This window comes from Shewanella sp. LZH-2 (assembly GCF_016859145.1).
GTDB lineage: Bacteria > Pseudomonadota > Gammaproteobacteria > Enterobacterales > Shewanellaceae > Shewanella > Shewanella xiamenensis.
In genome coordinates, this window is the sequence record NZ_CP069350.1 from 403220 (window position 1) to 633905 (window position 230686).

Sequence of the window (230686 nt, forward strand, 5' to 3'; positions counted from 1 at the left end):
TCTATTGGCAAAAGTCATCAAACAGCGCCGGCTCAGCCTGCGGCAACTAATACTCCCACAACCCCGCCTACCGCTGCGCCAGCACCTGCTGCGGGCAAGAAAGGTATGATGGGCGGCATGTTAGGCGGTTTATTAGCGGGTGGCTTATTGGCTGCGCTATTTATGGGCGAAGGTTTTGAAAATATTCAATTTATGGATATTTTGATTATCGCGCTGTTGGCATTCGTGCTGTTTAAAATTGTCCGTACTCTGATGGCTTCAAAAGCCAGTGCCCAGCCAAGACCTGCCTACGCAGGTGCGGGTCAACCTAATCCGAATCTGCAACGCCAGCAAGCGGAACAAACCGGTTTTGCTAGCAGTGCAAACAATGGCAGCAATGGTTTTGCTCAAGCGGCGAGCACAGTGCCTTTCCATTTGCCTGTGGGGTTTGATTTACCTAGCTTTTTAGAAGGCGCGCGTAGTCATTACAAAACCCTGCAAGTAGCATGGAACGAAAACGACTTAAGCAAAATTCAAGAGTATGTTTCGATTGAGCTTTTTAATGAACTCAGCAACCAACGCCGTGAGCTCGTTGGTGAACAGCATACAGAAGTGATGTTTTTAGATGCTGAACTGGTCCGCGCGACACACAATGCTAATCTGGCGGAAGTGAGTGTTAAGTTTAGCGGCCGCTACCGTGATACGGTTGAAGGTGTCGAAGAAGACATTAAGGAAATCTGGCATTTAGAGCGTAACCTTACACAAGCCAACGCGCCTTGGTTAATCGTGGGTATCGAGCAGTAATCTGTCCGCCTTCAAAAGCAGCCTTTATCTCTTAAGGCTGCTTACATTCCCTTTCGCGTCAATCCAGCCTTCCCTCAGTAGTTCAACGTTATTGATTGAAAAATCGCTTATCATTACTTTGACTATTTTACTAATATGGCTATACAGTCGTTGCGAGACGAGCTGCAATTAAGTTACTCACTACTAGGGCCATTATTTGTAGATTATATTTTATAGTGCTGATTTTTCGTTATGTTGAGGTGCTAATATATGGAGAAATAAGGTGGAGGCCAAAATCAGTTAAACCGTGTACTATTCCTAATTGAATTACAAATACTACTAATGTAAAAGTTAAACCTTTACCAAAGGATAGTTGAAAGATTTTGCTGTAAACTACTGATATTGCAATGTATGTCACAATTAGCCCAAGCAATCCTTTGATAGCAATAACTATTGTGAATGCTAGTATTGTTCCAATCGTAACGGCTAAACCACAATGTATAATACTTTTGTTTTCTGCTTCAAATAACTCAGCTCCAATTTTTACTGGAACAATCGTTATTAATATCAAGATGAGCCACGCTAGCATAATAAAATCCATTTTATATGAAAGTCTATTGCAAAATTAATCTGCAACGTTTAAAGGAAATCAATTTCAATTGCTCCCATTGGGGGCTGATTATACTTATACAAAAATAAAGTGCTATACCTTAGGTGTTTTTTAAGTTGGTTGGCATTATATATTTAAACAGAATAAAAGGTTGGGCTTAGTTTTTTGATGAGGAGCTAACAATCCCCGAACTCAGCATGGATTGTTAGCGTTTGGAAAGAGGTTACACAAATTGCCTGATCGCGATCGCGATGATTAGTACTGGGCAAATATACTTCACGTACCTTGGCCAAATACGCCAGAAAAGCCCGGTGGCATCGACACCCTCTTGTCCACTTATCGCCTTGAGTAACTGGCTTTGGCGCCAAATCCAACCTAAGTAAATCGCAATACCGAGGGCGACCAGCGGTTGGGCCATTTGCGTGGTTAGCATGATAGTGAAACTAAATAGCGTCTCAAAAAATACCGCCAGTAATAAGGATAATGAGGTCAACAATAGACCGATGATCAAGGTGGCACGTTGGCGGCTGAATCCGCATTTTTGCATCACATAACTCGTCGGCACCTCGGCGATGGAAATGGCTGATGTCAGGCCGGCGATGATCAGCAGCATAAAGAACACCACGCTAATAATGAGGTTGGCCGTGTCGCCTAGGGTTGAGAATAAGGCGGGTAAAACAGTAAACACCAATGCATCCGAATCGATTAACTTGCCTTCAGCGCTAAAAATCTGCACGCCATTATGCTGGGCTACATACATGGCTGGGATGATTAAAAAGGCGGCGAGAAAGGCGATGCCGCTATCGGTAAAGGCAACCCAGATGGTTAATTTGGCAATATTCTCTTTTTGGCTCAAATAGCTGCCATAAACCATCATGGCACCAGTGCCTATGGTGAGTGAGAAAAAGGTCTGTCCGAGTGCGTTGATCAAGGTATCTGGCGCGATAGCCTTGGCAACGTTAGGCGTTAATAGTGCGGTAATACCTTCACTCGCGCCATTGAGGGTGAAGATATAGGCCACTCCCGCGATCAGCATGATCAACAATAGCGGCATTAAGCGTTTAGACCATTTTTCGATACCTTCTTGTACGCCCTGCAGCAATACCAAAAATACCAGCGCGCTAAAAATTAGCGTGAATACCAGATTGCGCGACAGCGAGAAATCCATTAGCCAAGCAGCGGTATCGTGCGAGCCCATAGCCGTGGCAATTGGGGCGATAGCGTAGCTCACAAACCAGCCAGAAAGAATGCTGTAGAAGGTGTAGATCAACCCTGCTGTTACGATAGAAATCAACCCTATTGTCTTGCCTAAATTACGGGTGAGCGAGTTGCAACCGAGTTTACCCATGGCATCGGCGGGGTTGGTTTGTCCGTGGCGACCAATCATCAGTTCGGCCATCAGCATGGGAATGCCTAGGATAAAAATCAGTACTAGGTACACCAGCAAAAAGGCCCCGCCGCCATGGGTTGCCGCTTGGGTGGGGAATCCCCAAATGTTGCCGACACCAACGGCACTGCCAGCTGCCGCCATAATAAAACCTAAGCGTGAGCTGAAATGGTTAGTCGAATTTGTATTGGCCGATTGCATTGTGCCTCCCGTAAAAAGAAGGCGTATCTTAGGCGGATAAATAAGAAGTTCAACGCAATTTTAGTGCGTTAAATTGATGTTAATCGGCAATTGTTGTTCGTATTTTGCTTTAATTTTGGTGTTAAATTTTGATTTGTGGTGAGGTTCGCGATTATGTTGCACGTGGCGGTGGCTGACTGCCTCGCTTTAGCGATTAATTGCGATGGTAAAAACCTAATAAATTGTGATCTTATCGCTAAAAATACCTTTCGCAGGGTGAGTAGTTTGGAGGAGCTACGCTGTAACCATAGCTGCATTGGTCTCACGCTATCGCAGAAGCCGCCACTTTTACTGCACTTAGGGTTCAATGGTGATATGGCTTAAGGGGATGGCCGTGTGCTCCTTGACCTTTTTCAACACGAAGCTGGAATGCACACCTGCGATATGCACATTGGTGGTGAGTTTATCTAACAGAAAAGTACGAAAGTGCGCCATATCTTGGACTAACACTTTGAGTTGATAGTCGGCTTCAGAACCCGTGATCAGCGCGCACTCTTGGACTTCTTCGTAGCCCAGTATATTGGCTTCAAATTGGTTGAGGATTGCAGGCGTGTGTTTTTCCATCCTTACATGGATATACGCAGTCAAATGTAGGTTGAATTTATCCGCTGACAGACGCGTGACATAATCGGCAATATAACCCGCTTCTTCTAGGGCTTTAACGCGGCGTGAGCAAGGGGACGGCGACAGGCCGACTTTCGTTGCCAGTTCAAGATTCGATAACCTGCCGTGGGTTTGCAGTAAACGCAAAATGGTTAAATCGAGTTGGTCGAGTTTATATGGGTGAGTTTCAGTCATGGAAAATTTAGGGGTAGCGGACTCTACCCCTAGTTTGCCAGTGTTAGCGCTGTTTGCCAAAAATCTTGTGTAATACCAATCACATTAAATATCTAATCAGTTCAGAGCCTCACAGGCATTTCAATCCAAGGCGCATTGACGCAGAAATGGTCATTCCCTTTTAAGTCAATGCAACACCGGAGTGGGATGCCTGTGAGGCTCCCGAAGGGCGGGGTTGAACGTGCTTTATACTGCGTTTAAGGCTTTCGACAGAGCACCACTATGCCTTCAAGCCTTCGCCTTGTCTAAAGCGCGTTTAACTCCCGCTGAATGAACAGATATTTAATACGATTGGTATAAAGGTCTGATGGCGAATTGTCGGTCTAGGCGTTATTGCGAAGAGGTTTTCGCAAACCTTTGCGTGAATAGACGCATTTTACTGACCAAAAATATGCTTAAGCTGCTGATGATAGCGGCCAGTAGGGTGGAAAAGAGCACATCCTGCGGCCAGTGCATGCCGAGTAGCATACGGCTTAGGCCCATCAATAATCCCCAAACCAATAACGCACTGGTGAATAGAGGTAAACCCGCTAAAAGCAGATAGTAGCTGGCGGTTAGCACTAAGGTTACGGCAAAAATGGTGTGTCCAGACGGGAAGGAATAGCCGATTTCATCTTCCCAATGTTGGTGGATTTTTGGGGACAGTTTTACCGCTGAGGTTCTCGTTTGCAGCTCGGTCAGCGCCTCAGCAATGGCCTGTGAGCGTTCTGGTTTTGCGAGTTGATAGAAGGTTTGCGGAGTTAACTGTGCATCATCTGGGAGTGCTTGCTCAGATAGGTATACTAGGTTGGGCCTTGGCTCTTTAAAAAAGCTTTTAAGAGCATGGCTAGTGCTTAGGCTTAATACTTGGCTTAGGCTGATGGCTAAAAATAAGTTAATAAATAATGCTTTAGGCATATAACAATAGGCAAGCGCCAACACGACTAAAACGGTCGCAACCCCATAGGGCGCTGTGCCGGTTGTGGTTAGCCAGTACAAGGCTCTGGCTAAGGGCGATTGTAGATCGAGCAGCGGAAATAATTGATTTTGCGTAAGTAACAGTAGGCTTGGAATCGCTGCTAGCAGTAACCATACAAGCGCCAAACGACGTAGAAGATAGGCTGGATGGGTCAAAATATTCGCCTCCGAGTAAACGCAATAGGCTACATGTCACATGTGGTCTTGCCAATAAAAAAATCCCGACAGCAAAAAGTGCGCTGTCGGGGGTCTTCAAGGGTGGAGCGGTAGGTGCTATTGCACTGTGTCCTTGGGTTGATGACGGGTTACGAACATCAAAATCAGTAAAACCACTAATAACAAGCCAGTACCCATCAGTAGGGCGTAATCTTCTAATTGCAGTATTGAGTACAACACCGCATACAAGCTCACCAGCATAGTGCCGACAATTGCACCACGCTTAAGGCTAGCGGTAGCACTGCCCACATAGGCTGATACCGACAGCACAGGAATACAGGCGGCAATCAGATACGCCTGTAGGAAAGCAAGGTGCTCCGAGAGTGACAGTAACAGCAGGTAGAACAGGGCCATCGCGCTGCCAACCAGCATATATTGCACTGTGCTTAGGCTGGTCTTTTGTCCCAGTTCAAAAATAAATAACATGATAAAAGTCAGTACGATAAACAGCAGGCCGTATTTAACTGAGCGCTCAATCTTGCCGTAATGGGTCACTGGCTCAAATAACATGGCATTGGCCACGACTTCGGTAAGCGTCGACTGATTACTCTTAATAAACTCCTGCGGGTAGTTGCGAGTTAAGTGACTGATATTCCAGTTGGCGGTAAATCCGTTGGCAGTGATTTCGCGCTCTGCTGGGAGTAAGCCTTTAAAACTTGGGTGCGGCCAGTCGGCATGGATATTCAACAAGGTTTGCTCGCCTAATGGCAGGGCACTAATCGACTGAGAGCCGCGAAGTGTCATGGCAAAGTTCACGCTAAAATCACTTGCTTCGCCGACTTGGATCCCTTGGTTAAAACCTTTCTCCAGACCGCCAGTCGTCAAGCCAGTGCCCGACATCAGCGAGCCAGAGAGTAAGACTGAATCGCCTGTCACCTCAATCTTTTCTACTTTATCAATTGCTTGGTTTGATGACACACCAAAGACTAAACGGGCATTTTTGTTATCAAAGGCGATAAGGTTAGGAATGTCATAACGATTTAAGCGAAAGTCAGCCTGCCCCGTAAGCGCCGCGTTATACACCAGCGATTGATAAATGCCACGGGTACGGAAATCATGTTTTAGGTCTAAATCGAGAGTGAGCTTTTTCGGCAGAATCACCAGCTCATCTTGATAGGTGCGCTTCACTTCGTGGCGGGTTTTGCCGTCGTTACTGACTTCTTCCTGCATCACAAAATAGCTGTAAGGGATTACCAACGCTGGGCCCGAGAGGGTTTGCTGCTCGCCCCATGAGCGGCCGATTTCATCGACCACACTGTTGTAAAGCATTTCGCGATCGGACGTCATATCCATAATGATCCCGAGCGGTAGCAAGGCCACAATCGACAGTATGCCAATGGTGATGGCTTTTAATAAGGTGGTGTTTTTTAATGCCGTTCCCTTTGCAGTGGTTGCTGCCCACGGCTCTTGTGTTGACATATCGGTTCCTTGATCACGATTGAGTTTTTTAAGGAGTGCGCGCGCCACTAAATAGATAGCGCCGCCAAACAGCGCCAAACTCAGTAACGTGAGCACCCAGAAAATAATGTTAAACATGGATTTCATTCCCTATGAAATACGCGCGAGTCGCCATTGCATACTATTGGGCTAACTCGATATTACGGCGGGTATTAAAGCAGATTTGCCCACGGAAGTTGCGGGCAAGTTGCTGATCAATAGTGGCAAAATTATGGCAATCGCCTTTAAGTGCGCTAAAACCTATTTTGAACTGGTGCGTTGTTTGCCAAATTTCGGGTGTTTAGCCTCAAAGTCATCTTCCTTGCGGATATGTTTGAGTAGCGTCTCAAGACATTCTTTAAAGACATCGATTTCTTCGGAGTAGACGGCGGCATGGTGTGAAAACCATTGGTGTTTTTCACGCTCACGATTATTGCAGTCCGGCCAAATACGTAGCTCATACTCATCGCCAATCACGACAATCGCATAGTCGATTGCGCCATTGCTAAAGGTGATGCATTGGGGCAGATACACGGGCGCTTCACCTTTGAATAGCTCGTACCAAATGGCTTCACTGCGCCAAGAGACTATGGGTAAAGGCGCTTTGATAGAGCAGCCAATCGATTGATGTTGGTTAAACAGGACTGCCTTAATATCATCGATGCTGAAAGGTTGCAACTCGCCATTCTTTTCACCGAGTGAGTACAGCATATTCATTAAAAATGGCAGTTTAGTACCATTGCCAGTTTTACGGCCGCAGAGTTTGGCTTCGCGGTAATAGATATTCATTCATCAATCCTTAATGAGGGGCTAACCTTTGTAAGAGGGAGTTGTTTGACTCGAGGTAAGCGATAGCCCTAAGCGAGGAAATGCCATATGTTAACTCAAGTTGTACGCGAGCTGACAAATTCACGCTAAGTTTACGAAATATCCGACAAAAGTAAGAGGATTATCCTTTTGATCATCTGTCAGTCATGGCATCAATCTTAGGGCGCAATTGTTTTTGAGCATTTTGGGAGAATTTATGTCGAGTCCTTTTTCACCCCGTGAGTGGTTGCAATTGAATATGCAACAGCAGGGCTTATTACAACCGCAGACTTCGGTCTGTGAGCTGATTAGCCGTCTCGGGTATGTGCAAATCGATTCGATTAATGTGGTCGAGCGGGCGCACCACCATGTGTTGCATAGCCGGATACCACAGTATCAACCGCAGATGTTAGATACTGCGCTGGCACAGGGCGATATTTTTGAATATTGGTCCCATGCGGCGGCATATTTACCCATTGCCGACTACTGTTTTAGTTTGCAACGTAAACAACAGCTGCAAAATGGCGGCAAACATTGGTTTGAGCCAGACGATAACGCGATGCAGGAAGTGCGCGCCCGCATTCGCGCCGAAGGGCCACTTAAAGCCAGTGACTTTGAGCATACTGAAGGCAAAAACGGTGCCTGGTGGGACTGGAAACCCGCTAAAAAGGCGCTGGAACAACTGTTTATGCGCGGCGAGTTAATGGTGGTGCGCAGGGATAAATTTCAAAAATGCTATGATTTGACTGAGCGCGTGCTCCCAAGTCATATCGATACCCAAGCGCCGAGTGAGATCGAGTTTGCTCGGTACTTAATTAAGCGTTATCTCGATGCCCATGCCTTTGGCTCGGCAGCGCAAATCGCTTATCTGCGCAAAGGCATAAAAGCTAATGTGAATGAGCAATTAGCCGCTATGCAGTCTCAAGGTGAGTTGGCAAGCTTTAAGGCTGAAGGGCAATGGTATTTTTATCGCCCCGAGTTGCAGTTAACCGCTGCAATGCCCAACCGAGTCTGGTTACTCAATCCCTTCGATAATCTATTAATTCAGCGGCAGCGATTAAAGCAATGGTTTGATTTTGATTATCAAATTGAAGTCTATGTGCCCGCCGAAAAACGCCAATATGGCTATTACTCCCTCGCGATTTTGTGGCGTGACTGCTTTGTTGGTCGAGTGGATGTGAAAGCCGAGCGGCAAAGCGGTTTACTGTTATTACAACAGCTGACCTTAGAAGAGGGATTTAGCGGCATGGATGATGACTTCTGTGCGGCATTTGAGGCGGCAGTTACTGAGTATGCGCGTTTTAATGGTTGCAGCCGCTGGAAACTGGTGAAGGCTAACCATAAGGAATTTAAACAACTATACGCACGGCAGCAGAAGATCTAATCGGGATCTTTGTCGTTATCTGGGCGCTGGTCTTTAGATGGTACATCCATCCAGCGAAAACACAGGTACAGCAAGGCCAAAAAGAGTAGCGGCAGGGTGGCATAGCCTAAGGATAATGAACTGTTCTCCGCCCGCGCGAGCCAGTAGCAGGGAATGTACACTAAGGGATAGGCAAGGGTTCCCCACAGAAAACTCTTATTCATCAGCCGGTAAAACCAGTGCACGTTAATCGTGGTTCGGCTGGCAAGTCCCATCAGGCTGGCGAGGACAACAAAGGGATAACTGAGCAGTGGCAGGCCGCCAAGGAGCAATAATCCCCAAAGCAGATAGTCCTGATTAAAAGTGGTGCTTGCGATATCCATGGCTTTCTTCCCTGACGATTCGAACGCTGGCGCTAGGTCTAAGCGCCGACGGCTATTCTTACTCGTTAAGCCCTTGCTGCATCTTAAGCCAAAAGCCTTGTTGGCAGAGATTGCTAAAGGACTTTTGCTGCGGCGAAATCGCGATATTGGCGGTGACGACTCGATAACTCAACCAATAATCCTCACAAATCGCGTTTGGCTCATCAGCTTGTTTATCTTGCTCGCTTAACAGACTGACCACAACCCCGTTATCGAAGTGATATAAGGTCAAAGATTCACACATTTCAGCATTATCGTCTCGATAACTTTGCTGCTCTTGGGTGTGGCTCACCACTGAAACTGGGCTAGGATAGCCTTGAATAGCAAGGATGTAGCTGGCGAGTTGTTGCATTATTTCCTTAAGTGACTCAATGTTTGAAGTGTTAAAAACAAAAAAGCACAGCTGCGCCATCGCTAACTGTGCTCTTTCAAACACGCATTATAAGTTAGTCTGCGGCGTTTAGCTTTTTCTCAAGCTCATTCACTTGTGCTTGCAGGGCTTCTAATTTCTCGCGGGTTTTCAGTAATACATGCTGTTGTACTTCAAACTCCTCACGGGACACCATATCCAACTTGAGCAATTGATTTTGCAGCACTTGCTTGCTGCGCTCTTCAAATTCGCCGGCAAATTGCTTAAGACCGCTGGGCAGGCTATCGCTCAGTTGCTTCGCCATTTCTTCGATTTTCTTTGGATTGATCATCTTCTTGTCCGCCTCTTTACTGAATGGGGGGATTGTAACCTAGTACGTTGGCTTTCAAAAGAAAACCGCCTTGCAAAACCTACGTCTTAAGGGACGTAGGTTTTACTTGGATGCGGTTAGCTGTTGTGGGCTAGCCCGTCAGTATCTTCGTCAAACACTGGCAAAGGCTCATGTTTTTCAGCAAGATAGGTATAAATCACCGGTAATACAAACAGGGTGAAAATCGTCCCAATCGATAAACCTGCGACAATCACAATACCGATATTAAAGCGTGCTACCGCACCTGCGCCGGAAGCAAATAATAGCGGCAATAGACCCGCAATCATCGCTGCTGTGGTCATTAAAATCGGGCGTAAGCGGATGGTTGCCGCCAGTTTAATCGCCTCAAGTTTAGATAGCCCACGGTGGAGTTGTTCCTCTTTGGCCACTTCGCACATCAAGATCCCGTGTTTAGTGATAAGACCCACTAAGGTAATTAATCCTACCTGGGTGTAGATATTAATTTTGGCTAAGCCAAACACATGGGTCCACCCGAGTACAATCAAGGCGCCGCTAATCGCCAACGGTACAGATACCAAGATGACTAAGGGATCTTTAAGGCTTTCAAATTGGCTGGCGAGTACTAAGAAAATAATCGCAATTGCCAGCAAGAAAGTGGCATAAAGTGCTGAACCTTCAGTGACAAACTGGCGCGCTTCACCGAGGAAGTCGTAGCTATAACCCTTAGGTAACTCGTTATCGCCAATATTTTGCAAAAAGCTGATGGCATCACCAATGGCTACGCCTGGCGCGGCTACACCACCCACAGTCAAGGCATTCATTTGGTTAAAGTGCGGCAGTGAGCGAGGCTCGGCCACCATTTCAATATCAACCAAGCTGGATAGCGGAATGGATTTACCATCGGCGGCTTTGACATAGTAATTAGCCAGCGATTCTGGGTTCGCACGCAGTTTACGCTCTACCTGTGGGATCACTTCGTAGGAGCGACCATCCAAGTTAATGCGATTCACATAGCCATCACTCATCATGGTGGCGAGTGTGATCCCGATATCTTGCATGGTCACGCCGTAGGTCCCGGCTAAGTCACGCTTGATATGCAGTTTCATGGTGCCTGAATCGAATTTCAGGTTGATTTCTGAGTACACAAACAAGGGACTCTTTTGCACCTTTTCCAGTACGCCTGTACCGATTTGAAAGAGGCTAGCGAAGGAGTTTGATGTGGTAATCACAAACTGAATCGGTAAACCACTCGACGCCCCAGGCAGCTCAGGCATTTGGAACGTTGTAATCGCCATTCCAGGAATGTGCTTCACTTCTTTAGCAAAAAACTCCTGCATTTGTTTTTGGCTCTTATCCCGCTCACTCCAAGGCACTAATGGCGCGATCCCGAAGGCTTGGCTGGAACTTGGTACGCCGACAAAGGCGAGTGACGCGGCTGATTCAGGCTGTGCCTTAATCATATCAGTGACTAAGCCCATATTGGCTTGGATGTAGTCCAAGTTGGCAGTCGAAGGTGCCGTGCCCATCATCATTACCACGCCTTTATCTTCGTTGGGCGCCAGTTCTGATGGGATAAACTTAAACAGTACTGGCAGTGAAGCGAACACGATAATCGCAAAGGCGACGATGACAGGGCGATGTAACATCACCGCATCTAGCATGTTGCTGTAACGGCGAGTCAGCCCCGTGAGGAAGTTTTCGACTCCCATTTCGAACCGATTAGGTGCGGTATGGGGTTTGAGTATTTTGGCACACATCATGGGTGACAGTGTCAGTGCCACTATGCCCGAGATAAACACAGAACCTGCGAGTGTAAGGGCAAACTCCTTAAATAATGAGCCGGTGATCCCGCCCATTAAGGCAATCGGCGCATAAACCGCGGCGAGGGTAATGGTCATGGAGATCACTGGCACCGCGATTTCGCGGGTACCGATAATCGCGGCTCTAAAGGGCGATTCACCCAGCTTGATATGTCTGTCGACGTTTTCGACCACCACAATCGCATCGTCAACCACCAAACCAATGGCGAGCACCATGGCCAGTAGGGTCATGAGATTGAGCGTAAAACCAAACATCTGCATGATGATGGCAACCCCAATCAGCGAGAGCGGAATGGTCACAATCGGGATCACCACGGCGCGAAGCGAACCTAAGAAGAGAGTGATTACCACGATAACAATAATCGCGGCTTCACCAATGGTTTTAACCACTTCTTTAATCGATTCATCAATTGCGAGTGAGGAGTCGTACAGAATGCTCGATTCAATGGATGGCGGTAAGTTACGCTCAATTTCAGGTAACAGGGCGCGGGTATCAGCCGCAACGGTAAGCGGGTTAGCCGTTGGCGTGACATCAAGGCCGATGACCACGGCTTCTTTGCCATTGGCTAAGGCGCGGTAGATATCATGGCTCTTTTCGAGGCTAACATCGGCAATATCACCGAGACGGACGACTAAACCGTCTTTACTGCCGATCACTAAGCGTTTTAACTCTTCGATGGTGGCAACTTGAGTGTCTGCGGTACCGTTAAAAAGGGTGTACACACTGTTGGTTTGACCCACCGCTGACTGATAGTTGTTCGCCTGCAATACTTGCATTACATCGCTGGAGGAGAGGTTAAACGCCCCCATTCTGGCCGGATCGAGCCAAATACGCATGGCGTATTTAATACCGCCGTATAAATTCACCTTAGCAACGCCGTCAATGGTAAAGAGCTGAGGTTTGACGACGCGCTCAAGGTAATCCGTTAGCTGGCTTGAGTTAATCTGGTCACTAAAAAATGAAACATACAGCACAGAGGTTTGCGAGCCAGTGGACATTTCAACACTGGGATCTTCAGCCTCTTTGGGCAGTTGCGATCTTACTGAGTTCACCTTGGCGAGAATATCGGCCAAGGCGCCATTCGGATCGGTATTGAGCTTCATATACACCGAAATTTTCGAGGTACCGAGGAAGCTCTCTGAGGTCATAAAGTCAACGTTATCGGCCTGCGCTAACGCTTGCTCTAACGGTTGAGTAATAAAACCTTGGATTAGATTTGCATCCGCGCCGTAATAACTGGTCGATACCGTGACTACGGTATTCGTCATCTTCGGATATTCACGCACTTGCATGCTATTGAGGGCATTAAAGCCTAACAGCAGCAAGAGAAAGCTGATTGAGGCGGCGAGTACGGGTCGCCTAATAAAGATATCTGTAAAGCGCATTATCTTGCTCCTATTACAGCTTTGGCATAGTGTCGGAGTGGGTCAGGGCTTGGTCTTCAACCACTGTCACTTTACTGTTGTTACTGAGGCGAATTTGCCCTGAGGTGACAATGCGATCTCCCGCTTTTAACGCTCCACTCACCAGCGCGTTATTGCCGTTACGCTCTAATACCGTCAGGTTGATTTGCTCGACTCTAGCCAGCTTTTTACCGTTTTCTTCGACCTCTTTGATGAGGTAAATAGAGTTACCATAAAGGGTAAAGTTGATGGCGGTTTGTGGCAGTACAAACTGATCGTTCAGTTCTGGCAATAGGATGGATACTCGGGCAAACATCCCGCTACGCAGTTTGGCGTTATCGTTAGGAATGCGTGCTTGCACTTGGATCAAACCGCTTTGGTAAAACACGGCGGGTTCAATCGCGGCAATTTCACCTTCGAAGGGTTGCTCAGGATAAGAGTCCACAAACACATGGATTTTTTGACCTACGGCAATACGAGGTAATTGGGTTTGCGGAATAGTGAAGCGGATTTTCATTGTGCTGATATCTTCGAGACGCACAATATCGGTACCAGGCTGAAGATATTCACCTAAGTTAATGTTACGAATACCCACTAAACCACTGAAAGGCGCACTGATTTCACGGCGCTCGATAGTGGCTTTTAAACTTTCAATATCCGCCTGTAAGGCCAGGTATTTAGATTCACTATTGTCTAAATCCTGTTTAGAGACTGACTTTTGCGCATAGAGTTTTGAAAGGCGTTTGAAGTCGGCCTCAGCGGCGGGCAGTTGTACCATTTTGCTTTTAAGGTTGGCTCTTTCCACTTTGGCATCGAGTTCGGCCAGTAGTTGGCCTTTTTCCACTCGGCTACCGTTTTCAAAATTAATGCTGGTGACGCGTCCTGCTAATTCGTTGGAGATGGTCACCCCTTGATGCGGCTCAACAAAGCCAATCGCATCAATTGTGGGTTGCCACTTTTGCATATCTAATGTCATGGCTGTTACAGGAAACTCAGCCTCTGGCATATTGGCGATCGCCTCGGCGATTTTATTTTTTACCATCAGGTTAAAGCCGATCACTGAGCCAAAGGCAAGTACAGCGATCGCTAGCATACTTAGAGTCCATTTTTTCATGGTGCTAAAGATTCCTAGAGTTAAAATTGAAGATTGATTGAAATGGCCTTTAGGCATAATTCACATGCCCGCCGGATTTCATTTTCTGTACATTCCAAATGGCCTCGCCGTAGGCGTTTGCCTATAGCGATAGCCGGCTCAAAGGCGATAGAAAACAACAAGGTATTATCAAGCTTTTGAATCATTCCTTGGTTTTTTGCCTGCTCAAATAATTGGTGTAGCGGTTGAAATATTTCTCTTTCAAATGCTTGGTGCTCAGGTGCATCTACCCCTGGGAGGTGGGAATACTGAGCAAAACTCAAATTTGCATGGGATTGTTCACGACCCAGTTCAACAATCTTGAACCATAGGCGGCGAAATTTTTCGTCAAAGCTGCCTTCATTAATGTTTTCAAGCAACTTGCTGGCAATTTGTTGTAATACGTCTTTACGCAGTTCAATGATCAAATCTTCTTTATCTTTGAAGTAGCGGTAGATCGTACCTGCGGCAACGCCTGCATCTACTGCTAGTTTTTGCATTGAAAGATTATGTAATCCCTCTGTCGCAATAATTTTTTCGGCGGAGCGGAGTATTAAGTCGCGTTTATTATCCATTCTGCTTTCCGATATCGACATCTGTGAATGAACGTTCATTCATGCGAAATTCTACTGCGCATTATCAACCTTAGCAACAAATTAGCTCAAAAAATGGCAAAAGTGTGATTTAAGAAAGTTATTTTGTAATAAGCTTGCCTGCACACTGATTGCAGCATATTTGACTGGTTTTTAGGATGTCATATTCAAATGCTTATTCATTTGAAGAGACGAGTCATTTCTATTGTTTGCTCAATTGATATCTGGGGATTTGTTGGCCTTAAAACCTTCGCTTCTGCTATGATCCGATCCCCCTTCTGAAGACTTGTTTGGATATTGCGCGACGATGAAACTCAATCCTGCCCAAAATGATGCCGTTCATTATGTTTCTGGGCCTTGCTTAGTATTAGCGGGCGCGGGCAGTGGCAAAACGCGGGTGATTATCAACAAGATTGCCTATCTAGTGCAAAAGTGTGGCTACAATGCCCGCAATATCGCCGCAGTGACGTTTACCAACAAAGCGGCGCGCGAGATGAAGGAGCGGGTCGCACAGTCTATGGGACGTAAAGAGGCCAGAGGTTTATGGATTTCGACCTTCCATACCTTAGGGCTTGAGATTGTAAAGCGTGAGCATAAAGTGCTGGGATTAAAGCCCGGTTTCTCGTTATTCGATGACCAAGATACGCTTGCGCTGCTTAAAGAGCTGACCCAAAAAGAATTACAGGAAGATAAAGATTTACTCAAAGCCTTGGCAAGCAGCATCTCCAATTGGAAGGGCGGGCTGATTATTCCCGACCAAGCGCGCAAGCTGGCAAAGGATGAACAGCAGCAGTTGTTTGCCCTGTTGTATCAGCGTTATGCCCAGCATATGAAAGCCTACAACGCTTTGGATTTTGATGACTTAATTCTGCTGCCGACCTTATTGCTAAGGCATCACGAGGAAGTGCGTACACGCTGGCAAACCAAGATCCAATACCTGCTGGTGGACGAATATCAGGATACCAACACCTCCCAATATGAAATGGTCAAGCTATTGGTGGGCGAGCGCGCGCGCTTTACCGTGGTGGGGGACGATGACCAGTCCATCTATTCGTGGCGTGGTGCTAAGCCGCAGAACTTAGTGCTGTTGGGCAAAGACTTCCCAAAGCTTAAGTTGATTAAACTTGAGCAAAATTATCGTTCTAGCCAACGCATTTTGCGGGCGGCTAACATCCTTATCGCCAACAATCCCCATGTGTATGATAAGTCACTATTTAGTGAATTAGCCTACGGCGAGCCGATGCGGGTGCTGTTTGCTGCCAATGAGGAACAAGAAGCCGAGCGCGTGGTCGCCGAAATCATTCGCCACAAATTTGTCGGCCGTACCCAATTTGGTGATTACGCAATTCTGTATCGCGGTAACCACCAGTCTCGCCTACTTGAGCGGGCGTTGATGACGAACCGTATCCCTTACAAGCTAAGCGGCGGCACTTCGTTTTTCGCCCGTGCCGAGATTAAAGACATCATGGGCTACCTTAAACTGGTGGTAAATCCTGACGATGATAACGCCTTTTTGCGGGTGGTTAACTTACCTAAACGGGGTATTGGTCCATCCACCTTGGAGCGTTTGGGTAACTTTGCCAACGAGAAACATATCTCCATGTTCGAGGCGATTTTTGATCCTGAGCTGAATCATCATCTGCCGCCTAATGCCATGTCAGCCTTGTATCAATTTGGCCGCTTTATTGTCGATACGGGCGAGCACGCCGAGCGGGGCGAACCGGTTGAAGCCGTAAAGCAATTAATTCGTAAGATTAATTACGAAGACTATTTATACGAGACCAGTACCAGTGCTAAGGCCGCCGAAATGCGGATGAAAAACATCTCCGAACTGTATCGCTGGGTGACGGAAATGCTCTCTGGGGATGAATTAGATGAACCTATGACCTTGCCCGAAGTGGTTAACCGCCTAACGCTTAGAGATATGATGGAGCGTAACAGCGAAGATGAAGGCGGCGATCAGGTGCAATTAATGACGCTGCATGCCTCTAAAGGGCTGGAATTCCCCTTCGTGTTTATGGTGGGGGTTGAGGAGCGCATTCTGCCGCATCAAACCAGCATAGATGAAGATAATGTTGATGAAGAACGTCGTCTTGCCTATGTGGGGATAACGCGGGCACAACGTGAGCTATGGTTCACCCTCTGCCGTGAGCGTCGCCAGTTTGGTGAAACTATGCGCTGCGAGCCGAGCCGCTTTCTGCATGAGTTACCGCAGGATGACCTTATTTGGGAAAACCGTAAGCCACAGCAAACAGAGCAAGAGCGAATGCAGACCGGGCGCAGCCATATCTCGAATTTAAGAGATATGTTTAAGAAGTCTTAATTAATCATGTAATTGCAGTTTTAGGCGCAAACCTGATGCAGGGTTTCCACTAAGGTAAAAGGGTGGGCTATGGCACTACCCTGGCCGAAGCGATAACCTAGTGCATTGAATATATTGATTTGCTCAGGGTGCTGAAGTCCGTCGACAAAGGTTTGTAAGTTTAAGGTTGAGGCCGCCTTCTGATAGGCAGACATCAGCTTTATGTGTTGTTCATCTTGCAGTTGTTTCGTGATATTCGCATCAAGCTTTAAGCCTTTTACAGGGAGGAATAACAAACTGTTTAACGCACTGTGGCCGCTTCCGTAGTGGCTAATCCCTAAGTTAACCCCCTGCTTATTTAATAATTCAAAGCCGCTTATGTGGTTCTCTGTTTCTTGAACTAAGGCTTTTTCATTAAAAAATAACCATAGCTGCGGGAGAGGAAGCTGAGTTTGTTTGAGCGCATTTTTAAGACCACGAAGTACATGCTTGTGTTTAAGATGTTGACTGGAAAGCATAAGGTGTAAATCAAGGTTATCTCCATGGCTCACAACCAGCTGGTGATAATGCTTATTCAGTAAGTTAATTGCATACTTATCCAACTCAACCATGAGGTTAGCTTGCTCAGCTAATTGGCTTAAAACTTCGTGCGGAATACTTCCCCATACGGGATGCTCCCAAATTAATCGACACTCAAAAGCATGGGGTTGTAGAGTCTGTAAATCAACAATTGGGAGAAGATTGAGTTGTAACTCCTCTGCTTGCAGCGCCTGTTTAAAATCATTCTCGAAGGCAATATCCTGGATTTTTTGCTGTGACGCGCTATCGTCAAAAATGACATAACAACCTTTGCCATTCGCCTTGGCTTGGTACATTGCGGTGTCGGCATTACGCAGCATGGACTCACTAGTATCCAGCTTATTACCACTAATGGTTATGCCGATACTGGCACCTGAGTGAAACTCGATTGTCCCTAATTTGTAGGATTGTGAGACTTTTTGAATGACTCGTTCGGCCACATCACGGGCATCGTTGATGCCGTTGATGGTATCGAGCAGGATAACAAACTCATCGCCACCGAGTCTTGCCAAGGTATCGTTGCTACGGATGCAGCCGCGTAAGCGAGTGGCGGTTTCAATTAAGAATCTATCGCCCTCCAAATGTCCCATAGTATCGTTAATCTGCTTAAAGCGGTCGAGGTCGATAAACAGCAGGGCAAACTGTTCTAGGCTATGGCGGCGAACATGTTTGATAGCCTGATTGAGACGCTCCATAAACATCGCACGATTGGGCAATCCTGTGAGCGCATCGTGTTTGGCATCATGTACGAGTTTAGCTTCCATATTACGGCGCTGACGGATCTCTTTCTCTAGGTCCTTGTTGAGCTCAGCGAGTGCAGTTGTACGAGCTGCAACCTTTTCCTCTAGTTCTTCATAACTGCGGCGTAATGACTCTGCAGCGAGTTTTTTCTCGATAGCAGCACCGATATGTTGTGACACAAAGGTGAGTAACTCCAAGTCTTTCGTTTGGTAGTTTTGGGTCATGCTAAAGCTATAAATGGTTAGCGCACCTCGTACTACATCATGGATAAACAGTGGGATACCTATCCATTGATGCATTGTTTGAGTGTGATTAAGTGCGGGGGCCTTAGCGTAAATTTCTTTTGAGGCAATCAAACCATGAATATCATTCTGGTCTAGCAGTAGTGGACGTTTGTGTTTGAGCACATACTCCGTAAGCCCATCCTGTAATGGCCGAGTCCCAGGGTGTTGGTTACCTAATTGGGAAACGTAAAACGGGAAGGTTAAGTGGGTACCTTGTTCATTTAGCAGTGCGATGTAACAGTTATTGGCAGGAATAAGGTGCCGAATCACATTATGTAGCTGTGCATAAAATTCAGGATTATCTGAACTAGAGCTTGCTAGTTCTGCTATTTCAAATAAGGATTTTTGCAGCCGCTCGGCTCTGCGTCTTTCATACACTTCTTGCTTGAGCTTGTCATAGGCTTGGCTAAGCTCTTTAGTTCGTTGTTGTATTGCTTGCTCTAGCTGTTCTTGGTGCTTAAGTCTTTCCATCACGCCAGCAATATGGTGACAAATAAAGGTCATTAACTCGACCTCGATATCGCCATAACTGACATTAGTATCATAGGTTTGTACTACCAGTACGGCAGTGACTATGCCTTCATGCTTGATGGGCACTCCAAGCCAAAGGTGGCAAGGAGAACCTAAATTGACGATTTCCTCTGCTTCGACCAGCTCTTCAACCTTGGATTCATCGCATAGTAGGGTTTTTCCTGTGCGAAAAACGTAACCAGTTAATCCTTGTTGCAACAGCGTTGATAGGGATTGCTCGGGATAAAGCTGGGCAGGATGGGCATCTTTTTCATCGGCAAAGAAGGGAACCGAAATAGTGTTGGTATTGATATCGAGAGTAGCGATAAAAAAATTATCAGCAGAAATAAGCTTTTTTAGGTGGTGGTGAACCCCTAAATAGAATTCTTCGAGGGAAGGAACCTGAGTGGCAATATGGGATAATTCGAGTAACGCATTTTGAACGACTTCCGCCCGCTTGTACTTATGCGCCAAATATTTAAGGCGATTAAGTCTTTTTTTTAAGCGTTCAAGCTCAGGAGCTCGAGGTTGGGTAGTTTCATCTTCATCCCTAAACATGATACTCACTAATCAGTTCTGCGTTAATTGTTGCCAAACGTTATAATTAGCACGAAATACCGTAACATCCAAGTCATATTTTAACTGTGTTTTCGCTGAAAAAGCATGCTAATGTATCAAAACTTGAGCAGTCAGTAAAAAAAGTGCAAAACAGCTATAGACTCAAAGGCTATTTGTCCATACTATATGCGGCGCTAACCAAGGCGAGCGCCCATAGCTCAGCTGGATAGAGCGCACCCCTCCGGAGGGTGAGGCCGAAGGTTCGAATCCTTTTGGGCGCACCATCTCTCCGAATGAGTTGTGAGCTTGAGGTTAGCAGTAAAGTGAAATTCAGTGGTGATTGTAGCTCAGTTGGTAGAGTCCCGGATTGTGATTCCGGTTGTCGTGGGTTCGAGCCCCATCAGTCACCCCATTTCATTTAACATCTCGGTGATTAGCGCAGTCCGGTAGCGCATCTGGTTTGGGACCAGAGGGTCAGAGGTTCGAATCCTCTATCACCGACCACATTCTTCGCATAACTAGCGCGTTTGAATTTTCAAGCAAATAGTTAACAGTTACGGTGATTAGCGCAGTCCGGTAGCGCATCTGGTTTGGGACCAGAGGGTCAGAGGTTCGAATCCTCTATCACCGACCAATTACACTGAAGCCTCAGTATTTCGAAAGAAGTACTGAGGCTTTTTTGTATTTGTCTCTTGGTACTGTTTTGCAATTCGTATCTTGCTGGCTTGTTGTGATTGCATGACATGGTGCTGCGAGGATTCAAGGCCGTTAGCAACATCTCAAATAATTAAGGCTCCCGAAGGAGCCTTAATGCAATGGTATTCGATTTAGTCGATATTTTCTGGCGGGACAATGAAGCCCTGATAGGCATCCGTTTTTAGCTCATTGAAGCGCTCTAGCTGAGCCTTTTCTTGAATTCCTGTCACTATCACCTGAATATCTAATCCTCTAGCTACATTGATAATCGCACGGCAGAGCTCGCTATTATGTGATGCTTCGTCATAGTAAGAGAAAGATTGGTCAAGTTTAACGTAACTCGGTCTTAGCTCTTGGAGGTAAGACATGGAGCCAAATTGTCTACCAAAATGGTCAATACCAAATTTAGCACCATTGTCCCTAATAATATTGCAAAGGCGAGTACAGGATTCTAAGTCGCTATAAACCCCCGCTTCAGGGATCTCAAAGCAAATCCGTTCAACCTGTTGAGCCGTGCGCAGGAAGTGATTAAGCCAGTCGTGGAACTGTGTATCACTAATACTTTGATGCGTTAAGTTTATCGCTAAAGGCTCGTAATGACGCTCAAGCAGTTTTTGCTCGTAGACAGTCTCAATGAGGCATTTATCGAGTAATGAGCCGAGTGACAGCAGCTCTATGTAAGGCATAAACTGGCCAGCATGAGCGAGCTTATCACCCAGCTCGAGTTGGCAATAGAGCTCTCTTTGGCTCACGCCATCGCCATTACAAAATTGGATAGGTTGCCAACGGAACTTGAACTTTTTGTTGCTAATGGCGTGGCTAAGGTTGTCACGCCATTGTTCTCGGGTGAAAAGTTGTTGTTCAGTTGTCTCGAACCAATGGAAGGTTTTATTCTCTTTGAGCGCTTTTTGCAGAGCGTTGTCTGCTTGGGCAAGAATATCGGAGACCTTCATTTGGCCAATCCGTTCAGCCACCCCAATCGCAAAATTCTCATTGGGCTTACAACCTGCTTTTGATATTTCTTGATTGATTGTGCGGATCAGCGTTTGCAAATATTTGCTAATTTGATCATGTTCTACATCGGTTACAAGGAAGGCAAACTCAAATGCGGCAATTCGTGCAATCACAGAAGGTGTGATCTCATTTAATTGCTGAACTAGTTTTTCGGCCAATAGGCGAATGGTTTCATCGCGAACCTGATAGCCATATTTACTGTGAACTTCTTCGAGCCAGTCTAGCTTAGCTAAAAATAGGGCACCGCTACTCGGTTCGCTTAGCCAGCCATTGAGACGGCTCACCACATATTGGCGGTTAGGCAGTCCAGAGGCGGGGTCTGTGAGATTCTTTTTACGTAAAGTACCAACTTCTTCATCGAGCGATTGGAAGAGTTGTTTAAGTTGAGCTGACATACTGTTGAATGCGGTAACGAGATCTTTGAGTTCTGTGGTCTTAGGCAATGGCATATCGGGGCCAAACTGGCGCGCAGCAATCTTTTTAGCATGATCAGATAAAGCGTGGAGTGGTTTTAGGATCCAAGTTAATCCTAATCTTGCAGTAAAAATTGCGACTAAAAACAGCAATGAAAAGGCGATAATGGTATTTGACATAATTCGCCATAATTCATGGTAACCAAAACCTGGGTGCGCAGTGATTTCTAGTTGAGCTAGCTGTAACCATCCTGAGGTAATCGTGCTTTCTTTTTTGATGGTTTTAAATAGGTTCAAATTGATAAACCATTGAGGTACATCATCAATTTTAATCGGGTTAGCCCATTCTTGTTGTTTACCGTCAACCATCCACGTCAGTTTAATATTTTTATAATAGCCGCCTTCAAAAATAACGTTGACTAAGGTTTCTGCGGCTGCAGTATCACCCGCCTCAAGCGCGGGAGTTAGCATTAATCCAAGCGAGGTACTGGCATTGTTTAGATCCGATTCCATTTGCTTGGTCAAAAAGCTTTGAGTCTCAGTAAATTGCACATAGCCAAGACTTGCTACTACTAACAAGAATAGGCTAAAAAGCAGCGAATAAATCTGTCTAAACAGTGTCATCTTGGGTGCTACTCCAGTTTTAATTTGGGCTGTCTTAAGCGATCAACCCCTAACCTATGGTTTAGGTCATTCCATTTTTCGAGTCGTGTTGACGAGCCAGCTAAAACGCCTCGTCCCTGTTCTTTGTTAAGCCATAACTGTTTACCATTAAAGCTGTATACGGGTATAAGATCTTTACGCTGAGTTGCGGGTTTGATGACATGATCAAGATTATCAAGCACTAAAGGGATGGAGGAAGGGGTATCATAGTAAGCTAATACCATATGATACTGATTAACACTGGTTGCTTTAACCATGGTGATCCGCATTTTATCCTCGGGCACACCTAATTGAAGCAGTGTAAAATACTTGGCGATTGAAAAATCCTCACAATCTCCACCATTGACTCCAATAAACTCCATTGGAGTGGCCCAATAGTTTGATTCTCCCCATAATTTTATATCATCAACGAAACGAAATAAGTTAAAAAAGTTATTAACTTTCAATAGCTTTTCTTTTTCGTCAACCGTGTTTGCCTCTGCTAATACTTTAAACCAAGCTCTTGCTCGCATTCCTGCTCGCTCACCATAGCGTTTTTCTAGTGTTGAGGTGATTTTTGCTTCATCGAGTGTTTGGGTAGGTGCCGCATACAGGCAACTAATCCCCAAAGCAGACGCAATTAGGCTTGAGCGGCAGGCGCGAAAAAATGCATTTATATCCTTTGGCCTGCCGTTCATAACCTACTCTGTTAGCCCTTATTTGGTGTCATCGACGGAATAAATCGTCCACTTCATATCTGTAGCGGTGTCATCACCCGTCACTTCAGCGACGACTCGGCGATTACGAATTTCTGCTTCAGGTGTCTGTTCTAAAACGACTGGACGACTTGAGCCATATCCTATGGCGGTGAGTCGGCTTCTGTCGATACCAAAACGTTCGGCAAGAACGGCGGTAACGGCATCAGCACGTTCCTGTGATAATACCGAGTTTCTTTCATCTGTACCCGTACGACTTGTGTGTCCTTCAATGGTCACCTTCGTTGTGGGGTATTGACGTAAGAATATTGCGATCTCTTCAATTTGCGGGTAATACTCAGGTGCAATGTATGCTGAGTTATTGGGAAATAATACATTGATTTCCTTACGCTCATTGATTGATTTGATCTGACCACAACCGTAGTTATCTGTGCCCGCTCCTTTGGCTGTATCATTACAGCGCTCACGGGCTTCGATAACGCCATCACCATCCTTATCGGAAAGATCGTATGCTTGAGTTGTTGTCATATCATCAATATTGACAGTATCACGCATGGAACAACCTGCTAAAAGCGCCACGCTAAGGAAAAGGATTGTGGTTTTCATTGGTTAGCTCCTCCTTCGTAGTTACGTTCGCCACGCCATGCTTCTGGACGAGTCACTTTCAGTGAGTCGAGTAAGCGGCCTGTCGCATTTAGTACACGGTATTTCGCAATGATTTCATCATATTCAGCTTGTAAGTAGTCCTTGCGAGCTTCGAATAACTCATTCTCAGTATCCAGTAAGTCGAGCAAGCTGCGTTGGCCGAGATTGAATTGTTGCGCATAGGCGGACTGAGTGTCTTTGGCTGCGATGACATGGTCGCGAATGTATTGCTTTTGAGGCGCTAACATTTCGTAGGCGTTCCATGCAAGGTTTACCCCTTCAACGACTTCCCTTTGTGCACGTTGACGGATTTCTTTCGCTTCACCCAGTTTGTAAGCAGATTCCTTTTCGCGAGCAAGATCTTTACCGCCAGCGAAGAGGTTATATCTTACTCGCACCATAGCGACGATGTCGTTGCTATAACCACCTACATTTTGGCTCGCTAATGCACTTACGCCATCTTCGCCACCCACATCATTGTTCCAGCTACCGTTTAGCTCTAACGAAACTTGCGGGTAATAGTTGGCTTGGGCGGATGAACGCTCATTTTCAGCAGCACGAATATCGTTTGCTGCAGATTTAAGGATAGGATGATTTTTCTCTGCGTCAGCTAAGCTACTGTTTAAATCCTTTGGTAACATATCGGCATCTGGAACGGGTTGAATTAAGTCAACTGGGTCGGCAGACACAACTCGGATAAATTGCGCTTTAGCATCGAGCAAATTATTTCGAGCAGAAATCACATTCGCATTTGCCCTTGCAAGACGGCCTGATATTTGTGATAGATCGGCTGTTGAGCCTAGACCTGAATCAGTACGTTGCTTGATTTGATCATAAATTTCTTTATGGCTGTTAAGATTTTTTTCAGCCAGCTTCAACACTTCATCAGTACGAAGGTAGTTGAGATAGACTTTGCTGACATCCAATGCCATATCTTCAGCAGCAGCAAGTAAGGCCCACTGGTCTGCACTGGCTTCAAAGCTATAACGGTCAACTTCACTGCTGGTATAAAAACCATCAAAAAGCATTTGTTTTAGGCTAATACCAAACTCACCGCGGTTGAGTTCCGCGACGCCATTGCTATCAACATCGCCGACGTTTTTGCGTCGACGGGTTGATACGCTATCCGTCTGCTCGTAGCCATAGCCACCAGTGAGATCGACTGTTGGCATATAACCAGCAATTGCCTGATTTACTTGCTCTTCTCTTGCTTTGAATCGGTTAAACGCCACTCGTAGATCAGGGTTGGTATCGAGCGTGTGCGCAACCGCTTGCTCAAGCGTTTGGCTTTGAGCCGATAGTGGAAGCAAGATAGCTGACAGCAGAACCGCTATTTTTGAACATTGAAATTGTCGTCTTACTAAAGTCTTCATTGCAAACCTCCCGGTTTATAACAGGCTTAACGCTCTCTGAGCGCTGTGTCCTTAGCCCTTAAAATTGGATTTAAAATGTACTCAAGAATGGATCTTTGTCCGGTGATAACGTCAACGCTAGTTAACATCCCCGGTATAATTGGCATCTCTGTGCCATCGTCTTTTATCAAACTCGATTCTTCGGTTCTTACCTTTATAAGGTAGAAGCTATTTCCTTCTTCGTCCTGTGATGTATCGGCACTAATATGCTCTACTGTACCTTTAAGACCACCGTAACGGGTAAAGTCATAGGCAGTCACCTTAACTACTGCAGGTAAGCCTGTATGTAAAAACGCAATATCCTTAGGTAAGATCTTGGTTTCTATCAGTAACTGGTCTTCAGATGGCACGATTTCAACTATATCAACTCCGGGTTGAACCACGCCTCCTAAGGTGTTGATATGCACAGTCTTAATGGTGCCGTTTACTGGGGAAGTTATAATCGCTTTGCTAACCTTATCTTGGGCTCCCACCTGTGCTTCGTTCATTCTGGATAAACGGGTTTGTGTTTCGTTAAGTTGTGCACGAAGATCTGCAGCGTAAACAAATACCGCTTCACGGCGCTTTAATATTGCTTCATCTAATGCTGCTTTCAGTTTCGGTCTAAGCAGTCTCAATGAGTTTAATTCCCCTTGGGCATCGTTCACTGCGCGTTCGAGTTTAAGTAATTCAACTTCGGGCACAATCCCTTTTTTAGCCAGAGGCCTCGTAAGCTCTAACTCCCTAGAAATCAACTGCATACTGGTTGTTAAGGTCGTTGTTTTTGAGGCAAGGTCATCGATTTCTTGTTGCCTTTGTTGTATCTGACGAACCAGAATTTCTAATTGGTTGCTCAGATTATCTAAGCGACCGTTATATTCTTCCTGTTGTCTTTTCACTAGGGCGGGTTCTGCCTCATGAATACTATCGGGAAATACTAAAGCTTTTTTGGTAATTTTAACTTGTTCACGCCAGTCAGAAGTCATATCAGAGATAAGAATGCTATCTAACTCTGCGCGCATACGGATGGCATTGGTTTTTAAGCCAAAGACCTCTTGCTCTTGCTGGGCAAAATCGGAGCGAAAGCGGGTATCATCAATCCTAACAAGGGGTTGCCCTTTAGTGACAATGTCTCCCTCTCTCACAAAGAGTTCTTGCATGATACCGCCGTCAAGACTTTGAATGACTTGAACTTGAGAAGAAGGGATAACTTTCCCAGAACCCGTTGTCACCTTATCCAGTTTGGCAAAACCTGCCCAAAGTAGAAAACACACAACCATGGCAGCTAATGCCCATATGATTAGCCTATGTCCACTTGGGGCATCGGTCATCATGGCACCGTAAACATCATCAACCATGTCTAAATCATTTGCCGTTAGATTTTTACTCATTGTCTGGAGCCTCCATTTACAAGGCCAAAATTGAGTTTTTCTAACACTTCAGCTTTAGGACCATCGGCAACAACATGTCCCCTTTCAAGCACAATAATACGGTCAACTAATTGTAATAAATGCATTTTATGAGTGATTAATAGCAAGGTTCGATCCTTGCTGACATTTTGCATTGAGCGAATAAACTGTTGTTCTGCTCTCGCATCTAAACTGGCTGTAGGCTCATCCATTAGCAATACTGGCGGATCGTTAAGAGTCGCCCGAGCTAGGGCAACGGTTTGTCTTTGTCCACGACTAAGAGACATGCCACCTTCGCCGACTTGTTGATCTAGGCCTTCAGCCTCCAAATGGGTGAACTGACTGACACCTGAAAGCTGTACTGCACGGATAAGTTGATGCTCTGTCACTTGGCGAGTACCAAAGAGAATGTTATCTCTTATGGTACCGTGGAAGAGGGTGACGTCCTGCGGTAAGTAACCAAAGTTACGGCGCAGATCGCTAGGATGAATTTGTGCCGAATCGACCCCATCGTAACGTAGGCTACCGGTTGTGGGTTGGAACAGTCCAACGAGAAGTTTGGCTAAGGTACTTTTACCTGAACCATTACGACCGATAATTGCAATCCTTTCACCTGGGTTGATGGTTAATGAGAGCGGGTGAAGCACTGGCTTTTCTGAGCCGGGATAACTAAATCCAACATGGTCAGCATTAATTTTTCCGATTAAACGCTGCTTACTCACCAAGTGGCCTTTATTTTCAAACTCATCTTCCTGCACCATGAGCTCATTGAGTTGACGCAGTGCACTGGCTGTGTGGTTGGCGCGCGTCATCAGTCCTGCAAGTTGTGCCATTGGCGCTATTGCTCTGCTCGATAACATCACCGCAGCGATGATCCCCCCCATAGATATAGCGTTATCAGACACACGATAAACGCCTAAAATCACCACACAGACAACGGAAAATTGCACAATAAAGTTAGCGAAATTTGAGACTGAGTTAGACAGTTTTTTGGATCTTAATTGCCAGTTAGCGCTATGGCCGATCATTTGTTGCCAACTTTTTTGGACAATACCTTCTGCGCCGTTGGCTTTTATGGACTCTAACGCCGAAAGACTTTCTATCAAATGCCCATGTTTTAAGCTGGAAAACTTATTACCTTCCTCAATCGCCGCTTTTAATTTAGGTTGGGTATAAAGTGTAAAGCCGATAATGATCAAGCCTCCCACGACAGGGATCACGGCTAAATCACCTGCAACAATATAAATCACGATAAGGAAAAAGAGTGCGAAAGGAAGATCGACAAGTGTTGTTATCGTTGCTGAAGTTAAAATTTCCCGAATATTATCAAATTCTCCCAGTTGTTTTGCCATACCACCAATGCTTGGGGAACGTTTTTCCAATGGAATACCAATTGCTTTGGCAAATAGCTTCGACGAGACAATGATATCAACTTTTTTCCCAGCCACATCAATTAGGTAGCTTCTAAGTTGCCGCATAACAAGGTCAAATAAATAGGCAATTGATGCGCCAATCGCTAATACCCAAAGGGAGTCAAAAGCTAAATTAGGTACGACTTTGTCGTACACATTCATAATAAACAGGGGAGAAACTAAGGCAAATATGTTGACCAACACCGAGGCGATTAACGCATCTCGATAAATGGGCGCGGAGTCTTTTAAGGTTTGGACTAACCAGTGGGTTTTATTATCGTGCAAATAGACATCAAACCCCATGTCGCCACGATATTCTTGTTTGACTAAGAACAAATAGCCGACATACAAAGTTTCAAGTGACTCAATGGTGAGTTTTTCTTCACCGCCCGTTTCTGGCAGTTGGATGATTGCTCTATCTGATTCGAGGTCTAATTCCCGCAGAATACAGGCTTTCTTGTCTTTTAATAATAAAATACAGGGTAGCAGTATCGGCGAGATCTCATTTAAACCCTTACGAGATAATTTTGCTGCTAACCCTGCACGAGATGCTGCTTGAGGAAGCAGGTCGGGTGTTAATACCGCTCCAGACAAAGGCAAGCCTGCCGCAAGTGATTCACTTGAGCATGGATTACCAAAATGTTCAGTCAGAAGCACTAAACAATCTAGCAGTGGGTCAACAATTACCCGCTGTGATGCGGATATCGTCCACTGCTCAACTTTTTCAGACGCTGTAACAGGCACCTAATTATCTATCCTTTGATTTTTTATTTACTTATCAGAAGTATCGGTCATGATGGCCTATATTTCTATAGGCCATCCGAACTGATTTTTTATTAAGGAATGATATTGTTGTGTGGATCGGTCAGTGGTGTCACTCCTTGAGGTGCATCAGGTGTTACTGGTGGCGCTGTATCAATAATGAGTGGGCCATTACCATTGCTTCCGAGCAATCCATTAATAATACCCGCATTATCCGTTGCACCAAATTGGCTATAGAGGTTAACCCCATCAAGCACAATATGTTGATCGAACGTGCCATCCTTGTTTGCATCGATATCGATCACGGTTGAACCATTGTTTAAGCTAAAGCTTAGATAGCTTTCTAACGTGCCAGCCGTTTCTCCTTGGAGTAAATCACTCAGATCGAGCTTATCTTCACTCACATTGAAGTCCATGATGTGGTCTGTGCCTTTGTCAGCATCCGCATAGCGCCATACGAAGGTGTCTGCGCCACTATCGCCACGTAGTACATCATCACCAAGGCCACCAATTAAGGTATCGTTGCCTTCACCGCCGCGAAGCGCATCGTTATGGCTGCCGCCGTCAATATAATCATTTCCTATATGACCATAGAGAATGTCAGAGCCGGATTGACCATAAATTCGGTCATCACCGCTGCCACCGTTCACAACATCAGCTCTTTGAGATGCAACATCATTGGCTAATAACAAGCCATCGTTATCAACGATGCTATTTGTACCGCTTAATGTGCCTGTCATTATATGGTGAGTTGATAGAGCATTCACTGATAACTCGAGTTGATCATCAGTTCCATAACCAATTGCACCAGTTTTGCCAGCGTATATAACGTCATCGCCCCTACCTGTTTCGATATGATCATTACCGTCACCGCCACTAACCACTTGAGCACTACTAGTGGTATAGCTCTTGTTGTTAGCGCCAGATGCAACGACTTCTTTACTTGAGCTATTCGTAATTATGCCGCTTTGACCTCCACCAAATGAGACGTTGAGTACTTTTTGTCCTGCAGAGTTTGCTCTTTCTCCATGCTCGACAATGATTGTGTCATTTAAGTTAGAGCCTTGAGTTGAAATCAAGTTAGCGTCAGCAATATTGATACCATTGGCATTGACCGGATTAACATCAATCTTCAAGGTGGCACTTGCTTTATCACCGTCGCCATCTTGGGTGGTGTAGGTGAAGGTTTCGATTGCTCCCGTAGCAGGAATGGTGTTCGCACTCGCCGTTAATTGGTATTGGTAAGTACCATCAGCATTAAGGACTAGATTACCGTAGGTTCCTATTATCGTTGTGCCAACTTGACCAGAAACGCCAGTATTTGTGTGGTCTCCTGTGGCGACGCCAATTACTGTCAGCACGCCATCGGCACCAGCCACATCATTGGTGAGCACATTTCCATCAGTGTGAGGCAGAGTATAGCCATTTCCAGCCACCATACGTACGACTAACTCATAGCTAGTAGCAGCACCCTCATTGGTGTAGATAGAGGTAACAATGTTGCCATTAGTGTCTTTAAATCCAACAACCTGCATTGTATACATCTGACCTTCGTAGTTAAAGGTGACACTGGTTTGCCCAACAGTAACTATATCGCGTGATGAAACAGGATCATTGCTATTTGGTGTTTCATTATGACTAAAGTTAAGCGTCAATGTGACTGGAGTGACTACGCCGTAAGCATCAGTTACGTTAAATGTCACTTTCATTGTCGCTGCAGTGATTGAAGTACCAGAGTCAATAGAATAGTTATAGTGCGTAAATTTACCCAGCACTATGTCTTGGTTTAAAGATAAGGAGCCATTTAGTGCAGCGTCATTATCAGCAAAACCATAACCTGACTGACTACCATTGGTAGAACCCCAGCGGAGTTGATCGTTACCGTTATCGTTATCAGGACCATCGTATGTGTTGACATAGGTTCCGCCAGCAACACCAGTCCAGTTGGCAACAATGCCTGAGAAGTTGAAGGAATCAACCACCACATCAAGCTGAGCCGTGTCGTTCTGGGCAAGGTTAACATCATCTGCGACAGTCACAGTAACATTCGATACGGCGGTCTGGCCTGTGCCTGTTACGCCGATCACCTTAATACCTGAAATGGTTAGATTATCGACATTGACCGAGTGAGGCAAACTAGTCAGCAGTTCCGCTTTCACAGTCACATTTCCTTGTTCGCCGGCGTTAATACGATCCCAGTCCAAGGTCAGGCGGAAAGCTTCGCGGCCCATAGTGGTACCGATCAGTTGACCTAGTTCATTCAGCGTCCAAGATATATTGGCATTCATGCCACTGACTTGGATACTGCTGACATCGCCAAACTGGAACACACCAATGGCATCACTTCCCGCTTTAAAGGTCAGAGCTTGCGAGTCTGAGTCAAGGCCGTTTGTCAGCAGATCTGCTTCCTGCAGTCTAGCGGTTGAATTTACGGTCAAAGCCAATGGCGCCAGTGGAATTCCGCCAGGAGCAGCAAGGTTCACATCAAAGTTGCCGTTTGCTGTATCACCATCGCTATCCTTCACAGTCACATCAAAGTTCAGGTTAGTACCCTGTGTGGAGGTGACAATTTCTTGAGCGGAAGTGCCATTGAACTGGAAGCGGAAGTCATTACCAGTGCCAGTGGTGGTCAGTTCAATATGGCTGATTGCGCCGAGATTGGATATTTCGTCACCGGAGGCGATGTTTCCTTCGCCGAGCAGCTGACCGTTTTTGTCATAAGCTTTAAAGTGGACAAGTGCAGTCCCAGAGAAGTTAATTGTTGCTGAGGCAACATCCTTGGCATAGTCAATAACAAAAACTTCTCCAGAATCGACAAAGGCGTTATTAGCACCGAAGCCTCCGGTATTGCCATTCACAGTGCCTGCGGAACCATTGGCATTGCGTGACGTAAGCGTGAAGGCCAAATCGTATGCCAACTGAGACAGATTGCTGTCGATGTCAAATTGACCGGTTGCTGCGTTATAACCAACATAAACAGCAGAGCTGTTTCCGCCTTCACCACCATTAAGCCCTGCTATAACCACCTCTGACAGGCTATCAATAGACTTGTAAACCTGCATTGTATAACTGTCGCTATTTGGCTGCGCCGTCAGGGTAAATACCAGCTGTTGATTGATGTTGGATGCATCAAATGCACTAGGTGTACCGCTACTATCCGTGTAGGCATACAGAATTGAAGGATTCAATGGATCTACAAAGTAAAACAGCGTCTTACCACCAGAGGTGATGCCTGAATCTGCAAAGGTTACTGAAGTGCCATTCCAGCCAGTCACGTTGGCCGACAGATCTGCGCTGTAAAGTTGATCTGCTCCAGTTGTATCAAGCAAACCTGTTCCGACATAGGTGCCAATGGCATTAGTGCCATTGAGATCGCCCTCATTCAATACGATAACATCGTCAACGATATTAATATCTAGGCTGTTGTTTGCGGAGTTGCCATCGATATCTTTTACAGTGACAGAAATACTGTCGATGTAGCCTGTACCTGTTGCACCAGTCACAGAGTCATTATCGACCTTGGTATTGAGGGTGTAGCTGTAGCTTACCGTACCGCCGCTTGCTCCGCCGCTGAAGCCAGTGAGAGTCAGAGTGCCATAGGCCGTGGTGATGGTTACGGGTGATGAGGCACTTAATGCCTGCAACTGAGGCAGAGTCAGTGTTGTACCTGCAATCATTAGGGTTGCAAAACCATCAAGGGTGCTGAAGTTGAAGCTACCACTTTGAGTCAGCGCCGCATTATTCGGTTGAGTACCTGTTGCCAAATTCGCTTCGCTTACTGTTTTATCTGTTCCGTTCAAACCAAGTAAGGTCACAGGGTCATCCACCGGGGTCACGGTGATGCTGAGGGTGGAGCTGTCGGTGCTAGAGCCGTCGGTCAACACATAGGTGATGACGGGCACGGTGCCATTGTAGTTGGCCACAGGGGTAAAGCTGTAGCTGCCGTTGGCATTTAAGGTAAAGCTGCCGACGCCACTGATGACGTACGCTTGGCCGAGCACAAACGGTCCGGTTTGACCAGCGATGCTGAAGCTTTGCACGCTTAGCGGGCCATCGACACTGCTGCCATCAATCACGTTACCGGTTTTCTCACCACTGTCTTCGGCAATCGACACCACTTCATTGTTGTCGGTGAAGTCATCGTTCACTGGGGTGACGGTGATGCTGAGGGTGGAGCTGTCGGTGCTAGAGCCGTCGGTCAACACATAGGTGATGACGGGCACGGTGCCATTGTAGTTGGCCACAGGGGTAAAGCTGTAGCTGCCGTTGGCATTTAAGGTAAAGCTGCCGACGCCACTGATGACGTACGCTTGGCCGAGCACAAACGGTCCGGTTTGACCAGCGATGCTGAAGCTTTGCACGCTTAGCGGGCCATCGACACTGCTGCCATCAATCACGTTACCGGTTTTCTCACCACTGTCTTCGGCAATCGACACCACTTCATTGTTGTCGGTGAAGTCATCGTTTACTGGGGTGACGGTGATGCTGAGGGTGGAGCTGTCGGTGCTAGAGCCGTCGGTCAACACATAGGTGATGACGGGCACGGTGCCATTGTAGTTGGCCACAGGGGTAAAGCTGTAGCTGCCGTTGGCATTTAAGGTAAAGCTGCCGACGCCACTGATGACGTACGCTTGGCCGAGCACAAACGGTCCGGTTTGACCAGCGATGCTGAAGCTTTGCACGCTTAGCGGGCCATCGACACTGCTGCCATCAATCACGTTACCGGTTTTCTCACCACTGTCTTCGGCAATCGACACCACTTCATTGTTGTCGGTGAAGTCATCGTTCACTGGGGTGACGGTGATGCTGAGGGTGGAGCTGTCGGTGCTAGAGCCGTCGGTCAACACATAGGTGATGACGGGCACGGTGCCATTGTAGTTGGCCACAGGGGTAAAGCTGTAGCTGCCGTTGGCATTTAAGGTAAAGCTGCCGACGCCACTGATGACGTACGCTTGGCCGAGCACAAACGGTCCGGTTTGACCAGCGATGCTGAAGCTTTGCACGCTTAGCGGGCCATCGACACTGCTGCCATCAATCACGTTACCGGTTTTCTCACCACTGTCTTCGGCAATCGACACCACTTCATTGTTGTCGGTGAAGTCATCGTTCACTGGGGTGACGGTGATGCTGAGGGTGGAGCTGTCGGTGCTAGAGCCGTCGGTCAACACATAGGTGATGACGGGCACGGTGCCATTGTAGTTGGCCACAGGGGTAAAGCTGTAGCTGCCGTTGGCATTTAAGGTAAAGCTGCCGACGCCACTGATGACGTACGCTTGGCCGAGCACAAACGGTCCGGTTTGACCAGCGATGCTGAAGCTTTGCACGCTTAGCGGGCCATCGACACTGCTGCCATCAATCACGTTACCGGTTTTCTCACCACTGTCTTCGGCAATCGACACCACTTCATTGTTGTCGGTGAAGTCATCGTTTACTGGGGTGACGGTGATGCTGAGGGTGGAGCTGTCGGTGCTAGAGCCGTCGGTCAACACATAGGTGATGACGGGCACGGTGCCATTGTAGTTGGCCACAGGGGTAAAGCTGTAGCTGCCGTTGGCATTTAAGGTAAAGCTGCCGACGCCACTGATGACGTACGCTTGGCCGAGCACAAACGGTCCGGTTTGACCAGCGATGCTGAAGCTTTGCACGCTTAGCGGGCCATCGACACTGCTGCCATCAATCACGTTACCGGTTTTCTCACCACTGTCTTCGGCAATCGACACCACTTCATTGTTGTCGGTGAAGTCATCGTTCACTGGGGTGACGGTGATGCTGAGGGTGGAGCTGTCGGTGCTAGAGCCGTCGGTCAACACATAGGTGATGACGGGCACGGTGCCATTGTAGTTGGCCACAGGGGTAAAGCTGTAGCTGCCGTTGGCATTTAAGGTAAAGCTGCCGACGCCACTGATGACGTACGCTTGGCCGAGCACAAACGGTCCGGTTTGACCAGCGATGCTGAAGCTTTGCACGCTTAGCGGGCCATCGACACTGCTGCCATCAATCACGTTACCGGTTTTCTCACCACTGTCTTCGGCAATCGACACCACTTCATTGTTGTCGGTGAAGTCATCGTTCACTGGGGTGACGGTGATGCTGAGGGTGGAGCTGTCGGTGCTAGAGCCGTCGGTCAACACATAGGTGATGACGGGCACGGTGCCATTGTAGTTGGCCACAGGGGTAAAGCTGTAGCTGCCGTTGGCATTTAAGGTAAAGCTGCCGACGCCACTGATGACGTACGCTTGGCCGAGCACAAACGGTCCGGTTTGACCAGCGATGCTGAAGCTTTGCACGCTTAGCGGGCCATCGACACTGCTGCCATCAATCACGTTACCGGTTTTCTCACCACTGTCTTCGGCAATCGACACCACTTCATTGTTGTCGGTGAAGTCATCGTTTACTGGGGTGACGGTGATGCTGAGGGTGGAGCTGTCGGTGCTAGAGCCGTCGGTCAACACATAGGTGATGACGGGCACGGTGCCATTGTAGTTGGCCACAGGGGTAAAGCTGTAGCTGCCGTTGGCATTTAAGGTAAAGCTGCCGACGCCACTGATGACGTACGCTTGGCCGAGCACAAACGGTCCGGTTTGACCAGCGATGCTGAAGCTTTGCACGCTTAGCGGGCCATCGACACTGCTGCCATCAATCACGTTACCGGTTTTCTCACCACTGTCTTCGGCAATCGACACCACTTCATTGTTGTCGGTGAAGTCATCGTTCACTGGGGTGACGGTGATGCTGAGGGTGGAGCTGTCGGTGCTAGAGCCGTCGGTCAACACATAGGTGATGACGGGCACGGTGCCATTGTAGTTGGCCACAGGGGTAAAGCTGTAGCTGCCGTTGGCATTTAAGGTAAAGCTGCCGACGCCACTGATGACGTACGCTTGGCCGAGCACAAACGGTCCGGTTTGACCAGCGATGCTGAAGCTTTGCACGCTTAGCGGGCCATCGACACTGCTGCCATCAATCACGTTACCGGTTTTCTCACCACTGTCTTCGGCAATCGACACCACTTCATTGTTGTCGGTGAAGTCATCGTTCACTGGGGTGACGGTGATGCTGAGGGTGGAGCTGTCGGTGCTAGAGCCGTCGGTCAACACATAGGTGATGACGGGCACGGTGCCATTGTAGTTGGCCACAGGGGTAAAGCTGTAGCTGCCGTTGGCATTTAAGGTAAAGCTGCCGACGCCACTGATGACGTACGCTTGGCCGAGCACAAACGGTCCGGTTTGACCAGCGATGCTGAAGCTTTGCACGCTTAGCGGGCCATCGACACTGCTGCCATCAATCACGTTACCGGTTTTCTCACCACTGTCTTCGGCAATCGACACCACTTCATTGTTGTCGGTGAAGTCATCGTTCACTGGGGTGACGGTGATGCTGAGGGTGGAGCTGTCGGTGCTAGAGCCGTCGGTCAACACATAGGTGATGACGGGCACGGTGCCATTGTAGTTGGCCACAGGGGTAAAGCTGTAGCTGCCGTTGGCATTTAAGGTAAAGCTGCCGACGCCACTGATGACGTACGCTTGGCCGAGCACAAACGGTCCGGTTTGACCAGCGATGCTGAAGCTTTGCACGCTTAGCGGGCCATCGACACTGCTGCCATCAATCACGTTACCGGTTTTCTCACCACTGTCTTCGGCAATCGACACCACTTCATTGTTGTCGGTGAAGTCATCGTTCACTGGGGTGACGGTGATGCTGAGGGTGGAGCTGTCGGTGCTAGAGCCGTCGGTCAACACATAGGTGATGACGGGCACGGTGCCATTGTAGTTGGCCACAGGGGTAAAGCTGTAGCTGCCGTTGGCATTTAAGGTAAAGCTGCCGACGCCACTGATGACGTACGCTTGGCCGAGCACAAACGGTCCGGTTTGACCAGCGATGCTGAAGCTTTGCACGCTTAGCGGGCCATCGACACTGCTGCCATCAATCACGTTACCGGTTTTCTCACCACTGTCTTCGGCAATCGACACCACTTCATTGTTGTCGGTGAAGTCATCGTTCACTGGGGTGACGGTGATGCTGAGGGTGGAGCTGTCGGTGCTAGAGCCGTCGGTCAACACATAGGTGATGACGGGCACGGTGCCATTGTAGTTGGCCACAGGGGTAAAGCTGTAGCTGCCGTTGGCATTTAAGGTAAAGCTGCCGACGCCACTGATGACGTACGCTTGGCCGAGCACAAACGGTCCGGTTTGACCAGCGATGCTGAAGCTTTGCACGCTTAGCGGGCCATCGACACTGCTGCCATCAATCACGTTACCGGTTTTCTCACCACTGTCTTCGGCAATCGACACCACTTCATTGTTGTCGGTGAAGTCATCGTTTACTGGGGTGACGGTGATGCTGAGGGTGGAGCTGTCGGTGCTAGAGCCGTCGGTCAACACATAGGTGATGACGGGCACGGTGCCATTGTAGTTGGCCACAGGGGTAAAGCTGTAGCTGCCGTTGGCATTTAAGGTAAAGCTGCCGACGCCACTGATGACGTACGCTTGGCCGAGCACAAACGGTCCGGTTTGACCAGCGATGCTGAAGCTTTGCACGCTTAGCGGGCCATCGACACTGCTGCCATCAATCACGTTACCGGTTTTCTCACCACTGTCTTCGGCAATCGACACCACTTCATTGTTGTCGGTGAAGTCATCGTTCACTGGGGTGACGGTGATGCTGAGGGTGGAGCTGTCGGTGCTAGAGCCGTCGGTCAACACATAGGTGATGACGGGCACGGTGCCATTGTAGTTGGCCACAGGGGTAAAGCTGTAGCTGCCGTTGGCATTTAAGGTAAAGCTGCCGACGCCACTGATGACGTACGCTTGGCCGAGCACAAACGGTCCGGTTTGACCAGCGATGCTGAAGCTTTGCACGCTTAGCGGGCCATCGACACTGCTGCCATCAATCACGTTACCGGTTTTCTCACCACTGTCTTCGGCAATCGACACCACTTCATTGTTGTCGGTGAAGTCATCGTTCACTGGGGTGACGGTGATGCTGAGGGTGGAGCTGTCGGTGCTAGAGCCGTCGGTCAACACATAGGTGATGACGGGCACGGTGCCATTGTAGTTGGCCACAGGGGTAAAGCTGTAGCTGCCGTTGGCATTTAAGGTAAAGCTGCCGACGCCACTGATGACGTACGCTTGGCCGAGCACAAACGGTCCGGTTTGACCAGCGATGCTGAAGCTTTGCACGCTTAGCGGGCCATCGACACTGCTGCCATCAATCACGTTACCGGTTTTCTCACCACTGTCTTCGGCAATCGACACCACTTCATTGTTGTCGGTGAAGTCATCGTTTACTGGGGTGACGGTGATGCTGAGGGTGGAGCTGTCGGTGCTAGAGCCGTCGGTCAACACATAGGTGATGACGGGCACGGTGCCATTGTAGTTGGCCACAGGGGTAAAGCTGTAGCTGCCGTTGGCATTTAAGGTAAAGCTGCCGACGCCACTGATGACGTACGCTTGGCCGAGCACAAACGGTCCGGTTTGACCAGCGATGCTGAAGCTTTGCACGCTTAGCGGGCCATCGACACTGCTGCCATCAATCACGTTACCGGTTTTCTCACCACTGTCTTCGGCAATCGACACCACTTCATTGTTGTCGGTGAAGTCATCGTTCACTGGGGTGACGGTGATGCTGAGGGTGGAGCTGTCGGTGCTAGAGCCGTCGGTCAACACATAGGTGATGACGGGCACGGTGCCATTGTAGTTGGCCACAGGGGTAAAGCTGTAGCTGCCGTTGGCATTTAAGGTAAAGCTGCCGACGCCACTGATGACGTACGCTTGGCCGAGCACAAACGGTCCGGTTTGACCAGCGATGCTGAAGCTTTGCACGCTTAGCGGGCCATCGACACTGCTGCCATCAATCACGTTACCGGTTTTCTCACCACTGTCTTCGGCAATCGACACCACTTCATTGTTGTCGGTGAAGTCATCGTTCACTGGGGTGACGGTGATGCTGAGGGTGGAGCTGTCGGTGCTAGAGCCGTCGGTCAACACATAGGTGATGACGGGCACGGTGCCATTGTAGTTGGCCACAGGGGTAAAGCTGTAGCTGCCGTTGGCATTTAAGGTAAAGCTGCCGACGCCACTGATGACGTACGCTTGGCCGAGCACAAACGGTCCGGTTTGACCAGCGATGCTGAAGCTTTGCACGCTTAGCGGGCCATCGACACTGCTGCCATCAATCACGTTACCGGTTTTCTCACCACTGTCTTCGGCAATCGACACCACTTCATTGTTGTCGGTGAAGTCATCGTTTACTGGGGTGACGGTGATGCTGAGGGTGGAGCTGTCGGTGCTAGAGCCGTCGGTCAACACATAGGTGATGACGGGCACGGTGCCATTGTAGTTGGCCACAGGGGTAAAGCTGTAGCTGCCGTTGGCATTTAAGGTAAAGCTGCCGACGCCACTGATGACGTACGCTTGGCCGAGCACAAACGGTCCGGTTTGACCAGCGATGCTGAAGCTTTGCACGCTTAGCGGGCCATCGACACTGCTGCCATCAATCACGTTACCGGTTTTCTCACCACTGTCTTCGGCAATCGACACCACTTCATTGTTGTCGGTGAAGTCATCGTTCACTGGGGTGACGGTGATGCTGAGGGTGGAGCTGTCGGTGCTAGAGCCGTCGGTCAACACATAGGTGATGACGGGCACGGTGCCATTGTAGTTGGCCACAGGGGTAAAGCTGTAGCTGCCGTTGGCATTTAAGGTAAAGCTGCCGACGCCACTGATGACGTACGCTTGGCCGAGCACAAACGGTCCGGTTTGACCAGCGATGCTGAAGCTTTGCACGCTTAGCGGGCCATCGACACTGCTGCCATCAATCACGTTACCGGTTTTCTCACCACTGTCTTCGGCAATCGACACCACTTCATTGTTGTCGGTGAAGTCATCGTTCACTGGGGTGACGGTGATGCTGAGGGTGGAGCTGTCGGTGCTAGAGCCGTCGGTCAACACATAGGTGATGACGGGCACGGTGCCATTGTAGTTGGCCACAGGGGTAAAGCTGTAGCTGCCGTTGGCATTTAAGGTAAAGCTGCCGACGCCACTGATGACGTACGCTTGGCCGAGCACAAACGGTCCGGTTTGACCAGCGATGCTGAAGCTTTGCACGCTTAGCGGGCCATCGACACTGCTGCCATCAATCACGTTACCGGTTTTCTCACCACTGTCTTCGGCAATCGACACCACTTCATTGTTGTCGGTGAAGTCATCGTTTACTGGGGTGACGGTGATGCTGAGGGTGGAGCTGTCGGTGCTAGAGCCGTCGGTCAACACATAGGTGATGACGGGCACGGTGCCATTGTAGTTGGCCACAGGGGTAAAGCTGTAGCTGCCGTTGGCATTTAAGGTAAAGCTGCCGACGCCACTGATGACGTACGCTTGGCCGAGCACAAACGGTCCGGTTTGACCAGCGATGCTGAAGCTTTGCACGCTTAGCGGGCCATCGACACTGCTGCCATCAATCACGTTACCGGTTTTCTCACCACTGTCTTCGGCAATCGACACCACTTCATTGTTGTCGGTGAAGTCATCGTTCACTGGGGTGACGGTGATGCTGAGGGTGGAGCTGTCGGTGCTAGAGCCGTCGGTCAACACATAGGTGATGACGGGCACGGTGCCATTGTAGTTGGCCACAGGGGTAAAGCTGTAGCTGCCGTTGGCATTTAAGGTAAAGCTGCCGACGCCACTGATGACGTACGCTTGGCCGAGCACAAACGGTCCGGTTTGACCAGCGATGCTGAAGCTTTGCACGCTTAGCGGGCCATCGACACTGCTGCCATCAATCACGTTACCGGTTTTCTCACCACTGTCTTCGGCAATCGACACCACTTCATTGTTGTCGGTGAAGTCATCGTTCACTGGGGTGACGGTGATGCTGAGGGTGGAGCTGTCGGTGCTAGAGCCGTCGGTCAACACATAGGTGATGACGGGCACGGTGCCATTGTAGTTGGCCACAGGGGTAAAGCTGTAGCTGCCGTTGGCATTTAAGGTAAAGCTGCCGACGCCACTGATGACGTACGCTTGGCCGAGCACAAACGGTCCGGTTTGACCAGCGATGCTGAAGCTTTGCACGCTTAGCGGGCCATCGACACTGCTGCCATCAATCACGTTACCGGTTTTCTCACCACTGTCTTCGGCAATCGACACCACTTCATTGTTGTCGGTGAAGTCATCGTTCACTGGGGTGACGGTGATGCTGAGGGTGGAGCTGTCGGTGCTAGAGCCGTCGGTCAACACATAGGTGATGACGGGCACGGTGCCATTGTAGTTGGCCACAGGGGTAAAGCTGTAGCTGCCGTTGGCATTTAAGGTAAAGCTGCCGACGCCACTGATGACGTACGCTTGGCCGAGCACAAACGGTCCGGTTTGACCAGCGATGCTGAAGCTTTGCACGCTTAGCGGGCCATCGACACTGCTGCCATCAATCACGTTACCGGTTTTCTCACCACTGTCTTCGGCAATCGACACCACTTCATTGTTGTCGGTGAAGTCATCGTTTACTGGGGTGACGGTGATGCTGAGGGTGGAGCTGTCGGTGCTAGAGCCGTCGGTCAACACATAGGTGATGACGGGCACGGTGCCATTGTAGTTGGCCACAGGGGTAAAGCTGTAGCTGCCGTTGGCATTTAAGGTAAAGCTGCCGACGCCACTGATGACGTACGCTTGGCCGAGCACAAACGGTCCGGTTTGACCAGCGATGCTGAAGCTTTGCACGCTTAGCGGGCCATCGACACTGCTGCCATCAATCACGTTACCGGTTTTCTCACCACTGTCTTCGGCAATCGACACCACTTCATTGTTGTCGGTGAAGTCATCGTTCACTGGGGTGACGGTGATGCTGAGGGTGGAGCTGTCGGTGCTAGAGCCGTCGGTCAACACATAGGTGATGACGGGCACGGTGCCATTGTAGTTGGCCACAGGGGTAAAGCTGTAGCTGCCGTTGGCATTTAAGGTAAAGCTGCCGACGCCACTGATGACGTACGCTTGGCCGAGCACAAACGGTCCGGTTTGACCAGCGATGCTGAAGCTTTGCACGCTTAGCGGGCCATCGACACTGCTGCCATCAATCACGTTACCGGTTTTCTCACCACTGTCTTCGGCAATCGACACCACTTCATTGTTGTCGGTGAAGTCATCGTTTACTGGGGTGACGGTGATGCTGAGGGTGGAGCTGTCGGTGCTAGAGCCGTCGGTCAACACATAGGTGATGACGGGCACGGTGCCATTGTAGTTGGCCACAGGGGTAAAGCTGTAGCTGCCGTTGGCATTTAAGGTAAAGCTGCCGACGCCACTGATGACGTACGCTTGGCCGAGCACAAACGGTCCGGTTTGACCAGCGATGCTGAAGCTTTGCACGCTTAGCGGGCCATCGACACTGCTGCCATCAATCACGTTACCGGTTTTCTCACCACTGTCTTCGGCAATCGACACCACTTCATTGTTGTCGGTGAAGTCATCGTTCACTGGGGTGACGGTGATGCTGAGGGTGGAGCTGTCGGTGCTAGAGCCGTCGGTCAACACATAGGTGATGACGGGCACGGTGCCATTGTAGTTGGCCACAGGGGTAAAGCTGTAGCTGCCGTTGGCATTTAAGGTAAAGCTGCCGACGCCACTGATGACGTACGCTTGGCCGAGCACAAACGGTCCGGTTTGACCAGCGATGCTGAAGCTTTGCACGCTTAGCGGGCCATCGACACTGCTGCCATCAATCACGTTACCGGTTTTCTCACCACTGTCTTCGGCAATCGACACCACTTCATTGTTGTCGGTGAAGTCATCGTTTACTGGGGTGACGGTGATGCTGAGGGTGGAGCTGTCGGTGCTAGAGCCGTCGGTCAACACATAGGTGATGACGGGCACGGTGCCATTGTAGTTGGCCACAGGGGTAAAGCTGTAGCTGCCGTTGGCATTTAAGGTAAAGCTGCCGACGCCACTGATGACGTACGCTTGGCCGAGCACAAACGGTCCGGTTTGACCAGCGATGCTGAAGCTTTGCACGCTTAGCGGGCCATCGACACTGCTGCCATCAATCACGTTACCGGTTTTCTCACCACTGTCTTCGGCAATCGACACCACTTCATTGTTGTCGGTGAAGTCATCGTTCACTGGGGTGACGGTGATGCTGAGGGTGGAGCTGTCGGTGCTAGAGCCGTCGGTCAACACATAGGTGATGACGGGCACGGTGCCATTGTAGTTGGCCACAGGGGTAAAGCTGTAGCTGCCGTTGGCATTTAAGGTAAAGCTGCCGACGCCACTGATGACGTACGCTTGGCCGAGCACAAACGGTCCGGTTTGACCAGCGATGCTGAAGCTTTGCACGCTTAGCGGGCCATCGACACTGCTGCCATCAATCACGTTACCGGTTTTCTCACCACTGTCTTCGGCAATCGACACCACTTCATTGTTGTCGGTGAAGTCATCGTTCACTGGGGTGACGGTGATGCTGAGGGTGGAGCTGTCGGTGCTAGAGCCGTCGGTCAACACATAGGTGATGACGGGCACGGTGCCATTGTAGTTGGCCACAGGGGTAAAGCTGTAGCTGCCGTTGGCATTTAAGGTAAAGCTGCCGACGCCACTGATGACGTACGCTTGGCCGAGCACAAACGGTCCGGTTTGACCAGCGATGCTGAAGCTTTGCACGCTTAGCGGGCCATCGACACTGCTGCCATCAATCACGTTACCGGTTTTCTCACCACTGTCTTCGGCAATCGACACCACTTCATTGTTGTCGGTGAAGTCATCGTTCACTGGGGTGACATTAATGGTTAAGGTCGCCGTTGAGCCAGTGTTGGTGGTGTAGGTGATGACCGGTACTTGGCCATTCCAGTTGGCGTTGGGCGTGAAGGTGTAAGAGCCGTCGGCGTTGATGATAAAACTGCCGCCTTCTAAGGCAACAGTGGTGCCCGCAGTCACGGTATTGCCGTTTATGGTGAAGCTGACAACAGACAAGGTGCTGTCGATATCACTGTCATTGCTAAGGACGTTGCCAGATGCCACAGCGTCTTCAGCAACGGTATTGGTATCGTTAACCAAGACTGATGGATCATCCACAGGGGTGATATTAATGGTTAAGGTGGCCGTTGCACCAGTGTTGGTGGTGTAAGTAATCACCGGTACTTGGCCATTCCAGTTGGCGTTGGGCGTGAAGGTGTAAGAGCCGTCGGCATTGATGATTAAACTGCCGCCTTCCAAGGCAACAGTAGTGCCCGCAGTTACGGTATTGCCGTTTACTGTGAAGCTGACAACAGACAAGGTACTGTCAATATCACTGTCATTGCTAAGGACGTTACCGGTGGCAGCGGAGTCTTCATCTACGGTAATGCTGTCGTTAGCGAGCAAGGATGGGGAGTCTGTGGCAATTGACTGTTCGGGAGTGTCGGGTGCAAATGCGGCTAGTGTTTGTCCAGAAGTGCTATAACCTGATGTGGCGAGAGCTTCTGAACCATCACGAGCAAGGCTAACATAGCCAGAGTTACCATCACTGGCTGGTGCATTCCCTGCTGCGGTTTCAGGTAAATTTTTAGTTGGGTCTTCACCTGAAGCAATAAGATCTTGTAATGCTTGAATTTCATCAGGTGTGGCTTCACCTGTCACTGGGGCAACAACCGCAGCAGATGCTGGATTGACTTCTATTTCATTTATTTCATTAGACAGCTTGGTGCCATCATCGAAAGTGATTTCATAAGTCGCGTTTTCGCCGATATGGAGAACTGCACCCTTTGGGAGTTGTTCGCCATCCTTAGCGGGTTGATTTGAACCATTAACCTCGACTTCGATTTGCCCTTTAACAAGTTTCAGCAAACCTTTCTTTGTTGTAATGATCGATCCCATAATTAGCTCCCAACAGCCAAAGTGTGTTAATCCGAAGATGCACAAATTCAACAAATACGCTGAATTGTGATACAAGTGGCTAAATTTTAGCTTGGTCGCGTGTGTAAGTCAATTTTTTGACGCGTCGGAATGGCTTGCTATAGCTGGATTTTAAGGGGTGGAGTGCGAAAAAATGGCACTTAAAAGTGACAGAACTAGATGTAGTATCTTAAAACGCAAAAGAAACTGCATTTAGTGTCTCTTAACTATCAAAATAAACATACTAATAACAAATTATTCTTAAGATCGGGTTTAATATTTTATAAATGATGTGCGGCAAGTATGTTCAAGGTTGAATGAGGAGGGACCGCAATCCGCTTAATGGATTGCGGTTGATAGAAGTTATAGGTTTACTGCCTGACGATAGCTTTGGTTAGCATGACCTTGTTCGCCAAGTTGCTCTTGAATACGTGCTAACGCCAGCCAAGAGTCTTTACTCGGAGCAAGACGGCAAACATTCTGCCAGCGGATTTTGGCTTCTTTCATATCCCGGGTTTGTTGGTAGAGTAGCGCTAAACACCTTTGGTAATCAGCATTGTTCTCATGGGTGATTTCATGCTTGAGCAATTGCTTGCGGATCTCTTCGTCATGGGCGGTGACGATCTGTGGGATCACTTCTAACAGTGCTGACTCTGGCGAGCTACGTAGCTTTTTCGAGAGTAATTTAAGCGCTTGGTCTTTACGATTGAAGCGGCACAAGCCCATGGCATAAATCGCTAAAAACTCAGACTGGTTACGTTCATCGCGTGAAAGCCATTGCCAGCATTGTTCTAGGGCTTCTTCCCCTTTTAGACTCGCCGCTTTTAATAGGGCGCAATGGGTTTCAACATTCAGCGTATTTAACTTTGCATCCTCTAAGATCTGGCGTTTCTTCAGTATTGGGAGCAATAGCTTAAGCGCTTCCCAATCTTCCTGGGCGCGATATAACTCGAGGGCGAGTTTCAGCACAGGGGCTTTACTCTTGCTAGTTGGGGCTAACTTATCGAGCTCGGCTCTGGCTAAGGCTAATTCACCTTGTTTGAGTAAATAACGGGTACGAGTGGTTGCTACCGCATTGGCCGTCATAGGCTGGGCTTCAGCGCGGGCAAGATATTGATCTCGCTCGGCAGTTTTATTTTGATGTTGAGCAGCACGTGCAGCGGCTAACAAATTTAATGCTGGCAGTTCACCGTTGTCGGCCCCTTTAATCATGGCGCGTTCTGCCGCAGGCCAATCTTCTTCGGCAATCGCGAGTGCGCCCATCAAAGTGTGTTTCTTGGCAGACCGGCGACGCCAATGCTGCGGGATAAAACGGCTACGAAGCAGCAGATTAATCACAGTGATCACTAACCACTCCAGCACTTGGAATAGCGCATAAAACACGATTAACATGACGATGCCAAAAACTAAACTGGTCTCAAGCTGGTAATCACCCGCGGCAATATACACATAGCCAGTATTGCCAACAATCCAGGGGCTGATACACAGGCCTAAAAGTATAATACCAAGAAATATTAATACCTTAATCATAGCTGCGGTTCCTCTGCAGAGGTGAGTTCACCATAGCTGGTTAACTGTAATAACAGCGGTTTAGCGGCAAAGGATTTCAGCGTAATAGGGTCAAGATCGAGTGTTGCCAACTTGTCGATTTCGGCAATGGCCTCGCTAGTTTGATGCGCTTGAACATCAAAATAGGTTTGGATCCACTGGCGCGCCATCATCAGTGATTGATGATAAGCGGCTCTATCATAGCGATAGAGTGCCAGTTGTGATTGCAGCAGTTTATGGCGGATATTCTCAACCAAATACCATTGTTGCTCTGGAGCAAGTAGGGCTGGCGCATCGGCGGTGCGATGACGAATAGTAATAAAATCTTGAGTCAACGCCTTCCAGGTTTTACTCAGATTACTTTGCCAATCGTTAAGATCGCCGGAAATGGTCGTATCTTCAGCCGTGCTTGCTTCAGCGTCGGCACGATTTAGCGGCAATTTGTCAAGTTGGTCGATTAAGGCATCGAGTGCTAATACACCACCTTCAATATCCAAACTCTTAATATTGGTGGTCGCCGCAATATCCTTTGCCAATGCCTTACGGATTGGCAGTAATGCGGGGTTGTTCATCGCGGCAATAGTTTCATCCGCGGATTTTAATAAATCGGTTGCCGTACGTGGATCTTTTTCGAGCCAAAGCTTACGTCCAGCCATGTTTACTAGATATTCGGCTTCTGAGGCCATCCAGTGGGTTGGGCTGCGCTGGGCCAGTTTCTCTAGTCTGTCCTGTAACTGGTTTTGATCTGTGGCAAGCTTAGATAACTCTTGGAAGGTTTTTGCATCTGCGAGTTGTTGTTGCTCAAGTTGTGCAAGACGCTGATTTGGGACGAGTAAAGCCTGCTGCAACTGATCTTGCAGGGCTAGATTTTTCGTCTCTTGCAGTTGAAGCTGTTGCTGCATTTGTTGATACAGCAAATAGCCACCACCTATGGTGCAAACGGTCAAGCCTAAGGCCAGTAGTACACCAAAACGAATAGCCCATGAGCTACGATTCACTTGCACCACTTGGCGAGCAGCTTGGGTCGATTTGGGTTTGCTGGCTTGCGACTTAGTGTCGGCAGGTTTGACTTCTTGTTCTTCAGGCTTGCTCGCCTGTGACTCAGAAGCTTGGTTGTGTGGTGCAGCGTCATCGGTATTGACCGATGTGGCGAGAACTGGGATAGCCTGTGACTCTGGGCTTTGGGCGTCGTGCTTGTTGTTATCCATTTAACAGTCCTTAAAATCATGCTACTGCCGAAATTCGAGTAAAATCGGGCTAAATAGCACTTAGAGTTTAAGGGCGTTTAGCACGGCTTTGCTGTTGGCGGCATTGGCATTGGTGACTTGGGTTATACCAAAGGCATGAGCTTGAGCTTCTACTCGGTTACTGGGGACTATGATATGACATGAGCGCAGCCATGCAAATAACTCTTTTGGCACTAGATTAATCAGATTATCCAGTACTTCACCACTCGTCACGACAATAGTATCTATCCCTAAGTCTCGCCAGTGTTGGCTAACCGCTGCGCCATCGAGTGGTGGGCAAGCGCGTTGATAGACTTCCCAATAGCGCAGCCTCGCGCCTCTGGCACTTAGTTGCTCAGCGAGGGCTTCACGACCACCGACACCACGAATGATAGTGATATGTTTGCCTTGGATATGTTGCAGTGCAGGCAATGTCAGCAAGCCTTCTGTTTGCTGACAATCATCCGGTGCTTCGAGAGCTTCAATTCCCTTCTCTTGCAGCGCTTCCCACGTAGCATGACCCACGGCGAAATAAGGTACGCTTGGCCAGTCTTTAACTTGGGCAGTATCGACTTTAAACGCAGCATTAGCAAAGCTGACGGCATTGGCGCTGATACAGATAACCATATCGACATTAGCGAGTGGATGCGAAGAGTCTGGCGGCAGAGGAGGCGTGGCCTCAACGCAGAGCAGTGGCGTCACGCAGTGTTCGATGCCTCTTTCATTCAAGGCATCGACCATCGACTGATTGCGCCCCTCGGGGCGCGTCAGTAAGACTTTCATCGTCTTAGGCTTTGGCGTAAACAGCGTCGAGGATGCTTTTGGCGCCTTTGCTCAGTAGTTCTTCAGCAAGGGCAACACCGAGTTGCGTCGCTTCGGTCTTTGGACCTGTGATCACGCCTTCGATGATTTCGCTACCATCTGGGTTACCAACGAGGCCACGTAAAGTCATCTCATCACCATCGATTTCGGCAAAGGCGCCAATAGGAACTTGGCAACCACCTTCGAGGCGAGTATTCATGGCGCGTTCGGCGATGACTCGGTAGCGCGTTTCTAAGTGCTCTAAAGGTGCCAATAATGCTTTAACGCGCTCATCGTTAGTGCGGCATTCAATACCGACAGCACCTTGACCGTTTGCGGGTAAGGATTCTTCGGCAGAAATAAAGCTGGCAATACGCTCAGATAATTTCAGGCGAATTAGACCCGCCGCAGCCAGGATAATCGCATCGTATTCGCCGTTATCGAGTTTCGCGAGGCGAGTACCGACGTTGCCACGCAGATCTTTGATAATCAGGTCTGGGCGTGAGGCGCGCAGTTGGCACTGACGGCGTAGGCTTGAGGTGCCTACCGTGGCACCGAGTGGCAGCTCACTGATTGACTTATAAAGGTTAGACACAAAGGCATCGCGTGGATCTTCGCGTTCACAAATCACTTCCAGCCCTAAGCCCTCGGGGAAATCTACTGGCACGTCTTTCATGGAGTGTACGGCGATATCGGCTTGGTCTTCGAGCATGGCGACTTCGAGTTCTTTCACAAACAAGCCTTTACCACCAACTTTCGCTAATGGCGTGTCTAAGATAACATCGCCCTTAGTGCTCATTGGCAATAGCTCCACCACAATTCCTGGGTGAACGCGTTCTAATTCTGCTTTAACAAATTCAGCTTGCCACATGGCCAGCGGACTCTTGCGGGTAGCGATACGTATGCGGTTTTCAGACATGCCTAGTTTCCATCCGAGATCTTAGTTGCGCCAATGCTAACATTGGCTATTCGCGAATGTAAGGAAGCCGTATCGATTCTTTGAAGTCGGCGGTGTTCTAAATCGTATAAAAGTGTGATGGATATCTCATTTAGTTGCTCAGCTTTGCAAAAGTGTTAACATGAGCACACTTCTCAATTGTGCTTAAGTGTCGTGTTCTAGGATGGATCAGCAAGGCCAGTTTCCTGATATTGCAGAAAGACTTAATCAGGTTCGTATTGCACGGGCCTTAGCCTTGTTGTCTCCGTTGCAAAAGCATTTGTTCCGTTTGATCCCCTTTTTACTTCAACAGAATAGCGTTCAGTATCCGGGATACGTTGATCCTAATACGCCTTGCGGTATTTATGGTTACAAGGCGGGCTTAATAGAAGCCCAGGCTTGTGATGTGTTTAAGCTGCCTTTTATACCTAATGACATGGATTGTTATGCCTTCGAAGGGATATATGCCATGGGCAGTACAGCTAGCTTTGGTCAGAATGCAAAAAGTGATGTGGATGTGTGGCTAGTCCATCATGAGGATTTGTGTGATGACGACTTAGCCTTGGTTAAATTAAAAACGGAACGACTAACCGCTTGGTTTGCAGAGTATCAGTTTGAGGTGAATTTTTACTTGGTTCATCCACTGCAATTTTGTGGTGATATCTCACAGCGTACCGGTTGCCAGTCTTCTATGGCTCATGAGCACAGTGGCAGTACGCAGCATTGGCTGTTGCTTGAGGAGTTTTATCGCAGCCAAATTCGCTTGGCGGGTAAAACTATTGCATGGTGGCCTGATGCTAAGCTCAATCCTGAATTGCTATATCTTGGTAATGTGCACGAGTTACCGGCAAGCGAGTATTTTGGTGCCTCGCTTTGGCAGCTTTATAAAGGCTTAAATAAGCCGCATAAAGCGTTGATTAAAGTACTTTTGCTTGAGGCTTATGCCAGTGAGTATCCCCATTCTCAGTTACTGTGTGACCGGCTTTGGCAAAAGACCTTAGCAGGGGATTTTTCTACTGCTAACGATGCTTATTACGCAATTTATGAGGCGATTGAAGCCTATTTATTAAAGCAGAATGATAGTCGTCGGCTGGAAATTGTGCGCCGCTGTTTTTATCTAAAATGTGGCGTGTTCTTAAGTGTGTCTGACCAAGGTAAAGATTGGCGCTATGCCAAAATGCAAAAGTTGGTGCAAGAGTGGCAGTGGCCCAACAGTTTAATTACTACCTTAGATGATTGTGAGCATTGGCATAGTGGCCAGCTCAATTGGTTTAATGAGCAACTTAATGAATTGCTGCTGGCGAGTTATCAAACCTTGCTGCGTTTCGCCTCCACCCATGAGTTAAACGAAGGACTCAGGATTGAAGAGTTGGGGATGCTCACTCGCAAACTACATACTTACTTTAGCCAAGATGAAGACCAAATCGCCAAGCTGAATTTGCTCTGGAGCCACTCGGTCGCTGAATCTGAAGTAACCATGGTGTCCAGTAACAAGGAAAATCAATATTACCTCTACCGCCAGGGGCCAAAGCCGCAGAATCTGTTAGGTGAATCTGCTATTTGCAAAGGGAAAAGCCCGTCAGCGCTGATGATTTGGGCTTGCTTAAATGGGGTTTCGACGCCAGAAACCAAATGGTATGAGTTTGGCCAGAGTAAGATTAAATCCCGAAGGTTGACCGACGCTTCAAAACGATTACTTAATTTTATCGATCATGATTGGCGGGTCTCAAAGCTTGACCTATGTCAGCCTTGGCATTTTAGAAAACTCATTTTTATCTTAAACCTCGACTGTGATCCTACGATCCATTGGCAAGGGCAAGAGATGATGGTCGATGTCATGAATGCCAACGTGTTTTCATTGGGTCGTAAGCAGGAAAATATGCTCGGCGCCCTCGATGCTATTTGCCTTAATAGTTGGGGGGAGTGGCAGTGTCATCGTTTTGAGGGCGAAACCGCAGTATTGCAGGCACTCGCGTTTGTCACACCAGGGCTAAGGCGAGCGACTCATCCCGTGGATATGGATGTGATTAGCTGTTCGCAAAAGCTCAGGCCACAACTTAAGTTAGCGGTGAAAAACTTGCTTAAACAAACGGTGCGACTCTGTCAACAGGTGCAACAATCGAGCACCTTAGTGCAGCCGCTGCAGATTAGTCATACCCGTTACGGGATCTTTTTTAATCCTTTGGGGATGGCCTATCAGGACTTGAGTGATGCCAAATCTTTTTATCAGCAACTTGCTCGTAGTCATTTAGTACAATTGCCTCGGCCAGAGTTGGGGGATGACCCTTTTTCGAGCATGCCGAAAATCATTCAAAACTTTGCCGCCAAGGGAGCGATCCAGTACTTTCTGCGGCAACGCACCGATAGCTTAGATGTGTTTATTCTCGATGAGGAAAATCAGCTGAGTCATTATGTGCAGTCTGGTTCAGATATGAGTGAATTGGTCAACAAAGTGAGCCATCATTATGTGTTTGATGAATTTTATGCATCAAAAGCACGGTTTAATATTCCGCAGTTTTTCCATTTAGTACGGGTGGCGGGTGAGCTAACCGTGATGCCCTTTGGGGTAGATATCAATAACGCCAATGTGGAGTTTTAAGCGGGAGCGACCTCCCGCTTAGGAATGACGCCGCGGCTTAGGAGAGGCTGAGTTCGATACCGCTTTGGCGTAGAATCGAGTCCTGCACAAAGGGCATAAACTCGCCGCCATTACGACCATCAAGCCATTTCCCCTCTACATAGCCAAAGTGATAGCCACCGAAACGCGTTGCTACCCAAATTTCATGCAAAGGTTCCTGTTTGTTGATGACGATTTTCGAACCATCGACAAATTCTAGCTGTAACACGTTACCACTGGCATCAATATCCACATCGGCATCTTGTTCATCAATTGCGGTTTCGATAGCGGTCTCTATCGCTTGGAACATGTCATCGGCGAGCTGGTGAAATTCTGTATCTGTCATGGCCATGCATTTCTGTCCTTTGCTTTCGTCAAGATGGGTGCGATTATAAGACGATTAGACACTAGATGCACAGATGTTGAGAAAAATGAGACTGTTTTTATTGTTATTGATTGGTAGCCTATTCATTACGGCCTGTGGTCAAAAAGGCCCCCTGTATAAATCCTCTCCAGTAGAGGCGACTCAGTCTAAAAAAAATAAGCCAGCTAAGCGTGATGCTACGCCTGTACAAGCCGCGGAGCCTCAAGCTGAAACTGAAAAAACACAATAATAATCAGCATAATTACTACAAAGCGCAGTAAGGAATCGGACATTGGATCACTTTCTCTACCAAGATAATACCCTGTACGCAGAAGGCTGTCGGGTCAATGATTTAGCCCAGCAGTATGGCACGCCACTGTATATCTATTCCCGTGCGACGCTCGAGCGTCACTGGCATGCCTTTAATAATGCAGTTGCCGACCATCCACATATAGTGTGTTACGCGGTGAAAGCCAACTCGAACTTAGCCGTACTGAACGTATTGGCTCGTTTAGGTAGTGGTTTTGATATTGTCTCGGGCGGCGAGTTAGCGCGGGTGATTGAAGCCGGTGGTGACCCTGCCAAAGTGGTGTTTTCGGGCGTGGGTAAAACCGTTGCCGAAATGGAGCAGGCATTAAATCTTGGTATCTACTGCTTTAACGTTGAATCGAGCGCTGAGCTTGAACAACTTAACGATGTTGCCGGCCGCTTAGGTAAAGTTGCTCCAGTGTCACTGCGGGTGAATCCCGATGTCGATGCCGGTACGCATCCTTATATTTCGACGGGTCTTAAAGAAAATAAATTCGGTATCGCCATGGATGAGGCCGAAGTTGTATTTGCTCGCGCCCATGCGCTGCCGCATTTGCAGGTAAAAGGGGTTGATTGCCATATCGGCTCACAGCTCACTGAAATTCAGCCGTTTCTCGATGCAATGGACAGAATGCTATCGCTCATTGACCGCCTAGCCGAGCAAGGGATAGTGATTGAGCACTTTGATGTCGGTGGCGGTTTAGGGGTGACCTATGATGATGAAACGCCACCGCATCCTGATGTGTACGCCGCTGCACTGCTCAAGCGTTTAGGTCATCGCAAGCTCAAACTGATTTTCGAACCGGGCCGTGCGATTGCTGCCAATGCGGGGATTTTCGTGACTCAGGTGCTGTATCTTAAAGAAAACAGCGATAAGCGTTTTGCGATTGTTGATGGCGCGATGAACGACTTAATTCGGCCCGCACTCTATAGTGCATGGCAAAATATCATTCCGGTGAATCCACGGGATGAAGATACGCAAGTATTTGATATTGTAGGGCCAGTGTGCGAAACCGGTGACTTTTTAGGTAAGGACAGACAACTCGCGATTGCGGCGGGGGATTTACTGGTTGTGCGCTCCAGTGGTGCTTACGGTTTTGCCATGGCGTCGAACTATAATACTCGTCCGCGTGCGGCCGAGGTCATGGTGGATGGCGATAAGGCTTATCTGGTGCGAGAGCGAGAAAAATTAGCGCAGCTCTGGCAAGGTGAGCAGCTCCTGCCGTAAACTAGAAAATTATATTGATTCAGGCGCTTGGCTAGTTATCGCGGCGCCTAGGCTTAAAGGATAAGTATCTTGATCCAATTCACTAAGATGCACGGACTTGGCAACGATTTTATGGTGGTCGATGGTGTCACGCAGAACGTGTTCTTTTCGCCTGAGCAGATCCGCCGTTTAGCTGACCGTAACTTTGGCATCGGTTTCGACCAACTCTTGCTGGTTGAGCCACCCTATGATCCCGACCTCGACTTTCACTATCGCATCTTTAATGCCGACGGTGGTGAGGTCGAAAACTGCGGCAATGGTGCCCGTTGCTTTGCGCGCTTTGTCCGTAATAAAGGGCTGACGAATAAGAATAAAATTCGTGTAAGTACCTCTGCGGGTAAGATGACTCTGCGCCTTGAGCGCGATGGTACTGTCACTGTGAATATGGGCGTGCCCGTGCTCGAACCTAGCCAAATCCCCTTTAAAGCCAAAAAGGCCGAAAAAACCTATCTACTGCAAACACCGCAACAAACCTTTTTGTGTGGCGCGGCCTCCATGGGCAATCCCCATTGCGTGCTCGATGTGGAAGATGTTGCCAGCGCTAATGTTGCCGAAATCGGGGCGCTACTCACCAAGCATGAGCGATTCCCGCGCGGGGTAAACGTTGGTTTTATGCAGGTGGTGAACTCGGGTCATATCAAGCTTAGAGTTTACGAACGTGGTGCGGCTGAGACTTTAGCCTGCGGCACAGGTGCTTGTGCTGCCGTGGTAGTCGGACAAATTCAAGGTAAACTCGATCAACAAGTACAAGTGGATTTACTGGGCGGCAGCTTAACCATCAATTGGGAAGGTGAAGGCAAACCGCTGTGGATGACGGGCCCAGCGCAGCACGTTTATGATGGACAAATTCAGTTATGACCGAGCCTTTGATGCCGCAGACCAATCTTCCCTTTGATGAGTTGATTATTCGCGAATATTTACTCGATAATCCTGACTTTTTTAATCGGTATCCCGAGCTGTTATTGGCGATGCGTTTGCCCCATTTGGAGCGCGGTGCGATTTCCTTAGTCGAACGACGTCAAGAGTTGTTGCGCCTGCGGGTTGGGCAACTCGAAGAAGAAATCACCAGTTTACTGGCCATGGCTGCACGTAATGAAAAGATATTCCGATTTAATACTGAACTGTCTTTTAAGCTACTCAATTGCGTTAACTTAGAATCCCTTAAAGAAGTGCTGGCTGATAATTTAAAGGCGCAGTTTAATTTTACCCATGTGCGTCTTATCAGTGTGTTAGAGGCCGATATTGAGATGAAGGCGATTTGGGCGCAGCGTTTACGCAAGAATTACTATTTTGGACGTCTGACACAACAAGAGGCGAAACGCTTATTTGGCAGTGAGGTCGGCTCGGTGGCATTAGTTAAACTAGCTGATGATATTCCTGTCATTTTTGCAGTTGCCAGCCACGATGCCACCCATTTTCATCCCGATATGGACAATATGCTGCTCGAGCAACTTCGGCGATTGCTGGCACATATGCTCGCCAAACTCTAAGCCCTGATGAGGAGTCCAATATGAACTCGCCAGCTAATGATATGCCCGCGCGTTGTCACTCCTATTTACAGCAATTTGAAACCTATATGCAGTCTGAACGTCAGTTATCGGCGCATACGGTTCGCAATTATATGTACGAGTTGCAGCGGGGAAGCGAGTTACTGCCCGAAGGTGTTGACCTGCTTAATGTTGGGCGTGAGCATTGGCAACAAGTGCTTGCTAAGTTGCACCGTAAGGGACTGAGTCCGCGCTCGCTGTCATTATGGTTATCGGCAGTAAAACAGTGGGGAGAGTTTTTACTGCGCGCAGGCGTGATAGAACTCAATCCTGCCAAGGGGCTGAGTGCGCCCAAGCAAGCTAAGCCTTTACCGAAAAATATCGATGTCGATTCCCTCACACATTTACTTGAGATTGAAGGCAATGATCCGCTAACACTGCGTGATAAAGCCATTATGGAGCTATGCTATTCCAGCGGGTTACGTTTAGCAGAACTCGCAGCGCTCGATTTATCCAGTGTGCAATATGATCAGCGTGAAGTGCGGGTATTAGGTAAGGGCAACAAGGAGCGTATCGTCCCCGTTGGTCGTTATGCTATTGATGCCTTAGGCGCTTGGCTTGAGTGCCGCAGGCAAATCCCCTGTGAAGATAACGCATTATTTGTCACCGAAAAGGGCAAGCGTTTATCCCATCGCAGCATTCAGGCGCGCATGAGCAAATGGGGGCAGGAACAGGCGCTTTCTATGCGGGTGCATCCTCATAAGCTGCGCCATTCTTTCGCCACACATATGCTGGAATCCAGTGCCGATTTACGGGCGGTGCAGGAATTATTAGGCCACGAAAACCTGTCTACCACGCAAATTTATACCAGTTTAGATTTCCAACACTTAGCTAAGGTGTATGATAACGCCCATCCTAGAGCGAAAAAACAACAGGATAAATAATGCGTTGTTATCTTAGACCCCAGAATATTCGTGCGATTAGCTTCGATCTCGACGATACCCTATACGATAACGAACCCCACATTCTCAATGCCGAAGCTGAGTTAATGCAGTTTTTGCATCAGGCTTATCCGCTGACTCAAGCTTGGCAACCGCAGCAATGGCGACTGCTCAAGTTACAACTACTACAGCAAAATCCGGCCCTCGCCCATGACACCTCGGCGGCGCGAATTGCGACTCTGCATAAAGGCCTTTTACTGCTCGGTTATAGTGAGCCTGAGGCAAAACGTGGCGCGCAGGAAGGTTTAGCTTGTTTTTATTTTCATCGAAGCCATTTTCAGGTTTCAGACGACGTCTTGGCGCTGCTCACGCGTTTATCGGTCCATTTTAGGCTGATTGGCATCACTAATGGTAATGTGGACGCACAGCGTATCGGCTTAAGTAATGTGTTTGAATTTGTGCTGCATCCTGGTAGTGGTGTAAGGATGAAGCCTGCTAAAGATATGTTTTCACAGGCCTGTGAAAGGTTAGATATCGGCTTAGATCAACTGCTGCACGTTGGCGATAGTATGAATGCCGATGTTCGCGGTGCGCGTTTAGCGGGATGTCAGTCTGTCTGGTTAAATCCCAGTTTTGGCCGTGTGGCATCGTTACCGATTGCTGCACTCTTACCCCATATGGAGATTGCCACTCTCGATTCATTACAGGAAATGTTATTGCCTTAAAAGAATAGCAGCCTATTTAAAGTGATAGGGATCAAGGATTGGCATATCGTTTTGCCGTAGAGTATTAGCATTTGTTTAACTCAGTTGTTACGCCCTCACTAACAAGGAACTGCTATGGTGCGTTTAAGTCTGTTGCTCCTCTTGAGTCTATCGTTTATAGCCCCTGCGTCGGCGCACGAAATCCACTCCGGTGGTGGTTTTATGGCGGGCTTTAATCATCCCGTTTTAGGTTTTGACCATCTCCTTGCCATGTTAAGTGTGGGCATGCTCAGTACGCAGCTCGGTGGTCGCGCGATTTGGACTGTGCCCTTAGCCTTTGTGTGTTTTATGTTGGTTGGTGGAATACTGGGGCTTTATGCCATTCCGGTGCCCTTTGTTGAAATTGGCATTGCTTTGTCAGTACTGTTGCTTGGGTTAGCGATTGCCTTTGACCGCCAATTACCGCTGTTGTTTGCTATGGCATTTGTCGGCGTGTTTGCGATTTTCCACGGTCATGCCCACGGCATGGAAATGCCTGAACTTGCCAGCCCAGTTCTTTACGCCTTTGGTTTCTTATTTGGTACTGCGGTTATCCATTTAGGTGGCGTTATGCTAGGGCTAGGCATGCAGCGCGTCACTGGGCAACGCAGCTTAATGCGCGTATCTGGCGTGGCAATTGCCGCCATGGGTGGCTATTTACTCGCTGGTTTTTAGAAAAAGCACTACCGCGCCTTTATCAGCTTATTGCAGTGATGGGCGCGGCGTAGCATTTGTGTAACCTGTCTCCGGCTGGCATGCATGTCGGCATCTCCAACCCGAAAATAAGTCCCCGTATAAGCATCGGTGCCTATAAATACTGGCTTTAGGTGCTCTGGCGCGAGTGGCACGCGAATCCTTATCAGCTTTTTATTCATAATTTCAATCAGCTGCACATCAGATATCGCTAAAATATTACAGCTTATCCGGCTAGGGTCATCGAGGATCTCCCAAAATTCCTGTAATACGGGTAGCGGATTAGGGATGCCTTCAATGGTGAAATGGCCACGATCTTCGCGTACCCCAAGAATAATCTCTCCGCCTAAGGTGTTGGCGAAGGAGCTATAGGTTGCCCAAATATCTTCAGGTAATTGACCTTGACCATCACGGCCTCTTGCGAGTTTAAATTCTACTTGGGCTGATTCGTGTAGAGAAGCAATATCATCGAGTGCGAATGTTGGGTATGTCATGGCGGCTTATCCTTGCAAGGCACACCACTTTTTGTAACACGCCAAAATCACAAAGGCCAGCAGTTGTGCTGACCTTGGTGGTTAATCAATCTTGTTTATTAGGCGAGTTGCAGCGCCTTAGGGAAGAGAATGTTGTTTTCTAAATGAATGTGCCTATGCAGGTCCGCCTCAAATTCTGCGAGCGTTGCATAACAAACCCGCCAAGTAGTACAGGCATATTCGGGAGGCGTAAAGTCGTTGGTTAACTTATGTAGCTTTTGTAAAATCAATCCAGCTTCTTCGTGCTCGTGTTGCATTGCATTGATCGGGTTACCTATATGACCAAAGCAACCCTGCACTTGCTCGCCTTGACTCATCGCCCGAATCGCAGGAAAGAGGATATTTTCTTCCTTTATCAAATGCGGCATTAAATCTTCTATCAACGCACGAACCCAACCTGCAAATGGAACAATTTCGGCATAATGCTCGCCATGAGCGCGTACCATCTTTTCTGAGTATTCCAGCAATAACGGTGCTTTAGCGCGGACATATTGGTGGTGAGTACGCTCAATATAATCAATTAGTTGCTCAAGTGGTAGTTGATTAAGTTCATCTTCTTTAGCACCTAAATGTGTCATGTACTCTAATGCGGCGACGACTTTATTTGGGTCGACTTGCGCTCGCTCACAGGCACTGATCAGTGCTCGACCACCGCCACAGCAGAAATCGATACCAAATTGGCTAAACACATGGGCGCGGCGAAAATCCTCCGCGACCAACTCGCCTACTTTACGCTCAAGCCATGGGGATAAAGGGGCTGATGGTTGTTCAACGTGAGACGCTGACGAAAAGCTAGTTGATGACATTGCAACACTCCAAAGCACAAATAATTTACATGTATATTATTTGCAGCTTTATTGTGATGCAATAAATCCTGACTAATTTAGTCAGGATTTGCTGCGGCTGTCACATTAAATTGTCTGAATTATTCCCAAAGGAGTAGGGTGTAGAGGCTGATAAAGATGAGTCGATGTTTTATCTAATTAGTATGTTTTTGGAACTGTGTGGCGTATTGAATTTACCATTCTTTGCGTATCATCTAAGGCTCATCCAATATTAAGTATCTGATGATAAATGAAACTACAAAGGTGCTTTCAACGCCCTAAGAGTAGGGCATTAAAAGCAAATTGCTGAAGAAATGAGGAGGTTATTCCACGTTTTGGATCTGCTCGCGCATTTGTTCGATGAGCACTTTGAGCTCGACGGCGGCGGCGGTGATTTCGGTGCTGATGGATTTAGAGGCGAGGGTGTTCGATTCGCGGTTAAATTCTTGCATCATAAAATCTAAACGGCGACCTTCGCTGCCGCCTTTTTTGAGGATGCGGCGGGCTTCGTTAACATGGGCTTCGAGCCTGTCCATCTCTTCGGCCACATCTTGTTTTTGTGCTAATAAGATCATCTCCTGCTCGATGCGGGCGGGATCGAGTTCACCTTTGATTTCGGCGAGACGATTGGTGAGTTTATCGCGCTGATATTCCATCACTTTAGGCATATGCTCGCGCACAACGGCGATTTGCTCGCTGACGCCATCCAAGCGGCTTAAGAGCATGTCTTTGATGGCTGCGCCTTCACGGCCACGGGCTTCAATGAATTGGTCGATAGCTAAGTCGAAGGCGGTCATTAAATCGGCACCAACCGCGTCCATATCCTGCTCAGCACTAGAAAGTACTCCTGGCCAGCGCAAAATATCGGTGAGGTTGACTTCGCCTTGTCCGGCTTCTTGTTTGAGCCAACTAGCGGCGTCGAGTAGCTGTTTGGCTAACCCTTGGTTTAATTTAAGTTCGTTATTGCTGTTATCGGCTAATTCGTAGCGTAAATTGACCTCGACTTTACCGCGGCTTAAGCGTTTACGCAGACGGTCGCGCAAAACGGGCTCGAAGCTGCGGAATTGTTCTGGCAGACGTAGGTAAGTTTCGAGATAACGCTGGTTGACTGAGCGAATTTCCCAAGAGGCAGTGCCCCATTGTGCTTTGTGCTCAATGCGAGCGTAGGCTGTCATGCTTTGGATCATGGGTTGTCCTAGTGGTTTAATCGTCATAATGAGAGGCGATTATAGAGTCAATGGCTTTAGGATTAAAGGCATACCACTACTCGCGAGGAGGATTAGGTGTTTGTGTGACGAGTTTGCTAGAGAATCACCCTAAGCATGGCATCTATAGGCACAAAACCCTATAATATGCAGCCAAAATCGGTCAATGACTCAGAATACAGGAATTTCGCATGCGTCCAAGTAACAGAACGCCAGCACAAACACGCCCCATTACTATCACTCGCCAATTTACGGCCCATGCCGAAGGTTCTGTGTTAGTCGAATTTGGCGAAACTAAAGTGCTTTGTACCGCCAGTTTTACTGAGGGTGTACCGCGTTTCCTTAAAGGTCAGGGCCAAGGCTGGGTAACGGCGGAATACGGCATGTTGCCACGCTCAACCCATAGTCGTATGGACCGTGAAGCCGCTCGCGGCAAGCAATCTGGCCGCACGCAAGAAATTCAACGTCTTATCGGCCGTGCGTTGCGTGCCTGTGTGGATATGAAAGCGCTGGGTGAAAACACCATTGTCATCGATTGTGATGTGATCCAAGCTGATGGTGGTACCCGTACTGCGTCAATCACTGGTGCTTGTGTCGCCTTAGTGGATGCGCTTAACTGGGCCCGTGGTAAAGGCATTATTAAATCTAACCCGCTTAAGTTCTTAATCGCTGCGGTCAGCGTGGGTATCTACAACGGTGAAGCGATAAGCGACCTAGAGTATGTTGAAGACAGCGCTGCCGAAACCGATATGAACGTGGTAATGACAGAAACCGGTAAGATTATCGAAATTCAAGGTACTGCCGAAGGTGAGCCGTTTACTCACGAAGAGTTGATTGAGCTACTTGGTTTAGCGAAGAACAGTATTCGCGAAATCGTCGATGTGCAGAAAGCCGCATTAAATTAATTGTTATTGATAAAAAGCCCCGTTATGGGGCTTTTTATTAAATCAATATTGCTATAACCCAATAAAAATAGAACGTTAAAGTCGTAAGGAGAGATTGTGAAAGCCTATCAACGTGAGTTTATTGAATTTGCCCTAGAGCGTCAGGTGTTGCGATTCGGCGAGTTTACCCTTAAATCGGGCCGTATCAGTCCTTATTTCTTTAATGCGGGTTTATTCAATACTGGCCGTGATTTAGCCCGTTTAGGGCGTTTTTATGCGGCGGCGTTAGTGGATTCTGGCATAGAGTACGATCTGTTGTTTGGCCCAGCTTACAAAGGTATTCCGATTGCGACCACGACAGCGGTGGCTTTGTGCGAACATCACGATATCGATATTCCCTACTGCTTTAACCGTAAAGAGAAAAAAGATCACGGTGAGGGCGGTAGCTTAGTCGGTAGCGAGCTTAAAGGTCGGGTAATGCTGGTGGACGATGTAATCACTGCGGGGACGGCGATCCGTGAGTCGATGGAAATCATCGAAGCTCATCAAGCGCAGCTGGCAGGCGTATTAATCGCGCTGGATAGACAAGAAAAGGGCAAGGGCGAATTGTCAGCCATCCAAGAGGTCGAGCGTGATTTTGGCTGTGGTATTGTGGCGATTATCAAGCTTGCGGATCTGATCCGCTATTTATCTGAAAAACCAGGTATGGAAGCGCAACTAGCAGCGGTAAGCCAGTACCGTGAGCAGTATGGCATCGAGACCTAATAAGGCTTAAGCGTGTTATAAACCGCTAAAACAGAAACGCTGCGATCCTGTCGCAGCGTTTTTTATGCCTCGCACAAAGTAAGGTCTTACTTCGACTGGTGTAAAAACTCGGCGCGGGTCGCGGGGTTGGATTTAAAAATACCACCTAAAGCCGTAGTGGTGGTGGAGCTAGTGGAGTCCATCACGCCGCGGGATTTTACGCAGTAATGCACCGCATCCATTTTAACCGCAACATCTTTAGTTTCGAGCAAGGTCTGCAGCGCGACTAACACTTGCTGAGTCAAACGCTCTTGTACCTGAGGACGTTGGGCAAAGAAACGTACAATGCGGTTAATCTTTGATAAACCAATAATTTTTTTACGTGGAAGATACGCAATGGTTGCCGTGCCATCAATAGTGACAAGATGATGTTCACAGGTACTGGTCAGGCTAATATCCTGTACGCGCACCATTTCATCAAAGCCCATTTTGTTATCAATTACAGTGATCTTTGGGAAGTTCGCATAATCTAGACCGGAGAAGATTTCGTCGACATACATTTTGGCGATGCGGCGTGGGGTATCGGCAAGACTGTCATCAGAAAGATCCAGTGACATAAGCGTCAGAATTTCCTTCATATGGTGTTCAATCTTGTCCTTACGCTCTTCAGGAGTAAACACACTGGGGAGCATGGGGGTTTCAAGTCCGCGCTCTTGCAGGGCGGCCTGTACTTTTACTGCTGCTTCACTTAATGACATTTTTATCCTCCACTACTTCAGTAGCGGCTATCACTGAAAACCTAGTACTGGTCGCTGAATATCAGCAATCAGGCGCGCTAGGGTATAAATCGATTCGTTGTCACTTGGACAAGAACAAGGTGGGGCAGAATAGCGCGAATTGCGGATAATTCATACCAAAAAACGCTCACGCTGAAGATGAAAAAGCCGATAGTCCTTATCGATTATCGGCTCCTTGGGGCGCTAAAACATCATTATCTTGATGAAGATAGAAGGGCGTGTTGACGTTTCAGGGTTATTTTTGCAGCAATGTGGTTGGCTTTATGCAAGGCAACGTCCGTGCAGTGTAGTTATTCTACATAAACGGACGATAACGCGGCAGAAAAGCCTGCCAAATGCTGCCCGAAGGGTTCGTCTGGCAAGCCCTTGCTCTTACTTTCGGTCATAAGAGCCGCTCGTCATTTGAGTAGAATAACTACACATCATTCCTCGTTTCGCGAGCACGAGCTTGCCAGAACGAACAAAATTTAATCTCGAAACGTCAACACGCCCTAGTTATTTTAGTGAGTACTAAAGTTTCAGGTTAGTTTTTAAGAAGCTCAGCATCTGATCGTAATACTTGGCTCTATGAGTATCGTTATAAAAACCATGGCCTTCGTTATCCATCACCAGTTTTTGGTAGGGATAATTATGGGCTTTGAGGGCTTTTTCGAGTGATTCTAACTGTTCAATTGGCGCGCGCTCATCTTCACCACCGTGAACGAGTAAGAGGTTCGCTTTTAATTTGTCGACGTTGTGTGCGGGCGACATGGCTTTAAGGGTGGCTTTATCTTGGCCTAGTACGTTTCTAAGGTAACTGGTACCTGAACTTGTGCGAGCGACATCGCCTTCATTAAACATCAACTCCAGATCATACACACCGGCAACCCCTACCGCGCATTTAAACATATCGGGCGCTAATACGGCGCTTTGCAGTGCGCTATAGCCGCCAAAGCTACCGCCAGCAATACATACCCGTTCCTTATCGGCAAAGCCTTGGTCAATCACATACTGAGTTGCATCGATGATGTCGTGCTGAATATCAGAGCCCCATTTTTGATAGCCAGCTTGCTCGAAACGCTCGCCATAACCACCTGAACCGCGGAAGTTAACCTGCAACACCGCCATACCATTTTGGGCGAGTAATTGATTTTGTGGATCAAATCCCCACCAATCACGAACGCCATGGGGACCGCCATGGGGATTAACGACCAAGGGTAGATTTTTGGCTTCTTTGCCATAAGGTAGCGTTAAGTAGCCGCTTATTTTTTGGCCGTCACGGTTAGTGAAGCTAATAGGTTTGACCTCCGCCATTTGCTCTGGGTCGAGCCATTTACGGGCGGCGGCGAGATACTCTAGCTTGAGCTTTTTCGTATCAAACACATAATAATCACCGGGATTACGGTCATTAAATGCAATGACCACCAGTTGTTCACCATTACGGGTTTCACTGACAATCCGTACTTGATGCCCAGGTAGGGCAGCAATTAAATCCTTGAGTAGTTTGGCGTGGCTGTCGTTGTTATCGACAAAGGCATAGCTTGGATAGCCATTTTCAAACTCAACGGCATAAAGCTGCTTATTGGTGCCGTTGATCCAGAAGTTATTGGGATCAACGACCTCATCTTGAATGATCTCGGTCTTCTCGCCTGTTTCGAGGTTGATGCGATAGACGCCTAAGGTTTCAGTGCCTACTCGACCCGCTGCATAGATGGTATTTTTGTTATCAGCGAAGGAGATAGGCGTAAAATCACTTAAGCCTAGGTTGAGTTTATCGGTATTTACCCAGTCGCCATCTTTACGATAAAACACTTTAGTGATGTTTTTGCCATCTTCCCCAGTGACAAAGCGCACTTCTCCTTCATGGTCGGTCATAAAACGAGCTAAACCAATAGGAGAGCCTGTGATGCGTTTACGCACCCCGCTAAATAGGTCAACCCGATACACATCCTGTTTTAATTCAATATTGAGGTTGCTCTCGTTATTCCATGGAATGGCGTTAACCAGCATATAGCGTTCATCATCCGGTAGAGGATCCAGAATGAATGCTGTGGCATTTATGGCGGTGTTTTTCTTGATATTTGAACCTGTTTGCTGTTCGCCGCTATTGAAACCAAATAGATAGGCAGGGCGTGAACCATCGGCATTGACCGCCATTAATTCGCCGTAGTATTGAGGGGCATCAACCCACCCTTTTAAGTACTCTTTAGCCAGCACGAGTCGTTCACTGTTGGCCCATTCATAGGTTCCCACTTGTGCATTCCCTGGGAAGCGGATCGCGTTAAGTAGTTTTTTAGTTTGCGCATCTAATACCAAGAGTACATTTTTACCCTCAACACTGGTAATTGCACTTAAGTATTTGCCGGTAGGTGATATTTTCACATCAGCGTACTCATCACCGCGACTGAATAATTGTGATTGTGATAATGCATTCTTGGCCGATGTTTCAGCCGCGAATGTGTTGATTGGCATGATGGGCAAGCAAATTACGGCCAACGCGGCAAAAGGCAAAGTCTTCATCTGACATCCTTGTAAAATTATTGTGATTTTTGTTTTAAAAAGATGTGTTTTAGACTAAAGCAAAAGCAATACTGATACAAGATGTATGGATAAAAGAAAGGACGGAGGGGTCCGTCCTTTATGTTGATAAATCATTAGCTTTGCAACAGCTGATGCTGAATAAAGCGCCACTGTTCATCGAAGTGCTGAGTCGGTTTGAGTTTAAACTCGCTGCGGACAAATTGAGCAATTCGCCCCTCTGCGAAGGCTAACAGCAAATTAGCTAAAATAGCCTCATCTAAATTAAAGCCTTTGCCTTCTCGCAGGGTCTTTTCCCGCAAAATTTGCTTAAGTTGAGTTTCTATTTTTGCAAATAGCGTACTAATGCGGCTACGCAGACGCTCATTTTCACCTAAAAGCGCATCACCATTGAGGACGCGCGAGATCCCTGGATTACGCTCGGCAAAAATCAGCAGTAGTTGCAGCACCAGTTGACAGCGTTTCATGGTGTCTTTTTCATCATCCATGATGATGTTGATACGAGAGAGTAATGACTCTTCAATAAACTCAATTAACCCTTCGAACATCCGTGCCTTACTCGGGAAGTGGCGATAGAGTGCCGCTTCCGATACGCCGACTTCTGAGGCGAGTTTAGCGGTGGTAATACGTTGTCCTGGGCTGGTTTCTAGCATTTGTGCTAGGCATTGCAGTATGTGTTCACGACGATTAATTTTTGGGCTTACAGCCATTGCAGTATCCTTCGCTCAATAACGATTCAGGTTATTTAGTGCCAGAATGGCCAAATCCACCTTCACCACGGTCTGAGCTATCGAACTCATCAACGAGTTTGAATTGTGCTTGTACCACAGGGACAAACACCAGTTGTGCGAGACGATCACCGATTTCTAAGGTAAATGGGGTATCGCTGCGGTTCCAACAAGAGACCATTAAGGGCCCCTGATAATCCGAATCGATGAGGCCAACGAGATTTCCAAGGACGATACCGTGCTTATGCCCAAGGCCTGAACGCGGTAAAATCACTGCTGCAAGGCCTGGATCTGCTACGTGGATGGCGATACCCGTTGGGATTAACTGAGTTTCTCCTGGGGCTATCGTCATTGTGGTATCTATCATGGCGCGAAGATCCATGCCTGCGCTGCCTGGTGTGGCATAGGCAGGCAGCGGGAATTCAGAGCCAATACGGGAATCGAGGATCTTTAATTCAATCGGTGTTTTCATTTGTGTTGTTTTTCTTTCACTATCAACGAAAGTAATTGGCGAGCCAACGTGAGTTTATCGGTAGCAGGCAAATCTTGACTACCCTGTGGCCAGAATACGCGCAGGGCATTGGCATCGGCGTTAAAGCCTAGACCAGCAACGGATACATCGTTTGCCGCGATCATATTCAAATTTTTACGTTTGAGTTTATCGCGGGCGTAGGTCTCTACATCATGGGTTTCTGCGGCAAATCCCACCATAAAAGGACGGTTTGCCAAGCTTGCGACCGTCGCTAAGATATCAGGATTCCTCACCAGCGCAAGTTGCATTTCTTCCGCTGACTTTTTGATTTTACTGGTGGCAATATCGCTGACTCGGTAGTCAGCAACCGCCGCACAGCCGATAAAAATATCTTTATTATCAACATTCTCCATCACAGCATCGAGCATATTCTGTGCCGATTCGACATTGATGCGCCTCACCCCTTCAGGCGTGGCTAAATTTACGGGTCCTGCGACCAAGGTCACATCGGCGCCCATATCGGCCGCGGCCTTCGCTAAGGCAAAGCCCATCTTGCCAGAGCTGTGATTAGAGATATAGCGTACAGGGTCGATGGCTTCGCGGGTTGGGCCTGCGGTGATCAGTACCGATTGGCCTGCTAGCGGTTGTGATTCCTGTTCAGCATAGACATCTTTTGTTGCAAAAAAGCGACTCGCAAGTTCGGCAATTTCGAGCGGTTCGAGCATGCGGCCTGGGCCCACTTCACCGCAGGCTTGACTGCCACTTGCCGGTCCCCAAAGGGTGTAACCACGGCTTTGTAAACTGGCTAAATTGGCTTGAGTGGCGAGATTACGATACATCTGCTGATTCATCGCAGGGCAGAGCGCAATTGGCGCTTCAGTGGCAAGACAAGTGGTGGTGATAAGCTCATCCGCCATGCCTGCATTGATACGGGCCAGTAAATTCGCCGTTGCAGGGGCGATAATGACTAAATCGGCCCAGCGCGCCAGTTCAATATGCCCCATCGCCGCTTCGGCAGCGGGATCGAGTAAGCTCGATGATACAGGATGTCCTGATAAGGCTTGCAGTGTGAGTGGGGTAATAAATTCCATCGCACTTTGGCTCATGACCACACGTACATCAAAGCCGCGTTCTTTTAAGCGGCGCACTAAATCCGCACTTTTGTAGGCCGCAATGCCGCCACCAATACCCAGCAGGACGTTTTTCGTTATCAGGCTCACAGACATCATCCGAGATTGAAATAATGTCGCCAACCATACCACAAAGCGATGAATTGGCGTGACTGTCCCAGTTCAAAAAATCTCGTCCATACTTGCTAAAGTAAAAATATGCGACGACAGGAGGTCACATGGCGATTAAGGATTGGCCAGAGGGCGAAGGGCCGCGGGATAAGTTATTGCTAAAAGGCGCTAGTCATCTCTCGGATGCCGAATTACTGGCGGTGTTGTTGCGTAATGGCCTGTCTGGGCTGAATGCCGTAGACCTTGCCCGCTCACTTATTCAAGAATTTGGTGGTTTAAGAAGCTTACTTTGTGCACCAAAGCATCAGGTGTGTCGACTTCCTGGCGTGGGACCTGTAAAATACGCCCAGCTTCAAGCCGCGGCTGAATTAGCGAGGCGTGTGGCACAAGAAAACCTGCAGAGAGGTCAGGTTTTGACAAATCCCGATTTAACTCGGGATTATTTAATGAGACAATTAGCTGACCGCTCCTATGAAGTGTTCGCAATTTTGCTGCTGGATAGCCAGCATAGAGTGATTCAGTTCGTCGAATTATTCCGCGGAACAATAGATTCAGCCTCAGTGTACCCACGTGAAGTGGTGAGCTTAGTGCTGGAGAAAAAGGCTGCTGCCGTCATAGTGTGTCACAATCATCCGTCTGGTATTGCCGAGCCCAGTCAGGCTGACAGACGAATAACTGAGCGATTAAAAAATGCGTTGGCAACCATAGATGTATCCCTGTTGGATCATATGGTTGTTGGTGATCGAGAGATAGTTTCCTTCGCGGAACGAGGCTGGATTAATTAATCTAACACTTGATCTTCACTCTGTGATCGTGTATAAAATGCGCCCTCTTTGTGCCTCGGGCGACGGCCATACGAGGCACATTAATGCTCGAGCGTTAAAATTGTTTTTGGAGAAGATTGACATGTCAAGAGTATGCCAAGTTACTGGCAAGAAGCCGATGGTTGGTAACAACCGTTCGCACGCAAAAAACGCGACCCGTCGTCGTTTTTTACCTAACCTACAAAACCACCGTTTTTGGTTAGAAGAAGAAAAACGTTTCGTACAGTTACGTGTATCTACTAAAGGTATCCGTCTGATCGATAAGAAAGGTATTGAAGTTGTTGTTGCTGAACTTCGTGCCCGTGGCGAGAAGGTGTAATAGATCATGGCTAAAGCTAAAGGTAATCGTGAGAAGATCAAATTAGTTTCTACAGCTAAAACTGGTCACTTCTACACAACTGAAAAAAACAAGCGTAACATGCCAGAAAAAATGGAAATCAAAAAATTTGATCCAGTTATTCGTCAGCACGTTATCTACAAAGAAGCAAAAATCAAGTAATCCTTGTTTAGTGTTTCGAGAAAAGCCCCTTATCTAAGGGGCTTTTTTTTTGGCTTTTCGTCATCAAGATGAGATAAATCTGTCCCATATTTGGCGAGTGCGACTAAATCATATTTGGTTAAAAAAATGTAATCATTTATCAAAAGTGCAATTTTTTGAAAATATAAGCACTTTATTGTATTAAAACTGCATTTTAATGAGAATAAATTCTTTATTGGTGAATTAAAATGCAATACTATACGCGGGTTTTCGTTATTCACTCCTGGTAAGCCATTTTGGGGTTACCAGCTTAAATATGAGGTGTAAACAACGCGTGCGTACCACTGAACTGGTTGATGGATTTCGTCATTCTGCCCCTTACGTTAATGCCCATAGAGGGAAAACCTTTGTGGTGATGTTGGGTGGCGAGGCTTTAGCACAAAATCAATTTCGCGGCATTTTGAATGACGTGGCGTTGTTACACAGTTTGGGTATTAAAGTGGTGTTGGTGTATGGCGCGAGGCCGCAAATCGATGCAGCGTTAGCCGCCAATGGGATTGAACCCGCCTACCACGAAGGTGTACGTATCACGGATGAAGACTCACTCAAAGTCATTAAGCAAGTCGCGGGTGCATTACAGTTTGATATTACCGCGCGTTTATCGATGAGTTTAAGCAATACGCCGATGCAAGGTGCGCAAATTAACTTAGTCAGCGGTAACTTTGTGATTGCTCAGCCACTGGGCGTCGATAATGGTGTGGATTTTTGTCTAAGCGGCAAAGTGCGCCGTATCGATACTCAAGGGCTTAAGCGTCAGCTCGATAACCACTGTATCGTGTTGATGGGGCCGATTGCTGCATCCGTCACTGGCGAAAGCTTTAACCTCACGGCCGAAGAGATTGCCACTCAGGTTGCTATCAAGCTTAAGGCCGACAAGATGATTGGCTTTAGTTCGCAAAATGGCATCCTCGATCGCAATGGCGATGTGATTGCCGAATTAATGCCAAATGATGCGCAAAATATTCTGACTAAGCTTGCTGAGCAAGGTTCTGCCTGTGTGGGCACGATGGCTTTCCTCAAGGCGAGTATTGATGCGTGCCGTAATGGGGTACCCCGTTGTCATTTGGTTAGCTATCTTGATGATGGTGCCTTGCTGCAGGAGTTGTTCTCCCGCGAAGGCATAGGCACGCAAATCGTGACAGAAAGCGCTGAGCGCCTGCGCCGCGCATCGATTAGCGATATTGGCGGCATATTGAATTTAATCCGTCCTCTGGAAGAGCAAGGCATTTTAGTGCGCCGAAGCCGTGAGCAGCTTGAGATTGAGATCGAGCAGTTTATGTTGATTGAGCGAGACGGCTTAGTGATTGGCTGCGCGGCTCTGTATCCGTTCGAGGAGGATAACGCCGGTGAGTTTGCCTGTTTAGTGGTGCATCCAGATTATCGCGATGCGGATAGGGGCAGTCTGCTGCTGAAAAACATCATAGGTCAGGCGCGTCATCGGGGTTATTCCCGTTTGTTTGCCTTGACTACCCGCAGCATTCACTGGTTCTTAGAACATGGCTTTGTGATTGAAGATGTGGATGCATTGCCGCAGAAGAAAAAGCAGCTGTATAACTATCAGCGCCGCTCTAAAATTCTCGCCCTTGATCTGTAAGCTTTTTACGCTTGATAAGATGCCAGCCTAGCGCTGGCATTTTTGTTGACATAATATGTCTTTGTTGGCAGATTAAGCTTTTCTTCCTTAAGGACTGCCCACCATGGTGACTCAGTTTTTCTCCCTCGCGCCTCTGACTCAAACTTCAATTTTAAGCTTTATTATCTTGCTGTTAGGTTTAGCTGGCTTACTGTGGATGTTGTGGGTTAAACCTATGCCGAAAGTGGCTAAATCGGCGAGCTTAGGCATCTTGTTAGTGATGATTGGTGGATTTTCTTGGGTGTTTTATCAATCCCATAATGCTGAAATCGCGCTAACCGACACCGAGCTAAAACTCGATATTCCCTTCTATAAAGTGCAATTAGCGCGTTCCGAACTGCTGGTCGAGCAGGCGCGTCTTATCGACTTGAAGCAGGAGGCGGATTTAGCGCCCAGCTTTAAAACCAATGGTATCGGTATGCCAGGGTATCAACTTGGCTGGTTTAATTTGAAGGGGAAGGGCAAGGCATTTGTGGCAGTGACGGATAAATCCGAGCTAGTGTTAGTGCCAACGACGCGAGGCTACAATCTGCTCTTATCTGTACCCGAGGGCGAGAAATTTTTAGCCCAACTACAAAAGTAGCAGGTCCAGTACACTTACCACTACTTTTGTAACCATTGGATACGGCGCGATATTATCGCGCCGTTTTGCGTTTATAGGCCATATCGAAGGTGAACACTAGCAGGGCGCTCCAGATAAAACCAAAGGTAATGCTCTTCTCTGCATCGAAGGATTCATTGAATAAGGTTACCGCGAGGATAAACATAATACTCGGGCCGATATATTGGAAAAAGCCGAGCATAGACAATGGAATGCGTACTGCTGCACCAGCAAAACACAATAGTGGAATCGTGGTAACAATCCCGGCTGCCATCAACAATAAATTAAGGTGCCAATCGTTGGTGAGCATATTCGCCGTGGCGCTATCTAAGGTCGCAACCAGATAAACCAATGCGACCGGTAGCAGAATGGCGGTTTCGACTAGCAGACCCGATTTAGCATCCACGTTGACCTTTTTACGTAGCAGAGCATATACCCCGAAGGTGCCCGCTAAGGCGAGGGAGACAATGGGGATTGAGCCAAATGAAATCAACTGAATTAGCACTCCAGTACTGGCTAGCGCAACGGCAAACCATTGCAGCTTACGTAATCTTTCTCCCAAAAACAGCATGCCCAGCAATACATTAAGCAGTGGGTTAATAAAGTAGCCTAAGCTAGCATCGAGCATATGATCATTATTAACGGCCCAGATAAAAAGCAGCCAGTTCCCAGCAATTAACAGGGAGGTGATTGTCAGTACAAGCAGTTGTTTTGGTTGTTTAAATAGTTGGCGCAGTTTGCCAAAACCGCCAATAAACATCATGATGATCACCATAAATACAAATGACCAGATCACCCGATGCAATAAAATTTCGGTCGCAGAAACATGATGAAGCAGTTTGAAATATAAAGGCGCAAACCCCCACATACAGTAAGCACTGACGGCGAGTAGGATCCCTTTGCGGTATTCAGTATCAGGCATGAGAAATCTTCGAAAAACAACAGGACGGCGATTGTAGGAGTGTACGCCGCTCGACTCAAGGTGTGTGCAGCCTCCTTTTTCGTTACAGGATGTCTCTAATGGCGAACGCTAGCGATTAAAAAGGGGAAAATATCTGATTAATCTAGATATTTCCCTTTAGTTTATTGCTGTCGAATGCGGTAAATAATTTCTTAAAAAACCATGTGTGATAACAGATTCGCCTGATAACAGATTAGCCAACCATATAAGTACCTGTGCCGAAGGCAATATGGGTTCCTTGTTCATTGTGTAACTCCATTCGGCAAACCGAGACGCGATTACCCGCTCGGATCACACTGCCTGTGCCAGTAAACACTTGCCCGCGCCCAGGCCTGAGGTAATCCACCCGCATATCGATAGTGCCCAAGGTTTGCAGCCGTTGTTGTAATTCTTCAATTGTCCAATCATCACGGCTGGCAACGAGACCTGCAAAGGCCGTGAGCCCGCCTACGACATCGAGTACCGTTGCGGTTACGCCGCCGTGGAGAATTTGCTGGTGAATATTGCCTATGAGTTCTGGCTTCATATTAATCGCCACTTCAACACCATTGATGTCGTAACGCTTAATGTCCAGACCCAATAAATTATGAAAAGGCACATGTTGGTCAAACACTTCGGCAACACGTTTGAGTACTTCGGCTTGAATGGGGTTGCTCATGTTATTCGTCCTTGTTAATTATTCGGCTTCTTATAATAAGAGTCGGGACAGGTTGAATGGGCATTCGACTTAGAGCAATTAATCTACCGCTAAGCCTATGTCTAATGCAACTTAAGCCGCTGTGCAGGCAAATCGTCTTAGGTGTTGTGATGAGCTGTGGATGTAGGCTAAACCTATTATCTGATTGTTGGCGTGGGCCAGTTTGGGCAAGATGGCGCAAGACAGGAGCGATTCTGTCCTTTAGAATAAGCGCCCTTACTTTTTAGCTAGAAGATCCATGGAAACTCAGTTACTCGACATACATGATGATCCGCTGTCTCAACGCCTGGCGCAGGTGTTTGGTTACCGTGACTTTAGGGACGGTCAGCGCGAGGTTATCGAACGTGTATGCAGTGGTGAGGACTGCCTGGTGATCATGCCCACCGGCGGCGGTAAGAGTCTGTGTTACCAGTTGCCAGCACTGCTGATGCCTGGCATCACTATCGTGGTATCACCGCTGATTTCATTGATGAAAGATCAGGTCGACAGCCTGTTGCAGACGGGGGTCAATGCAGCCTATTTAAACTCATCGCAGCCGCGGGAGCAGAGTGTCGAGGTGCTTAGGCAGTTGCATCGAGGCGAGCTAAAACTGCTGTATGTGTCCCCTGAGCGGTTGCTGACGGCTGATTTTATCGAGCGCATGCGCTCCTTGCCGCTGTCGATGTTTGCTATTGACGAGGCGCACTGCATCAGTCAATGGGGGCATGATTTTCGACCTGAATATGCCGCCCTTGGGCAGTTAAAGCAGCTCTTTCCCCATGTGCCAATGATGGCGCTCACCGCCACCGCGGATCAGGCGACGCGACAAAATATTTGCGAGCGCCTAGGGATTAATCCCTTTAAATTACTATCGAGTTTCGATCGGCCCAATATTCGCTATACGGTTGCCGAAAAGCTCAATGCCGCGAATCAATTACGACAGTTTTTACTGCAACAAAATGGCAGTAGCGGCATAGTCTACTGTAGCAGTCGACGCCGCGTGGATGAGGTGGCAGAAAGGCTCACCCTGCAAGGGTTTCATGCTAAGGCTTACCATGCGGGCATGACGGCAGAAGAGCGCGGCGAAGTGCAGGATAGCTTCCTTAAAGATCAAATAGATATTGTCGTTGCGACCGTCGCCTTTGGTATGGGGATTAACAAATCCAACGTGCGCTTTGTGGTGCATTACGATATCCCGAAGAGTATCGAAGCCTATTATCAAGAAACTGGCCGAGCGGGCCGTGATGGACTCGAGGCCGAAGCCTTTATGTTGTTCGATCCTGCCGATATTGGGCGAGTGCGCCATCTTATCGAGCAATCGGAGCCAGGGCCGCAGCAGCAGGTAGATTTCCATAAACTCAATACCATGGCCGCCTTTGCCGAGGCGCAAACCTGTCGGCGCCAAGTGCTGTTGCATTACTTCGATGAAAGCGCATTAGAACCCTGTGGTAACTGTGATATTTGTCTTGACCCGCCTAAGCGTTATAACGGCACCGAAGATGCGCAGAAGGTGCTTTCTTGTATTTATCGACTCGGACAACGCTTTGGTATTAATCACTTAATCGAAGTCTTGCGAGGTTCTAAGGGCGCAGCGATTGTTGATCGTGGCCACGATAAGCTCAGCACTTGGGGAATTGGTAAAGATAAGAGCCATGAATATTGGCTGAGCGTTATTCGCCAACTTATCCATTTGGGCTTAGCGAGTCAAGATATTACTCGTGCCTCATCCATCACCTTAAATCCCTCTGCAAGGCCAATATTGAAGGGAGAGGTGGCGTTGATGTTGGCTGAGCCGCGTATCCAACTCACCAGCATAAAGCGTAAAACGACACAGTCGAGAGTGCCGCTTAACTATGATCGCAAGTTATTTGCCCGCCTTAAAACACTGCGCCGCACCATTGCCGAAGAGCAGGATGTACCGCCTTATCTGGTGTTTAACGATGCTACTTTAGCGGAAATGGCGGCTATGATGCCGACAAGCCCTGGGGAAATGCTGGCCGTTAATGGCGTGGGGGAGCGTAAACTCAGTCGATTTGGCGGTGAGTTCCTTGATGAAATCGCGGCTTATTTAGCGGGGGAGTAGTCGTTTTGTGTATCGGTCACCTTGAGTTTGCTGAGTTGATTGATGTTGGCACGTTTCACTAAAGAATCCAACGTATCAAACTGTTGCATCACTGCAATCCCGATATTGACCTTGCTTGATCCTTGTGATGTTTGAATTGTGGGCGTTAATTGGTTGACGACTCGTTGTGCGCCGCGGGCGGAGGTGTAAGGTAGCACTATCACAATTTCATCCATCGAATACCGTAATAGTATGTCTTGCTCACGGAGTTTATCTTGTAATTTATCGATCAAGGTTGGCAGATCGACTTGGCGAATTTGGCTAGCATTAAAAAGTAATAATGTCAGTGGATAAGCGCCCTGTTTGGCACTATGCAGGGTGAGCTCAAGCTGCTGAATAGGTGCAAGGCGCTTGGATTTGGTGTCAGGTGATGGGGCGTGTTTATTTTGCTTATCAATAAAGTACCAAATGGCGCCACCTAAGAGTGTCATGCTCACTAAAAACAAGGTGCTAAAGGCCCAATCTACATTCAGCTCATCCAGTAAGGTGGGATTGCTCTGTGGATCATCTGCGCTGAGTTGCTGTAATCCCTGCTGATTTAATCTGGCTTTAAACTGCAAAATTCGCATGTTGTTTATTGATTCGTTAGCCAGTTCTGCGGCATCGAAGCGCTTTTGTAAAAATTCGTAGGCGAGTTTGTAGTTATCTTGAGTGTGGTAATAATCACTCAATATACCATAAAACCATTTAAGATCAGTGTATTGCTTAAGCGTTTCGCCTTGTTCAATGGCAGAGTGCATGAGTGTTAGCGCTGCTTCATCCCTATGTTGTGCAAATCGTACTTGAGCGAGTAAACGAGTCGAACGCATCATGGCAACCTGTTGCTTTTGCTGCTTAAAAGTGTTCATTGCAATGGAGATATACTCTTCGGCTGTATCAATTTTGCCTTTATCAAGGGAAATTGAAGCCAGAATGGCATAGCTGTAGGCGAGTTCAAGTGGGGAGCCTATTTCTGGTAGTAAAGTTTTGGCTTGTTTTTCTAGTTGATCACTGTATTCACGCTCACCATTATCTAGTGCAATCCGCGCGGCATTTCGCAGTAATATATGCCGGACTTTTCCTTGGGCATCAGCGCTTTTTAGGGCAAGCTTGGCGTAATACATGGCTTGGGGTAAATCTTCGGTGGCATAGAGTAAATTCCCCATCGCAGCATAGACATATCCCTCTGGCGGCCAGACCCAATTTTGCGTTTGAGTATGGATATCGGGATAGATATCAATAGCGATGCGTAAATCTTCAATCGCGGAGGAAAAATTATCCGTATTGGTATCCAGTTGCCCCCTCAAGCGGAGTGCATCGATAAGGGCTTGGGGCTGCTGGTAGCGTCTAGCAAGAGTGATTGCGGAGTCCAGTATGGGTAATGCATCTTTAATATTGTCGTAATTTAGATAGGCATCGGCCTGACAATTCAAAAAATAGGGGCGTGCTTGATCTAACTTAAGCTGTTTAGCATGGGCTTCACCCATTTGCGCAAGATTAATCGCCGCTTCATTTTCACCGAGTTGTAACAGGTTTTGACACTTCAATATACTGAGGCGGAGCCTATCGATATCGTTTTTATTATCAGTGGATTGAGTGGATTGCAGTTTTTCTAATGCGGTAATTTGTGCCAAAGCCTTGGTTGGATACTGATAAACTTCCCATGTCAATTTATCTAACTGCTCATTAGCGCAAGCCCATAATGGCACAAGCCACAATAATAGGCTCAGCGCTAAGACGCGAAAATCCATTTTTTGCTCCATACCGTGCATTTATTCTAGTATCCGTAACTTCGGGCGAGGATTATAACGTGTCTCAGGCTATTTTTGCATAAAAAATGATTTTTTTGTTAAAAGTTTGAGGTGCAGCATTTAATTTATTTATCTTGTATTGCAAGGGATTAACAATACAACCTTGAGACAAACATATCTGTTTCTGCCATTTTGCAGCAGATATATTAAGGAACATGAAAAAAATTGGGGTTGACACATTTAGCCAAGCGAGTTAAATATTAACCAAAGCAATATTCAATCAACAGAATAAATATTTAATTTAAATGAATAGAATTAGCAGCAAACTCGACCTCCTCCTTCTCTCTCTCGCGCCACAAACGCGGAGGTCTTAGTGTTGCTCGCTCGATAGATAGGCAAAACACTCAAAAACCCCGCACCGATGTTGCGGGGTTTTTTGTATCTGAATACAGCAAAAGTTAAATAATGAACGGTGACGTTCCATGGAGAAACCCGATGTCTAACAGAGTCATTATATTTGATACCACGTTACGTGATGGCGAGCAGGCGTTAGCGGCAAGCTTGTCGGTCAAAGAAAAGTTACAGATCGCCATGGCGTTGGAACGTCTCGGTGTCGATGTGATGGAAGTCGGTTTTCCCGTATCTTCCCCCGGTGATTTTGAGTCGGTGCAAACCATTGCTCGCACCATTAAAAATAGCCGAGTGTGCGCATTATCCCGCGCCTTGGAAAAAGATATTGATGCCGCCGCTCAAGCATTATCGGTGGCTGATCAGTTCCGCATTCATACGTTTATCTCCACCTCGACCATCCATGTTGAGAGCAAATTAAAACGTTCATTCGAGCAAGTGTTGGAAATGGCGGTCGGTGCAGTGAAATATGCCCGTCGTTTTACCGATGATGTTGAATTTTCATGCGAAGATGCGGGACGTACGCCGATTGATAATTTGTGCCGTATGGTGGAAGCGGCGATTCATGCGGGGGCGCGCACTATCAATATCCCAGATACCGTGGGCTACACAGTGCCAAGCGAGTTTGGTGGCATTATTCAAACCCTGTTTAATCGCGTACCGAATATCGACCAAGCCATTATTTCGGTTCACTGCCACGATGACTTAGGTCTGTCGGTCGCCAATTCGATTACTGCTGTGCAGCATGGCGCGCGCCAAATCGAATGTACCATGAATGGTATTGGTGAGCGTGCGGGTAACTGCTCTTTAGAAGAGATCGCCATGATCTTAGCAACCCGTAAGAACCTGCTAGGGTTTGAAACGGGGATCAATGCGAAGGAAATTCACCGCACCTCAAATTTAGTCAGCCAGTTGTGCAATATGCCAATCCAGTCGAATAAGGCGATTGTTGGCGCTAATGCCTTTACCCATTCGTCGGGGATTCACCAAGATGGCATGTTAAAAGCGCAAAACACTTATGAAATTATGACGCCAGAGAGCATCGGCCTGAATCGTAACAATCTGAATATGACCTCGCGCTCCGGCCGTCATGTGATTAAGCATCGCATGGAGGAAATGGGCTACAGCGAGCAGGATTACAACTTGGATGCCCTGTACGAACAGTTTTTAAAATTGGCGGATAAAAAGGGCCAAGTCTTCGATTATGACTTAGAAGCCTTAGCCTTCATGGAGACACAAGCCGCAGAAGATAACTTTTATCAATTACAGCAGTTAGTGGTGCAATCTGACTCAACCGAAGGCGTGGCCACGGCGACGGTGCGTATTGATGTCGGCGGTGAGATTAAAACTGAGGCCGCTACAGGTAATGGCCCTGTTGATGCTGCCTATAATGCTATCGCCCGCGCGACTGACCGCCGTATCGATATCATCAGCTACAAATTGGGGGCTAAGGGCGTAGGACAAAATGCGCTCGGCCAAGTTGATATTACCGCGGTTTACCATGAGCAAAATTTCCACGGTGTCGGGTTAGCGACCGACGTGGTTGAGGCATCAGCCCGTGCATTAGTGCACGTGATGAACCTGACATGCCGCGCCGATAAGGTTGCAGATTACAAACAGAATATGCATAAAAACAAAGAGCTGGGCGGCGTATAGCCAAGGCAATATCGAGCATAAAGTTTTCACATTGAAGGAGTGAGCGGGCGTATGAGTTATCAAATTGCAGTATTAGCCGGGGATGGCATTGGGCCTGAAGTGATGGCCGAGGCGCGTAAGGTGTTAAAGGCGGTTGAGGCACGTTTTGGTCTTAATATTGAATACACTGAATATGATGTTGGCGGTATCGCCATCGACAATCATGGTTGTCCATTGCCAGAGGCAACACTGAAAGGCTGTGAAGCGGCCGATGCCATTCTATTTGGCTCTGTCGGTGGCCCCAAATGGGAAAAACTGCCGCCCAATGATCAGCCCGAGCGCGGTGCATTGTTACCGCTACGGGGTCACTTCGAACTGTTTTGTAACCTACGCCCCGCTAAATTGCATGATGGTTTAGAGCATATGTCACCGCTGCGCAGCGATATTTCTGCAAGAGGTTTCGATGTTCTCTGCGTGCGTGAGTTAACGGGTGGGATCTACTTCGGCAAGCCTAAGGGGCGCCAAGGTGAAGGTGAGAGCGAAGAAGCCTTCGATACCATGCGTTATAGTCGCCGCGAGATTGCCCGTATTGCGCGCATTGCCTTTGAAGCCGCCCGCGGACGCCGTAAAAAAGTCACTTCGGTCGATAAGGCAAACGTCTTAGCTTGTTCGGTATTGTGGCGCCAAGTGGTAGAAGAAGTGGCGGTGGATTTCCCCGATGTTGAACTTGAACACATCTATATCGACAACGCGACCATGCAGTTGCTGCGCCGCCCCGATGAGTTTGACGTGATGCTGTGCTCTAACTTATTTGGTGACATTCTATCGGACGAAATCGCCATGTTGACTGGTTCCATGGGCTTGTTGTCTTCAGCGAGTATGAATAGCACTGGCTTTGGTTTATTTGAGCCTGCTGGTGGTAGTGCGCCGGATATCGCAGGTAAAGGTATTGCTAACCCGATCGCACAAATTTTGTCGGCTGCATTGATGCTGCGCCACAGCTTAAAGCAAGAAGAAGCAGCAAGCGCGATTGAACGTGCAGTAAGTAAGGCGCTCAATTCTGGCTACTTAACCGGTGAGCTATTAAGTAGCGACCAACGCCATAAGGCTAAATCGACGGTCGAAATGGGCAACTTTATCGCCGATGCAGTTAAGGCAGGTGTGTAATGACTAATCCTTCAATATCAAGCGCTCCGAAAACCCTGTATCAAAAGGTGTGGGATGCTCACGTTGTAGCAACTCCCGAGGGTGAAGCACCGATCATTTATGTCGACAGACACTTGGTTCACGAAGTGACATCGCCTCAAGCCTTTAGTGGCTTAAAAGTAGCTGGGCGTAAATTACGTGCCCCAGAGAAAACCTTTGCCACCATGGATCACAACACTTCGACACGCAGTGCCAGTCTCGATGCCTTAAGCCCGATGGCTCGTACTCAGGTCGAGACCTTGGCGCAAAACTGTAAAGACTTCGGCGTGCGCTTATATGATATTCACCATCCGAATCAAGGGATTGTGCATGTTATGGGGCCTGAGCTTGGGATTACCTTACCCGGCACTGTGATCGTCTGTGGTGATTCTCACACCGCGACCCACGGCGCCTTTGGCGCCTTGGCCTTCGGTATTGGCACTTCCGAGGTGGAGCATGTATTGGCAACCCAAACTCTGCGCCAATTAAAAGCCAAAACCATGAAAATCGAAGTCCGTGGTCAGGTTACCGATGGCGTAACGGCTAAAGATATCGTACTGGCGATTATCGGTAAGATAGGTATGGATGGCGGTACTGGCTATGTGGTTGAGTTTTCTGGTGAGGCCATTGAAGCATTGTCGATGGAAGGGCGCATGACAGTCTGCAATATGGCGATTGAAATGGGCGCTAAGGCTGGCATGGTTGCGCCGGATCAAATCACTTTCGATTACCTAGAAGGTCGTGAATTTGCACCGAAGGGCGAAGATTGGGTGCAGGCGGTAGCTGAGTGGAAAACACTGAAAACCGATGTTGGCGCTGAGTTTGATGCCACCGTGGTGTTGGATGCTGCCGATATCGCGCCGCAGCTCACGTGGGGCACTAACCCAGGACAAGTCGTTGCTATCGATGCGCTTGTGCCAAATCCTGCCGATGAGGTGAATCCAACGATTCGCGCTAGCATGGAAAAAGCACTGGACTATATCGGCTTAACTGCTGGTACGCCAATGACAGCTGTGGCGATCAATAAGGTCTTTATCGGATCTTGCACTAACTCGCGGATTGAAGATTTACGCAGCGCGGCGAAGCATGCCAAAGGGCGCAAAGTGGCTGCGGGCGTTACGGCAATCGTAGTACCTGGTTCTGGCCAAGTGAAGGCACAGGCCGAGGCCGAAGGCTTAGATAAAATCTTTATCGAGGCTGGATTCGAATGGCGTTTACCGGGCTGCTCTATGTGTTTGGCGATGAACGATGACAGATTAGAGGCGGGCGATCGCTGCGCCTCGACCAGTAACCGTAACTTCGAAGGGCGCCAAGGTCGTGGTAGTCGCACCCATTTGGTGAGTCCGGCGATGGCGGCAGCGGCGGCAATCGCAGGGCATTTTGTCGATATCCGTAAACCTTACTAACCGTCATCCCAACAGGAGAAGTTAATGCAACCTTTTACTTGCCATACCGGGCTTGCGGTGATGATCGACAGCGCCAATATCGATACCGATCAAATTATCCCGAAGCAATTTTTATCTAAGGTGACGCGCGATGGATTCGGCGTGCACCTATTTCACGATTGGCGTTATCTCGATGATGCGGGAGATGTGCCTAATCCTGATTTCACTCTAAACAAACCTCGCTATAGCGGCGCCTCGATTCTGCTGGCGCAGGAAAACTTTGGCTGTGGTTCTAGCCGTGAACACGCCCCGTGGGCATTGGCGGATTTTGGCCTGCGCGCCATTATCGCCCCGAGCTTTGCCGATATTTTTTATGGAAACTCCATCAATAACGGTTTACTGCCGGTGAAGCTTAGCGCGAATGAAGTGCGTCAGTTAATGGATGAGGTGGCGAGCGAAGAAGGCGCACAAATCACCGTCGACTTAACCACTTGTAAGGTGACATCGCCTTCGGGGGCTGAGTTTAGCTTTACACTGGCTGAGTCGGCGCGACATAAATTGCTGAATGGATTAGATGCCATTGGATTGACCTTATCCCACGGGACGCAGATTAGCGAATACGAATCACAAATCCCAAGTTGGCGACGCTGAGCTATTCGGCGAACACTTGTACCTTAATAGATGTTAATCTTAAACGCCTAGTTCGAAAACTAGGCGTTTTTATTATTTCTGCTTAAGCGCCTAAATATAAATTATTGTATTTATTAGTTTAAAGTGAAGGGTGACTTTCCTGTATGGTAAGGAAAATGATCGATAGTGATTTGTGCTGAATTTTTATGAGCAAAATGGCTTACAAGTGTTTAGGAGTTTTATGTTATTTAATTTGTTGTTTTTAAATTAATTTAACTCTTGTGGTGCTTGCCTTGAAAATGCTTTCAGCAAATCTATCTTTGGAAATGCACTGATTATTCTTGTTTTAAAAGTGATTTATCTCACTAAAAATATTGATTAGATTGTTTTGGCTAGTTTTTTTATCTGTTTTATTCTCGCTTGTTGCAAACATCTTCTGCATCAGTAAACTGCCGACCATTCAATATGGAGTGTTTGCTCTATTTTGTGTGAGCGCCATTGTGATCCCGTGAATGGCACAAGATAACAATAATATTTTTCGAGAATAATGATGCAAAAACGTCTTCTGACTTTGGCTGTGACTGCGGCCCTATTAAGTACAACGACTCAAGTCCATGCCGCAGGTTTTCAACTTGCCGAATACTCAGCAACTGGCCTAGGCCGTGCCTTCGCCGGTGAAGCTGCGATGGCGGATAATGCTTCGGCACAAGCGCGCAACCCTGCGATGCTGACCTATTTAGAAGGTCGCCAGTTATCTGCTGGTGGTATCTATGTGATGCCAAATGTGGATGTAAAAGGTGATGTGAGCCTAAGCTCGCCTCTGCTTGGTCCTAATCCAATCGTGATGAACGGTGATGCTATCGATGTCGCCGATGACGCTTTGGTACCTAACTTCTATTATTCCAATCAGTTAAATGACCAATGGACTTGGGGTCTAGCGGTAAACTCTAACTATGGTCTCGCCACTGAATTGCCAGCGACCCATGCTGCGGCCATTTTTGGTAACAAGACATCAGTAACGACCGTTGAGTTTAATCCAAACATTGCGTACCGCATCAATGATGCCGTCAGTGTTGGTGGTGGTGTGCGTATCGTTTATGGCGAAGGTGAAATCGGTGCTTCGTTACCGGGCTGGGTGGATAAAATTAAACCTGGTTTACCTCCACAAGTGGCTGGTATGCTGCCTCCTGGTGGCACTGAACTCAAAAGCATGAAGGGTGATGACATTGGCTACGGTTGGCAACTCGGTGCTAGCTGGCAAATTAACCCTGCTCATCGTTTAGGTTTGGCTTACCACAGTGGTGTGCAGCTTGACTTAGATGGTCATGCTTCTGGTGTGATTTATGATGGTGGTCAAAATCTGTCAATCGAAGGTTATTTACCCCTTGAGTTACCTGCGTTTGCCGAACTGTCGTCCTATCACCAATTAACGGATAACTGGGCGATGCACGCCAGTGTTAACTGGACCGATTGGAGTGTATTCGATCAGTTAGTGGCGTACTTCCCTGGTGAAGTTAAGCCAAAGGGCGGCTTAGAATCTGACTTAGTGAAAGAAGAACACTTTGAAGATAACTGGCGCTTTGCTTTAGGTACGACTTACCAAGTGAACAATGAATGGTTAGTGCGTGCCGGTCTGGCCTTAGATAAAACCGCCGCAAATGATGAGTGGCGCACGACAACTATCCCTGACTCAGACCGTCTGTGGTTCTCTGTTGGTGCGGGCTATCAGGCGACTAAAAACCTGAATGTTGATTTTGCACTGACCTATATCCGTGCCACGGGTGATGCGCCAATTAACGAGCAGCAAAATCTGTTAAACCTAGCGACTGTTAACTTTAACGGTGAAGCGAGCGGTAATGTTTGGTTAGCTGGTATCCAAATGAGCTACAAGATGTAATATCAAGTTTGATTAGAAAAGCCCTGAATTTTCAGGGCTTTTTGTCTGACGCTGATCTGTTATTCCGGTTCCTTAGGCTCGTGGGTGCGGTGAATGCCTAAACTGCCGAGTACATATTTTTCATAAATAGGTTCGCTAGTGCCATTGCGGACTTTGTAGAGAAAGTATTTCTCAAAGGCAATTTTGGCCACATGTACCCATTTACCCATAGATGTCCAGTTAGCATTGCGGGGAGGATTTTGGGGGAGAGCCACAAAGGCGGCACCCTTATCTCCCATGTCGGCCAAACAAATAGCATTAAGTGTTGGATGGGTCTTGGGAGGCTCGCCTTTTAAACTGGAAAGGATATTATCCACAATGGCAGTGGTCATAGATTCAATCATAAAACCCGTTTTAGGTACGCCAATGGGTACGGGAGTTTTCTCCAATGGTGGGAGTGCTACGCACACGCCGGCGGCATAGATTTCTGGATAACGTGGTGAGCGCTGGAACGTGTCGGTGAGTACAAAGCCCTTCTCGTTACACAGTTCTGGTACTGCTGCTATCGCAGGACTGCCTTTAAAAGGGGGTAAAAACATCGCAAGGGAGAAGGGTAATGTATGTTGAAATTCGACTTCTCCTTTTCTATCTAATTCATCAACATAAGCCATACCTGATTCAAAGTGGGTCGTTTTAGCATTGCAAATCCATTTGATGCTACGTTCTCTAAATTCGTGTTCCATAAGTGACTTAGAGTCTCCCACGCCGCCGAGGCCCATATGACCCACATAGGGCTCGCTGGTGACAAAAGTGATAGGTACATGCTGACGAATTTTGTGTTTACGCAATAAGCTCTCTAGGGATAACACATACTCATAGGCTGGCCCAAAGCAACTTGCACCTTGTAATGCGCCGACAACCACTGGGCCGGGTTTAGCGAGCAGTTGTTGGAAGCATTCGTAGGCTTTTTCGGCGTGATCAATGGTACAAATAGATTGAGTAAAACCATCTGGACCGGCGCCTGGTACGTTTTCAAAGGCGAGTTTGGGGCCTGTGCAGATGACTAAATAGTCGTAATTATCTGTTGTACCATCCCCTAAGGTGAGTTGCCTATTAATGGGATCTATATGAGTCACCCCTTCACCGGAATAACTAATCTTACGTTTTGCTAAGTAGGTTCCAATTGGAAGACTGATGTCTTCGCGCTTACGTTCACCGAGTGCTACCCAAGGATTTGAGGGAACAAATTGGAAGTCAGTCCCTTCACTGATCACGCCTATTTCACAATCGGAAGGCAGTCGCTGTTTGAGTTCAAATGCTGCCGATACGCCACCTAGTCCCGCCCCAATTACAATGACTCTTTTCATTATCTACTCCTCCGAATGGATATTGTTAACAAAGAACCTGCCTTGGTCTTTGTATAATCTAAATTTTATCAATTAGATTTTTCTAATTATATAAAGCGTAGAAGGTATTTGTTTATTTGCAAAGCGAGTTGGGCGCATTGATGCTTTAGGGGCATTTTGGCTGCAATTAAGCGGGCGTATGCACTTGTGCTGCCCTTATTCTAGATAAACGGATAATAGCGCTGCCCTAGCAAACAGTATGTCATCGGACACGCTACACACCTGAGTATCTTCTTAATGATTTATTTGATTTTATTCACTGTTTCGGTCGATGCTGGTCAAAGACAGCCATTAAGAATATATTCACCCCAAGGGAATTTTGTGGCGATAATGTTGACCATAAAATCTCAATGGCGTTGATTAGGCTTGAAGAAAGGAAAGAGTGTGCAGAAAAAATACGTAGTGGCGTTAGATCAAGGCACAACCAGCTCAAGGGCGATTGTATTTGACCACGATGCCAATATTGTCAGTGTCTCACAGCGGGAGTTTACTCAACTTTATCCTAATCCCGGCTGGGTTGAACATGACCCAATGGAAATCTGGGCGAGCCAAAGTTCTGTGTTGATTGAATCTCTCGCCAGAGCAGGCATTCACAGTGATGAAGTGGCGGCGATTGGCATTACTAATCAGCGGGAAACCACCATTATTTGGGAAAAGGCTACAGGCAAACCGGTTTACAATGCCATTGTGTGGCAGTGTCGCCGCAGTTCAGAGATCTGTGAACAACTCAAGGCCCAAGGTTTAGAAGATTATGTGCGGGAGAATACGGGTCTCCTGCTCGATCCTTATTTTTCAGGTACTAAGATCAAATGGATTTTAGATAATGTGCCGGATGCGCGTGCGAAAGCCAAACGAGGTGAACTGTTATTCGGCACTGTGGATACTTGGTTGCTGTGGAAACTCACCGAAGGCAAAGTGCATGTGACCGATCCCACCAATGCAGCCCGTACGTTGCTGTTTAATATCCACAGCCTGAGTTGGGATAGCAAGCTGCTGGAGGCGCTCGATATTCCTGCCGCCATGTTGCCTGAAGTGAAACCTTCTTGTAGTGTCTATGGTACAACCCGTATTGCCGGTGAGGGCAGCGAAATTCCACTCGCGGGGATCGCGGGAGACCAACAGGCAGCGCTCTTTGGCCAGCTTTGTGTCGAGCCGGGAATGGCTAAAAATACTTATGGCACTGGCTGCTTTTTATTAATGAACACAGGCAATAAAGCCGTGCGCTCATCCCATGGGTTATTAACCACAGTGGCGGTAGGCGCTCAAGGTGAAGTGAACTACGCCCTCGAAGGCTCAGTGTTTATGGGCGGCGCGACAATTCAATGGTTAAGGGATGAGCTGGGGCTTATTCGCGATGCCAGCGATACCGAATATTTTGCCTCTAAAGTCGCGGATACTAATGGCGTGTATTTAGTGCCTGCTTTTGTTGGGCTCGGTGCTCCCTATTGGGATCCTAATGCCCGTGGCGCACTGTTTGGGTTAACGCGCGGCGCTAACCGTAATCATATTATCCGTGCCGCGTTGGAATCGATTGCTTATCAAAGTAAAGACTTGTTAGATGCCATGATCAAAGACAGTGGCGTCAGCCTTAAGCGTTTGAAAGTGGATGGTGGCGCAGTGGCGAATGACTTTTTAATGCAATTTCAAGCGGATATTACCGATGTTGAAGTGTTACGGCCGAGTGTTTGTGAAACGACCGCTTTGGGCGCGGCATTCTTAGCAGGGCTTGCCGTTGGATTTTGGAACTCGGTAACTGAGCTTGAACATAAAGCCTGTATCGATAAACACTTCAAACCGAATATTGATGCGAGTCAAAGGGAGCGGTTATATGTGGGTTGGCAAGATGCGGTGGCCAGAAGCCGTTCTTAGTTTCTTTTAGGCTTGAAACACATAAGGCGCACCCTGAGGTTGCGCCTTATTCATTTAACAGTCAGCACGTTAAACTTCGATGTCGATGATATGCTTGCAGGGCGATTGTGCTGTTTCAGCTAAATCGTCAGTGACTTCGAGCACCACTCCCTCTTTTAAGTCTTGTTGTTTGTCCGATGCGCGGCGTTTTTTATTGCGACTAGCATTATCCTGTTTGCGCCTTTCCCTGACTTTCGCATCTAAGGTGGGCGGTAATTGCGACTGTGGTGTTTCATGGCTATCGGGCGCATTGGCGGTGGCACTGCTCACCTGATCAACGATCCGCTTTGGGGTTAATACGGGTTTTACTGGCTGAGCCAGCATAGCGTAAAGACTGTCCAATCCACTCATAGCGCCTCCTTGGTTTATGACCACTTAACCCTTTATCGGCAGGGGCTGCTCAATATTTAGACTATACGCCGATTGAAGCCTATGCGCGACACTCTACTGGCACTCTGACTTTGGCCAATATCTGTGTTGCGCCTTAGTGACGAGTGCAAGTTTGCTAGGGCTGGCCTTGTGTTGGCAGCTTAGGCGAATGCCCTGTTCAAGCTCTGCTATGGTGAGTTTATCCAGATCATAATCATTGGGACTGGGCGCCTGCTCGACAAACCTTAGTTTACACAGGCCGCAGCGTCCGCCACCGCCACATTGGGTTCTTAGCCTTTCACTCCCTCGATTAATGCTTTCTAAATAAGTGCCATTGAGCTCGGTAAATTCGGCAAGAGGCTGATTGTCCTGAGTATAAAGCGCCAGTTTTCCTGTTGCGGCCTTGCGTCTAAAGAAAGGGAGTGATAACTGACTTTGATGGAATTTATGCCCAAGAATGTAGATGCCCGTAAGAGCTAAAAATAACGCGCCGATACTGACGAGTTGTACCAATACGTGGTTAAAACCAATGCCATTATCGGGAGCATAATCCATAAAATGCAGCATAAACAGCAGATCTTTAAGATCCGATTGGCGATTTTGGTGGGCCAGAACCGCACCCGAAACTGTATCGATATAAATCCGGGTGCCAACTTCGTCCGCGGCTGTCAGCATAGCAACTGGGCCACTGGCGTCGAATGGCGTTTCGTGGGTGAGGATTTGCGGTGCGCTGAGTTCACTAGGGCCTGAGTAACTTTCCTTAGCGATAGCCTGTATTTCTGCATCGCTCAAAGATAATGGCTCAAGGGAATCAGCCCAAAACCAGCGGTTTTGCTGAGTTGTTGTAAGGGCATACACTGCGCGGATAAGTACTGAAGTCAACTTAAGCTCGATAATGCCTTCTGCTTGGTATTGTTGCAGTAGTTTTGCTGTAGGAGCGAGAGGCGAATTGAAGCTCTGAGCTTTAGCGGCGATACGATATTGATTAGCATCCAGAAACTGCTCGTCAATTAGGTTAAAGGCCAGTCCTGTTACGATCCAAATCAACAGTTGTAGGCCAACAATAAGTGATAGCCATTTGTGTAGAGTTTGCATCACTAAACTGATATGGCGTTTACTCTCAGCATTCCGTTTGTTTGAGAAGCTCATTTTGGCTCCTCTTGGGAGTTAGTATTGCGAAAACTGATATAGCTCAACGCGATACCAAAGAGTGCGGTCAATAGGGCGAGTGTACTCATTACCGTGAGTAACGGGTTCTGCACATTCTCCCGAGTCTTGTAGTCCATAATGTGCAGCATCCACATTATATCGAACAGCCGCCAGTAATTATGTCGAGCGCTGACCAATTGTCCTGTGACCGCGGAGATATAGAGTGTCGAGTTCATTGCATCGTCCAACTCCAACTGCCATACAGGTAATGCGCGGAGGGAGATTTCATTCGGTGCTGTTTGCTGGTGGAGTGTTGAATGGATGATCTTAGCCTTGCCCGTATATAGTTGCTGAGCGGTGTCGAGTGCTTGTTGTTGATTTAAGAGGGGTAATAATTCTCCCGTCACAGTGCTAAAACGCTGTAATTTCCCCGCTATTTTGGCGCTATAAAAGAGTGTGCTTTGGTGAGCATATAAATTGATTTCTGTTGCATCTGGGTGAGTTTTGATGAAATCCGTCAAGCTATAAGCGGGAGCTTCTACATGGAAAATTGCGGCATTGTTCTTGTTTGCCAAAGGTTTGCCACGGATAAACTCGATATCCATCCATACCATATAAGCACCTGTTGCAACCCATATCAACAATTGAAAGGCGGCGAGGAGTGCAAACCATTTGTGGTAGGTGCGGATCTGAGTTGCGGTCATAGGCGATTTATTTTGAGTGAATCCCATGGGAGTTTTGATCTTCCTCGCAATCGTGAAATAAAAATACTCACCTAATTGCAGAATAAATCTACAACCAAAAATAAAATTTCAGCTATTTATGCTGAAATTTTACACTTTACGGGATCACAAAAAGGTTAATTTTAGGTTTGTTTTGTTACGCGTTGTGAGTCTAGCGTGATTTACCTATGAGGAAAATCCCACATTTACCGAAATTTTGTGGCAGAAATTTCATTGCAACTGCCTGAAAGCAAAAGGCTGCTGTTTTTTTGTCCGCTTTTTATTTCTATGGTTTCCATCGTTTAGCTGATTTTAAGCTGCTCATTTTGTCAAAACATTGTCGCTAAGTTATGGGGTCAACATGCTGCTAACCCGCTTGCCGACTGGCTTTATAAAAGGATCCCATCCCTTGACAATGCTTGTCGACTATCCCTAAACTTAGCATTTGTGGGAAATAGTGGATATTTGTGGATCAAAAAGCAAAGGATAGGATGAATTAGCGTGTTTCGTGGAGCCAGTGCTATCAACTTAGATACAAAGGGACGGATCGCTATTCCAGTGCGATACCGCGAACCTTTGCAACTAGAGCACCAGAGCCGCATCGTCATCACAGTCGATATTCAATCTGCGTGTTTGCTCCTTTATCCCCTCCACGAATGGGAGTTGATTGAAGCTAAGTTGCTCAAGCTTTCGGATACAGATAAAACCCAACGATCCCTTAAGCGCATGTTGCTGGGCTATGCCCATGAGGTGGAGCTCGATAGCAACGGACGCATATTACTGCCACCACCGCTAAGGCAGTATGCCAATTTAGATAAGCGCATCATGCTGGTGGGACAGTTAAACAAATTTGAGCTGTGGGATGAGCAAGCTTGGCTGCAGCAAATTGATGAGTGTCAGGAAACGATTCGAAGCGAGGAGCTTGCTAACAACGAGCGTCTGGCGGATTTTTCACTCTAACGAGTCGCATAATTAAATAAGAAGAAATTAATGAGTCAAGAATTTGCCCATTTATCCGTTTTGCTCGAAGAAACGGTTGGCGGTTTAAACATTAAAGACGATGGCATCTATATTGATGGCACGTTTGGCCGCGGTGGTCATTCAAGACAAGTATTGCAAAGACTGGGTGAAAACGGACGCCTGATTGCGATCGACCGCGATCCTCAGGCTATTGAAGCTGCTAAACAATTTGCCGATGATCCCCGTTTTCAAATCGTACACGGTGGCTTTGGTCAGTTAGCCGATTACGTCGAAGAGCTTGGTCTGGTTGGCAAGATTGATGGTGTGTTACTCGACTTAGGCGTGTCCTCACCGCAGCTCGATGATGCCGAACGTGGCTTTAGTTTCCTGCGCGATGGTCCGCTCGATATGCGCATGGATAACAGCCAAGGCGAAACCGCTGCCCAGTGGTTAGCCCGTGCTGAAATTGAAGATATGGCATGGGTATTCAAAACCTATGGCGAAGAGAAAAATGCTCGTCATATTGCCCGTTGCATTGCTGCCGACCGCGATAAAACCCCGTTTTTACGTACCAAAGATTTAGCCGATTTAATTGCGCGGATCACCAAAAACAAAGAGCGTAATAAACATCCTGCCACCCGCGTGTTTCAGGCAATACGTATCTATATCAATAGTGAGTTAGATCAAATTGATCAAGCACTTGAAGGTGCATTAACCGTGCTTGCTCCGCAGGGCCGTTTATCGATTATCAGCTTTCACTCCTTAGAAGACCGCATAGTGAAGCGATTTATCCGCCGCCACAGTCAAGGTGAGAGTGTGCCTCATGGTTTACCCATCACTGAAGATCAGATTAATAAGTCGCGTAAACTACGCGCCATTGGCAAGGCGATTATGCCATCCGATGAGGAAATTGAACGCAATGCAAGAGCCCGTAGTTCGGTATTACGCATTGCCGAGCGACTAGATTACTAGAGGGCAAGTAAATGAGTAAGCCCTCATTGAGTCTACCACAGGTTGTATTACACGACCTTTGGCAACACAAATGGATTTTGTTACTTGCCCTGCTCGTGCTCAGTAATGCAGTGGCTGTGGTGTATACCAGCCATGTGAGTCGTAAACTCACTACTGAATGGGATCTGCTATTGCAGGAGCGTGACAGGTTAGATATCGAGTGGCGCAATTTATTATTGGAAGAGCAATCCCAAACGGAGCATAGCCGAATTACGCGGATTGCATCGAAGGATCTCAACATGAGTCGCCCATTACCCAGCGAAGAAGTTGTGGTAAAGGTGCCGTGAACATAGGGAAGATATGATTAGGCAAGCAAAAACCAAACAGGCAAGCAAAAAGCAAAAGCCACAACTGATCCATTGGCGGTTATACGTCGTGGTTGGTTTTGTATTTGCGATGTTTTCAAGCCTGGTGGGTCGTGCTGCTTATATCCAAATTATTGAGCCTGATAAGCTTCGCCATGAGAGCGATATGCGTACGTTACGTACTACCAGTCGTGAGGTACAGCGTGGCTTAATTACTGATCGCAATGGGGATATGCTGGCGGTGAGTGTGCCAGTGCGTGCAGTGTGGGCAGATCCAAAGCAAGTTAACGATAGCAATGGCTTTACAGATATGCGTCGTTGGCAAGCACTGGCTGACGTATTACACGAACCCGTTGAAGACGTACTCGATAAAGTCCGTAGCAATCCAACTAAACGTTTTACCTACCTTAAGCGTCAAGTGACTCCCGCGGTGGCTGATTACATAACTCAGCTTAAATTGCCTGGGGTATTTTTAAAGTCTGAGTCTCGCCGTTACTATCCCGGTGGTGAGATAACTGCCCAACTTATTGGTATCACTAATATCGATGATGTTGGTATTGAAGGCGTTGAAAATGCCTATAACAGTTGGCTTACTGGTACGCCATCCAAACAGAAAGTACGTAAGTCACGTGATGGTCATGTGGTTGAGCGCCTCGATATCGTCCAAGAAGGCGAAAGCCCAAATGATCTTGTCCTGAGTATCGACCATAGGATCCAGCAGCTTGCCTATCGCGAGTTAAAGCGCACCACAGAGATGAACCAAGCGACGTCCGGGTCGATTGTGGTACTCGATATCCACACGGGTGAAGTGTTAGCGATGGCGAATACGCCCTCCTTCAACCCTAATTCCCGTGATAATTTTCAAACCTTCAGAATGCGTAACCGCGCGATGACGGACACCTTCGAGCCCGGCTCGACCATTAAACCCTTTGTGGTTGCGGCGGCGTTAGAAGCGGGCACCGTTAAATCCACCGATGTGATCCCAACCTCTCCAGGTTGGATGCGTTTAGGTGGACGCCAAGTGCGTGATGCATCTAACTACGGTGATATGACGCTAGCGCGTATTTTGGCCAAATCCAGTAACGTGGGCATTAGTAAATTAGCCCTGTCGATTCCTGTACAGCAGTTACTCGGCACTTATCAATCCATGGGATTAGGTAGTTTTTCAGGGATTAACTTAACGGGAGAAAGCGCAGGCCTTATCCAAGATCGCCACCGTTGGTCTGACTTTGAGCGTGCCACTTTATCCTTTGGTTACGGCTTAACCGCGACGACGCTGCAATTAGCGCGGATGTACGCGACTTTAGGCAATGGCGGCACTTTATATCCAGTATCGATTTTAAAACTTAAAAAGCCGCCCGAAGGTGAACGGGTGATTTCAGAAGAAGTGGCTAGAGACGTGCTGCAAATGATGGTGGGTGTCACCGAAAAAGGTGGTACAGGTACACTTGCGCATATCGATGGTTATCCCGTCGCAGGTAAGTCGGGCACCAGCCGTAAGGCGGTAGCCGGTGGTTATGGTGATGATTATGTTGCGTTATTTGCAGGCGTTGCGCCGGTGAATAATCCCAAACTCGCTATCGTCGTTGTGGTCAATGAACCTAAGGGCGATCTCTATTATGGTGGTTCAGTGGCAGGGCCTGCTTTCGCTAAGGTGATGTCAGGCGCACTGCAAATGTTAAATGTTGAACCCATTTCCGATAAAGAACAGGTGCAATTGGCGGGTCTCGCCGGGAGAACTGAATAATGTTATTAAGGGATCTACTCGCTCCTTGGTTCCCCTACGCGGGCGAACAAACCTTCCAAGATTTGACTCTAGATAGCCGCGCAATACGTCGCGGCGATGTGTTTTTAGCGCTGCCTGGACACAAGGTCGATGGTCGTCAGTTTATCGATAAGGCCTTAGCCCAAGGTGCGGCTGCAGTGTTAGTGCATACGGATAATCACCAAGAGCAGGGCAAAGTTATTGCGGCTGAGCAAGGCGTACAGATTTATTTCTATGAGTTAGCTAAGCACGTTTCAGCGGTGGCTGCGGTGCGTTATCCCGTTGTTCAAGGTCAATCTATGGCCATTGTGGGTATTACAGGGACTAATGGCAAAACTTCGACAAGCCAATTGTGCGCGCAATTAGTGACCCTGCTTGAGGGTAAAGCGGCGGTGATGGGCACGCTCGGCAATGGCCTGTGGGGCGAGTTAGTCGATAGCGGCAATACGACCGCCGATGCCATTACCTTAATGCGCCAACTTAATGAATTTGCAGATAAAGGTGTAAATACCTGTGCGATGGAAGTCTCGAGCCATGGTTTAGTCCAAGGGCGAGTCGATGCCGTACCCTTCGATGTGGCGGTATTTACTAACTTAACCCGTGATCACTTGGACTACCACGGCGATATGGAAAACTATGCCGCGGCCAAGCAAATGCTGTTTCGCTTCGACTCCCTGCGCCATGGTTTACTGAATTTAGACGATCCCGTGGGCGTCGCTTGGTTATCCGAGCTGGCAAACGTTCCTGCGAAGATGTGGGGTTTTAGCATTGAAGCGCATACCGATGCTGCGTTTTACACTAAGAATGCCCAATTTAACGACCAAGGCGTGCAGGCGACCTTAGTCTGGCCCGAGGGCGAAATCGATATTCGTTCGCCGTTATTAGGCGCTTTTAACCTCTCGAATTTACTCGCTGCACTATCAGCCCTGTATTTACAGGGAATGGATATGCGTGCATTAGCTGCCAAGGTACCTTACTTAGTGCCCGTGTCTGGCCGTATGGAACGTTTTACCACCGCGGACAACATCACCTTAGTCGTCGATTATGCCCACACCCCCGATGCGATTGAACAGGCACTTAATGCCCTGCGTCGTCACTGTGCAGGGGAGCTTTGGTGCGTGTTTGGCTGCGGTGGCGACCGTGACAAGGGTAAGCGGCCTTTAATGGGGCGTGCGGCGGAGCAATTTGCCGATCGCATTATGGTGACTAGCGATAATGCCCGCAGCGAAGATCCTAACCAAATTATTACCGATATTATCCAAGGGCTGACTCACCCAGAGCGAGCGCTGACCGAGGTTGACCGTGTGGCTGCGATTAAACAAGTCGTCGCACAGGCTAAATCTGGGGATGTGATTTTGCTTGCGGGCAAAGGCCATGAAACTTACCAAGAGGCGGCAGGTGTGCGTCATGACTATGATGAACGCGCCCTGGCACGTCAGTTATCGGAGCAACGCTAATGATCCCAATTTCCCTCGGGGCACTGAGCCAATACTTAGGTGCGCATCGAGTCGGTGACGATGTCACCATCCAAGCATTAAGCAGCGATAGCCGTAAAATCGGCCCCGCGACCCTTTTCGTCGCCTTAAAGGGTGAGCGGTTTGATGGCCATGATTTTGCGGCCACGGCAATTGAAAATGGCGCCATTGCATTACTGGTTGAACGTGAATTGGCCTTTGATATTCCGCAGCTAATTGTTGCTGATTGCCAAAAGGCCATGGGCGCGATTGGCGCCTATGTCCGCGACCAAGTGAATCCTATTTGTGTGGCATTAACTGGCTCTAACGGCAAAACCAGCGTGAAAGAGATGATTGCCACTATTTTGTCGGCTAAGCATCAAGTACTTTACACCGCGGGTAATTTTAATAATGAAATCGGCGTACCTTTAACCCTACTGCGCTTAACCCCCGAAGATAAGTATGGGGTATTTGAGTTAGGGGCTAACCATAAAGGCGAGATTGATTACACCTCTGCATTGGTCCGTCCGCATGTGGCGTTAGTCAATAACGTCGGCAGTGCCCATTTAGAAGGCTTTGGCTCGCAGGCCGGTGTGGCGCAGGCAAAATCGGAAATTTATAACCATCTGCAACAAGGCGGTACTGCGATTATTAATGCCGACGACGCCTTTGCTGATGTGATGCGTGTTAAAGCCAAGCATTATAAGCAATTGAGCTTCTCCCAGCAGGAAGGCGCGGCGAAACGCCAAATCGATGTGATTGCGACAGGTCATAAAGCCAATAGCGATGGTTGTTACCGCTTTATTCTTAATTATGCGGGTGAGTCCTGCGAAGTGACCTTACCTTTAGCGGGACGTCATCAAGTCAGCAATGCCTTAGCTGCTGCAAGTGTTTGTATCGCATTAGGATTAACTCTAAAAGAGATCGCCGAAGGCTTAAGCAAACTGATCCCCGTTAAGGGACGTATGCAGCCGACTCAATTAGGCCGAGTCCGTTTAATCGATGATAGCTATAACGCTAACCCTGTATCCGTGGGGGCGGCTATCGCTTGGTTAAAGGAAATTTCTGAAAATCGTTGTTTGGTACTGGGAGATTTGGGCGAATTAGGCGACAATGCGCCCCTTTTACACGCTGAACTGGGACAACTGGCAAAGCAACAGGGGATTGATGCCCTGTTCTGTACTGGCACCTTGACTCAGCATACTAGCCAAGCTTTCGGGGCGGAGCACCATGATAGCGTGGCGACGTTAGTTGAAAAACTCATAAAACACATTAACCAGTTGCCGGGACAGGTGACGGTTTTAGTTAAAGGTTCACGAAGTGCCGCAATGGAGCGGGTCGTGGATGGCCTAACAGTAGCCTTCGGGCGTGGGGAGTTAGTGTAGATGCTGGTGTATCTGGCCGAGTATTTGACCCGTTTTCATACTGGGTTTAACGTATTTTCCTATGTGACGTTTCGAGCCATTTTGGGCTTGTTAACCGCATTAGTATTTAGTTTATGGTGGGGTCCTAAACTTATTGAGCGTTTGCAGTTAATGCAGATTGGTCAAGTGGTGCGTAATGATGGGCCTGAGTCGCATTTCAGTAAGCGCGGAACGCCCACTATGGGTGGTTTACTGATCCTTGCGGCCATCTTTATCAGTGTGCTGTTGTGGGGCGATCTTGGTAGCCGTTATGTGTGGGTGATGCTGTTTGTATTGGGCAGCTTCGGCATGATCGGTTTTATTGATGATTACCGCAAAGTGGTACGTAAAGATACTAAGGGATTAATTGCGCGCTGGAAGTATATTCTGCAATCTTTAGCAGCGTTAATTATTGCCTTTTTTCTCTACACTACAGCCGCTAATCCTGGCGAAACGCAATTAGTGGTGCCCTTCTTTAAAGATGTGATGCCGCAACTGGGCGCTGTCTTTATCGTCTTGGCCTACTTTACTATCGTGGGTTCAAGCAACGCGGTGAACTTAACCGACGGTCTCGATGGTTTGGCGATTATGCCAACTGTGATGGTGGCCGCAGCATTCGCGCTGATAGCTTATCTGTCTGGCCATGCTCAGTTTGCTAATTACCTGCACATTCCGCATTTACCTGGTTCGGGTGAGCTAGTGATCGTCTGTACTGCAATTGTGGGCGCAGGTTTAGGCTTTTTATGGTTTAACACTTATCCAGCACAGGTCTTTATGGGCGATGTGGGTTCTCTTTCTTTAGGGGCTGCATTAGGTGCGATTGCGGTATTAGTTCGCCAAGAAATCCTGTTAGTGATCATGGGCGGGGTGTTTGTCATGGAAACCGTGTCAGTGATATTGCAGGTCGGTTCTTACAAATTACGCGGTCAACGGATATTCCGCATGGCGCCTATCCATCACCACTACGAGTTAAAAGGTTGGCCTGAACCACGCGTGATTGTCCGCTTTTGGATTATCTCTATTTTCTTAGTGTTGCTCGGCTTAGCCACGTTGAAGTTAAGGTAATCATTCATGCAAAGTCATTATTCACACATAGTATTAGGTTTGGGTGCCACAGGGCTCTCGGTAGTGCGCTATTTGTGTGGAAAAGGCATTACGCCGTTGGTGATGGATAGCCGTCGCCAGCCTCCCGGTGCCGAAACACTGGCAAGTTCATTCCCTGAGGTGCAATTAATTGCTGGCGGATTTGATTGCCGTTATCTAGTGCAGGCGACGCAAATCATTATCAGTCCTGGGATTGCGATTGATACTCCCGAAGTGCGCGCGGCACTGGATATGGGGATTGAAGTCATTGGTGATATTGAGTTATTTGCCCGTGAAATTGCTGACCGTAAACCATGCGTGATTGGGATTACGGGCTCAAATGGCAAAACGACAGTCACCACCTTAGTGGGCGAAATGCTGCGAGAAGCAGGCATTGCTGTTGCTGTGGGAGGCAATATTGGTACTCCGGCGCTGGATTTGCTGCAAGAGAATGCGGATATTTTTGTGCTTGAGTTATCGAGTTTCCAGCTGGAAACCACTCATAGCTTGAATTGCGTGGCCTCAACCTGTTTAAACGTGACGGAAGATCATATGGACAGGTACAGCGATATGGATGCCTATCGGAAGGCCAAACTACGTTTGTACCATCAAAGTCGTTCCATCATTTTTAACCGTGATGATGTGCTGACTATCCCAACTGAACCCATGAACCAAAACAGCTTTGGTTTAGCGCCGCCTGAAGGCGACGAGTGGGGCATTTGCGACAGCAAAATTTATCACGGCCACAGTGAAATCATGCCAATCACCGAAGTGTCGCTGATTGGTAGCCATAACCATGCCAACTTACTTGCTGCGATGGCGCTGGTTTATGCCGTGGGTGTGGATAAGCAAGTGATGGCCAAAGTCGCTCGCACCTTTACTGGCCTTTCTCACCGTTGCGAAGTGGTAGGGGTCAAAGGTGGTGTGACCTATGTGAATGACTCTAAAGCAACCAATGTCGGCGCGACTGTTGCGGCCCTTGATGGTTTAAGCGATCACCTCGGCGACATTATTTTGATTGCTGGCGGCGATGGTAAAGGTGCGGATTTCAGTCCACTGGCCGAGCCGTTAACAAAAGTGACTCACCTCATTACCTTAGGTAGAGATGGCAATAAGATTGCCGCGCTGAAAGAAGGCGCTATTAAGGTTGATTCAATGGCTGCCGCTGTTGCTAAGGCCGCTCAATTAGCGACTTCGGGTGATATTGTGTTGTTGTCGCCCGCCTGTGCAAGTCTGGATATGTACAGCAACTTTATGGCCCGTGGTGATGATTTTAGAAGCCAAGTGGAGCGACTCGATGGCGAGTGATGCAAGACAGCTGAGCCTGTTTGGGCGAGTGCTGAATGCACTGCCTAACTGGCAACGAGATACCGAAGTCCCGGGCGCGCAATTGTACGATCGGGCTTTGCTCACTGCTGTTTTGTCTTTGATTGGCTTTGGTTTTGTAATGGTGATGTCGGCCTCTATGCCCGAGGCACAAACACTGACGGGTAACCCATTCCATTTTATGACTCGCCATGTGGGTTATCTGTTGGGATGTTTAGTGATTGCCGCATTTGTGCTGAGGGTTGAAATGCAAACTTGGCAGCGGATGAGCCCTATCATGCTGCTGGTTGTATTTTTGATGTTACTGGCAGTACTGGTTGTGGGAACTACCGTAAACGGCGCGACCCGTTGGTTATCAATCGGCCCCATCCGTATTCAAGTGGCCGAGGTCGCTAAGTTTGCGTTTTCTGTGTACATGGCGGGCTATCTGGTGCGCCGTCATCAGGAAGTGCGTGAAAATGCTAAGGGCTTCTATAAGCCGATTGCGGTATTTGCGATTTACGCGATTTTGATTTTGATGCAGCCCGACTTAGGCACTGTGGTGGTGTTGTTCGTCGGCACTGTTGGACTGTTGTTTCTCGCGGGTGCTCGGTTGCTGGACTTTTTCGCGCTGATCTTTGCTGGCATTTTAGCTTTCGTCGCGCTGGTACTGCTCGAGCCTTATCGTATGCGCCGGGTGACATCGTTTTTAGACCCTTGGCAAGATCCGTTTGGTAGTGGCTACCAGTTAACCCAATCGCTGATGGCCTACGGCCGGGGTGATTGGTTCGGCCAGGGCCTTGGCAACAGTATTCAAAAGTTGGAGTACCTCCCCGAGGCGCATACCGACTTTATCTTTGCCGTGATTGGTGAAGAGTTAGGGTTTATCGGCATTATCGCGGTGCTATCCGTGTTGCTGTTTGTGGCATTAAGGGCCATTCGCCTCGGCAATTTATGCCTGGTGATGGATAAAGCCTTCGAAGGTTATCTGGCCTATGCCATTGGGATTTGGATCTGTTTTCAGACCGTCGTTAATGTGGGCGCAAGCATTGGTATGTTACCTACTAAAGGGTTAACACTGCCCTTTGTGAGTTATGGCGGTAGTAGTTTATGGGTCATGACGGCGGCGGCAATGACATTGCTACGCATCGATTATGAGCGGCGCATGAGTTTAGTTCAGGCCGTGCAAGGGAGATTGAAGTAATGACCGACGCGGGTAAACGTATTTTAGTCATGGCAGGCGGCACGGGTGGACATGTGTTCCCGGCGCTCGCGGTGGCAAAATATTTAGCGCAGCAAGGTTGGCAAGTGCGTTGGTTAGGCACCGCCGACCGCATGGAGGCGCGTTTAGTGCCTCAGTATGGCTTCGACATCGATTTTATCGACATTAAGGGCGTGCGTGGCAATGGCTTAGTGCGTAAATTGGCGGCGCCTTTTAAAGTGGTGCGCTCGATTCTGCAAGCCAAGGCAGTGATTGCCGAATTTAAACCCGATGTGGTGCTAGGGATGGGCGGTTTTGCCAGTGGCCCTGGTGGTGTGGCCGCGAAATTAGCGGGCGTGCCTTTAGTGTTGCATGAGCAAAATGCCATTCCGGGAATGACCAATAAATTACTCTCGCGGATTGCTAGCCAAGTATTATGCGCCTTTAAAAATACCTTCACTCAGGTTAAAGCAAAGGTGGTGGGTAACCCCATCCGTCGTGAGTTAATTGCTTTAGGTGCCGAGCCTAAGCAAGCAGCGGATGATGCCTTAAAAGTCTTGGTGGTAGGTGGCAGTTTAGGCGCCAAAGTCTTTAACGACTTAATGCCTGAAGTCGTGGCTGCGCTCAGTAAACAGCAGTCGATTACGGTTTGGCATCAAGTGGGTAAGGATAATCTGGCAGGAGTTAAGTCGGCTTATCAACAGCAAGGACAAGAGGGCGGCGTTAACGTTGCCGAATTTATTGATGACATGGAAGCCGCCTATCGCTGGGCAGATGTGGTATTGTGCCGCGCTGGCGCGCTGACGGTATCCGAGTTAGCGGCGGTGGGACTTCCGAGTATTCTGGTGCCTTATCCCCATGCAGTGGATGATCACCAAACCCGTAACGCTCAAGTATTGGTTGAGGCTGGCGCCGCTTTCCTATTGCCACAGGCCATCTTGGACGTGAATAAACTGGTGAGTAAATTACAGTTACTCGCCAATGACAGAGCAGAATTAGCACAAATGGGCCAAAGAGCGAGAGATGTTGCCGTACTGGATGCAACCGAACAGGTGGCCCAAGTGTGTATCGCTCTCGCCGAGAAAGGATAGGTATGACTAAGACAGAAAGATACTTACAGCTAAGAAGTATGATCCCAGAAATGCGCCGGATTAAGCGTATTCATTTCGTCGGCATTGGCGGCGCGGGCATGGGCGGGATCGCTGAAGTATTAGTAAACGAAGGTTATGTCGTTAGTGGTTCTGATATCGCACAAAACGCCGTGACTGACAGACTCTGCCTGCTGGGCGCGAAAATCCATATCGGCCATGGTGCCGATAACGTGCAGCAAGCCGATGTGGTGGTGGTCTCGACCGCGATTAATCCTGAGAATCCAGAGATTATTGCGGCGAAGGAATTGCGTATTCCTATCGTGCGCCGCGCTGAGATGTTGGCTGAGTTGATGCGTTATCGCCATGGTGTAGCGATTGCGGGAACTCACGGTAAAACCACGACCACCAGTTTGATTGCCAGTTTGTATGGTCAAGCGGGGCGCGATCCAACTTTTGTTATCGGTGGTTTACTTAACAGCGCTGGCACCAATGCCCGCTTAGGTACTAGCCGTTACCTGATCGCCGAAGCAGACGAAAGTGATGCGAGCTTCCTGCATCTGCAACCTATGGTCAGCGTAGTGACGAATATCGAAGCCGATCATATGGATACCTACGGTGGTGATTTTGAAAAGCTCAAATCGACCTTCGTGGATTTTTTACATAACCTGCCTTTCTATGGCGTGGCTGTCGTTTGTATCGATGATCCAGTCGTACGTGAGATTATGCCGCGTATAGGTCGTCATATGATCACCTATGGCTTCAGTGATGATGCCGACGTGCAGGCGCTGAATTTCCATCAGCAGGGTCACCAATGTCGCTTTACCGTCAGACGTAAAGGCAAAGAAGATTTAGATCTGCTGCTTAATCTGCCGGGTCAGCACAATGTATTAAATGCACTGGCAGCGATTGCCGTGGCGACAGAAGATGAAATTGATGATAGCGCCATCATTCAAGCCTTGGCTGAATTCCAGGGTATTGGTCGTCGTTTCCAACACTTAGGCAAGTTCGCGACGCCAAAGGGCGAAGTGATGTTAGTGGATGATTATGGTCACCACCCCAGCGAAGTGGCGGCGACCATTAAAGCGGCGCGTGCAGGCTGGCCTGACAAACGTTTAGTGATGGCTTATCAGCCACACAGATACACTCGTACTCGCGATCTGTACGAAGACTTTATTGAAGTGTTATCTCAGGTAGATTGCTTGCTATTGCTCGATGTGTATAGTGCCGGTGAAGCACCGATCCCCGGTGCCGACGGTCGGGCTCTATGCCGTTCGATTCGTTTGCGTGGGCAGTTAGACCCCATCTTTATTGCTAGCCCAGATCAGTTAGCCGAAGTGCTACCCGATGTGTTGCAGGAAGGGGATTTATTGTTGACCCAAGGTGCAGGTAATATAGGTGCCTTGTCGCGTCAGTTAGCCGCCACTGAATTAGGCTTTAGCACGGCTGTGACAACCGAGGTAAAACCTTGATGAATTGCGTGACAACTTGGATTTAAAGGAAATGTTGATCCGAGGTTTTAGCGCTATATAATGGCCGGTTTTCTGTGGTTTTTAGTAGTGTCGTTGAAGGGTGGAAACAAACGTGTCTTGGAGTGATAAGAGGCGACACTGGCGGGCGAGGATGTCACGGGTTAATTGGTACTTGTGGAGTGGGATTGGTTTTTTATGGTTAGTCATTGGTAGTTTTGTTTTTGGCGGCTACCTGCTACATAAGTTTTTAAATGATGCCAGCACTTTGCCCATTGAAGCGGTCGCCATTAAAGGTGAGCGGACTTACACCACAGATAGGGATATACAAATTGCACTACAGGATTTAATGCAGCGGAGTTTTTTTAGTGCTGACATCACCTTAGTGCAACAGGCATTAGAAGCTTTACCTTGGGTGTATCGTGCGTCAGTGAGACGTGAATGGCCTGCGAAACTCAGGGTGTATTTACAGGAGCAACAACCGGTCGCCCATTGGAATGGTACCGCTTGGCTCAATGTGCATGGTGAAGTGTTTGAAGCGCCATCGCACCCTGAGTTAGAGCATCTGCCTTATTTATCTGGGCCAGATGATATGGGGACCGAAGTGTTAACCGCCTACGCGCAGGTTAACTCGCTACTGAAGATTAATGGCTTTACCTTAGCCAATTTGAGTTTAACACCACGTCATGCGTGGCACGCGACACTAGGTAACGGTATTGTTTTAGACCTAGGTCGAGAAGATAAAATGGCAAGGATACAAAGGTTTATCACTGTTTACCCATTATTGGCGAAACAAGATAAACCGATTGCCAGAGTGGATTTGCGCTACGACACAGGGTTGGCCGTAGGCTGGGGCGATGCACAAACAAGAGAGCCGATAATTAATGACCAAAAACCAAGATAGAAATCTGATCGTCGGATTGGACATAGGAACCTCTAAAGTCGCAGTGATCATAGGCGAAGTTCTGCCCGATGGCGAAATCAGCATAGTCGGCCTTGGTAACCACCCTTCAAGGGGCATGGATAAAGGTGGCGTTAACGATTTAGACTCCATCGTGCGCAGTGTGCAACGCGCGCTCGATCAAGCGGAATTAATGGCAGACTGCCAAGTATCATCGGTTTACCTGAGCATTTCCGGTAAACATATCGCCTGCCAAAACGAAAATGGCATGGTGTCGATTAACGATGAAGAAGTGACACAGGAAGACGTCGACAACGTGATTCACACCGCGCGCTCGGTGAAGATCCCGACAGAACGTCGTATTCTACATGTGTTACCGCAGGAATACGCGATTGACGTACAAGACGGCATTCGCAGCCCTATCGGCATGTCAGGCATGCGGATGGAAGCCAAGGTACACATAGTGACCTGCGCCAATGATATGGCGAAGAACATCACTAAGAGTGTTGAGCGTTGTGGTTTGAAGGTCGATGACTTAGTGTTCTCCGGCATTGCGTCGGCGGATGCGGTATTAACCTTCGATGAAAAAGACTTAGGTGTGTGTATCGTCGATATCGGGGGTGGCACGACGGACATCGCTGTGTATACCAATGGTGCGCTACGTCATTGCGCGGTTGTGCCCGTTGCGGGTAACCAAGTGACCAACGATATCGCGAAGATTTTCCGCACGCCGTCGTCACATGCCGAACAAATTAAAGTGCAGTTCGCCTGTGCACGCAGCTCCATGGTGAGCCGCGAAGACAGTATCGAAGTGCCTTCGGTGGGTGGTCGCCCATCGCGTAGCATGTCGCGCCATACTTTGGCCGAAGTGGTTGAGCCGAGATATCAAGAGCTATTTGAGTTAGTGCTCAAGGAGCTGAAAGACAGTGGTTTAGAAGACCAAATCGCCGCAGGTATCGTGCTAACAGGTGGTACGGCGTCGATTCAAGGCGTGGTGGACATTGCGGAGGCAACCTTTGGTATGCCTGTTCGCGTCGCCTCACCATTGCCAGTTAAAGGGTTATACGAATACGTGGATCAGTCTATTTACTCCACTGGGGTTGGATTGCTTCACTACGGTGCAAGACGGGTGCTTGAGCGTCAATTCGAGCGTCCTGAGCGTCAAGGGGTTACCAGTGCTTGGAATCGGGTCCAAAGCTGGTTTAAGGGTGAATTTTAATAACGCAGGCAACACGGAGATCAGACAATGTTTGAGATCATGGACACTCACTCAGACGACGCGGTGATTAAAGTCATCGGCGTTGGCGGCGGCGGCGGTAACGCTGTCGAACATATGGTCAAACACAACATTGAAGGTGTTGAGTTTGTCGTTACCAATACAGACGCACAGGCGCTACGTAAATCTGGCGCTGGCTCAACGATTCAATTAGGTCGCGATGTCACTAAAGGTCTTGGCGCTGGCGCCAACCCCGAAGTGGGTCGTGCCGCAGCGGAAGAAGACCGCGAAAACATTCGTGCAGCGATCAAAGGCTCAGACATGATCTTTATCGCCGCCGGTATGGGCGGTGGTACTGGTACAGGTGCTGCGCCAGTTGTTGCTCAAATCGCTCGTGAAGAAGGCATCTTAACGGTTGCGGTCGTGACTAAGCCTTTCCCTTTCGAAGGCAAAAAGCGCATGGCTTATGCCGAGCAAGGTATCGCTGAGCTTGCTAAGCACGTGGATTCGCTAATCACTATCCCTAACGAAAAATTATTAAAAGTATTGGGTCGTGGTACGTCATTACTCGATGCGTTTGCCGCAGCGAATAACGTGTTACTCGGCGCAGTACAAGGTATTGCTGAGCTGATTACTCGCCCAGGTCTGATTAACGTCGACTTTGCGGACGTGAAAACCGTTATGTCTGAAATGGGTAATGCCATGATGGGCACTGGTGTTGCACGTGGTGAAGACCGTGCAGAAGAAGCGGCTGAAGCTGCTGTAGCCAGCCCATTATTAGAAGACATCGACTTAGCCGGTGCCCGTGGTGTGTTAGTTAACATTACCGCAGGTATGGACATGAGCATCGAAGAATTTGAAACTGTTGGTAACCATGTTAAAGCTTATGCTTCTGACAATGCTACCGTGGTTGTGGGTGCGGTTATCGACCCAGAAATGAGCGACGAACTGCGCGTAACCGTAGTTGCAACGGGTATTGGTGCTGAAAAGCGTCCTGATATCCAATTAGTTTCTAAGCCAGCACCACGTCCAGAACCAGTGGTTGTGGAACCAAAAGTTGAAGCTTATGTCGAAGAAGCAACTCATGTGAGCTATGCGGCGCCAAAGGGTAACGTATTACCTGCATCGCCAGCACCTGCTCCTGCGCCAGCGCCTTCAACAAAGCATGAATTGGATTACTTAGATATCCCAGCGTTTTTGCGTAAGCAAGCTGATTAAAACAGGTATTTGAGTCCAGCGTATCGGGTGATGTATTGCTCTATCGGCAATACCACCCAATGACGACATTTGTATGACATAGCTAACTTATGTTACTATGTCGAACCTATGTGGTCGTTTTGCTGCCGCTGTGTGCGCAAATATTAGGCTTAATTATTGAAATCTAAACGGGTAACTGAATGATATTTCAAAGAACTGTTCAAAAAATGGTGAAAGCTACCGGAGTCGGTTTGCACTCTGGGAATAAAGTCACCTTGAGCATTATGCCCGCACCAGTCAATACAGGGATCGTACTTGTGCGTACCGATATTAGTCCTGCCGTTGCTATTCCTGCAAAGGCGGAACAAGTTCGCGAAACCACGATGTGCACGGCACTTGTCAATGACGAAGGTATTCGTATTTCGACTATTGAGCATTTATTTGCAGCCTTAGCGGGTTTAGGCATTGATAACGCCGTAATCGAAGTGGACGCCCCTGAAATCCCAATTATGGATGGCAGTGCGAGCCCATTTGTCTTCTTACTTCAGTCTGCGGGTATTAAAGAGCAGTCTGCACCTAAGAAGTACTTAAAGATTAAACGCCCTGTGCGTGTTGAAGACGGTGATAAGTGGGCCGAGCTCAAGCCTTTCAAAGGTTTTAGAGTCAACTTTAAAATTGACTTTGCTCACCCCGAAATTGCTCGCAGCCAACAGCATGTGGTGATGGACTTCTCTACTTCAGCTTTTGTTAAAGACATTAGCCGCGCTCGTACTTTTGGTTTTATGCGTGATATTGAGTATCTGCGTGCGAATAACCTAGCATTAGGTGGCAGCATGGAAAACGCAGTTGTACTTGATGAATATCGCGTCCTCAACCCCGACGGCCTGCGTTATGAGGATGAGTTCGTTAAGCACAAAATTTTAGATGCGTTTGGTGATCTCTATGTGGCAGGACACGCCATTCTTGGTGAGTTTACTGCCTATAAAACGGGTCATGCTCTGAATAACCAGTTAGTACGTGCCTTATTGGCGCAGCAAGATGCGTGGGAGTTAGTGAGCTTTGAGAAAGAAGCCGATGTCCCCGTTAGCTTTGCTGTACCTGGTGGCGCGGTCTTCGCTTAATTGCGTCTGATGTTTACTTATTACGGCTGGCCAATGTGGCCAGCCGTTTTAGTTTTTCGCCTAGTGTCCCGCTCACATTTTCTGCAAGTGCGGCAATATGTTCTGCAGCGGCTGGACTCAATGCCTTATGCGCTTGTTTCGGCTTTGCGTCATACAATGCTAATCTCGGGTTGACTTTAACTTCAATTGCGGTAAGGATTGGGAGCGTTTCTGCTTGAAGCTGCGCGAGTAGTTTCGGCTTTTGGAAATTAATTCGTGCGGCCCATGCTGCCGAAGTGGTTTCAACCACAAGAACACCCTGGCGGAAATTAGCGACTTTCAGCTGCTCCGCAACAGGACCTGCAACAATCTGCTTCACGTGCTGATCCAGATATAAAAGTAGTTCCGCTTTCTCAGCTATGTCGGGTAATGTGCCTGATTGGTGTAGTAATTGGCTGAGATCCTGAGGGGGCTTTTTCATATGATAATAAGATGGCTGAATTAGGCTATGAGTGTAACAGTATTTATTCAAGGTCGGAATGGCGTTACGCGCTGGCAACCCAGTAAACGCTGGTTGATCCTTCCCATGCTATTGTTAGCTACTGGTGCCGGTATTTATCAACACAACTCTGCTAAGTTTGAAAATCAGCAAGCCAGTGTTGATAACGATCGAATCCAACGCGAACAACAAAAGAAGCAAGTCTTAGAGCTTAAAAGTGCCACAGAGTCACAGCTAGCCATGCTGGCGACCCATGTCGCGCGCATGCAAGCTAAAATCACCCGTCTCGAGGCCTTAGGTCAACAAGTCGCAAAACAAAACAAATTGGATGAAGACTTTGATTTCTCATCTGAAGTTGGGGTTGGTGGTTTAAGCGAATTAGGCTCAAATATCGAAATTAGTCAGCTTATCGAAGATATGGATAAACTGGCGTCACGAATTGACAACAATAATGTTCAACTATCACTACTTGAAACAGTGTCATCTAACCACCATATAGATGCTGAACGTTATGTATCAGGGCTCCCACTCGATAAAGGTTGGTTATCGTCGCCCTACGGATTACGTAATGACCCTTTTAACGGTCGTCGAACCATGCACAAAGGGATCGATTTTACCGGTCGGGAAGGGGCTAAAGTTGTCGCGACTGCAGCAGGCGTGGTGACTTGGGCTGGGAATATGTTTGGTTATGGCGAATTGGTCGAAATCGACCATGGTAACGGTTTACGTACACGCTATGGCCATAATAAAGCTTTGTCAGTAGCTGTAGGTGATGTGGTCGCTAAAGGCGAAACCATCGCCAGTATGGGAAGCACTGGGCGCTCAACAGGGGCTCATGTGCATTATGAAGTGTTGCGTGGCGGACAGCAGATAGATCCACAAAAGTTTGTCTACCGCAAAGCAAGTTAATTGAAACATTGGCTTCTAGTTTCCATCATGGACTTGGCCTACAGAAAATAAGTGATTCAGATGTTTGGTAAATTACTGACAAAAGTATTTGGTAGTCGCAACGACCGTACCCTTAAAGGGTTACAAAAAGTAGTTAATAAGATTAATGCGCTTGAAGCCGATTATGAAAAATTAACCGATGAGCAGCTTAAAGCGAAAACCGCAGAGTTTCGTGAGCGTTTAGCTGCGGGCGCTTCATTAGATAGCATTATGGCGGAAGCGTTTGCCACCGTGCGTGAAGCATCTAAGCGTGTGTTCGAAATGCGTCACTTCGACGTGCAGTTACTCGGTGGTATGGTACTTGATAGTAACCGTATCGCTGAAATGCGTACGGGTGAAGGTAAAACTTTAACCGCAACACTGCCTGCTTACTTAAATGCCTTAACGGGCAAAGGCGTTCACGTTATTACCGTCAACGATTACTTAGCACGCCGTGATGCTGAGAATAACCGTCCACTGTTCGAATTCTTAGGTTTAACTGTTGGGATTAACGTTGCTGGCCTTAGCCAACAGGCGAAGAAAGATGCCTATAACGCCGATATTACCTACGGTACCAACAATGAATTTGGTTTCGATTATCTGCGCGACAACATGGCGTTTTCACCACAAGAGCGTGTTCAACGTCCATTACACTATGCACTTATCGACGAAGTCGACTCAATCCTTATCGACGAAGCCCGCACGCCATTGATTATCTCGGGTGCAGCGGAGGACAGCTCTGAGCTTTACATCAAGATCAACACGCTTATCCCCAATCTTATCCGTCAAGATAAAGAAGACTCTGAAGAGTATGTGGGCGAAGGCGACTACACCATTGATGAAAAAGCCAAACAAGTGCACTTTACTGAACGCGGTCAAGAGAAGGTTGAAAACCTGCTGATTGAACGTGGCATGTTAGCCGAAGGCGACTCACTTTACTCAGCAGCCAATATTTCGCTACTGCACCATGTGAACGCTGCACTACGTGCTCATACCTTATTTGAGCGTGATGTGGACTATATAGTTCAAGATGGCGAAGTGATCATCGTTGATGAACACACTGGTCGTACTATGCCAGGTCGTCGTTGGTCAGAAGGTTTACATCAAGCTGTTGAAGCCAAAGAAGGTGTTCGTATTCAAAACGAAAACCAAACTCTTGCATCGATTACCTTCCAAAACTACTTCCGTTTATATGAGAAGTTAGCGGGTATGACAGGTACTGCTGATACCGAGGCGTTTGAGTTTCAACACATCTATGGTTTAGATACCGTTGTGGTGCCAACCAACCGTCCAATGGTCCGTAAGGATATGGCGGATTTAGTTTACTTAACCGCTAATGAAAAGTATCAAGCGATTATTAAAGACATCAAAGACTGCCGCGAGCGTGGCCAACCTGTATTGGTCGGTACCGTTTCTATCGAACAGTCAGAACTGTTAGCGCGCTTAATGGTGAAGGAAAAGATCCCGCACCAAGTGCTTAACGCCAAGTTCCATGAAAAAGAAGCCGAGATTGTTGCCCAAGCTGGCCGTACTGGCGCCGTAACCATTGCCACTAACATGGCGGGTCGTGGTACCGACATCGTGCTTGGTGGCAACTGGAATATGGAAATCGAGGCGCTGGAAAATCCTACCCCAGAGCAAAAAGCCAAGATCAAAGCTGATTGGCAAGTGCGTCATGACGAAGTCGTTGCTGCGGGTGGTTTACACATTCTCGGTACCGAGCGCCACGAATCACGTCGTATCGACAACCAGCTACGTGGTCGTGCGGGCCGTCAAGGTGATGCTGGCTCTTCACGTTTCTACCTGTCGATGGAAGATAGTTTAATGCGTATCTTCGCTTCTGATCGCGTCTCCGGCATGATGAAGAAGCTGGGCATGGAAGAAGGCGAAGCGATCGAACATCCATGGGTGTCTCGTGCAATCGAAAATGCTCAACGTAAAGTAGAAGCACGTAACTTCGATATTCGTAAGCAATTACTTGAATTCGATGACGTGGCAAACGATCAGCGCCAAGTGGTTTACGCCCAGCGTAATGAGTTGATGGATGCGGAAAGTATTGAAGACACGATTAAAAACATCCAAGACGATGTAATTGGTGCGGTAATCGATCAGTACATTCCACCACAATCAGTAGAAGAGTTATGGGATGTTCCTGGGTTAGAGCAGCGCCTAAGCCAAGAGTTTATGCTTAAACTGCCAATCCAAGAATGGCTCGATAAAGAAGACGACTTACACGAAGAAAGCCTGCGTGAGCGTATTATCACTTCTTGGTCAGATGCTTATAAAGCCAAAGAAGAAATGGTCGGTGCCTCAGTACTGCGCCAATTCGAAAAAGCAGTGATGCTACAAACCCTCGATGGCTTGTGGAAAGAGCATTTAGCCGCAATGGATCATTTACGCCAAGGCATCCACTTACGTGGTTACGCGCAGAAGAATCCAAAGCAAGAGTATAAGCGTGAGTCATTCGAACTGTTCCAACAATTGCTGAATACGCTGAAACATGACGTGATTAGCGTGTTGTCTAAAGTTCAAGTGCAAGCTCAATCTGATGTTGAAGAAATGGAAGCTCGTCGTCGTGAAGAAGATGCCAAAATCCAACGCGACTATCAGCACGCAGCAGCCGAAGCCTTAGTTGGTGGGGATGATGGTAGCGACGAGATGATGGCGCACACACCAATGATCCGCGATGGCGATAAAGTTGGCCGTAACGATCCTTGTCCTTGTGGCTCTGGCCGTAAATATAAGCAGTGTCACGGTAAGCTAAGCTAATTCAACACGTGCACCTAATTCTAAAAGGCGACTGTAATAGTCGCCTTTTTCATACCTACTCAAAGCCAGATACAAATCATTGAATCTGTCTGCATCTATATAAAGCTTATTTGAATCTCCAGCCTTCCAGTTATGGCAAGTCATGCTTTGTTCACAAATAAAGCAGTAAAATTGCCTTTTGTGGATAACGTTGGGGGTAACTAGTGGGTACTTTGTGACTAACTGAAACTATTGAAAAAAGATCGAAAAAATACAAAAAAGCGCTTGCACAAAAAGTTCCGCTGCCTATAATGCGCATCCACTGACACGGCAGACAGCGATAAGCAGTTGCAAGTGCCAGTTCATCAAGTGATTCAGTCCTTGATGAGCGAAAAGAAAGTTTAAAAAACTACTTGACGCAAAAACGGGAATGCGTAAAATACGCAGCCCTGACCCGCTGAAATCACTTGTGATAAAGCTGATGGTCAACGCTCTTTAACAATTTATCAAGCAAATCTGTGTGGACACTCACAGGTGTTGAGTTAATCGAAATTACTCTGCCGTTTGGCGAGTAATCAAAATTTAAATCAATGAATGAGTGTTCATAGCAATATGTACAACGACTTATTAAGTTAAGTCGATTCAGAATTCATTGAGCCGTTTAACGCGAGTTAAACAAAAAAACTTTAATTGAAGAGTTTGATCATGGCTCAGATTGAACGCTGGCGGCAGGCCTAACACATGCAAGTCGAGCGGCAGCACAAGTAAGTTTACTTATGAGGTGGCGAGCGGCGGACGGGTGAGTAATGCCTAGGGATCTGCCCAGTCGAGGGGGATAACAGTTGGAAACGACTGCTAATACCGCATACGCCCTACGGGGGAAAGGAGGGGACCTTCGGGCCTTCCGCGATTGGATGAACCTAGGTGGGATTAGCTAGTTGGTGAGGTAATGGCTCACCAAGGCGACGATCCCTAGCTGTTCTGAGAGGATGATCAGCCACACTGGGACTGAGACACGGCCCAGACTCCTACGGGAGGCAGCAGTGGGGAATATTGCACAATGGGGGAAACCCTGATGCAGCCATGCCGCGTGTGTGAAGAAGGCCTTCGGGTTGTAAAGCACTTTCAGTAGGGAGGAAAGGGTGAGTCTTAATACGGCTCATCTGTGACGTTACCTACAGAAGAAGGACCGGCTAACTCCGTGCCAGCAGCCGCGGTAATACGGAGGGTCCGAGCGTTAATCGGAATTACTGGGCGTAAAGCGTGCGCAGGCGGTTTGTTAAGCGAGATGTGAAAGCCCTGGGCTCAACCTAGGAATAGCATTTCGAACTGGCGAACTAGAGTCTTGTAGAGGGGGGTAGAATTCCAGGTGTAGCGGTGAAATGCGTAGAGATCTGGAGGAATACCGGTGGCGAAGGCGGCCCCCTGGACAAAGACTGACGCTCATGCACGAAAGCGTGGGGAGCAAACAGGATTAGATACCCTGGTAGTCCACGCCGTAAACGATGTCTACTCGGAGTTTGGTGTCTTGAACACTGGGCTCTCAAGCTAACGCATTAAGTAGACCGCCTGGGGAGTACGGCCGCAAGGTTAAAACTCAAATGAATTGACGGGGGCCCGCACAAGCGGTGGAGCATGTGGTTTAATTCGATGCAACGCGAAGAACCTTACCTACTCTTGACATCCACAGAAGACTGCAGAGATGCGGTTGTGCCTTCGGGAACTGTGAGACAGGTGCTGCATGGCTGTCGTCAGCTCGTGTTGTGAAATGTTGGGTTAAGTCCCGCAACGAGCGCAACCCCTATCCTTATTTGCCAGCACGTAATGGTGGGAACTCTAGGGAGACTGCCGGTGATAAACCGGAGGAAGGTGGGGACGACGTCAAGTCATCATGGCCCTTACGAGTAGGGCTACACACGTGCTACAATGGCGAGTACAGAGGGTTGCAAAGCCGCGAGGTGGAGCTAATCTCACAAAGCTCGTCGTAGTCCGGATTGGAGTCTGCAACTCGACTCCATGAAGTCGGAATCGCTAGTAATCGTGGATCAGAATGCCACGGTGAATACGTTCCCGGGCCTTGTACACACCGCCCGTCACACCATGGGAGTGGGCTGCAAAAGAAGTGGGTAGCTTAACCTTCGGGGGGGCGCTCACCACTTTGTGGTTCATGACTGGGGTGAAGTCGTAACAAGGTAGCCCTAGGGGAACCTGGGGCTGGATCACCTCCTTACCTATACGACTAACTCGATGTTTGTTGAGTGTTCACACAGATTTGCTTGATAGAAGATAGAGTAAAAGATGGGTCTGTAGCTCAGCTGGTTAGAGCGCACCCCTGATAAGGGTGAGGTCGGTGGTTCAAGTCCACTCTGACCCACCAAATCTTCGTTCTCCTTTGTTAAATTAACACTCGTTTAGTGAACTAAACGTCGCGTTAATTTGCCGCGGATAACGTGATTTGGCAAACCAATCCTTTAAGAGGTTTGGAACATCTTATTTACTCGCACTGCATGTAAATGGGGCTATAGCTCAGCTGGGAGAGCGCCTGCCTTGCACGCAGGAGGTCTGCGGTTCGATCCCGCATAGCTCCACCATTTACTGCATTATGGTTAGAGATGCCAAAGATAAACTTAAACATTATCTTTGGCTTTTTTAAGCCCGCTCTTTAACAATTTGGAAAGCTGATAGTAATTAATACAATGATGTCTGTCGTTGTGTTAATACGAAAAAAATTGAGTTCTTAAAACACTTGTTAAGTGTCTTGAATATTCAAGTCTAAGGCGAGTCCATCTTCTTGGTCGAAGATGAGACAAGTAAAACCAGCTGGTCGCAACAATTCAAGTGGCTCACGCAAGTGAAACCTATTTGGGTTGTATGGTTAAGCGACTAAGCGTATACGGTGGATGCCTTGGCAGTCAGAGGCGATGAAGGACGTAGTAACTTGCGAAAAGCGTTGGCGAGCTAGTAACAAGCATTTGAGCTAACGATGTCCGAATGGGGGAACCCGGCCGCATAAGCGGTCATCATGTGGTGAATACATAGCTACATGAGGCAAACGAGGGGAACTGAAACATCTAAGTACCCTTAGGAAAAGAAATCAACCGAGATTCCCCTAGTAGCGGCGAGCGAACGGGGATTAGCCCTTAAGTCAGAGGGGTGTTAGTGGAATGGTCTGGAAAGTCCAGCGGCACAGGGTGATAGCCCCGTACACGAAAACTAACCTTTGATGAAAACGAGTAAGGCGGGACACGTGATATCCTGTTTGAATATGGGGGGACCATCCTCCAAGGCTAAATACTCCTGACTGACCGATAGTGAACCAGTACCGTGAGGGAAAGGCGAAAAGAACCCCTGTGAGGGGAGTGAAATAGAACCTGAAACCGTATACGTACAAGCAGTGGGAGCGGTACTTGAGACCGTGACTGCGTACCTTTTGTATAATGGGTCAGCGACTTACGTTTTGTAGCGAGGTTAAGCGAATAGCGGAGCCGTAGGGAAACCGAGTGTTAACTGCGCGTTTAGTTGCAAGGCGTAGACCCGAAACCCGGTGATCTAGCCATGGGCAGGTTGAAGGTTGAGTAACATCAACTGGAGGACCGAACCGACTAATGTTGAAAAATTAGCGGATGACTTGTGGCTGGGGGTGAAAGGCCAATCAAACCGGGAGATATCTGGTTCTCCTCGAAAGCTATTTAGGTAGCGCCTCGAGCGAATACCATTGGGGGTAGAGCACTGTTAAGGCTAGGGGGTCATCCCGACTTACCAACCCTTTGCAAACTCCGAATACCAATGAGTACTACTCGGGAGACAGACGGCGGGTGCTAACGTCCGTCGTCAAAAGGGAAACAACCCAGACCGTCAGCTAAGGTCCCAAAGTGTATGTTAAGTGGGAAACGATGTGGGAAGGCTTAGACAGCTAGGATGTTGGCTTAGAAGCAGCCATCATTTAAAGAAAGCGTAATAGCTCACTAGTCGAGTCGGCCTGCGCGGAAGATGTAACGGGGCTAAACATACCACCGAAGCTACGGGTGCAATTCATTAGAGTTGCGCGGTAGAGGAGCGTTCTGTAAGCCGTTGAAGGTGAAGGGGTAACCCACACTGGAGGTATCAGAAGTGCGAATGCTGACATGAGTAACGATAAAGGGGGTGAAAAACCCCCTCGCCGAAAGACCAAGGGTTCCTGTCCAACGTTAATCGGGGCAGGGTGAGTCGACCCCTAAGGTGAGGCCGAAAGGCGTAATCGATGGGAAACAGATTAATATTTCTGTACTTCCGCTAACTGCGATGGAGAGACGGAGAAGGCTAGGCTAGCGCGGCGTTGGTAGTCCGCGTTTAAGGTGGTAGGTGGGTGACTTAGGCAAATCCGGGTCACTATACACTGAGAGCTGATGACGAGTCCCCAAGGGGATGAAGTAGTTGATGCCATGCTTCCAGGAAAATCTTCTAAGCTTCAGGTTAGCGGGAATCGTACCCCAAACCGACACAGGTGGTCGGGTAGAGAATACCAAGGCGCTTGAGAGAACTCGGCTGAAGGAACTAGGCAAAATGGTACCGTAACTTCGGGAGAAGGTACGCTCTTGTTGGTGATGAGACTTGCTCTCTAAGCTGACGGGAGTCGCAGATACCAGGTGGCTGCAACTGTTTATCAAAAACACAGCACTGTGCAAACTCGCAAGAGGAAGTATACGGTGTGACGCCTGCCCGGTGCCGGAAGGTTAATTGATTGGGTTATCGCAAGAGAAGCTCATGATCGAAGCCCCGGTAAACGGCGGCCGTAACTATAACGGTCCTAAGGTAGCGAAATTCCTTGTCGGGTAAGTTCCGACCTGCACGAATGGCGTAATGATGGCCACGCTGTCTCCAGCCGAGACTCAGTGAAGTTGAAATTGCGGTGAAGATGCCGTATACCCGCGGCTAGACGGAAAGACCCCGTGAACCTTTACTATAGCTTGGCACTGAACATTGACCCTACATGTGTAGGATAGGTGGGAGACTATGAAGTTGGAACGCTAGTTCTGATGGAGTCGTCCTTGAAATACCACCCTTGTAGTGTTGATGTTCTAACTTGGCCCCATTATCTGGGGTAAGGACAGTGCCTGGTGGGTAGTTTGACTGGGGCGGTCTCCTCCCAAAGAGTAACGGAGGAGCACGAAGGTTGGCTAAGTACGGTCGGACATCGTACGGTTAGTGCAATGGCATAAGCCAGCTTAACTGCGAGACAGACACGTCGAGCAGGTACGAAAGTAGGTCATAGTGATCCGGTGGTTCTGAATGGAAGGGCCATCGCTCAACGGATAAAAGGTACTCCGGGGATAACAGGCTGATACCGCCCAAGAGTTCATATCGACGGCGGTGTTTGGCACCTCGATGTCGGCTCATCACATCCTGGGGCTGAAGTCGGTCCCAAGGGTATGGCTGTTCGCCATTTAAAGTGGTACGCGAGCTGGGTTCAGAACGTCGTGAGACAGTTCGGTCCCTATCTGCCGTGGGCGTTGGATGATTGAGGGGAGTTGCTCCTAGTACGAGAGGACCGGAGTGAACGAACCGCTGGTGTTCGGGTTGTCATGCCAATGGCATTGCCCGGTAGCTATGTTCGGAATCGATAACCGCTGAAAGCATCTAAGCGGGAAGCGAGCCCCAAGATGAGTCATCCCTTGGACTTTAAGTCCACTAAAGAGCCGTTCGAGACTAGGACGTTGATAGGTCAGGTGTGTAAGCGTTGTGAGGCGTTGAGCTAACTGATACTAATGACTCGAGAGGCTTAACCATACAACCCAGATGGGTTTTGCTAAGTAGCACTTAGACGAATACAAACACTTAAGAAGTGGTCATAAAATGCTCCTGCATTTATGACATCAAGTACCTCCATGTACTTGTGAACTCAAACAGCTTTCCAAATTCATTTACTGCCCACATAAGATGGGGAGTAGATACCAAATTTGCTTGGTGACAATAGCATTGTGGTCCCACCTGATCCCATCCCGAACTCAGAAGTGAAACGCAATCGCGCCGATGGTAGTGTGGGGTCTCCCCATGTGAGAGTAGGTCATCGCCAAGCGCCTAATTTCATCTATTGATGATAAAAAATTGCTGATATGGCTCAGTCGGTAGAGCGCATCCTTGGTAAGGATGAGGTCCCCAGTTCGATTCTGGGTATCAGCACCATTATAGTCTAGTGTCATGTCCTAGAGAAAAATTTGCTTGGTGACAATAGCATTGTGGTCCCACCTGATCCCATCCCGAACTCAGAAGTGAAACGCAATCGCGCCGATGGTAGTGTGGGGTCTCCCCATGTGAGAGTAGGTCATCGCCAAGCGCCTAATTAAGCAATGAAGCCAGCTGAATAAGCTGGCTTTTTTGCATTTGGTGTTTTCAGTTTCTGCTTTTTTCACTTTTACATTCTCCCTTATACCATTCCGCATTAAAGCTCAGCCATCTTCGCCTATTCCCGAGAGTACATCTTTATCACGCGTTTTGTACAACTGATAAAGCTGTTCCATGCCTGGCTGCAGGCATCCACTATGTCCTCATATCCTTTAAAACAGCGATTGGCGAGATAATGTTAGCGCAGCCAACTCCATACCTGTTTGATGGGGTTTAGTTCTGGGGAATATGGCGGCAGTTTGAGGATCGACAGGTTAGGGATATCAGCAGCAATGTCATTGGTATGCCAACCCGCACCGTCCATTACCACGACTGCATGGCGGCCAGGTTTGGTGCGTTTTGCAATTAGCTCCAGGTGCTGGTGCATGATGTCCTTATTGGCGAATGGCGTGATGATGGCTTCAGTTTCTCCTGCTGCGGGACAGACTGCGCCGAACAGGTGCACATATTCAAACTGCTGCTGTTTTAGCGCTCTTGGTCTACTGCCTTTAGGGGCCCAAAGGCATGTCGTTGTATTTTGCAGGCCGAATCTGGCTTCGTCCTGAAACCAAATATCAATCGAGACTAAAAAAATCAGCCTCACAATTAACTTTGAATACGCACAGCTGTGAGTTCTTTTAACTTAAAGTTGAGTAATTAATTATTTAATCTAGTCATTAAACCTTCTCAGTGTGGATAACTCTGGGTATAACAAGTGTGTAGGCTGTGCCTAGCTTGGGTGTAACAATCTATTTGAAAATTAATCATAAAAACCTGAAAAAAGCGCTTGCACAAAAAGTTTCGCTGCCTATAATGCGCATCCACTGACACGGCACACAGCGAAAGCGAGCGCGGTTACAGTGCGAATCGAATGCAAAATGTGCAGTTGATTCGAAAGCCTCAAGAAGTTTGCAAAAACGCCTTGACGCGACAAGGGAAATGCGTAGAATACGTAGCCCTGACCCAGTGAGCGGTAACGCAAGCGATGAGGTCAAATGCTCTTTAACAATCTAAACAAGAAATCTGTGTGGACACTCACAGGTGTTGAGTTAATCGAAATTACTCTGCCGTTTGGCGAGTAATCAAAGAATTAAATCAATGAATGAGTGTTCATAGCAATATGTACAACGACTTATTAAGTTAAGTCGATTCAGAATTCATTGAGCCGAATCTTCGGATTCAAAAAACTTTTAATTGAAGAGTTTGATCATGGCTCAGATTGAACGCTGGCGGCAGGCCTAACACATGCAAGTCGAGCGGCAGCACAAGGGAGTTTACTCCTGAGGTGGCGAGCGGCGGACGGGTGAGTAATGCCTAGGGATCTGCCCAGTCGAGGGGGATAACAGTTGGAAACGACTGCTAATACCGCATACGCCCTACGGGGGAAAGAGGGGGACCTTCGGGCCTCTCGCGATTGGATGAACCTAGGTGGGATTAGCTAGTTGGTGAGGTAATGGCTCACCAAGGCGACGATCCCTAGCTGTTCTGAGAGGATGATCAGCCACACTGGGACTGAGACACGGCCCAGACTCCTACGGGAGGCAGCAGTGGGGAATATTGCACAATGGGGGAAACCCTGATGCAGCCATGCCGCGTGTGTGAAGAAGGCCTTCGGGTTGTAAAGCACTTTCAGTAGGGAGGAAAGGGTGAGTCTTAATACGGCTCATCTGTGACGTTACCTACAGAAGAAGGACCGGCTAACTCCGTGCCAGCAGCCGCGGTAATACGGAGGGTCCGAGCGTTAATCGGAATTACTGGGCGTAAAGCGTGCGCAGGCGGTTTGTTAAGCGAGATGTGAAAGCCCTGGGCTCAACCTAGGAATAGCATTTCGAACTGGCGAACTAGAGTCTTGTAGAGGGGGGTAGAATTCCAGGTGTAGCGGTGAAATGCGTAGAGATCTGGAGGAATACCGGTGGCGAAGGCGGCCCCCTGGACAAAGACTGACGCTCATGCACGAAAGCGTGGGGAGCAAACAGGATTAGATACCCTGGTAGTCCACGCCGTAAACGATGTCTACTCGGAGTTTGGTGTCTTGAACACTGGGCTCTCAAGCTAACGCATTAAGTAGACCGCCTGGGGAGTACGGCCGCAAGGTTAAAACTCAAATGAATTGACGGGGGCCCGCACAAGCGGTGGAGCATGTGGTTTAATTCGATGCAACGCGAAGAACCTTACCTACTCTTGACATCCACGGAAGAGACCAGAGATGGACTTGTGCCTTCGGGAACCGTGAGACAGGTGCTGCATGGCTGTCGTCAGCTCGTGTTGTGAAATGTTGGGTTAAGTCCCGCAACGAGCGCAACCCCTATCCTTATTTGCCAGCACGTAATGGTGGGAACTCTAGGGAGACTGCCGGTGATAAACCGGAGGAAGGTGGGGACGACGTCAAGTCATCATGGCCCTTACGAGTAGGGCTACACACGTGCTACAATGGCGAGTACAGAGGGTTGCAAAGCCGCGAGGTGGAGCTAATCTCACAAAGCTCGTCGTAGTCCGGATTGGAGTCTGCAACTCGACTCCATGAAGTCGGAATCGCTAGTAATCGTGGATCAGAATGCCACGGTGAATACGTTCCCGGGCCTTGTACACACCGCCCGTCACACCATGGGAGTGGGCTGCAAAAGAAGTGGGTAGCTTAACCTTCGGGGGGGCGCTCACCACTTTGTGGTTCATGACTGGGGTGAAGTCGTAACAAGGTAGCCCTAGGGGAACCTGGGGCTGGATCACCTCCTTACCTATACGACTAACTCGATGTTTGTTGAGTGTTCACACAGATGGCTTGTTGAACTTCCTGTAAGGGAAGGGAGAGCGACATGCACCGCGAGCCGGTATGCATTGTTCTTTAACAATTTGGAAAGCTGATAGTAATTAATACAATGATGTCTGTCGTTGTGTTAATACGAAAAAAATTGAGTTCTTAAAACACTTGTTAAGTGTCTTGAATATTCAAGTCTAAGGCGAGTCCATCTTCTTGGTCGAAGATGAGACAAGTAAAACCAGCTGGTCGCAACAGCGCAAGTGGCTCACGTAAGTGAAACCTATTTGGGTTGTATGGTTAAGCGACTAAGCGTATACGGTGGATGCCTTGGCAGTCAGAGGCGATGAAGGACGTAGTAACTTGCGAAAAGCGTTGGCGAGCTAGTAACAAGCATTTGAGCTAACGATGTCCGAATGGGGGAACCCGGCCGCATAAGCGGTCATCATGTGGTGAATACATAGCTACATGAGGCAAACGAGGGGAACTGAAACATCTAAGTACCCTTAGGAAAAGAAATCAACCGAGATTCCCCTAGTAGCGGCGAGCGAACGGGGATTAGCCCTTAAGTCAGAGGGGTGTTAGTGGAATGGTCTGGAAAGTCCAGCGGCACAGGGTGATAGCCCCGTACACGAAAACTAACCTTTGATGAAAACGAGTAAGGCGGGACACGTGATATCCTGTTTGAATATGGGGGGACCATCCTCCAAGGCTAAATACTCCTGACTGACCGATAGTGAACCAGTACCGTGAGGGAAAGGCGAAAAGAACCCCTGTGAGGGGAGTGAAATAGAACCTGAAACCGTATACGTACAAGCAGTGGGAGCGGTACTTGAGACCGTGACTGCGTACCTTTTGTATAATGGGTCAGCGACTTACGTTTTGTAGCGAGGTTAAGCGAATAGCGGAGCCGTAGGGAAACCGAGTGTTAACTGCGCGTTTAGTTGCAAGGCGTAGACCCGAAACCCGGTGATCTAGCCATGGGCAGGTTGAAGGTTGAGTAACATCAACTGGAGGACCGAACCGACTAATGTTGAAAAATTAGCGGATGACTTGTGGCTGGGGGTGAAAGGCCAATCAAACCGGGAGATATCTGGTTCTCCTCGAAAGCTATTTAGGTAGCGCCTCGAGCGAATACCATTGGGGGTAGAGCACTGTTAAGGCTAGGGGGTCATCCCGACTTACCAACCCTTTGCAAACTCCGAATACCAATGAGTACTACTCGGGAGACAGACGGCGGGTGCTAACGTCCGTCGTCAAAAGGGAAACAACCCAGACCGTCAGCTAAGGTCCCAAAGTGTATGTTAAGTGGGAAACGATGTGGGAAGGCTTAGACAGCTAGGATGTTGGCTTAGAAGCAGCCATCATTTAAAGAAAGCGTAATAGCTCACTAGTCGAGTCGGCCTGCGCGGAAGATGTAACGGGGCTAAACATACCACCGAAGCTACGGGTGCAATTCATTAGAGTTGCGCGGTAGAGGAGCGTTCTGTAAGCCGTTGAAGGTGAAGGGGTAACCCACACTGGAGGTATCAGAAGTGCGAATGCTGACATGAGTAACGATAAAGGGGGTGAAAAACCCCCTCGCCGAAAGACCAAGGGTTCCTGTCCAACGTTAATCGGGGCAGGGTGAGTCGACCCCTAAGGTGAGGCCGAAAGGCGTAATCGATGGGAAACAGATTAATATTTCTGTACTTCCGCTAACTGCGATGGAGAGACGGAGAAGGCTAGGCTAGCGCGGCGTTGGTAGTCCGCGTTTAAGGTGGTAGGTGGGTGACTTAGGCAAATCCGGGTCACTATACACTGAGAGCTGATGACGAGTCCCCAAGGGGATGAAGTAGTTGATGCCATGCTTCCAGGAAAATCTTCTAAGCTTCAGGTTAGCGGGAATCGTACCCCAAACCGACACAGGTGGTCGGGTAGAGAATACCAAGGCGCTTGAGAGAACTCGGCTGAAGGAACTAGGCAAAATGGTACCGTAACTTCGGGAGAAGGTACGCTCTTGTTGGTGATGAGACTTGCTCTCTAAGCTGACGGGAGTCGCAGATACCAGGTGGCTGCAACTGTTTATCAAAAACACAGCACTGTGCAAACTCGCAAGAGGAAGTATACGGTGTGACGCCTGCCCGGTGCCGGAAGGTTAATTGATTGGGTTATCGCAAGAGAAGCTCATGATCGAAGCCCCGGTAAACGGCGGCCGTAACTATAACGGTCCTAAGGTAGCGAAATTCCTTGTCGGGTAAGTTCCGACCTGCACGAATGGCGTAATGATGGCCACGCTGTCTCCAGCCGAGACTCAGTGAAGTTGAAATTGCGGTGAAGATGCCGTATACCCGCGGCTAGACGGAAAGACCCCGTGAACCTTTACTATAGCTTGGCACTGAACATTGACCCTACATGTGTAGGATAGGTGGGAGACTTTGAAGTTGGAACGCTAGTTCTGATGGAGTCGTCCTTGAAATACCACCCTTGTAGTGTTGATGTTCTAACTTGGCCCCATTATCTGGGGTAAGGACAGTGCCTGGTGGGTAGTTTGACTGGGGCGGTCTCCTCCCAAAGAGTAACGGAGGAGCACGAAGGTTGGCTAAGTACGGTCGGACATCGTACGGTTAGTGCAATGGCATAAGCCAGCTTAACTGCGAGACAGACACGTCGAGCAGGTACGAAAGTAGGTCATAGTGATCCGGTGGTTCTGAATGGAAGGGCCATCGCTCAACGGATAAAAGGTACTCCGGGGATAACAGGCTGATACCGCCCAAGAGTTCATATCGACGGCGGTGTTTGGCACCTCGATGTCGGCTCATCACATCCTGGGGCTGAAGTCGGTCCCAAGGGTATGGCTGTTCGCCATTTAAAGTGGTACGCGAGCTGGGTTCAGAACGTCGTGAGACAGTTCGGTCCCTATCTGCCGTGGGCGTTGGATGATTGAGGGGAGTTGCTCCTAGTACGAGAGGACCGGAGTGAACGAACCGCTGGTGTTCGGGTTGTCATGCCAATGGCATTGCCCGGTAGCTATGTTCGGAATCGATAACCGCTGAAAGCATCTAAGCGGGAAGCGAGCCCCAAGATGAGTCATCCCTTGGACTTTAAGTCCACTAAAGAGCCGTTCGAGACTAGGACGTTGATAGGTCAGGTGTGTAAGCGTTGTGAGGCGTTGAGCTAACTGATACTAATGACTCGAGAGGCTTAACCATACAACCCAGATGGGTTTTGCTAAGTAGCACTTAGACGAATACAAACACTTAAGAAGTGGTCATAAAATGCTCCTGCATTTATGACATCAAGTACCTCCATGTACTTGTGAACTCAAACAGCTTTCCAAATTCATTTACTGCCCACATAAGATGGGGAGTAGATACCAAATTTGCTTGGTGACAATAGCATTGTGGTCCCACCTGATCCCATCCCGAACTCAGAAGTGAAACGCAATCGCGCCGATGGTAGTGTGGGGTCTCCCCATGTGAGAGTAGGTCATCGCCAAGCGCCTAATTAAACAATGAAGCCAGCTGAATAGCTGGCTTTTTTGTTTTAGGCATTTGTAATTTCATTCTCTCTATTACTACTTCCTATTCATACTTCCTTTTATTCGCTTCTGCGATGACGATAGTTATTACCTACATATCGATTTGACCGACAGAGCAATAGTTTCAAAGGCTTTCTTCGAGCTAATAAAAAGGGCAGCGTTTGGCTGCCCTTTATGCTTGGCATTGGTTTTTAAACCCGATTATTTAGCTTCTTTTAGCCACTGTGCTGCACGTTTGGCGAAGTAGGTAAGAATGCCATCGGCACCGGCACGTTTGAAGCATAGTAGCGATTCCATGACGATAGCCTTTTCAGCTAACCAGCCATTTTGGATCGCGGCCATGTGCATGGCATATTCACCACTCACTTGGTAAGCAAAAGTAGGAACAGCTAACTCAGTTTTAACACGATGAACGATGTCGAGATATGGCATACCTGGTTTTACCATCACCATATCAGCACCTTCTTGGATATCGAGCGCCACTTCGTGTAGTGCTTCATCACTGTTAGCTGGATCCATTTGATAGCTATGCTTATTGCCACCTTTTAGGTTGCCTGCTGAGCCAACTGCATCACGGAATGGGCCATAGTAGCTCGAAGAGTATTTGGCTGAATAGGCCATGATCTGGGTATTAACATGGCCAGCTGCTTCCAGTGCTTGACGGATCGCGCCGATGCGGCCATCCATCATATCCGATGGCGCAACAATATCAGCGCCCGCTTCGGCATGGGACAAGGCTTGTTTAACTAAAATTTCTGTAGTGATGTCATTCAGGATATAGCCTGTTTCATCAATAATGCCGTCTTGACCATGGGTCGTGAAAGGATCTAGAGCCACGTCTGTCATAATGCCAAGTTGTGGGAAGGCCTTTTTGAGTTCACGTACAGCACGTTGCACTAGTGCGTCAGCATTGTAAGCTTCTTCTGCCATAAGAGACTTTTTCTCTGCTGGCGTGACAGGAAAGAGGGCAATTAAGGGGATGCCTAATTCAACAAGTTCTTCTGCTTCTTTGAGCAGTAAGTCGATCGAATAACGCTCCACACCTGGCATTGAAGCGACTTTTTCGCTGCGATTACTGCCTTCGAGCACAAACATAGGATAGATTAGGTCATTCACTGTTAGGTGATTCTCTGCCATCAGGCGACGGCTAAAATCATGTTTGCGCATGCGGCGCATTCTGCGCTGTGGGAAGGCACTGGTAATGATATTCACATTAGACTCCTAATTAGGTTCTGTTTGCGCTGGCGCATACAATTTCACTTGATTGCGTCCGCTATTTTTTGCTTGATAGAGGGCTTTATCTGCCTGCTCTAATAATTCGGTACTGTGTTGTTCATTCAAGATTACGTCGGCACTCACGCCGATACTGACGGTGAGTGGTATGGGTTTTCCTTCCCATTCAAGGCCGATACTAGCCACTGCATCTCTTATATTTTCAGCGACTTGAAGCGCACCATCCGCGTTGGTATTGGGGAGAATAATAGCAAACTCTTCTCCACCAAAACGTGATACTAGATCCGTTGGTCGTTTTAAATGCTGCTGCAATGTCTTCGTGATAAGTTTTAGGGCCTGATCACCTGCTAAATGGCCAAATTGATCATTGATAGATTTAAATCGATCTATATCGATCATTAATAGTGCTATTGGCGTTTCTTGACGACGACTTATACGGCTTTCTGCTAATAGGCGTTTATCGAAGGCACTGCGGTTTTTAGCCCCCGTTAAGCTGTCTATAGTGCTTTGTTCTGTGAGCTTTTGATTAACTTCATGCAATTCGCGCAGGGTAATTTCAAGTTCCAAAGTGCGCTCTTGCACCATTTGTTCCAGTCTTTCGTTAGTTTCTGCTTCTACTTTTAATGCATCTTCACGTGCGCTACGAATTTTTTGTGCTTGTTTTAGTGCTTCTTGTTGAATGCGTTGTTTGGCTTTACGTTCGTCGTTATAGCGGATAGCAAGCACGAGTGACATAAAGATGATTTCAAAGGTTAACCCCAGCATTACAGGTGTCTGAGGTTTGATATTCAGCTCGATAACGCCTAAATACAGTAAGCTACTCAGGCACGCACCCGTCAGCATACTCACCCAGCCAACAGTATAAAGTTTGGCTAATTTTTGCCCTCTAGCGGCTTGAATAATTGCGAGTATCATCATAATGATACTGAGCACGACAACCGAGATAATCTCAATGTAAAGTACAGTGCCATAACGCAAAAAGGGGACTAATAAACAGATTAAAAGGATATAAACGGCACTATAACGGCACATCAATAGCATGCGGCGATTATAGTATTTTAATTGTAAAATTTTTTCGGTAAACATTAAGGCGAAAGCCATAACTAAAGGGAGTAGCACAGGAACCATCAGTTGCTGCAATGTTGGCCAATTAGGCCAGAGGAAGCGGAATGCGAAACCATTAATCGTAGCAACTAAGAGAGTCATGCTAAGGACGTAGCCGGAGTAATAGCTGTAACTGAATGAACCAGAAGCTAACGCGATAAATAGACTGAAGATACCTATGGCGGCGAGTACCCCAAGCTGAAATCCATGTTCGACAGCTGTTGATTCCGCTATTTGCGCCAAATCGTTGGCCGACCACAAATTTAAAGGAACGGCCGCATTGCCTTCCGTTTCAATATGTATATAAAAGGTATGTTGTTCATTGGTGTTAATTTTAAAAGGGTATAGAAAAATATTACTCAGCAGTGGACGCTGTTTATAGGGAAGTGTATCTCCCATATACGTTGTGTTGACGAGTTGGTTATCTACAAGATGGTAAATAGTTACTTTATCTAATAAGGGATTATCTAAGGCAAGAATGCGTGAAAGGCTTTCGTTGTTACTACTAAGATTAACTGACAGCCAAAAATTATGCAGGCTAAGACGTTGAATATCTTTACTGGTAAACTTATGCCATTGTGCCTTGGGAAGTGCTTCAATGTCCGCTAACTGACTTTCAGAATGGGGATGAGTCACCATTAGCCAAGGTGTTAGACTGAGCGGCGTCGGAGTGTGTTCATTGATGTTGATTATGCTTGCGAAGCTACCAGATGATATGAGCATGCTGATAAGCAAAACCAATAAGCAACTTAATTTAGCCATTCTGTTGACTCAAATTAAAAAACGCTAGGCTATTTTGATAGCATTGTTTTGCAAATTCAGCCGGATCTTCTCCGCGTAGATTGGCAATATACCGAGCAATATAAGGCAAATATTCGGGTTTATTTTTACTGGATTTAGGCTTAGGACGCATGCTACGCGGCAGCAGATAAGGACTATCTGTTTCGATCAATAAGCGATCTTTTGGAATAAATGGCACTAGCGCTGCTAATTCTTGGCCGCGTCTTTCATCACAAACCCAACCTGTAATTCCTAGGTGTAAATCGAGATCGATATAAGCTTCCATTTGTGCTTGGCTGCCAGTAAAGCAGTGCAATAAAGCGCCGCGAAGATGTGGGCGGTACTCACTAACGATGCTTAAAAAATCACTATGGGCATCTCGCTCATGCATCAGAACGGGTTTTTGAAGGTCAATCGCCTGTTCTAATTGGGCGATAAATGCTTGGCGCTGGGCCGGACGGGGGGAAAAGTCCCTATTATAGTCTAGCCCGCACTCGCCTACAGCAACAACCTGTGGTGCTTCACATAAATTTGCGTGAATTTGTTTGGAATCAGTTTGCCATTCGCTAGCATGGTGGGGATGCACGCCTGCGGTGCAATAAAGCTGGTTAGGGTAGTTTTGGCATAATTGAATGGCTGCCGCGCTTTCACTTAAATCACTGCCAATAACAATTAACGGCGAAACCCCTTGGTCCGCCGCCGCTTGTATGATTTGCGCTATGTCTGGTTCGAGTGCGCTGCCAAGCAAGTTGACAGCGATATCTATATAAGATGACATTATTTTAGGCGTTTTACCCTCACCTTAGCATTACGACTTTCTGTGCCCATTAAGAAAGAGCTAAGCGCTGCTTTTTCGATAAATACTTTTTCACCGACTTTGAGATTGAATTTACGGTTTTCGGTTTGTTTCCAAACTTGGCCATTGGTAAAGGTAATTTTTAAAGCACCGTAGGCATCTTCTGCTATTGACTCCACATCGAGATAAATTTTGTCAGTCGTATTCTCTTGGACACGTTTAACTTCCATACCGAAATTATCTTCGACATTGGTCGCGGCGGCAGCAACAGGAGCTGCAGTCGCCACAGCTGCAGGGGCCGCTGCGGGAGTGACAACGGGGGCGACAGCTATCGGTGCCGTGGTGTTATTGGTCACTGTGGTGACTTGAATGCTTGCTGCGAGGTTGTCATAGCATACCAAGCGCTCGAGCTTGTCTGTTATCCCTGCACATTGAGTTAATTGCTGCTCAATACCGGCATTAGCCTGTGCAGATACCAGTAACACTGCACCAGTCAGTAGAGTTAAACGCATCCCAGTTTCCTTATTATTATTTTCCTCTAATGCCGATTGAGGCATTAGTCATTCGTTGGTTGTTCTTCGTCGGTCTCGTCATCAGGTTTACTGTAAAAACGAGCTGCAAATAATCCGCCTTCGAACAATAACAGCATTGGCACGGCAAGCATAGTTTGGGAAATAACATCAGGTGGTGTGAGCAGCATACCCACCACGAATGCGCCGACAATAATATAGGGGCGTTTTTGCTTGAGATCTTCAGGTGTTGTCACACCGGCCCAGCAGAGTAAAACAACGGCAATCGGGATCTCAAAGGATAAGCCGAATGCAAAAAATAATTTCAGTACAAAATCAAGATAGCTGCTGATATCGGTTGCAACTTGTACTCCCTCTGGAGCCGTGTTGGCAAAAAAGCCAAATACAACTGGGAATACAACGTAATAAGCGAAGGCTATACCTAAATAAAATAGCACTGTGCTGCTAAAAAGTAGCGGCATAACTAAGCGTTTTTCATGCTTATACAAACCCGGTGCTACGAAGGACCAAATTTGAAAGAGCACATAGGGTACGGCCACAAAAAATGACAGAACTAATGTCAGTTTAAAAGGGGCGAAGAAAGGTGCGGCCACATCGGTCGCAATCATACTGCCACCTAAGGGCAAAGACTGCATTAAAGGGATTGCCATGTAATGGTAAATATCATTTGCCCAATACACACTACAAATAAATACAATCAATACACTGGCAATGGATTTAAGCAGCTTGGACCTAAGTTCAAGCAAATGGCTGATAAGTGGCTGCTGTTGCGACATGAATTATCCGTTAGCTTTCGGGTTAGAACGGGTATCCTCGCCCTGAATGGACTCACTATGTGGGGCGGAGGAAGCCGAAGTTGGACTCGCCTCGGTAGAAACCGTTTGGCTTGCAGGATTGTGGATCTGGTTTTCCTGTGCACTGGGAATATCTTGCACTTGGTAAGGACGATTCACTGACTGCGCGGCTTGCTTCAATTGATCGATTGACTCTTGCAGCTCGGGAGAGAGGTTAGATAAACCTTTGCTCTCCGCTTTTTTGAGGTCGGCGTGCAACTGCTCGATCTTTAGCTCTTGCTCAAGTTCTTCTTTGACTGAGTTGGCCATGCGTTTCATCGCGCGGATCCAACTGGTTACTGAACGTACTGCAACCGGTAGACGTTCGGGGCCAAGAACGACCAGCCCCAGAACACCGATCAGCAGCAGCTCCATAAAGCCGATACCGTCAAACATAAAGAGTTACGCCTGTTCTTTGTGAGACTCAGGTTTCTTTTCAGTCGCCTGTTGAGTTGGTTGTGCGGTTTGTGCAGTTTGCACTGGTTTTGCCGCTTCAGTGTCTTCTAGCGCCTTTTTATCTTCTTCTGAAGACATGGCGTTTTTGAAGCCCTTAACAGCACCACCTAAGTCACCACCCAAAGAGCGTAATTTCTTAGTTCCAAACAATAAGACAACGATTAACGCGATGATAAGAAGTTGCCAAATACTAATGCCACCCATGAAGGTATCCTCTTAATTGATATCGGTTCTATTATGAACCTCTGATTAATTAGTGCTAGCTAAAATTTACGATTCTTTGGCCTAGATCGCCATCCGATAATCCACAGTACCGTACCTGAAATCAGGCACACGTAAGGGCTCAACAGTGTAGCGTCTTGGTTGAACAATAACGTGCCACAGATCAATAAAATTGCAGAAGTGATGAGTAAGTAATTACTCTTATGTGCTTGCTGCTGGTATTTCAGATACTTATCTAGCATTTGTTGCTGAGAACTCAGCAATTTCCTGCCTAATTTAAGGTTGTCATAAATTAGTTCAGGGAATTCCGGAAGTTTATCAGACCAATATGGCAGTTTTGTGGATACCTTTTTAAACATGGCTTTAGGTCCCACTTGCTCGGCCATCCACTGCTCTAAAAAGGGTTTAGCGGTCTGCCAGAGATCCAGCTGCGGATAGAGCTGACGGCCTAAACCTTCAATATACAGCAAAGTCTTTTCGAGCAGCACGAGCTGAGGCTGCACGACGATATCAAAATGCCGTGCGGTACGGAACAGCTCTAACAACACATGCCCAAAGGATATTTCATCTAAGGGCTTGTTAAACATGGGTTCACACACGACCTTGATGGCTTGTTCAAAAGCTTGCAGATCGGTTTTTTCCGACACCCAGCCCGACTCAATATACAGCTGTGCGATGCGGTGATAATCACGATTGAAAAACGCGAGGAAGTTTTCCGCGAGATAGCGCTTATCGACCTCGCTGAGCGTGCCCATAATGCCGCAATCAAGGCCGATGTAGTAAGGATTTTCGGGATGTTCGCGGGAGATAAAAATATTTCCCGGATGCATATCCGCGTGGAAAAAGTTATCGCGGAACACTTGGGTGAAAAATAGCTCTACGCCCCGTTCGGCTAGCAGTTTAAAGTTTGTGCCTTGTGCCTTAAGTGCAGCGATATCCGATACTGGAATACCGTAAATCCGTTCCATCACCATCAAACGTGGATAACAAAACTCTTCATATACATAAGGAATATAGAGCGCGTCTGAGTCGAGGAAGTTATTACGTAGCTTAATGGCATTGAGGGCCTCAAGCTTAAGGTTGAGCTCCCCTAAAATGGTGACGCGGTAATCTTCAATTACCTCGGCTGGGCGTAGTCGGTTACCTTCGCCAAGAAGATAATCGATGACCTTCGCCGTTTGCGACATCAGCAGGAGATCAGCCTGGATTTTAGTTTCTACGTTCGGGCGCAGCACTTTTAATACCACGGCCTTGCCATTGGATTTAAGCGTGGCGGTATGCACTTGGGAAATCGAGGCCGAGGCTAATGGCGTTTCATTAAAGTCATCAAAGAAGGTCTCGATTGGTGCTTTAAGCTCAGCTTCTATCGCGAGTCGGGCGAGTGCGCCATCGAAGGGAGGGACTTTATCCTGCAACATGGCAAGCTCTGTCGCCCATTCATCACTCAGTAAGTCACGGCGGGTGGAGAGCATTTGCCCTAGCTTGATATACACAGGGCCAAGCTCTTGCATTGCTAGCTTTAAGCGCTCGCCACCGGATTTACCTTTGTGTTTATTACGGATCCAAAACAGACTATTGCGGGCGAGTTTAAAGTACCAAGGGGTCATCTTTGGCGGTAAAACATCATCTAACCCATATTGCAATAGGGTCTTAATCACATGATAACCGCGGCGGATACTGGCAAGGGTCATGGCTTAATTGAGTCTCTTAATTGGGCAATCCGTTGTTCGAGCGCGCGAGTGTCGGTAACTAAGTCATTTATTTGATCGCACAAATGAATAAGCTCAATCCGATGGGGCGCAAGCCGATACTCTTCGATAGCGAGTTGCCCCAAATGGGAGCGGGTTTTACGCAATACTTCAAGTGCCAAACCTTTTGCCTGATGGCTTGTACTGATGAGCTTGTGAGTGGGGCCGTCACCCAAATAACGCGAAATGGGTTCGGCAAAATCAAACTCTATGCTACGTAGATATTGGCTAAAGCTTTGTAATAAGTTCAGATCGCCTTCGAGCTTGAGCTTATCTTGCTTGATAAGTTCAGTCAGGTTGGCACCTTCTGACACGCGATAAAGTGTCGTTGCATCAGCGTGCAGACTGACATCGACATCACCTTCATAGCGACTCAGTACTTGGATTTCTTTGGCAAAGACCAAGTAAATTGGCCAGTTGAGTTGCGTTAATTGAATACGAAATACTTTGCCATGTAGCTGGCGCTGGCGCGCATAGGCGTCGCCCGCTTGGGTCTGAAGTTGTTTCAGACCCATCTCAATAGCGGCGCAGGCAAGTAACACCACTTCTTGCGGCATCATTAGAATTTATAACCACGGTGCAGGGCGACAATGCCATCGGTCATATTGGTGTAATCGACCTGTTCAAAGCCCGCATCCACCATCATTTGCTTAAGAGTGTCTTGATCTGGATGCATCCGAATGGATTCGGCCAAGTACTCATAGCTGTCAGCGTCTTTAGTAATGAGTTCACCCATCTTTGGTAAGACTTTGAAGCTATATAAATCATACACTTTACGCATGATTTCATGCTGGGGCTTAGAAAACTCTAATACCAATAACTTACCACCTGGCTTAAGTACGCGGTTCATAGAACGAAGCGCTGCGTCTTTGTCTGTTACGTTACGCAGACCAAAGGCTATGGTGATGATATCGAAGTGATTATCGGGGAAGGGCAGTGCTTCGGCATTGGCTTGCACGTAGCTGACATTGTTAACAATGCCTTTGTCTCGTAGCTTAGTGCGGCCCACTTTTAGCATAGAATCGTTGATATCAGCTAAAACCACTTCGCCTTTATCGCCCACTAAGTGAGAGAATTTAGCGGTTAAATCGCCCGTACCACCGGCAAGGTCAAGCACCTTCATACCCGGACGAGCGCCAGATACTTCAATGGTGTAGCGTTTCCAAAAACGGTGAATACCGAAGGACATAACGTCATTCATGATATCGTACTTGGCGGCAACCGAATGGAACACGCCAGCAACGAGATCGGCCTTTTTATCCGCCTCTACGGTTTTATAACCAAAGTGGGTATTTTTAGATTCACCCTCAGACATCAATGTATTCCTATTGTTTTGCAAAGTATTAGTGGCGAGTGTAAGCCATCGCCTGCATTTGCTGAATCTTTGATCTATCACTCTGTGATCGAGCTAGTAAACTCTCCTCAAGGCGTTAGCTTAAAGAGTTTGGCTTTTGCCAGTGTTTAGTGTGCCGACCCGATAAAATGGACTGGCATTAGACCACAATATCAGGATTTGGTGAATAGCTTCGCGCCCGTAAGGACACAAGCAAACGAGGCTATCGGGCTAAAAATTGGCATCTTGCTTGTACATAGGCATAAATTAACTCGCTGATACTTTGACCCACGTCCCTAAAGCCCGCCTCTATGCCGGCCTCATGACAGCTTGGGGCGGCTTCGGCTAAATGTAAATAAGCACAGGGACATCGGCTGGCGATATAGCTAATGTAGTGGGCGGCATCGAGTAGGGGAATTCCCGCAGCTGTGGAGGCACTGCTCGGCATTTTGGCGATGGCATCGACATCCAACTCTAACGCTACTGGGAGCGAGGTTTGGTTAAGTTTGTTAGCAATATCCTGTAGCGCCTGCGTCAGGCTAATCTCTCGGCGAATCCAAATTTGTTGCAGACTATGCCAAGTGCCACCAAACTCGGTGAGTTGTTGTAAATTGGCCTCGCTGTTTTTGAGCTCGTGCAAACCGAGCACATGGTAATACCCCAGCGCACCGCGATTGGCGGCGTAACTAAAGCCATTACCGCTGTGACGCCCTTCGAGCAGGCGAAAATCACTGTGCGGATCTAAATTCACTGCGGCAACTTGGCGTTGATAATGGGCCGAGGTCGCCATTAACAGGCCATAGGCATTGTTGTGGCCGCCACCAATCACTATGGGTTCAAGCCCTGCCGCTTGTATGGCGCTGACTAGTTTAATCACTCGTTCATCGAGCCGCTCAACTGCTTGGCGTAGATGGGTTAGGCTCGCGCCTTCGCCATCCTGTGCCTGTAATTGCAGATCCGCCGTATGAACTTGCCCTAAAATCAGGCATTCGGCGCCCGAAAGAAAACGATTCGACTGTAAATTCAACCACTGGCGCATGCTGGTGGTAAAGGCGTCGGTGGCACCGCCTCTGCCTAGGTTAGCCCGTGGGCCGATATCTTCACCCACTCCGACAATGGCAAATTGAGCACCATGGGCTTTAGCGGTGGTGAGTATCGTTTCTAATGGATGTTCATGGTTAGCCAAGTGTACGCATTGGCCTATTTTGGTCTCACCGACTCGCGGGCTAACGAGATTGGCGATATCGGCTTGGGTAAATGGGATAAATTCAGACATAGATTAGTATTCTTATCGGGTAGGGACTGGGATATTGTGGCGTACCCAAGGACGAATATTCAATGGTACTTAATGGTATCAGCCAACAAAAAAGCCAGCTTAGCTGGCTTTCTTTCGATGTTATTTAGCATTACTCAATATCGAGTGGTTCTGGCGATAGAATGACGCCAGTGTTATCGGCATAGATATGATCGCCTGGGAGGAAGGTCACGCCGCCAAAGTTGACCGGGATATCGACTTCACCCACTGAATTGCCATCGGCGCCCACAGGAATTGAAGCAAGGGCTTGAATGCCGATGTCTAATTCTTCCAGCGCATCCACATCGCGTACTGAACCGTAAACGATAATGCCTTCCCAGTTGTTGTTGACTGCGATTTCTGCGATAGATGCATCGATCAGGGCGCGGCGTAATGAACCACCACCGTCAACCAGCAAGACTTTACCTTGGCCATCTTCTTGTAAGACCTCGGTGATTAGGCCGTTGTCTTCAAAGCACTTAATGGTGCTGATAGAACCGCCAAAAGAGCTACAACCACCGTAGTTACTGAACATGGGCTCGACTACATCTACGACATCTAAGTACATGTCACATAGTTCTGAGGTGTTGTATTCCATATTTACACTCCTATTGATCCGCGTTGCGTACAGTTTAGCGAGTTTACGCCAGTATAAAAGGGATTCCTGAAAAGAAAAGTGTTATCAATCACGGTATTGTTGCACTTGGACGTTAACACTTATGTTGTAAACTTTCGTCACTTAACAGGTGTTTATCCTCAAAACTTGATATCGGTCATTAAATAACGGTTTTTTATTACAACTCTGTTGCGCGTTTTGGTATTATATCCCAAGTTTAAATTAACTTACTTAACTTAATTTGCTTTAGGGGCAAGGACCCCCCGTTACGCTTATGGACGGTAGAGGGCCTTCGAGAGGTGCCTATGGAAGCTGTAAACACGATTGAAATTATTGGTTATTTTGCCTCAGTAATGGTGGCAATTTCACTTATGATGAAGAATATCATCTGGTTAAGATGGTTAAACTTTGTCGGTTGTACCTTGTTTGTTATCTATGGCGTATTTATTTCAGCTTGGCCTGTTGCGGGGATGAACGCCTTTGTTGCCTGTATCAATATTTACCATTTGACGAAAATTTACCGCGCTAAAGCGCTGGAACAAGCTGTCGCTTGAAGGTTTTCTGACAGTGCTGCCCGTTCATAGCAACTGGGCAGCACTGTATTCTCCCCGTACGTTTTCCCTCTTGCTCCAATTGATAGCTTCATTCCTCGCCATTTTCGCCACATATGTCATAAAACTTTAGGCCTGATGTCACTTTACCGTCATCGGTATTTCTTAGTCTCACCTTAACACTGAGCACTTAAGCCATCTCTGTTTAAGTTGTCGTAGGTTTAGCGTGGGGTTCTATCGTGAAATAGTCGTCTGACAGGGCGTTAACACATGCAGACGCTAACAGCTGTCGAGAGAATGCACTCATTAACATCGCCATGATACTCGCTGGCATGCCAGCAAGGAGCCTGTTTTATGTTGAGTTACATTGCAGACTTAGATAAGCGCATGTTTTACCGCATTGTGGATTTGAGCCAACGTCACGGTGTTTATGCTTGGGCGAAGCGGATATCGGCAACTGGTGATGGGCATGTGTATCTGTATCTCTCTGTTGGGTTGATGCTGACACACTCCCAAGGGCAGAACCTGTTCAATCTGCTGTTGGCGAGTTTTTTGATTGAATTGCCGTTGTACATATTACTCAAAAATAGCATTCGCCGTACTCGACCCTGTCATGCCTTGGTTGGGTTTGAAAGCGGCTTTGAACCCTCAGATCGTTTTAGCCTACCTTCGGGACACACGGCGGCCGCCTTTGTGATGGCCACAAGTGTGGCGCAGGTGTATCCCGTGGCTGCGCCTTTTGCTTACGTATGGGCGCTCTGTATTGGTGCCTCACGTATTGCGCTTGGGGTGCATTACCCCTCAGATATTGTCGCCGGTGTTCTGTTAGGTACGGGGGCTGTTTTGCTTGTGCATCCCGTGATTTAACACAATCAGGCACTCATTCGTTGGATACCTCCTTGATTCACCACTCTTTCATTCACAGTTAAAGGATAAGCAATGCGAATACTCTACGGAGTTCAAGGCACAGGGAATGGTCATTTAAGTCGTGCTCGAGTGATGGCAAAGGCCTTAGTTGAGCACAATATTCAAGTCGACTTTTTGTTTTCGGGGCGCAAGCCTGAAGATTTTTTCGATATGGAGTGTTTTGGGGATTACCGCGTCCAAGCAGGGATGACTTTTGCTACGCACTCAGGGCGAGTCAATATCACGCAAACGGTGAAGCAGAATTGTTCCTTATCGTTGCTTAAGGATATTCAAGCGCTGGATCTGAGTTGCTATGACCTCGTTCTAAATGATTTTGAACCCGTATCCGCATGGGCGGCGAGGCGCCAGGGAGTCCCCTCGATTGGGATAAGCCACCAAGCTGCATTGACTCATCCTGTGCCTAAATTGGGAAGTACTTGGTTGAATGAGTTACTACTCAACTACTTTGCACCGGTAGATGTGGCTTTAGGATGCCATTGGCATCATTTTGGTTTTCCGATCTTGCCTCCCTTTGTCGAAGTGGATGTCAGCCCTATTGAACATACCCATCAAATATTGGTGTATTTACCCTTCGAAGAGGCGGATGTGATTGCCGATTTTTTTAAGCCTTTTACGGATTATCAGTTTTTGGTGTATCACGCCAAGCAGCCTAAAGCACCACTTGCCGATCATATTCAATGGTATGGGTTTAATCGTGATGGATTTAAACAGCATTTAGCGAGCTGCGGTGGTGTCATCGGCAATGCGGGATTTGAGCTGGCGAGTGAGGCGCTAACCTTAGGTAAAAAGTTGTTGGTCAAGCCGCTGATTGGTCAATTCGAGCAGCTATCGAATGTGGCAGCGCTACAATTATTGGGCGCGGGTGACAGTATGATGAGCTTAGATATCAGCGCGGTTAAGCGTTGGCTTAAGGCCGCATCGCCAAATCCCATTGCCTATCCGCAAGTCGGTGATGCTTTAGTGAAATGGATAGGGAGTGGTCAGTGGCAGCACACCGCGCCATTGTGCGCCGATCTTTGGAGCCAAGTGAAATTGCCAGACACATGGCGCTAAGATTGATGTGAGCACTGTGATAAAAGGTTATTTCCGCTCTAGCTGGGAATCAGGGGTTAGCGTATAATTTGGCCAATTTGCTGTTATCCCCAGCAGCGTGTCTTTATTGGCCTAGTCTGGCCACAATTTAGTTGTCATAAATGAGCCTTAAGAAGTTTACTCAGTACAAGTTACTGTTTTTAATGTTGTTGTCCCTCGGTATTTTGCTTCCTTTTATTCCCGACCAAGCCTACCACATGCCCGGCCCTGATACTGCCAAGCAAAATCTGCATGTGATTGAATTTAACGATCAAGGCCTGCCCCACAATGATGGACAATGGCAAGCGCTTAAGGCGCGGATTTTACAACCCAATAATGGCACTGCGCCTGAGTTGCTGATTTTTGTCCATGGCTGGCACCACAGTGCCAATCCCAAGGATGAAAATTTTGTCGCTTTCGAACAGTTTTATCAGCAAATGGCTGCCTCTGATTCTCAACGAAACTTGCTCGGCTTATACATCGGCTGGCGGGGAGATAAGTACGATCCTTTCTGGCTCGATGGTTCGGATGATGCTACTAGTTGGATTGAACCATTGGATTTCCCGACTATTTTGCAGCGTAAAGCCGTAGCAAAACGCATAGGGCAAACGGGTTTATCGCAGTTACTGGATAGATTGGATGGATTGGTCGCTGAGCATCAGTTACTGCGTTATACCGTTATCGGTCATAGTCTTGGTGGCTTAGTCGTGTTGCACGCCAGCAAAGATAGAATTAAGGCGGCTATCGATACTGAGCAAGATAACCCGAATCTATTCTTACTGTTAAACCCAGCAGCGCCAGCGCAGGATTTTAAGCCGCTCGATACTTTGATGAGCTTAGATAGGCAAAAACCGAGTATGGTGGTGTTGCAATCTAAGGGCGATTTTGCGGTAAAAGAGGCGTTTAATTACATAAAAGATGGCGAACGGGCACTGGGTAACTCTTGGGCTATAACCCATGATATCGATAAATGTTCAGGCGGTAACTGTGCTACGCCGATGAAAATGCCTTCAGCATTAATGGCTCACGATCAGCTTCCCGGTTGTATGATGACGTTGCCGCATTCGGGCTGGAAAATTCGAGCCCGCTTACAGGCAAGGCGCAGTGTGCAGACCTGTCCCGATGCCAATATGCAGGCGGTTTGGGTGCTGGCTGTGTCCGATGAAATTGTCTCTGGGCATAATGGGATCTTAACGTCGGATCACGCTAAGGCGCTGTCCGAGGTGATGGGTATGATTGATTTATATCGAAATCAATTGCCTAAACATGCGGTTGAAAGCCCTGCGAATGAAGATTTAGCCACCCTTGCGCCAGAGCCTGAAGCCACAAATACCACCAGTGGCCAAACGAGTACTCCAGACGAGCCTGTGGTTATTGTTGAACCTGTTGCTGAAGCTGAAAAACCATCACAGCAACCAGAGCCTCCAGTACCGATAAAGACAGAATCAACCTTGGAATTGCCACCGCGGGAAGGTGTAAAGGAAGAATCGCCACAGGCTAATCCAGCGAATGAGCATCAACCGCTAGAGGAAACGCCACCTCGACCTAAAGTTGAGAATGAGTAACTTATTTCTACAATTGGGTTAGCACAATCTCGGCGGTAAAATGAGCATATGGAAGTGCGCACTTTATTGATTTTTCATTTGCCATTTACGCCAACTTAGCAGCAGTAACGAGATTAGCAACAGGCTAACGATCGCCCATGTAGGGTATTTATGTTGATGATAAAACGCGAGTATTGGTGCGATTTCATCGCGGATTAACACTGGCCCTAGACCAAAAAGAGTCACCCAAATGCTGGTGGCGAGTAGGTTGCCCATCACAAATTGTTTAAAAGGCATCTTGGCCAGCCCACAGCCTATAAACATAAATTGCTTAAGCCCTTCGACAAAACGGCTGAGCACTAAGGCCGCAATGCCATACTGGCCAATCACATCATGAATTTTGTCTTCTAGTTTGGGTTTTATCCAACCTTTCCGCAGCAATACCTCGCCAAAGCGTCGACCAATAAAATAACCCAATGTGTTGCCACACAGGGCTGCACCGCTGGCTACGATCAAAACTAATGACAGTGACATTTGCCCCGTAGCCGCCAGTAAACTGGCAACAATGAGTAAGGATTGTCCTGGGGCTGGAATGCCAAATCCCTCGACGGCAATAGCGATAAACAGCAGCAGATAACCGTATTGCTGCAACCAAGGGGTCATTTCGGTAATAAGGTGTTGTAAGACTTCTGGCATGATGAAAACAGGGAGCAGGAATGAATCATCCTATCTTACTCGGCACTGCCAAATTTAGGGTAGCTTTATGAGCAAAGTTTCATACTGATTTTATGGAATGGAGCATATCGAAGGCACAAAAAAGCCGAACTCAGTTCGGCTTTTTAGGCATTACGACTTAATGGTCGCTTAAGCGAAAGCGGCCTGCAGTTGTGGTACAACTTGCTTCTTACGGCTTAATACACCGTCTAACCACACTTTGCCATCAACTGGAGTTTTACCGTAGGCGCGGTTAATCAGATCTGCATCGTCAGAAACCACTAACAGTTCTGAGCCTTCTTTCATAATGTCGGTCAGCAGTAACAGTACGCTGTGGCGGTTACCTTCAACCTTCAGTGCTTTAATATCGGCTTCTAGTTCGGCTTTGATTGCATCAAATACTGACAGATCAATTACTTCTAATTGGCCGATACCCACTAAGTTACCGTTCATGTTGAAGTCTTTAAAGTCGCGCATCACGAGGTCGCGTGCTGGCGTGCCTTCAACTGCCGATTTTACTTTGAACATTTCCATGCCCAGTGCTTTAAAGTCTTCGATGCCTGCGATTTCGGCTAAGGCTTCAACGCAGCGAATGTCAGCTGTGGTGCAAGTCGGTGATTTGAAGATCACAGTGTCGCTTAGGATGGCGCACATCATAATGCCAGCGATATTTTTAGGAATGGCGACTTGGTAAAAGTCGTACATCATCTTAATGACCGTGTTGCTGCAACCTACTGGGCGGATCCAACACTCTAATGGCGTATCAGTGGTCAGATCGCCTAATTTGTGGTGATCCACAATCCCTACGATGGTCGCTTTGGCGATATCGTCCGGTGCTTGAGTCAGTTCAGAGTGGTCAACAATGTAGACCTGCTCGCCAGCATAGCTGGTTTTGTATTCTGGCGCTTCAAAGCCAAAACGCTCCAGAATAAAAGCGGTTTCGGGTGATAACTCACCTAAACGTGCGGCAACGGCTTCTTCACCGATTTGGTTTTTTAGATAAGCTAACGCGATAGCACCACAGATTGAATCAGAATCGGGGATTTTGTGACCGACAACGTACATAGGCATTTCAGGGACTCTCCTTTAAATTTGTGGCAATTTTAACAATATTTCGTCCGATTCGGAAATAGCCAAAGCGCATATCGCTGCGCCTTAAGCGGCTATTTCTGTCAAAACTTAGGCATTGTTGACTCAGATTTTAGATTTTCACTTTTATCACGACTTTACGCACCGCTGTCGGTGTATCACTCGTGCCGGGCATATGCATGTCGCCAGGGAAAAAGAGCGCAAACATGCCTGCCTTTAGTTGAATGTAGGAGGCGTTGGCTTTATTCGACTCGTAATCGAACTCGGCGTAATCGTGCTTTTCGAAATAAGGTTTTGAGGGTGTTTGGTCGGCCAATGGTAGATAGCCAAACTCTTCTTCGCCGCTGACCACATACTGCACATCGATGTATTTTTTATGTACTTCAAAGGGTTCCGTCGATTGTAGCTTGGTGTGGTAATCATTGACGATCACGAAAATATCCTCGCCATCAAGGGGATAATTGCCAACGGGCAGTTGGCTAAAGTCTGTGCTGGCAAGATGTGCTAATGCCGTGGCAATGCGTGGGCTGAGTGATTGATAAATATGGCGATTAGCTAAGGTATCGACAATCATGGGGTACTCGATATGGCGTAAGTAAATGAGTGAATTGTAAAGATTATAATCAGTTCACCGCCGTTAGAACATAAGCGATAGACATAAAAAAACAGGCCATAAATGGCCTGTTTTGATGGTTTGCGGCTTAGTAAGTGTACTTAGCCTCGAGGAAGTAGTAACCCCCATTAAATCCAAACGGCGTGTTGGTTAATGGATAGACGAAAATACCATTGAAGTTATTGTCATCTGGGCGTTTTTCAGGATACACATCAAACAAGTTTTGTACGCCAGCGGTGAAGCTTAAGGCATCGGTTGCGGCGTAGCGTACGGATAAATCCATCACCCATTGGTCGCTGTAATTCACATCACCCGTTGAGTAACCCACAGTGTAATCACCGAAATAGCTGAGGCGAATGTTAGTCTTAAAGTCACCTAATTCATGGGTCAGACCTAGGTTACCCGTATTGTGCGGCGTCGCAGAGGTCATGCGGGTTTGTTCGATATTATCGAAGAGTTTAGGGCCGAGTCCGTCCAAAATTTCAGGGAAATGAATATCTTGGATTTCAGTTTTGTTATAGGCGTACGCCAAGTTGGCGCGTAAATCGCCCCAAGAGCCGATATCAAAATCTTGGCTCACTACTAGATCAACGCCGCGAGTACGGGTATCGACGGCGTTAATAAAGAAACGTGCCGATTCCGCATTGGTATTGGCCAGCGCTGCGGCAACTGCGGGTGAGTCGTTTGGCGTCACTGAGCTTGAGAGGATAATCCTGTCATCGATTGAAATCTGATAGGCATCCAAGGTTAACGCTAAACCCGTATCATTGGTGTAGACCAAGCCTAAGCTGAAGGATTGCGACAGCTCTGGGTCGAGTTCGTTAATGCCTAGGGCCTTAGTGACTGGCGATAAGGTGTTGAAGGTGCCTGATTCGATAGGCACTAACTGGCCCGTAGTCGGATCAGGATTGAACAGGGTCGAGATATTGCTGAAGTACAGCTGTTGTACGCTCGGCGCTCTAAAGCCTGTGTTTACTGTGCCGCGCAGCGCTAAATGGTCAGTGAAGTCGTAACGGCCCGCGAGCTTCCAACTGGTGTTGCCGCCAAAGTCAGAATAGTTTTCGTAACGTAGCGCCGCTGCCCAATAAAACTCAGTGGTTAATTGGTTTTCAAGCTCAACATAAACACCAGTATTGTCGCGAGTTTCATCGACTTCTGACTCAGGTGTAAAGCCGGTAAAACCTTGGCTGCCCGCTGCACGGTTATCATAACCGCCATTGATGTAAGAACCCGGTTCGCCTGCGTCAATCTGATAACCGTTTTGGCGCCAAGAGACACCCGTTGCCACTAAGATCTCTGAGTCATTGGCAAAGTTATAGTAGCGCGAGATATCGATGTTCAGGTTTGCTTCGCTGGTGGACAGGGTGCCCGCATCGAATTCCGTCGGGCTATCTGGGCCGAGTGATGCGTTTAGGGTGTTTACAATGTTGTATTCGAACGAGTTTCCGCCATAGCCCGCTGAAGTATCAATATTCCACTCGCCGAGGTTGAACTCGTAGCCCAACACGAATGATGAGTCGATGATCTTAGGATTGATCTGCGGTAAAAAGCCGTCGGGATAAAGCTCGGTCAAGTTACGGGCATCGAGCGCACGGCGATAAAATGCACCGGATTTGGTTTCACGCTGGCTAATGCCACCAAAGGCATAGAGTTTGCTGTCGTTTGAGAAAGGCTGCGCCGCGTTGATAAATAAGCCTAAGTTATCGTATTCGGCGTCGCCCACTTGGTGACTCTTGCGGTTGAAAGTTGCTTCGCGCGGATCAGCCGAACCGTCTGGCAGCTTAGGATATTGTTGACGTGGATCTAAGCCAGCGCGATTGGTGCTGTCTTTATGGTGGGCTTCGACGCCAATATTCACAAAACCGTCGTTGTTAAAACTCATCCCGTGGTTTACGCCAACGCGCCATTGTTCACCGTCACCCTGATAGGTTTGGCCCGCTTGGGCCGAGACGCTACCGCCTTGGTCGTTGTCTTTTAAGACTACGTTGATAACACCGGCAATCGCATCTGAGCCGTATTGTGCCGAGGCGCCGTCACGCAGGATTTCAATGCGTTTAATGGATGTCATCGGGATTGCGTTCAAATCGACGTTAGATGAGCCCTTGCCGACAGTGCCGCTTAAATGCACCAGCGCCGAACCATGGCGGCGTTTACCGTTTACCAGTACTAGCGTGTGGTCTGGCGACAGGCCGCGTAAGCTGGCAGGACGCACCGCATCTGAGCCATCGGTCACCGATGAGAAGGGGAAACTGTAACTTGGCGCGGCAAATTGCAGCGCCTTAGCGGTTTCGGTCATACCTGTGGATTCGAGTTGCTCCGCGGTAATGATATCGACGGGGGCAACGCTGTCGGTTGCGGTGCGCAGAGCGATCCGCGAGCCGACGACTTCAATTTTCTCAACGTTGCTGGCCTGTTCTTCTGCGTGTACGACAGGAAAAACCAAAGTTGAAGATACTGCTAATGCGATAACGGCTGGACGCATAAAACCTCTCAATGTGGATTAACCTTAAGCTGGAACGAAAACATTGAACCAACGAAAGTAACAATTCGATAGGGCGAAGGTTATCACTGTAACAATTGTTACATCTAGACAGAAAAGAACTAACTCAGAGCTTACTGTTCTAGATAATCATTTAAAGCTAGTCGAATATGTCGCCACAGCTCATATGATTGGCTAAGTGAATAAAATCATCTAGATCCATTAGGTTTGCTGAAGGTTTATCGCGCTTGGCGGCTGTGTTTTAATGGCAGTAAACCTCAGGTTTGAGGCACTTTAAGGAGTTAAGTTTTGCCCGCATTACGCTTTCTTGCAGGTCCTACGGCCTTTAACATTATCAGGGAGCAAGGTCTGCATCCAGATGCTTTTACACAACTATTGGCGGCATCCGGTGGACCCAAATGGTTAGGGATTGCGGGGCTTGATAAGTATCTTTTTGCTGAATTTTTTAAAGATAGGCAAACGCCGCTATACACCTTAGGGGCATCCTCTGGCGCCTGGCGTTTAGCCTGTTTAGCACAGCAGGATCCACTACAAGCCTACGCACGTTTAGAGGATTACTACATTGGCCAACGGTATGAAACGATACCGACACCGCATGAGGTGAGCGAGCAGGTGAAGGGCATAGTCCAAGGAATTCTTGGCGAGACGGGTGGTCGCGAGATAGTCAATCATCCCTTTATTCACAGTCACTTAATTGCCTGCCGCGCTAAACACATCAATCGTCTTAGCCATAAATTGCCATTAGCGGCTGGGCTGGCGATGGCGGCTGCGACCAACCTCATTAGCCGCAAAACCTTGGGCTGGCATTTCGAGCGTGTGGTGTTTAGTCAGCAAGTGGCAGCATCACCTTTTAAGCAACTTGACGATTTACCCAGCCAGCAGGCGAGGCTCACCGAGGCCAATATGGATGCTGTGATGTTGGCAACGGGATCTATTCCATTAGTGCTTGCGTCAGTCTCACGGATTGATGGCGCGCCCGCGGGGCAATACTATGATGGCGGCATCACCGACTATCACTTCGATTTGCCCTTATCCCATACTATTATGGGATTGACCCTGTACCCGCATTTTTATCCCCATATGAGCCCTGGATGGTTCGATAAATCCTTGACCTGGCGCCGAGCGCGCACCAATTACCATAACGCCTTGGTGCTGGCGCCTTCGGCGGAGTTTGTGGCGTCACTGCCTTTTGGTAAGGTGCCCGACCGTGAAGACTTTAAACAACTGGATACTGCGCAGCGGATGCAGTATTGGCGCCGTTCTGTTGCCTTAAGCGAGCGGCTTGCTGACGAATTTGCCGAAGTGTATGCAAAGGGCAATGTCGCAGTACACTTAGCGCCGCTGTAGGGTGAGAGGGGTAAACTCGGCCTAAATGCTTTTTACCGTCAGCGACTTTAGGAAGGAAATTATTTCTCCTGCTACACTCTAAATTAATAAGGTGTGGCTGATTTTTGAGCACATTCTTGTATCAGTGGGCAGGAGGTTGCTATGCAAACACGAGAAATGGCGTTAATTATGCGCGATGCCTTGTTGCTGCCACAGGGAAGGATTGAGGTCCGCGTAGTCGAGCCGGGCCAATTGCGCATGGTCGCGGATGTGTTAAAAGGCAAATACGATTTAGCGTTTGCGGCGAGTAAGCCCAGCGGCAATCCGCCCTGTTATCCGACTGCGACACAGTGCGAGATTATCGATTTTAATCAGTTAGAAGATGATACCCTCAGCATCGTTTTAGAGGGGCGCCAAAGGGTTAGTATTCTCTCCGCGGCGCAAGCAAAAGATAAGCTGTGGATGTCCCGCACTTTGCCTTGCCCAAATTGGCAAGAAGAGCCGATAGAAGGGGAGTTCGAACTGATCAGTGCTGCCCTTGAACAATTCTATGAGGTAAACCCTGACTTACTGGAGTTGTATTCCCAAGTGCATTTAGAGGATGCGGCCTGGGTGAGCCAACGTTGGTTAGAAGTGCTGCCCATGTATAACCGCGATAAGCTGGTGTTGGTGAATCAGCCCGACTGCCATAAAACCATGGATTTTGTATTGCAACTTATCAAGTCCCATGTGGACTGAAAAACCACACCAAGGCTAAAATAGCGGCTCATTATCGCCGCTAGTTGTTTCTATGACTCAAACCGCCCGTGCCGCCCAACCTTCTTTTGTGGTTCTCCCCCTAGAAGTGGTTGATAAACCAACCGTATTTTCTTTTTTGATCGAGCATTATGCCCATATTGGCGAAGCAGTTTGGCGTCAGCGCATCCTCGATGGCAAAGTGCATTGGCAAGACGGCAGCTTAATTGGATTAGATACCGCCTATCGCCCGACGGCGAGGGCATATTACTACCGTGAAGTCCCAGTGGAAGCGAAAGTCCCCTTCGAGTCGCCGATTTTATTTCAAGATGACAACCTCATCTTGGCCTACAAACCGCATTTTTTACCCGTCACCCCCAGCGGCGATTACGTGAATGAGTGCCTAGTGCACAGATTACGCTTAAGCACTGGGATAGACACTATCGCTCCAGCCCATAGGTTAGACCGGGAAACCGCAGGCGTTATCCTGATGACGACTCGCCCAGAGACGCGGCATATTTATCACCAATTATTTATCGATGATGCGATCCGTAAAGATTATCAAGCGATTGCCAAACTCACTCCTGAACTTTTGGCACAATATGCCAGTGGCGAATTAACTTTGCCAAAGCATTGGACGGTCAAAAATCGCATGCAACGCAGCGAACCCAGTTTTACCATGAAAATAGTTGAAGGCATGACAAATACTCACTCGGAGATAAGCTTGGTTGCGATAAAAGGCGAGTTTGGTTTATTTCATTTAAGCCCTATTACCGGTAAAACTCACCAATTGCGGGTGCATATGCAAAGTCTTGGTATGCCATTATTAAATGATCGCTTTTATCCGACATTATTACCTAAAGGGCCGGATGATTTTACCAAGCCACTACAACTCTTGGCGCAGCGATTACGTTTTGTTGATCCTCTCTCGGACAATAAACATGATATTCAATGCGAACACTTGTATATAAATATCGATTGATGTTATTTATTTGTGTTGAAACTCGTTTATTCGTTTTTTAATACCCTGTCTTTAGTTGAAATATAAGTTTTATCTGTTTATATTTATTGTCCTTAATAAATAATTAAGGTCAATATTGCTGTGATTTAAGCTATTTTTGATACTTTGTGTTACATCTGTTTTTGATGTTCTCATTGCTCTAGCCTAATCTAGGATAAGATTAAGCGTGAGAAGAGTCTTCTGATGATAACTCAGTGTAAGAATTACTTTTATAAGTTATTACATGGATGTTTGCTTTTATGATGGGTGTTTTTATATCTGCGTAAGGTTTTTATATGACATCTACATATTCAGTAAGTATTGCAGACGATTGTTATTACGAAAATTTTATTTGGATTGGTCCTTGCCATAGACAATCTTGGTATCCTGATTTTGATGCATTTAATTCTGTTGAAGCTTTGTTAGAACTGGGGCATTCAGCAGAACTAATTGTATTATCGTTGCAGGCGGAAGAACAAGATAAGTGCCTCCGTGTTCTTAGAGAAAATGATGCTACTTTTTTGAGTCATATATTAGTCTGCCATGAAAGTGCCTTATCTCCTTATTTAGCAAATGGTTTATGGAATGCTGAATATAATGAACACTATCAAATATACAAACTGAAGAAGCAGCAGGTTAAGTTAGATTATCAAGATGATCCTCGTTATAAGCTGCTGGCTTATCTGTGGTGTCATCACAATGCCATATTAGAACCGCATTCCGTACCTGAAAAAAAATACCTCTATGATTATCCGTTATTACGCTGTTTTGGTATTCATCCTGAGGAAAGCTTTACTTGGTTGGGCGAATTACAAAAATCTCAGTTGATTGAAAAGGCTGAATTATCTAATCGATTACGTTTTTGCCCTGGGTGTCATTCTGGGCATCTTAATTACATCGATGTCTGTCCCCAATGTCATAGTATCGACACCGAGTTGCAAAGTAGTTTGCATTGTTTTAACTGTGGGCACGTTGGTGCTCAAGCATCATTTCGCAAGTTGAACACGCTAAGTTGCCCAAACTGTTTACAAAGCCTGCGTCATATTGGGGTGGATTACGATAGGCCGATAGAGAATCAGCATTGTAATAGCTGCCAAACCTTGTTTGTCGATGCTGTGGTGGAGGCAAAATGCTTGCATTGCCAGCTCAGCAGCAAGCTAGATGATTTGCATGTAAGGAATGTGTACAGCTTTAAACTGGCGATCCCCGGGCGTACCTTAGTTCGTCAAGGGCGTTCGCAATCTTGGTTCGCCTTTGAGCCAGGTGAGCAAATGACCAGTGCACAGTTTTTTTGGTTGGTTGATTGGCAAAATAAATTGGCGAAACGCCATCATCAAACCCATTCTATTTTGTCGATTCAAATGCTCAATGTAGATGAGTTTTTGCTGGCAGAGGGTGAGGCGAAGGGCTTTGCTCAGCTTGATGCCCTGCAAGAGCGTCTGCGAAGCGTTATTCGGGTGACTGATGCATGCAGTAATTATACCCGTGATGGTTTGCTGATGTTACTGCCCATGACGGATATGAGCCAGCTAAAGAGTATCTATAAGAAGTTGTTTGATCTTAAAGAATTGCAATCCGCATCTAAGATTGAACTCAGCGTAAAAGCCCTAACCTTGCCCGCGGACATTGGTGAAAATGTGGGTGAATGGTTAACAGATCAATTAGTTAAAGCTAAGCCAATATGAGTGAATTCAACACCATCAGCTACATGGTGCTCGATATCTGGCACCAATTGGCTGAACACTTAAGCTTTTTCGCTTGGCTGGTGCCACTCATACTGCTGTATGAGGCGCCGCTGATGCTATTGGTGCTCACTGGCATTATGCGGTTTTACTACACCAACTTCGTACAAGTGCCTCGGCAGTCACTTTATAAACCTAAAGTGTCCTGTGTGATCACTTGTTATGCCGAGGGAGAAGCTGTCAAATCGACAATCGATTCCTTTATTGAACAGGTTTATGACGGTGAGATAGAGATCATTGCAGTTGTTGATGGTGCCGTCCAAAACGCGCTGACTTATCAAGTTGCGATGGCGGCGGCCAAGGCTTGCCAAGCAACAAATCGCAAAGTGGTGGTGTTGCCCAAGTGGCAGCGCGGAGGCCGGGTGTCGACCTTAAATGCGGGGCTATCAATTGCCACGGGCGACATTGTGATCAATGCCGATGCGGATACCTCGTTCGACAATGACATGGTGGCGCAGATTGTGCCCTATTTTGAAGATCCTAATGTGCCCGCTGTGGGGGGCGCATTAAGGGTTCGCAATGTGAATGAGTCGATATTGACTCGCATGCAGTCGATTGAATATCTGATCTCAATGCAAGGTGGAAAAACCGGACTTGGGCAATGGAACCTGCTGAATAATATTTCTGGGGCTTTTGGCGCTTTTAGGCGGACCTTTTTAATTCAAATTGGCGGCTGGGATACCCATACTGCTGAAGATTTGGATTTAACCGTGAGGATTAAGCAATACTTTAAGCGTCATCCAGACTGGCGTATTCCTTTTGCGACCTTGGCCGTTGGCCATACAGATGCGCCGGCCGATCTCAAAACCTTAGTGTTACAGCGCCTGCGTTGGGATGGGGATTTATTATTTTTGTATTTTCGCAAACACTGGCCAGCCTTTACGCCTAAGCTGCTGGGCACCGGAACCTTTATCTTTACCTTGCTCTATGGTTTCTTGCAGAACGTGTTGATGCCATTTGTTATCGTATTTTATTCCATCGGAATAGTGCTGAGTTATCCGTGGCAGTTTATTACCTCAATTTCGCTAACGATTTATGGCTTCTATTTTGCCATCTTAGTGTTCTTCTACTTGATGGTTTTATTAGCGATTTCGGAGCGATTGTCCCAGGACTTACGTTTAGCCATTTGGTTACCTTTATATCCGTTTTATGCGCTGTTTATGCGTTTAGTGTGTCTATTTGCGCTATTGAATGAGGTTTTTCGCCGCTCCCATGAAGAAAGTTCAATGGCGCCGTGGTGGGTTTTGAAACGTGGGAGAAAGTTCTAATGAAAGTGAATTATCAACCGAGCGACAAAGCGCAACGACCAACTGATGACAAAGGCATAGGGGTAAAATATGCCGCAGCTAAAAGAGGGGGCTTTAAAGGGCGTTGGTACTTGTTATTAACCTTAGTTATTGCACCTGTAGTTGTGGTCGGCTGGATATTACTGCGCCCTCATTTGTTTATTTTGGCCAGTGGCATAGTGACTACCGAACCCTTAGAGGTGCGTGCCCCAAGTGCTGGCGATGTGGCCGCGATTATGGTGAAACGAGGTGATGTGATTACCAAGGGAGCCGATATTCTCACCTTAGTAGATACGCAGTTAGATGCTCAGATCCAAGAGTTAGAGAAGCAATTATCTCAGCTTGAGTTTGATCATCTCAGCATCAATGCCGAAATCCTCGCGCAATTACAACAGCGTATCGATGTCGCGGCTGAAGGTGTTACGCGGCAGAATGGTTTGCTTGATAGTTTTGAGCGTTACCAACGTCAAGGTGTTGTTCCCACGGCTGATATGGCGGCGGTGTTACAGGCGCATACTGCTGCAAAAATGGCGCTTGAACAGGCAAAAGTCGATTTGATGCAGGCACGTCAACAGCAGAAAACCGAGTTGCTTGCGGGGTCCATCGCTCAATCAAAATACAATATTGAGCTGCAGTTAGCTCGATTAAGAGCGCAAGAGTCGCAATTACATATCAAGGCGCTTAATTCGACTCGCGTGGTCGATGTGCTAGTACAAACGGGAGAGCATATAGTCGAAGATAAACCCCTCGTACTGCTCTCGGGGCGTAAGGAGGCGGTCATCTTTGCCTATCTTGAGCCTAAGTACTTGGAATACACTGCTATTGGTCAAAAGGCAACCATCAAGTTACCCAATGGCACTCGGTTACGCGCCGAGATCTCTGAACCCACCGAGCTGGTGGGGCGCTTACCTAAGCAATTGTCAGGTCCCTTCGATGGCGAAAAACCCGTATTGAAAATCACCTTGAAGCCGGAAACTGATTTGCCTACTGCTATTGAAGGAGTACCTGTTGAAGTGAGTTTCGATTATCTTTGGTAGCCATTCCAATTGGATAAATGTCGCTCTCAATAAAGCGAGGTGAGGGCGGTGTACAAATTTTAATACTGTTCTGTGCGTGCCAGCTTTGGTTTTAAACTAGTTGGCGGTAGCCTTATATGGTTATGATACTGTCCGACCAACGTTTCAGTGCTGCGTTTTATCGGCCCATTAGGATGGTAAGATGACCAAATCTGCAATCATTTCAATTTTGCTCTGTCTCGCAGTGCTTTTAGGCGCCATGTATGTTGGTAACTGGACGAAACATCCTTATGTTCATGAGTTGACGACAGAGATCCGTAAAGCGAGTGCGGTAATCGAACCCAAAAAGCCAAGTGCAGAAATCATGCAGGAGGATGAGAGTAAAGCCGGATCGTCATCCTCACCAAAGGTCATTTGGGATCAGATGTTAGATAATACCTCGCCGCCAAAGCGCCCCGAGTCACAGCTATTTAATCAAAGCTTGCCCAAGCAAGAAGATAGCATGATAACGCCAGCTAATTCGGCAGTGGTTGAAAAGCGTGTTGAACCGTTGCAATAAACTATTCTTGCCTCGGTGGTTCGAACCGAGTTTCGCTCATATCCCCATGTAATACGGCAATTTTTGTGGGCTCGCCATTATCCGCTAATACCAAAATGCCGATGCCGCTGCGGTTGACTAAACGCTTGCTCCGTTCTCCGTTTGGCCGTCTGCCCCGTAATGACATTCGCTTTCGCTTGGTAAATAGGTTCAATGGTGAGAAGTGGCCGTAAAGCCAACCATTGAGCTTGTCGAAAAGTGGCAGCAGTTTTTCGGGGAACTGGTTTTTAATCCCGCTACAGGTAATTTGGTAAATCTTTGGGCTGCTACGGCGAAAGCGAATGCTGATGTCATAGGCAAAGGAATAGTGCACATCCCCCGAGAGGATCACAAATTGCTCTGGGGTCTTGCGGTGCATAAAGATGCTTAGCAAAGCATTGGCTGCGCCCGGATGCGCCATCCAGTTTTCTGCATCGACCAGCAGCGAAGCGCCCATAAAAGTGGCCATGCGTTGCACTGCCTCAATCACTTTGACACCAAACATCGGCGCGGGCGAGACGATAATGACCTTAGATTGACCAAGTAGCGCCTGTTGTAAATCCATTAAGGCTTCCCAATCCATCAAGCCCGAGGGTTTGGCGAGATTCGATTCACTGCGCCAACGGCGGGTGCGAGTATCGAGTACAACCAGCTTGGGTGAGGTGTCTAAGCTGTAATGCCATTGCTCAAATGTCAGTAAGAGATCAATCAAGGTATCCTGAGTGTTAGGGTCGGGGCGATTGAAAAATGCATCTAACTTTGGGCGAACCTCGGCATTAAATTTATCCGGCGCATTACCTAATCCTTGGAATAAGGTATAGGCAATCAAGGCATTACCAATGATTCGTTTAGAAAATGCATGACCGTAGGCGGCTTGTTCCCACTTAGCGGTGAGATTCCAATCATCGGTAATATCATGGTCATCAAACATCATATACACGGGAATATGCGCCATAAGGCGCCTAACCTGAGTGAGTCCTGCTTTAAAGGCCAGTAAGTTTTGCCATTCTTTTTGCCAACGCAGCTTGTTGGCGGCAGAGAGACTGTCGACATCCTTGGGTAAATCAACCAACTCCCATAGTTCGGGCGACCAAGTGAGTAGGTATAGGGCGATCATTTCACTCAGGCTAACTAAATGGTTTTCTGCGATGGATGAGGTAAATATCGGATGGTTGACATACCAGCGCCAAAGCGCAGTTTTGGCGGGATATTCGGTACGTGGCAGCAGCGTTTTATGGCGTAAGTACAAGCTATCAGCTTGATAACGGATTGCCTCGCTTCCCGCAATAGTGGCGCCGTAAAAGGCTTCATGGTGCAGGCCGAGTTTTTCAATCACCTGACCAATGGCGCATAACATGGGGCCAGCCACATCATCCACATAAACTTGATCGCCACTGAGCATTAACAGGGCTGGGCGCTGCTGCGAATCCTTATCGATAAGCTGTGCTAGCGTGGTGTCGGCGGCGACTAAGGCATCCTCGCTATGGTGGTGGGGGTTGCGGCATGAGCCATGCCATACCTGTTTGAGTTCGGTGCAAAAGTAAACCTGGGGTGAGTCGGCACCGTTATAGTGTAATCCGTTGACACCACTGAAAATATCGCCAATCCCCTTAGCCGAAACGCGGTATGGAATAGCCGTTTCAGGCGTAAGTAATGCAGGTCGCGACACACTAATCAAATATTGAAAGGCGTGCTTGCCGAGTGGGATGCAATGCACTTCTTCCTCTGCTAACCCATAGCTTTGCTCCCCTAAGGCCAGCTGTAATTCAGTCAATGGCTCGCGGCTCACAAACCAGAGAGTAAAGTGCGAGGTATCGCAGTGGCGCAGCATCGGGCCTGCGAGGATAAGGGGAAGTGCTTGAGTCAAATTCAGCCTTTTATTGTTAATCAGGTCGAGTGGGATAAACCCAAATCAGCTTAAGTACGGGCAAATAAGAGTAAACAAGTGCGTTGAATATGAAAAGCTTTTAGAATTATCCGCCAAATGGGTGGCTAAGGATCGCGGGGCAATATGGCAAATATTATGGTGACGGGCGCAACCGGATTGCTCGGCAGGGCGGTCGTTAAACAGTTCACTGCCGCAGGGCATAAGGTGATTGCCACCGGCTTTAGCCGCGCCGAAGCTAATATCCATAAACTCGATTTAACCCAAGCTATTACAGTAGAAGCCTTTATTGCCCACGAACGGCCAGAGATTATCGTGCACTGTGCCGCTGAGCGTCGCCCCGATGTGTCCGAGCGCTCGCCTGAGCAGGCTTTGACGCTGAATTTGAGCGCCAGCCAAACCCTTGCTAAGGCCGCTAAACAGCATGGAGTTTGGCTGCTGTATATCTCAACCGACTATGTGTTTGATGGCACAACGCCGCCCTATGCCGAAGATGCTGCACCCAATCCAGTCAACTTTTATGGTGAGTCTAAATTACAGGGCGAAACCTGTGTGCTGAATACCGACAGCAGTTTTGCGGTATTACGTTTACCGATCCTCTACGGCGAAGTGACTCAACTGAGCGAATCTGCGGTATTAGTGTTAATCAATCAATTGTTAGATAGCAGGCCGCAGCGGGTCGATGCTTGGGCTATTCGCTCGCCGACCTCGACGGCGGATATTGCTGGCGCCATCGCTAAGCTGATCAAGCGGCAATTACATGCTGCCGATGTGTCAGGGATTTATCATTTTAGTGCGCCGCAAACCATGACTAAGTACCAAATGCTACTGGGCTTAGGTGAGTTATTGGCAATTGATACTGCGCATTTAACTCCAGAAATGACACCGATGGATAGCGCTAAAAGGCCGCAGAACTGCACCTTAAGTTGCGGGCGTTTAGCGGCGCTGGGCATTTATTCTGAGTTGGAATTTAGCGCAGGGCTTAATCAGGCGCTCGCTCAATCCAGTGCAGCACTTGCGGCTGCTGGCCTTAAGCTTAAGGAATAATGATGGTTAAAATTTTAGGAGCGAATCTGCAAGCGGCCGACCAAGTCGCGCTGCTGCGCACCTTAGGTTTATTGCTGCAAATTGGTTTGACGTTGTTTGCCGCCGATACCTTTGGCCTGAGTTTGCAAATGGAGCCGCTCATGCACGTGTTTGTGCTGGAGGTGCTCTATCTTTCGCTCACATTAGCATTACGTAAACCCTTATTTGCGAAAGAGCGCGGCCTGTTTATCGCCCTAAGTCTGGATACCTTGTTTTGGATCTCTTGGCTGTATTTTTCGGGCGGGGCGACCAATGCGTTTATTTCGTTATTATTGTTACCTATCGCCTTGGCCGCGGTCACATTGCCCATTTGGGCGCCTTGGAGCCTGACGGCGATCTCTACGCTTGCCTATAGCGTGATGATTTTTACCGTGCCAGAGTCGCACATGCAGCACCATGGCATGGATATGAGTTCCCACTATTTAGGCATGTGGTTTAACTTTGTGATTTCCGCCTTAGTGCTGACCACCAGTGTGGCACTGATCGCCAAACGGATGCGCCGTCAGGATGCGCAGCTTGCCTATATGCGCGAAGGACAACTGCGGCAGGAGCAGTTAGTGGCGCTCGGTACTGTGTCGGCGCAAATGGCCCATCAATTAGCGACGCCACTCTCAACATTGCATTTATTGCTCGATGAATTAAGGGAAGAAACCCCCGAACCCTCAATAACCTTAGTTGAAATGGAAACCGCACTGGGGCGTTGTGAGCACACCTTGGCGGAGCTGCGATTGGCAACCGAGTCGATTCGTGACCGTCGTCAGCGGCCTCAAAATCTCACTGAGCTGGTGGCTGGATTAAAACAGAAAACCCAGTTATTGATGCCGCAAACAGAACTCAATTGGTTGATAACCTGTGAGCCTAAGCTGCTAGAAGAAAAGCAGATCTTAACCGATATGAGCTTAACCCCCGCCATTATGGCCTTGATTGAAAACGCCGCCCGCGCCAGTGTCGAAACCATAGGTACTTCGCAGGTGGATATTAGCGTCGATTGTTCGCCAAGCGAGGGGCAGGCTTATTTGCAGATCCGTGATTATGGCGCGGGTATCGCCCCTTCATTATTGCCACAATTAGGCACCTTATTAATCGAGAGCCCTAAAGGCTTAGGCGTAGCCTTGTTACTGAGCCATGCTAGCTTGGAGCGTTTAGGCGCGGAGCTTATTCTGGCAAATCATCCCCAAGGCGGCACAGTGGCGCAAATTCGTTTTACACTCTTGGCGCCTAAAGTACCAACTGGAGAAACAGTATGAAACGGCTATTGATTATTGAAGATGATCAAGCGCTTGCAGGTATTTTAGCGCGGCGTTTGACCCGCCATGGGTTTGAATGTCGTTTAAGTCACGATGCCAGTAGTGCCCTGCTGGTGGCGCGGGAGTGTTGCCCAACCCATATCCTGCTGGATATGAAATTGGCCGAGGCCAACGGCCTGAGTTTAATTGTGCCGCTGCGTAATTTGTTACCCAAAGTGGTGATGGTGCTACTGACGGGCTACGCCAGCATTGCTACCGCGGTGGAGGCGATTCGTCTTGGTGCCGATAACTATCTGGCTAAACCCGTCGATACCCAAACCCTGCTAGCTGCCTTTGAGCTGGATGCTTACCCTAATACCTTGCAAGAAGATGATGTTGACGACTCACCGCTTAATCCTAAACGGCTGGAGTGGGAACATATTCAGCAGGTGCTCAATGCTAATCAGGGCAATGTGTCGGCTACCGCTCGGCAACTGGGTATGCACCGCCGTACCTTGCAGCGTAAGTTATTAAAGAAACCGGTGAGTGAAACGGGCCGCTAAAGTAAACGAGCATTCGCTCAAGGAAGGAGGCGTGGAATGCGTGAGTATGATGGTGTTGAGGTGCGTTATCGCAGGCCCGATGCCGATTTAGCTAAAAGCTTACAAGTGGTTGAAAATCTATTGGGCTTTGCCCCCGATCCGCAGCAGTTAGACTTTGATTTATCCTTTTGGGCGGGCGGTGCTGGGGTATACGATAAGTTGGCGATCTCCTGCAATGTCACGCCCGAGCAGCGGCAACAACTACAACAAAAACTGGATTTATATTCTCCTGAAGATGCCGTAGCACGGGATTATTGGCGTGAGGACTTTATCTGGTTAGTCGCCGACGATGAGGAATGCAGTGATATTTTGGCGGCTTCGGCGCAATTTATTAACGACAACAAAGCTGCCTTCCAAGAAACTTGCCTTGAATCCCATGCCATTTATTTCAGCTATATGAGCGATGTGAACGGCTGGACCGCCGTATGGGAGCAGGGCGGCCGCATCAATTATGCCTACTTTTGTCAGGGTTAAGAGGTGCCAAGGTTAAGAGGTGCCAGGATTAAGTGCTGTCAGTACTGAAAGCTGCCAAGGTTCATCTATATCAGTGCTAAACGCTTGTGTCGCTACCAAGGCAGTTCTACCCCATCGTAGGCCAAAAATTGTCCTGTTTGAGTTGGGGTGGCATTGGTAATAATGCCCACTAAACACTGGGCTACGTACTCTGGTGTAAACAATTTATCTTTGGGCACACTCTGCTGAAAAGGTTTGGATAGTGGTGTATCCGTGGTGCCGGGATGCAGTGACAGCACCACGCAGTGTTTGATGCTTCTTTGCCATTCAATCGATAGCGTTTTGAGGAACATATTCAGCGCAGCTTTCGAGGCACGATAACTGTACCAGCCACCCAAGCGGTTATCGCTAATGCTGCCGACTCTCGCCGAAATCACCGCAAATCTTGCCGACGCACTGCGTTTTAACGCTGGTTCAAAGTGCTTTGCCAGCATCATACTCGGCAGCGTATTTAGCTGGATATTGTGCAGGAAAAAGTCCCCATCGAGGGTCTGTAAGCTTTTTTCTGGCCCCTTATCCTCGGTGTGCAGCATGCCAATACAGTTAATCAGCCAATCTAACTGGGGGATATTTTGACTCAGTTGCTTAATTTCCTCCTCAAGGGTGATATCCAGCTGATGCCAGATAACGCCATCGTCTCGCCCTGTATCTGGCCGATGCTGTTTATAGGTCGCATGAATAGTGGCCTCGGGATAGGTTTCGCCAAGCTTATTGACCATCGCTTGACCTATACCACCGCTGCCGCCCAGTACTAGAATATGCATGGCTTTTCTCCTCAATACTCAATGTTATAGCCGTTCAAGTTGCGCTATATGCTGTTCCGCAGTGGCCAGAATTGCCTGTTTAACCGACTTCTCGGTATTATCCCAAGTGCGGTATAGCATGGCGATGCGTGGATTATGGGTGAGCTGCGCGCGGTGTTTATCCATAAAGCGCCAATATAGGCTGTTCAATGGGCAGGCTGATTCGCCGCTACGTTCTTTTATCTTGTAATGACAACTGCCGCAGTAATCACTCATTTTATTGATATAACTGCCGCTTGCGGCATAGGGTTTAGTGCCGACGATGCCGCCATCGGCGAATAGCGCCATACCGCGAGTGTTGGGCATTTCGACCCATTCAATCGCATCCACATATACGCCTAAGTACCATTTATCCACTTCATCGGGGGCGATTTCGGTCAATAAACAGAAGTTGCCAATCACCATTAAGCGTTGAATATGGTGGGCATAGGCAAAATCCAGTGACTGAGATAAGGCGTGGTGCAGGCAATTCATTCGAGTCTTGCCATGCCAAAAGTAGTCGGGCAGCTTGCGCGTGGCCTCGAGGGCATTAATGTTGGCGTACTTTGGCATATTCGCCCAATAGATACCGCGCACATATTCACGCCAACCGATGATTTGCCGAACAAAGCCTTCGACCTGAGCTATCTCTATAAAAGGATTGGCATGATAGTGCTCAATCACCGCATTGATCACTTCTAATGGGCTGATAAGTTTGGCGTTTAAGCTAAAGGACAGCCGGCTGTGGTACAGGCTCCACTGCGCCGGATGTTGCTGGGTCATCGCATCTTGAAACCGGCCAAAGGCGGGCAGACAGTACTCACAAAAATACTGAAGTAATTCGAGGCTTTGCACGCGGTTTATCGGCCAGAGTAAATGCGTATCCGCCTTGCCCATAGTGTTAATCCCATGGCGCGTAAGGCGCTCGAGAATGTCTTGCACATTGTGGCCAAACATCAAGGGTGTTGGGAGCGATTTGATATCTTGGGATTTAAGCTTTTGCCTGTTGTTGGCATCAAAGTTCCATTGTCCGCCTACGGGCCTGCCATCCGTCATCAAGATATTGAATCTTTTGCGCATTCGCCGATAAAAATGCTCCATCAGCCTGTGTTGCCCTTGGGGGAATTCCCTATCAATTTCGTCAAAGGGCAATAAAAAGTGCTCGGTATCGACGCAATTCACAACGGCATTGGCCAACTTCAACTGGCTTAATTGCGCGAGGAGTCGATATTCGTCAGGCCGTTGATATTCAAACTTAATCGCCCCTGTTTCGGCAACATAGTGTTGGAGTAAGGCATTAAGATCGACAAAGTCTTGGGTATCGTCGAGGGTGAGGTAACGCACTTGATGCCCCGCAGCGCCAAGCTCGCTGGCAAACTGCGCCATGGCGCCAAAGAAGGCGCAGATCTTTTGCATATGATGGGTCACATAGGTGTTTTCTTGATGCAATTCTGCAATTAAATACAGCACCTTAGGATCGACTTGCTGATACCAAGAATGCTGGGCGTTAAGCTGATCGCCCAAAATCAGTCTAACCGTATGGAAGTGCTGTAATTGCTGCTGTGATTGCTGCCGTAATTGCATTAGGTGGACTCTGGTGAATGACTGTCGCGGTTACACATTTCGCGATGGGATATTGCTGAACATTACGGATTGCAGCACTGTGAGGATCACAAGGTAGAGTATTTGTCGGGATTCCGACAATAAGGTTTATTTGTAAACTTCGTTTAATTGCGTTTAAAAGGCTTTTAAAAGCCAAATCAAAGTCGTGGGGCTTCATCCCACACCCGACCAAGGAGGACTGCTCGTCCTATCCTCCTTGGATTCTCCAAGACACCCCTAGCGAAGTTACATGCATTAGTTACTGGCTTCGTGCTTATTCGAAAATCGCTAACGCTTGCCCGTATTTAAAAGTTCTATCTTTTTAAAATATCACTATGGGTGTCTGAATAAATTCTAATTAGAAGATTAAATGTTCGATATCTGGTATTTGCCTCTGCTCAGTTGCTCGCAAGATTAGACTCTTTAGAAGGGCGGCGGATTCGATAATTGCATTGTGCACATCTCCTTTGATCTTTCCTCCGTGGACAGCTTTCGAGCGGGCTTTATAGAGGTTCTTTGTATACTGAAAGATCTGGTGTTGCTCTTCTGCACTATTACCTAAAAACTTTGCAATACCAAGACTCAACTTGAACGTTATTTCACTATCTATGCCAAAGAGCCCCTCAATGCCTGACCAAATCAAAGCTAGCTGGGCTCTAGGTAGGCTGTGCCATTTATAAGTAGAAAGTGCATGGATTGCATCGCGATAAGAGTCATTATCCATTAGAAAACGTGCGCTCGAAAAGTTAGTTTCGAGCCATTCGCACTGTTCCTCATTCAATGTTACTGCTGGCCAACTCTGTAGGCCGCGCAGATAGTGGTTGGTTACGTGAATGTTTGAAGACTCAGTAAGTTCCTCAATAGGCGAGTTTGACTGGATATTACATATCACCTCATTCCCTGTAAGAGCCCCTACTATCATGCCGTCCCATACACCGTTCCATGCACGAGTTGCGATTTCCTGTGTGTTCGCTCCAGTTATTTGCAGTTGTGAGGCAACCCTAGGCAAAAAGAGTATTAGGGCTGCGCGATCCTCGTCTCGCTCCACGTTATCTAAAAGTGAGGGAGATAGTTTAGGGCGCTCAGCTGGAAGCAATACCACGCCATCAGATAAGTTGATAGATGATGTTACTGCTACACCGTGAAGATATAGATAACAGCCTTCATGAGAACCAAAAACTTTCATTTACGTTCCAATATTAGGGGGCGTGTAGGTATAATTTTGCCCTGACTAGTTGACAAAATCACTCACAACCAACTGATTTAAATTGATTTAGACGATAGCAAATACCATTCCGATTATAAAGTATACATGCGCATGATTTGTGATCGTTTTGTCTATTGATTGGAAGATTGGATAAGACAATTCTTTTGAGATAATAGCCAACACAGAAGTTACAGAATACACCTCCCCTCGGAGTTGCCGCAGGGCGAATAGACAAATTGCGTGAGTCTCGCCATGGATGGCGAGCTAGCTTTCGCAGGTGCAGGGATGCATCCTTCGGAAGCGATAGCAAATTTGGCAATGAGCACAAGGGGCTTTCAACTCCGCTGGGGACGCCGGGGGATATCCAAAAGGGGAACAGGCGCTTTTCCCCTCTTGGTCGGGTGTGGGGTGAAGCCCCACGACTTTAAACTTAAAAAGATTATTGAAAAGTATCGCTTAATTATTTGCGTAAAGTACTCACAATAAACCCGCAATCATTCGATTGCGTTAACCAACCCAGTTTGTATTGCATAGCTTTCTAGCTTGATATCAAGATTATCCAAATCTTTATAAAACTCATCATCGAGTTGATTGAGTCGGGCTTCGGCGACTGGATTATCGGTTGCGGCAAGGCGTTGGTCTCTGTCGGTAGGGACGGGATGGTCGCCAAATACCGCCTGTTTAGCCTGTTGTAATAGGGCTAATGAGTGCAAAGCGCCAATTTGCTGAAGGCCGCGCTCGGCAACAGCATAATGCTCGCCCGATGAGTTATCGAAGTATTGGATAAAGCCGCCGTTGTAGACTTCGCCAGAGAGACAATTGACGGCGTAATAGTGCTGCGCTGCTTCGCTTAGCGTGTGAAAGCCCTGATTATCGTCGTGCACCCGCACCACAATATCTCGCAACAACGCTCTAAAAGGGCAGGTTTTATCTAATTCCCGCTCCTTTTGGTAATAGGCTTTTGCTTGCTCAATATTTTCACGATTGCCATTTTTGCAGGGCATACATAAGCCTGCGTTTCGCTCGGCGGTGCTTGGCATGATTAAGGTTTTGCAGGCTGTGCAGGGGACTTTTTCCGACATTATCTTTCCTTAGACTCGTCAGCGGGTAAGCACTCAAGGAGAGTCTTGAGCGCTCTCCTTGAACAATGGCGTTAACTGATTAGTTGTACTTAATATTCATCGCGATCAAGGGTTCGCGTGAGGCCTTCTCAGCTCGTAGGCGTGCTAGGTACTTTTCCCATAATTCCACTTGGTGAGTGGCGAGATCGTAAAGCACTTGCCAGGAAAACAGCCCGGTATCGTGGCCATCGTCGAAGACGATTTTTACCGCGTAGTTACCTACGGGTTCGATGCTGGTGATATTGACGTTTTTCTTATGGGTGACCAGCTTAGGGTTACCGTGACCATGCACTTCGGCGGAGGGAGAATAGACGCGTAACATCTCACAGGTGAGTTGATACTGCTCGCCGTTATCGAAGCTGATTTCTAAAATGCGCGATTTACGCTTGAGCTTAAGATCGGTGACATTGGGTGTGCTAGTGGTCATAGGTAGTGCCAAGAAAATGCTGAGAATGGACAAGCTGTAACATAACAATTTGTGGCTAAGGTTACAAAGTGTAAGCCTTAGCCACTGTCACAATTTCGAACTTGTCTCCGCCATATATGCATGGCAGATGTTGTGTGCTAATCGCTTAGAGGATAAAGCGGCTTAGGTCTTCGTCTTGAACCAGATTATCTAAGTGAGCACTCACATAATCGGCATCAATCACAAATGAGCTGCCAGACTTGTCAGACGCCTCATAGGAGATATCTTCCATCAGCTTTTCCATTACGGTATGCAGACGACGGGCACCAATGTTTTCGGTGCGCTCGTTCACCTGCCATGCCGCTTTGGCGATGCTCTCAATACCTGATTCGGTAAACTCAATGGTCACGCCTTCGGTCGCCATCAGCGCGATATATTGCTCGGTCAGTGAGGCATGTGGCTCAGTTAAAATGCGTTTAAAATCATCGGCTGATAGCGCATCTAGCTCAACGCGGATCGGTAAACGGCCTTGTAGCTCGGGGATTAAGTCCGATGGTTTTGACATCTGGAATGCGCCCGACGCAATAAACAGAATATGGTCGGTTTTCACCATGCCGTGTTTAGTGGTTACCGTGCAGCCTTCGACTAAAGGTAATAGGTCGCGCTGTACCCCTTCGCGGGACACGTCTGGGCCTGAGGTTTCGCCACGCTTACAGATTTTGTCGATTTCGTCGAGGAACACGATACCGTGCTGCTCAACCAATTCAATGGCTTGCTCTTTTAAATCTTCTTGATTTACCAGCTTGGCCGCTTCTTCTTCGATCAACAGCTTAAAGGCTTCTTTGATCTTCATTTTGCGACGTTTGGCCGGTGCTTGGCCCATGTTTTTAAACAGGCTTTGCAGTTGGTTAGTCATTTCTTCCATGCCGGGCGGTGACATGATTTCAATACCAATTTGTGGCTGGGCTACATCGATATCGATTTCTTTGTCATCTAATTGGCCTTCGCGCAGTTTCTTACGGAAGATTTGACGGGTATTGGAGCTGGTATCGCTTTCCGTGTTATCCCAGTCATTTTTCGGCTTGGGCAGCAGGGCATCGAGAATGCGCTCTTCAGCGTGTTCTTCGGCGCGTTGGCGGCATTTGCCCATTTGCTGCTCGCGGGTCAGCTTGATGGCGATGTCGGTTAAATCACGGATGATTTGCTCGACTTCTTTACCCACGTAACCCACTTCGGTGAACTTAGTGGCTTCAACCTTGATAAATGGCGCGTTGGCGAGCTTTGCCAAACGGCGGGCGATTTCAGTTTTACCAACGCCGGTTGGGCCAATCATCAGAATGTTTTTTGGGGTAACTTCTTGACGGAAATCGGCATCTAGCTGCATGCGGCGCCAGCGGTTACGCAGGGCGACGGCGACGGAACGTTTGGCCTTTTTCTGGCCGATAATGTGGGCATCCAGCTCGTGGACAATCTCACGGGGGGTCATTTCAGACATAATATTCCTCACGCCCTGTTAGTAATTAAGTTCTTCAATTGTCTTGAATTGATTGGTGAATACGCAGATATCGCCTGCAATAGTCAATGACTTTTCAGCAATTTCCAGCGCCGATAATTCGGTATTTTGTAGCAGGGCTAACGCCGCCGCTTGGGCATAGTTACCGCCCGAGCCAATGGCGACTAAATCATGCTCTGGCTGCACTACGTCACCATTACCTGTGATAATAAGTGAGGCTTCGGCATCGGCGACCACAAGCATGGCCTCGAGTTTGCGCAGCATACGGTCGGTACGCCAATCTTTGGCCAGTTCAACGGCCGAGCGTAATAGGTGACCTTGGTGCATTTCGAGTTTGGACTCAAAACGTTCAAATAGGGTAAAGGCGTCGGCGGTGCCGCCAGCAAAACCTGCCAACACTTTGTTGTGATATAAGCGACGCACTTTTTTGGCGTTACCTTTCATGACGGTATTGCCTAGGGAGACTTGGCCATCGCCGGCGATGACAACTTGGTTATTACGGCGTACTGATACGATAGTGGTCACTTTTGAATCCTCTTCTCTTGCCCGCAATGAAAATCCTGCGGTGGATGATGGAGTAAATATGGGGATGGATAGTCAGAATTCAAGTTATTGCAGAAAAAGCCAATGGGGTTTGCGTGTTCGCGCGCCTTTTGCAACCAAATAACGGCATACGGGGAAGTGGCGGCCTGCTTCAGTCTTGCCACGACTGAAGCGTCGGCTGATTCGCAAAGACTGCCGTTGGCGCTATTTCGGCAGTCTCGGTTTTACCATAGGCGATCACGAGGTTTTTAATAGACTGATGGCGGCGGGAATACTATCAATACCACATTCTTGTAATGTCTGATTGATGCCTTGGGCAAATTTCGCTTTATGTTGCCGCACAACGCTATAGATCTGAAAACAAAGCACTATATCGCTTTCTGTCAGTCCATTATTTTTAAATGCCATGGCAGATAAGTAACAGCGGATCATAAAGCAATCTATCACGAGCAGGCGAAATGCCATCCAAGGCTGCTGTGAATCACTCATGGGGAAATGCTCATGGTAAAGCGAATATAAAATATAACGGTCAAATAAATCCTGATAATTGCTCAACGCGGGCAAGGCTTTTTCTTCCCACGCTTTATTTAAATCGTCAATTTGATATTGATTACTCTCATTACACAACAAACCAATTGCGTCATTAAGCGAGGTAAAACGAGGCTTTAAGCTTCTTGAGTGAAGTTTGCATAATTGATCATGTATCGAAACAAAAGCATGGGTTTGAGGCTGTGGTGTGTAGGGTATTTTTTGATATTGCTCATCGATTTGATTGGTTTGGGCCAGCAAGATTAATTGTTCAAAACGCTGATCTATTTGTGCAATAGGAAGAGTATTTTGCCTCACTTGGTCACTGACTTTTACCAATAATCCTATGGCCATGAGTGCCTGTTGCCAATCCACACCCATATTAATTAATAAATCCAAACTGTAATCGTAGGTTTTTTCTAACCATGCAGGATTGGCCGCGGTTGGACGTTTGGCGCCACCACTCTTTGCCTCAAATTGAAATGCATTGGCGTCAAATAGCACCAGACGGGCAGCCTCAGGGCATGATAGAGATAAACTTTCGTATTTAGTGGTTGCGATAACATTGTCACTACGGGGGTAGGTTTTACAGGTGTGACTTAAGGCTGTTTCACCAGCAGCCGCATGGATGGAACATAACTTCTGCTCGTTTACAAACGGGCATATTCCATTGGCGTTAAGTTTGATTTTTGCCCACTGATTAGCATCGGTTTTGGTTTCAATAAATGCCTCTTTGGCAAGAGACGCGAGTTTTGGATGGTTAAGGGTATTTTTATAGCTCTTTTTGTCAAAAATGATGGTCCAGTCATGGCAGCAACTGTCTTCACATGCGGCACCTATACAACTGAATTGTGAAGCGTAGCCTGGTGTAACAATGAGATTATTCATTGGCGTTTATTCATCTGAGTGTTCCATAAACAAAAAGGTAACAAATCTATAGGATTAAGGCCAATCTTTGGTGAGTTTGACGACCACATGTAAAAGGAATCTTAGTGTCTGCCCGCAATGAATATGATGCGGAGGAAAACAAAGTCACTATAGGATGGATAGTCAGAATTCAAGTTATTGCATAAAAAGCCACAGGACTTTGTTGATTTTTGTCCTGTGGCGAAAGCGGATATGCTGGATGGATTAAGGTGCAGATAACGAGGAGCGGCCGACAACAGTTCGTCCATCGAGGGGGTAGTATTTTAGCTCCCAATTCTCGCTGCCAAGGCGGCGATCATCCGACACATAGTTAAAATAGCAATAAGTATTAGGGTCACTTATCGCGCCGCCGCTATACCAGTAGACGATGTCGATATTGGGTGCTTGTTGCGTTTCCCAATCCGTGTGTGTGGTAAGGACAAAGTCCTGATTATCGAGTAACGATTGCCACAGTTCTCCGCAGTAAGCGCCTTGTAATTGAGTGCCTTGGCTGCTGCTTTGAGCCGTGTCTTTTCCGAGTGGAAAGCCTGTGGTGGTCGAGTCGATAGTGCCATCACCATAGCAAGCGAGATTTTGGGTATATCCCGAGTGTCCGCCCGCAAGCCAACAACTGTGATACAGCTTGACGCCAGAGGTAAAAGCAGCAAAAGCAGCTTTTGCCCGAGTATCGTGGGCATCTTGACTTAGATTCATAAAGCGCGGGGCTGCGACTACGGCAAGAATGCCTAAAATGATGATAACCACCACCAGTTCGATTAGGGTGAATCCCTTAGATGTGTGTAAACGACTCATACTGCTCACCTGTTGCCAAGATAGTCGCATTCTAACTTCATTTTGAAAAATTATCATTAAGTTATTGATAGATATTAATTTAATTAACAATAGCGCTACATTGGTTGTTCGGGTTTTGGGCGGCGAGGCGGGGTTTGTAGGGATAAAAAAATCCCCGAGGACACTGGCCGTACTCGGGGAAAGGTTCAAAAGCAGTGGATCTTTAATGCCTACGGAGCATAAAGGAGAGAACCTAACTTGAGTGTGGCAGTGAATGGTGTTTGATACAAAGCCAAAGATGCAAACTGCGACAGCTTGTCGCAGTTTGGATGAAAACACCGCCATCAGCGCATTCTAAATGGTCTGAGTTATATGGAATTAGCGGTTTAATCGTGACAAGCGTGGCGAGAATATATTGCGATTGTTTAGCGTGCTGGTCACTGATTTATAAAACAGAATTTAGATTTCCTAAGTGTTGTACTAACTCTGCCATATTGTTCACTTCAAGCTTTTTCATAATCTTTGCGCGATGCACTTCGATGGTTCTTAAGGATAAATACATGGCTTCGGAGATCTGTTTGTTGGTCATGCCTTGAACCACATGGGCTAATACTTGTTGTTCGCGCTCAGTCAGTTGGGCAAATTTCTGCTGCAGACTCTGTTGCTCAAAGCTGGATTGGCTTTCTTTATGTGCTTTTTCAATCGCTTGTACAAGGGCTTTACCCGACACAGGTTTTTGAAAAAAGTCGCATGCGCCTTTACGAAAAGCGCTTAATGCCATGGGTAAATCACCGTGGCCAGTGAGAAAAATCACTCCTAATGGACTTTGGGTTTCAAGCAGCTTTTGCTGCACTTCTTGGCCAGTGATCTCCGGCATTCGGCTATCTAAGATCACGCATCCCGCTTGAGTTAACGGGCATTGGGCTAAAAAATCCCGTCCACTGCTAAAGGTTTGTACTTGGTAGCCAAATTGCCCGAGCATAAACCCTAAGGAGTCGAGAATCGCTTCATCATCATCGACTAAATACAGCGGCAGCATAGTGGACATGGTTTTCCTTTTGGTGGTGGGACTCTTTATCAGCTTAAGCCTGCCTTATCGTAGGCTCAATTTTAAGCCTAGGTCTTGGGAGGTTTATCACTAAATTAGTTAAATCACTTTAGGGGGAATGCCAGAGTTTGGTGTTATTCACAGCATCATTTTGGCCTTGCGTATAAAGTACTCCGAATACAAAAGCATACAAGACAAGGCGATAGCAATGAGAACTTGGTGTAGGGCAATACTCGTGAGCTGCATATTGAGCGTAATGATGCTTAATTTGTCCTATGCCGATGAAGACATTCCCGTTCATGAATTTAAAGTGGGAGTGCTGGCGAATCATGGGGTGTTGCAGGCAAAACAGCGCTGGCAGCCTATGATGGATTACCTTAGCGAAAACGTCCCTAATAGCCGTTTTGAAGTGGTGCCCGTCGACTTTAATGGTATGCGTAGCCAGTTACTGAGCAATGAATTGCAGTTTATTGTGACTAACCCCGGCCAGTATCTGCACTTGAGTAATAATTTCCCCCTCTCTTGGCTCGCGACCATGAAAAGCCGTAAACATCAGGGCAGCACTTTCACCATAGGCGCGACCATTATTGTGCGTGCCGATAGCCCTATACGTAGCTTGCAGGATTTACGCGGTAAGAATGTGGTTGCTAGCGATCCGCAGGCACTTGGCGGCTATCAGGCTGCGATGGGATTACTGCATAAAATGGGTTATTTACCGGAGCAATTCTTTGGCCAAGTGCGATTTTTAGGATTTCCCCTCGCGCCGCTGATCTATCAAGTGCGCGATGGGAGTGCCGATGCCGCCATTGCGCCTTTTTGTACCCTAGAGGAAATGATTGAAACAGGGCTTATCAATAAGACGGACTATCGTGTCATTCATCCAACCCATCCTCCTGGATATGACTGCGAGGTGAGCACCCAACTCTATCCTAATTGGTCATTTGCGGCGGCGGATACGGTTTCGCCACGGATCACCATGCAAATCACCCGCGCCTTGTTTGACCTGCCCCCAGACCATGTGGCGGCGATTACCGCCGATACTTTAGGTTGGACTGCGCCGGTAAGCCAGCTAAAGGTGATTGAATTATTTAAAGAATTACAGCTGCAAGGTGCATCACCTCCCTTATATCAAACCGTGTATAAATGGATGGAGAAAAATAAAGAGTGGGGTGGGGTATTACTGCTGATCTTTATTGTATCGACCATTTATCACCTGTGGCTCGAATATAAATTCCGCCAAAAGAGCGAGTTTTTAGTCAGTACTGAGCGGCAATTAAAAGACAAGGCATTGCAGTTAGAACGCTTACAAAGTGCGGCGATTCTCGGGGAGATTGGTGCTGGGTTGGCCCATGAGCTAAATCAACCGATTGCGGCGATAACCCAATACAGTGAGGGCGCCATGATACAGCTAGAAAGGCTGGGACAGGACAACCCAGAGCTTTATGATATTTTGGGTAAAATCAACGCACAATCGATACGGGCTGGGGCGGTTGTGCACCGTATTCGTGGCTTGCTTAAACGCCGTCAGTCGAAGGCCGAACCGCTGGATGTGACGTTAGTCGTCAAAGAGGCACTGGCCTTATTACGCCGAGAATTAGACCGAGCGGGGGTACAAGTTGACGTACAGGTGCAAGGTCGTCCCTATGAATTGATGGGCGATAGTGTTGGCTTAAGTCAAATGTGGGTCAATTTGGTGAAAAATAGCCTCGATGCGCTGGAAGCATGTGAGGATAACCGTGCACGTAAGTTAAGGATTGAGATCCACTATCAACCCACTGAAATCAAAGTCTTGGTGATTGATAATGGCCAAGGTTTACAGGGACAAGCTAATGAGTTGATGGCCTCTTTTGCCTCGACCAAAGATGCAGGGCTCGGATTAGGTTTAGCGATCTGTAAGGATGTCGTTAGCCGTCACCACGGCAGTATTGAGATTGAAAACTGCAAGCAATCGACACAAACGCCATTGCCTTGGCAGCAAGGCTGTGTGGTGACGGTGATATTACCTCGGGGCTAGAATGAATCGCCGCAGAGTTTTTAAGTATCTATCTTCAGTTGCGGGTGCAAGCTGCTTTTTATCAGGCCCAATTATCGTTTAAGGCGCGGGATATTCTTGGCTAAATTGCAGCAGCTTTTGGGCTAAAAATTCAATAGTGCGGCGAATTTTATGGCTAGGATAGTCGGTTTGTAGATAAACCAATTGTAGTGGCACCGCAGGCGCGAGTTTATCGGCTAGGATAAGCTGTAGTCTGCCTTCGGTGACATCCTGCGCCACATCGAGCCAACTTTTATAGGCGATACCTCGCCCCGCCAGTGCCCAATCGCGCACAACGGCGCCATCATTGCAAAAGCGTTTTCCTCTCACTTCAATCTCTACGGTTTCACCATTATGGCTGAATTTCCATTTCTGCCATGGCTCGCCGCCACGATTTAAGATCAACACTTGGTGTTGGCTCAGCTCGTTCAGTGTTTGCGGTTCACCATATTGCGCAAGATAAGCGGGGGAGGCGACGAGCACCCTTGGCGTCATCGACAGTTGGCGCCGTTTTAGATTGGAATCTTCCAGTTGGCCATAACGCAGGGCTAAATGGATATTTTGATCGATGAGATCCGTCATATGGTCGCCAAAGTACAGCTGAATCGACAGCTCAGGCGCGCTATCCATCAGCTCATCTAGCCAATTGCGGATCTGGCTGCGGCCAATGTCCGAGGGCAGAGCGATGCGCACTTCGCCCTTAAGCTCGCCCCTATGCTCGGCCAAATTAGCGGAAGCGGTTTCGAGTAACGCAAGGGCAGGTTTAGCAGCATCGAGAAATATTCGCCCTTCTTCCGTTAGTTGCAACCGCCGAGTTGAACGCGCAAATAGTTGGCATCCTAACTTTTTTTCAAGCCGTTGCAGTGCCGCGCTCGCTGCTGCGGGCGTCATGCCGACTTCTTTACTGGCGGCGGACAGGCTTTCAAGCGCAGCGATACGCAGGGCGAGTTGCAGATCATTTATATGGTACATATCAAAATATTTTTGAAAATGATTTAAATAATAGGCTAATTATCAATATAGATTAACTAATGCACAATTGCACCCAGATATTCAATCATCATTTATGGTTCGGGAGTGCATATGAGTTTATTTACAGCCTATGAGTCAGCGGCACTGACACTGCAAAATCGTATTGTTATGGCGCCGATGACAAGGGCGCGTACCACGCAACCGGGTAATATCCCTAATGATTTAATGGCGCAATATTACGCCCAGCGTGCGTCAGCAGGGCTTATCATCACCGAAGCGACCCAAATTTCTGACGACAGCCAAGGCTATTCTTTTACCCCTGGAGTTTATACCGAGGCGCAAATTGATGGCTGGAAAAAGGTTACTGCGGCGGTGCATCAAGCGGGTGGAAAAATCTTTAATCAAATCTGGCATGTAGGCCGAGTGTCCCATCCGATTTTTCAGCAGGGTGCAGCGCCGATTGCACCTTCAGCGATTGCTCCTGTTGGTACTAAGGTATGGATCGTTGATGAGGAGCATCCCGAGGGACAAATGGTAGATTGCCCCGAGCCGAGGGAAATGACGCAAGCGGATATCGACCGCGTGGTGGCCGACTTTGCCAACGCAGGGGCAAATGCCGTTGCCGCGGGTTTTGATGGCATCGAAATCCATGGCGGCAATGGTTATCTCATTGACCAATTCCTGCGGACTAATTCTAACCATAGAGCCGACGCCTACGGCGGTACGCCGGAGAAGCGTATTCGGTTTTTATTGGAAGTCGTTAAAGCGGTAAGTGCCCAGATTGGTGCCGATAAAGTGGGCGTTCGCCTTGCACCCTATGTGACCTTTAAGGATATGGCCTGCCCAGAGATTGTCGATACTATCCTGTTGGCCGCCAAACACTTATCGGCGTTGGGCGTAGCGTATTTGCACTTGTCTGAAGCCGATTGGGACGATGCGCCACAGGTGCCTGAGTCCTTCAGAATTGAGCTACGCAAAGTGTTTAAAGGCAGCATTATTGTGGCGGGGCGTTACGATGTCGAGCGTGCCAATGAGGTTATCGAAAAAGGTTATGCCGACTTAGTGGCCTTTGGTCGTGCCTTTATTGCTAACCCCGATCTGCCCTATCGATTAGCCAATCAATTGCCCTTATCGCCCTTCGATAAGGGGCCATTATTTGGCGGCAGTGCGGCGGGCTATACCGATTATCCTAGCTATCAAGCGGCACTGCGCGCCGTCATCCGCTCTAGTGATGATGAGGTGGCATAATGCAAAACCGTATTTATTGCCCTGTTTCTCCTTGGATAAAAGTCAGTTTGTGGAGCTCAGGATTACTCAGCTTAGCCATTATAGGCTTTGCGCTTGTGAGTCTAAGCATGACGGCGTTTGCCGCTCAAGGTGGTTCAACCCAAGCCAGTGTTGATGTCAAAACTGCCCTTACCCCTAAGGTGACTGCAATGGAGCTGATCAGTGATGGTTCACCACAGGCTGAATCGATTGCCCACGCCGCTTTGCTATACGCTAGTTTTTGGGATACCGGTGATCCGACATTTGCCCGCTGGGCATTAGCGACCAGTTTTATTGATCGCACCTTGCCCGAAGGTCGTGCACAGGGGATTAGCGGACCGCTCGACGCCTCTAAAACCTTTAGGGCGGCGGTGCCAGATCTCTCGGTAACCGTTGAGCACTTGCTGGTGGTCGGTGACCGTGCGGTTGTGCGCCTCCGTTTTAATGGCCACTTTACGGGGACCTTTGGTGAACAGCGTGGTCAAGGGCAAAAAATTGATTTTCGCGCCGTAGATATGTACCGCGTGCGTGAGGGTTTTATTACTGATAACTGGCACCTAGAGGATTATCAAACGCTATTTAACCAGCTTGCCTCTAACGCAGTGACCACAGGAGCGAAGTCATGAATCAACGTCGACAATTTTTAAAGACCAGTTTACAGGCGGGCGGCGCTTTGATTGCAGGGGTAGGGCTGAGTCAGTCAGCCTTTTCAATGGGAGTTCCGAGCTTAGTGGCGGTCGATGATCAAACTCAAACTTCGGTAGGAGGCAATATGAATAAGCGTTTTTGGCCTAATGGCGAGCAACTAGTGATCTCTATATCCATGCAGTTTGAGGCTGGCGCGCAGGATAAAAACGCTGAAGGGCCGTTTCCACCAATGGAGAAAGGCTACCCAGATACAATTACTCCCAGTTGGTACGACTACGGGATGAATGAAGGGATACCGCGTTTGCTGCGTATATGGCGTAAGCACAATATTCACGTGACATCCCATATGGTGGGCCGCGCCGCCGAATTACATCCACAACTTGCCAAACAAGTGGCGGATGAAGGCCATGAGATTTCAGGCCATGGGCAGACGTGGACGCCGCAATACAGTATGTCGCCAGCGCAGGAGCGTGATTCTTATATCCAGAGTATCAATACCTTAGAAAAGATCACTGGTCAGCGTCCTGTCGGGTTTAATGCGTTTTGGATGCGCCACAGCACCCAAACCTTAAATATCCTGCAGGACTTAGGTTTTATCTATCACATTGATGATTTATCAAGGGATGAACCTTCAATTATCCCTGTGCAGGGTAAACCGTTTGCCGTGGTGCCTTATACATTGCGCAACAATGATATAGGTCGCTTTGGTGGTAACACTGCGATGACGGCTGCCGCCTTCTTACAGGAGCTTAAAGATGAATTCGATATGCTCTATCAGGAAGGAGCATCGCAGCGGCGGATGATGTCGATTAGTGTGCATGACCGTATCGGGGGCACGCCAGGTCTTGCCAATGCCTTAGACAAGTTTATTCAATACGCGAAAGAACACTCAAAAGTGGGTTTTATGCGTAAGGATGCGATTGCTAAATGGGCGCTGGCGCAAAAGGATACGCCAACCAATCCTGTAAGAACATTTTAAGAGATAAAAACACAGCACAGGGATGTGCTGTGTTTTTTACTTTCTTGGGCATATTGGCGCTTAACGCATCGCGAGCATGGCCCAAGTGCGGCGACCTTGCTCAAGAAGAATCCCCACGGCAAGCCCTGCCGCGGCGTTAATGGCTAGGCAGGTCACAGCGGTAGATAAGATCACAAAGATACAGAAGGGCTTACCATCAATAAGGCGTTTTGACCACGCCAGTTGCAAACCGCCGATGGACAGCAAACTGCCGAGAATCGCTACAGGAATAAGCCCGAGCAACCATGCCATTTGGCTATTCCAAAACAGGGCGATAACCACACAAGTACCGCCGAAGATTAATGGTGCGAGATGGGTGCGTGCGCCAAAGTGATACTGCACCGCAAGGCCTCCTGCACCATGGCACATGGCCGCTGCACCAAAAGGCGCGAGTAACAAATTGGCCAGCCCAGAGCTAATGGCCAAGTTTTTAGGCGTGAGTTTAGCGGCGTCTTCGGGGAATTTTTCCTGCGCCATGGCTGAAGTTGCTATTACCGCATTGGTTAAGGTGAGGGCGAGTTGTGGCAGTACCAGTAAAATCGCCGCCGAGCTCCACTCATTAAGACTCGGCCAAGCCAAATGCAGTGAGGCGCTCAAAGCGGGAATCGTCAGGCTACTAGTTATTTCGGTTTGGCTGTTGGCTTGCCACAACATACCCGCTGCGATAACGAGTGGCATGGCAAGGTAACGCAATGGCAAGAATTTACTCACAAACAGTAAGGCAAACGCGCCGAGTCCGAGCAACCAAAAGTCACTCATCATCTTAGTGCCCATCCACATCAATTGCAGACCAATCGCTAATTGAATCCCCACACTCACTGCTTGGGATAATTGCTTGGCAAGCCAAGTAATGGCGCCGCTAAACGCCAAGATTAACAGAATGATACCCATCAGCATGGCACTGGCTTGGAGCATCCCTGGCGTTAAGCCTTGGGCGATCACAAGGGCAGCGATGACCTTCATGGGCTGAACTGGGATCGGACGGCGATAAAATAAGGCGCTTAAGATGGCGAATAGGCCAAAGCCTAAAAATATCCCTTGGGGCGAAAATTGGTTTAGGGCAATTAAGCCCAAGACTAAAGGTAAAAATGTGCCTAAGTCAGCAAAGGCGCCGCTGGTTTCACCGAGTAAACGGTTGAGCGGTTGAGTGGGGTGCTGTGTTGGGGTTTTGCCCGCGGTCATAGAGGTTGCCACAATTGAACATTGCCTGCTTAGGCAAAATAAATGCCATAAAAATCAGTTGATTTGACTTATAAACAGAGCCAAACTCCTTTTCACGCCAATTGGTTGAGACAAACTGGGACAGTATTGTTTTTTCTCTGTGCCGATTTGTCTTTGTTGGCAGAGTATAGCTGATAAAAAAGAGAGCTTAGCCAACGGCATCAGCTCTCGAAGGTTGCAGGGGAGCGATAATCGCTTTAGCCTCGGATAGGCTTTCAGCGAGTCAGTACGATTATTGTTGTTTGTGTTTAGGGCCTTGTTTGTTTTTCATCGGGTCACCTTGATAGCCCAAGGCTTGCCAATCGAGGCGAGTGCCTTTGTTGTGGCAGTCATTACAATTAAGTGCTTGTTCTTTTGGTGAGACCATGTGGTTGATCCTCCACCACATTTCGGTGGCGGCAAAGTCATATTCACCACTGTATTTGATGCCTTTTTCAATCATGGTGGTGTTAACCTCCATGCCCAGTTTCGCCGCTAAATTCCAATCAAACTCGCTCCAATATCCGCCTTTGCCGTAGGTTTTCGGGGTGATAAAGATATTGAGTTTTTTGTCGTAAATCTGCTTACCTGTATGTACCTTAAAGGGATAAATCTTGGCTTTAGCGTCGTTAATGTCGCCCATAGGGTAGGTCAGCTTGGTGACGACTTTCGGGTCCATCTTGTCCCCCGCCATATAAGCGTTTGCGGTGCCGTTGTACCAAGCGTACTGTGGCTTGACCATTTTTTCCCATACAAAGTCACCCTTTTTCTTCTGATAGGTGTGTTTGCCGTATTGATCTACGGTCTCAGGTTTATCATCACCCGCAGTTGACCAATCCCAGTGCATTTTGGTGGGCTCATTCTTAGCGAAGAATGGAATATGGCAGGTTTGGCAGGCCACGGTTGCGGTATGGGTATTGAGCTTTTTGTTGCTGTGCGGCGCGCGCTCGTGGCAGTTCTCACAACCTATATGGTCAATACCGCCAGGGGATACGCCCATCGCATTACCTGATATTTGATGTTTTTCAGTGGTATGACAGTTTTGGCATTGGAAGTTATTGCCGTCGCTGTCCATATGCACATCGGTGGCTTTATCGGGATAGGCCATAGAAGAGTCGAGATCCCCGTGCTTGACCGCATCACCACCGCCACCATAGAAATGGCAGCTACCGCAGTTATCCCGCACGGGTTCACCCACGTTTTGCGCGATCTTCGCCAGATCGAGTTTAGCCATAGGCTCGCCTGCACCAGCGGGGTCTTTCACATAGGTGCCTGTGGTGTCGTGGCAGACTAAGCAGTCCACTTTGGTTTTATCTTTAAAATCAAAGTTGCTGTCCTTCCAACCATAACCAGCGTGGCAGCTAGTGCAGCGAGGCTCGTTGCTGGAAATCGACACACAGAAGTTATTGATACTGTTTTTCTTACCGCGTAATACGGTTCTATCGGGGAGCTTTTGTTCTAATTCCCATGTCCAGTGGGAGGTTTTCATCATGTCTGTAGCTTGTTCTTCGTGGCAGGTTAAGCACTGAGTCGTGACCTCAGAACCTGTGGCGAAGGGGCCTTTGAGAACATCTTTATGGGGATTGGCAGCCTGCGCTTGCAATGCCAAACCCGCTAAGGCAATAACAATGAGTTTTTTCATTCTGTACTCCTGCCCTCGGCGATACCGAGGGCTGAATGGCGTCTAGGTTAGAAGTTAATAGTCAGTGAGGCGTTCACATCGAAGGCCTTATCGACCACAGGCAGCATTGAGTAGGCTGAGCCCGCTAACACGTCATCGATTTTTTGTGGTGCGCCCACAGGCGTGCCGCTACCTGTGTATTCGTAGTCGTAGTAGAGTCCGGCCAGTTTGATAAACATCTTGGGATTGATATCAAAGATGTAATAGGCTTCGCCAACGTGGCCACGGGTGGCTAACTTGCTGCCAATAGGGTCATCTTGAGCTTGGGTGAAGGGCGTCCAGTATTCGGAACCATAGTTATATTCCAAGCCAAACTTGCCGTAGGGCGCGGGGATTTGAATACCCACATAGATGCCATAACCATCTTTGGTCTCAGTATCATCGCTGGTTTTCGGCACCATGATGATTTCGGTCCCTGTGCTGTTGAGTTCCGCTTCAAACACCGCATCGGATAACATGCCGCCGAACATGCCGGCATTGCCATTTGGCTCTGCGCGCGTCCAGCCTAGTGACGCAAACCATTTGATATCGTTAGTTTCTTCCCGTGCAAAGCCTATGCCGCCGAGGTACATATCACCAATGACGCCGCTAGGTTGCACTCGGGTGACAAAGTTAAAGTTGTCAAACTTTTGCATATCTTGGTACATGGTGGGGGCAAAAATGCCTGCCAGTTGGGTCGGGAAGGCCATTGTGCCTTTAAAGCCATCGTTGACGTCCTTGGCACCAAACAGGGTAAATTGCAGGAAGTTAGTACCATCGTTAATGGCATCGATATTAAAGCCGCCGAGGTGAGTATCCTTGGTGACGATATCGCCAAACATTTCGCCATTACCCCATTGGGATTCAAAGCCTTGGCCATAACAGAAGCGAACCACTTGCCCCTCAACGCCAGTGATTTCCCCTAGGTTGTAGCCTAAGGTGGCACCGTCGAAGTTAAAGTTAACTAAATGGCCAGAAGGCGTGCCGCCACGCAGTTCGTTTTCACGGTAGTGGCTTGGTGGGCCATAGGTGGATGGGCGGCGGCCAATGGAGAGGTAAAACTCGGAGCCGTTGATGTTTTTCCAGTCGAAATAGGCGCGCTCGACCCGCAGCCAGTCACCACTGGTATTGCCGCTGCTGGTGCCATCCATTGTGAATGAGCGCCAAGAGTCGAACACTTGTACGCCGGTGGAGTCGCCCCAGTTTTTGTACATGCTCAGACGACCGGCAAAGCTGACGTTATCCCATACTTTCGCTTTAAGATTTAACCGCAGGCGAGTGGTATAAAAGATATCGTTATCAATATCTTGGATATGTTGCTGTGCCAGTACATAGGGCATCACACCCTGTAACATGCCATTTTGAAAGGCGGCGGCCAGATCGGGATTGGCTTGCATCATCTGGCCGAGTGGTGAGTTAGGATCGTTTGGCATCCCGAAGGCGCCGGACATGGCCTTGGCGCCAAAGTCATTAAAGTCCACCTTAATGGCAGGGTTCCAAACAACATCGCGGTAATGCAGTGAGTGGACCTTGGTTCTAAAGTCGCCGGTGATTTCAAGGCGGTCTAACGAGGTGTGGCGTTCGGTTTTATCGACGCGGCTATTGAGTTCATCGAGCTGTTCGGTGATATCGACCAGTTGTTGTTTCAGCTCGGCCATTTTTTGGGTGTCGGCTGGTGTTTCGTTGGCTGCGGCAAAGGCTTGGCCGGACATAAACAGCGCATTAGCAACCAATATCGAAATGAGTGTACGTGTACGCATAGGGTTTCTCCCTGAGTGTTCCGCTGGCACTGGCTCAAGGCTCTGTGCCAAATTTACCCAACAGGAGGCCCTGAGGTGTGCTCCCCATTTTTCTCTTATTGGGCTTGGATTTTATTTCAATGGGTTAACTTGCAGTTGCAGGCCTGCGGTTATCCCTTTGATTTAGGCTTAGCAGCAATTAACCGCAGGTTTGCGGTTGCTCCGAGTCGGCGGCATGGTCATACAGAAATTGCTGTATATCTTTGAGATCTTGCTCGGTGAGGCCGTTGAATACCTCTGGTTTGAGTTTATGTTTATCTTTGTCGAAGAAGCGATCCCATTGGCTCATGGTTTTGCTCATTGGGGTTAGCTCGCCACCTTCACCACTTTGGCTATGGCAGGCTTTACATTCTTTTTTATAGAGGTGTTTCCCTTTTTTAGGATTACCCCCTTCGGCGGCATAGGCTTGAAGGCCTAAGCTGCTAATTAGTGCGACGGCGATTGCGATCTTAGTTGAAGTTTTCATCATCTCATCCTTTCTTAATTGTCATTCACATGACTTTGTTGGTGGAATGTGTCTATTGCTTCCACCTTGTGAATAAATTTATCAAAGGTGATGGGATGTTTATTTGAGGTATATCACCTTCATTAAAAAAATCTAATTGATAAAAATTTCATTGATAAAAATCTAATTGACTGATGAGGGGTGACTTTGACAGATATTTACATTTGCAAAAACAACAGGTTGTTTTTGCAGCTAAATTAGTATGTTGTGTAGTAGGGTAGGTTTAAGGTTGTAAAGGTCTGAAAATGGATAGTGATCGAGTTAACACTTTGTAAAATTTGCAATATCTAAAGTAGTTATTCGAAATGATTTAGCTCCATTTTCGCTGTATGGAGGGGGAGATTTTGTCTACTAGGTGTTGATAACGCTTGACTGAGTTTTAAATTTTTTAACGCAGCGGCACTCGCACACTGCGTTTCACCCATGATTCTGGCGAGGTCGCGCCAAGCACGTTGCTTAAGGTTGCTGGCGTGTTGGCGCTAACACTATCTCACGCACACAGACATTTTGCGGTTGTTGCCAAGCAAATAATGCTGCTGCGGCAACGTTTTCCGGGGCGATCACACCGCCCATTTGTACTTTCCAATCTTGATAGCCAGCTTTGATAGCATCATCCGTGGTGTGGCTTAAGAGTTCTGTCTCGACCGCTCCCGGTGCAATAGTGATTAGGCGTACATCGTCCATTGCCACTTCTTCGCGGATGTTTTCGGTTAAGGCATGCACGGCAAATTTAGTCGCGCAATAAGCCGCATGGTTGGGGAAGGTCTTACGTCCCGCCACTGAGCTGATGTTGATAATGGTGCCCGTTTTGCGCGCCTTCATTCCGGCTAAAACTGCATGGATACCATTGAGTACGCCCATTACATTGATATTGAGCATACGGCTCCACTCGTTAGGATCTTGGGTATCGATTTGCCCAAGCAACATGACGCCTGCGTTGTTGATTAGGCAACCCACAGGGCCAAACTGTGCTTCCGCTTGGTTAATCGCCGCCTTGATAGCGTCTGCATCGGTTACATCAACGCTGATGGATAAACTGTTTGGTAAATCAATGGCTTGCATTGCCTCGACGCGGCGCGCTAACAGTAAGAGTGGGTGTCCGGCAGCACTAAAACTTTTAGCGATAGCTGCGCCAATACCAGATGAAGCGCCTGTGATCACAACGAGGGATTTATTGGGCTTTGCCATTTGAGTTTCCTATCTTTATCTGCGAAGAATATGGTTAATTGAGCAATATCTAGCTTGTTCATCAGTATAGATGGGGATTTTTAGGCTGGAAAATACTTATTCCCACTGGATATGATAGGATTTTCCTATGACATATGCTGGGCAGACTGGTGAAGGCTGATGGTAGATTTACGCTTATTACGCTTTTTTATCGCAATTTATGAAGAAAACAATATTACCGCGGCGGCAACACGTTGTTATGTCAGTCAACCCTCGCTTTCCGCTGGGCTCAAGCAGCTAGAGGAAGAGCTTGGCGGCGCCTTATTCGAGCGCAGTAAAAAGGGCGTAAAGGCCTTGGATAGCGCTCACTATCTGTATCCACTGGCGGTTAAGTTGGTGGAGGAGGCCAGTAAATTGCCTGCTCTATTTATGGCAAAAGCGAGTCGGCAAAAGTTGCGCTTAGCCGTGATGCCCGATCTGAGTCAGCGTCGTCTTGCAGGATTATTAACTCAAATCAATCAGGCGATTAGTCATTTAGATTTAGAACTGGTGGATTATCAAAGCCCTGCGGATTGCAGGTTAACTTTAGACAGTTTACGCCATGAGGATGAAGTGTTTTTTCCGCTGTGGGAGGAGGATTATGTGCTATGCGTGCCGACTGAGCATCCGCTTGCGCAGCTCAGCAGTATTCGTCCCGAAGAGTTAAGTCAGTACGATTTTATTGAGTGCCCACCCTGCGAAGCGCATCAGCAAACCATAGGCTTACTCGCATGCAGTAATTTGTCGCTTAATTTGGTGGCGAAGGCAGAATCTAAGTCTTTAGTGATGTCGCTGGTATTGGCGGGATTTGGGGTGAGTTTTCTTCCCGATGGATTAATCGAAGACGAGCCTCGGCTTAAACAGATTAAATTCGATGGGCCTCGGATGTTTCGCCGTATTGGTTTGTGTTATCCATCCCATCAAACCGTTGCGCCTACGTTGGCAACATTGCTGCGGCATTTGAGCAAAACCACGGCTTAAGCCGTGGTTTTTAATAATAGGGTTTGGCCAAACGGCTAAACCCTAGTAATCAGCAATTTAATCCTTATTCATTACTCTGTAAGTAAGGTGCTAGCTGAGTTTCAATCCTCTCGATTTCATCTTGGGCATACAACAACTCGGACTCTGTTAAGCGAGGCAGGACTTGTTGTTGATACAAAAGCTGATCGCTATTCATCCCGTATTTGCCAAAGTTGCGCAGTAATATGCTCGACCAAATATATGTCTGAACCGGTTTATCAATCGACTCATGGCGGTTGATATCAACGAGGGCTTGCATACCATCTTGGCTGCCCAAGTCGGCAGCTTTACGGTACCAAGTCTCTGCGGTTTGCAGCGCTTCGCGGCTCGGATGCTCACCCTTGCGGTAGATTTCTGCTTGGTTAAGGTAGTAATAAGCTTGCTGCTCATTGGGGATAGGATGTTGATGCAGAAAGTTATTACACAGGCTTTGGGCTTCGCGGATCTCTAGGGTACCTAAGCGCTTACTGAGCTTCTCATATGCGTCTTGATAGTCACTGATATGGCTCATCGCTGCGAGTTGGTAATACATTAAGGCTTTAATCGGTTGGCGCGAGACGCCTAAGCCTTCTTCATAGATTTTACCTAGACCGAATAGGGCTTCCTCTTGCCACTGGGACGCTAGCGTCTCGAATTCTGTTCTTGCCTGTTGATAGTCATTATCCGTTTGTGGGTCGAGTAGCTTAAGGTGTGCCAACGCTAACTTGGCAAAGACATTGTCAGCGGCGCAGGATTTTTCTAGCCAGTGGCGGGCTTTGCCGTAGTCGACGGCAAAATCTTCACCATAGAGGAAACGTTTGCCTAGGTAATACTGGCGAAAATCATTTTCTGCAGCATATTCGCTGAGTAAAGCTTCGGCGCGGACGAGGTCCTTAGGGCCGCCTTGGCCAGCGGCCAGCATATGGCCTAAGTTATCTTTTGCAAGTTCATCACCGGCGGCGACGGCTTTCTCAAAGTATTCCCGCGCTTTGCTATAGTCTGGCGTGACACGTTCATCGTGCCAATACAAGGTGCCTAGGTGGTAATAGGCATCTTGGTTGCCTTGGGCGGCCGCCTTTTCGAACCAATAAATGGCTTGGCTAGCATCGGGATCGAGAAAGGGTTGTCTGAGATACAAATAGGCGAGCTCATATTGAAACTCGACTTGCCCCGCTTCGGCATTGGGTTTGAGTTGTTCTACCTGCGCGATTAACTCGTCTGGCGTTTGTGCTTGCGAAGAGAGCAAGTTAGGTAGGGTGAGCATGGCTAAATATTGTGGCTCTAATTCAGCTGCTTTTTTATACCAATCGTTGGACGCCTTGGGATCGGCGGGCACCTGTGGAAATCGACCAGAATACAGTTCGGCCATGGCAATGGCGGCAATGGCTAAGCCTTTATCAACGGCCTGCTGAATATAGTCTAGGCCTGAGTTGACTTCGCCCTGATTGATTAATGTGAGTCCATGATTGAGTAGCGCCGAGGGTTCCCCTGCGGCAAGCGCTTCGGCTTGAATCTTCTTTTTTTGGTACTTTGCGAAAAAAACAAAGAGTACGATAAAGGCTATAATGATAAGTATCAACAACATAGTATTCCGTCACTATCGATATTTTGGCAGCACAGTAAACTTGTAACAGACTAAAATTGCAAGTGTACTGTTTGAAGTTAGGTCGCTAAGTCTGATATATCCCATGCGGGTGGACGTCTTTTAAAGACGTATTCGTGATGCATTGTGAAGCGTATCATGTAATAGCTCGGATTAAATGAGCGGCTTACCAGACTCGGGTATGCTATTGCCCGTATCTAAAATGGAGCTAAGTGTTTATGAGAAAGCTGTTGTTGTGCCTGTCCTTCCTTTTCACTCCCATGATGGCGTTGGCTACAAGTTATGTAGCGGGAGACGCGATAAGTCCTATTTCATTGCAAGATCAAAATGATAAGGCGGTCAGTGTTACCGAACAAACCAAAGTAGTGCTCTTTAGTCGTAGCATGAAAGGTGGCGATATCATTAAAGAAACTCTAACGCCTTTAACGGGGGATAAGTTTCCTGCGCATTTAGTTTATGTGGCTGATATCAGTGGTATGCCATCGCTGATAGCCAAATTTGTGGCTGTACCACAAATGCAGGAACTGCCTTTTGCCATTGGTTTAGACAGGGAAGGGCAGATTAGCCGCCTATTGCCCGATACCAAAGATATGGCAACCATGATTTTATTGGATAATCTCAATATTCAAGATATTGCTTACTTTGACTCCAGCGAAGCCCTAGGCCAAGCCTTAGTCAAATTAAATGAGTCACAGCAGTAAAGTCGTAGGACTACGCCCTATCTGAGGGGGAGATATTTCCCCCTCTTTTATATCTGACTAATCCCTATATAACACTACAGATGTGTTTTCTCGCTTGGTATCACTACACCGTGGAACTTAATTAAGGTTCATCCTATCGTTTTCTCCCTGATAATCTGCCCTTAGCTAAAGCGGGCTGCCATCTTAAAAAATTCATTTTTAGCGCCAATAAAGCTCAAGATTCTTCGCTGAACTCTTATGCATAATTATCTGTTTTAAAAATAGTTTTTTTAGGTCCAATTCGGCTTAATATTTGTTGGAATAAAAAGTTAGTTATTAAGCATAAAAATTCGTTGCGTTAACTAAAAAAATAGCGTTTACTGCGCACGTTTTTAAGACACATAACGACTTTTTATCATCTGACCCAAAGGAGACTCTGGCCCAATGAGCCAATTTCAATCTATTGATGTTGCTGACTATTATGATGCTCAAACCTTCAAACGTATTGAAGAGTTTGCGAAGGATAAAGCGACCCCGTTCGTAGTGATTGATACCAGTATCATTGCGAAACAATACGATGACATGGTTAATAGTTTTCCTTATGCCAATGTTTATTATGCAGTTAAGGCAAACCCCGCGGCTGAGATCCTGACATTACTAAAAAATAAAGGGTCAAACTTTGATATTGCCTCGATTTATGAGCTAGATATGGTTATGAATGTCGGCGTTACAGCTGACCGTGTTAGCTATGGCAATACCATTAAAAAGCGCCAAGATGTACGTGCTTTTTATGAGCGTGGCGTGCGTATGTATGCATCGGATTCTGAAGCTGACTTACGTATGATCGCCGAAGAAGCGCCAGGTTCACGCATCTATGTGCGTATCCTGACCGAAGGCACAGACACCGCCGATTGGCCACTGTCTCGTAAGTTTGGTTGCCAAAATGAGATGGCTTATGAGCTGTTAGTGTTGGCGAAGGAATTAGGCTTAGAACCCTACGGTATTTCATTCCACGTGGGTTCACAGCAACGTGATATCGGTGCTTGGGATTCGGCGATTGGTAAAGTGAAAAGTATCTTCGATCGTTTGCGCGATGAGCACAATATTGTATTGAAGATGATCAACATGGGGGGCGGTTTCCCTGCGAATTATATCGACAAAACCAATCAACTCGGTGTCTATGCTGAGCAAATCACTCACTTCCTGAAGGAAGATTTTGGTGATGATCTTCCCCAAATTATTTTGGAGCCGGGTCGTTCGCTGATCTCTAACGCTGGGGTGCTGGTGTCTGAGGTGGTGTTGATCAGTAAGAAATCCTACACCGCATTAGAGCGTTGGGTGTTTACCGATGTGGGTAAGTTCTCTGGTTTAATCGAAACCATGGATGAGGCAATTAAATTCCCAATCTACACCCATAAACAGGGTGAGCTGGATAAGTGCGTGATTGCTGGCCCAACCTGCGACAGCGCCGACATTATGTATGAGCACTACAGCTATGGTTTACCGAATGACCTAGCGATTGGAGACCGTATGTACTGGTTAACCGCCGGTGCTTACACCACGACTTATTCAGCGGTGTGTTTTAATGGCTTCCCACCCCTGAAAGATTACTATCTGTAATCGGTCTTCGATAGCAACAAAAAGGGCGCTGCGGCGCCCTTAGTTTTTCCCGTGATAGCAGCTTAGCTGTGGGATTTGAGAATTTGATAGATCTCTTCTTTTAAGTGGAGTTTTTTGCTCTTGAGCTCTTTCACTGCGGGATTGAAATCACTACCGACACGTTTTTCCAGTTGTTTGATTTCCTCATCTAATTGATTGTGCTCGTTGAATTTACGTTGAAAATGAGCATCTTGGGTCTTTAAGGTGGTAATCAGATCTCGGTACTCTGGAAACATTGGCGTTCTCCTTGTCGTCTTTCTACTGTGCTTTGGTCTCGTCTTAACCCTAACCTTAGGCATAATGAATAAACGTGATATGGATCAATATTTGTCCTTCTACAGGTTAATACTAAAGCGTGATTTCAGCAAATCAGCTATAAATCAATGATCTATATCTTTTATATTGCTTGATGTGGCGATTGAGTCAGATCTGACTCACACTTTATTCCACGTAATTGATACAAGCTCACAGAAGCATCACAGATTTGCTATCTTTGTGATCAAGCTGTAATAGATTTGGTAATTACATTACGGATGAACAATTCTTCTTGCCGATAATTCTGTGATCAAGTTAACCTTCACCGCTTCGATACTAGGTTAAAGTCGATTATATAAGAATTTTACTATCAAAAATGAAAGGGGTTTTCACGATGGCTGATGTATTTCATTTAGGTTTGACCAAAGCGATGCTCGATGGCGCTACGTTGGCGATTGTGCCAGGCGATCCTGAGCGTGTAAAACGTATTGCTGAGTTAATGGATAATCCAACGTTTCTTGCAAGCCACCGCGAGTACACCAGCTACCTAGCGTATGCTGATGGTAAGCCAGTGGTGATTTGTTCTACCGGTATCGGTGGTCCATCAACATCGATTGCGGTAGAAGAGTTAGCGCAATTAGGCGTGAATACCTTCTTACGTGTTGGTACTACAGGTGCGATTCAACCCCATGTGAATGTGGGTGATGTGATTGTGACTCAAGCGTCAGTACGTTTAGATGGCGCGAGCTTACATTTTGCACCAATGGAGTTCCCAGCAGTGGCTAACTTTGAATGTACCACAGCTATGGTTGCTGCGTGCCGCGATGCGGGCGTAGAGCCACATATTGGTGTTACCGCATCTTCAGATACCTTCTATCCAGGTCAAGAGCGTTACGACACTGTCACTGGCCGTGTGACCCGCCGTTTTGCTGGTTCAATGAAAGAGTGGCAAGAAATGGGCGTGCTGAACTATGAAATGGAATCAGCTACCCTATTTACTATGTGTGCGACTCAAGGTTGGCGCGCTGCCTGTGTGGCGGGTGTGATCGTAAACCGTACTCAACAAGAAATTCCTGATGAAGCAACAATGAAGAAAACCGAAGTCAGTGCGGTTTCTATCGTGGTTGCAGCGGCTAAGAAGTTACTCGCGTAATCTTGGTTAAATATCACTCCCCTGCAAAGCGAGTGGCTCAATAACAAAAAAGGTGCCTTGGGCACCTTTTTAATTTTCAAAAGTAACTTTGACTTTTGCCAGTCACTGTTAGAAGTGGTACTGAGCAATTACAGAGTAAGTGTCTTGGTCGACACCTTTCACGCCGTATTTATTGGTCCACAGATCGTACTCGATACCTACCAGCAGTTTATTTGCCTTATGGTCACCAAATAGGCTCTTACCTAAATCGTATTTAAGCTGAGGATTAAAGTGGAAGTTCTCTTCATAACCACTGTTGTCTGTTGCAAATACCCAATCGATAAAGCCATCGAGAATGATGTTAGCAGACCCTACAGGGATATCGATTCTGAATACTGGGGTGAACTGCCAGCCATCACTGATGTTGCCTGAGCTCATCGCATCGCGACGATAGGTATTAAAGTTAAGGTAAGTAAAGTAAGGTACGGTAACATCGACCCCTAAGCCATAGAGCAAGCTATGCACAGGGCCTTCACCTTCTTCGTAGGTGAGGGCTAATGAAAGATCGGTGATTGGGCCGAAGGCAATCTTTTCGCCGAGGATTTTACTCGCGCTAAAGCGAGGTGAAATCTCTCCGTAGGTGGTGCTATCCATGCCCGTGTGGTCGCCTTTGAAATAGATAAAATCTTGGAAGGCAAACCAATCACCGTATTTCCATGCACCAGCGGTTTCGAGTGTGACTGTCGTTTGCTTGTCCGAAGGAGCCAAGTCGTAGTCTTCGCCATAAAGGGCGGTTGCACTGAAATCCCACCACTGTACTAAGTCACCAGCAAATGCTTGAGGTGAAAGCATTAATGCTAGACATAGGCATGTCTTTTTCATTGTTATTTCCTGTTGTAGGGGTAGAGGTTAATAAGGTTGTACTCAGTTCCTGCTCTGTGCACTGTATGGCAAAGCGACTCAGGTGTTGTGTCTTGAGTCGACCCCCGACAGAGAGCTAGGTCAAAAGTGCGGGCAATATATGCAAAAATTTACAATTATTCAAAGTTTTTATCGAATGTTGTTGTGAAAATCACATAATCATATTGTGGGTTTGTATTTGCTTAATTTATTGATTTTGTATGATTATTTATTGTTTTAATTCTTGTTTGTTGATGTTTTAAGCTAACTTTTTGAATTGATTGTGCTTAATTTTAGAACAGAAACCCATAGCGTTTTCCCTATAAAGCGATTCAGCCTATTAGTCAGCTTCAGTTATTTCCCTTGCTGTCGTGTAAAAATCGGCGTATAAATTTATGACATATTATGTCTCGCGTCTGTTGTTCTGCTGCTATAGTGCTGCACTGGATGCTCTCATTTCAGGGGGAAATATGGAGTTTTCGAATCTGATTGTCATCTGGTCTATTATCGGGATTATCTTGATGCTAGCGGAACTGGTGATACCCGGAGGTATAGTTGTGCTTCTTGGCGCGGCCTGTTTAGTGGTCGCAGGTGCCTTAGGTATTGGCCTAGTGGAAGGCTTAGTTCAAAGTCTCACACTGTGGTTTATGTCGGCCATTGTCCTATTGCTTGCCTTTCGGCAAGTCACACAAAAATTGGTCGGTGGGGATTCCCATGTGGACAACACCGATGAAGAACTTGATATCTACAATCAAATCGCTCGAGTGAAACAAACCATAGGCCCAGGACAAACGACAGGAAGAGTCGAGTTTCAAGGGAGCGAATGGCCCGCATTGGGGGATGGTAGTGTCATTGCTGCGGGCTCTGAGGTCAGGATTATCTGCCGTGAAAACATTGCCCTAGTGGTTGAGCCTGTTCATCAGGCAACGTCTCAAAACTAAAGGATGAGTCTATGTTTGTGTTTACCTTAATCATTTTATTTGTCTTGTTTATTCTCTATAAGCTCATGCTAATAGTGCCAATGCGTGAGGTGCATGTCATTGAGCGTTTAGGGAAATTTCGCACCGTACTCCAACCGGGATTTCATTTCTTAATTCCCTTTTTCGACCGTGTGGCCTATCGCCACGATACCCGTGAGCAAGTGCTCGACGTGCCGCCACAAAGCTGTATCTCCAAGGATAATACACAGCTTGAAGTCGATGGCTTAGTGTATCTTAAGGTCATGGACGGTAAATTAGCGAGCTACGGTATTGAAAACTATCGTAAAGCTGCCGTCAATCTGGCGCAAACTACGATGCGTTCTGAAATCGGTAAGCTCACTTTGAGTGAAACCTTTTCCGAGCGTGACCGCTTAAACGAATCCATAGTGCGCGAGATTGATAAGGCGTCTGAGCCTTGGGGGATCAAAGTCTTACGTTATGAGATCCGCAATATCACGCCATCGCGCCACGTGATCCATACCCTTGAAAAACAAATGGAAGCCGAGCGCCGTAAACGCGCTGAAATTACCCTAGCCAATGCTGAAAAGGCTGCGATGATCAATATGTCAGAGGGTGAACGCCAAGAAGCGATTAACATTTCTGAAGGCCAAAAACAGAAGCGTATCAACGAAGCTAAGGGTACAGGCCAAGAGATTGCCATTATTGCTAAGGCAAAGTCCGAAGGCATGGCAATGATTTCCCAAGCGTTAGCGGTTAATGGCGGTACCGATGCGATGAATATGTTGTTAAAAGAGCAGTTTATTGCTCAGGTTGGTAAGATCCTCAACGATTCGCAAGTGTCGGTCGTCCCGGCTGAAATGGCAAAACTCGAAGGATTCTTCGAAGGAATGGAACAAGTCACCCAAACCGTGGCTGGCCATAATGCAACTAGCAAAGGAGCACGCTAATGGAAATCCCATTGAATACTGATGTCGCAGTAATGGTTATTTGGGGACTGATTTTCGCCATATTTGTGATTAAGCTGTTCCAATCCATTCGCTTAGTCCCGACTAAATCGGCCTATATCGTTGAGCGTTTAGGTAAGTACCACTCGACGTTAGATGCGGGTTTCCACACCTTGATCCCATTTGTCGATAAAGTGGCTTATATCCATGACTTAAAAGAGGAAACTATCGACGTGCCGCCACAGGAGTGCTTCTCGAGCGATGAGGTGAATGTGGAAGTCGATGGGGTGATTTATATTTCTGTTACCGATCCTGTGAAGGCAAGCTACGGCATCACCGACTATCGTTATGCGGCTATCCAGCTGGCACAGACCACCACGCGCTCAGTGATCGGCACCTTAGATCTCGACCGCACCTTTGAAGAGAGGGATGTGATTTCGGCCAAGGTAGTGGAAGTGCTCGACCAAGCAGGCGCCATGTGGGGGATCCGCGTGCATCGTTATGAGATTAAAAACATTACGCCGCCCGAGACGGTGAAAAACGCCATGGAAATGCAAGTGAATGCCGAGCGTGAGCGCCGTGCATTACTGGCAAAGAGTGAGGGTGATAAGCAGAGTAAGATCAATCGTTCCGAAGGGATTAAAGCGGAAACGATTAACCGTTCTGAGGGGGAAATGCAGCGTCGTATCAACGAGGCCGAAGGTAAAGCGGAGGAGATTTTAACGCTGTCGCGTGCCACGGCGGAATCGATTGAACGTTTAGCAACAGTGATTGCCGCTCCTGGTGGCCATAACGCACTGCGTATGCAACTCGGTGAGCAGTACTTCAAGCAGCTTGATGGGTTAAGCCAAAAGTCTAGCCGTATTGTGTTGCCCGGTAATATGGTCGATTTCGATTACTGGATGAATAGCATAGGCTTAAAAGAGAAAGCTTAAGACACTAAACCATGCAGTTGCTTAAATATTCATAAGCTTAAGACCAATATACCTAAGGCCAAATAGTGATATTTGGCCTTATTTTTTGCGGTTTTGCATAGGATTGACAAGGATGATTGGTTGAAAATGTTTCGGACGAATGCATCTAATTAATGCGGTACAGGGGGAATTCAATGAAGCCATCCGTTGGCGTTACATTGTATTAAGACTAAGCGCGTTAATAGGCCAAACGTTCAGAGATTTCGGAGTGGGAATGGGTTTCGATAAGCCGCGCGATAGTGTCTTGTTCAAGTACTGCTAAGGCGGAAATTTCGTTGTAAATCTTATCCTGCACATCTAAAGGCATGTGAACATGCTCCATAAACATCCGGATACTTAAGGCGTCACCACTTTTGAACAGTTGGCTAAATTCAGAGGCTTCGATCTCGATTAATGCATTCATAATACTTCACCCTGAGGTTGGTTTTTGGAGAGTAGACAACAGGTTTTGCTGTTTATTAAGAGATACGCCTAAGTTTGATCTAGGTCAATTAAATGCCATATTAATCTTTCTTAATAAACAAATTTACTGTGTAAAAATAGGTGGTTATAAATTCTATAAAATGAAATTGTGACTTATACCAATCACATTAAATATCTAATCAGTTCAGAGCCTCACAGGCATCTCAATCCAAGGCGCATTGACGAAGAAATGGTTATTCCCTTTTAAGTCAATGTAACACGGGAGTGAGATGCCTGTGAGGCTCCCGAAGGGCGGGGTTGAACGTGCTTTATACTACGTTTAAGGCTTTCGACAGAGCGCCACTATGCCTTCAAGCCTTCGCCTTGTCTAAAGCCCGTTTAACTCCCGCTGAATGAACAGATATTTAATACGATTGGTATTAGCTCAATGTTTAAAGCGAGGCGAAAGAGGGTGGTTGGGAGCGGACTTCAGTTGGCAAGAAGATAAAAAATCGCGGCGCGTGATGGCTCACGCGCCGCGATTCAGAGACTCATTTTCCGAGTAGGATTACTTAGGAATGGCTAAGAGTTGGCAGCCATTGATCCCTGCATTTTGCAAGGTGTGACGCTTACGCTCGGCATCACGTTTGCGCTCATAAGGCCCGAGGATGACTTTGTACCAAGTGCCTGAGGTGCCCTCAATTTGTCTGACCTGCGCTTCTAATCCTTGGAATGCAATCACGGCCTTCATCTGGTTCGCCTGCGACTCCTGACGGAATGAGGCGCACTGCAATTGATATTGCTGTGGAGCACGCGTTGCCACGACATCAGGAATATCCACTTCGACGTGTTTATTCTCAAGCTCGTCCAGATAGGTCCATTCTTCCTTGGGTTTTGGCGGCAAGGCATTCGGATCTTTCTTCGGCACTTCAACTACCGGCTGTTCCTCTACCGGAGCGGCGACGGCGACTTCTTGGCGCTCAACCTCTTTCACCTTTGGCGTTAGCGTTGCAGCGGGTTCTCTTGCCTTCACTTCTTTTTCTGTTTTGACTTCTACAGGCGCTTCCTGCTTGGCCGTGTCTTTAATGCTCCACAGAAAATAGCCAAAACTGCCTACAGCAATAAAGGCAAACAGGATCAAAGGAATAGGAAGTTTACGGCTAGGCGGGGCCTTTTTAGCCGCAGGCCTTGCGCGTGTCGCGCGGATCGGGCGCGGTTTTGCGCCCGATTGCGGTCTTCTGTTGGCATAGTCACGATTGCTCATGGCTTACATCCGTTCTAGGGTTTCGATACCTAGTAGATTTAGGCCTTTTTGCAGAGTGCTCGCCGTCAGTTGTGACAGCAGTAAACGACTGTTTTTTTGCTCGTCGTTATCGGCTGCAAGCACTGGGCAGGCCTCATAGAAACTAGAGAAAGCCCCTGCTAATTCATAGAGGTAACCGCAGAGCACATGTGGTTGGCCTTTGTCGATAACACGGCTTAGGATTTCACCAAACTGCGCCAGTTTGTTGCCTAGATCTTTCTCTTTTTCGTGGTCGAGTACGATTTTGGCTTGGCTTAAGTCAACATCGGTCGCACGCTTAAAAATGCCAGCGACACGGGTGTAAGCGTATAACAGGTAAGGCGCGGTATTGCCTTCAAAGCTCAGCATTTGCTCGAAGCTGAAGATGTAATCGCTGGTTCGGTTTTTCGACAGATCGGCGTATTTGACTGCGCTGATCCCCACTACGCGGGCAATTTCAGCTAAGGTCGCTTCATCCATATCTGGATTCTTACTGCGAACTAATTCCAGCGCGCGGCTGTTGGCTTCGTCGAGCAGATCAACTAATTTCACCACGCCACCAGTACGGGTCTTGAACGGACGACCATCTTCGCCATTCATAGTACCAAAGCCTAAGTGCTCGAGTGACATATCCTCGCGGACAAACTTGGCCAGTTTGGCAAGGCTAAACACTTGCTGGAAGTGCAGTGCTTGGCGTAAATCAACAAAGTACAGCACGCGGTCGGCTTTGAGTACGCTTGAGCGGTAACGCATCGCGGCTAAGTCGGTTGTTGCGTACAGGTAACCACCATCGGCTTTTTGAATGATAACCGGCAGCGGTTCGCCTTCTTTTGTGCGGAAGGCCTCTTGGAAGACCACTTTGGCGCCGTTACTTTCAGTCAATAAACCTTGGGCATCTAAATCTTTAACAACTTGCTCTAAATCGGCGTTGTAGGCGCTTTCACCGTGCACGTCGGCGCGGGTTAAACTCACCCCTAAACGCTCGTACACTTCGTGGCAGTGGCTTAGTGAAATATCGTTAAATTCGCGCCACAGTTTGTTGCAGTACTCATCACCGGATTGCAGTGCAACAACGAGCTGACGGGCGCGGGTCGCGAACTCAGCCGATTCGTCGAAACGCAGTTTGGCGGCGCGGTAGAAGGTTTCGAGATCCGATAACTCTAATTGAGCTTGTTCGCCATTGGCCGCACGTAATTCTTCCATGTAAGCCAGCAACATACCAAATTGGGTGCCCCAGTCGCCCACGTGGTTTTGACGAATCACTTTATGGCCTAAAAACTCGAGGGTGCGAACCACGCTATCGCCGATGATGGTTGAGCGCAGGTGACCTACGTGCATCTCTTTGGCGAGGTTGGGTGATGAATAATCCACAACGATAGTTTGTGGTGCGGGTAATTTGATCCCTAAATGCGCATCGCCAATCGCGGCTTGTAATTGGTTAGCCAGTGCGCTGTCATCGATGAAGAAGTTGATAAAACCTGGGCCTGCGATTTCAACTTTTGCCACATAGGCGGAGGCGGGAAGGTTGTCGATGATCAGCTGTGCTAATTCACGCGGATTTTTACCTGTTGCCTTGGTTAGCATCATGGCTACGTTGGTTGCCAAGTCGCCATGGCTCTTATCCTTGGTTCGATCTACTTGAATTCGGGCCTCAAAATCCGCAGGTAAAATACCTTGTTGTTTAAAGGATTCGATAGTTTGTTCAAGTAATGATTGGATATGTGATTTCATGGGTTAATTAGCTACTAACTTTAAGAGTGAATACAGGGAATAACCGCGTATTTTAGCCGTTTGTGGTGACTAATTGCTATCTTCCCGATGATTTTTTATCAAATTATTGAATCACAACAGATCCTGCGGATCCCTATCTAGGCTCCAGCGGCAGCGTTTGGCTTCGGGCAGTTGTTCCACCAGCGGATAAATACGCTCGAACTCCTGCTGTAATCTATGTCTATGTTTGGCTTGAAACATCAACTGGCGGCGGAACTTACCGGCCTTTCGATCGAGTGGCGCGGGCATTGGGCCGATAATCTCAAACTCTTTATCTTGGGGCAGCAAGGATGCAAACGCATTAAGAAAATTGTCAGCATCTAAGGCAGAATGCGCCTCGGCGCGCACCAGTACCATATGCCAAGCGGGTGGCAAGAGCGCCATTTGCCGTTCTTTTAATTGACTGCGGGCAAATTCGCCATAACCGCGGTGGAGTAAATCCCTAAGGATCGGGTTATCACTCTGGTGAGTTTGCAGAAGCACTGTACCGGGTTTATTGGCCCGCCCAGCGCGGCCCGCCACTTGGGTATAAAGCTGGCCGAAGCGCTCTGGCGCCCTAAAGTCGGCGCTAAATAGCGCACCATCGACATCCAGTAAGCCCACTAAGGTAACATCAGGGAAGTGGTGCCCTTTGGCCAGCATTTGGGTGCCAACCAAGATTTTATATTCGCCCTTATGAATCGCACTTAAATGGTTTTCTAGCGAACCTTTAAGGCGGGTGGTATCGCGATCGATACGCACCACTGGATATTTTGGAAACTCCAATTGCAGTGCTTCGGCGAGCTGCTCGGTACCAATACCTTGGCCCATCAACATGGTACTGCCGCAATTATGGCATTGCCTTGGGATGGCATATTGATTACCACAGTGGTGGCAGCGAATTTCCCCAAGGGATTGATGTACGGTAAAAAATGCATCGCAGCGGTCGCATTCATGTAAGTGGCCACATTCATGGCAGAGCAGTGCTGGCGCAAAGCCGCGGCGGTTTAAAAATAGTAATACCTGATTGCCGGCCTCTAAATGGCTGCGGATCTCGTTGATAAGTGGTGCCGACATGCCCGCCTTAAGGGGCAGGTTTTTAATATCGATAATACCTTGGCGTACTTTTTTAGCATTGCCAGCCCGCTCACCGAGTTGCAGATGATGATAACGACCACTGAGCGCATTTTGCAGGCTTTCTAAGGAAGGCGTTGCTGAACCTAAAATCACCGGAATAGATTCTAAATGCCCGCGCATTACCGCTAAGTCGCGCGCGTGATAACCAACGCCTTCTTGCTGTTTAAAGCTGTTGTCGTGCTCTTCGTCGAGGATGATTACACCGGGAAATGCCATCGGCGTAAACAATGCGGAGCGAGTACCAATGATGATGGCCGCTTGGCCACAGCGAGCTTGTCGCCAGGCTTCGAGGCGCTGATTGTCGGTTAAACCTGAGTGCAGCACGGCAACATTCACCTTAAATCGGCGTTTAAAGCGATTGATGGTTTGCGGCGTGAGGCCAATTTCAGGCACTAGAATAAGTGCTTGTTTACCTTGTTTAAGGATATGTTCGAGCAAGGCTAAATAGACTTCTGTTTTACCCGAACCGGTAATGCCCTCGAGCAGAGTACAGTGATATCCTTGTTGCTGTGTTAATACCGTTACGGCAATTGCTTGCTCTTTATTTAGCCTGTGGGGCGTTTCATCGAGCTCGAGTTGGCTGCGCCAATCGAGATTGAGCTCGGCGAGTTTTTCGTGGCGGGCAATCCAGCCTTTATCTTCTAAGGTTTTGAGCGCGGTCTTGTTCAGCGCTAGGCTGATGACTTCTTCCTGGGTGAGACTGGTTTGTTTTAGCTGTTCGAGTAATTTTTTTTGAGCGGGCGCGCGTTTTAAGGTTTCTGGCGCAATATTGCTGCCTAGCTCTGTGATGTGCCAGTACTGGATTTTTTGTGGCGCGGCATCTAGGCCCTTGCGCAGTGCTACAGGTAAGGCTTGGGTGAGCATTTGGCCTTGGCTGCAAAAGTAGTATCGGGCTGCCCATAGGGTTAATTTATAGAGCGATTCTGGCAATAAGGGCGTGTCATCAATAAACTCTATAACGGATTTCAGTTGCGTTGGCGCCAGATCGCAACTATCGGTAATCGCGGTAACGAGCCCAATAAGTTGTTGGCGTCCAAAGGGGACTTTGACCCGAACGCCAATTTGTGGCTTGGCTTGGGGGCTATCATCGCTTTGCTCGTTTGTCTTTACGCGATAAGTAAAGTTTTGCCGCATAGGCACAGGTAACGCAACTTCAACAAACAGTGACATATGCTGGGCGAGTCTAAAAGGGAAATGAGGTTTAGTGTACTCAGCGCGGCTAGCAAGGGCTAGTCCTAATGACAGTTTATCCAAGGATAGTTGAGAGTAAGTAAATGACTAAAATAGCGAAATCATTAGGACTCTTTGCCTTAGTGTGTAGTGCTGTGCAGGCACAGGTTTCCCATGTCAGCATCAACAGTCGGATGTTTGAATTGGGTGCTTATCCCAAAATGCGGGTGAATGTGATCAGTGATAGTCAGGATATGACACGGCTTGAATTTGCGCTGCATCAATCAACTGGTGAAGAGAAACTAATGGTTGAGCAGCTCAACCGTTTCTTGGTATTGCTGACGGGGGTTGAGGATGTCACGGATCCCAAAGCTCGCTTGTTAGTTCGTGAATATCGAGTCGATCGCTGGTATGAAGTGAAAAATCTGCCGCTGTTTGATAATACTTCCTCTGCGACGTCTTCAGTATCGCAAGCAAAAACCGCGGTTGTTAAATCAAGCAAAGCAGCCAAAGCCGAAACTAGTCAGTTGGCGGCAAGCTCTGCTAAAAGTGACAAAACCACAGTTAAATCAACTAAGGTTGTGCAAGAGGTGAATTTAGTCACCGCTGAAGCAGATGTTGCGCCCGTTATTGTGGCGGCTGTGACGGCAAACGTTGCTGCGCCCCGCGCTTCTGGATTTACCTTCCCAGAGGATAAGCCTGACGCGAAAGCATCCTCAGCTTCGAGTTTGTCTACAGAACCTTCTATAGCTAAGCCATCGACCGAACCATCTGCTGCCCAAGTCTCATCTGCAAACGCAGATATGGCAAAAGCTGATAAGAGTATAAATGGGATTGATGTGTCTGAAGCTAAGACAGCCGAAGTGACTAAGATTGCTAGCTCGACAAATGCCAATGCAACAAGCTCGGGTGAGTGTATGTTGGATTATCACAACGAGACCCTATGGCGGATTGCCAATCGCTATGCCTTTGAGTGGCAAGTCAGTGTTTATGGTGCGATGTTGGCGATTCATGACGCTAATCCTAAAGCATTTGCTAAAAATCGTATCAATGCCTTAAAGAAAGACGCCACTTTAACTTGTCCATCGGCTGAGATACTCGCGCGTTATCCCAATGCACAGGCCGCTAAGGCGAGTTTCGAAGATAGGGAAGCTGGCCAATAAAAGCAGAGACAAATGGGCAGTAAACAAGTGGATTATCATTAAAATGCTCAGATAATCTACTTGTATCCGCTTAGGTGATACTGTAATATCCTGCGCCCTAACATATCCGTTATTAACTGCATGTGGTGTCCGACTTCGGGTTGGAAGAGCGACATGGCCTTACTTTTGAGGTAACCCCAATGAAACCAGGTATCCACCCAGAATATGCAGTAATCACTGCAAACTGTACTTGTGGCAACGTAATCAAAGTAAACTCTACTGCTGGTAAAGACCTGCATTTAGACGTTTGTGGTGCATGTCACCCATTCTACACAGGTACACAAAAAATTGTTGATACAGGCGGTCGTATCGACAAGTTCAACAAGCGTTTTGGTATGCTTGGCAAGAAATAATTGCGTTAGCAATATTTCTCTCGAAGGCGCCTCTGGCGCCTTTTTGCTTTTTGTCGTTAGCTGGCACGTAATCGCTACTTTTTAGCCTTTCTGGTACGACTTCAATTAAAAAAACACCACTATCACTTTCTTCCTGTTGAAATTGCGCAAAATCGACTTATTTATAGTAATTAACGATAAGATAATGCTAGTTAGTGTCTTTATTGTAATTTAGTCAACATTTTTTAGGTTTGACTAAAGTTTTACCCTTGTTTTATTGCATATTTTCGTTTGTTTTCTACAAAATTAAACAGGTAATCATCCGTTATCGACTAAGATAAGTTTGTAAAACTTAGCTTAGGGCGACAATTCAGCCGTAAAGGCGAAATTTCTCAAGATCTTATTTAAAATGTGACCTAATTGGCGTATCTTACCCCGACCTGCCACACTGTTTAAATCACCCATAAATGAGGTGATCTTGAGTCGGTCGGCCTTACTTCCATACTTATAAATGTCGCATTTCAGGATGTTAAAATGTCAGATATTCGTCAACAAGCACTCGATTATCATGAATTCCCCGTTCCCGGTAAAACTGCAGTATGCCTCACTAAACCTGCTGAAACGAGCCATGACCTCGCGCTAGCCTATAGCCCTGGTGTGGCTGAACCAGTACGTGAAATTGCCGCTAATCCTGAAAATGCCTATCGTTATACCAACAAAGGTAACACTGTTGCCGTTATTTCTAACGGTACGGCGATTCTGGGCCTAGGCAACTTAGGTCCATTGGCTTCAAAGCCAGTTATGGAAGGTAAGGCACTATTATTCAAACACTTTGCTAATATCGACTCGACCGATATTGAAGTAACGCATAACACTGCTGAAGAGTTTATTAATACAGTTGCGGCTATTGCTGGCACCTTTGGTGGGATTAACCTTGAAGATATTAAAGCGCCTGAGTGCTTTGTTATCGAGCGCGAATTGATTGAGCGTTGTAATGTGCCTGTGTTTCACGATGACCAGCATGGCACAGCCATTGTTACCGCAGCTGGCATGATTAACGCTTTAGACATTCAAGGTAAACTGATTAGCGATGCCACTTTTGTGTGTATGGGTGCTGGTGCGGCTGCCATTGCCTGTATGACCATGTTAGTGAAGTGTGGTGCTAACCGCGCCAACATTTACATGCTTGACACCAAAGGCGTGATCCATGCGGGTCGTACTGATCTGAATGAATACAAAGCCTTGTTTGCGAATGAGACTGACAAGCGTACCTTGCAAGATGTGATTAAAGGCGCTGATGTTTTCTTAGGGCTATCCGGCCCAAATGTGATTGGTGCTGAAGAAGTGGCCATGATGGCGGATAAGCCAGTGATTTTTGCCTGCTCAAACCCAGACCCTGAAATAAAACCTGAACTTGCCCACGCGACGCGCAGCGATTTAATTATGGGCACTGGTCGCAGCGATTATCCAAACCAAGTGAACAACGTACTGTGTTTCCCATTTATTTTCCGCGGTGCATTAGATGTGCGTGCATCGTGCATTAACGATGAGATGAAGATTGCGGCTGTGCATGCCATTGCCGGATTAGCGAAAGAAGAAGTCCCAGCAAGTGTACTTAAGGCTTATCCAAAGGTAAGTTCATTAAGTTTTGGTCCTGAATATGTGTTACCAAAACCGATGGATCCACGTTTATTGCCGCGCGTGGCCCGCGCCGTGGCGCAAGCGGCCATTGATTCGGGTGTTGCTGCAATAACGACTTTGCCCCAATATGCGGATTAAGCGACAACAGAATTAATAGAAGAAGAGGCTAATTAGCCTCTTTTTTGTTTTAACGTTGGCTGAAATCTCTGCTATTGGCGCGATTTTCAATGTCTTTGAAAATAAATCCTAGGTTGCCTTTTAGCTTATGCTACTGAATAATCTTGAGTAGCATTTGTTTAACTCATGTTAAGAGTGCACCAATAATTATAATAATCCTGCAGGATAGCGGCTCGATGAAATTCACTCGAATGTTAACAACAAAACTAACCAGCTTCTGGTTAATGTCTTTAGCCGCTATTGCCTTCGTGTTTTTACTCAGCGCAATGATGAGTTTTGTACAATTAACCTATAAGTTTCAGCAGCAGAAAGTGTCTGAACTTGAATCCCTTCTAATAGAGCATTATCACTCCCAGCCCGATTGGGAGTTGGAGTCTTGGCTGCCTCCCATGTTGCTGGCGTATAACGCCGTTGAATTTCGTTTAACCATGAAGAGCGAAGTGCTTTTCGCCTATCACGGCAATGTGCAGACGCAAAATGCCATGGTGTATACCCATTTGCTCGATCCTCAATCGGGTCTCACAATGGCTCTGAGCTTGCCACAACCTTTCGAACATTACAGTGTGAGTTGGTATGAGTTGCTTATCTTGGGCATTGGTTTGCTAGCTGTGATTGCTTTGGTTCGTTTCGGACATATATGGTTTTCGCAGCAGTTGGATGGTATTGAGGAACTTGCTCAGCGCAGTCGATTAATTTTACAAGGTAAACATGAACAAGCGCTGGCAACCCCTGGTAATGGTAAGCCAAGGCTAATCAATAGAGCCTTAACCAAACTGCTTGAGGAATTGCAGGATGCCCATAAGGAACGAGGTCGTTTCGATAAGTTTATTCGCTCCAATACCTTTTTAGATGCGCAAACCCGTATTGGTAATCGGCTGTTTTTAAATAACCGTCTCGATGCCATGAGCCATGACCAAGGTATGGTCGCTCATGGGGTGATTTATCTGTTAGAAATGGATGATCTCGATTTGATACAGCAGGCAAAGGGTGAAGCTGCTGTTAAAGAGTTACTCCATGCGACGGTCAATAGTATTAACTCTATCTTGCAAACCTTGCCGAACAGTATTTTTGCGCGGCGTAACCATAATCAATTTGCGATAGTTGTGCCCCACGTCTCTTTGATTGAGGCAGATCAGCTCGCCAGTAAGTTACTTAAAGTCTGCTTGAGTCAAACCTTGCCCGATGATGTGGACAATAGAGATAACTTTTACCACTTGGGCTGTGCTTATTTTACCGCCGGGGATAATGTTAATCAGCTGCTTGATGAGGCCGATATGGCGTTACGTGCAGCCCAATTACAAGGTAATAGCAATTGGTTTATGTACGATAAGGGCGCGATTGATGAGGAGTTTGCCAAAGGTTCGGTGCGTTGGCGCAGCTTCTTAGAGAATGCCTTAGTTCAGCGGCGTTTTTATCCCTTTAGTCAGCCCATTATGGATTTAGATGGGAGAGAGCACCATAAAGAGATCTTTACTCGGGCGCGGGATAATCAAGGGACATTAGTGCGGGCGACGTTGTTTATCCCCATGGCAAACAAATGTGGTTTGATGCCACAAATTGAACGGCAGATGATTGAGCGTGTATTGGGGTTGCTCGGCCAAGAGCAGCATAAAGATCAAATCTATAGTGTGAATCTTAGCTTAGATAGTTTGATGAGCCGGGCCTTTACCCAGTGGCTTAAAACGACCTTACTTGAGCATCGCCATCTGACACCTCAACTGATTTTTGAGGTGTCAGAGGATATAGTGATCCAGCATCAAGACAAGCTTCAGCCTAAACTCGATATGATCCGTAAGATGGGCGCTCGTCTGTGCGTCGACCATGTTGGGCAACAGGTTGTTGGCACTTACTATATCCGAGAGTGCCATTTCGACATGATTAAACTGCACCGTTCTATCGTACGTCATATTCATTTACGCCCTGAAAATCAATTGTTTATTCGTAGTTTAATCGGTGGTTTATACCGTACTGAAGTGCAAGTGTGTGCGGAGGGGGTTGAAGTGTTTGAAGAATGGCAAACTCTGCAAATCCTCGGGGTGGGGATGGCCCAGGGCATGTATTTTAGCGATCCAGTAGAGGTGTTATAAGTCGTATTGTTTTCCCCGAGTGATGTGATCCTCGTGGAAGAATAGGGCTGGGTTGTTGAATTTCTCTATAAAATTCACAGATTAGCGGATAAACTAGCCTGTGCCAAAATTATGACGCTGGATATGACGAATTTCGCATTCTCAATGCTGTGAGCTTATCTCCGTCTGGTGGTGTAGAAATAGCGCAATTCGCTGGCTTATCACTCAAGCTTAACTTTATCGGAAGACAGGCATTTTTATGGATAAAGGACTTTTTGCTCGGTTGGCCTTTTGGCGAGCCAAACAGACGGGTGTTGCACTGGGGGTGTATGTCTGTGCTGATAAGCTGTGGGTCTATGCACCTGCCACCGAACGTCTGCATGAGCAGTGGGTTTCTTTTGAATTACAACAAGATCAATGGCAAAGTGTCTTTGCTGAACTTGCCAGCACTTTCCCCCACGCCGCTTTACAGATCACTCTTAGTAGTGGTCGCTATCAATTGCTCGTCGCCGATAAACCGAATGTCGATAGTGAAGAATTATCTCAAGCTTTGATTTGGTCTATCAAAGATATGGTCAATATTCCTGTGCCGCAAATTCACTTGGATTATTTTGAGTCCCCTTTGCCAAGCAATAAACTCAATGTTGTCGTGGTTGATAAAGATAAATTGATCAATATGGTTCAAGCCATCAGTGAGCAAGGTTTGACTGTTTTAGGGATTAGCATCGAAGAACTCGCGATGACCAACCTGTTTATCGATGATAATCAGGCAAGATTGGTCGTTAGCCATCATTCTGGGCAGGAGTTGTTACTGACGGTGGTAAAACAGGGGCTGTTATATATGCAGCGCCGTGTACGCGGTTTTAGCCAATTAGATAAGGCTGAAGTGGATGAACTAAACTATGGATTGGCAGATAACTTAAGCCTAGAAATTCAAAGATCTATGGATTATTTTGAGAGTCAACTGCGCCAGCCTCCAGTTAACTCCATTGAGTTATTTGCCGACGGTGCGGTCGATGCCTTAGCGAAGTTGGTGTCAGCCAACTTTAATCAAGCTGTAAACGTGGTTAATAAGACCTCCGTTGGCGCGAAAATGGCGGGATTGGCCTTTAGTGAGCTTTCACGAGGTGACGAGTGATAAAATCGAGAGTCAACCTATATTCTGCCGCCCTATTGCCGCCAAAGCAGAGCTTAACCTTCGCTAAATTAATCAGTTATACCGTAGGCTTGTTAGTTGTCTGCGGTGCAGTTGCCGGTTTTAGCTATTGGACATTAAATGAGTCTGTGCAGGCGCTAAGCCAAGCGTCAGCGCAAAAACAGCAATTTGACCAGCAAAAGGCGGAGTTTGAAGCACAAATCGCCGCCCGTAAACCCGATCCTGAGTTAGTTGCGCGCGTCGAGTTAGAGTCACAGCAGCTCGAGCTAAAGCAATTATTAATGAATGAGCTGGCACTGCGTTCCTCCCTCACCAGCCGAGGTTTTGCACCTGTATTGAAGGATTTGGCTATGGTGGCCGATGCGAGTGTTTGGCTTAACCATATTGTGATTAACGAGCAGCACTTTATGTTTGAAGGATTTGCTGATCATCCACAGAGTATCCCGCTTTGGGTGAGTAAGCTAAAAGCGACCCAGACCTTAAAAGGGCAGGCTTTTTCGTCTATGACTATGGATCGCGGTGAGGATAAACCGCTGGCTTTCACGCTGACGAGTGAGACCCCAGAGGAGCAGGCGCGATGAAAGCCCAATTTGAACAATTAGCGCAAAAGTTTGATGCTCTCAGCCAACGCGAGCGTGGGCTAATCGCCATTGCCCTGTTAGCACTGATCGCTATGTTGGCTTATATGCCTATTGAGTCGCTTTGGAAACAACAGCATTCGACGGCGCAGCAGTTAAAGGTCATAGAGCAAGAAAATCAGGTTTCGGTGCAACAGATTGATTTATATCAGCAGCGATTAGCACTAGATCCCAATCAGGACTATCGCCAGCGTTTAACCTTGCTACAGCAACAAAACCAACAGCTTGATACTCAGCTTAACGAGCAGATGGTCGATATGGTGCCCGCCGATTATATGCCTGAACTATTGGGTAATCTGCTTGGGCAGGTTCAGGGAATTACCTTACAGAAGTTTACCTCTATCGCGCCCGTACCACTGCTTGCGGTGGGTGAAGAGAAAAAGTTGAATTTGTATAGCCATGGGATCCGCATGAGCTTAGAAGGTGATTATTTCTCGGTATTGCGTTTTGTTGAAGCAGTAGAAGCCATGCCCGACAAACTTTACTGGAAACGCCTCGACTATAAAGTGGCTGATTACCCCAAAGGGAAAGTCGATATCGAGCTTTATACCTTGAGTATTAATAAGGACTTTATCAGTGTTGCTCAATAAGCCTTATATTTTCATCGCATTACTGGTGATTTCGGCACAAGTGTCGGCTGAAAACTTACGGGACCCTACTTTGCCCGGTAAAGGCTATTCGGCTGTAGGCGCTGCGAGTCAAAATCAGCATCAAGCCTTAGTGCTCAACAGTATTGTCAGCTCAGGCAACACGGCTTACGCCGTGATTAATAATAAAATTGTGTCCGTAGGTGATAGCATCCAAGGGGTCAAAGTCGTGCGTATTACCCCCTCGTCAGTATCACTTTCTGATGGACGGAAATTAGCATTATTTCAAGCAATAACAGAGAGATAGGGAATAAGACTCAGATGACTGCCATTAAATACTTCACACCTCTACTCTCACTTTGCCTTATGGCTTGCCAAACCACAGATAGACCGCAGCCTATGGCATCAAAAGAGGCTCTTTCTGCGTCGATGCAGGCTGCGAAGCCGTCAACGCCACCTCCGCCAGCCGTTATGCCAGACGCGGTGAAGCGTGAACTGAATACTAATACCTTAATGGGCAGTTTAGCTGCGCCCATGGAAACCGAACGTCGTATCGATGTTTCTGCCCATGATGTCGATGCGAGGGTGTTTTTCCCGAGCCTCGTTCAGGGCACCCCCTTTAGTGTGGCGGTGCATCCCGATGTGCAGGGCACGATTTCATTGTCGCTAAAAGGCGTGACATTGAGCGAAGCCATTCAAGTGGTTGAAGATATTTATGGCTATGAGGTCAGCCGTGAAGGACGTATTTTGCGAGTATTCCCTGCGGGGATGCGTACTGAGACTTTTCCGGTCAATTACTTATACATGGTACGCGATGGCCTGTCGTTAACCTCGGTGAGTTCGGGTCGAATTTCCGATAACAGCAACTCGAATAACAATAACGGCAATAATAACTCGAATAACGGTAACGTTAGTGGCAATAACAATTCGAGCAACGGTAATAATGCCAACAATAACAGCAGCGATAGCAGCAATGGCACCTTTATCCGTTCGCACACTAAGACCGATTTTTGGGGCGAGTTAAAAGAAACCTTAACCGCCATTGTGGGTGACACGGGCGGCGGTCGCCAAGTGGTCGTCACTCCACAGGCGGGATTAGTGACGATTCGTGCCTATCCGAATGAATTACGTCAAGTGCGTGCTTTTTTAAGTTCGGCAGAGACACATTTACAACGCCAAGTGATCCTTGAGGCAAAGATACTCGAGGTGACTCTGTCTGATGGTTATCAGCAGGGGATTCAATGGCAAGCGCTTGGCTCAGCGTTAGCAGGGGGAAATACTCAGGTAGAAGTAGGTACGTCTGCTGGTCCAGGTTTGAGTGATCAAATTAGCTCAACGCTGGGTGGAGTAACGACGATTAGTTTCAAGGGTGCGGATTTTGCGGGGATGATTAACCTGCTCGATACCCAAGGTGATGTGGATGTATTATCCAGCCCAAGGGTGACGGCATCGAATAACCAAAAAGCGGTAATTAAAGTCGGTACCGATGAGTATTTTGTTACCGATGTTTCATCAACTACTGTGGCTGGCACTACGCCTATTACGACACCTCAAGTTCAATTAACTCCCTTTTTCTCGGGGATTGCGCTGGATGTAACTCCGCAAATCGATAAAGACGGCAACGTATTACTGCATGTTCATCCATCGGTGATCGATGTCAAAGAACAGGAAAAAGGCATTGTAATCAATGACCAACCTTTAAAATTACCCTTGGCGCAAAGTGAAATTCGCGAATCAGATACTGTGATCCGAGCGGCCTCTGGCGATGTTGTCGTCATTGGTGGTTTGATGAAGAGTGAAAACTCAGAAGTGGTATCGCAAGTACCGTTGCTTGGGGATATCCCTTGGGTGGGTGAACTGTTTAAAAACCGTAGTAAGCAGAAGAAGAAAACCGAGCTGATTATTATGTTAAAGCCGACCGTGGTGGGCGGGGATACGTGGAAAAACGAGTTAGAGCGTTCTAAGACCTTACTCGACCGTTGGTATCCAGAAAATAAGTAAGCTTTCATGTATTTGAAGCACTTTGGACTCAGCCAAACGCCATTTTCGTTAACCCCTAATACCGGATTTTTTTTCGGGTTATCCCCGCACGTAGAGGCGCTGCAAGTATTGCAGACCGCCCTACAAACCGGGGAGGGTTTTATCAAAGTCACAGGCGAAGTGGGCACGGGCAAAACCTTAATCTGCCGTAAGTTGATTAATGAGCTGCCGCAGGGCTTTCATTGTGCGTATCTACCCAATCCTTATCTCACCCCCGCCGAGCTGCGCTGGGCGGTGGCCAATGAACTTGGATTAAAATACACCAGCGAAATCGATCAGCAGCAACTCACTGGACTTATTCAGCAACAATTACTCGCCCTGAGCGCCCATGGTCACGCCATCGTATTAGTGCTGGACGAAGCGCAGGCCTTGCCCGATGAGAGCCTCGAAGCGTTGCGGCTGTTTACCAATCTTGAAACCGAAAGCCGTAAGCTGTTGCAAGTGGTGCTCTTTGGTCAGCCTGAGTTGGATGAGCGATTAAAGCGCCAAGCCTTTAGACAACTGCGGCAGCGCATCACCTTTAGCTACAGTCTGCGGCCGTTAACTTGGGATGAAACCGATGCCTACATTCGTTACCGCTTAGCGGTGGCAGGCTATGCGGGACAAGCATTATTTAGCCCTAAACTGACGCGTAAAATTGCCGAGGCATCACGAGGCATTCCAAGATTGATCAATATTTTAGCCCATAAAGCCCTGATGCTCAGTTTTGGCGAAGGGGCAACTCAGGTGCGCATCGCCCACATTAAGGGCGCGATACAGGATACCGAAGATGCCAGTCGCGGTTCGCAAAACTGGCCGACCTATATGGCGATCGCGCTGATAGTATGTGCAGCGGCGATTGGGGCATTGCTGGCATCTGGCGTTAACCTGCAACAATTGTGGGGAGGCTCCGCATGAGCGTGATCAACAAGATGCTGCAGGATCTCGATAAACGCCAGCAGGGGCATTCTCTCAGCAATGTGGCTGTGCATCAGGCCCAGTTTCTGGGGCGTCCAAATACATCACGTAAATGGTTAGTCATCAGCTTAGTGTCACTGTTTGTAGGTGGTGTGTCGGTTTATGCCTTTCAGGCCATGTACGACTCAAGGAATGCCACTGATAACAGTGTTAACACTGTGATGAGTGCGCAAACTCAGTCGGATAACACCAACACACAGACAGATACGAGTTCTATGGGAGCAGAAACGGGAGCAGAAACGACTATACCAACAGAGCCAACTGCGGAGATGGTGCAAGTGAGTCAGTCGTCGACAGATGCTCCAGCAAAGTATATGTCTGCGTCAGTAGAATCTGCCCCAAGTGTGGCTCAATCTCCCCGTGTTAATGCTGCGCCCGTAGAGCCAACAAGTGAACCGACAACAGAATCGGTTGCTGCAAATACCTCACCTGATATGCCTAACAGGGCGGCATTACCTCAAGAGTCGGTGCAGGCACATACTGAGCCACAACAGGTTGCGGTTAAAGCAAATCAAGCGGAAGTTAACGTAAATCAGAGCGAAGTAAAAATAACCCAAGCAGAGGCCAAGGCGAGTGAGCCAGTCGAGTCTGCTTCGACTCAAGCTTCGGCTCAGCCAACAGGGCAAATGGCGGTGACGGAAGTAAAGCTTTCTCCAAGCCAGTTAGCACAAAAACAACTGGTATTGGCGAGCGATGCCGAAAAGCAAGGTCAGTTGGTTAAGGCGATGGATTACTACGCTAAAGCGCTCAAGCTTGACCCGAGCTTACACGAGTCGCGCAAACAACTGGCAGCGTTGCACTATGGTCAAGGTGAGCAGCCCCAAGCGGCCGAAGTGTTAGCGCAGGGACGATTACTTTATCCGCAAGAGTTTGAATTTGCTTTGCTATTGGCAAGGGTGCAACATGCGATGGGTGATACTGACGCAGCACTTGCCAGCCTTGCGCAAATCCCCGATAGTCATCCTTTAGCTCGGCAAAAGTGGTTAGCGCAGACGGATTTAGCCCAAAAACAGGGGCAATATCCGTTAGTTGAACAGGCTTACCGCAAGTTATTGCAGCAGGAGCCGCAGCAGGGGAAATGGTGGATGGGATTAGCCTATGCTCTTGACTCTCAAAAGCAATTTACCCAAGCCAGTCAAGCCTATCGTACAGCATTAAGCTATTCCGGTTTATCAACTCAGGCCACGGCTTTTATTGAACAACGTTTACAACAACTAGGAGATAGCCAATGAAACCCAGATTAAAGATGCGTTTGGGCGATCTGTTAGTTCAAGAATCCATTATTACCGAAGAGCAGTTGCAGCAAGCCTTGGGCGAGCAGCGTAAGACGGGCCATAAACTTGGCCGAACCCTCATTGAGCTGCGCTCTATTACCGAAACTCAACTGCTGCAATTTTTGTCGCAGCAGTTAAATCTACCGCTGCTGGATATCAGCAAACGCCCAATTCCCACCGAGGTGGTGAATCTGATCCCTGAGGTGCAAGCAAGGCGTTTTCGTGCCCTTGCGGTTGAAGATCGGGGTGATACCGTATTAGTGGCCATGAGCGATCCGGCGGATTTGCAGGCGCTCGACCATTTAGAAAGCTTAATTGCGCCGAAAAAACTCAGTGTCGCAGTCGCACCCGAGCAGCAATTACTGCAAGCCTTCGATAACCTGTATCGCCGCACCGACCAAATCGCGCAAATCGCTGGTAAGCTTGAAGAGGAATATGCCGCCGATCAAATGTTTGATCTGGCCAGCTTAACCTCGGGCGATAGCGATAATGAAACCACAGTGGTTAAGCTGCTGCAGTCGATTTTTGAAGATGCGGTGCAAATGCGCGCTTCGGATATTCATATTGAGCCCGGCGAAAAAGCCCTGCGGATCCGCCAACGTATCGATGGCCAGTTACACGAAACCATTCTAAATGAAGTCAATATCGCAGCGGCCTTAGTACTGCGGCTTAAGCTTATGGCTGGGCTGGATATTTCTGAAAAACGTCTGCCGCAGGATGGGCGTTTCCATATGGAAATTAAGGGCCACAAGATTGACGTGCGGATGTCGACCATGCCGATTTACCACGGCGAATCTGTGGTGATGCGTCTACTCGACCAATCCGCAGGCTTGTTGACCTTAAATGAGACGGGGATGCCGCCACATATTTTGGCGCGTATTCGTAAACAGATTAAACGTCCCCACGGCATGTTGCTGGTGACAGGGCCTACGGGTAGCGGTAAAACCACCACCTTGTATGGCATCTTAAGTGAGCTCAATACTGCGGATCGTAAAATTATCACGGTAGAAGATCCGGTCGAATACCAATTGCCAAGGATCAACCAAGTTCAAGTTAACCATAAGATTGGACTCGATTTTTCGAACGTGCTGCGCACTACTTTGCGTCAAGACCCGGACATTATCATGGTCGGTGAGATGCGTGACCAAGAAACCGTTGAGATTGGTCTAAGGGGCGCACTTACGGGTCACTTTGTGTTATCCACATTGCACACTAACGATGCGGTAACCAGCGCGCTGCGTTTACTCGATATGGGCGCCGCCAGTTACTTAGTGGCGAGTGCGTTAAGGGTGATTATTGCCCAGCGTTTAGTGCGCCGCGTGTGCCATAACTGCGGGGTGGAATATCAGCCTACGGCGCAGGAAAAAGCCTGGCTGAATAGTGTGAGTCGTCAGGACTTTTCATCGGCCAAGTTCCGCATTGGCACGGGCTGCCAAAGCTGCAATGGCAGTGGTTATCGCGGCCGTATCGGTATTTTTGAGATCCTCGAGTTGGATGAAAAGATGATCGATGCGATGCGTACCGGTAATCCACAGGATTTTGCCCGTGCAGCCCTGCAAAGCCCAAATTTTACTCCGCTTGCCGAGTCAGCACTGCAATATTTGAGCGAGGGCATGACGACCATTGAAGAGGTGGCTAAGCTAGTTGAGGATGTGAGTGAGTCGCAGGTGCCACTCTCGCGGGATATTATCAGTCAGCAAGGCGTTGAGGCGTAATTATGCCGGTTTATCAATACCGTGGACGCAGTGGACAAGGTCAGGCCGTAACGGGTCAGCTCGATGCTGCCTCCGAAAGTGCTGCTGCCGATATGCTGTTAGCGCGCGGCATTATTCCCTTGGAAGTCAAAGCGGCAAAGGTGACGAAGTCATTTTCACTGATACAGCTCTTTGGTAGTAAAGTCGGCTTAGATGAACTGCAAATTTTTACCCGGCAAATGTATTCGCTAACGCGCTCGGGGATCCCAATTCTGCGAGCCATTGCGGGATTATCCGAAACTGCGCATTCTCAACGGATGAAAGATGCACTGAATGATATTTCAGAGCAGTTAACTGCGGGGCGCCCGCTGTCGTCTGCGATGAATCAACATCCAGATGTGTTTGATTCTTTGTTTGTTTCTATGGTTCATGTGGGGGAAAACACCGGTAAGTTAGAGGATGCTTTTATTCAGCTCTCGGGCTATATCGAGCGTGAGCAGGAAACTCGCCGCCGGATTAAGGCCGCGATGCGTTATCCCATATTTGTATTGATTGCCATCGCACTAGCCATGGTGATTTTAAATATCATGGTGATCCCCAAATTTGCCGAAATGTTTGCCCGTTTCGGTGCCGACTTACCTTGGGCGACTAAGGTGTTGATCGGTACATCTAACTTATTTGTTCACTACTGGCCTTTGATGTTACTGCTACTACTCGGAACTATTATTGGGATCCGTTATTGGCACCATACGGAAAAAGGTGAAAAACAATGGGATCAGTGGAAATTACATATTCCCGCCGTGGGTTCGATTATTGAGCGCTCGACCCTCTCCCGTTATTGCCGCAGTTTTTCGATGATGTTAAGTGCGGGCGTGCCGATGACGCAGGCGCTCAGTTTGGTCGCCGATGCGGTAGATAATGCGTATATGCACGACAAAATAGTTGGGATGCGCCGTGGTATAGAGTCAGGTGAATCTATGCTGAGGGTATCGAATCAAAGCAAATTGTTTACGCCACTGGTACTGCAAATGGTCGCCGTCGGTGAAGAAACCGGCCAAATTGACCAACTGTTAAATGATGCCGCCGATTTTTACGAAGGTGAGGTTGACTATGACCTTAAAAATCTTACCGCTAAGTTAGAGCCGATTTTAATCGGTATTGTGGCCGTTATTGTGTTGGTACTGGCGCTAGGTATTTACCTGCCGATGTGGGATATGCTCAATGTGGTTAAAGGCGGGAAGTAATGCCAAGTCGAGAGTTTAACTCAATTAGGATCAAATAGATGCAGAGCCAACAGAAGGCCGAAAGCGATCTATTACGTGTGTATGGGCGGCTCGTTAGCCTGACCTTGATCTTGATTATTCTCGCGGTGATTGGATTTAAATATTTTGCGACTATGCCACAACTTGCCGCCCGCAATGTGGAGTTAGAGCATACGCGTTTCTTAAATGTGTTGGCTATGGTGCGCTCCCAGTGGTTATCCCTTGGCAAACCACAACAAATGCGACTAGATTGGGAAGTGTTTAATGAGCAAAACACTCATAATGAGCAGCAAACGCTGGTGATTATGAGCGCGCAGGGATGGCCGCAACCGACCGAACTTAGTGACCAAGGTTGCCAAGCCTTATGGTGGCAACTCATGGGGCAGGAGGCGGCGGATAACTCCCTCATTGGTAGCTATTTTCTCAAGGATAATAGCTGCCGTTATCGCTCACAAAATGGGGATAGTATTGGCTATCAACTAAACTCTGGCAGGGTCATTTTTTTGACGAACTCCTAAAATATTGTTAAGTAACGGGCTTTTATAAACTGATTTAGCTGTTAGAATGGACTTTCATCAAGTAGGGGGAAACTAATGAAGACTAAAAAAAATGGTTTTTCATTGATTGAACTGGTCATAGTGATCGTCATTTTGGGTCTGTTAGCGGCAACGGCAATCCCACGTTTTTTAAACGTCACCGATGATGCTGAAGATGCCAGTGTGGACGGTGTGGCGGGTGGTTTATCTACAGCCGTGAGTTTTGTGCGTTCACAATGGGAAGTCGATGGTCGCCAAAATAACAGTGTGATCTTAGATGGTACTTCTGTTTCACTCGACCCACGTTTTGGCTATCCAACGGGTACCTCTGGCACCGATGCGACGGCGATGACGGATGCAAGCTGTCAGCAGGTATTCAATACGGTATTGCAAAGTGCGCCGCGTAATGTGCTCTATTCCCAAGATGCGCGAAATCAACGTTATACAGTACGTGTGATTGATGGTGCGGGTGGCAGTACTAATTCAATTGCGGGTACAACCGTGAGTGGTTTGGATTTGTGTGTTTATCATCAAGTGGCCTCTCTGGTGTTAAACCAAAATACAGGTGTGCCAACTCCAGCACCAGATTTATCAACCACAGGTGCTAAAGGCGTGGTTTATAATCCAGGTACAGGCAAAGTACTAAGTTTCACTCAAACACCATTTACGCCTTAATTTAATGTTTTAACTGGTTTATCTTTTAATTAGTTTTAGTTAATTGGTTCTCAAAAAAGGGTAGTTTTATATGAAAAGACAACAAGGTTTTACCTTAATCGAATTAGTCGTAGTGATCATTATCTTAGGTATTCTTGCTGTCACAGCAGCACCTAAGTTTATTAATCTGCAGTCAGATGCCAGAGTATCTGCATTACAAGGTGCTAAAGCTGCAATTCAAGGCGCAAACAGCTTAGTATATTCGAAGGCTGCTTTAGCTGGTCAAGAAAAGAAAGCTGTTGCTGATTGGACTAGTGGTCAAGGTGTTGAAATTGGTGCAGCCAATAAAGCAGTAACCAACTATGGATATTTACAAGCTAAACAAAGCGAGCTTGAAAATGCTATTGATATGAAATTTGATGTTGGCGCAAGTGCAACAGATCCTACTTCAACAGGAACAAATGAGTGGATTATTTTCCCTGGTAGTGCGACTGCTGGAACTACTGTAACTATTTGGCAGCGTGGTGCTCCTGCTGCATGTAAGTTTACTTATACCCAAGCAACAAGTTCATCAGTAGGTCCAACTTTCTCTGCGTTACCTGCAGCTTCTGCTTGCTAATTTGAATTACTGAAAAAGGCCTGCCTAGCAGGCCTTTTTTTTAGGCCAACAATCTATGAGTTTATTGGTTGTAATAAAATGAATTTGCTAATTATTTCTTTATTTAGGCTAAATATTTGCCTTAATAATCAAGTTGGCAGAAACTGAACCTAGAACCTAGAACCTAGAACCTAGAACCTAGAACCTAGAACCTAGAACCTAGAACCTAGAACCTAGAACCTAGAACCTAGAACCTAGAGCCTAGAACCTAGAACCTAGAGCCTAGCATCACGGCAAAGCGGACAATGCGTAGATTTTCCACCGGCAGACAGTTTGGGTTTACCTTAGTTGAACTTGTGACCACTATTATCCTGATTGGGATTCTATCGGTGACGGTATTGCCGCGTTTATTTAGTCAGTCCTCCTACAGTGCCTTTAGTCTGCGTAATGAGTTTATTGCCGAGCTGCGCCAGGTTCAGCAAAAAGCCTTAAATAATACCGATAGATGTTACCGCGTAGTCGTTTCAGCGACAGGCTATCAAGTGAGTCAGTTTGCCAGTCGCGATAGCACTGGTTGTACGGGCACGCCTTTATCTCCTAACCCTTTATCCAGCCAAGCTTTTCAAGGTGGCGCGCAGTTAGTGCTTATCAGTAACAATGCCAAGAGCTTTTATCTTGATTTTGATATCAATGGTCGAGCGTCGCTTGCGTGTAATGGGCCATGTATAAATGTGATTGCCAATGACACTGTGGCGATTAATATCTCCAGCGAGGGCTATATTTATGCGAACTAATCCTCGATTGCTGGAGAGCAGAACAATAACGCCATTCTTAAAATCCGAACCACAACAGGGATTTACCTTAATCGAATTAGTGGTCGGCATGTTAGTCATTGCCATCGCTATCGTGATGCTCAGTAGCATGTTATTTCCGCAGGCGGATCGCGCTGCCAAGACTTTACACCGAGTAAAAAGTGCCGAGCTTGCCCATTCGGTAATGAATGAGATTTGGGGCAAACGTTATGATCAAAATACCAATGCCAATGGCGGAGTGCCGGCTTGCGGGAGTCCATTAGGCAGTAGTTGCTCGGCCGTCTTAGGGCCAGAGGCGGGAGAGGGGCGCAACGATTTTAACGATGTGGATGACTATCACGGCTTAACTCAAAACGCCACTATGCTCAATTCCAGCCAAACTTATGCAGAGGCCTATCCCAACTATCAACTAAGTGTCACTGTCGCCTTTGGGCCATCGCCTAATACCAAGTTAGTGACCATTAATGTCACCACACCAGATAACGAAGTGATCACTTACAATTTGGTAAGGAGCAATTACTAATGCGCTCTTTATCAATGAAGCGTAAGCATTTATGCGCACAGGGTTTTACCTTAGTTGAAATGGTCACTGTGATCCTGATCTTAGGCATTCTGGTGGTTGGGGTGAGTAGTTTTATTATTTTTGGCACGCGAATTTTTGTTGAGTCGAGTTCGGTCGACCAAGTGCTAAGCCAGAGCCGTTTTGCTGTGGAGCGTATGACCCGCGAGCTGCGCAGCGCCGTGCCTAACAGTGTGCGGCTCAATGGTAATAGCTTAACCTATCAGTGCGTTGAATTCGTCCCTATTGAGGCGAGTACTACTTATTTGTCGATGCCAATTGCGCCGAGTGCTGCCACCCTCACAGGAACTGTGATTTTAGATAATCTGAACAGTAAGATCGCGACGAACCAATATGCATGGATTTATCCCTTAACCGATAGCGATGTGTATAACAGCGCGAGACAAAAACGCGCGCAGATAAACAGCATTAGCAGCGCCGCAAACCAAGTGACTTTAACCTTTACTGCCAATGCGAGATTTGCCGAAGCTTCTCCGCGTCAACGGATCTATTTTGCTTCAACACCTGTGAGTTATTGCTTTGAAAAAGCGTCATCGACCAATGAGTTAACCTTAAAGCGTTATACTGGCTATGGGTTGAATGCTAACCAGCCAACACCTGCGGATATGAGTTCGGGTGTGCTAATGGCACAGAGTGTGGCTAATGTGTTGAGTAATAACGCCGATTTACCGCTGATCTTAACACCATCGAGCCTAGTCAATAATGCGATGGTGCATCTACAACCACGATTTAATGTCAACGGCGAGACATTTCAATATCGACATCAAGTGCAGGTGATTAATGTCCCTTAACTTAGTTAGCCTATCGCGCTCAGTGTATTGTCAGTCTTCGGCTCGTCGCCAAGCCGGTAGCGCCTTAGTGATCGGTATTTTTGTCATTACCGTGATGTTTTTATTGGCCGCCGCCTTAATTAATATTGTTGAAGATGCAGATAGCGGATTAACCCAAGAGGTGTGGGGGACCCGCGGATTAGCCGCAGCAAACAGCGGTGCCGATGCCGCATTAGCGCAATTATTCCCATTAAACGCCCCCGCTAATGCGACGGCGACATGTGCAAGTGTTTCAAGCAGTTGGACACCCCCCGATGTGGTGGGCTTTCATGCCTGTAGCGTCAGTTTAAGCTGCACATCCTATGTAGTTGGCGCTGTCACTCAATATCGGATCAATAGTAAAGCGGTGTGTGAGAGTGGGGATACCCGTGTGAGCCGTCAAGTAGAGGTAGAAGCCCGTGGTTAGACTTTTGATGATATTAAACTTGGCACTACGTTTTCAAACTCATTATATGCGTAGCTTATTGTCTAATTTACTGCTTATATTTTTTATTCTTACCTCATCGCCAACTTATGCCGCAATTGATTGCAATAGTGTATTTCCGGGGCCAATACAGAGTTTTAGTAGTACCGGCGAACTTTATATGCAAAGTGGTGCGCTCATTGAAAATTATAATGTTTTAGATGTTTGCTTTAAAACGGTAAAAAATTACCATGAAATGAATGCGAATGCTTGTGGTATAGGGAAGTGTCAGATTTCGGGGACTCCCAGTTTGGCAAGGGCTGCACCCACGTTTGTCAGTAGCTCTACCTCTGCAACCAATACTGTAGCCAATTGGACAACGCCTTCTGTAGAGCTTGGAACGACAGCGGGTTATGGTCAACGATTTAATAGTAGTCGTTGGGATATAGGTACATTAACGATTAATACAGGCGGTAATGTCACCGTATCTGATGCTTATTCAACATATGTTATAAAAGATCTGACGTTTTATAATGCAGCGACCATGACCTTAAAGGCTGGTAAAACTTATATTATTGATGGCGATCTTAACCTGAATTCAGGTACGTTAAATATAGTGGGTACAGGCGATACCAAACTGTATATTAAAGGTAATTTTACCATTGCTCTCTCATCAGTTTTTAATGCGCCCACCTCTGTTGATGTATACGTAGGCAATAGGCTAGAAGTACAAAGTAACGCTCAGATTCAAGGTAGCTACTATGTCGCCGATAATGCGACGTTACTCAATAGTGCGGTATTGGTAGGTAGACTCAGTGCTAAAAACGTCACCCTAGGCAGCAATAGTAAGGTGATTTATGATGCCGGTGCACCTGTCTTACAATGCTTTAATGATACTTTTTCCCAAAGTGCATTAAGCAGTGACTGGGTCGTTTCCCGCAGTAGCGGCACTTTTACGCCATCGATTCGTAGTGGCCGTTTACGCTTAACTGAAGCTTCATCTAATCAATCCACCGCATCGACCTATCAACGATTATTCCCTGCCGCGGCAAACTTAGTGGAGATCCAGTTTGATCATTATGCCTATGGTGGCAATGGTGCCGACGGTATTGCGTTAGTGTTATCTGATGCCGCGATCACTCCCCAGCCTGGTGCCTTTGGTGGTCCCTTAGGTTATGGATTCAAGCCCGGTATTAGCGGATTTGCGGGGGGCTGGCTAGGTATCGGGATCGATGAGTTTGGCAACTTTTCCGGTGAAGGCGGGAGCATAAATCTTTCGGGACAACGGCGTCAGTCAGTTGCTGTTCGCGGTTCTGGTTCAGGCACATCCGGTTACCGTTATTTGCGTGGGACTTGTAATAATGGCACGACCAATACCAGTGGTAACTGTTTATCTCCCACGGTCGATGGCAACAATGTGTCACCAGCACATAGATATAAAATCACTATCGACTCGCAGGTATCCGGTCAGTCGATGGTGAAGATTGAACGTAATACGGGTTCGGGATTTGTCACCTTAATTCCCGCTTTTAATGCCATCGCGCAAACGGGACAAGCGGCAACACCGAGTGATTTCTTACTCTCGCTTACAGGGTCAACCGGTGGCTCGAATAACAACCATGAAATTGATAACGTTCAGATTTGTGCGTTGAAATCTAATCCTATTGGCGCGCAAATCGATCATTTTGAGTTTGACCATACGGGTCAGGGGTTAACCTGTAATCCCGAAACTGTGACAATTCGAGCCTGTGCAAACGCCAGTTGTAGCCAGCTTTTTACTGACCCTTTGACGGCGACCTTGCTACCTGAATTCGCCTCCGAAGGCGTATGGATTGGTGGTAATCAGGTGAGCTTTAGTGGGGGTACTACGCAATTACAATTACGGCGCAATACTGCTGGCATTGTGACTTTAGGTGTAAAAGGTTCGAGCCCGACAACCAAACCTTTAAGTAAAACCCTTTGCCGTATCGGAAATGGTGGCCTGAGTGAAAACAACTGTTCACTCACCTTTGCCGACAGTGGTTTTGTCTTCGATGTGCCTGATAAGCGTGCGAATCGCCCCGAGCAGGTAGTAGTTAAGGCTGTGAAAAAATCTGATGTGACTCAGCAGTGTGTTCCAAGCTTCCAAAGTCAGACTAAGACGCTGAATTTCTGGAGCAGTTATCAGACCCCAAGTGCGCCTATCTCGCCGAAAGCCGTCACGATCAACAATACGGCAATTAGTAGCTCGAGCGCCTCGCCAACGGCGCTGAGTCTGTTATTTGATACGAACGGACAAGCAAATATTGCGGTGAATTATCCCGATGCGGGTAAATTACAGCTCGATGCGCAATATATTGGTAGTGGTAATGAACAAGGTCTAGTCATGACAGGCTCCGATCAGTTTGTCAGTGTGCCGGCAGGATTATGTGTCAAAGCCGTGGATGCCAGTGCTAGCTGTCCAAGTGCGGATATGAGCTGTAATGCTTACCGTAAAGCGGGGCAGAATTTCGGTATGACAATACAAGCTATGGCTTGGGAAAAAGATGGCGATACGGATTTTTGTTCGGGCAACTTATCAACTCCTAACTTTAGCGACCAAGCCATGAAGCTTATCAGTAAAGTTGTGGCACCAAGTATCGCCAGTGGTGGCCATGATGGGGTGTTAGGCGTCACTTCCTATAGCCATACCGCGCAAACTAATAATCTCAACACCATCAGTAATCAAAGTATTAGCGAAGTTGGCGTATTTCAAATTACGGCGCAGGCGAGTCCTAATTATCTTGGCTCAGCCAGCAGTTTGAATATTCCGATTGGCTATTCAACCAATATTGGTCGCTTTGTGCCCGATAGATTTTTAGTGGGAGATGTTTCTGTCTTACCTGCCTGTGGCAGTTTTAGTTATATGGATCAACCTTTTCCTATGTCAATGAGCATCAAAGCCTTGAATATCGGCGGCGCGGTGACACAAAACTATTTCCCACCATTCTCCCTTGCGACCGCGAAATTGGTCGGAGAAAACAATAACAATGGTGTCGATTTACAGAGTCGCTTAAGTGCCTTGCCTGTAAAGGTTGATAGTTGGAGTCAGGGTGTGGCGATGGTCGATGGTACTTATCGCGCTTATTTAAACCGAGTAACCCCAAATGTGACGACGAATCTTTATCAAGACGGTCCCTTCGAGCTGCTCGATATTGGCGTGCAGTTGCTGGATAACGATCCTCGGCCAAATGGACTTTACAGCTATGTGGCCTCGCCCGATATGGATGCGGCAACCACGGGTAATTGCACTAACTGTAATGCTAAGAAAATCACCACTCAAACCCTACGCCACGGCCGAGTGGTGATGGATAACACCTATGGCCCAGAGACTGAAATCCTTAAAATGCCGACAAGAGCTGAGTATTGGAATGGCACTAGTTGGGTAATAAATGGAAATGATAGCTGCACCATTGCCACTTATGGCCTAGGTTCGCAGGTGGATAATGCAGGCCTTGGCTACAATTTTGACCCGGATTTAGCCACGGGGCAGAGTATTACTCGCACTGGCGCATCTTCAGCATTTCAAGCGGGGCAATTTGATTTGCTGTGGCGAGCTCTCACCTCTAGTGGCAACTTATATCGCGGTCAAGTGACCGCGCCTTTAGAGGTACCGACTTGGTTAGAATGGTATTGGAACTGGAATGGGGTGTCTCCAACCAGCTTATCCGATCCCCGTGCGAGTGCATTTTTTGGGCGTTACCGAGGTCATGACAGAATCATCTACTGGCGAGAAGTTAATTAGGGGGTAGATCGATTTTGCTGAATTGGAATTAGTCCGTAGTGATTTATCGTTATGCGATGCGTTTTGTCGCATGAACTCAAAGCATCATGCTGAGGCTAAAATGCAAGATACAGGTTTTACGCATGTTGCCAGCTTGTATTAAATGGGGTTTTGGGTTGTTTGATTTTTGTTCAATAAGGCGCGTTTATCGATTAAATAGTGTTTTTGAGTGGTCTATTTGAAAAAAAATCACTCCATTAGCGATTGTTAACCTCAACGGTCTTGTGGAATCAGGGTGGCATTGATAAAGTTAGCTGATTTTTCTTTTCTTCTGACTCCACAGAATACAGGCTAGTTACATGTTCAAGAAGCTGCGTGGCATTTTTTCTAATGATCTATCGATCGATTTGGGTACAGCTAACACCTTAATTTATGTTCGTGATGAAGGCATCGTCCTCAATGAGCCTTCAGTTGTTGCTATACGTGGCGAGCGTAACAGCTCTGGTCAGAAATCTGTAGCGGCTGTAGGTACAGAAGCTAAACAGATGTTAGGCCGTACTCCTGGCAATATTCAAGCAATCCGTCCAATGAAAGACGGTGTGATTGCAGACTTTTATGTGACAGAGAAAATGTTGCAGCACTTTATTAAGCAAGTGCATAACAACAGCTTTTTTCGCCCAAGCCCACGTGTTTTAGTCTGTGTTCCCGTTGGCGCAACGCAAGTTGAACGCCGTGCGATCCGCGAGTCAGCCATGGGCGCGGGTGCCCGTGAAGTGTATTTGATTGAAGAACCAATGGCCGCGGCTATCGGTGCAGGTTTACCTGTGTCTGAAGCCACAGGTTCAATGGTTGTTGATATCGGTGGTGGTACCACTGAAGTTGCCATTATCTCCTTGAATGGTGTGGTATATTCTTCTTCTGTGCGTATTGGCGGTGACAAGTTTGATGATGCCATCATCAATTATGTTCGCCGTAATTACGGTAGTTTGATTGGTGAAGCGACCGCTGAGCGTATCAAACACACTATCGGTACTGCTTATCCAGGTGATGAAGTATTAGAGATTGAAGTCCGTGGTCGTAATTTGGCCGAAGGTGTACCTCGTAGCTTTACGCTCAACAGCAACGAAATTTTAGAAGCGTTGCAAGAACCATTATCGGGCATTGTGAGTGCGGTTATGGTGGCACTAGAGCAATCACCACCAGAATTAGCTTCTGATATCTCTGAGCGCGGCATGGTGTTAACCGGTGGTGGCGCCTTATTGCGTGATTTAGACCGTTTATTGATGCAAGAAACGGGAATTCCAGTCATGGTGGCGGATGATCCATTGACCTGCGTAGCGCGCGGTGGTGGTAAAGCCCTTGAAATGATTGATATGCACGGCGGCGATCTGTTCTCCGAAGAAACCTAATCTAACTTCGGTATAGGGCGGCTAATCACCGCCTTAGCTTTCCTATGAAGCCAATTTTTGTTCGTGGTATTTCGAACCAGTTCCGTTTAACACTGGCAATTATCCTGTCGGTGATTTTGCTTGCGGCAAATCACCGCCTTGAGCCTGCCCGTGAATCCCTTTCATCCGCTTTAAGCCCTATTCAATACCTCGCGAGTGTCCCCAGTGCGATCCTCGATTGGTCTTCTGAGAGTTTTGCGACCCGCAATATGTTGGCGTTGCAAAATAAAGAGCTGTTAAGGCAACAATTATTAATGAGTGAACGCTTACAGCGTTTCGAGCATTTACGTCAGGAAAACGAACGCTTACGCGCCTTGCTAGGTTCGCCTGCCTATCAGGATTCTCTCAAGATGGTTGCAGAGGTCATGGAGGTTGCCAGCGATCCTTCCCATCATTATGTGGTTTTAAACCGAGGTTTCCGCAGTGGCGTCTTCGTTGGCCAGCCTGTTGTGGATGCGCAAGGCGTGGTAGGGCAAGTTGTGCAGGTCAGTGAGATGACTAGCCGAGTTTTACTACTGTCTGATGTTTCCCATGGTTTACCCGTACGGATTACCCGTAATGATGTGCGTTTAGTCGCCAACGGGACGGGGGAACTTGATGAAATTGAGTTACGCCATGTGGCCAAGAGTACCGATATTCGTGTGGGCGACCTACTGGTCACTTCTGGCTTAGGTAACCGCTTCCCTGAAGGGTATCCGGTTGCGCGGGTAGTGGAAGTCTTTACCGAAGATGGCCAAAGTTATGCGCGAGTCACGGCTCAGCCACTGGCGGCACTCGACCGTATTCGTTATCTCCTGTTAATTTGGCCATCGCCCGATTCGGGTGTGACACTGCCTAATCAAGTGCCAGTACCGGCCGCAGATCATCCTGCACAAGACGTTAAGCCTGATACCAGTAATGGAACGCCAACGACTCAAGGCGGTACTCAGGGCACAAATGTCAATGTGGTACCCAGTAATCCCAATGCAGCATCCAGTAACGCGAATGGGGCATCTAACGCTGCTACTACCCAACCGCCAGCAGAGGTGCACTAATGAGTTTACAAGCTGCTAATGGACGCATCGCGGTTTGGCTAACCCTATTTGTTGGGCTCTTAAGCCAAATTATGCCACTGCCAGTAATTGTTGAGGCTTGGCGTCCTGATTGGTTACTGATGATTTTGATCTATTGGTCCATTGCATTGCCCCACAGATATAACATTCTGACGGCTTGGGTTATGGGCTTAGCTCTCGATATTCTCTTGGGCGCGACTTTAGGTGTTCGCTCTTTGGCAATGTCGTTGGTGATTTATATTGCTATTTTACATTGTCAGCGTTTACGTAACTTCCCGAAATGGCAACAGTCGCTGGTCATAATGCTGTTAATTGCTATCTATCACCTCATTGTTTATTGGGTTGAGTTTGTGATGGATGGCGCAACATTCCACTCTGAACTGTTTTTGCCTGCACTATCGGGCCTCGTTTTTTGGCCTTGGATTTTTTGGATTTTACGTCGCATTCGACGTCATTATAAGGTTCGTTAGTTGTGAATTTAGTTTTAGCCTCGACATCGCCGCGCCGGAAAGAATTACTGACTCATATTGGATTCGGACGGGCTGATTTTACGTTTGCGCAAGTAGCACCAGATATTGACGAAACACCTAAAGCTGGAGAGTTACCACGGGATTATGTTCAGCGCCTTGCGGCTGAAAAGGCCCAGGCTGGGCTTGCATTATGCTCAGGTATGTCACAGCCTGCTGTATTAGGTTCTGATACTATCGTGGTGCTTGAAAATGAAATATTAGGTAAGCCAGTTGATGAGGCCGATGCCAAGCGGGTACTTCGTGCGCTTTCTGGCAAGGTGCACACAGTAATGACTGCCGTCGCCTTAGCAAGTGTCAATCATACCGCAGTGCGTTTAGTTGAAACCTTAGTGCGTTTTTGTGTGCTTTCTGATGCAGATATCGATGCCTATGTTGCCTCACAAGAGCCCATGGATAAAGCGGGCAGTTATGGGATCCAAGGATTAGGTGGCTGTTTTGTCGAGTCAATTGATGGTAGTTACTCCTGTGTTGTCGGTTTGCCATTAGTCGAAACTCGCCAACTCTTATCTGAGGCGGGCATTATCTAGTCTGCGGTATTGGTTTTCAGGCTTAGAACATACTGAGATTAATTTAATTTCCCTAATGGGGTGAGTCGTGAATACCAGTCGCTTAAATCCGAATAAAATTCAGCGCAAGATGGGTTCAGAATTACTGATTAATGTAACCCCGTCTGAGGCGCGCGTTGCCTTGGTCGAGCACGGCGTGCTGCAAGAAGTCCATATTGAACGGCGCATGAAGCGTGGTTTGGTGGGCAATATTTATAAGGGCAAAATCAGCCGTGTGTTGCCCGGCATGCAAGCCGCCTTTGTGGATATTGGCTTAGATAAAGCCGCGTTTCTACATGCCTCCGACATAGTGCCGCATACCGAATGCGTCGCCGATGTGGAGAAGGGCCATTTTGTTGTCCGTGATATCGCCGAGCTGGTTCGCCAAGGGCAAGATATTATGGTGCAAGTGGTGAAAGACCCTCTGGGCACTAAAGGTGCGCGCCTAACCACAGATATCACACTGCCCTCCCGTTATTTGGTGTTTATGCCTGGCTCGAGCCATGTTGGGGTGTCCCAGCGGATTGAGCAGGAAGAAGAGCGTAGTCGTCTTAAAAAAATCACTCTGCCATTCGTCGATGAAGACGGCGGCTTTATTATCCGCACCGCCGCCGAGGGCGTAGGTGAGGACGAACTTGCCCAAGATGCGGCTTTTTTGCGCCGAGTATGGTCTAAGGTCTCCGAGCGGCGTCAGCGCCGTGGCGTAGCATTACTCTATCAAGATCTGGCCCTGCCGGTGCGCATTGTGCGCGACTTTGTCGGCACCGAATTAGACCGAATTCAAGTCGATTCGCGCCGCACCTTTGCCGAGCTGCAAGCCTTCGCCCAAGAGTTTATGCCGGAAATCGCTGACAAGATTGAGCACTATTCTGGCCCTGCGCCGATTTTCGATTTGTACGATGTCGAAAATGAAATCCAGCGCGCTCTGGGACGTAAGGTGGAGCTTAAATCTGGCGGTTATCTGATTATCGATCAGACTGAAGCTATGACTACGGTCGATATCAACACTGGTGCCTTTGTGGGCCACCGTAATCTTGAAGAAACCATCTTTAACACTAACCTTGAAGCCACCCAAGCGATTGCACGGCAACTGCGGCTGCGAAATCTCGGCGGCATCATCATTATCGACTTTATCGATATGCTGAGCGACGAGCATAAAACGCGGGTACTCAATAGCTTAAATAGTGCGCTCGCCAAGGACAGAGTTAAGACCAATGTCAGTGGTTTCTCTGGGTTGGGTCTAGTTGAAATGACCCGTAAGCGCACCCGCGAGAGCCTAGAGCATGTGCTATGCAGTGAGTGTCCAGCCTGTCAGGGCACGGGTAGCATGAAGACTGTAGAAACTGTCTCTTATGAAATCTTCCGCGAAATTATTCGCTTGAATCGGGCCTATGACGCCGACGAGTTTTTGCTTTACTGCTCGCCCGCTGTCTATAACAGCTTAAGTGGAGATGAAAGTCATTTGGTCGCCGAGCTTGAAGTTTATATAGGTAAGCGTATTCGCCTGCAAAATGAGCCTATGTATTCCCAGCATAAATACGACGTGGTGATGATGTAGTGGCAACGCTTTTTACTGCTAAAAAACTAAGCCGTTTTTGCTGGCAATTACTGGCACTGATCTTAGTCTTGTTTGCCTTGACGGTAAGCTTGATCCGTGGATTATTGCCTCAGGTCGATGAAGTACGCCAGCAGTTAGTTGAGTATGTAAAAAGCGAATATCAAATTGATATCCAAGTTGGCGAGTTATCCGCCCAGTGGCAGGCCTTTGGCCCAGCGGTAACGGTTGATAATCTAGTGATCCCTACGCAGGAGAAGCTCCCTGTTACCGTGTTGGTGAAGCATGTCCAAATCAAATTGGACTTTTGGCAATCACTATTGACCACCAGTCCACGCATTGAAGATGTCAATTTCGATGGTGTTCATATTGCCCTCGATATCGATAAATTATCGGGTAATAAGGCGCAGGGGTCTCCCAATCAAACGGCGCAAACCGATTGGTTGTATAAGCTGCTCTTAAAGCAGCTCGAGCGTTTCTCGCTGACGGATGCTTCGGTGCAACTGCTTAGCTTGCAACATGAATATCGACCCATTCATATTCGTCACCTCAATTGGCGTAATAGTGGTGAGCGCCACCGCGGCGCGGGGGAAATTTACCTCGATAACAATACCTTGCTTAAGGAATCGCTCAGCCTGCAACTCGATATTAACGGCGATGCTACAGCGCCCGAGAGTTTAACTGGACAAGTTTATCTGGCGGCTCAGTCCTTAGATTTGGGCGAATGGGCATCACGTCAACCTAATCCCTATGATCCAAGCAAAAAACTGCCCTTAGAAGGGATAGTCAATCTTAAGGCGTGGTTTGATTTTGCCCATCGAAGTTTACGTTCTGGACTCGTGCAGTTTGAGCCAAGTTGGTTGCAATGGTCGATGCAAGGTCAACCGCAAAAGTTTGAGATCCAGTCCGGTAGCATTCATTGGGAGCCAAACGCGGCAGGTTGGGAGATCAGCAGTACTCATTTGGATTTTGTCACCAATGGGGTGCATTGGCCCGAGCTGAAGTTTGCGGCCAAGCAGCAAGACGATGCTTTATATGCCTATGTTAGCCGTTTGGATTTACCGACCTTATTTCCATTGCTACCGCTTTTCCCTGGTGTCGACTTAGCCGTATTGCAGCAATGGTTTCAGCTCGCGCCCGAGGGTAGCGTCGGACCGATTCGTCTCTATCAAGCGGCAGATCAGCCTTTGCTCGCAAGCACTAGCGTTAAGCAATTGCACTGGCAGAAAGTGGAAGGAATACCCAATATCAACCCCTTGGATCTGAAGTTGCAATGGCAGGATGAAAAGTTAATTTTTTCGCTTCCCGAGCAAACTTACACCTTCGATTTTGGCGAGCAATTTTCAGCGCCTTTAGTGCTGCATGGCGCGGCGTTAACCGGTGCCCTCGATACCCAAAGGGCAACCTTATCTGTGCCTCAGGTGCAGTTCGAAAACGACGATATTGGTCTTGCTGCTGCTCTAAAGCTGGATTTTAGCGCTGCTACCAGTATGTCCCTTGCCGCCAATGTTGAAGTCAAAAATGCCGCCAATGCGGATAAATACTTCCCGATCAAAGCCATGGGCGAGTCACTGGTTGAGTATCTGGATGGTGCGATTAAAGCGGGGCAGAGTCAAAACGCCCAAGTATTATGGCAGGGGGCATTATCGAGTTTTCCCTTTGAGGATAATAGCGGTGTGTTCCAAGCGGCATTTACCTTAAACAATGCCGAATACCAATTCCAACCAGATTGGCCCGCAGTCACTGATCTTTCCCTCGATGCCTTGTTTGAAAATGCCCGCATGGATATCTGGGTTAACCAAGGAAAGTTGATGAATGTGGTTGCCGATGGTGCCCACGTGTTTATTCCCGAGTTAGGCGAGCATTCGCTGTTAAAAATTCAGGCCGATCTTGCGACCCAAGGCAGTGCTGCGACTCAAGTGCTACAGGCTTCTCCCCTTGCCGATACTGTGGGCAAAACCTTAAAGGTTGTGCAAGTGCAGGGCGCGGTAACGGGGAATTTAGATATTAGTATTCCCTTGTATGAGGGTGAGGCTGAGGATATCCGCGGTCAAATTATGTTTGATAACACGCCCGTGTTTATTGCGCAGCCAGGGTTACAACTCAAGGCGGTGACGGGCACAGTGCAATTTGCCAACGAGATAATCGAAGGCAAAGGGATTAAGTCTCGCCTGTTTGAGCAGCCCTTGGAGTTTAGTTTTGTCACTCAACCCGAAGGTAAAGATTTTGCGCTGAATGTGGATATGAAGAGTCGTTGGGATCTCAGTCGTTTACCCTTAGAGTTACAAAATCCCTTAAGTAAGTTTTACCAAGGTAAAGTCGCTTGGGGCGGTAACTTGAGCATGATATTCGATGAGCAAGGCTATCAAATTCAAGCCAATTTAGGTTCCGATCTGGTCGGTGCCACCTTAACATTACCTGGCATTTTCGCAAAACCTGCTGACGAGCCTAGGCCTTTAATGGCCGAGTTTTCTGGTGATCAGCAGACTTCAACCCTGAGGGTAAAACTCGATAAACAAGCTGAGTTTATTGGCGGCTTTGAGGCTGAAAAAGGTACGCAATTCAATTATTTTGATCTGCTATTAGGGCGACTCTTCGAGGCTACCGAGGTGCCCAATACCGAGCTTGGACACATTAAGATCGATGTAACCAGTGGCAAGTTAGCTAATTGGTTACCCGTAATTAATGCCTTTGTTGCTTCAGATAACAAACCGACTCGCACTGGTATTTTGGTGGAAGAGGCAAATAACGCTAACTTATTCCCTTCAGTGGCTGGGGTTGATGCAAATATCGGCAAGTTTGATTTATTAGGGCAAGGGCTTACAGAGTTGAGACTCAGCGCTAAACCCAATGAAAATGGTTGGCGCTTCGATGCCAAAGCTAGTGAGTTTGAAGGAACGGTAGATTTTTACCCTAATTGGTTGACGCAAGGTTTAAAAGTGACTGCCAGTAAGTTCTATTTTTCACCCAATGTGAAGCCTGAAGGTGAAGCGGATTTTGCGGCGGAGCAGGTGCTCACTAATTTGCCGCCCGTTGCGGTGAATGTAGAGGATTTTCGTTTTTTCGATAAGCCATTTGGCCAGTTAGTGGTGCAAGCAAGTCCGCAAGCCTCGGGTTACCGCATTCAGACGTTATCTTTAACCACTCCTGAGGTGTCTTTGCAGGGGAATGGGATTTGGCAACAGCAGAATGGTCAAAATCAAACCGAGTTATCCGTCAGTTTGAATGCTAGTCAGTTTAGCTATTTGAGTCACCAACTTGGGATCGATCCCGGTGTAAATGAAGCTCCATTGAAGGTGAATGCCGAGCTAGCTTGGCAAGGTGCACCCTATGCGTTTTCCCTTGAAACCTTGAATGGTAAAGTTAAATTTGAATTGGGCAAAGGCCATTTATCCCAAGTGAGCGATAAGGGCGCACGGATTTTCTCACTGTTTAGCCTCGATTCATTAGTACGTAAATTGTCCTTAGATTTCAGTGATGTATTTGGTCAAGGCATGTACTTCAATTCCTTTACCGGTAATCTGCAAATCGATAATGGTGTAGTGAAAACTACGGACACTGAAATGGATGCGATAGCAGGTAATATGAAGGTGCGCGGCTATACGGATCTCACCAGCGAAAGCTTAAATTACGATATCCGTTTTGTGCCGCAACTGGCCTCAAGTGTGCCAACTGTGGTGCTGCTCAGTACCAGTGCGTGGACGCTCGGGCTTGGGGCGTTTGCCTTAACCAAAGTGTTAGAGCCTGTGATTGAGGTGATCTCTGAGATCCGTTTCCGAGTAACGGGCACTATGTCTGAGCCTGTGGTAGAGGAACTGGAACGTAAGAGTAAAGAGATTGAAATCCCCGAGTCGATTCTGCCTATGGTAGGGGGCGAATTACCAGCACCAACCGAGGGTGCAGAGCCGAATGATGCGCCACCCGTCAAGAATAGCGCCCCGACCAAGACAGACGCTAAGCCGCCCGTCGAGCCTGAAAAAAACAACGAGCAACCTGCGCTAGATGCTGATAAAGCTAAAGAGAAACCTGTAAAAGCTGTTAAGGAAGAGACATCGCCGCAAACGCCGACGCTCCCTAAGGTAGAGCCTGCTGAGCCGCCTAAAGCCGAACCAGAACAACCTAAGCCTGTGAGCCCCAAGGTGGTATTGTCGATAAACACAATTCAAGGAGATAGTCATGCGCATCAGCCTGTTGCAATGTCAGAGCAGTCGCGACGTCAGCGCGAATCTGTTGTTTATCGAATCGCAGCTTGAGGAATTAACCCGTGAGCGCCTGCAATGGGACAAAGATGCCCCGCATTTAGTGGTGTTGCCAGAATGCAGCCTGCTGTTTGGTGGCCATGAGAGTCAACAACTCGCCTATGCGGGTGATAGCCATCTTAGCCCGTTAAAATCCGCCTTAAGTGCCTTAGCCGCCCGTTACTCTGTGTATATGGTGGCGGGGACCATCCCCGCGCTGGCGGAGGATGGGCGCGTCTACAGCCGCTGTTATCTGTTTGATGATAAAGGTGATACCTTAGGGCAATACGATAAACTGCATCTGTTTGATGTGGATGTCGCCGATGGCACTAAGCAATACCGCGAGAGTGAAACCTTCTGCCCCGGCAATCATATCAGTGTCATCGACACCCCTTTTGGCAAAATTGGCTTGACCATCTGTTATGATTTACGCTTTCCGGACTTATTTAGGGCGCTGCGCCTTGCGGGAGCCGAGATTATTACCGTGCCTTCGGCTTTTACTAAGGTCACGGGAGAAGCCCATTGGCAGGTGTTATTACAGGCCAGAGCCATTGAAACCCAATGCTTTATTTTGGCCGCCGGCCAATGGGGCGCCCATAACGAAGGCAGCCGCGAGACCTGGGGGCAGAGCATGGTGATAGGCCCTTGGGGCGAGGTAATTGCCGAGCAGAAAACCGGTACAGGTTGGGTGCATGCCGATATCGATGTGGCCGAGGTGCACAGCATCCGCAGTAAAATGCCCGTGGCGCAACATAATCGCTTTACTGCACCGAACCTTAAACCTTGAACAGATTAAGCCTTCAACAGATTTAGATGAAATAGACTCACAGCGAATTTAAGTTATTTTAAAAATGAGTGAGTTGCCAATTTTAGCCAAGCTTTCAGAGAGAACCGCGATGCCTTTTTTAGCACAAGTAGAGCAAAGTTTATTAAAGGGTGGCTTAGCCCTAGATGGGTTACAAAGTTATTTAAACACCATACATCAACATAAAGTCGATTTTTCCGATCTCTATTTCCAAGGTAGCCGCCACGAATCTTGGGTGCTCGAAGATGGCATTATTAAAGATGGTAGTTTCCATATCGAGCGTGGTGTCGGTGTGCGTGCCATCAGCGGCGAGAAAACCGGTTTTGCCTATGCCGATGATATTACGCCTGCGGCCTTAAGCGCTGCGGCCGAGGCGGCGCGCGGTATTGCAGGGGCGGGTGAGCAGGCCAAGGTTCAGGCATTTAAGCGCCAGCAAGCTTTGGCACTGTACGATAGTCTCGACCCTATCGCCGCCATGGAAGAAGTGAAAAAAATCAACCTGCTGAAAGAGGCCGATGCTTATGTTCGTAGCCTCGATAGCCGCATTATTCAAGTGGTGATTAGCCTCGCGGGTGTGCACGAAGAAATCTTGGTCGCTGCCAGCGATGGCACCTTGGCTGCCGATATTCGCCCGTTAGTGCGCTTTAATTGCAGCGTGATTTTAGAAGAAAATGGCAAGCGTGAACGTGGCAGTGCTGGTGGCGGTGGGCGTCACGATTACAGCGTGTTTATGGTAAATGATGAAACCAGTTTGCCGATGTGCTTTGCCTTTGCCCGTGAAGCGGTGCGTCAGGCACAAGTTAACCTCAATGCCATCGATGCGCCCGCCGGAGAAATGCCCGTGGTGCTCGGTAATGGTTGGCCAGGCGTGTTATTGCACGAAGCTGTAGGCCATGGTCTGGAAGGCGACTTTAACCGCAAGGGTAGCAGCGCCTTTAGTGGCATGGTTGGCCAGCAAGTGGCGTCGAAACTGGTGACAGTGGTGGACGATGGCACGCTTGCGAATCGTCGTGGCTCATTGAGCATCGACGATGAAGGCGTACAAACCCAGAGAACCGTGTTAATCGAAGACGGTATTCTTAAAGGTTACATACAAGATAAATTAAATGCGCGCCTGATGGGCGTAGCACCAACGGGCAATGGTCGCCGAGAATCCTATGCGCATCTGCCGATGCCGCGGATGACCAACACTTATATGACAGCGGGCGAGTCTGATCCGAGCGAGATCATCAAGTCGGTGAAGAAGGGCATCTATGCGCCTAACTTTGGTGGTGGTCAGGTCGATATCACTTCAGGCAAGTTTGTGTTCTCGGCCTCTGAAGCCTATTTGATCGAAAATGGTGAAGTGACTCAAGCGATTAAGGGCGCAACCCTGATCGGTAATGGCCCTGAAGCCATGAGTCAGATTTCCATGGTGGGTAACGACATGGCGCTGGATAAGGGTGTTGGTGTATGTGGTAAGGATGGTCAAAGCGTGCCTGTGGGTGTCGGTCAACCGACCCTTAAGCTCGACAAGCTGACCGTAGGCGGTACTGCGTAAAACGAGAAGCTAGAAGCTAGAAGCTAGAAGCTCCTACGTTGATTGGCTAAGTGCTTATTTTAGAACCCATCTTACACTTCCTGTGGTGGGTTCTAGCCGCCTTCCATGATGGATGTTATCATTTGCAAAGGAAATTAGAGTAACTACTCTAGAGGTGTTAATGAAACTATCACGTTTGGCATGGCTGTGTTTATTGCCTTTGCCCTCACTATTGCCGTTAGCGGCCTATGCCCAGCCCAGTAGCTTTACTGAGGCTTGGCAGCAAGTGCTTAAGGTGAGCGATAAACTCCAGGCTCAATCCCAAGAGGTGAATCGCGCCAAGGGCGAGCAAGAGGCGGGCGAAAGTTTAAATCTGCCGTCCCTCAGTCTGAATGGCAGTTATACCCACCTCGAAAAACCAATTGAATTAGATTTAAGGGATCTTAATCCCCTAGCCTCGGGTTCATTGCCATTACCTCCTGAATTAGGTGGCATATTGGCGAGTATTCCAGGTTCATTATTTGTCACGCCCTTTACCGAGCAAGATATTTTCCGCGCCAGCTTACAGGCGATGTGGCCGATTTATACCGGCGGCCAGATCACTGCGGCTCAAGGCATTCATGCCGCCATGGTGGCCGAGAAACAACAGGAATTACAGTTAGCAACCCGCGACTTATTCACTCAGTTAGTTGATCGTTATTATGCCGTTGATGTGACTCAATCCCTCGTCAGCACCCAAACCGATCTGGTGGCCTCCTTAACTAAGCACGTTGACCA

179 protein-coding genes, 7 tRNA genes, 7 rRNA genes and 1 pseudogene (2 of these 194 cut by a window edge) are annotated in these 230686 nt (G+C 47.7%); 112 read left to right on the forward strand and 82 right to left on the reverse strand.

Annotated elements, in window-relative coordinates:
- Positions 1-783, forward strand: the 3' portion of a protein-coding gene (locus JM642_RS01960; protein ID WP_203432585.1) for a Tim44-like domain-containing protein. The gene continues 93 nt to the left of window position 1, outside the view; 783 of the gene's 876 nt are visible here — the last part of the coding sequence; its start codon lies beyond the left edge, outside the window; the stop codon is at positions 781-783.
- 229 nt (positions 784-1012) lie between these two features.
- Here JM642_RS01960 and JM642_RS01965 read toward each other — a convergent pair whose 3' ends face one another.
- The 6 genes from JM642_RS01965 to JM642_RS01990 form a co-directional block, all read right to left on the reverse strand.
- On the reverse strand, positions 1013-1351 hold the full coding sequence (locus JM642_RS01965; protein WP_203432586.1) for a hypothetical protein: 339 nt from the start codon (positions 1349-1351) through the stop codon (positions 1013-1015).
- Between the two features lie 244 nt (positions 1352-1595).
- The gene (locus JM642_RS01970; protein WP_203432587.1) at positions 1596-2960 is read right to left on the reverse strand and encodes a sodium-dependent transporter; all 1365 of its coding nucleotides are present in this window, start codon (positions 2958-2960) and stop codon (positions 1596-1598) included.
- Positions 2961-3296: 336 nt separating this feature from the next.
- Complete coding sequence (locus JM642_RS01975) at positions 3297-3797, reverse strand: Lrp/AsnC family transcriptional regulator (protein ID WP_037427707.1); 501 nt, start codon at positions 3795-3797, stop codon at positions 3297-3299.
- Between the two features lie 369 nt (positions 3798-4166).
- Positions 4167-4949, reverse strand: a complete 783-nt coding sequence (locus tag JM642_RS01980) for a phosphatase PAP2 family protein (protein ID WP_037427709.1) — start codon at positions 4947-4949, stop codon at positions 4167-4169.
- Between the two features lie 117 nt (positions 4950-5066).
- A complete protein-coding gene (creD, locus tag JM642_RS01985) occupies positions 5067-6545 on the reverse strand; it encodes a cell envelope integrity protein CreD (protein ID WP_203432588.1) in 1479 nt (492 codons plus the stop codon).
- 162 nt (positions 6546-6707) lie between these two features.
- The gene (locus tag JM642_RS01990) at positions 6708-7235 is read right to left on the reverse strand and encodes a hypothetical protein (RefSeq protein WP_037423373.1); all 528 of its coding nucleotides are present in this window, start codon (positions 7233-7235) and stop codon (positions 6708-6710) included.
- Positions 7236-7470: 235 nt separating this feature from the next.
- On the opposite strand from JM642_RS01990, the gene JM642_RS01995 reads away from it, so the two are divergent.
- Positions 7471-8637, forward strand: coding sequence for a crosslink repair DNA glycosylase YcaQ family protein (locus JM642_RS01995; RefSeq protein ID WP_203432589.1), 1167 nt, complete (start codon positions 7471-7473; stop codon positions 8635-8637).
- On the opposite strand, the gene JM642_RS02000 is transcribed toward JM642_RS01995, so the two are convergent.
- The 6 genes from JM642_RS02000 to JM642_RS02025 all read right to left on the reverse strand — a co-directional run bounded on the left by JM642_RS02000 (position 8634) and on the right by JM642_RS02025 (position 14670).
- On the reverse strand, positions 8634-8999 hold the full coding sequence (locus JM642_RS02000; protein WP_203432590.1) for a hypothetical protein: 366 nt from the start codon (positions 8997-8999) through the stop codon (positions 8634-8636). The genes JM642_RS01995 and JM642_RS02000 overlap by 4 nt on opposite strands.
- Positions 9000-9057: 58 nt before the next feature.
- Positions 9058-9390 (reverse strand): hypothetical protein, encoded by a 333-nt coding sequence (locus JM642_RS02005; RefSeq protein ID WP_069454098.1) that lies wholly within the window; start codon positions 9388-9390, stop codon positions 9058-9060.
- Between the two features lie 94 nt (positions 9391-9484).
- On the reverse strand, positions 9485-9739 hold the full coding sequence (locus JM642_RS02010) for an accessory factor UbiK family protein (RefSeq protein ID WP_023266071.1): 255 nt from the start codon (positions 9737-9739) through the stop codon (positions 9485-9487).
- A 116-nt stretch (positions 9740-9855) separates the two neighbouring features.
- Positions 9856-12945, reverse strand: coding sequence for a multidrug efflux RND transporter permease subunit (locus tag JM642_RS02015; RefSeq protein ID WP_203432591.1), 3090 nt, complete (start codon positions 12943-12945; stop codon positions 9856-9858).
- Between the two features lie 13 nt (positions 12946-12958).
- On the reverse strand, positions 12959-14077 hold the full coding sequence (locus JM642_RS02020) for an efflux RND transporter periplasmic adaptor subunit (RefSeq protein ID WP_037423385.1): 1119 nt from the start codon (positions 14075-14077) through the stop codon (positions 12959-12961).
- 20 nt (positions 14078-14097) lie between these two features.
- Positions 14098-14670, reverse strand: coding sequence for a TetR/AcrR family transcriptional regulator (locus JM642_RS02025; protein ID WP_203432592.1), 573 nt, complete (start codon positions 14668-14670; stop codon positions 14098-14100).
- A gap of 325 nt (positions 14671-14995) precedes the next feature.
- Here JM642_RS02025 and rep point away from each other — a divergent pair, with 325 nt between their 5' ends.
- Positions 14996-17011, forward strand: a complete 2016-nt coding sequence (gene rep / locus JM642_RS02030) for a DNA helicase Rep (RefSeq protein ID WP_037423389.1) — start codon at positions 14996-14998, stop codon at positions 17009-17011.
- 20 nt (positions 17012-17031) lie between these two features.
- On the opposite strand, the gene JM642_RS02035 is transcribed toward rep, so the two are convergent.
- Positions 17032-19662: a diguanylate cyclase gene (locus JM642_RS02035; RefSeq protein WP_203432593.1), complete on the reverse strand. Its 2631-nt coding sequence runs from the start codon at positions 19660-19662 to the stop codon at positions 17032-17034.
- 207 nt (positions 19663-19869) lie between these two features.
- On the opposite strand from JM642_RS02035, the gene JM642_RS02040 reads away from it, so the two are divergent.
- From JM642_RS02040 to JM642_RS02055, 4 genes are all read left to right on the forward strand, one after another.
- Positions 19870-19946 (forward strand) — tRNA-Arg (locus JM642_RS02040).
- 52 nt (positions 19947-19998) lie between these two features.
- Positions 19999-20074 (forward strand) — tRNA-His (locus JM642_RS02045).
- A gap of 15 nt (positions 20075-20089) precedes the next feature.
- Positions 20090-20166: transfer RNA gene (locus JM642_RS02050), tRNA-Pro, on the forward strand.
- Positions 20167-20219: 53 nt separating this feature from the next.
- A tRNA-Pro gene (locus JM642_RS02055) sits at positions 20220-20296 on the forward strand.
- 193 nt (positions 20297-20489) lie between these two features.
- Here the strand turns inward: JM642_RS02055 and JM642_RS02060 are convergent.
- The 11 genes from JM642_RS02060 to hemC form a co-directional block, all read right to left on the reverse strand.
- Positions 20490-22409 carry an EAL domain-containing protein gene (locus JM642_RS02060; protein WP_037423395.1) on the reverse strand — a complete coding sequence of 640 codons (1920 nt, stop codon included), beginning with the start codon at positions 22407-22409 and terminating at the stop codon, positions 20490-20492.
- 8 nt (positions 22410-22417) lie between these two features.
- Positions 22418-23125: a transglutaminase-like cysteine peptidase gene (locus tag JM642_RS02065; RefSeq protein WP_037423398.1), complete on the reverse strand. Its 708-nt coding sequence runs from the start codon at positions 23123-23125 to the stop codon at positions 22418-22420.
- Between the two features lie 18 nt (positions 23126-23143).
- On the reverse strand, positions 23144-23749 hold the full coding sequence (locus JM642_RS02070) for an OmpA family protein (protein ID WP_203432594.1): 606 nt from the start codon (positions 23747-23749) through the stop codon (positions 23144-23146).
- Positions 23746-25161, reverse strand: coding sequence for a type I protein secretion system protein AggA (aggA, locus tag JM642_RS02075; protein ID WP_203432595.1), 1416 nt, complete (start codon positions 25159-25161; stop codon positions 23746-23748). Before aggA ends, JM642_RS02070 begins: the two co-directional genes overlap by 4 nt.
- A 26-nt stretch (positions 25162-25187) precedes the next feature.
- Positions 25188-26570, reverse strand: a complete 1383-nt coding sequence (locus JM642_RS02080; RefSeq protein WP_037423406.1) for an HlyD family type I secretion periplasmic adaptor subunit — start codon at positions 26568-26570, stop codon at positions 25188-25190.
- Positions 26567-28744 (reverse strand): type I secretion system permease/ATPase, encoded by a 2178-nt coding sequence (locus JM642_RS02085; RefSeq protein ID WP_037431422.1) that lies wholly within the window; start codon positions 28742-28744, stop codon positions 26567-26569. Before JM642_RS02085 ends, JM642_RS02080 begins: the two co-directional genes overlap by 4 nt.
- A gap of 92 nt (positions 28745-28836) precedes the next feature.
- Entirely contained in the window at positions 28837-44586 is a 15750-nt protein-coding gene (locus JM642_RS02090) for a retention module-containing protein (RefSeq protein WP_203432596.1), read from the reverse strand.
- A gap of 381 nt (positions 44587-44967) precedes the next feature.
- Entirely contained in the window at positions 44968-46134 is a 1167-nt protein-coding gene (locus JM642_RS02095) for a heme biosynthesis HemY N-terminal domain-containing protein (protein WP_203432597.1), read from the reverse strand.
- On the reverse strand, positions 46131-47360 hold the full coding sequence (locus JM642_RS02100) for a uroporphyrinogen-III C-methyltransferase (protein ID WP_037430185.1): 1230 nt from the start codon (positions 47358-47360) through the stop codon (positions 46131-46133). Before JM642_RS02100 ends, JM642_RS02095 begins: the two co-directional genes overlap by 4 nt.
- Before the next feature lie 60 nt (positions 47361-47420).
- Complete coding sequence (locus tag JM642_RS02105; protein ID WP_203432598.1) at positions 47421-48161, reverse strand: uroporphyrinogen-III synthase; 741 nt, start codon at positions 48159-48161, stop codon at positions 47421-47423.
- A gap of 4 nt (positions 48162-48165) precedes the next feature.
- On the reverse strand, positions 48166-49098 hold the full coding sequence (gene hemC, locus JM642_RS02110; protein ID WP_037430190.1) for a hydroxymethylbilane synthase: 933 nt from the start codon (positions 49096-49098) through the stop codon (positions 48166-48168).
- Between the two features lie 202 nt (positions 49099-49300).
- Here hemC and JM642_RS02115 point away from each other — a divergent pair, with 202 nt between their 5' ends.
- A complete protein-coding gene (locus JM642_RS02115) occupies positions 49301-51715 on the forward strand; it encodes a class I adenylate cyclase (protein ID WP_047537602.1) in 2415 nt (804 codons plus the stop codon).
- A gap of 37 nt (positions 51716-51752) precedes the next feature.
- Here the strand turns inward: JM642_RS02115 and cyaY are convergent, their stop codons facing one another.
- Positions 51753-52085, reverse strand: coding sequence for an iron donor protein CyaY (gene cyaY, locus JM642_RS02120; RefSeq protein ID WP_037422994.1), 333 nt, complete (start codon positions 52083-52085; stop codon positions 51753-51755).
- Positions 52086-52164: 79 nt separating this feature from the next.
- Here cyaY and JM642_RS02125 point away from each other — a divergent pair, with 79 nt between their 5' ends.
- The 7 genes from JM642_RS02125 to JM642_RS02155 all read left to right on the forward strand — a co-directional run bounded on the left by JM642_RS02125 (position 52165) and on the right by JM642_RS02155 (position 57519).
- The gene (locus tag JM642_RS02125; protein ID WP_051714241.1) at positions 52165-52347 is read left to right on the forward strand and encodes a lipoprotein; all 183 of its coding nucleotides are present in this window, start codon (positions 52165-52167) and stop codon (positions 52345-52347) included.
- A 42-nt stretch (positions 52348-52389) separates the two neighbouring features.
- Entirely contained in the window at positions 52390-53634 is a 1245-nt protein-coding gene (lysA, locus tag JM642_RS02130; RefSeq protein WP_099457344.1) for a diaminopimelate decarboxylase, read from the forward strand.
- Between the two features lie 69 nt (positions 53635-53703).
- The gene (gene dapF, locus JM642_RS02135; protein ID WP_203432599.1) at positions 53704-54531 is read left to right on the forward strand and encodes a diaminopimelate epimerase; all 828 of its coding nucleotides are present in this window, start codon (positions 53704-53706) and stop codon (positions 54529-54531) included.
- Complete coding sequence (locus JM642_RS02140; RefSeq protein WP_037430216.1) at positions 54528-55163, forward strand: DUF484 family protein; 636 nt, start codon at positions 54528-54530, stop codon at positions 55161-55163. Before dapF ends, JM642_RS02140 begins: the two co-directional genes overlap by 4 nt.
- Before the next feature lie 41 nt (positions 55164-55204).
- A complete protein-coding gene (gene xerC, locus JM642_RS02145) occupies positions 55205-56104 on the forward strand; it encodes a tyrosine recombinase XerC (protein WP_161808790.1) in 900 nt (299 codons plus the stop codon).
- Positions 56104-56826 (forward strand): HAD-IA family hydrolase, encoded by a 723-nt coding sequence (locus JM642_RS02150; RefSeq protein WP_099457346.1) that lies wholly within the window; start codon positions 56104-56106, stop codon positions 56824-56826. The genes xerC and JM642_RS02150 overlap by 1 nt, the downstream gene beginning before the upstream one ends.
- Positions 56827-56940: 114 nt before the next feature.
- Positions 56941-57519, forward strand: a complete 579-nt coding sequence (locus tag JM642_RS02155; protein ID WP_023266363.1) for a HupE/UreJ family protein — start codon at positions 56941-56943, stop codon at positions 57517-57519.
- Between the two features lie 8 nt (positions 57520-57527).
- On the opposite strand, the gene JM642_RS02160 is transcribed toward JM642_RS02155, so the two are convergent.
- From JM642_RS02160 to JM642_RS02170, 3 genes are all read right to left on the reverse strand, one after another.
- Positions 57528-58031: an ATP-binding protein gene (locus JM642_RS02160; protein ID WP_047537623.1), complete on the reverse strand. Its 504-nt coding sequence runs from the start codon at positions 58029-58031 to the stop codon at positions 57528-57530.
- Positions 58032-58129: 98 nt separating this feature from the next.
- Positions 58130-58876 carry an iron-sulfur cluster repair di-iron protein gene (ric, locus tag JM642_RS02165; protein ID WP_144376230.1) on the reverse strand — a complete coding sequence of 249 codons (747 nt, stop codon included), beginning with the start codon at positions 58874-58876 and terminating at the stop codon, positions 58130-58132.
- Between the two features lie 341 nt (positions 58877-59217).
- Positions 59218-60081 (reverse strand): YicC/YloC family endoribonuclease, encoded by an 864-nt coding sequence (locus tag JM642_RS02170; RefSeq protein WP_037422912.1) that lies wholly within the window; start codon positions 60079-60081, stop codon positions 59218-59220.
- Positions 60082-60290: 209 nt separating this feature from the next.
- On the opposite strand from JM642_RS02170, the gene rph reads away from it, so the two are divergent.
- Positions 60291-61004, forward strand: coding sequence for a ribonuclease PH (rph, locus tag JM642_RS02175; protein WP_011073930.1), 714 nt, complete (start codon positions 60291-60293; stop codon positions 61002-61004).
- Positions 61005-61100: 96 nt separating this feature from the next.
- The gene (gene pyrE, locus JM642_RS02180; RefSeq protein ID WP_203432600.1) at positions 61101-61748 is read left to right on the forward strand and encodes an orotate phosphoribosyltransferase; all 648 of its coding nucleotides are present in this window, start codon (positions 61101-61103) and stop codon (positions 61746-61748) included.
- A gap of 86 nt (positions 61749-61834) precedes the next feature.
- On the opposite strand, the gene folE is transcribed toward pyrE, so the two are convergent.
- From folE to coaBC, 5 genes are all read right to left on the reverse strand, one after another.
- The gene (gene folE / locus JM642_RS02185; protein ID WP_037422910.1) at positions 61835-62485 is read right to left on the reverse strand and encodes a GTP cyclohydrolase I FolE; all 651 of its coding nucleotides are present in this window, start codon (positions 62483-62485) and stop codon (positions 61835-61837) included.
- A 549-nt stretch (positions 62486-63034) separates the two neighbouring features.
- Complete coding sequence (locus JM642_RS02190; RefSeq protein WP_203432601.1) at positions 63035-65023, reverse strand: S9 family peptidase; 1989 nt, start codon at positions 65021-65023, stop codon at positions 63035-63037.
- Between the two features lie 134 nt (positions 65024-65157).
- Positions 65158-65751 (reverse strand): nucleoid occlusion factor SlmA, encoded by a 594-nt coding sequence (slmA, locus tag JM642_RS02195; RefSeq protein WP_011073926.1) that lies wholly within the window; start codon positions 65749-65751, stop codon positions 65158-65160.
- A 31-nt stretch (positions 65752-65782) separates the two neighbouring features.
- Positions 65783-66241, reverse strand: a complete 459-nt coding sequence (gene dut / locus JM642_RS02200; protein WP_011624324.1) for a dUTP diphosphatase — start codon at positions 66239-66241, stop codon at positions 65783-65785.
- Positions 66238-67470, reverse strand: coding sequence for a bifunctional phosphopantothenoylcysteine decarboxylase/phosphopantothenate--cysteine ligase CoaBC (gene coaBC / locus JM642_RS02205; protein WP_203433707.1), 1233 nt, complete (start codon positions 67468-67470; stop codon positions 66238-66240). Before coaBC ends, dut begins: the two co-directional genes overlap by 4 nt.
- A gap of 119 nt (positions 67471-67589) precedes the next feature.
- Between coaBC and radC the strand changes: the two genes are divergently transcribed.
- The 5 genes from radC (at position 67590) to JM642_RS02230 (ending at position 71060) form a co-directional block, all read left to right on the forward strand.
- Positions 67590-68267 (forward strand): DNA repair protein RadC, encoded by a 678-nt coding sequence (radC, locus tag JM642_RS02210; RefSeq protein WP_011073923.1) that lies wholly within the window; start codon positions 67590-67592, stop codon positions 68265-68267.
- A 121-nt stretch (positions 68268-68388) separates the two neighbouring features.
- Positions 68389-68625 carry a 50S ribosomal protein L28 gene (gene rpmB / locus JM642_RS02215; RefSeq protein ID WP_006079870.1) on the forward strand — a complete coding sequence of 79 codons (237 nt, stop codon included), beginning with the start codon at positions 68389-68391 and terminating at the stop codon, positions 68623-68625.
- A 6-nt stretch (positions 68626-68631) separates the two neighbouring features.
- On the forward strand, positions 68632-68805 hold the full coding sequence (rpmG, locus tag JM642_RS02220; protein WP_006079871.1) for a 50S ribosomal protein L33: 174 nt from the start codon (positions 68632-68634) through the stop codon (positions 68803-68805).
- Positions 68806-69118: 313 nt separating this feature from the next.
- Positions 69119-70438: an amino-acid N-acetyltransferase gene (argA, locus tag JM642_RS02225; RefSeq protein ID WP_055647679.1), complete on the forward strand. Its 1320-nt coding sequence runs from the start codon at positions 69119-69121 to the stop codon at positions 70436-70438.
- Between the two features lie 103 nt (positions 70439-70541).
- Entirely contained in the window at positions 70542-71060 is a 519-nt protein-coding gene (locus JM642_RS02230) for a PH domain-containing protein (protein ID WP_055647678.1), read from the forward strand.
- Positions 71061-71112: 52 nt separating this feature from the next.
- Here JM642_RS02230 and rarD read toward each other — a convergent pair whose 3' ends face one another.
- Both rarD and JM642_RS02240 read right to left on the reverse strand, forming a co-directional pair.
- Positions 71113-72000 carry an EamA family transporter RarD gene (gene rarD / locus JM642_RS02235; protein ID WP_055647677.1) on the reverse strand — a complete coding sequence of 296 codons (888 nt, stop codon included), beginning with the start codon at positions 71998-72000 and terminating at the stop codon, positions 71113-71115.
- 232 nt (positions 72001-72232) lie between these two features.
- Positions 72233-72697 (reverse strand): thioesterase family protein, encoded by a 465-nt coding sequence (locus JM642_RS02240; RefSeq protein ID WP_055647676.1) that lies wholly within the window; start codon positions 72695-72697, stop codon positions 72233-72235.
- 277 nt (positions 72698-72974) lie between these two features.
- On the opposite strand from JM642_RS02240, the gene recQ reads away from it, so the two are divergent.
- Complete coding sequence (gene recQ, locus JM642_RS02245) at positions 72975-74798, forward strand: DNA helicase RecQ (protein ID WP_203432602.1); 1824 nt, start codon at positions 72975-72977, stop codon at positions 74796-74798.
- On the opposite strand, the gene JM642_RS02250 is transcribed toward recQ, so the two are convergent.
- Positions 74780-76567 carry a diguanylate cyclase gene (locus tag JM642_RS02250; RefSeq protein ID WP_203432603.1) on the reverse strand — a complete coding sequence of 596 codons (1788 nt, stop codon included), beginning with the start codon at positions 76565-76567 and terminating at the stop codon, positions 74780-74782. The genes recQ and JM642_RS02250 overlap by 19 nt on opposite strands.
- A 495-nt stretch (positions 76568-77062) precedes the next feature.
- Here JM642_RS02250 and leuA point away from each other — a divergent pair, with 495 nt between their 5' ends.
- The 5 genes from leuA to JM642_RS02275 all read left to right on the forward strand — a co-directional run bounded on the left by leuA (position 77063) and on the right by JM642_RS02275 (position 83707).
- The gene (leuA, locus tag JM642_RS02255) at positions 77063-78631 is read left to right on the forward strand and encodes a 2-isopropylmalate synthase (protein ID WP_047534488.1); all 1569 of its coding nucleotides are present in this window, start codon (positions 77063-77065) and stop codon (positions 78629-78631) included.
- 51 nt (positions 78632-78682) lie between these two features.
- Positions 78683-79777: a 3-isopropylmalate dehydrogenase gene (leuB, locus tag JM642_RS02260; RefSeq protein WP_203432604.1), complete on the forward strand. Its 1095-nt coding sequence runs from the start codon at positions 78683-78685 to the stop codon at positions 79775-79777.
- Complete coding sequence (gene leuC, locus JM642_RS02265) at positions 79777-81201, forward strand: 3-isopropylmalate dehydratase large subunit (protein ID WP_203432605.1); 1425 nt, start codon at positions 79777-79779, stop codon at positions 81199-81201. The genes leuB and leuC overlap by 1 nt, the downstream gene beginning before the upstream one ends.
- Before the next feature lie 24 nt (positions 81202-81225).
- Positions 81226-81831 (forward strand): 3-isopropylmalate dehydratase small subunit, encoded by a 606-nt coding sequence (gene leuD / locus JM642_RS02270; RefSeq protein WP_203432606.1) that lies wholly within the window; start codon positions 81226-81228, stop codon positions 81829-81831.
- A 529-nt stretch (positions 81832-82360) separates the two neighbouring features.
- Positions 82361-83707, forward strand: a complete 1347-nt coding sequence (locus JM642_RS02275) for an outer membrane protein transport protein (RefSeq protein ID WP_203433709.1) — start codon at positions 82361-82363, stop codon at positions 83705-83707.
- 59 nt (positions 83708-83766) lie between these two features.
- Here the strand turns inward: JM642_RS02275 and JM642_RS02280 are convergent, their stop codons facing one another.
- A complete protein-coding gene (locus tag JM642_RS02280) occupies positions 83767-85053 on the reverse strand; it encodes an FAD-dependent oxidoreductase (protein ID WP_203432607.1) in 1287 nt (428 codons plus the stop codon).
- Between the two features lie 423 nt (positions 85054-85476).
- Here JM642_RS02280 and glpK point away from each other — a divergent pair, with 423 nt between their 5' ends.
- Positions 85477-86961 carry a glycerol kinase GlpK gene (glpK, locus tag JM642_RS02285; RefSeq protein ID WP_203432608.1) on the forward strand — a complete coding sequence of 495 codons (1485 nt, stop codon included), beginning with the start codon at positions 85477-85479 and terminating at the stop codon, positions 86959-86961.
- A 69-nt stretch (positions 86962-87030) separates the two neighbouring features.
- Here the strand turns inward: glpK and JM642_RS02290 are convergent, their stop codons facing one another.
- The 3 genes from JM642_RS02290 to JM642_RS02300 form a co-directional block, all read right to left on the reverse strand.
- Positions 87031-87351 carry a hypothetical protein gene (locus JM642_RS02290; protein WP_203432609.1) on the reverse strand — a complete coding sequence of 107 codons (321 nt, stop codon included), beginning with the start codon at positions 87349-87351 and terminating at the stop codon, positions 87031-87033.
- Positions 87352-87444: 93 nt separating this feature from the next.
- Positions 87445-88518: a PepSY domain-containing protein gene (locus JM642_RS02295; RefSeq protein WP_203432610.1), complete on the reverse strand. Its 1074-nt coding sequence runs from the start codon at positions 88516-88518 to the stop codon at positions 87445-87447.
- Complete coding sequence (locus tag JM642_RS02300) at positions 88515-89222, reverse strand: hypothetical protein (protein WP_047540124.1); 708 nt, start codon at positions 89220-89222, stop codon at positions 88515-88517. Before JM642_RS02300 ends, JM642_RS02295 begins: the two co-directional genes overlap by 4 nt.
- Before the next feature lie 519 nt (positions 89223-89741).
- Here JM642_RS02300 and mraZ point away from each other — a divergent pair.
- From mraZ to lpxC, 15 genes are all read left to right on the forward strand, one after another.
- Positions 89742-90200: a division/cell wall cluster transcriptional repressor MraZ gene (gene mraZ / locus JM642_RS02305; protein WP_037422844.1), complete on the forward strand. Its 459-nt coding sequence runs from the start codon at positions 89742-89744 to the stop codon at positions 90198-90200.
- A 30-nt stretch (positions 90201-90230) separates the two neighbouring features.
- Entirely contained in the window at positions 90231-91172 is a 942-nt protein-coding gene (gene rsmH, locus JM642_RS02310) for a 16S rRNA (cytosine(1402)-N(4))-methyltransferase RsmH (protein ID WP_011624305.1), read from the forward strand.
- Positions 91173-91183: 11 nt separating this feature from the next.
- The gene (ftsL, locus tag JM642_RS02315) at positions 91184-91498 is read left to right on the forward strand and encodes a cell division protein FtsL (RefSeq protein WP_037422840.1); all 315 of its coding nucleotides are present in this window, start codon (positions 91184-91186) and stop codon (positions 91496-91498) included.
- Positions 91499-91511: 13 nt separating this feature from the next.
- Positions 91512-93263 carry a penicillin-binding transpeptidase domain-containing protein gene (locus JM642_RS02320; protein ID WP_037422838.1) on the forward strand — a complete coding sequence of 584 codons (1752 nt, stop codon included), beginning with the start codon at positions 91512-91514 and terminating at the stop codon, positions 93261-93263.
- Positions 93260-94738 carry a UDP-N-acetylmuramoyl-L-alanyl-D-glutamate--2,6-diaminopimelate ligase gene (gene murE, locus JM642_RS02325; RefSeq protein ID WP_047534508.1) on the forward strand — a complete coding sequence of 493 codons (1479 nt, stop codon included), beginning with the start codon at positions 93260-93262 and terminating at the stop codon, positions 94736-94738. Before JM642_RS02320 ends, murE begins: the two co-directional genes overlap by 4 nt.
- Positions 94738-96120, forward strand: coding sequence for a UDP-N-acetylmuramoyl-tripeptide--D-alanyl-D-alanine ligase (murF, locus tag JM642_RS02330; protein ID WP_047534511.1), 1383 nt, complete (start codon positions 94738-94740; stop codon positions 96118-96120). The genes murE and murF overlap by 1 nt, the downstream gene beginning before the upstream one ends.
- Positions 96121-97203, forward strand: coding sequence for a phospho-N-acetylmuramoyl-pentapeptide-transferase (gene mraY, locus JM642_RS02335; RefSeq protein WP_047536141.1), 1083 nt, complete (start codon positions 96121-96123; stop codon positions 97201-97203).
- Positions 97204-97209: 6 nt separating this feature from the next.
- Positions 97210-98529, forward strand: a complete 1320-nt coding sequence (gene murD / locus JM642_RS02340) for a UDP-N-acetylmuramoyl-L-alanine--D-glutamate ligase (protein ID WP_203432611.1) — start codon at positions 97210-97212, stop codon at positions 98527-98529.
- A complete protein-coding gene (gene ftsW, locus JM642_RS02345) occupies positions 98519-99730 on the forward strand; it encodes a cell division protein FtsW (RefSeq protein WP_037422827.1) in 1212 nt (403 codons plus the stop codon). The genes murD and ftsW overlap by 11 nt, the downstream gene beginning before the upstream one ends.
- Positions 99730-100818 carry an undecaprenyldiphospho-muramoylpentapeptide beta-N-acetylglucosaminyltransferase gene (murG, locus tag JM642_RS02350; RefSeq protein WP_069454149.1) on the forward strand — a complete coding sequence of 363 codons (1089 nt, stop codon included), beginning with the start codon at positions 99730-99732 and terminating at the stop codon, positions 100816-100818. The genes ftsW and murG overlap by 1 nt, the downstream gene beginning before the upstream one ends.
- Before the next feature lie 2 nt (positions 100819-100820).
- Positions 100821-102287, forward strand: coding sequence for a UDP-N-acetylmuramate--L-alanine ligase (murC, locus tag JM642_RS02355; protein WP_037422821.1), 1467 nt, complete (start codon positions 100821-100823; stop codon positions 102285-102287).
- A 151-nt stretch (positions 102288-102438) separates the two neighbouring features.
- Positions 102439-103188 (forward strand): cell division protein FtsQ/DivIB, encoded by a 750-nt coding sequence (locus tag JM642_RS02360; protein WP_037428855.1) that lies wholly within the window; start codon positions 102439-102441, stop codon positions 103186-103188.
- Positions 103169-104404: a cell division protein FtsA gene (gene ftsA, locus JM642_RS02365; protein ID WP_011073897.1), complete on the forward strand. Its 1236-nt coding sequence runs from the start codon at positions 103169-103171 to the stop codon at positions 104402-104404. The genes JM642_RS02360 and ftsA overlap by 20 nt, the downstream gene beginning before the upstream one ends.
- A gap of 27 nt (positions 104405-104431) precedes the next feature.
- A complete protein-coding gene (ftsZ, locus tag JM642_RS02370) occupies positions 104432-105619 on the forward strand; it encodes a cell division protein FtsZ (RefSeq protein ID WP_011624294.1) in 1188 nt (395 codons plus the stop codon).
- Positions 105620-105798: 179 nt separating this feature from the next.
- A complete protein-coding gene (gene lpxC / locus JM642_RS02375; protein WP_203432612.1) occupies positions 105799-106719 on the forward strand; it encodes a UDP-3-O-acyl-N-acetylglucosamine deacetylase in 921 nt (306 codons plus the stop codon).
- 13 nt (positions 106720-106732) lie between these two features.
- On the opposite strand, the gene JM642_RS02380 is transcribed toward lpxC, so the two are convergent.
- Positions 106733-107179 (reverse strand): DciA family protein, encoded by a 447-nt coding sequence (locus JM642_RS02380; RefSeq protein ID WP_037422811.1) that lies wholly within the window; start codon positions 107177-107179, stop codon positions 106733-106735.
- 27 nt (positions 107180-107206) lie between these two features.
- Between JM642_RS02380 and JM642_RS02385 the strand changes: the two genes are divergently transcribed.
- The 9 genes from JM642_RS02385 (at position 107207) to rrf (JM642_RS02425) (ending at position 117185) form a co-directional block, all read left to right on the forward strand.
- A complete protein-coding gene (locus tag JM642_RS02385) occupies positions 107207-108106 on the forward strand; it encodes a M23 family metallopeptidase (RefSeq protein WP_037428847.1) in 900 nt (299 codons plus the stop codon).
- 60 nt (positions 108107-108166) lie between these two features.
- Positions 108167-110893 carry a preprotein translocase subunit SecA gene (secA, locus tag JM642_RS02390; RefSeq protein ID WP_203432613.1) on the forward strand — a complete coding sequence of 909 codons (2727 nt, stop codon included), beginning with the start codon at positions 108167-108169 and terminating at the stop codon, positions 110891-110893.
- Between the two features lie 666 nt (positions 110894-111559).
- Positions 111560-113102, forward strand: a 16S ribosomal RNA gene (locus tag JM642_RS02395).
- Positions 113103-113172: 70 nt separating this feature from the next.
- Positions 113173-113249, forward strand: a tRNA-Ile gene (locus tag JM642_RS02400).
- A gap of 138 nt (positions 113250-113387) precedes the next feature.
- Positions 113388-113463: transfer RNA gene (locus tag JM642_RS02405), tRNA-Ala, on the forward strand.
- A gap of 282 nt (positions 113464-113745) precedes the next feature.
- Positions 113746-116638: ribosomal RNA gene (locus JM642_RS02410) — 23S ribosomal RNA — on the forward strand.
- Positions 116639-116811: 173 nt separating this feature from the next.
- Positions 116812-116927, forward strand: a 5S ribosomal RNA gene (gene rrf, locus JM642_RS02415).
- 31 nt (positions 116928-116958) lie between these two features.
- A tRNA-Thr gene (locus JM642_RS02420) sits at positions 116959-117034 on the forward strand.
- Positions 117035-117069: 35 nt separating this feature from the next.
- Positions 117070-117185, forward strand: a 5S ribosomal RNA gene (gene rrf, locus JM642_RS02425).
- 126 nt (positions 117186-117311) lie between these two features.
- Here the strand turns inward: rrf (JM642_RS02425) and JM642_RS02430 are convergent.
- Positions 117312-117812: pseudogene (locus tag JM642_RS02430) on the reverse strand (IS630 family transposase); the annotation flags it as partial.
- A gap of 611 nt (positions 117813-118423) precedes the next feature.
- Here JM642_RS02430 and JM642_RS02435 point away from each other — a divergent pair.
- The 3 genes from JM642_RS02435 to rrf (JM642_RS02445) all read left to right on the forward strand — a co-directional run bounded on the left by JM642_RS02435 (position 118424) and on the right by rrf (JM642_RS02445) (position 123467).
- Positions 118424-119966, forward strand: a 16S ribosomal RNA gene (locus JM642_RS02435).
- 319 nt (positions 119967-120285) lie between these two features.
- A 23S ribosomal RNA gene (locus tag JM642_RS02440) occupies positions 120286-123178 on the forward strand.
- A gap of 173 nt (positions 123179-123351) precedes the next feature.
- Positions 123352-123467, forward strand: a 5S ribosomal RNA gene (gene rrf, locus JM642_RS02445).
- Together the 16S, 23S and 5S rRNA genes with 3 tRNA genes alongside form the textbook arrangement of a ribosomal RNA operon.
- Before the next feature lie 241 nt (positions 123468-123708).
- On the opposite strand, the gene hemB is transcribed toward rrf (JM642_RS02445), so the two are convergent.
- The 12 genes from hemB to rraA all read right to left on the reverse strand — a co-directional run bounded on the left by hemB (position 123709) and on the right by rraA (position 134434).
- Positions 123709-124719 carry a porphobilinogen synthase gene (gene hemB, locus JM642_RS02450; protein WP_037422636.1) on the reverse strand — a complete coding sequence of 337 codons (1011 nt, stop codon included), beginning with the start codon at positions 124717-124719 and terminating at the stop codon, positions 123709-123711.
- A gap of 9 nt (positions 124720-124728) precedes the next feature.
- A complete protein-coding gene (locus JM642_RS02455; protein ID WP_203432614.1) occupies positions 124729-126606 on the reverse strand; it encodes a diguanylate cyclase in 1878 nt (625 codons plus the stop codon).
- A complete protein-coding gene (locus tag JM642_RS02460; RefSeq protein ID WP_037430960.1) occupies positions 126599-127402 on the reverse strand; it encodes a TatD family hydrolase in 804 nt (267 codons plus the stop codon). The genes JM642_RS02455 and JM642_RS02460 overlap by 8 nt, the downstream gene beginning before the upstream one ends.
- On the reverse strand, positions 127402-127932 hold the full coding sequence (locus JM642_RS02465) for a hypothetical protein (RefSeq protein ID WP_172588107.1): 531 nt from the start codon (positions 127930-127932) through the stop codon (positions 127402-127404). Before JM642_RS02465 ends, JM642_RS02460 begins: the two co-directional genes overlap by 1 nt.
- Positions 127933-127976: 44 nt before the next feature.
- Entirely contained in the window at positions 127977-128726 is a 750-nt protein-coding gene (tatC, locus tag JM642_RS02470) for a twin-arginine translocase subunit TatC (protein WP_037422645.1), read from the reverse strand.
- Between the two features lie 3 nt (positions 128727-128729).
- Positions 128730-129179, reverse strand: a complete 450-nt coding sequence (tatB, locus tag JM642_RS02475) for a Sec-independent protein translocase protein TatB (protein ID WP_037422648.1) — start codon at positions 129177-129179, stop codon at positions 128730-128732.
- A gap of 6 nt (positions 129180-129185) precedes the next feature.
- Complete coding sequence (gene tatA, locus JM642_RS02480; protein WP_037422651.1) at positions 129186-129443, reverse strand: Sec-independent protein translocase subunit TatA; 258 nt, start codon at positions 129441-129443, stop codon at positions 129186-129188.
- A gap of 59 nt (positions 129444-129502) precedes the next feature.
- Entirely contained in the window at positions 129503-131152 is a 1650-nt protein-coding gene (gene ubiB, locus JM642_RS02485; RefSeq protein ID WP_037422654.1) for a ubiquinone biosynthesis regulatory protein kinase UbiB, read from the reverse strand.
- Positions 131149-131769 (reverse strand): SCP2 sterol-binding domain-containing protein, encoded by a 621-nt coding sequence (locus tag JM642_RS02490; RefSeq protein ID WP_203432615.1) that lies wholly within the window; start codon positions 131767-131769, stop codon positions 131149-131151. The genes ubiB and JM642_RS02490 overlap by 4 nt, the downstream gene beginning before the upstream one ends.
- Entirely contained in the window at positions 131769-132524 is a 756-nt protein-coding gene (ubiE, locus tag JM642_RS02495) for a bifunctional demethylmenaquinone methyltransferase/2-methoxy-6-polyprenyl-1,4-benzoquinol methylase UbiE (protein WP_037422660.1), read from the reverse strand. The genes JM642_RS02490 and ubiE overlap by 1 nt, the downstream gene beginning before the upstream one ends.
- Before the next feature lie 241 nt (positions 132525-132765).
- Positions 132766-133818, reverse strand: coding sequence for a formimidoylglutamase (locus tag JM642_RS02500; protein WP_203432616.1), 1053 nt, complete (start codon positions 133816-133818; stop codon positions 132766-132768).
- Between the two features lie 130 nt (positions 133819-133948).
- On the reverse strand, positions 133949-134434 hold the full coding sequence (rraA, locus tag JM642_RS02505) for a ribonuclease E activity regulator RraA (protein ID WP_037422666.1): 486 nt from the start codon (positions 134432-134434) through the stop codon (positions 133949-133951).
- A 323-nt stretch (positions 134435-134757) separates the two neighbouring features.
- Here rraA and JM642_RS02510 point away from each other — a divergent pair, with 323 nt between their 5' ends.
- The 4 genes from JM642_RS02510 (at position 134758) to JM642_RS02525 (ending at position 138566) form a co-directional block, all read left to right on the forward strand.
- On the forward strand, positions 134758-135006 hold the full coding sequence (locus JM642_RS02510) for a YgjV family protein (protein WP_011073879.1): 249 nt from the start codon (positions 134758-134760) through the stop codon (positions 135004-135006).
- 351 nt (positions 135007-135357) lie between these two features.
- Entirely contained in the window at positions 135358-135870 is a 513-nt protein-coding gene (locus tag JM642_RS02515; RefSeq protein WP_037422669.1) for a phosphatase PAP2 family protein, read from the forward strand.
- A gap of 72 nt (positions 135871-135942) precedes the next feature.
- Positions 135943-136983 (forward strand): MJ1255/VC2487 family glycosyltransferase, encoded by a 1041-nt coding sequence (locus JM642_RS02520; RefSeq protein WP_037422672.1) that lies wholly within the window; start codon positions 135943-135945, stop codon positions 136981-136983.
- Positions 136984-137123: 140 nt separating this feature from the next.
- Positions 137124-138566 (forward strand): thioesterase, encoded by a 1443-nt coding sequence (locus JM642_RS02525; protein ID WP_203432617.1) that lies wholly within the window; start codon positions 137124-137126, stop codon positions 138564-138566.
- A gap of 63 nt (positions 138567-138629) precedes the next feature.
- On the opposite strand, the gene JM642_RS02530 is transcribed toward JM642_RS02525, so the two are convergent.
- The 4 genes from JM642_RS02530 to JM642_RS02545 form a co-directional block, all read right to left on the reverse strand.
- Entirely contained in the window at positions 138630-139241 is a 612-nt protein-coding gene (locus JM642_RS02530; RefSeq protein WP_037422677.1) for a DedA family protein, read from the reverse strand.
- A 168-nt stretch (positions 139242-139409) separates the two neighbouring features.
- A complete protein-coding gene (locus tag JM642_RS02535) occupies positions 139410-140330 on the reverse strand; it encodes a manganese-dependent inorganic pyrophosphatase (protein ID WP_037422680.1) in 921 nt (306 codons plus the stop codon).
- A gap of 130 nt (positions 140331-140460) precedes the next feature.
- On the reverse strand, positions 140461-140922 hold the full coding sequence (locus JM642_RS02540) for a YhcH/YjgK/YiaL family protein (RefSeq protein WP_203432628.1): 462 nt from the start codon (positions 140920-140922) through the stop codon (positions 140461-140463).
- Positions 140923-141049: 127 nt separating this feature from the next.
- On the reverse strand, positions 141050-143443 hold the full coding sequence (locus JM642_RS02545) for a TonB-dependent receptor (RefSeq protein ID WP_203432630.1): 2394 nt from the start codon (positions 143441-143443) through the stop codon (positions 141050-141052).
- A 306-nt stretch (positions 143444-143749) separates the two neighbouring features.
- On the opposite strand from JM642_RS02545, the gene JM642_RS02550 reads away from it, so the two are divergent.
- From JM642_RS02550 to JM642_RS02580, 7 genes are all read left to right on the forward strand, one after another.
- Complete coding sequence (locus JM642_RS02550) at positions 143750-144808, forward strand: alpha/beta hydrolase (protein ID WP_203432632.1); 1059 nt, start codon at positions 143750-143752, stop codon at positions 144806-144808.
- A 141-nt stretch (positions 144809-144949) separates the two neighbouring features.
- Entirely contained in the window at positions 144950-145525 is a 576-nt protein-coding gene (locus JM642_RS02555; RefSeq protein ID WP_203432634.1) for an LON peptidase substrate-binding domain-containing protein, read from the forward strand.
- Between the two features lie 52 nt (positions 145526-145577).
- Positions 145578-146504 (forward strand): pseudouridine synthase, encoded by a 927-nt coding sequence (locus JM642_RS02560; RefSeq protein WP_203432636.1) that lies wholly within the window; start codon positions 145578-145580, stop codon positions 146502-146504.
- Positions 146505-146818: 314 nt separating this feature from the next.
- Entirely contained in the window at positions 146819-148207 is a 1389-nt protein-coding gene (locus JM642_RS02565; protein WP_203432638.1) for a hypothetical protein, read from the forward strand.
- Positions 148204-149532 (forward strand): glycosyltransferase, encoded by a 1329-nt coding sequence (locus JM642_RS02570; RefSeq protein ID WP_203432639.1) that lies wholly within the window; start codon positions 148204-148206, stop codon positions 149530-149532. The genes JM642_RS02565 and JM642_RS02570 overlap by 4 nt, the downstream gene beginning before the upstream one ends.
- The gene (locus tag JM642_RS02575; RefSeq protein WP_203432641.1) at positions 149532-150587 is read left to right on the forward strand and encodes a biotin/lipoyl-binding protein; all 1056 of its coding nucleotides are present in this window, start codon (positions 149532-149534) and stop codon (positions 150585-150587) included. The genes JM642_RS02570 and JM642_RS02575 overlap by 1 nt, the downstream gene beginning before the upstream one ends.
- A gap of 181 nt (positions 150588-150768) precedes the next feature.
- The gene (locus tag JM642_RS02580) at positions 150769-151125 is read left to right on the forward strand and encodes a hypothetical protein (protein WP_140907884.1); all 357 of its coding nucleotides are present in this window, start codon (positions 150769-150771) and stop codon (positions 151123-151125) included.
- Position 151126: 1 nt separating this feature from the next.
- Here the strand turns inward: JM642_RS02580 and JM642_RS02585 are convergent, their stop codons facing one another.
- Positions 151127-152974 carry an alkaline phosphatase D family protein gene (locus JM642_RS02585; RefSeq protein ID WP_203433713.1) on the reverse strand — a complete coding sequence of 616 codons (1848 nt, stop codon included), beginning with the start codon at positions 152972-152974 and terminating at the stop codon, positions 151127-151129.
- A 180-nt stretch (positions 152975-153154) separates the two neighbouring features.
- Here JM642_RS02585 and JM642_RS02590 point away from each other — a divergent pair, with 180 nt between their 5' ends.
- The 4 genes from JM642_RS02590 to JM642_RS02605 are packed head-to-tail and all read left to right on the forward strand — an operon-like array spanning position 153155 to position 156416.
- Positions 153155-154075: an SDR family oxidoreductase gene (locus JM642_RS02590; protein ID WP_203432643.1), complete on the forward strand. Its 921-nt coding sequence runs from the start codon at positions 153155-153157 to the stop codon at positions 154073-154075.
- A gap of 2 nt (positions 154076-154077) precedes the next feature.
- A complete protein-coding gene (locus JM642_RS02595) occupies positions 154078-155361 on the forward strand; it encodes a HAMP domain-containing sensor histidine kinase (RefSeq protein ID WP_144346456.1) in 1284 nt (427 codons plus the stop codon).
- Complete coding sequence (locus tag JM642_RS02600) at positions 155358-155903, forward strand: response regulator (protein WP_037428969.1); 546 nt, start codon at positions 155358-155360, stop codon at positions 155901-155903. Before JM642_RS02595 ends, JM642_RS02600 begins: the two co-directional genes overlap by 4 nt.
- A 36-nt stretch (positions 155904-155939) precedes the next feature.
- Positions 155940-156416, forward strand: coding sequence for a hypothetical protein (locus JM642_RS02605; RefSeq protein ID WP_203432645.1), 477 nt, complete (start codon positions 155940-155942; stop codon positions 156414-156416).
- A 92-nt stretch (positions 156417-156508) separates the two neighbouring features.
- On the opposite strand, the gene JM642_RS02610 is transcribed toward JM642_RS02605, so the two are convergent.
- From JM642_RS02610 to JM642_RS02655, 10 genes are all read right to left on the reverse strand, one after another.
- The gene (locus JM642_RS02610; RefSeq protein WP_088586599.1) at positions 156509-157219 is read right to left on the reverse strand and encodes an SDR family oxidoreductase; all 711 of its coding nucleotides are present in this window, start codon (positions 157217-157219) and stop codon (positions 156509-156511) included.
- A 24-nt stretch (positions 157220-157243) separates the two neighbouring features.
- On the reverse strand, positions 157244-158821 hold the full coding sequence (locus tag JM642_RS02615; protein WP_203432647.1) for a cryptochrome/photolyase family protein: 1578 nt from the start codon (positions 158819-158821) through the stop codon (positions 157244-157246).
- Between the two features lie 376 nt (positions 158822-159197).
- Complete coding sequence (locus JM642_RS02620) at positions 159198-160025, reverse strand: HEPN domain-containing protein (protein WP_203432649.1); 828 nt, start codon at positions 160023-160025, stop codon at positions 159198-159200.
- Between the two features lie 515 nt (positions 160026-160540).
- Complete coding sequence (locus JM642_RS02625) at positions 160541-161128, reverse strand: DMP19 family protein (protein ID WP_203432651.1); 588 nt, start codon at positions 161126-161128, stop codon at positions 160541-160543.
- Positions 161129-161207: 79 nt separating this feature from the next.
- Entirely contained in the window at positions 161208-161594 is a 387-nt protein-coding gene (locus JM642_RS02630) for a DUF971 domain-containing protein (protein WP_109287479.1), read from the reverse strand.
- A 145-nt stretch (positions 161595-161739) separates the two neighbouring features.
- Positions 161740-163068 carry an ATP-dependent protease ATPase subunit HslU gene (gene hslU / locus JM642_RS02635; protein WP_055648059.1) on the reverse strand — a complete coding sequence of 443 codons (1329 nt, stop codon included), beginning with the start codon at positions 163066-163068 and terminating at the stop codon, positions 161740-161742.
- Between the two features lie 18 nt (positions 163069-163086).
- Positions 163087-163611 (reverse strand): ATP-dependent protease subunit HslV, encoded by a 525-nt coding sequence (hslV, locus tag JM642_RS02640; protein ID WP_011073856.1) that lies wholly within the window; start codon positions 163609-163611, stop codon positions 163087-163089.
- Between the two features lie 255 nt (positions 163612-163866).
- Positions 163867-165045 carry a flagellin lysine-N-methylase gene (fliB, locus tag JM642_RS02645; RefSeq protein ID WP_203432653.1) on the reverse strand — a complete coding sequence of 393 codons (1179 nt, stop codon included), beginning with the start codon at positions 165043-165045 and terminating at the stop codon, positions 163867-163869.
- 243 nt (positions 165046-165288) lie between these two features.
- Positions 165289-165876: a type II secretion system protein gene (locus JM642_RS02650; protein WP_047540133.1), complete on the reverse strand. Its 588-nt coding sequence runs from the start codon at positions 165874-165876 to the stop codon at positions 165289-165291.
- A 424-nt stretch (positions 165877-166300) separates the two neighbouring features.
- Positions 166301-166903, reverse strand: a complete 603-nt coding sequence (locus JM642_RS02655) for a response regulator (protein ID WP_037422732.1) — start codon at positions 166901-166903, stop codon at positions 166301-166303.
- A gap of 208 nt (positions 166904-167111) precedes the next feature.
- On the opposite strand from JM642_RS02655, the gene JM642_RS02660 reads away from it, so the two are divergent.
- On the forward strand, positions 167112-168917 hold the full coding sequence (locus JM642_RS02660; protein WP_088586605.1) for a sensor histidine kinase: 1806 nt from the start codon (positions 167112-167114) through the stop codon (positions 168915-168917).
- 78 nt (positions 168918-168995) lie between these two features.
- Here JM642_RS02660 and JM642_RS02665 read toward each other — a convergent pair whose 3' ends face one another.
- Positions 168996-169907: a LysR family transcriptional regulator gene (locus JM642_RS02665; RefSeq protein ID WP_069454174.1), complete on the reverse strand. Its 912-nt coding sequence runs from the start codon at positions 169905-169907 to the stop codon at positions 168996-168998.
- Between the two features lie 111 nt (positions 169908-170018).
- Here JM642_RS02665 and JM642_RS02670 point away from each other — a divergent pair, with 111 nt between their 5' ends.
- Genes JM642_RS02670 through JM642_RS02680 form a run of 3 tightly spaced genes read left to right on the forward strand, consistent with a single transcriptional unit; the run spans position 170019 to position 172800 of the window.
- Entirely contained in the window at positions 170019-171155 is a 1137-nt protein-coding gene (locus JM642_RS02670) for an alkene reductase (protein WP_055648055.1), read from the forward strand.
- Complete coding sequence (locus tag JM642_RS02675) at positions 171155-171799, forward strand: ester cyclase (protein WP_203432655.1); 645 nt, start codon at positions 171155-171157, stop codon at positions 171797-171799. The genes JM642_RS02670 and JM642_RS02675 overlap by 1 nt, the downstream gene beginning before the upstream one ends.
- Positions 171796-172800 carry a polysaccharide deacetylase family protein gene (locus JM642_RS02680; protein ID WP_203432657.1) on the forward strand — a complete coding sequence of 335 codons (1005 nt, stop codon included), beginning with the start codon at positions 171796-171798 and terminating at the stop codon, positions 172798-172800. Before JM642_RS02675 ends, JM642_RS02680 begins: the two co-directional genes overlap by 4 nt.
- 60 nt (positions 172801-172860) lie before the next feature.
- Here the strand turns inward: JM642_RS02680 and JM642_RS02685 are convergent, their stop codons facing one another.
- The 5 genes from JM642_RS02685 to JM642_RS02705 form a co-directional block, all read right to left on the reverse strand.
- Positions 172861-174021: a putative sulfate/molybdate transporter gene (locus JM642_RS02685; protein WP_203433715.1), complete on the reverse strand. Its 1161-nt coding sequence runs from the start codon at positions 174019-174021 to the stop codon at positions 172861-172863.
- Positions 174022-174292: 271 nt separating this feature from the next.
- Positions 174293-175681 carry a tetrathionate reductase family octaheme c-type cytochrome gene (locus tag JM642_RS02690; RefSeq protein WP_172590882.1) on the reverse strand — a complete coding sequence of 463 codons (1389 nt, stop codon included), beginning with the start codon at positions 175679-175681 and terminating at the stop codon, positions 174293-174295.
- Positions 175682-175728: 47 nt separating this feature from the next.
- On the reverse strand, positions 175729-177459 hold the full coding sequence (locus tag JM642_RS02695; RefSeq protein ID WP_172590883.1) for a DUF3373 domain-containing protein: 1731 nt from the start codon (positions 177457-177459) through the stop codon (positions 175729-175731).
- Positions 177460-177637: 178 nt separating this feature from the next.
- Positions 177638-177967, reverse strand: a complete 330-nt coding sequence (locus JM642_RS02700) for a c-type cytochrome (protein WP_172590884.1) — start codon at positions 177965-177967, stop codon at positions 177638-177640.
- Between the two features lie 492 nt (positions 177968-178459).
- A complete protein-coding gene (locus tag JM642_RS02705) occupies positions 178460-179191 on the reverse strand; it encodes an SDR family oxidoreductase (protein WP_203432659.1) in 732 nt (243 codons plus the stop codon).
- Between the two features lie 159 nt (positions 179192-179350).
- Between JM642_RS02705 and JM642_RS02710 the strand changes: the two genes are divergently transcribed.
- Positions 179351-180190: a LysR family transcriptional regulator gene (locus JM642_RS02710; RefSeq protein WP_069454181.1), complete on the forward strand. Its 840-nt coding sequence runs from the start codon at positions 179351-179353 to the stop codon at positions 180188-180190.
- A 64-nt stretch (positions 180191-180254) separates the two neighbouring features.
- Here JM642_RS02710 and JM642_RS02715 read toward each other — a convergent pair whose 3' ends face one another.
- The gene (locus tag JM642_RS02715) at positions 180255-181793 is read right to left on the reverse strand and encodes a tetratricopeptide repeat protein (RefSeq protein ID WP_203432661.1); all 1539 of its coding nucleotides are present in this window, start codon (positions 181791-181793) and stop codon (positions 180255-180257) included.
- A gap of 236 nt (positions 181794-182029) precedes the next feature.
- Between JM642_RS02715 and JM642_RS02720 the strand changes: the two genes are divergently transcribed.
- Both JM642_RS02720 and JM642_RS02725 read left to right on the forward strand, forming a co-directional pair.
- On the forward strand, positions 182030-182512 hold the full coding sequence (locus JM642_RS02720) for a hypothetical protein (RefSeq protein ID WP_037422362.1): 483 nt from the start codon (positions 182030-182032) through the stop codon (positions 182510-182512).
- A 423-nt stretch (positions 182513-182935) separates the two neighbouring features.
- Positions 182936-184111 carry a type III PLP-dependent enzyme gene (locus tag JM642_RS02725; RefSeq protein WP_037422364.1) on the forward strand — a complete coding sequence of 392 codons (1176 nt, stop codon included), beginning with the start codon at positions 182936-182938 and terminating at the stop codon, positions 184109-184111.
- Between the two features lie 62 nt (positions 184112-184173).
- On the opposite strand, the gene JM642_RS02730 is transcribed toward JM642_RS02725, so the two are convergent.
- Positions 184174-184386 carry a DUF465 domain-containing protein gene (locus JM642_RS02730; protein WP_037428200.1) on the reverse strand — a complete coding sequence of 71 codons (213 nt, stop codon included), beginning with the start codon at positions 184384-184386 and terminating at the stop codon, positions 184174-184176.
- Positions 184387-184799: 413 nt separating this feature from the next.
- Here JM642_RS02730 and udp point away from each other — a divergent pair, with 413 nt between their 5' ends.
- Complete coding sequence (gene udp, locus JM642_RS02735) at positions 184800-185558, forward strand: uridine phosphorylase (RefSeq protein ID WP_037422367.1); 759 nt, start codon at positions 184800-184802, stop codon at positions 185556-185558.
- Between the two features lie 108 nt (positions 185559-185666).
- Here udp and JM642_RS02740 read toward each other — a convergent pair whose 3' ends face one another.
- Positions 185667-186419, reverse strand: a complete 753-nt coding sequence (locus tag JM642_RS02740; RefSeq protein WP_144344812.1) for an outer membrane protein OmpK — start codon at positions 186417-186419, stop codon at positions 185667-185669.
- Positions 186420-186907: 488 nt separating this feature from the next.
- Here JM642_RS02740 and JM642_RS02745 point away from each other — a divergent pair, with 488 nt between their 5' ends.
- The 3 genes from JM642_RS02745 to JM642_RS02755 are packed head-to-tail and all read left to right on the forward strand — an operon-like array spanning position 186908 to position 189257.
- Positions 186908-187378: an NfeD family protein gene (locus JM642_RS02745; RefSeq protein ID WP_037422373.1), complete on the forward strand. Its 471-nt coding sequence runs from the start codon at positions 186908-186910 to the stop codon at positions 187376-187378.
- Between the two features lie 11 nt (positions 187379-187389).
- Complete coding sequence (locus JM642_RS02750; RefSeq protein ID WP_037422376.1) at positions 187390-188325, forward strand: slipin family protein; 936 nt, start codon at positions 187390-187392, stop codon at positions 188323-188325.
- Positions 188325-189257 (forward strand): stomatin-like protein, encoded by a 933-nt coding sequence (locus JM642_RS02755; protein WP_037422379.1) that lies wholly within the window; start codon positions 188325-188327, stop codon positions 189255-189257. The genes JM642_RS02750 and JM642_RS02755 overlap by 1 nt, the downstream gene beginning before the upstream one ends.
- A 217-nt stretch (positions 189258-189474) precedes the next feature.
- Here JM642_RS02755 and JM642_RS02760 read toward each other — a convergent pair whose 3' ends face one another.
- The 4 genes from JM642_RS02760 to priA form a co-directional block, all read right to left on the reverse strand.
- Positions 189475-189699, reverse strand: coding sequence for a hypothetical protein (locus JM642_RS02760; RefSeq protein WP_023266915.1), 225 nt, complete (start codon positions 189697-189699; stop codon positions 189475-189477).
- Between the two features lie 567 nt (positions 189700-190266).
- Entirely contained in the window at positions 190267-190962 is a 696-nt protein-coding gene (locus tag JM642_RS02765; RefSeq protein WP_144376308.1) for an SPOR domain-containing protein, read from the reverse strand.
- 3 nt (positions 190963-190965) lie between these two features.
- A complete protein-coding gene (argS, locus tag JM642_RS02770; RefSeq protein WP_069454185.1) occupies positions 190966-192711 on the reverse strand; it encodes an arginine--tRNA ligase in 1746 nt (581 codons plus the stop codon).
- A 111-nt stretch (positions 192712-192822) separates the two neighbouring features.
- Positions 192823-195036: a primosomal protein N' gene (priA, locus tag JM642_RS02775; RefSeq protein WP_203433716.1), complete on the reverse strand. Its 2214-nt coding sequence runs from the start codon at positions 195034-195036 to the stop codon at positions 192823-192825.
- A 104-nt stretch (positions 195037-195140) separates the two neighbouring features.
- On the opposite strand from priA, the gene JM642_RS02780 reads away from it, so the two are divergent.
- The 30 genes from JM642_RS02780 to JM642_RS02925 all read left to right on the forward strand — a co-directional run.
- On the forward strand, positions 195141-196199 hold the full coding sequence (locus JM642_RS02780) for a FimV/HubP family polar landmark protein (RefSeq protein WP_203432663.1): 1059 nt from the start codon (positions 195141-195143) through the stop codon (positions 196197-196199).
- A 179-nt stretch (positions 196200-196378) separates the two neighbouring features.
- Complete coding sequence (gene rpmE / locus JM642_RS02785; RefSeq protein ID WP_037422397.1) at positions 196379-196591, forward strand: 50S ribosomal protein L31; 213 nt, start codon at positions 196379-196381, stop codon at positions 196589-196591.
- Between the two features lie 513 nt (positions 196592-197104).
- Entirely contained in the window at positions 197105-198349 is a 1245-nt protein-coding gene (locus JM642_RS02790) for a malic enzyme-like NAD(P)-binding protein (RefSeq protein WP_069454188.1), read from the forward strand.
- A 215-nt stretch (positions 198350-198564) separates the two neighbouring features.
- The gene (gene csrD / locus JM642_RS02795) at positions 198565-200475 is read left to right on the forward strand and encodes an RNase E specificity factor CsrD (protein ID WP_203432665.1); all 1911 of its coding nucleotides are present in this window, start codon (positions 198565-198567) and stop codon (positions 200473-200475) included.
- Positions 200476-200713: 238 nt separating this feature from the next.
- Complete coding sequence (locus JM642_RS02800) at positions 200714-201592, forward strand: hypothetical protein (protein ID WP_037428193.1); 879 nt, start codon at positions 200714-200716, stop codon at positions 201590-201592.
- Positions 201589-202191, forward strand: a complete 603-nt coding sequence (locus tag JM642_RS02805; RefSeq protein WP_037422409.1) for a PilN domain-containing protein — start codon at positions 201589-201591, stop codon at positions 202189-202191. Before JM642_RS02800 ends, JM642_RS02805 begins: the two co-directional genes overlap by 4 nt.
- A complete protein-coding gene (locus tag JM642_RS02810; RefSeq protein ID WP_203432667.1) occupies positions 202188-202838 on the forward strand; it encodes an MSHA biogenesis protein MshJ in 651 nt (216 codons plus the stop codon). Before JM642_RS02805 ends, JM642_RS02810 begins: the two co-directional genes overlap by 4 nt.
- Positions 202825-203142 carry an MSHA biogenesis protein MshK gene (locus JM642_RS02815; protein ID WP_055648039.1) on the forward strand — a complete coding sequence of 106 codons (318 nt, stop codon included), beginning with the start codon at positions 202825-202827 and terminating at the stop codon, positions 203140-203142. Before JM642_RS02810 ends, JM642_RS02815 begins: the two co-directional genes overlap by 14 nt.
- A 14-nt stretch (positions 203143-203156) precedes the next feature.
- A complete protein-coding gene (gene mshL, locus JM642_RS02820) occupies positions 203157-204836 on the forward strand; it encodes a pilus (MSHA type) biogenesis protein MshL (protein WP_203432669.1) in 1680 nt (559 codons plus the stop codon).
- A gap of 6 nt (positions 204837-204842) precedes the next feature.
- Positions 204843-205772, forward strand: a complete 930-nt coding sequence (locus tag JM642_RS02825) for an AAA family ATPase (protein ID WP_172589026.1) — start codon at positions 204843-204845, stop codon at positions 205770-205772.
- Complete coding sequence (locus JM642_RS02830; RefSeq protein ID WP_203432671.1) at positions 205769-207064, forward strand: tetratricopeptide repeat protein; 1296 nt, start codon at positions 205769-205771, stop codon at positions 207062-207064. Before JM642_RS02825 ends, JM642_RS02830 begins: the two co-directional genes overlap by 4 nt.
- Positions 207061-208821 (forward strand): GspE/PulE family protein, encoded by a 1761-nt coding sequence (locus JM642_RS02835; RefSeq protein ID WP_037422422.1) that lies wholly within the window; start codon positions 207061-207063, stop codon positions 208819-208821. Before JM642_RS02830 ends, JM642_RS02835 begins: the two co-directional genes overlap by 4 nt.
- A gap of 2 nt (positions 208822-208823) precedes the next feature.
- Positions 208824-210044 carry a type II secretion system F family protein gene (locus JM642_RS02840; protein ID WP_037428181.1) on the forward strand — a complete coding sequence of 407 codons (1221 nt, stop codon included), beginning with the start codon at positions 208824-208826 and terminating at the stop codon, positions 210042-210044.
- Positions 210045-210082: 38 nt separating this feature from the next.
- Positions 210083-210580: an MSHA biogenesis protein MshF gene (locus JM642_RS02845; RefSeq protein WP_203432673.1), complete on the forward strand. Its 498-nt coding sequence runs from the start codon at positions 210083-210085 to the stop codon at positions 210578-210580.
- A gap of 75 nt (positions 210581-210655) precedes the next feature.
- A complete protein-coding gene (locus tag JM642_RS02850) occupies positions 210656-211273 on the forward strand; it encodes a prepilin-type N-terminal cleavage/methylation domain-containing protein (RefSeq protein WP_203432675.1) in 618 nt (205 codons plus the stop codon).
- 70 nt (positions 211274-211343) lie between these two features.
- A complete protein-coding gene (locus JM642_RS02855) occupies positions 211344-211871 on the forward strand; it encodes a type II secretion system protein (RefSeq protein WP_203432677.1) in 528 nt (175 codons plus the stop codon).
- 284 nt (positions 211872-212155) lie between these two features.
- Positions 212156-212644 carry a prepilin-type N-terminal cleavage/methylation domain-containing protein gene (locus JM642_RS02860; protein WP_203432679.1) on the forward strand — a complete coding sequence of 163 codons (489 nt, stop codon included), beginning with the start codon at positions 212156-212158 and terminating at the stop codon, positions 212642-212644.
- Positions 212634-213185, forward strand: a complete 552-nt coding sequence (locus JM642_RS02865; RefSeq protein WP_203432681.1) for a prepilin-type N-terminal cleavage/methylation domain-containing protein — start codon at positions 212634-212636, stop codon at positions 213183-213185. Before JM642_RS02860 ends, JM642_RS02865 begins: the two co-directional genes overlap by 11 nt.
- Complete coding sequence (locus tag JM642_RS02870) at positions 213185-214033, forward strand: type II secretion system protein (protein WP_203432683.1); 849 nt, start codon at positions 213185-213187, stop codon at positions 214031-214033. Before JM642_RS02865 ends, JM642_RS02870 begins: the two co-directional genes overlap by 1 nt.
- Positions 214023-214478, forward strand: a complete 456-nt coding sequence (locus tag JM642_RS02875) for an MSHA biogenesis protein MshP (protein WP_203432685.1) — start codon at positions 214023-214025, stop codon at positions 214476-214478. Before JM642_RS02870 ends, JM642_RS02875 begins: the two co-directional genes overlap by 11 nt.
- Positions 214471-218238, forward strand: coding sequence for a DUF6701 domain-containing protein (locus JM642_RS02880; protein ID WP_203432687.1), 3768 nt, complete (start codon positions 214471-214473; stop codon positions 218236-218238). The genes JM642_RS02875 and JM642_RS02880 overlap by 8 nt, the downstream gene beginning before the upstream one ends.
- A 338-nt stretch (positions 218239-218576) precedes the next feature.
- Complete coding sequence (locus tag JM642_RS02885; RefSeq protein ID WP_007651015.1) at positions 218577-219626, forward strand: rod shape-determining protein; 1050 nt, start codon at positions 218577-218579, stop codon at positions 219624-219626.
- A 44-nt stretch (positions 219627-219670) separates the two neighbouring features.
- Entirely contained in the window at positions 219671-220699 is a 1029-nt protein-coding gene (gene mreC / locus JM642_RS02890; RefSeq protein WP_203432689.1) for a rod shape-determining protein MreC, read from the forward strand.
- Complete coding sequence (mreD, locus tag JM642_RS02895) at positions 220699-221187, forward strand: rod shape-determining protein MreD (RefSeq protein WP_037422445.1); 489 nt, start codon at positions 220699-220701, stop codon at positions 221185-221187. The genes mreC and mreD overlap by 1 nt, the downstream gene beginning before the upstream one ends.
- A 2-nt stretch (positions 221188-221189) precedes the next feature.
- Positions 221190-221774: a nucleoside triphosphate pyrophosphatase gene (locus JM642_RS02900; RefSeq protein WP_099457377.1), complete on the forward strand. Its 585-nt coding sequence runs from the start codon at positions 221190-221192 to the stop codon at positions 221772-221774.
- A 109-nt stretch (positions 221775-221883) separates the two neighbouring features.
- Positions 221884-223350, forward strand: coding sequence for a ribonuclease G (rng, locus tag JM642_RS02905; RefSeq protein ID WP_051714234.1), 1467 nt, complete (start codon positions 221884-221886; stop codon positions 223348-223350).
- Entirely contained in the window at positions 223350-227600 is a 4251-nt protein-coding gene (locus JM642_RS02910; protein WP_203432691.1) for a YhdP family protein, read from the forward strand. Before rng ends, JM642_RS02910 begins: the two co-directional genes overlap by 1 nt.
- Positions 227524-228372 carry a carbon-nitrogen hydrolase family protein gene (locus tag JM642_RS02915; RefSeq protein WP_203432693.1) on the forward strand — a complete coding sequence of 283 codons (849 nt, stop codon included), beginning with the start codon at positions 227524-227526 and terminating at the stop codon, positions 228370-228372. Before JM642_RS02910 ends, JM642_RS02915 begins: the two co-directional genes overlap by 77 nt.
- Before the next feature lie 109 nt (positions 228373-228481).
- Positions 228482-229930, forward strand: a complete 1449-nt coding sequence (tldD, locus tag JM642_RS02920; protein ID WP_109277784.1) for a metalloprotease TldD — start codon at positions 228482-228484, stop codon at positions 229928-229930.
- A gap of 160 nt (positions 229931-230090) precedes the next feature.
- A protein-coding gene (locus JM642_RS02925; RefSeq protein ID WP_203432695.1) for a TolC family protein crosses the window boundary here: on the forward strand, positions 230091-230686 show its start. It continues 823 nt past the right edge of the window; 596 of the gene's 1419 nt are visible here — the first part of the coding sequence; the start codon lies at positions 230091-230093; its stop codon lies off the right edge, out of view.

Coding starts and splice junctions, on each gene's coding strand:
- JM642_RS02115 (WP_047537602.1), top strand. CDS start 49,301: ATGGATCAGCAAGGCCAGTTTCCTGATATTGCAGAAAGACTTAATCAG.
- JM642_RS02525 (WP_203432617.1), top strand. CDS start 137,124: ATGAGCCTTAAGAAGTTTACTCAGTACAAGTTACTGTTTTTAATGTTG.
- JM642_RS02535 (WP_037422680.1), bottom strand. CDS start 140,330: ATGCCTATGTACGTTGTCGGTCACAAAATCCCCGATTCTGATTCAATC.
- radC (WP_011073923.1), top strand. CDS start 67,590: ATGGCGATTAAGGATTGGCCAGAGGGCGAAGGGCCGCGGGATAAGTTA.
- JM642_RS02570 (WP_203432639.1), top strand. CDS start 148,204: ATGAGTGAATTCAACACCATCAGCTACATGGTGCTCGATATCTGGCAC.
- dut (WP_011624324.1), bottom strand. CDS start 66,241: ATGAAAACACCGATTGAATTAAAGATCCTCGATTCCCGTATTGGCTCT.
- JM642_RS02060 (WP_037423395.1), bottom strand. CDS start 22,409: ATGACACTGTTTAGACAGATTTATTCGCTGCTTTTTAGCCTATTCTTG.
- udp (WP_037422367.1), top strand. CDS start 184,800: ATGGCTGATGTATTTCATTTAGGTTTGACCAAAGCGATGCTCGATGGC.
- JM642_RS02585 (WP_203433713.1), bottom strand. CDS start 152,974: ATGCTGCGCCACTGCGATACCTCGCACTTTACTCTCTGGTTTGTGAGC.
- JM642_RS02760 (WP_023266915.1), bottom strand. CDS start 189,699: ATGAATGCATTAATCGAGATCGAAGCCTCTGAATTTAGCCAACTGTTC.
- coaBC (WP_203433707.1), bottom strand. CDS start 67,470: ATGATGTCTGTGAGCCTGATAACGAAAAACGTCCTGCTGGGTATTGGT.
- cyaY (WP_037422994.1), bottom strand. CDS start 52,085: ATGGCCATGACAGATACAGAATTTCACCAGCTCGCCGATGACATGTTC.
- JM642_RS02665 (WP_069454174.1), bottom strand. CDS start 169,907: ATGTACCATATAAATGATCTGCAACTCGCCCTGCGTATCGCTGCGCTT.
- JM642_RS02755 (WP_037422379.1), top strand. CDS start 188,325: ATGGAAATCCCATTGAATACTGATGTCGCAGTAATGGTTATTTGGGGA.
- JM642_RS02250 (WP_203432603.1), bottom strand. CDS start 76,567: ATGGATTTTCGCGTCTTAGCGCTGAGCCTATTATTGTGGCTTGTGCCA.
- rsmH (WP_011624305.1), top strand. CDS start 90,231: ATGAGTCAAGAATTTGCCCATTTATCCGTTTTGCTCGAAGAAACGGTT.
- rph (WP_011073930.1), top strand. CDS start 60,291: ATGCGTCCAAGTAACAGAACGCCAGCACAAACACGCCCCATTACTATC.
- aggA (WP_203432595.1), bottom strand. CDS start 25,161: ATGAAGACTTTAGTAAGACGACAATTTCAATGTTCAAAAATAGCGGTT.
- JM642_RS02540 (WP_203432628.1), bottom strand. CDS start 140,922: ATGATTGTCGATACCTTAGCTAATCGCCATATTTATCAATCACTCAGC.
- JM642_RS02865 (WP_203432681.1), top strand. CDS start 212,634: ATGCGAACTAATCCTCGATTGCTGGAGAGCAGAACAATAACGCCATTC.
- JM642_RS02625 (WP_203432651.1), bottom strand. CDS start 161,128: ATGTCGGAAAAAGTCCCCTGCACAGCCTGCAAAACCTTAATCATGCCA.
- hslU (WP_055648059.1), bottom strand. CDS start 163,068: ATGTCTGAAATGACCCCCCGTGAGATTGTCCACGAGCTGGATGCCCAC.
- JM642_RS02295 (WP_203432610.1), bottom strand. CDS start 88,518: ATGAGCTTCTCAAACAAACGGAATGCTGAGAGTAAACGCCATATCAGT.
- rng (WP_051714234.1), top strand. CDS start 221,884: ATGGGTTCAGAATTACTGATTAATGTAACCCCGTCTGAGGCGCGCGTT.
- JM642_RS02610 (WP_088586599.1), bottom strand. CDS start 157,219: ATGCATATTCTAGTACTGGGCGGCAGCGGTGGTATAGGTCAAGCGATG.
- JM642_RS02000 (WP_203432590.1), bottom strand. CDS start 8,999: ATGGATATCGCAAGCACCACTTTTAATCAGGACTATCTGCTTTGGGGA.
- JM642_RS02825 (WP_172589026.1), top strand. CDS start 204,843: ATGTATTTGAAGCACTTTGGACTCAGCCAAACGCCATTTTCGTTAACC.
- mreD (WP_037422445.1), top strand. CDS start 220,699: ATGAGTTTACAAGCTGCTAATGGACGCATCGCGGTTTGGCTAACCCTA.
- JM642_RS02005 (WP_069454098.1), bottom strand. CDS start 9,390: ATGCAACAACTCGCCAGCTACATCCTTGCTATTCAAGGCTATCCTAGC.
- JM642_RS02650 (WP_047540133.1), bottom strand. CDS start 165,876: ATGAGTCGTTTACACACATCTAAGGGATTCACCCTAATCGAACTGGTG.
- JM642_RS02615 (WP_203432647.1), bottom strand. CDS start 158,821: ATGCAATTACGGCAGCAATCACAGCAGCAATTACAGCACTTCCATACG.
- ric (WP_144376230.1), bottom strand. CDS start 58,876: ATGTCATCAACTAGCTTTTCGTCAGCGTCTCACGTTGAACAACCATCA.
- JM642_RS02740 (WP_144344812.1), bottom strand. CDS start 186,419: ATGAAAAAGACATGCCTATGTCTAGCATTAATGCTTTCACCTCAAGCA.
- JM642_RS02560 (WP_203432636.1), top strand. CDS start 145,578: ATGACTCAAACCGCCCGTGCCGCCCAACCTTCTTTTGTGGTTCTCCCC.
- JM642_RS02675 (WP_203432655.1), top strand. CDS start 171,155: ATGCAAAACCGTATTTATTGCCCTGTTTCTCCTTGGATAAAAGTCAGT.
- JM642_RS02620 (WP_203432649.1), bottom strand. CDS start 160,025: ATGAAAGTTTTTGGTTCTCATGAAGGCTGTTATCTATATCTTCACGGT.
- JM642_RS02160 (WP_047537623.1), bottom strand. CDS start 58,031: ATGACATACCCAACATTCGCACTCGATGATATTGCTTCTCTACACGAA.
- JM642_RS02105 (WP_203432598.1), bottom strand. CDS start 48,161: ATGAAAGTCTTACTGACGCGCCCCGAGGGGCGCAATCAGTCGATGGTC.
- JM642_RS02020 (WP_037423385.1), bottom strand. CDS start 14,077: ATGAAAAAATGGACTCTAAGTATGCTAGCGATCGCTGTACTTGCCTTT.
- JM642_RS02170 (WP_037422912.1), bottom strand. CDS start 60,081: ATGATCCAAAGCATGACAGCCTACGCTCGCATTGAGCACAAAGCACAA.
- ftsW (WP_037422827.1), top strand. CDS start 98,519: ATGGCGAGTGATGCAAGACAGCTGAGCCTGTTTGGGCGAGTGCTGAAT.
- JM642_RS02850 (WP_203432675.1), top strand. CDS start 210,656: ATGAAGACTAAAAAAAATGGTTTTTCATTGATTGAACTGGTCATAGTG.
- JM642_RS02150 (WP_099457346.1), top strand. CDS start 56,104: ATGCGTTGTTATCTTAGACCCCAGAATATTCGTGCGATTAGCTTCGAT.
- mshL (WP_203432669.1), top strand. CDS start 203,157: ATGACTGCCATTAAATACTTCACACCTCTACTCTCACTTTGCCTTATG.
- JM642_RS02590 (WP_203432643.1), top strand. CDS start 153,155: ATGGCAAATATTATGGTGACGGGCGCAACCGGATTGCTCGGCAGGGCG.
- JM642_RS02155 (WP_023266363.1), top strand. CDS start 56,941: ATGGTGCGTTTAAGTCTGTTGCTCCTCTTGAGTCTATCGTTTATAGCC.
- JM642_RS02745 (WP_037422373.1), top strand. CDS start 186,908: ATGGAGTTTTCGAATCTGATTGTCATCTGGTCTATTATCGGGATTATC.
- JM642_RS02320 (WP_037422838.1), top strand. CDS start 91,512: ATGATTAGGCAAGCAAAAACCAAACAGGCAAGCAAAAAGCAAAAGCCA.
- JM642_RS02515 (WP_037422669.1), top strand. CDS start 135,358: ATGTTGAGTTACATTGCAGACTTAGATAAGCGCATGTTTTACCGCATT.
- JM642_RS02280 (WP_203432607.1), bottom strand. CDS start 85,053: ATGAAAAGAGTCATTGTAATTGGGGCGGGACTAGGTGGCGTATCGGCA.
- JM642_RS02090 (WP_203432596.1), bottom strand. CDS start 44,586: ATGGGATCGATCATTACAACAAAGAAAGGTTTGCTGAAACTTGTTAAA.
- murC (WP_037422821.1), top strand. CDS start 100,821: ATGACTAAGACAGAAAGATACTTACAGCTAAGAAGTATGATCCCAGAA.
- csrD (WP_203432665.1), top strand. CDS start 198,565: ATGAAATTCACTCGAATGTTAACAACAAAACTAACCAGCTTCTGGTTA.
- JM642_RS01965 (WP_203432586.1), bottom strand. CDS start 1,351: ATGCTAGCGTGGCTCATCTTGATATTAATAACGATTGTTCCAGTAAAA.
- JM642_RS02010 (WP_023266071.1), bottom strand. CDS start 9,739: ATGATCAATCCAAAGAAAATCGAAGAAATGGCGAAGCAACTGAGCGAT.
- JM642_RS02385 (WP_037428847.1), top strand. CDS start 107,207: ATGAGTGTAACAGTATTTATTCAAGGTCGGAATGGCGTTACGCGCTGG.
- rraA (WP_037422666.1), bottom strand. CDS start 134,434: ATGGAATACAACACCTCAGAACTATGTGACATGTACTTAGATGTCGTA.
- tldD (WP_109277784.1), top strand. CDS start 228,482: ATGCCTTTTTTAGCACAAGTAGAGCAAAGTTTATTAAAGGGTGGCTTA.
- JM642_RS02595 (WP_144346456.1), top strand. CDS start 154,078: ATGGTTAAAATTTTAGGAGCGAATCTGCAAGCGGCCGACCAAGTCGCG.
- JM642_RS02780 (WP_203432663.1), top strand. CDS start 195,141: ATGACTAAAATAGCGAAATCATTAGGACTCTTTGCCTTAGTGTGTAGT.
- murG (WP_069454149.1), top strand. CDS start 99,730: ATGACCGACGCGGGTAAACGTATTTTAGTCATGGCAGGCGGCACGGGT.
- JM642_RS01975 (WP_037427707.1), bottom strand. CDS start 3,797: ATGACTGAAACTCACCCATATAAACTCGACCAACTCGATTTAACCATT.
- JM642_RS02710 (WP_069454181.1), top strand. CDS start 179,351: ATGGTAGATTTACGCTTATTACGCTTTTTTATCGCAATTTATGAAGAA.
- JM642_RS02015 (WP_203432591.1), bottom strand. CDS start 12,945: ATGCGCTTTACAGATATCTTTATTAGGCGACCCGTACTCGCCGCCTCA.
- JM642_RS02070 (WP_203432594.1), bottom strand. CDS start 23,749: ATGAAAACCACAATCCTTTTCCTTAGCGTGGCGCTTTTAGCAGGTTGT.
- JM642_RS02830 (WP_203432671.1), top strand. CDS start 205,769: ATGAGCGTGATCAACAAGATGCTGCAGGATCTCGATAAACGCCAGCAG.
- JM642_RS02680 (WP_203432657.1), top strand. CDS start 171,796: ATGAATCAACGTCGACAATTTTTAAAGACCAGTTTACAGGCGGGCGGC.
- JM642_RS02655 (WP_037422732.1), bottom strand. CDS start 166,903: ATGTCCACTATGCTGCCGCTGTATTTAGTCGATGATGATGAAGCGATT.
- mraY (WP_047536141.1), top strand. CDS start 96,121: ATGCTGGTGTATCTGGCCGAGTATTTGACCCGTTTTCATACTGGGTTT.
- JM642_RS02230 (WP_055647678.1), top strand. CDS start 70,542: ATGGTGACTCAGTTTTTCTCCCTCGCGCCTCTGACTCAAACTTCAATT.
- JM642_RS02690 (WP_172590882.1), bottom strand. CDS start 175,681: ATGAAAAAACTCATTGTTATTGCCTTAGCGGGTTTGGCATTGCAAGCG.
- rpmB (WP_006079870.1), top strand. CDS start 68,389: ATGTCAAGAGTATGCCAAGTTACTGGCAAGAAGCCGATGGTTGGTAAC.
- JM642_RS02380 (WP_037422811.1), bottom strand. CDS start 107,179: ATGAAAAAGCCCCCTCAGGATCTCAGCCAATTACTACACCAATCAGGC.
- JM642_RS02810 (WP_203432667.1), top strand. CDS start 202,188: ATGAAAGCCCAATTTGAACAATTAGCGCAAAAGTTTGATGCTCTCAGC.
- JM642_RS02605 (WP_203432645.1), top strand. CDS start 155,940: ATGCGTGAGTATGATGGTGTTGAGGTGCGTTATCGCAGGCCCGATGCC.
- JM642_RS02840 (WP_037428181.1), top strand. CDS start 208,824: ATGCCGGTTTATCAATACCGTGGACGCAGTGGACAAGGTCAGGCCGTA.
- JM642_RS02730 (WP_037428200.1), bottom strand. CDS start 184,386: ATGTTTCCAGAGTACCGAGATCTGATTACCACCTTAAAGACCCAAGAT.
- JM642_RS02855 (WP_203432677.1), top strand. CDS start 211,344: ATGAAAAGACAACAAGGTTTTACCTTAATCGAATTAGTCGTAGTGATC.
- JM642_RS02580 (WP_140907884.1), top strand. CDS start 150,769: ATGACCAAATCTGCAATCATTTCAATTTTGCTCTGTCTCGCAGTGCTT.
- slmA (WP_011073926.1), bottom strand. CDS start 65,751: ATGGCTGTAAGCCCAAAAATTAATCGTCGTGAACACATACTGCAATGC.
- JM642_RS02290 (WP_203432609.1), bottom strand. CDS start 87,351: ATGAGTGGATTGGACAGTCTTTACGCTATGCTGGCTCAGCCAGTAAAA.
- rarD (WP_055647677.1), bottom strand. CDS start 72,000: ATGCCTGATACTGAATACCGCAAAGGGATCCTACTCGCCGTCAGTGCT.
- tatA (WP_037422651.1), bottom strand. CDS start 129,443: ATGGGTGGCATTAGTATTTGGCAACTTCTTATCATCGCGTTAATCGTT.
- JM642_RS02630 (WP_109287479.1), bottom strand. CDS start 161,594: ATGACCACTAGCACACCCAATGTCACCGATCTTAAGCTCAAGCGTAAA.
- JM642_RS02695 (WP_172590883.1), bottom strand. CDS start 177,459: ATGCGTACACGTACACTCATTTCGATATTGGTTGCTAATGCGCTGTTT.
- JM642_RS02300 (WP_047540124.1), bottom strand. CDS start 89,222: ATGACCGCAACTCAGATCCGCACCTACCACAAATGGTTTGCACTCCTC.
- JM642_RS02860 (WP_203432679.1), top strand. CDS start 212,156: ATGCGTAGATTTTCCACCGGCAGACAGTTTGGGTTTACCTTAGTTGAA.
- ftsL (WP_037422840.1), top strand. CDS start 91,184: ATGAGTAAGCCCTCATTGAGTCTACCACAGGTTGTATTACACGACCTT.
- JM642_RS02080 (WP_037423406.1), bottom strand. CDS start 26,570: ATGAGTAAAAATCTAACGGCAAATGATTTAGACATGGTTGATGATGTT.
- JM642_RS02065 (WP_037423398.1), bottom strand. CDS start 23,125: ATGAACGGCAGGCCAAAGGATATAAATGCATTTTTTCGCGCCTGCCGC.
- mreC (WP_203432689.1), top strand. CDS start 219,671: ATGAAGCCAATTTTTGTTCGTGGTATTTCGAACCAGTTCCGTTTAACA.
- JM642_RS02490 (WP_203432615.1), bottom strand. CDS start 131,769: ATGATGCCGCAAGAAGTGGTGTTACTTGCCTGCGCCGCTATTGAGATG.
- JM642_RS02025 (WP_203432592.1), bottom strand. CDS start 14,670: ATGGATAATAAACGCGACTTAATACTCCGCTCCGCCGAAAAAATTATT.
- JM642_RS02360 (WP_037428855.1), top strand. CDS start 102,439: ATGTCACGGGTTAATTGGTACTTGTGGAGTGGGATTGGTTTTTTATGG.
- JM642_RS02720 (WP_037422362.1), top strand. CDS start 182,030: ATGAGAAAGCTGTTGTTGTGCCTGTCCTTCCTTTTCACTCCCATGATG.
- rpmE (WP_037422397.1), top strand. CDS start 196,379: ATGAAACCAGGTATCCACCCAGAATATGCAGTAATCACTGCAAACTGT.
- JM642_RS02140 (WP_037430216.1), top strand. CDS start 54,528: ATGACCGAGCCTTTGATGCCGCAGACCAATCTTCCCTTTGATGAGTTG.
- leuB (WP_203432604.1), top strand. CDS start 78,683: ATGAGTTATCAAATTGCAGTATTAGCCGGGGATGGCATTGGGCCTGAA.
- secA (WP_203432613.1), top strand. CDS start 108,167: ATGTTTGGTAAATTACTGACAAAAGTATTTGGTAGTCGCAACGACCGT.
- fliB (WP_203432653.1), bottom strand. CDS start 165,045: ATGAATAATCTCATTGTTACACCAGGCTACGCTTCACAATTCAGTTGT.
- JM642_RS02800 (WP_037428193.1), top strand. CDS start 200,714: ATGGATAAAGGACTTTTTGCTCGGTTGGCCTTTTGGCGAGCCAAACAG.
- JM642_RS02100 (WP_037430185.1), bottom strand. CDS start 47,360: ATGGATAACAACAAGCACGACGCCCAAAGCCCAGAGTCACAGGCTATC.
- JM642_RS02455 (WP_203432614.1), bottom strand. CDS start 126,606: ATGGCTAAATTAAGTTGCTTATTGGTTTTGCTTATCAGCATGCTCATA.
- JM642_RS02915 (WP_203432693.1), top strand. CDS start 227,524: ATGCGCATCAGCCTGTTGCAATGTCAGAGCAGTCGCGACGTCAGCGCG.
- JM642_RS02530 (WP_037422677.1), bottom strand. CDS start 139,241: ATGCCAGAAGTCTTACAACACCTTATTACCGAAATGACCCCTTGGTTG.
- JM642_RS02685 (WP_203433715.1), bottom strand. CDS start 174,021: ATGACCGCGGGCAAAACCCCAACACAGCACCCCACTCAACCGCTCAAC.
- leuA (WP_047534488.1), top strand. CDS start 77,063: ATGTCTAACAGAGTCATTATATTTGATACCACGTTACGTGATGGCGAG.
- ubiE (WP_037422660.1), bottom strand. CDS start 132,524: ATGTCTGAGGGTGAATCTAAAAATACCCACTTTGGTTATAAAACCGTA.
- argS (WP_069454185.1), bottom strand. CDS start 192,711: ATGAAATCACATATCCAATCATTACTTGAACAAACTATCGAATCCTTT.
- JM642_RS02700 (WP_172590884.1), bottom strand. CDS start 177,967: ATGATGAAAACTTCAACTAAGATCGCAATCGCCGTCGCACTAATTAGC.
- rpmG (WP_006079871.1), top strand. CDS start 68,632: ATGGCTAAAGCTAAAGGTAATCGTGAGAAGATCAAATTAGTTTCTACA.
- JM642_RS02845 (WP_203432673.1), top strand. CDS start 210,083: ATGCAGAGCCAACAGAAGGCCGAAAGCGATCTATTACGTGTGTATGGG.
- JM642_RS02670 (WP_055648055.1), top strand. CDS start 170,019: ATGAGTTTATTTACAGCCTATGAGTCAGCGGCACTGACACTGCAAAAT.
- JM642_RS01970 (WP_203432587.1), bottom strand. CDS start 2,960: ATGCAATCGGCCAATACAAATTCGACTAACCATTTCAGCTCACGCTTA.
- JM642_RS02465 (WP_172588107.1), bottom strand. CDS start 127,932: ATGCGTTTAACTCTACTGACTGGTGCAGTGTTACTGGTATCTGCACAG.
- JM642_RS02555 (WP_203432634.1), top strand. CDS start 144,950: ATGCAAACACGAGAAATGGCGTTAATTATGCGCGATGCCTTGTTGCTG.
- JM642_RS02870 (WP_203432683.1), top strand. CDS start 213,185: ATGCGCTCTTTATCAATGAAGCGTAAGCATTTATGCGCACAGGGTTTT.
- JM642_RS02790 (WP_069454188.1), top strand. CDS start 197,105: ATGTCAGATATTCGTCAACAAGCACTCGATTATCATGAATTCCCCGTT.
- lpxC (WP_203432612.1), top strand. CDS start 105,799: ATGATATTTCAAAGAACTGTTCAAAAAATGGTGAAAGCTACCGGAGTC.
- murF (WP_047534511.1), top strand. CDS start 94,738: ATGATCCCAATTTCCCTCGGGGCACTGAGCCAATACTTAGGTGCGCAT.
- rep (WP_037423389.1), top strand. CDS start 14,996: ATGAAACTCAATCCTGCCCAAAATGATGCCGTTCATTATGTTTCTGGG.
- JM642_RS02500 (WP_203432616.1), bottom strand. CDS start 133,818: ATGTCTGAATTTATCCCATTTACCCAAGCCGATATCGCCAATCTCGTT.
- JM642_RS02875 (WP_203432685.1), top strand. CDS start 214,023: ATGTCCCTTAACTTAGTTAGCCTATCGCGCTCAGTGTATTGTCAGTCT.
- JM642_RS02725 (WP_037422364.1), top strand. CDS start 182,936: ATGAGCCAATTTCAATCTATTGATGTTGCTGACTATTATGATGCTCAA.
- folE (WP_037422910.1), bottom strand. CDS start 62,485: ATGTCATTAAGTGAAGCAGCAGTAAAAGTACAGGCCGCCCTGCAAGAG.
- ubiB (WP_037422654.1), bottom strand. CDS start 131,152: ATGACCCTTGCCAGTATCCGCCGCGGTTATCATGTGATTAAGACCCTA.
- JM642_RS02660 (WP_088586605.1), top strand. CDS start 167,112: ATGAGAACTTGGTGTAGGGCAATACTCGTGAGCTGCATATTGAGCGTA.
- JM642_RS01995 (WP_203432589.1), top strand. CDS start 7,471: ATGTCGAGTCCTTTTTCACCCCGTGAGTGGTTGCAATTGAATATGCAA.
- JM642_RS02190 (WP_203432601.1), bottom strand. CDS start 65,023: ATGAAGACTTTGCCTTTTGCCGCGTTGGCCGTAATTTGCTTGCCCATC.
- JM642_RS02835 (WP_037422422.1), top strand. CDS start 207,061: ATGAAACCCAGATTAAAGATGCGTTTGGGCGATCTGTTAGTTCAAGAA.
- JM642_RS02565 (WP_203432638.1), top strand. CDS start 146,819: ATGACATCTACATATTCAGTAAGTATTGCAGACGATTGTTATTACGAA.
- JM642_RS02885 (WP_007651015.1), top strand. CDS start 218,577: ATGTTCAAGAAGCTGCGTGGCATTTTTTCTAATGATCTATCGATCGAT.
- JM642_RS01990 (WP_037423373.1), bottom strand. CDS start 7,235: ATGAATATCTATTACCGCGAAGCCAAACTCTGCGGCCGTAAAACTGGC.
- JM642_RS02125 (WP_051714241.1), top strand. CDS start 52,165: ATGAGACTGTTTTTATTGTTATTGATTGGTAGCCTATTCATTACGGCC.
- tatC (WP_037422645.1), bottom strand. CDS start 128,726: ATGTCGCAACAGCAGCCACTTATCAGCCATTTGCTTGAACTTAGGTCC.
- JM642_RS02240 (WP_055647676.1), bottom strand. CDS start 72,697: ATGAGCAACCCCATTCAAGCCGAAGTACTCAAACGTGTTGCCGAAGTG.
- recQ (WP_203432602.1), top strand. CDS start 72,975: ATGGAAACTCAGTTACTCGACATACATGATGATCCGCTGTCTCAACGC.
- JM642_RS02095 (WP_203432597.1), bottom strand. CDS start 46,134: ATGATTAAGGTATTAATATTTCTTGGTATTATACTTTTAGGCCTGTGT.
- JM642_RS02520 (WP_037422672.1), top strand. CDS start 135,943: ATGCGAATACTCTACGGAGTTCAAGGCACAGGGAATGGTCATTTAAGT.
- JM642_RS02460 (WP_037430960.1), bottom strand. CDS start 127,402: ATGTCATCTTATATAGATATCGCTGTCAACTTGCTTGGCAGCGCACTC.
- JM642_RS02750 (WP_037422376.1), top strand. CDS start 187,390: ATGTTTGTGTTTACCTTAATCATTTTATTTGTCTTGTTTATTCTCTAT.
- JM642_RS02600 (WP_037428969.1), top strand. CDS start 155,358: ATGAAACGGCTATTGATTATTGAAGATGATCAAGCGCTTGCAGGTATT.
- murD (WP_203432611.1), top strand. CDS start 97,210: ATGCAAAGTCATTATTCACACATAGTATTAGGTTTGGGTGCCACAGGG.
- hemC (WP_037430190.1), bottom strand. CDS start 49,098: ATGTCTGAAAACCGCATACGTATCGCTACCCGCAAGAGTCCGCTGGCC.
- leuD (WP_203432606.1), top strand. CDS start 81,226: ATGCAACCTTTTACTTGCCATACCGGGCTTGCGGTGATGATCGACAGC.
- JM642_RS02705 (WP_203432659.1), bottom strand. CDS start 179,191: ATGGCAAAGCCCAATAAATCCCTCGTTGTGATCACAGGCGCTTCATCT.
- creD (WP_203432588.1), bottom strand. CDS start 6,545: ATGTTTAACATTATTTTCTGGGTGCTCACGTTACTGAGTTTGGCGCTG.
- priA (WP_203433716.1), bottom strand. CDS start 195,036: ATGTCACTGTTTGTTGAAGTTGCGTTACCTGTGCCTATGCGGCAAAAC.
- JM642_RS02575 (WP_203432641.1), top strand. CDS start 149,532: ATGAAAGTGAATTATCAACCGAGCGACAAAGCGCAACGACCAACTGAT.
- xerC (WP_161808790.1), top strand. CDS start 55,205: ATGCCCGCGCGTTGTCACTCCTATTTACAGCAATTTGAAACCTATATG.
- JM642_RS02275 (WP_203433709.1), top strand. CDS start 82,361: ATGCAAAAACGTCTTCTGACTTTGGCTGTGACTGCGGCCCTATTAAGT.
- ftsZ (WP_011624294.1), top strand. CDS start 104,432: ATGTTTGAGATCATGGACACTCACTCAGACGACGCGGTGATTAAAGTC.
- JM642_RS02510 (WP_011073879.1), top strand. CDS start 134,758: ATGGAAGCTGTAAACACGATTGAAATTATTGGTTATTTTGCCTCAGTA.
- JM642_RS02765 (WP_144376308.1), bottom strand. CDS start 190,962: ATGAGCAATCGTGACTATGCCAACAGAAGACCGCAATCGGGCGCAAAA.
- JM642_RS02715 (WP_203432661.1), bottom strand. CDS start 181,793: ATGTTGTTGATACTTATCATTATAGCCTTTATCGTACTCTTTGTTTTT.
- JM642_RS02035 (WP_203432593.1), bottom strand. CDS start 19,662: ATGTTTAGGGATGAAGATGAAACTACCCAACCTCGAGCTCCTGAGCTT.
- tatB (WP_037422648.1), bottom strand. CDS start 129,179: ATGTTTGACGGTATCGGCTTTATGGAGCTGCTGCTGATCGGTGTTCTG.
- JM642_RS02545 (WP_203432630.1), bottom strand. CDS start 143,443: ATGCGTCCAGCCGTTATCGCATTAGCAGTATCTTCAACTTTGGTTTTT.
- leuC (WP_203432605.1), top strand. CDS start 79,777: ATGACTAATCCTTCAATATCAAGCGCTCCGAAAACCCTGTATCAAAAG.
- ftsA (WP_011073897.1), top strand. CDS start 103,169: ATGACCAAAAACCAAGATAGAAATCTGATCGTCGGATTGGACATAGGA.